The sequence below is a fragment of the Chryseobacterium sp. R2ACT005 genome, from assembly GCF_049949215.1.
Taxonomy (GTDB): domain Bacteria; phylum Bacteroidota; class Bacteroidia; order Flavobacteriales; family Weeksellaceae; genus Chryseobacterium.
Window position 1 is genome coordinate 576,716 of record NZ_CP188192.1, and the last position, 230,686, is coordinate 807,401.

A 230,686-nucleotide genomic window follows, 5' to 3' on the forward strand; every position below is an offset into this window, starting at 1 on the left:
AATTTTATGTCCTTTTTTGAAGGTATGAACTACATCCTGAAGTCTGAAATTAACAGCTGTTTTCTGATTAGGAACCAATGCTTCTCCTTTTTCTTTTGTATTTCTGAATCTGGCAGGCATTATTTCACTTCTTACCATCTGATGATAATTGCCATAGATAACACCGTCTTTCTTTTCTGTCGGTTTGAAATCTTCAGGATATACATCAATAAGCTTTACTGCAAAATCGGCATCTGTAGAAGAGGATGCAATATTCAGTTTGGCCATAATTTCTCCGGCAAATGCCATATCTTCAGTCAGAACATCTGTTGTGAACGTCAGTACATCAGGTCTTCCTACTGCAAATCTCTGATCTTCCGACATATAATTTTTCGGAGTGAAGCCATTGAAATCTTTCAGGTGATCTGAGCTTACAACAGGATTATTAGGATCGCTGTAATATTCAGAATATCCTTGTCCCGAAGTTTTTTTCAAGGTGTTGTCAGCTAAATAGAAATTAACTTTCTGAGCATTTTTAGGCGGATAAGAAGCAAATTCTTTCCATTCTTTAGCTCCGGTATCATACATCAGCGCTTCAGGAAGTCCGGCATCTTCTTTTGTATTGCCTTTCAGATAATGATTGAAGAATCTGGTTTCAATATTTTTCTGGTAGTAGGTTGCAATACTGTCTCCAAAATACGTTTCACTGTGGAAATGTTTACCCTGTTCCTGAGACCATCCACCATGAGAAAAAGGTCCCATTACAATTGTATTTTTAGCTTTAGGACTTGTTTTTTCAATGGTTTTATAAATATTCAAAGGACCTGAAAGATCTTCTGCATCAAACCATCCTCCAACAGTCATTACAGCGTGATTGATATTCTTCAGGTGAGGAAGAAGACCTCTTTTTTGCCAGAACTCATCGTAGTTGGGATGATTCATAATTTCTGTCATGAAGAAATTATTCTTATAATATTTCTCATAGCCCTCTTTCAGGGTGCCCATGTCTCTGTAGAATTTTAATCCGTCTTCGGAAGTCTGTTTGATGAAAGAATCCATATACCAGGCCTGTTTTTCAGGTTGTGTTTTCTGAACGCCAAAAACAGGGAATGTCCTGAAATAGCCTAACATAAATCTTCCGTTGTGAAGGAAATCGTCATTCCAGAAATCAGAGATAGGAGCCTGCGGCGAAGAAGCTACCAGCGCAGGGTGCTGTGATAATGTTCCTACAGCAGTATAAAATCCAGGATAAGATGTTCCGAACTGACCTGCTTTACCATTGTTGTCCTTGATGTTTTTCAAAAGCCATTCAATGGTATCATAAGTATCTGTACTTTCATCTACATCTTTTTTGGTTTTACGCTCTACTTGTGGAGTCATATTGGTAAAAGTACCTTCACTCATATATCTTCCGCGCACATCCTGGTATACAAAGATATACTTGTCTTTCATAAGGTAAGTGTTGGGACCTACCTTTGTTTTATATTCACTCTCTCCGTATGGTGCAATGCTGTAGCAGGTTCTCTGCATCAGAAACGGATATTTGTTCTTGTTTGATATATCTTTCGGGATATATACAGCTGTAAAAAGCTTTACTCCATCACGCATCGGAATATAAAATTCTTTCTTGGTGAAATTGTCTTTAACGAAAGTATCTTTCTGTTCCGTCTTCTGAGCTCTTCCAAGAATGAAAAAAAGAATACATAGTACTGAAATATGGATCTTCATAAAAAAAATTTGCTGCTAATTTAAAAATAAAAACACGGTTATTGATCAATCTTTTCTGGATTCATAAAAATAGCCGGAAAGATCCGGCCATTATCAAAAATATATATATAAAAGTATGGTGTTGTGTTATTGCATTTTTTTACCGGCAAACTTATTCAGCTTCATGCTGATAGAGAACATGATATATCGTTTCAAAATCAGATCTTCACGGTCTTCAAAATAAGAATCTGTGATGGTTCTTCTCACACTTTGATTTTGATTTAAAACATCATAAATCTTCACTTTTGCTGTAAACTGTTTTTTGTAGAATGAATAACCCAGACTGGTATTCCAGAAGTAGAAATCCTTTTTAAAGCCGGGAGCAATATTTGAGTTGGTATTATATTCAAAATCGTTTCCAAATACGAAATTGCCTTTCAGCAAATAATTGGTAAGTTCCAGTTTTAATGACTGATTGGCTGTATTTATACTTTTTAAATTATAATTGGTATAATTTGAGAAGCTGTATCCAAGTCGGTAAGAAGGTTTGATCGTCATTTTATCTTTGATCTCATACACAAGATTAAGACCAGGATTGAGATTGTATGAATTGCTGGTGAAAGATTGTCCGTCGATAAAACCATTATTGTAAGCATAATTCATGTTGAATGTTGGGTTAATGGTCAGTTTGTCATTTTTCCATTTCAGGGTTTTACTAAAGCCCCCGCCGGCGTTAATGCTTTTATTTCCACTTACATTGTCATAAGTAACGATCTGTTTTCCTGCATTATCATAAGTAGAAAAATTGATGATGTCATTATTCCTGTACGTAAAGCCAATATTGAAATAGTAACTGAGGTTTTTTACTTTATTATAATTATTGAAATACAGATAAAGATTGTTGATCCAGGTATTTTTCAAATTGGGGTTTCCTTGATAGGTAATCAAAGGATTGGATTCATCTTTATAAGGAGTCAGCTGTTCTGCAGTCGGAATGTTGAAGTTAGAGTAATTATAGATACTTAAGATTTTACCTTCCCCAAGCTGATAGTAAAGGTTGAGATTATATTCGGGCAACACGAAATTTTTCTGCAGGTCATATTGCTGTCCGTTGTAGATAGAGTTTACCTTCATATCTGAAATGTCAAGATTCACCGAAGCCCAGAAGTTGAGTTTATTTTTATTGATTTGATAGCTCAATTCAGGAGAAATCTGATTGATTCTCTGCTTCATATTATTCGATAAAAGCTGGTTGAATTTAGTGTAATCTCCGGTTACATTATCAAAATCGTTTACATTCCTTAAATCCCTCGCTGATCTCGCTTCATATTTTATTTTAAAATTTACACTGGACGAATCGGAAACGGGTTCTGAATATCCTGCACTGAAATTGAATGAGCTGTTCTGATTTTTATTTTTGGCTAATTGGTCACGATTATCTTTTGTTATCCCGTTTTGGTCATAAAATGTGTTCTGGGATTGGTTTAGGTTATCCCTTTTAGACTCAGAAATAGAACTGTTCATATTGGCTGAAAGCACACTTCCTTTTTTCTTAAATTTTCTGGAAAAATAGATGTATGGATTAAATGAATTGCTTTCCGCATCATTACTTGAATAGGAGTTACTTTCATTCAGAAGGCTGCCATTCTTCAAAGTGGATGATTGTGAATTATTGAAATTAAAACTGCTGTTTTTAGTAAATCTCGGGGAAAAATAAACACTTGTCATAGAATCCAGCTTGATTTTGACTGAAGTATCAAAACTGTATTGCTTAGATTCATTTTCTCCATTACTTTCAGAATTGGTCTGAAGCGTATAATTGGGTAGAAGAGTAGATCTGGAAACCTTGGATCTTGTCTCCGTATTAGAATCCGAATGCATCAGACTGAAAGAATCCAGATCAGCATTTTTCCCCATTTTATCACTGTAATTCAATCCTATGGTGGTAGACCGCTGAATTCCTCTTGTACCGCCTCCCTGATTATAATACGTCACATTTCCTACCGTTGAGACTGATCCGCCCTGCATCATCCAGGCATTCCGCCCGTTCCCCATACTGTCAAAAACTTCATCCCTGGAAAACCCTTGTGAATTGATATTATTGGATGATGCAAGAATACTTACTTTTGTGTCTCCTTTAAAATAACTGGCCAGTCCGCTTGCTTCATACCGCTTGTCTGACCCGTATCCGACCGTAAGTCTTGTCAGTAATCCTTTATTCTTTTTTTCATCAATATTAAAGTTGATAGTAGTGTTCTGAGATTTGGCTGCTTGCCCGCTCAGTTCTTCTTCCTTTGTCTTGGTTGTTGTAAACTGAATGTTCTTGATGATATCTGCAGGTAAATTCTGCAGGGCAATTTTGCCGTCTTTATCGAAGAAAGGTTTGCCGTTGATCATGATCTGATCCACTTCTTTCCCGTTGACTGTAATTTTTCCTTCATTGCTGATGTCTACTCCGGGAATCTGCTTCAGAAGTTCCTCTATTTTACTGTCAGGCCGTACTTTGATTGCCGCTGCACTGAATTCAATAGTATCTTTTTTAATTTTTACCGGTGATGCCGTGATTTTTACCTCATCAATATTGTTGACAATACTTTGTTTTTCAAGCTGAATATCTCCTAAGGATAGGGGCTGATCTATTTTATCAAATTTTTTTGAATAGGACGACAATTTATCAGCATCAATTTTAAGAATGGAAGGTTCTTTTACATCGTCTATCTTCAGAGAAAATTTACCTTCTTTATTGGTTGCTGTATAGTTGACAATGGATGAATCTTTTTCTTTCAAAAGATAAACGGTGGCATTTTCTATCGCTTTCTTTTCAGAATCGGATATTTTTCCATCGATGTGTAATTTTTGGGCGTGCAGAATAATGACTGTGAACATCAAAGTCAATAGCAGCAGAGTTTTCTTCATTAGTTTTTTTTTCAGAGCCGTAAAAATATAAAAACATCCCAAAGTTGGGATGTTTCTATGCTTTTTTTGTGAAAATTTATTATTTTTTAATAAAAATTATGCTCTTAAATATCTTGAATAAGCATATCCTTCCTGGCCGTCATCAGTTTTCACTTTCCACCAGTCATCAGAAGTCTGCTCAATTAAAGTTACAGAAGAACCTTTAGCTGCTTTACCTACTACGGCAGCTTCAGTAGAAGGTTCCTGTCTGATATTCAGGTTAGAATCTTCTGTTGCTACTGTTAAAGAAGCTCCTGAAGTAAGACCTGCAACCTGTACATCAATATTGATATCTGAAGCAGAATAAGTAGAATCAATAGCTCCTAAAGCATTCCATACAGCATCTTTAGCCGCGGTGTTGGAAGCATTTCCGGAAACATAAAGAATTCCGTCCTGCTCCTGAACCTGAAGATTGGCGATCCCTGCAGACTGTGCCGCTGAAACTACGCTTGAATATTTATCTTGTAATTCGCTCATCTTAAATTATTTTACGATTAGGTTGTTGTTATACTTTCCGATTTTCAAAGCATCTACAGATTCTTTGATTTTTCTAGCCTGCAGGCCGGAAACATTTCCTGTAAGAGTAAGCTGTCCGTTTACAACTTCTACCTTTACAGAAGGGAAATCCTTCACCGCATCCTGAACTTTTTTCTGAACAGCAGGATCTACAGCAGAAGAAGTTTCAACAGGAGCAGGAGCAGCAGCTACAGTAGACATATCCATTACGTCTTTTACTCCGTTGATCGCTTTTAATTTTGTGATCATCGCGTCTTTAGACTGCTGGTCTGCGAAAGTACCGCTTAAGTGAGCTACACCTTCTTTTACTTCAACAGAAGCATTGGGATTAGAAGTTACTACCGTTGTAGCCTGAGTCTGAAGGTCGGCATCAGAAACTTTCTTTTTACAAGAAATAGCACCGAAAGATACAGCTACAGCTAATGCAGCCATTGCAATAGTTTTTTTCATATTGTATATTTATTAATGTTGTTATACAATCAAATGTAATAATAAAATTTGTACCAAAAGAATAAAAATTCAATAAATGTTTTTTAATTTTTTTACAATATTTTCTAAACCAGGCTTTTAATTTTTAGGGATTAAAAACTTAATGTAAAATTAATCCACATTGAAGAAAATCTTCTGCCAATTGAAAAACCATTATATTTGCGCAAATTGAACTATATATATGAAAGGACAGAATAAACTTTTTATAGCAATTATCATTGCCCTTCTTGTTGGAGTAGGAATCGGAGGTATTGTACATGTGAAATATCCTGAGAATGCGGAACCTTTTGCTAAGAACATAAAATTGTTGGGAACGGTTTTCATCAGATTGGTACAGATGATTATTGCTCCTTTGGTTTTTACGACATTAGTAGTGGGGATTGCCAAAATGAGTGATATTAAAATGATTGGAAGAGTAGGAACAAAAGCAATGCTTTGGTTTATTTCCGCTTCTCTGATTTCCCTTTTTATCGGGTTAATCCTTGTTAACTGGCTTGAGCCGGGACATGTCACAAAACTACCGATTCAGGACGTATCTTCTGCTGATGAACTTCTTAAAAGCAGTAAAAGTTTCTCCATGGAAGACTTTGTAAAGCATATGATTCCTAAAAGTTTATTTGAAGCCTTTGCTACCAATGAAGTATTGCAGATCGTGATATTTGCTGTGATGTTTGGAGTTGCACTTGCGAATTTAGGAGAAGAGTATTCTAAGCCTGTGGTAAAGCTTTTTGATATCATCGCTCACGCAATTCTTAAAATGGTAGGGTATATCATGTGGTTTGCTCCACTGGGAGTATTGGGAGCTATTGCAGCAGTAGTGGCAACCAATGGTTTTGAAATCTTTAAAGTATATGCTATTTATCTGAGAGATTTCTTCTTTGCTATAGCAGTTCTTTGGCTGGTACTTTTACTGGTGGGTTATTTTATCTTAGGAAACCGTCTTTTTGACCTTTTAAAAAGAATTAAAGAACCGTTACTGATCGCTTTCTCTACAACGAGTTCAGAAGCAGTGTTCCCGAAATTGGTGGAAGAGCTTGAAAAATTCGGTTGTAACAGCAGAGTAGTATCCTTTATTTTACCTTTAGGATATTCATTCAACCTGGATGGAAGTATGATGTATATGACATTTGCTTCAATCTTTATTGCTCAGATCTATGGGATCGAAATGAGCCTTGGACAGCAGATCACCATGCTATTGGTATTAATGCTTACCTCAAAAGGAATTGCAGGTGTTCCGAGAGCTTCTCTGGTAATTATTGTGGCAACCTGTTCTATGTTTGGTATTCCACCGGAAGGAATTGCTTTGATTTTACCAATTGACCATTTCTGTGATATGGGAAGAAGTATGACCAACGTGTTAGGAAATACACTGGCAACTTCTGCAGTTTCCAAATGGGAAGGACAATTAACAGAGCCATTAGACAAAATTTAAATATCAATGAGTTTACAAAACTTAAAAAACAATAAAAGCCATATTCTTGAATATGGCTTTGCTGTTATCAATAATGTGTTTTCACAGAAAGAACTTGAAGAAATAAACCATGTTCTGCAGCATATAGATACCTCAAAAGAGAATTTCAGAAAGTCTGAAGATCTTTTCGCTATAAGACAGTTTTTAAAAGAAGTTCCGGAAATCAAAGACCTGATTTTTAATGAAAATATTCAGAAAGTGGTTAAGGAAATCTTCGGAGAAAAATATTTTGTGGTCAAAAGTATTTATTTTGATAAGCCTGAAACCTCCAACTGGTATGTAGCTTATCATCAGGATCTGACTATTTCTGTAGATAAAAAACTGGACCTGCCTGATTTCGGTCCATGGACAACCAAAAAGAATCAGTTTGCAGTACAGCCTCCATTACACATTTTGGAAAATATCTATACTGTAAGAATCCATCTGGACGATACGGACGAAAATAATGGAGCTTTGAAAGTAGTTCCAAAGTCTCACGCAAAAGGTATTTACAGACCGGAAACCATCGACTGGACGATTGAAACAGAAGAAATTTGCAATGTTGAAAAAGGCGGAATTATGATCATGAAACCCTTAACGCTTCACGGTTCTAACCGGACAACCAACGGAAAGAAAAGGAGAGTGATCCACATAGAATTTTCTGATATGGAACTTCCGGAAGTCCTGCAATGGTCGGAAAGAATGAATTCATAAAAAATCGGCCTTCGAATTTTCGAAGGCCGATTTTTTATGATGGGAAGCTGGAAGAAGGAAGCTTCTGAAAGACTAAGGATTAAAATCAGTCTATTTTATTAATTTTTTTAAAATCTAAAATTTCTACAAGCCAACTTTTAAAAAGTAATCCGGCAAATAGAAACCTCCAGCTTCACTCTTCCATCTTCCTTACTTTGCAGAAATCTCATCAATAAAAATATAAGCATCTCCTCCTGCTCCCTGATGCCATTCAGGAAGTTTTCCAAAATAGTAGGCTTTTACTTTGATGTATCTCGCTTCAGTAGGAAGAATTTCTGTAGAAAAATCTTTGACCTGTACCTTCTCATCTTTAGCATCAATGTCACTTTCAACCGTTTTCAGAAGAATAAAATCTTTCCCGTTCATGGAAGCGTAATATTCTACTTTTCTAGGCATCAGAATCCATGCTCTGCTGTCCTGAAGGTAGGTGGAAGATAGTGATTTGATTTGCTGAGGAGATTTGAAATCAATGATTGCTTCAAAATTCTGTCCCTGATAGCCTTGCCATTCACCTTTCCTCCAGTTGATATCACCTCTGATTCCGTCAATAAGAGCCAGTTTTCCGGTAGCGCTGTACTGTGGAGTCACTTTAGACATGATATTAATGTCCCAATAATTCGGTCTTCTGTTGAAATTGGCTGTGGTTACAGAACTTTTTTCTCCGTTTCTTTCGGCATAAGCCATTACCTGAGTAGTCTTTGTGATGGAGAATGGCCCTTTGTAAGTAGAGAAAGTCTTTCTTTTATTGCTGTCGCTTTCATCCATGGTCATATAATATACCTTGTCATTTGGATTCAGTGGGGAGATCTCAACTTTGGTAGAAAAATCAAAGATTCTGTCAGCTGCGATCACGGGCGAAGCTGTTTGTTCTGCATATTTAAAGTCCTTAACAGGTTTCACATTTTCGAAACCAAGTTTTTTAAGCTCTGCTCTGCTGGTGTTTTTAGTAATGATTTTTGTCGTACCGTCTTCCAGATGAAGCTTGATTTCATCAAAATAAGGTATTGTCGTTTCCCATTCCGGTAATCCTGGGGTAACGGAATAAATTCCCATAGAGCTTAGAATATACCACGCACTCATTTGGCCGCAGTCTTCATTTCCAATCAATCCGTCAGGTGTATTTTTATAAAAATTATCAAGGATATATTTTATTTTAGCATCTGTTTTTTCTGGCTTATCTACAAAATTGTACAGGTAAGCAATGTGGTGGCTTGGCTCATTTCCCTGAGCATATTGTCCCATCAATCCTGTGATATCTACCTGTTCCCTTCCAGTGGTTTTATCCGGAGCGGTAAAGATGGCATCAATGAACTGTTCAAATTTTTCTTTTCCGCCATGAGCTGCAATAAGTCCCGGAATATCCTGCTGTACGGAATAAGAATAATGCCATGAATTCCCTTCTGTATAATTATTATTGACTTCTCTAGGATCAAAAGGTTCATACCAGTTTCCGTTCTTTCTTGGCTGCATAAACCCTGTTTTAGGATTATAAAGATTTTTCCAGTTTTGAGAACGCTTCATGAAATACTGATAATCTTCTTTTTTGCCTAAAATTTTTGCCATTTGAGCAATACACCAGTCGTCATAGGCATATTCTACAGTTTTGGAAACACTTTCATGCTCATCATCGATACTGATATAATTATTTTGCTTGTAAGCATTTAATCCAAAAATGTCCTGCATGGCAGAACCTTTTGCAGCCTGAAAAGCCTTTTCGTAATCAAACCCCTGAATTCCCTTGGCCATAGCATCTGCCATTACAGAAACGGAGTGATAGCCAATCATACATTCTGTTTCATTGGATGCCAGTTCCCATACCGGAAGTTTTCCCCCCTGTTCATATTGTTTGATGAACGTGTTGATAAAATCTGCAGTTCTTTTTCGGTCAATTAAAGTCATCAGAGGATGAGCTCCTCTGAAGGTATCCCAAAGTGAGAATACGGTATAATAATCAAAGCCATTTGCCGTGTAGAGTTTGTTATCCCTGCCTCTGTATTTTCCGTCAACATCCATATTGATGTTTGGTTGTGTGAAAACATGGTAAAGAGCGGTGTAAAAAACAGCTAATTTATTTTTATCATCAGACTTCACTTCAATTTTTGAAAGCTCTTTGTCCCAATTGGCTTCTGCCTGTTTTCTTACAGCATCAAAATCCTTTGATTGTCCTTCTGCCAGCATATTTTTGCCAGCTCCTTCATATCCTGTGGGAGAAATAGAAACTTTTACATTAATTTTTTCTCCTTTTTTAACACTGGTTGAAAATGCCAGTGCAAGCTTTGTTCCGGTAAAAAGATGAGTTTCCTGTTTTCCGTTGACTTCTTTCTTGGAAATTTTCATAGGTTTTGAAAACTCAATTCTGGCGTAGATATATTGGTTGGTGGCCCAGGCTTCACTTCTTCTGAAAACCTCAATGGTTTTATCATCAATGATTTTTACTTCCCCTTCCAGAAGCTTATCTCTGTGGTTGAGGTCTAAAATAATATTGGCATCACCTGCATTATTGAAGGTATATTCATGGTAACCAACTCTTTTTGTCGTTGTCAGGCGTACTCCAATATTATGTTTATCTAATTTAACAGCATAATATCCGGCAGCAGCCTTTTCATTTTTATGCGAAAATTTTGAGGAATAATTTTTACTGTCCAGACTTGGGTTTCCCATCGTAGGCATCAGCATAATGTCTCCATAATCTGAAACTCCGGTTCCGTTCAGATGGGTATGAGAAAAACCATAGATCACGGAATCCGAATAATAATATCCACTGCATCCGTCCCAGCTTCCGTCAATTCTTGTATCCGGAGAAAGCTGTACCATCCCGAATGGAACGATTGCCCCTGGAAAAGTGTGGCCATGGCCTCCGGTTCCTATAAAAGGATTCACATATTGGGAGTAATTCTGTGCGGAAATGATCTGAGTAATAAATAAAGAAAATGCTATAAGCCCTTTTTTCATGTTCTGATTTTATAAAGGCGAAGATATTGAAAAACAGCAAAACAGAGGTAATAAAACAGAAGTCTAGCTTGTCTTATAGAAAACTATTATCATTCATGAAGAAGACATTACTTACTGTAATCATGCTATTGCCGGTAGCTGCATTTGCCCAGACAATAACAGGGAAGATCATCCAAACCGGAAATGCGGTTCCTTATGTCGAGGTGATTGCTGTAAAAGGTCAAGAAAAACAGACCGCTATTTCAGACGAAAAAGGAAACTATTCACTGAGGCTTTCAGAAAACGGGAGCTATAATATTAAGATTATCCAGGACGGTGCAGAAATATCCAGTAAGGAGCTGATGGTAAGTGGTGAGGTGAAACACGATTTTTTTATTGAAAAAAAGAATGAAAAACAGATTGAAGGGGTTACACTTACTGCCAGAAAAAAACTGATTGAGAGAAAAGCTGACCGATTAGTTTTCAACGTTTCCAATTCGGTGGCTTCACAGGGAATGGATGGCGTGGATGCTCTTGCAACAACGCCTTTGGTAAAAGTTGATGACAATACCGGAGTTTCCATTGTTGGCAAAAGTGGAGTAGCAGTAATGATCAACGACAGGATTCTGAATTTGTCAGATGCTGAGCTGGTTACTTACCTGAAAAGCCTCAGATCCGAAAATATAGAAAAAATTGAAGTCATTACTTCTCCTCCTGCCAAATATGAAGCGCAGGGAAACAGCGGCCTGATCAATATTGTTTTAAAGAAAAATCAGAATATCGGATGGAGTGGAAGCCTGACCTCCAGCCTTCAGCAGCAGACCTATACCGGACATTCAAACAGTGTGACATTGAATTATCAGAATGAAAAACTGCGAACCTCATTGAAATTAAGACAAAATAAAAATAAAAAGCACTCTTATGAAAACTATTGGATAGAAGGTGCAGATGGTCTTAAAAGTAATGATAACAGAAGTGATTTCGGAGATGGTCTTGGAGCTAACTTAAGTCTGGATTATCAGCTGGGGAAGAAGTCTAATGTCGGATTTATTTATGATTTCGGATTCGGGCATTCCAATATGAATATCACCAATACTTCAGACTATTTTCAAAATGGCAGCTATACCAATACCTTACTTACTTATGCAGAGCACAGGGCTACCAGCAGACAACATACTACAAGTGTTTACTATGACCTGAAATTCGGGAAACAGGATAATAAACTGAGCATTACAGGAAATTATTTTTCCAATACTCCGGAAACGACCATTGATTTTACGACTACAGAAAGTTCTGGCGATCGATTTGTCGTAAAATCACCCTCAATGGTGGATTATAAAATTTATTCCGGACAGGCAGATCTTACACTGCCTTACCAGTTCGTAAAGACTGAAACAGGTGTGAAATTCACAAATTTTGATAATAACTCTAGTATATTCTATCAGAACTTAACAAATGGAGACTACATTACAGATCCACTGAAAAGTAACGAGTTTGAGTATAATGAAAAAAATTATGCAGCTTATATCAGTTTTGAAAAATCATTCAACGAAAAATGGTCGGCAAAAGCAGGTTTACGGTATGAGTATTCTGTAGTCAATGGGAATTCTTTAACTTCCGGACAGCAGACCGAAAACTCTTATGGGAAATTTTTCCCTACTGCCTATATCAGCTATAAAAGCAATGAAAATCATACTTTCAGCCTGAATTATTCCAAAAGGATCAACAGACCGGGATTTCGTGCGATTAATCCGTATCGCTGGTACATCAATATCAATTCCTATTTCACAGGAAATCCTTTCCTGAAGCCTTCCATTAATCATAATTTTGAACTTTCTTATGTTTATAAAGGGAAATTATCGGCATCCGCTTATTTTCAGAGAACAGTGGAAGCGTTTGGTCAGCTGGCTAATCTGAAAGGGGAAAACAGGGTAAGCACTTTTGAAAATTATTATAATCAGAATAGCATGGGCATTTCTCTTAATTATTCCGATACTTTTTTCAAAAAATGGGAAGCTAATTATTCGGCCAATTATTCTTATATGAATACTGACGTTTTTGCAACCGATGCCCTTTCCAGAAAAGGAAACAGCTATGATTTCGATTTTCAGAATAATATATCACTCAACCCAGGCAAAACGATACAGCTGATCTTAAATTACTGGTTCCGTCTGCCTTCCAATTCCGGAAATTCATATATGAAATTTGCCGGCAATTTTACATCGGGTCTGAAACTGAGCTTTATGGAAAGAAGTCTTCAGCTGAATGTGTTTGTTTCTGATATTTTGAAGCAAGGGAAAAGTCTGGGTGAAATCTATTACACCACCGGAACTCATTCGTACAATAATTATTATGATGCCAGGAGACTTACGGTATCTGCAACCTATACTTTCGGAAATAAAAAAGTAAAAGGAATAGACCGCAATGTAAAGTTTGATGAAAAAAACAGAGCCAACTGATCACCTGATTTTAAATTATTTTTTCGATGCATGTCATTGACTACGTCGAATCTTCGATTTCTGACAAAGGAAGAATCTCAATATGGAAATATTTATACTTCTCCCTCAAAGAAATCAGTAAGATATTTCTCTTTGTCTTTTTCTTCTCTTTCAGAACCCAGATATTTTTTCCAGGATTGGGATTCATGATATACAATACCCATTTCCCAAACACAGTAAGTAGGGAGGTGGGTTTTGTTTCTGTCCCATATTTCAAAGTTTCCGGAACCGTCATAATAAACACTTTCCCATAATTCATTTTCACTTCGCCACGTACATACCAGGAGAAGATAATTTTCTCCGCAACGATGCATAATGATAAATCCCAGATCATCAATATTTTGAAAGTCTTCTTCAGCATATTCCACACATAATCGGGCATTATGGATGTCCTGTGGAGAGATTTCTGCAGGGTCACCAGCCAGATCATACCATTTGAATTTCGTTTTTCCGACTGTAAAAATTCCTTTTGGCAGTGCATATTTGGAAGGGTAGGTATTGGTTTTCATAACAATTGTTTTACAATGATAATGGTGTTAATAAATCTAATTATTTTATTTTAAATATCTATTCATAAATATTTTTATTAACGGATAAAATACCACAAAAGTGTTATATGATTCGAATTCCAAATTTCATACATTTGATGGTAAACTAATAATTCCCGGTTCGAAATACTCGAAAATTTTTTAAGTATAACAAAACTGGGGAAACGAAGACCAACTTAATACAAAATATGATGGAAACATTGTTTTTTTACCTTCTGCTGCTTGTTGCAGTTACGTTTCTGATATTTTACTTTAAAGACAGTCTATACGCTTCTAAAAAAGTGAAAATATTTAAAGATGTTGATGAGAAATACCCTTATTACTTTATTCCTCAAAAACCTGTCAAATGGTTTGATTTTACCGGGCTGATGAATAGTTTCAGAATGGTTTCTCTTTCTGCAGATATCCTTTCTATCATTGATAAAAGAGAAATGCAGACCGCTTTGGGAAAAGATACCGGAAGAGAACTGATAGAAAATAATTGTGATGAACCTGAAGATGAATTCTGGTTTGATTTCATTGCAGATACCGGCGATGGCTTTGATGCTACCACCTCTGTTTTTTACCATCTGACAAGAGACAGCTATATCTATTCTTTTAAAAATGAATTCAACAGAGATGTTGAGGATGAGGTTGAAATCAAACTGAAAAGGGGATCTGTTTTGGTAGTGGGAGGTGATCTGGTATATCCCGTAGGCTCTGAAATCAATTACAGAGACCGCTTCAAAGGACCTTTAAGACTTGTTGCTCCTGATACAAAAGAAGCAGGCCCGATACTCATTGCCACACCGGGAAATCATGACTGGTACGATGGTTTAAGTGCTTTTTTCAGGTTGATGTGCCAGAGAAGTAAAATCAGTGATTACAGAACCGTACAGAACCGAAGCTATTTCGCTTATTCACTAAGGGATAATGTTCACTTAATGGGTATTGACAATCAATTGCTCGGTGATATTGATATTCCTCAGATGACTTTTTTTACTGAATATGTCGAGAAAATATCAAAAGGAAATGATACAAACCACATTATCCTGCTCATTGCAGAACCTTACTGGTACAATTATCAGATAAAAGACAGACATAAGAGAAGACAGCGTATGGATAGTCTGGAATATATCATCAGAACAATGAAAGAAGCTGTCAGAAAGCTGGAGGGCAGTAATATAAAATCAGAAATTATTTTTGATGTAGTGCTTACAGGAGATATTCATCATTATTCACATTATAAATTAGATGAAAATGAGAAAGGCTATGATAAAGAGATCAAACATTATATTACATCAGGAGGTGGCGGTGCTTTCGGACATGTTACCGATTTTTTAAAAGATACAATCACCCTTCCTATCCTGCAAAATACAACGACTACGGAACTTACCTATAAACTGGATGGCAGATATCCATCTCAAGAAAAATCCGGTAAAAAAACATTCTGGAACCTTATTTTCTTTATCATTAATTATGAATTTACCGTATTGCTGTTTTTTCTCTCATTAATTGTTACCTATACCCATTGTTACTCTGATTCTATTTTAAAAGGGTTAATTTTATTTTTAATTCCTGTCATCTTTCATTTTACCATCACCAAAGTCACCAATACAGAATGTTCAGGGAAGGAAGAATGGACGAGCAAAATTCTACGGGGATTTTTGTTTATATTATCTATTGTTATTCAATGGTTTGTATTTATGAAGCTTCCAACTTATGGATTTACTTTTTTAGAGGACAGCCATTTGTCTTTTATTCCTATTAATGAAATAAAAAATTTCTTTAAAATTCCGGCGGGCTGTGATTATTTTGTTTCTCAACTGATCATTTCCGCTCTTTTGCAGTCCATACTTTTTGGATGGTATATTCTTTTCGGATATCATTTTTTTAAATTGTATGTAACCGAAATCTCATCAGGGAAAATCAATACAGGAAATAAAAACTTTCTGAAGTTTAAAATAACAGATAAAGAAATTGTCATCTATGTAGTTGCTATCAAAAAAACATACCAATGGATGAATTTATTAAAAAAGAAACAGGCTTCTCATTTACAAAAAGAGATGCTTACTAAGGATCCAAAGAAATTTATCAAAGACAATTTCAGACTGGATCCGGACAAAAATGTGAAAATTATTGATAAAATAACGATTTCATTATAACCTCAAAACAAACGATAACCTCAAAAAACAAAGTCATGGAAACTCATTCTAAAAAACCTGCTCCAGATGATAATAACGGCGTTCTGATCTCCTATTACCAATTACGAATGTTTATCGGATTACTCGGATTTCTCCTTTCCTTTCTTCTTTTTATGACCACCTATTTTCTGAATGATGAACATCCGCTTAAAGTAAGTATAAGCCATTATTACTACAGTTTCGGGCATGTGATTTTTGTTGGAACATTATGTATTCTGGGTGGATTATTCGCTACCTACAGAGGAAAAGACAGATATGAAAATATGCTTTCAAATTTTGCCGGAGTAATGGCGGTATTGGTCGCTGTATTTCCAACAAAATTTAATGGATATGGAGGAAATATTTACATCAATATAGATAAGGCTAACTATCAGGACTGGTTCAGCTGGGTACATTATATCAGTGCAGGGCTGCTTTTCGTGTCTTTTGCCGTTTTTTGTCTTTATTTTTTTCAAAAAAGTGATAAAGAACAGGATGGAGAGCCTATTTCCGAAGAAGAAGTACTCAAAAAAAGTCGTAGAAACCTGTATTACAAATGTTGCGGCTGGGGAATACTCATCAGTCTCGCCTGCATTGGGCTTATTGCTATTTTAGGAGATGACTCAGCTTCCGCGAATCAATTTCTAACGTATTCTACCCTTATTTTTGAAACCACCTCATTGTTTTTCTTCTCTACCTCCTGGCTGTTAAAATCCAGTGAATTCTGGAATAAAAATATTCCGTTAGTAACCTATTTCAGATAATAATTGCCGATATATAAAGGGCTGAAGGTCTGTGTTTACAAAAGAATTTATCTATGATTGTGTTTACTTATTCTAAATAGGTGAAAAATGCGTAAATTTGTAAACAATTTATATTTATATGTTGACGAAAGAAAAGGTTCAGGATTTCCTTAAAGAAATAGAAGTAGACGATTTGGTGAATAATCTTCAGATTATGGGTAATGATGTTTATATTGACATGACTGCTCATTCGCCTGCAATGCACGAAAAGAAAAAACTGGAGGCTGCAATGAAACAGGCTTTTGCCAGTGAGTTTGGAGAAGAGGTTCATTTAAAACTTAAAATCGTTTCTCCGGAACCTAGTGAAATTCAGCAAAGTCAGATCAAAGGAAAACAAATTCCGGGAATTCAAAATATTATCGCTATTGCCTCCGGTAAAGGAGGAGTAGGAAAATCTACAGTTTCTGCAAATATGGCAGTAACGTTGGCAAAAATGGGCTTCAAAGTAGGATTATTGGATGCTGATATCTATGGTCCTTCAGTTCCCACCATGTTTGATACAGAAGGTGCAAAACCAATTTCTGTAGAAGTAAATGGAAAGAATTTGATGAAACCTATTGAGAACTATGGAGTAAAAATGCTTTCTATCGGATATTTCTCAGGAGCTAATCAGGCGGTAGTGTGGAGAGGTCCTATGGCTTCAAAAGCATTAAACCAGATGATCAGAGATGCTGCATGGGGAGAACTGGATTTCTTATTAATAGACCTGCCTCCGGGAACAGGTGACATTCACTTGTCAATCATTCAGGAAGTACCGGTAACAGGAGCAGTGATCGTAAGTACACCTCAGCATGTTGCTTTGGCAGACGTAAGAAAAGGAATTGCGATGTTCCAGATGGAGAGTATCAATATTCCGGTGCTTGGATTAATCGAAAATATGGCGTATTTTACACCTGAAGAACTTCCTGACAACAAATATTATATCTTTGGAAACCAGGGAGCACAATATTTAGCTGAAGATCTTGGAATTCCTGTATTGGGAGAAATTCCGTTGATCCAAAGTATCAGAGAAGCTGGAGACGTAGGAAGACCTGCTGCTCTTCAGGAAGGATCTAAGATTGCCGATATCTACACAGAAACAGCCAGAAAAATGGTAGAAAGCCTTGTAGAAAGAAATAAAAGTCTTCCTCCTACTGAAGCAGTGAAGATTTCAACAATGGCAGGATGCTCACCAAAAGCAAAATAATAATACCTTTCAATACATTTGAAAGAACCAAATTGAACTGAAAAATATGGAAACAAACATAACGCACGAAGATACAGTAACAAGAGTAATGGAAGCTCTGGAAAGCATCAGACCGTTTTTGAATAAAGACGGAGGTGATATTGAGCTTATTGATGTGAAAGATAATCAGGTGTTTGTGAAGCTTTTGGGTAACTGTTCCGGATGTTCGTTGAATTTCTCAACGCTGAAATTAGGTGTTGAAAATACCATCAAACAACATGCGCCAGAAATCGAAAAGGTAATCAACGTAGAATAAATTATATCTGAGATATTTTTAAAAGACAGACCTCAATGAGGCCTGTCTTTTTTTATTTAAAATGAAAGAAAACATAATACCTAAACCTCACAGGTTTTTAAAACCTGTGAGGTTTCTGATTACAAAATTAATTCAGTAGAACTTTGACATTATAATCTTCAAAAATCTTAACGATTTGTGTAAATTGTGTTTTCAGTATTGCTTTACTTCTTTTATGATTGATCCAATTGAGTTCTGAAATGGACTTTACTCCAAAATCTCCACGAAGACAATCATATAATGCGTATAAATTACGTCCGAAATATCCTGAAATTCCATGAATTTCCTCTCCTAATGAGCAGAAAAAACCATCTAAGTTATGGAATTCATTTCCATCAATCTGAATGTTGATATTTTCCCTGTTTATTTTAGGATTACGGAAATGTAAGGCATGAACAAGCCATCCTTGCAGTTCATCTTTTCTGAAACTTTTCCATATATTTTTTTCAATAAATTTATTATTAAGTTTCATATCCAGGGCTTTTTGATATCCTTTTGGATGCGTCCACGCAAGACCAGTTAGAATAATATTTTTTTTGGATTTGCTTATTTTAATACTGCTGATAAAAGTACTTGATATAATATTGTTTTGTTGATCAAGTTTACAAATGAAACCATTGTTTTCATACATTTTAGATGAACTTTCAATAGTAGAAATAAGGCTGGAAATGTTATGAACATTTGTCAACCTAACTTTTTTATAAGTGATAGGATTGGAACCTTCAATATTGTTTACTACATCTATTAAAGTGATTATTTCAAGTTCATCACCTTTATCTAATGCAAATCCAAACATACAGTTAAATATCTCTATTGTTTTACTACTTTATTTCCCACTCCTGTAATAGAAACATCAGGTTTACCGGATTTTGTTCCGGAAGTTCGGTAGTAGATCATATTGTCACCACCCTCCATGGATATTTTGTCCACTTTATCAATGTATACTTTATTACCTGTTCCGGAAACCGTAATTTTTTTAGCACTTCCTTTGACTGTTAGTGTATTGTCACCACCTTCTACCTCAACAACTCCTCCGTTGAGAGTATAATTGAGATTATGACCCACACCTTCTACATGGACCACCTTATTACCTTCTGTTTTCTCTACACCTTTTGCGGATTCTATCTTTCTGGATTGTGAAAAAGCTGTTCCTGTTCCCAATAACAGAAAAGCAAGAATTCCTGCCGTTTTAATATTTTTCATTGTGAATTTGGTTTGTTAAAGGTAAATATAGAAATAAAATGATTTTTTCAGGCATTTCAAAAGTTAAATCATCTTAAATAATAAGTTTTATGATACTGTTTTTTCAATAATCGTTTTTATCACTTTCAATACTTCGGTTGATTTTTCCCGGATGATTAAAGCATTTTTTTTTATTTCTGATCAGATCTGTAAAGTTATTATCTTCCGTATTGATGTCTATGATAAATGCTCCATATTTGAGAGCTGTTTCGGCGATAGCAATTGGAAGGCTTGTTGCTCCGGAAGTTCCAACAATAAAAAGCACACCACTATTTTTTGCAATTTTGAGAGCACTGAATTTTTTGTTAGTTTTTTCATCATAATATTCATCAAACCATAAAATATTAGGGCGCATCCAATGACCGCACTGAGTACATGTTAGAAGTTCTTTATCATGATCCGTAAGGTCTTCATCCAAATTCTTACCTTTTATTTCTGTAGGAAGCTCTAGGATTTCTTTGCATCCATTTGAACATTTGATTTCTCTGTTGTTTCCATGAATTTCATAAATTCTTTGGTTTCCGGAACGACGATGAAGATTATCAATATTCTGGGTAATGAGATGAAATCTATCCTGAAGTTGAGTTTCAATGTCTGCAAGGTCATAATGACTTTGATTTGGAAATGCATTTTCAAACATTTTTTTTCTGAAAAGAGAGTATTGCAGAACTTCCTCCAGATGTTGTCTGAAATAACGTAAAGTCCCAAACTCTTCAGGTTTGTGAAATTGAGTTCCTTTTACCCATATTCCATCTATTCCGCGATAAGTGGGAATACCACTGTCGGATGAGATTCCTGCACCTGTAAGAAAGGTAAAAAGATTTCGTTTTTCTTTATGCCATACTTGTTGAATAATATTTTCTAATTGATTTTCCATTGTGTTATAAAAAAGTTTAAAACTAATGAATTTCTCAATAACAAAAAAGCTCCGGAAAATCCGAAGCTTTAAAATAGAATGGTATACTGTAATTTATGTTTACTTTACAATGACTCTTTTTATTTGTCCTTCTGAAGTTTTTACAAGATAAACGCCTGTAGAAAGATTGGATGTGCTTATGGTTAAAGCGTTCTTTTCCTTTCCGATCAGCTTTCCGGACATATCATACAGTTCGTAATCCTGTTTTCTGTTGAAATAAAGTGTATTTCCTTTGTTAACAGGATTTGGGAATACGTTGAAGGTTGCCTGTTCAGCTTTTGTTTCACCAGTTCCCAAAGTAGGAGGCATTGCCACTTCATACATGGATAAAGTTCCGCTGATCTCATTGGCAATAATTACATAGCCTTTATTGGTTGTTGTATTTTCAGGAGCAATATAGATAATCCCTTCAGGCCCGTTGTCACCTCCGTAGGCAGAAGTAGTACGCGAATGTTTATAATCGGTAAAAGTAGGGCTGTTAGGATCTGTGATATTATATACCATAACGCCTCCGGTTCTTTCTAATGTGATAAAAGCATATGTCTGTCCGTTGATGTTTCCTAATGCTACGCCTTCCGGTTCAGGGCCTTTTGCACGGCTTCTGTTTTTGGCACCGTTGGATTCATTATCGGCATTGAAAATTAACGGCTGATAAGCTGCAATATATCTTTCAAACTGATCTCCGCTGTCGTACACGATCTGTTTGGTATCCGCATTGAAAATAGAGAATGAGCGTGCTCCTAAAGCTGCCATTTCTTCAAATTCTGCATCTCCGTCTGTATTTCCTGTGGCAGATGAAACCCTGAATCTTCCAAGATTATAGGAAGCCTTTAAAATATTTGAATTTGGGAAAAGTACTGGATCTAAAATATAACCGTTTGCACCTACAGTGGTTCTTTCGCTGTAGCCTGAAAGGTCTTTTTCATCTCCTTCATTGGCTGTTACAATATAATGAGTACTTCCTACCTTATAATTCTGTACTGCATCCGGAACATAATAAGCTTTTACAGGCCAATTGGCAATTAAAACCTCTCCATTATTGTCCGAAGCATCAAAACCATTACCCGGAAGGCTCATGTCTTTTTTACCCAATCCCCAGATTCCCGTGATGGTTTTGGTTGCCAGGTTAATTTCAGCGACAGCATTATTTTCCTGAAGTGTTACCCATGCTTTCTGGCTATCTGAACTGATGGTAACATATTCAGGTTCCAGATCCTGAGAAAGCGTATTATTTGTTCTTACTTTTCTTAACCCGGTAGCTGTTAAAGCTGCTACCTGAGAATCAAAACTATTGAAATTGAGCGTTGTCACATTACTTTGCGTAAGATTTCCGATACCTCCGGAAATATCAATGATACTGATCGTTCCTTCGGGATCTACCGTATAGGCATTATTAGGTTCCCCTTCGTTGGCGGTCACTACTTTTGTTCCGTCAGGAGAGAAGGTGATCATATCCGGTAAAGCTCCTACACTTACCTGTTTCAGGAAATTTCCGTTAATATCAAAGAATACTACAGAACCATTTTGCTGCGGATCGGTATTCGGAGAAGCAGCGGCGATGATTCCGTTTTTCACTGCAATACTTGTGATTCCGCCATAGGAAGCCATATTGACTGTTTTTACGACCGATGGAGTGGCAGGCGTACTGAAATCAATAATATCAAAAACATCTGTAATGGAGCTGATCGTGAATAAACGTTGAGTTGATGCATCATGAACCACAATTTCCGTAGAGCTGTTATTATTTCCTGAAGGATCAAAACTTCCCAGATAATTCAGTTGAATCTGATGGGATGGAACCGGTGCCGGCTTATCATTGTCTACAATATAAACAGTTGCAGTATTGTCTCCTGAAATAGTTGCTCCGGTAGGATTTTCGAGGCTTACAACAAAATATTCGGCCTGCTGTTCTGCCACTGTGTCATCAGTAATCGGAATGTTGACTGTATAACTTGTTGTAGATGGAGTGATGTTAATAGTTTGGTTGGCTAAAGTAAAATCATTAGCATCAGCCGTACTGAATGGTGTCGGTTTTACCACAAGATTTACTGTAGCTGCTGAAGGATTGGCGATATTGATTTTTAATGCAAGGTTTCCTGCATTTTCATTGACCTTAATGAAGTTTTTTTCCAAAGAAATTGTTGTTCCGGCTGTAGTGAAAGTACTGGATGTAACAGCTGTAACTCCATTATCACTAAAGTCTTCTACCATATTGGGTTTAAGGGCAAGATAATAAGTTTGCCCCGGTACCAGTCCCGAAGTTGGGATTACAGTAATCGTATTGTTGCTGAAAGTCGTTGTAAATGGAATTAGCGCCCCTGTTGCATTCCCAAGACGAAGCTCTATAAGGTTTTGAGCGTTAGAATTATTGATCGCAGAATTATCTGTTAATCTTATATTTTCATTAAAAGATAAGGTAGGATTTACAGTAGTCGAAGCGTTATTGGTATTATTGGCAGGAAGATAAGTAACAGTTGGTGGAGTGGTGTCCGCACCTCCGGCAGGAGTGGCATCTACCGTAAAGTTATCAAAACGGTTGTTACCTCCTGTTCCGCCTCCTGTTGCTGAGAATTCAACTTTTAATTTAAAGTTGGGATTGTTATTGGCTCCCTGAATGGCAGAAAAATCAATAGTAATGAGCTGAGGATTGGCATCCTGAGGATTCACAGTCTGAAACTGCACAAAATTAGTTCCGTCTGTTGAATAAGACCATGTCTGAGTACCGGCTCCCTGTCCGGATCTTCTGGTGGTAAATTTAACAATGACGTTGTTATATCCGGTGGTAGGCAGATTAAACTGTAATCCTCCTCCAATTGGATTATTGAACCTTAAATGAGTTCCGGATGCATCTCCATTTCTGGCATTTAAATTTTCATCACTAAAATTCTGCCCGGTACCACCAGCAAAATCTATTACACTTGTACCTCCTGCTATAGCCGTAAGAGAGCCATTCACCAGGGTAGAAGCAGGTGTAGTGACTGTGGCAGCAGAAGTATTGTTGTTAAAATTCCAGTAATGAATCAGTGTCTGTCCGAAAAGACCGCTCTGAAAAAAGAATGTGGCAATCACAGACCCTTTTAATAGGTAGTTGTTGATCATTTTTACTTTAATTAGATAAATGCAAAAATGAACTTTATGTTTCGCAACTATTTTAATGGAATCTTAAGAAATGTTTAAAAAATAGGTTTGTTTCCGATAAATGATAGAATGTTGTTCACATGAGGACTTGTAGGATGTATTTATTTTCCTGATTTTCCGGAAAAATTTAAAATTGTTCCGGACTTATTTCCTTCTAATGGATGTTTCTGCATATAAAAATATCCTGAAACAGCAGTCACAAGCAAGAGTACAAAAATAACCAGAATAATTCTTCTTAACATGTCTCTCATATCGCTAAATTTTTAATATCTCTAATTTCTAAAGTAGATGTAGGGTATCCTTTTTGTGTCACATTGATCATTGCTCTACCCACTTCGTGTAAAGTTAATGATTTTGACTGAAAAAAAACAGGAAAAATCCAAATAAAAGGTTTAAAAAACCATTTTACATTCAATTGACCGTCAACAGGTTTCATAAATCCGGGGCGAAAATTATAAGCCCCTTTGAAATTCATTTTTTTCAAATCATTTTCGGTTTTGCCCTTTACCCGTGCCCACATCATTTTCCCGCTCTCTGTGCTGTCTGTACTTGCTCCTGAAACATAGTTAAAAACTATATCCGGATTTTGGTTCAAAACAGCTTTTGCAAAGTGAAGGGTTGTATCGTAAGTGATTCTGGTATAATCTTCTTCATTCATACCTACACTGCTAATTCCGGCACAGAAAAAACAGGCATCATAGCCTTTTAGTTTTTCATCATGGATGTCTATGGATAAAAAATCCGGGACAAGGTATTCTTTCAGTTTGGGGTGTGATTTTCCAGAAGGTTTTCTGCTTATGCTGAGGATTTCAGAAACATTGGGGTTCTCAAGACATTCCATTAAAATGCCTTCACCTACCATCCCTGTTGCTCCTGTAAGAATTATTTTGATTGGATTCATTGTTTTGCTATTGATAATGATATGACGAATGGGGATGAGGTTTTACTTTAAAATTTGGAAATTTTTTTTACTAAAAGTAAAAAGTAAAAAGTAAAAAGTAAAAAGTAAAAAGTAACTTTTATTAAAATTCAATAGAGGTGGGTTTTAATCCACCTGACAATAAATGATTTATCATTGGCTTTAGCCAAAACTTAATAGCATGGGAGAACATAGAGATTGCTTCGTCGCGTTGCTCCTCGCAATGACAGTACTGTGAAAAGCTGAAAACAGTTTCAAAAAATAAAACCAGCTCAATGGCTGGCTTATAATATTGTTATTTGTTGTTACTTTTTGTGCTGTAACTGAGTGTAAATGTTGTGGATCAATCCGTCTGCCACAGATATTTTAGGGACAAAAATCCTGTTGATATCAGACCATAACATCACATTATTGAAGATGCTCAGGGCATGTACCAATACATCGGCACGGTCTTCTCTAAGGTTGTAATTGGTCATTCTTTCTTCTACAGACAGCTCATTGAATTCTTTATGGACCTTTTTCAGGTGGGATAAAGACATGGGTTTCCCGTCTTTGGTTTTGCTCATGGAGAACACTTTGTTGATGTTTCCTCCTGATCCAATTGCTACAATTGGTTTCTTGCTGACAATATTTTCCTTGATCTCGTCCTTCATCTCTTTCCAGTTGTCCATCGTAACCAGGTTGTTGAGAAGACGGATGGTTCCGATATTGAACGATTTCTCGTAAACCATTTTACCGTTTTCGTAGAAGGTAAGTTCCGTAGAACCTCCGCCAACGTCGATGTATAAGTAAGCGAATTCTTTATCAAGACCTTCTGCAACATGATTTTCATAAACCAGGGTAGCTTCTTCATCACCGGAAATAATTTCGATGTTGATTCCAGATGCTTCTTTTACGAGTTCAATAATTTCGTTGCCATTGGAAGCGTCACGCATGGCACTGGTAGCACAGGCTCTGTAATGATCCACTTTATATATTTTCATCAGATCACTGAAGATTTTCATGGAGTCAATGACCATTTTTTCTCTTTCGGGACCTATTTTTCCGATGGTGAAAACATCCATTCCCAGTCTCAGGGGAATTCTGAGAAGGTTGAGTTTGATGAATTCAGGTTTTCTGTTATTAATCTTAACTTCATTGATTAGAAGGCGGGCTGCATTACTCCCTATGTCTATCGCTGCTATCTTCATTTTTTGCTTGTTTTAGCTTTTAAATATTTATAGGTTTCTATTTGTGAACGGCATTCTTTTTTATCATTTCTTATGTATTCATTGCTGAGTTTCTTATCCAGAATTCTGGCTTTTACATTATCCCTAAGCTGAATATCAAGAATATCTTTTAATTCTTTCTTAAGGTTCTTGTCAGTGATTTTAGCAGCGGCTTCAATCCTGTAATCCAGGTTTCTGGTCATCCAGTCAGCGGAAGAAATGTACATGTCTTCTGTTCCTTTATTGTAGAAATACATTACTCTGGCATGCTCCAGGTATTCATCTACAATACTAATCGCTTTTATTTTTTCTTTAAACTCTTTCTGGTTTACAGCACAATAAATTCCTCTTACGATGAGTCTGATTACCACACCAGCTTTGGCGGCATCATATAGCTTTTCTATCAGCAGCCTGTCGCTCATAGAATTTACCTTGATGATGATCTCTGTTTTTCGGCCTGCTTTGGCTTCTTCTATTTCTTTATCAATATGGTGAACAATCTTTTCACGCATAAATTGAGGGCAAACTAATAAATTTTTACAAGTTTTCAAAATCGGAATAAAATCATCCTTCGGTTTTTTCAGAACATTGAACACTTTATTGATGTCTGCCATGATACCGCGATCGGCTGTAAGGAGCAAATGATCACCATATATTCTTGCTGTTTTTTCGTTGAAATTCCCGGTACTTACAAATCCATACTGGATGGTTTTATTATGCGCTCTCTTTTTGATAACACACAGTTTAGCATGTACTTTTTTGTTGGGAATTCCCACAAGAACTGTAATCCCCTCCGGTTCCAGCATATCTTTCCATTTCAGATTGGATTCTTCATCAAACCTTGCCTGAAGTTCAAGCATTACGGTCACTTCTTTACCATTTCTGGCAGCATAGATGAGCGCATTGATGATTTTTGAGCTGCTTGCCATACGGTAGGCAGTGATCTGTATAGATTTTACATCCGGATCCATTGCTGCTTCACGGAGAAGATCAATGACCGGATTATATTTGTGATAAGGGAAAGTAAGAAGCACATCTTCTTTTAAAATAACATCTGTTACTCTCTCACCATGTTCAAATGCCTGATGAGTAAAAGAGCTTCTTTCCACAGGTCTTTCATACTTTTCAAAAACATCTGGGAAATCCATGAAATGCTTGAAATTATGAATTTTTCCTCCCGGAATGATACTGTCTTTTTTCGTTAAATTCAGCTTTCTGATAAGGAGTTCCAGCAGCGCTTTATCCATATCTTTATCAAACACGAAACGGGTAGGCTTTCCTTTTCTTCTGTTTTTGAGTCCTTTTTCTATTTTCTCTGCGAAATTGGTTCTGATGTCATTGTCGAGATCAAGTTCAGCATCCTTTGTTACTTTAAAAGCATTAGCAGAAAACTCATCATATCCGAAATAAGAGAAAATATGCGGAAGGTTGAAAGTGATGACATCCTCCAGCAGCATTACGTTTTTCTCTTCCGGATCTTCTGTTGGAAGCAATACGAATCTTCCTACAAAACGGGAAGGAATCTCAATAATGGCATAATTGCTGGAATATTGCCAGTCTTTTTTTCTCATCGCAACCCCCAGATAAAGACTTTTATCTCTCAAATAGGGCATTGGCGTATTTTCATGAAGAAGAATAGGAATTACATTAGATTCTACCACTTCATCAAAATATTGTCTGACAAATTCTTTTTGTCCTGCTGTCAGGTTTTTGGCATTTTTAATGAAAACTTTATGATCAGCCATTTCAGTCTGGATATTTTTCCAGCTTTTATCAAAATTCAGCTGCTGTCTCATCACAATTTCATTGATTCTCTGAAGGATTTTGGAGGGAGGTTGGTAGAAAGATTCAGCAATCACTTTTTCCTTAAAATCCATGGCACGTTTTAATCCGGCAACACGTACTCTGAAAAATTCATCTAAATTGTTGGAGAAAATTCCGAGAAAACGTATTCTTAAATGTAAGGGAACTTTTTCATCCATGGCCTCCTGTAAAACTCTTTCATTAAAGGCAAGCCATGTAATATCTCGTGGATTAAAGTGTAATGACATTCTAAATGTGTATATTTTATCAAAAATAATAATTCGTAAAGATTCTGTCTCTATTTCTTAGGTTAAACTTTGATTAATTTTTAAAGGTTGGTGAATTAAATTGTTTTGCTGATAACAAGCATATTGGTAATCAATTGGTTTAAGCAAATTTAGAATTACAGTGATTTTACTGTAAATTACTCATTTATTCCATAGTCTTGTTGGAAGAATGGTTATATTTGCCGACTATTTATACTATTTATATGAAAAAAATTTTACTATTAACTGCCGGCTTTCTGATGGCTAATGTATTTGGACAAAGAGAATGTGCCACTGATTTGAAAATGAAGGAGTTTTATACAAGAAACCCTCAGGCTCTGGCAAAAAAAGAAGATTTACGAAATTATTTAACCAGTAAAAATGCGGCGGCTAATGCAATGGCTAAAAATGGACAGACTGTTGTTACTATTCCCGTGGTAGTACATGTTCTTTATGGAAGTGCTGCCCAGAATATTTCTGATGCTCAGATTGCATCACAGATTGCAATTCTGAATAATGATTTCAGAAAGTTGAATCCTAACTTTAGTTCTGTAGTTCCTGATGCATTCAAACCTTATGCTGCCGATATGGAACTGACATTTTGTATGGCAACAAAGACTCCTACAGGTGCTGCAACTACAGGAATAGAAAGAAAATCTGTAGCTGCAAATTTTGATTTTGCAAACCAATATTATTTAGCCTCGGGACTTACAGCCTGGGATCCAACTAAATATTTGAACATATGGGTAGGGAATATGCCTAATCCTTATCTTGGCTGGGCTTATCTGCCTGATGCTGCTGGTTTTCCGGAGGACGGACTTGCTATTGGTTATAAATATTTCGGAACTACAGGAGCTGCTGAGTATCCTTATAATGGAGGCCGAACTGCTACGCATGAAATAGGACATTATTTCGGATTGCTTCACCCTTGGGGAGAAGATGGCAGTCTTTGTAATACACCAGATAATGATGACGGCTGTGCTGATACTCCTGCTATTAATGATGCTCATTACGGAGGTAATGTTTTTCCAGATAATGGATTCATGTGTAATCCGACTGCAAACGGAGCTATGTTCATGAATTTTATGGATTATGTGACAGATACCGAGATGGCATTCTTTACCAATGATCAGAAAACAATCAAGACCAATACGATGGCAGGGCCAAGAGCAAGTCTCTTGAATTCTAACGCATGTGCATTTTTATCAGTAAATGATGTACAAAAGGTAAATTCTATCAATCTTTTCCCTAATCCTACTACACAGTATATTTCTATTGCTTCTCCTTTAGCACCTATTAATGAAGTGGAAATTTTCAATGCAGAAGGAAGATTGGTGAAAAAAGCATTTATTAAAAATGAAACAGATAAAATTGATGTGAAAGATTTTGCCAGTGGTGTTTATTATGTAAGAACTTATAATGGCAAAGACTTCGTAAAATCTATGAAGTTTATCAAAAAATAATGAAAATATTTCCATATTAAATCATACAAAGCCTCGATTTTATCGGGGTTTTTATTTTATTGTGTCATTTTGTCACAATTCTTTGAATGGTACAGATATTGAGAAATTGAGAGTGTAAATTAATTTAAAAATAGAAAAAAATATAAAATATTATGAGTAAAATAATTGGAATTGACTTAGGAACGACCAACTCTTGTGTTGCTGTAATGGAGGGTAAAGACCCTGTTGTTATTCCTAACGCAGAAGGTAAAAGAACTACTCCTTCTATTGTAGCTTTTACAGAAGACGGAGAGAGAAAAGTAGGTGATCCTGCAAAAAGACAGGCTGTAACGAATCCAACAAAAACTGTTTACTCTATCAAAAGATTTATCGGAACGCACTTTAAAGATGATGCTTCTGAAGTTTCAAGAGTACCTTATAAAGTGGTTGCAGGACCAAATGATACTGTAAAAGTAAAAATCGACGATAGAGAATATACACCACAGGAAATTTCTGCAATGACGCTTCAGAAAATGAAGAAAACTGCTGAAGATTATCTTGGACAGGAAGTAACAAGAGCGGTAATCACTGTTCCTGCATACTTCAATGATGCACAGAGACAAGCTACTAAAGAAGCTGGTGAAATCGCTGGTCTTAAAGTAGAAAGAATTATCAACGAACCTACAGCTGCAGCGTTAGCTTACGGTCTTGATAAAAACCATAAAGATCAGAAAATCGCAGTATATGACCTAGGTGGTGGTACTTTTGATATCTCTATCCTTGATTTAGGAGATGGTGTATTCGAAGTATTATCTACAAATGGTGATACGCACTTAGGAGGTGATGACTTTGATGATGTGATCATCAACTGGATGGCTGATGAGTTCAAAGCTGAAGAAGGTGTAGAATTGAAATCTGATGCAATCGCATTACAGAGATTGAAAGAAGCTGCTGAAAAAGCTAAAATTGAATTATCTTCTTCTCCTCAGACTGAAATCAACTTACCATATATCACGGCTACTGCTACAGGTCCTAAGCACTTAGTGAAGTCTTTAACAAAAGCTAAATTCGAGCAACTATCTGCAGATCTTGTAAGAAGATCTATGGAGCCTGTTGCTAAAGCATTAAAAGATGCTGGTTTATCAACTTCAGATATTGACGAAGTAATCTTGGTAGGTGGTTCTACAAGAATCCCGATCATCCAGGAAGAAGTAGAAAAATTCTTCGGTAAAAAACCATCTAAAGGAGTGAACCCGGATGAGGTTGTAGCAATTGGTGCAGCAATCCAGGGAGGTGTATTGACAGGTGATGTAAAAGACGTATTACTACTTGACGTTACTCCACTTTCTTTAGGTATTGAAACAATGGGTTCTGTATTCACTAAATTAATTGAGGCGAACACTACGATCCCAACTAAAAAATCTGAAGTATTCTCTACAGCTTCTGACAACCAGCCGGCTGTAAGCATCAGAGTAGGGCAGGGAGAAAGATCAATGTTCAACGATAACAAAGAAATCGGTAGATTCGATCTTCAGGATATTCCACCAGCACCAAGAGGAGTTCCTCAAATTGAAGTAACTTTCGATATTGATGCTAACGGTATCCTAAGTGTATCTGCTAAAGATAAAGGAACTGGTAAAGAGCAGTCTATCAAAATCCAGGCTTCTTCAGGTCTTTCTGACGAAGAAATCGAAAGAATGAAGAAAGAAGCTCAGGAAAACTCTGCAGCAGATGCTAAGAGAAAAGAAGAAGTTGAAATCTTCAACAAAGCTGACGGATTGATCTTCCAGACTGAAAAGCAATTGAAAGAGTTCGGTGAAAAGCTTTCTGCTGACAAAAAAGCAGCTATCGAAACAGCTCACACAGAATTAAAAACAGCTTTCGAAGCTAAAAGTGTTGATGATGTAAAAGCTAAAACTGAAGCATTAGATGCAGCATGGATGGCAGCTTCTGAAGAATTATATGCAGCTGGTCAACAGCCTGGTGCTGATGCAGGTGCCGGAGCTCAGAATGCTGGCGGAAACGCTGGAGCTGAAGATGTACAGGATGCAGACTTCGAAGAAGTAAAATAATTAATTGATTCATAACAATTAATAGCATATAAAAAAAACCCATAAACATTTGTTTATGGGTTTTTTACTTCCAAAAGGTTTCTTACAACAAAAAACTGCCTTTTAACAAAGAACTCAGAGGCAATGCAGAAATCGTCACGGAAGATCTTAAATTGATTGAACGCTTTTTTTTATCAGATTAGAAAACTGTTAGGTTATCATTTATAGTGAATGATCTGCGACTAAAAAAGTATGCGCTGGTATCTAATATGATTTACATTTATATTGAAGTTTTTAAGTGACATTTTTTTGTAAAATTGTAATCTAATTATAGGTAGCAAATGAATTTGAAATTATCTTTTATTCTGATTATATTTTTTATAGGAAGCAATGCACAATCAAAAAATGATTTAAACTCTGAAGAGAAAGAATATATTTCAAAGTTTATATATCCCATAAAAACTTTTAATCCAGACGAAGAAGACAATAGTGATTTGCTCATCTTAAACAAACTCATTGGAAATTCTAAAATAGTAGGATTAGGAGAATCTACTCACGGTTCGAGTGAAGTGTATCAAATGAAATATAAAATAAGTGAATATTTGATAGCCCACAAAAATTTCAATGTCTTTTCGCTCGAAGCCAATATGCCTGAAAGTTTTTTAATGAATCACTATATTCAGGAAGGAAAAGGAAACCCCAAAGATATTCTAAAGGGAATGTATTTTTGGCTGTGGCAAACCGAAGAAACTTTAACTTTTGTTGAATGGTTAAAAAAATACAATGAAAATCATAGTTCAAAAGTTTTTTTTGATGGTTTCGATATGCAATATGCTAAAGGAGCAATAGATCAAATAAGAAAAACATATCAGGAAAATCAGCTGCCCGAGCAAGAGATTGATGACATGGAAATCGCTTTAAAGGAAAATAACAGAGGCTTTAGAACGTATTCTAGAAAAGGTCAAAAAATTATATCTGAGTATCTGTTTTTAATAAAAGAAAAAAGTATATCAATAAAAAATCCGGAAGAAAAATCGCGCTTCCTACAAAATGTAGATATTATTAGACAATATATCCAACAGAGTTTTATTAGAAGAGACCAATTTATGGCAGAGAATGTTAAATGGTTAAAAGAAAACTATTTGAATTCTAAAGTAATTGTCTCCGCTCATAATTATCACATTGCAAAATTAAATTCAGACAGAATGGGGTATTGGGTAAATGAAATGTATGGTCAAGATTTTGTGAATTTTGGATTTGCCTTTTATGAAGGTACTTATTCTGCCAGTATTAATGGGAAGCTTGGTACCTATAATTCAGAAAAAGCCGGTCCCGGAACATTAGAATATAAGCTTAACTCACTCGACATTCCAATTTTTATTATGGATCTGAAAGCCATCAGGAAGGATGGCAACAAACTTGGCAATTGGATATTAAAAGATATTCTATTTCGCAAAACAGGATCTGGTACAGATCAAAATGAATTTACAAAAACTAATGTTGCTAGCTCTTTTGATTATTTGATATTCATAAATAAGTCAACAAACTCAAAACTTTTAAATGGTAACCCAAAATAAGCACAGCAAATTGAGTACTCTATTTATTAATGGGATGGATAATATTAATTTATATAGTTATCTATAAACACTAACATCTAATTATAAATCAACCCCGCAGTAAATTTATTTACTGCGGGGTTTTATTTTCTGTAGACTGATATATAAATTTAATGTATAAACTTTTAAAGCACCTTTTTACTTTCTAAAATAGTTTTGCCCCAATTATTAATATGATCCAATAAAGGAATAAATGATAATCCTGAATCTGACAAACTATATACAACTTTTACGGGAGGCTTTGTTCCAAATACTGTTCGTGTTATTAATTGATCTCTTTCTAATTGTCTCAGCTGAATACTTAAGGTTGTTTCTGTAATAAAAGAAAGCTCTTTTTTTAGTTCACCAAACCTTTTATCACCTTTCTTTAGGTGGCAGAGAATAACTCCTTTCCATCTTCCTCCAATGAGATCCATGACAAAGCTTACTGCACAGGGATAAGATTTTTGGTCCACATTGATGTATGAGGTCTCACATTCTTTTTTCATTTTTTTTATAGTATCTATATTGATAGTTATTTTATGCTAATAGTACAGGATCTATTTTTACACAATATAACGAGAATTAAAGAAATAAAAAAATGTACCAATTAGCACAAATTAATGTTGCCCGAATGAAAGGAGTTAACATAGAAGATCCAGTAATGAATGAGTTTGTAAGTCATTTTGATTCAGTTAATCAACTAGCAGAAGAAAGTGATGGGTTCATATGGAGGCTAAAAGATGAGGATAACAATGCGGCAAGCTTTAATCCATTTAATGATGAACAAATTATTATCAATCTATCTGTATGGAGAAATATAGAAACATTGGAATACTATACCTATAAAACATTTCATGTTGACTTTCTGAAAAGAAGGAAAGAATGGTTTCAAAAATATGGAAAAGCCTTTTATGCTCTGTGGTGGATTAAAGATAGCGAATATCCAGACATAACAGAAGCTGTGAAGCGGCTAGAGTATTTGCAGGAAAACGGTCCATCATCCTATGCATTTAACTTTCAGTCCGTTTTTAAAAAGCCATAGCCAGATGTAATATCGTGTGTATTTAAGTTGTATTATTGTTTTATTCTTCATTCAGGGAATTGTTTGTATATATTGTTTGGTTTTAAGAAAAAATAACTTTAATTAATTTTAAAACTTACTTTTTATTTAGAATAATTATAATTAATTTGCGCTCTAAATATTTTAAGGGTGAAATTATCGTTATTAGCAGGTGCTGTTTTTCTAACAGCAGGCGGATTCTTGTCTGCTCAGAAAGTTGAATTTTCTCATAATGGACAAATCAAAACGGGAGAACTTGTCAGTGGTGGTTTGAAAGAATGTAAAGAATTGCATAAGAACGGTAATTCTATGGTTCTCAAAGGAAAATGCCAGATTACTTTCCTAAATGATAATAATAGAGAAGAAACCATTATAATCAAAGAGGGGGAGGAACTAAAGTTGCAAATTCTATCACCTAAAAGCTCATCTCGTGAAAGATCAGAAATCAGAATCGAAGGAGTGCAGCTTACTGCAAGAAAAAAACAATTTTCTGAAATAGCAATTCAACAGGAAGCACTTCAAAACCTGCAGTCATTTTCTATCGGAGATGTATTACAGCAATTACCTGGTCAATATGTACAGCAGTTTGACAATACCCAATTTAAAAATATTGTTTTCAGAACCGCAAGCGGACCTTCAGTAACAGGTTCTGGAAATGTTCCTGGAGGTGATGATTTCGGGAACAGGGCGTTTGGGGTACAGTTGATGGTCAATGATATTGTCTTATCTAATAACGAAAATATGCAGAGCTATGACTCTGCCAACAGCGGCCCTTTTGGAATAAGCTTTAATACCTCTACCAAAGGAGGAAACCTAATGCCAAGCCAGCCGAATTACGGGGTTGATTTAAGAGAAATTCCTACAGAAAATATCGAAAGTATTGAAGTTGTACAAGGAGTACCGGATGCCAAATATGGAGATTTGACTTCTGGATTGATCAAAGTTACTACAACGGCAAAAGCATCACCATTACGATTGGATGCATCGCTGAGAGAAGGAACTTATCAGGTTGGCCTTACCAAAGGGTTTAAAATTAATCAGAATAATGCCCTGAACGCTTCTGTTGATTATATGAATTCTCTTTCAGATCCCAGAACCAGCCTTGTAGGATATGACAGAACAAATGTCAATTTTCTTTGGTCAAGTAATAAAAATGGATTTAGAAATAAGCTGTCTGCTTCATTTTCTACCAATAGCAGCAAAGGAAAAAGAGACCCTGATGATGTTGACGGAATGATTATCAATGTCGAAAATAAAAGCTTTTCATTAGGAAATAATATCAGTTATTTTTTCGCACAGAATGGTAAAAAAACATTCTTTAAATCAATCAATGTCGATATGGGATTAAGCTATGCAACTCAGCTTACAGAACGCAGGTACTGGCTGAACCAAGGCGCTCGTCCTTATGGAAACTCTACAACAGATGGAGTTTATTATGCACCTTATACACCGCCAAGTTATGAGAATCAGGCATTTTCGGATGGGAAACCTCTTAATATTTACACCAATTTTAGCATTAACGGAATAAAACTAACTTCTTCAAAATGGGCTCATAATTACAGTATGGGAGCTAATTTCCGTTATGGAGATAACTTTGGAAAAGGAAGGTACGGAACAGCAGGACAGTTCACAACGATAAATGCAGCCGGGCAGGGTTCCAATGGGATGAGAGATTTTAATTACAGGGACAATGTATTTTCCAGTAAACAGTATGCATTGTATATTCAGGATAATATTACCAAAGTCTTTGCTAATAAACACATTTTTAAAACAAATCTGGGTCTTCGCTATGATTTGCAGAATTCATATTCTACCTATTCGCCAAGGGTAAACACTTCTTATCAGATGGGGAAACTTTCTGTGAGAGGAGGGTTTGGATTAACATCTAAAGCACCTTCACTTAATCAGATCTACACAGCACCAAGATATTTTGACTTCCTTCTTGGGGATTATCGTCTGCCTGGATATTATTCAGCAGCTATTATGCAAACGGTCGTAACACCAGGAGATAATGCAAGTCTTAAACCTTCAAAGAGCTGGAAAACTGAAATAGGAGTAGATTACAGGTTTCCTTTTGGGATTGTTAACCTTACAGCATATTACAATAAGCTGGTAGATGGTTTTACTACCATGAGTGTTCATAAAATAATGGATAAAGCCAAAGTTGATGTCAATATATCAGGAACAAATGTGCCTACTTTTGAAATTGTAGGAACTGAAAAATTTAATTACCTCCAGAACAGAATTATTAACGGATATCAGTCTTCAGATAAAGGATTGGAACTGATGGCCAGCTTCAAAAAAATAGAAGCTCTTAATCTTGTGATTGGTTTTAATGCCAGTTATGTGGAGACTTCCGGGCAGAAAGATGACGGACTTTACAAAATCAGTGCACCGGAGATCATGGATAAGGATTACCAATATGGGATTTATAATGATATCAAAAATAAAAGATCCATGGCCAGAGCAAGTTTCAGTTTTGATTATCACCTTGCTTCATCAGGGTTAATTATTGGCTTGAGAACAGATCATTTTCTTTCAGACAGATCTTTGACAGGAATGAATGATATTTATCCGATAGGGTATATAAAACATGACGGAGAAATGCAGATGATTCCTGAAAATGAGCGTACCAATCCAAAATACCAGGGATTATTCCTGAAACCTTCTGACGAAAAACTTTCAGGGTTATATAACAAAACACTTCATAATGTTCATTTAAGGGTTACAAAAGATTTCTTAAGTGGTTTCAGATTGTCAATATACGTAAGTAATGTTTTCAATTTAAAAGCATACGACGAAAGAGGGGCTGTTTACGGAAACTTTACGTCTACTTCATTTGGAGGAAATATTTCATACAGATTTTAATAACGCTAAAAATAAAAATAATGAAACGATTAATACTATTGTTAGTAATTCCCGTTCTTGCCCTTGTTGGATGCAACAGAGATGATGACTTTGGAGGAAATAACGAGATTAAGCCTGTTCCGTTTACTGTAAATATTAAATATGATGCTTCCAAATACCCTTCCGTAGCAGACAAAGGAGTAGCGAATGTAACTGTTATCCTGAAAAATACAGCCACAGAAGATCAGATTATCGGAAAAACAGATGCCAACGGAGAACTGAAATTAGATGCCGTTCTGCCGGGAAGTTACAGTATTCAGGCTGAATTACAGCTGAAGCAGAGTGAATATGAACAGCAAATAGGAGAGGAAACAAGCTATGAAATTGTTCACTTCGGAGGTTTTGATGAAAAAGTAACCATCAATGCCAATACTTCTTCAAAACTGATCAGAATCACCAGTGGAAACCTTGGAGATCTTGTAATCAAACAATATTATTATGCAGGTTCGGATAATAAATTAGGAGCCAATTTCAGAGATCAGTTTATTGAGGTTCACAACAACTCGGATCAGACTATTTATGCTGACGGATTATACCTGGTATTTCTGGAAGGAAATGTGAACAGTAATGTGACCACCTATACTTTATCCAATGGGCAGTATGACTGGAGCAAAACTGCCGGAGGAGGTGCTGCAGCCAATACGGATTATGTTTATTCTAATATACTTATCAAAATACCGGGCAACGGTAGCCAGTACCCAATTTTACCTGGGAAAAGTATTATTGTAGCTCAAACGGCCATTAATCATAAGATGCCTTTTGATGATATTAACGGTACAGGAATACCAATACAGGAGCCTGATAAAACTGTTGATCTGAGCCATGCCGACTTTGAAACTTATATGGGAGATTATAATATAAGTATTGGTAAAAAGCCCTTCGCATGGGATATCCAGAATATTATGGTGCCGGATATGCAGGTTGCTTACTGGAGTATTGCCTCTAATGATTTAATCCTGAATGTAAATTCTATGCTGGGATTAGGAATTCTGAGAGCAACGGATGCAGAAGTGGCAAGCTGGCAAAAAGTTGCAGCTCCTAAAGCGCCTACCGGAACCCTGTTTTTACAAATTCCTAAAAACTATATCATAGACGGAATAGATATTACGGATAAAGAGCAGAAAGTACCTAAAGATTTCCCTGCAGATATAGATGCTTCAAGAACTTTCATTGTCAACTCTCTGGGGCAGGCTGAAGGTACTTTTACAGGATTTTCTGTAATCCGTAAAACGAAGGAAATTGTCAATGGACGTATGGTATTGCAGGATACAAATAATTCTGCCAATGATTTTGTAACGATTAAAGCAAACCCTAGAGGATATGCACAATAATAGAAATAAGACGATTAAAGTCTTTCAATACAGTATGTTGGGATTGGTTGCTTTAGGCAGCCAGTTCTTCCATGCTCAGACTACTCATTTAGATAGTATTAACATCAGTTCGGTAGAAAAGGATATCAGAATAAATGATCCGTATATTTCATTTTTCCAGCCTTTGGATTTTTCACGGACAACCTTTCAGTATTCTTCTGTAAAACAAAATTTTAAAAGAGTACAGACAGCAGGAGAAACAGGAAGTTTTACTTTTAAGTCTGAAGGAGTTTATAAACTGAATGATAAAATTGCATTATCAGGAAGACTTAAAGCAGACAAAACAACTGAAGAAGATGTTCCCTATATTTTAAGCGATGAGAGAACTACAAATTCTTCTTTTATTTATAACCCTTCATATTATTGGGTTCCCCGTTCGGCAAGATGGCAGAAACAAAGCTATTTTATCAGCGGACAGTTTGCCTATAATCCTGTAAAACCTGTAATCCTGCAGTTGGGAGGAGAAGGGTTGTATGCCAAATCTTACCGTCAGAATGCAGATCCAAGACCGAAGGTAGATGATTACAAATACAAAGCCTTTGCAAAATTGGGTTTAAAGTGGAAACAGCATGCCATTTTTGGGAAACTGAGCTACGTACATCATTACAAGGGAAATGATATCATGTTTGTGAATATGAAAGGAAATGTACCTGCCAATGACAGCATTTATATCCGTTATAATGAAGGTTATGGTAATCAGTACATCGGGAATACCGAGTATAAAACTTCTGAATATAAAATGGGAGGCTATATCTGGGGTGGAGAATATGCTTTTAATAATGGAAGTACCCATTTCTCTGCCGGATATGATTATAAAAATCTGATTGAACGCTTTTACAGGGTCTTCGAATATCAGGACGCAGGCTTTAACTGGCATAAAGACTATACAAAATATTCCGGACTAAAAACAGATCTGCATAGTTTCTACCTTAATTTTTTAGGGAACTATAATGGTAAAAAATGGGCTTCCATGGTGACCTATCAGGATCAGCTGGATACCAATTATAATTATCCTCTGGAATACAGATCGTACCGCCTGGAGCAGAAGAATCTTTTCTGGCAGAATAGTGTGATTTGGTTTAACCATAAAAATGAAGCATTTAAGATTCTTTTTGATGCAGCATATGGGAAAAATCATGTGAAAGATGCATCGGTCGTAATGGACAGAAAACTTTCTTTTTTCAATTACCGTCTGGGTGCAGAAAAAGAATTTGCTTTAAAACCTTCACATAAAATAATGGTTGGTCTTTCGCAAAACCTGTATATTCCATTGGAAAAAGAATTCAATTATCAGCCTTATCAGAGCACAAAAGAGAATATCTTTGCAACGAAAATTGCTCAGCCGGATTTTGCTTATGACGCAACTCCAAAAATTGGTCTTAATTTTAACGCAAGTTATATCTTTGATCAAAACAAAATCAGATATGAGCTGTACGGAAGTTTTTCTCAGACCTGGCTGATGAACAGTATGTATAAAAATCAAGTGGACTACAATGGCAGAGCTAATCATGTTGCCTTAGTAGGGTTGAATGTTTATTATTAAAAATAAATGAAAGACAGATATATCGCTTTTCTGGCCGTTGCCGGAATAGTATGTTTATTAAGTTATACCTCAAATGATCCTACAGGATATACTGTAGAAGAGCTTCGTACTTTATACAGCAGCGGGGATCAGAGCAAATGGCCGGCTCCTCACTTATTTGATGAAGCAAAAGACGGGTTTCAGGATATCGGACCTTTGTCTAAGATGAAATTTCCTGAAGATAATCCCTATTCCGAAGATAAAATGGAATTGGGAAAAATGTTATTCTTTGATCCGAGATTGTCCAAAAGCGGACAGATTTCCTGCGCCAACTGCCATAATCCTGAAATAGGATGGTCAGACGGGAGCAGAGTTTCCTTTGGTCATGACAGACAGACGGGAACAAGAAATGCACCTACTTTAGTGAATATCGGATATGCCAAAACATTCTTCTGGGATGGCCGTTCAGCAACGTTGGAAGAGCAGGTGAAAGCTCCTATCGAAAATCCGGTGGAAATGAATCTTCACATGTCAATGGCCACAAAAAATATCAAGAAGATTAAAGATTATAAGCCTTTCTTTATAAAAGCTTTCGGAAATGGGGAAGTGACAGAAGAGAAAATTGCAAAAGCCGTTGCAACGTTTGAGCGTTCTCTGATCAGTCCGCCATCAAAGTTTGATAAATTCGTTTCCGGGAAAAAAGATGCGTTAACGGACTCTGAAATCAATGGGCTTCATTTATTCCGAACCAAAGCGAATTGTATCAACTGCCACAACACTCCTTATTTTTCTGACCAGAAGTTTCATAACCTCGGACTCACCTATTACGGAAGGAAATACGAAGACTTGGGAAGATATATCGTTACTAAAAAAAATGAAGATGTAGGGAAATTCAAAACCCCTACACTGAGAGAGGTTTCTGAGAACAAACCTTACATGCACAACGGGCTTTTCCCTGAGCTGGCTAACATTGTCATGATGTACAACGCAGGAATGGGAAGAGAAACTCCAAAAGAAGATCAGATCAATGACCCGAAATTTCCCCATAAATCAGGAATGGTGGAAAAACTGAATCTTACGGACGACGAAGTTTTTGATATCGTAGCATTTTTAAAAACGTTAAATAGTTACAAATACAAAATGCGTCCCCCTGAATTGCCTAAATCATAATCACTATAGTAAAAACTCTTCCACCCAGGAAGAGTTTTTTATGTAGAGGGATATTAATCATTTCATTTTTGAAAGGATTTAAGGGTAAATTATATAAATGGATAGGGACGGATATTGACCTGAAATGGGTTTTAATGTGGAAGTAAATCTTTAATTATTAATATTTTATGAAAATTTATTAATGAATTATAAGGAGTGGTTTTAATTTGTATATTTGATTTTTATTTAGAATAAATAAAAATATTGTTTAACAAAAAATTAATGAATACAATTTTATCCATCTAATCCACAATTTTCACTAAAAAAACTATGGAACAACAAAACAAAAGAATCCTCACTCTGGATTTAATAAAAGGTATAAGTGTTATCGGAATGATCATTATACATACCTTACTGGTATACGCCAATGTAAAATCACAATATGAAACAGCAATTGGCAGTTTTATTGTTTTTCTCGGAAGAGGAACTTCCATTTTCCTGATCTGTATGGGAATTACCTTTATGACTTCCACTCATCAAAGTCTTAAAAGTGCATTAAAACGGGGTGTTTTACTGGTGTTTGCAGGTCTCTTTATGAATTTTATGAAATTTATGATCCCTGTTATTTTTAATTTTGCTCCCGATAATTTTATCCAGAAATACGGATGGCATGCTCCTATAGAGCAGCAGTATGTATATCTGGTACAGCTGGGTGATATTTTACAGCTGGCAGGGATGTCTTTACTGTTCGTTGGGTTTATCAGAGAGTATGTGAAAAATAAATATATTATTCTGGCGATAGGCTTATTCGTTGCACTGATATCCAGAGAAGTGAGCGGAATTAATCTTGACTATCCTGTGATCAATTATGTTCTGGATCTTCTTTTCAATACGGATTATCCGGCATATGTCTATTTTCCTGTTTTCCCATGGATGGCTTTTATTATCATCGGAATGTTTTTCGGTAAATGGTTTCAGGAACTGAACTACAACATCAAACTGGTATTTAGAAATATGCTGTATGTAGGACTGTTGTTTATTGCCATAGGTGCACCGCTGGTTTTTCTGTATGGTGATTATAATTACAACGGATTTTATCATATGGGGCCTGGCGGGGTTATTTATTTTGCAGGCTGGACCTTACTGTTTTTATGGCTGATCAATACAATAACTGCAAACGTTAAGGAAAATGGCTTTATGCGTGTTCTGAAGTACTGCAGCAGAAATTTAACCTCAATGTACATGATCCAATGGATACTGATCTCCTGGGGAAAAGGAATTTTTGGATATAGACAACATGAAATTGGATATGTGTCGGTGCTGATTGTACTGTATATCATTCTCACTTTTTCAGTACAGACTCTGGTGGATATTGTGAGAAAGAAAAAAACTTTAATTAATTTCAGATCTGTATCATCAAACAAAGCCGCCTTGAAATAAAAATGTCAGTGTAATGCTGCAACATTTTATAAGAAAAAACCACAGTGAAATATTTTACTGTGGTTTTGTTTTTAATGGGTTAAAGAATCTCTACTTCTTCAGGGATCACAAAAAGAATAGTACACCCATGCTCCGACTTCACGGAATGTTTGAAATTAGGCGGAGTGTACAAATAATCTCCTTTTTCAAGCTGGGCACCTGCAATAGCAGCATCACCTTCCATGATAAACAGTTCTTCTCCGGCAGGATGATTGTGATAAGGATAGCTGGCTCCCGGTTCAAATTTTAAAAGAATGCTGGTAGAACGGTTTTTCTCCGGATCAAATTTTAAAGATTTTACAAAAATACCTTCATAATGAATCCCTTTTTCAATTAGAGGCTGCCATTCTTTTTGTTCTGTTTTTACGATGTAATCGTGAATGTTGGTGTTCATGATATATAAATTTTAATTGTTATTGTTGTAGAAATTGGTCTATACTCCATTGATAACGGGAGAAAGTACTCAGAAGAAATGCTCCGGCACTGAATGCAAAGACAGAATAATCCAAAGGCTCTTTAATGCCAAAAGAAATACTCATCGCAACCGCAAAAAATAAAGTAAGAATAGAGGCGCACCGTGCTGTGCCTTTTACCTTATACCCTATAAGAAGCAGAATGCCGATTGATAATTCAGCAGCTGTAGACAATACGGCAACTAGGGAAGCCCATGACTGCGGTAAAAATGAATTCGTTTCAGCAGTATAATCGACAAATTTTTTCCATCCTGAAGATTGAGCTCCCCAAAGATTCAGCCTGCTTGCTACAGCAGATAAAAATCCGGATGCCAGAGCTATCCTTAACAAAAAAACGGCAGTGTCCTGTTGAGTTCTCATACCTTATTTTTAGGTTTTAATTACAGGTACAAAGTTCAGCGAAAACCATTGTCTAAAGAATAGACAATTCCGGGAAAAGCATAGAATATTTGTTGGGAGAGGGGAGTTGGAAGCTGGAAGTTATTGTGAGGCTGTTAATTTTTTCTGACTTCTTTAAATTTCCTTTACGGTCTTCTGATAATCTTTTGGAGAACGGGAAGTATGTTTTTTAAAGAAATTGGAAAAGTAGAAAGGATCATTGAAACCAAGAAGGTAAGCTATTTCTTTCACGGTAAGTTTTTCATACAGTAAAAGTCTCTTTGCTTCAGAAATAATAAGGCTGTAGATAACATTTTGAGCAGTTTTGCTCGTGTGAAGTTTTGAAACCTCATTCAGCTTGGCTTCAGTGGTTCCGAGGATATCAGCAAAATGGGAGACCTGATAATTATTTTTAAAATGGGTTCTGACACTTTCCAGGAACTTTAAGAATAAAGCATCAGGTTTCCATATTTCATCACCGTTGGCAATTTTACTGCGGTTGATTTCTACCAACAGCAATTCAACCAGAGAATGCGTGGAGATCAGATACTGATAAGGCTGTTCCAGAATTTCTTTTTCAATAGTGTTGAGTATTTCGGAGAAAAATTCGGGATGAAGTATAGTAATCATTTCATTCATTCCGAAATGACAAAAAAGCCCATTGTGAAAAATAAGTTCAATATCACTGTCACTTTTAGAGAAGAAGTCCAGGGTAAATTCTAATGCCGTAAGTTCTCCTTCCACCGATTTTAATTGATGAAACTGTCCTGAAGTAATGGTTATGGCCTGGCCGGTTTTCAGGATGAAAATATTTTCGTCGATCAGGATTTCAGCACTTCCATGATCACACCAGAATAATGTGTATTTGATGACCCGTCTTGGCTCAGGATGTCCTGACTGATTAGAATATTTTTTTATTTCAATCATTTTGTAAACTTACTAAAAGTTAATATATTGAATGGGATGAAACTTTAGGCGTATTGTATTACATAAAGGAAACTAGTTTTGTTTTTGATCAATTTTCTCCAAATCTTTCTTTACTGTCCTGACATCTCCTTCCGTAAGCTTACCATAGCCCATTTCTTTAATTTGCTTGAGTTGTATTTTTCTTATTTCATCTTGTTTATTATTTTTTAATAACCCATCCCGTAATGAAATATATTGTGGAGCAGCATATACTTCATCTTTCAAAAACTTTGTAATATTTTTACTATCTATGGTGCAACCTAAAATATACTCCATTTTTAAAGGGTTTCTGGAGTAAAATGTATAGATGTCTAAAAATCTTTTATCCTTTCTTTTAAACAATTCTTTCCCTGAATATAATTTTAATGCATTGCTCCCATTCATCGCAAAATAATAGAGCTCGTCATTGCTCGCTATTTTGGCAACTTTTTTAAATTGATTATAAATTTTACTTTCTTCTCCACCGACTCCGATATGAGATGATTCAGCATAAGAAATAGTATCTAAAGGCTGTGCCAGCTTTTTTACCGCATCGGAAACCTGAGCATTATATCCTGCAAAGCTGAAAGCTAGAAGAAAACCGTAAAAATATTTATATCCCATTCTTTATAATAATATTTAAAGTTAAATAAAATAATTGAACGATTAAATGCTTAAATTCGTGTAGATTTAAACAAAAATTCAGAATGAAATACTCTAAAATTATTATCGTTGTTACACTGTTTTTATTTCAGTTAGGAGCAGCACAGGAAAAAGCAGATATAGTATTGAATACAGCTTTCAAAGAAGCTAAAGCAGACAATAAAAATGTTTTACTGGTATTCCATGCTTCATGGTGCAAATGGTGCAAGATGATGGAAAAAAACATGAATCTTCCTGAAGCCAAACCTATTTTTGATAAAAGATTCGTCACTGCTTATGTGGATGTTCAGGAAAGAGGCGAAAAGAAAAGTCTTGAAAACCCTGGCGGGCAGGAATTGATGAATAAATATAAAGGTGAAAATGCCGGACTTCCTTTCTGGCTGGTTCTGAACCCAAAAGGAGAAGTATTGGCAGATTCTTTTGATGATAAAGGGCAAAACCTGGGATCACCGGCAACCCCGGAAGAAGTAAATGCTTTTATTGCTAAACTGGGAAAATCCTCAAAACTGAGTAAAGAAGAATCGCAGACCATTGAGAAAGTGTTTGTGACGAAATAAGACTTTTAAAAATAGAAAATCCCTCCAATATGTTCATTGGAGGGATTTTTATTATATCATCGATTGATTAAAACTTCTTATAGTAATATTCAATATTTGTCCATAAAACCTGATCTCCTGATTTTACCATTTCAGAAGGAGTGGTAAATATATTCCCAAAAATATTTTCGTATTGGGTTGTCCCAAAATGTGCACTTTTAGTAATCAGCAACCCTTCTCCATCGGTTCGGGGTACTCTTTTAATGTATCTGTAAGTTCTTTTTAAAGTGAAAGAGGAGGTATTTTTATTGAAATCACCAATATAAGTTGGCTTATTAGTAGTATTCTCTTTGATGAGTACAGAGTCATTTACAATCGTGAAATTATAAGTGAAATCTGTAGATGAGGTTTCGGAAATCAGTTTGATGGTCTTGTTGGTAAGATCAAGGCTTATCTTTTTCCAGGCAGGTTCCTGATACATGCTCCAGTATTTACTCAAATAAGATTCATCAGGATTAGATTTACTTCCAAATGATCCGGTATAAAGAGTGGTTCCTTTTACAGCATAGCTTTTAAATTCAAATTGATACATTTCTTTATCAATCGGCTTCGGATCGTCAATAGTGCTGTCATTATTTCCGCACGAAACCAGAGATAGGCCTATCATGGCTGCGTAAAAAGGGTACTTCATCGTTATTTTTTCGCAAAAGTAAGGGTTTTGCACGTATTGTTGAAATAGAAGAGGGTGTGATTTGTCAGTAACAGAACAAAAAAGCAAAAAGGCGAATTCACTTATCTGCCTTTTTGCTTTTTGTTTACATGTTATTTTCCAAAATATATCATATCCTGCTTCTGCTGCTCATTATAAATGATCTGGAAGCTTACAGGCATATATTGATAAAGGAGTTTCCAATGTTGAATCTTTGCGTGTTTTTTGAAGCTTTCAAAAGATCTTACAAACAGATTTTCAATCATGGTTCTTACATAAGAATCCCCGTTTTTATAGATTGAGTCCATCAGTTTAAGGTGATGGGCAATAATGCTGATTTTAGATTCCTGTAAAAGATTCTTCAGATAATTCACGGTAGCCTGCATGATTCCAGCGAAATTGTCCTGAACAGACAATTGTGTGATTTCATTGCGAAGTGGCGGATAGAAAAATTTTAAGTATTCAACAGCTATTTTTTGATTAATAGTTTGCATTTGTACTTTCATCATAATTAAGAATTTTTCAAACACTTTATATTGCAGCGAAATGTATACCAAAATTTAAAGGCAGGCTGCAAAAATAAATACACATACTATCACAGCGATGTGAGTGAGCAATATCTCTGTATTGTGTCTGTTGGTCGTGGTTTTCAAGGTTTTCCAATCTGAAATTCTTCTTATTTTATTTTTCATAATCTATTGATTGTGAGTTATTTTTGATTTTGTTTAATTTAAACACTTTGTAATGAAACGGATAAAAAATGTAATAAAACCTTTATATACCGTGACTGTAAATTTGTCTTGAATATACCTTCTGAAGGTTGGTAGAAATGTGACTAAAAATCACTTTTCTGTATTCTTCACTGCAGAAAGCGGTACAATTGTCCAGAGAATAGATGAAAGTAGTCTCAATAGCATTTTTTAATACGGTATCTCCGTCAGTATAAATTTTGTCCATTTTCTGTAAACTTCTGAACAGCAAATTTCTGTCATTCTGGCGGATCATGTTTTTAATGCGCTCCGTGAAAGTGCGGATGATGCTGTATGAGTTTTGAATTTTAATTTCTTTCACTTCTTTTTCGAAATCGGGAACCACGTCGGTGATTTCCTTTACGGCTTGTAGATAATTCATAATATTATATTTTAATGGTGATTCTGTTCCAGCATTCTGATGATGGCGCCAAAGATGAAAATGGTTAAAAAAGCAAAAAAGAGCAGGTGATAGGGCTTCAGCCATTTTGGAGTTTCAGGTCCTCTGCTTTTTAATCTTCGCAGCTTATCGAGTCTGTTTAATGTCTTTAAGTCCATTTTTCTATGTTTTCAAATCATGATGCCAATGGTATTCCGTTAGAAATATGTCTTATTTAAATGTTTGATATTTAAATAATTATGTATTTGTTGCTGAATTTTTAAAACAAAAAAGCATGTCAAAATGATAAGGGTTTTATCAATTTGGAAAAATGAAAGCCAAAAACTTCTATTATCAAGTCTGGTACAAACGAACGACTGAGAATTGGGACTGTTTCAAAGGCCAAATGGTTTAGCTGTTGTCATTCTGACGAAGGAAGAATCTAATTGATATTCAGGTTTATGGGATTCTTCACTACATTTCATTTCATTCAGAATGACACAGTGGGATAAAATCTCACCCAGAATAAAATGAAAATTTTTAGGTTTCGCAGAAAGAATAAGAATGAATATCTTTGCAGTCCAAATATTCAGAAAAATGTTTTCAAAAATAATAGTACACAGAGTAGGAAATAAGATCAATGGAGATTCCCTGACGCTTTCCCAGGAAGAATTGAAACTGGAAGAAGGAATGGCAGAAATGCTTGAAGATTACTTTTTAGGTTCCTTTAAATCAGAAGAAACTTTTCATTTTTACAGTGATACTTACCTGGTAAATAACCCGGTTTACAGTGCTGTATCAGAAATTTTTGATGACAAATCCAAGTTCATCTGGGAGTCGGAGAATATTGCAAAACACCTTTTTGATGCTGCCGAAAACCCAAGAGTTCAGAGTGGGGAACTTTTTATCGTACTTTTTGAAGATGAAAGTGACCGTCCTGATAGAGTAGACAAGATCGGGATCTTCAAAACAGAGAAGAGAGAATCTTTCCTGAAAATCAACCCTTCAGAAGAAACTTTTGATATTGAAAAAGATCAGGGAATTGGTTTATCTAAAATTGATAAAGCCGCTTTGATCTACAACAATGATAAAGAAACCGGATATGTACTTTCTGTAGTTGACAACAACAAAAACGGAGATATGTACTATTGGTTCGAAGATTTCCTGAAGGTAAAACAGCGTGATGATGAATATTTTCACACGCAGGAGGCTTTGATGGTCTATAAAGATTATATCACAAAACAGCTGCCTCAGGAATTTGAAGTTTCCAAAGCAGACCAGGCGGACTTCCTTAATAAGTCTATCAATTTCTTCAAAGAAAAAGAAGAATTTAAGTTAGATGATTTTGCCAGTGAAGTATTGGGAGATGAACACGTGATTGAAAGTTTTGTCAACTTTAAAACAGATTACGAACAGGAAATGCAGGTGAACATCGCTGAAGAATTCCCGATCAGTGAAGCTGCGGTAAAAAAGACTCAGAGACATTTTAAAAGTATTATTAAACTGGATAAAAATTTCCACATTTACATCCACGGAGACAGACAGAAAATTGAAACCGGAGAAGATGATAAAGGAAAATACTACAGACTTTATTTTGAAAAAGAGGTGTAAAAAGATATCTCCCGTTCAATAAGAAATCATAACTTTATCTCACCACACAAAATAAACGTTATGAAATTTTTGATCATTTTCTGGGGAGCTTTTTTCTTTTTTTTCAGTGCTCCTTTTCCCATTTTCATCTATATGATGGGTGAGGAACTGGCGACAGAACCGAGAAATTCATTAGCTGTGAGCTATGGGTATCTCGGTTTTTCTTTGCTTATATGGTTGTATGTGATTCTTTTCTTTATCAATATACTTTTTATAAAAACCTTTAAAGAGAAGAATATGATTCAATCCATACTGCGGAACGGAATTCCAAGAGAAGCCAAAATCATCAACTATAAACTTCTGAAGTATATTCCGAAAACCAATATGAATATCATTCAGGTTGTACTTTCATTTCCTAATCTCAGAAATACAGGAATTGAACATGAAATGATGTTTCACGACTCCAAACCACAGGAAAAAAGATTTGATGTCGGAAATAAGGTGAAAGTACTATTAAATCCCAATGTTTCAAAGGAACCTTACTTTATTTTAAGCGATCAGAAAGTCGGGTTCAATACCTCAGGAATCATTTTAAGAATTGTGTTTACTGTCCTGTTGATTACTTACGTGATTGGGCTCTACTATTATTTCTATATGCGGGAATCCTTTGATTTTGGCTGGAGATTTCTGACTTTCATGCATCCGATTATTTTCAGTGGAGTAATGACTCTTATTTATATTTTGGTTTTTCAGTTGCTGATCAGCAGGCTTTTTAAAAATAAAAAAGAAGAACGAATCCTCTTTTCAGGAAGAAATGCTGAAGCCAATATTATCAGTGTAAGCCAGACAGGTCTTCTTGTCAATGATCAGCCGCAGATTATGTTTCAGGTGAGCTTTAAAGATTTCAGAGGAACAGAACATATTACTGTTTACAAGAAAATTGTCAGTCTTTTGAACCTCTCTTCTGTTCCTAAATCCGGAACTATTGAAATCATGTATGATGAGAATGATCCGAAGAAGATTATGATTCCTAAAGGGTTTTAAGGAAAAGGCAAAAAAGTAAAATGCTAAATTTGATGGTAATGCGTCAAAATAATTAAACAACCTTTAGACTTTATATGTGAAAATTTCTGTTTGAAATTAATTATTTAACATAATCAAGAATAATAAAAAGCATTTTTTTAATGAATACTTTTTGTGTAGGAAATATGATAAAATCAATTCAATTTTATACGAAAATTTTTTAAGTGAAAAATATGTTTTTATCAGATAAACAACTGCTTAACATAATAAAAAATATCCTATAGATATGAGTTAGTTGTATATATATTTGAGACCTGATTAAAAACATATTTTATGAAAAAATTAAAAAAAATGACTCGTGAAAACCTTAAATCTGTAAAAGGAGGTCAAGTTTGGTATGCTGAAACTTCTTGCGGTGTACAAGCTACAACTACTCAAGATTGGACAGCAGAGCAAGCAAATGCGTGGGTTGAAGCTCTTGAAGCAAATTATTGTAAGTCGGCTTCTCACTATGGTCCTAGTAATAATCTAGCCTAATTAGCTTAAATTAATGCACTTATAGTGAAAATTAAGACTATAAGTGCAATTTTATAATGAAAAATATCTCTTATGCATTACCATAAAAAACTAATACAAATATTCATTTTATTTTATAGTGTTTTATCTTATGCACAATCATACAGACAGGATACTCTTCATGGTGAATTTACTTACCAATTAAAAGCTAAATTCGATTTACGAACTGATTATAAACATGAGGAACAATTTTTATTACAGATAGGGAATAACCGTGCATTTTTCGCAAGTAATATATCACTTAAGGGTGATTCTGTAATGACGGCTTCAGGAACAGCAACAAAGAATGCTGATGGTAGTATCACTCTTGGTTGGAAAAAAGGAACAGTGATTCCAAAAACAGGTTTATCTTTTACCATAATTCAATCTAATGAAAATATACAATATTTTAGATTAGTTGGAATGTCTTTACTTACTTATAAAGAACCAATAATAAAGAATTGGAAACTTATTAATGAGTCTAAAGTGATCAATACAATTAATTGCAAAAAAGCAGAAGTTACCTTTAAAGGAAGAAACTGGATAGCATGGTATTCTCCTGAAATTCCATTGCCTTATGGTCCATATAAATTTAGTGGATTACCAGGATTAATTGTCAAAATAACAGATGATAAAGGAGATTTTGATTTTGAACTGGTAAAATCTATACCTGCATCTAAATTAAAAGGAAAGTTAGTTACCATCAAGAAAAACAGATATACTGAAGCTATAGAAACAACACAACAAAAATTAAAACAAGCATTAAGAAATGCAGAAGCAAATTCTGCTGCTGTACTTGCAAGTTATGGAACGACAATAATAAAAGGTCAGGAAATGGTAAGACAGAGAGAAAAAGAACGAGAAGAAAATAAAAAATATGAAAACCCAATAGAATTAGAAAAAGATCAGTAATTAGCTGATCTTTTTTATGTACTGATCAGATTCTTAACTCAAACAAATATTCCATTTATTCTTCTTTTTATCATATTCGCTATCTTTGTCTTATTAGCTAAATCATATGAAAACAACAATTGTTGATCTGACAAAACCTATTCAATATAATGCAGGTGACCCATGGTTCATGAGGGTGAAAATCAAACATAAAGCACACAGAAAATCACATTGGCTGATTCGTCTGGCGTTAAGACTGCCCTCAAGACTTTTTCCTAAAAACTGGACGGGCTGGGCAGATGACACGATTAAAAATATGGGTCTTCATGCCACCACTCATATTGATGCTCCATGGCATTATGGTCCTGTAGTAGAAGGTAAACCGGCTAAAACTATAGACCAGATTCCTCTGGAATGGTGTTATGGGGATGGAATTGTGATTGACTGTACTCATAAAGAAGATTTTGTGGCTATCACCGTAGATGATCTCAAAAAAAACCTTGACAAAAATGGAATCATGATACAGGAAGGAAATATTGTACTGATCAGAACTGACCGAGATAAGATGATGGGAACTTCAGATTTTGTAGAAAAAGGTACAGGAATGAGCAAAGAAGCTACAGAGTGGTTGATTGACCAGGGCGTAAAAGTAATGGGAATTGATCAATGGGGCTGGGATCTTCCTTTAAGATATATGGCTAAAAAAGCCAAAGAACTCAATGATCCTGAATTCTTTTGGGAAGGACACCGTGTAGGAATTGAAAAAGAATATTTACACATCGAGCAGCTTACAAATCTTAGTGCATTACCTCCATCCGGATTTAAAATCTGTGTATTTCCATTAAAGATTGTAGGCGGTTCTGCAGCTCCGGCAAGGGTTGTGGCCATAATGAATGAGCAGAAGTAAATCATAAAAAGAAAGAGCAAACCTGCATTGCAGATTTACCCTTTCAAACATTATCATTTTTAGCGTTCTTCTTTTATTGATCTAAGCTTTTTTCCTGAAAAATAAAGCTCTGCTATACTCAAAATTCATTCTGGCGATATTGAGTACGGAAATTCCTTGTGGACATTCCACTTCGCAGGCTTCTGTATTGGAACAGTGCCCGAATAATTCGGTGTCCATCTGAGCTACCATATCCAGAACCCTTTTACTGCGTTCTTCCTTCCCTTGAGGAAGAAGGGCCATATGGGTGATTTTTGCAGAGGTAAATAATGCTGCACTTCCGTTTTTACACGTAGCCACACAAGCCCCACATCCGATACAGGCTGCGGAATCAAAAGCTTCTTCAGCAGTCTGGTGAGTCACCGGAATGGCTGTAGCATCAGGAGCCTGGCCTGTGTTTACAGACACAAAACCTCCTGAAGATATAATTCTATCGAAAGCAGAACGGTCTACTTTTAAATCTTTCTTCACCGGAAAAGCTTCAGCACGGAAAGGTTCTATCAGAATCGTTTCCCCATCTTTAAAAGACCGTAAATGAAGCTGGCAGGTGGTTGTATTTTTCAGAGGGCCATGGGCAATACCGTTAATCATCATTCCACATTGTCCACAGATTCCTTCACGGCAGTCGTGATCAAATTCTACAGGCTCATCACCTTCAATGATCAGTTTTTCGTTTAAGGTATCCAGCATTTCTAAGAAAGACATATGGGAGTTCAATCCTTTCAGGTCGTAGCCCACCAGTTTTCCTTCACTTTTTCTGTCTTTCTGTCTCCATATCTTAAGATGTAAATCCATAATTTTCTGTTTTTATTTGTAACTTCTTACCGTTGGCTGAATTTCTTCAAAGGTTAAAGGCTCTTTAATCAGCTCAGGTTCGCCATTTTTACCTGTCCACGCCCATGCGGAGATAAACTGGTATTCCGCATCATTTCTCATCGCTTCCCCGTCCGGAGTCTGGAATTCTTCCCGGAAATGCGCTCCGCACGATTCGTTACGGGTTAAGGCATCATAGCACATCAGTTCTCCTATTTCAAAATAATCGGCAACGCGGCCTGCTTTTTCCAGTTCGGTATTCATTTTATCTCCCTGCCCGGAAACCCTTACATCCTTATAAAATTCCTCTTTCAGTTTTCTGATTTCCTGAATGGCATATTTCAGACCTTCTTCATTTCTGGCCAGTCCGCAATAATCATACAGGAGTTTTCCTAATGTTTTGTGGAAATAATCAACGGTTTTAGTTCCTTTAATACTTATAAAATCACGAATCTGCTCTTTAACGGCATTTTCTGCCTGTTCAAATTCAGGAGTGTTCGGTGAAATTTTTCCGGTATGAATTTCATCTGCCAAATAGTTTGCAATGGTGTAAGGAGCAATGAAATAACCGTCTACAGAAGCTTGTAAAAGAGAATTGGCTCCCAATCTGTTGGCTCCGTGATCCGCAAAATTAGCTTCACCTAGGGCAAACAATCCCGGAATGGTGGTCATCAGCTCATAATCTACCCAAAGTCCACCCATTGAAAAGTGTGCAGACGGAGAGATCATCATAGGTTCTTTATATGCATCATAACCTGTTATTTTCAGATACATATCGAATAAGTTTCCATATTTTTCACTGATCTTATCTTTTCCCTGTTCCTGTATCGCTTTTGAAAAATCGAGATACACTGCATTTTTCAAAGGCCCGATTCCAAAACCTGCATCAATTCTTTCCTTGGCTGCACGGGAAGAAATATCCCTCGGAGCAAGATTCCCGAAAGCCGGATATCTTCTTTCCAGGTAATAATCTCTTTCATTTTCGGGAATATCATTCGGAGGTCTGTTTTCAGCTTCTTTCAATGGTATCCAGATTCGGCCGTCATTACGTAATGATTCAGACATTAAGGTCAGTTTAGACTGATAATCTCCGGATTGTGGAAGAGAAGTAGGATGTACCTGAATCCAGCTTGGGGAAGCCATTAAAGCTCCTTTTTTATGAGCTCTCCAGATTGCAGAACCATTACATCCCATGGCGAGGGTAGACAGGTAATAGATTTTACCATAACCTCCCGTTGCCAATACTACAGCATGGGCTGCATGTCTTTCAATGTCTCCGGTGTCTAAATTCCTTACGATAATTCCTCTGGCTTTCCCATCAACAGTGACCAGATCAAGCATTTCATGTCTTGAAAACAATTGTACAGAACCTTTTCCAACCTGTCTCATCAAAGCCTGATAAGCTCCCAGAAGAAGCTGTTGCCCTGTTTGTCCTCTCGCATAAAAAGTACGGCTTACCTGAACCCCTCCGAAGGAACGGTTATTCAGATATCCTCCATATTCACGTCCGAAAGGTACACCTTGAGCTACAGCCTGGTCGATGAGGTTCAGAGAGCACTCTGCCATACGGTATACATTTGCTTCACGGGCTCTGAAGTCGCCTCCTTTCAGTGTGTCTATAAACATCCGGTAGACACTGTCACCATCGTTTTTGTAATTTTTTGCAGCATTCACACCTCCCTGGGCTGCCACAGAGTGTGCTCTTCTCGGGCTGTCCTGGAAACAGAATGATTTAACATTATATCCCATTTCTCCCAAAGAAGCAGCAATGGAACTTCCTGCCAGTCCTGTTCCTACTACAATGACATCCAGTTTTTTGCGGTTGGCAGGGTTAACGAGTTTTGCTTTCTTTTTATAATTATCCCATTTATGTTCTAATGGGCCTTGTGGTATTTTTGAATCTAAAATCATGACCGTTCTGTTTAATGATAAGTAAAGAATACATACACCGGCATCAATGCAAAACCTACACAGATAATGATTGAATAGGCAATTCCTATAGTTTTGAACCATTGTACAAACTTAGGGTGATAGAGCCCCAATGTTCTTACAGCACTGTGTATCCCATGGATCAGGTGATAGCATAAAGCAATCATTGATAAAACATAAATGATAACGTACCACCATTCTTTAAAGACATTCACTACCAGAATGTACAGATCCTTATTTCCGTTTTCATCCAAAGGCGGATTTCCGAATTTGTAGATATACCAGAAGTTCTGGAAATGGATCACCAGGAAGATCAGGATTAATGTCCCGAGAATTCCCATATTTCTGGAAGCCCATTTACTGGCTCTTCCACGTCTGTCCGACTGATAACCGCCACCAGACTTTTTATTTTTTAACGTAATGATCAGCCCGTCTACAGCATGTAGAATAATACTGGCATACAAAACATAAGAAACTATTTTGATAATAATATTTCCGGATAGAAAATGCGAATAAGCGTTAAATTGCAGGTGCGCCTGTTCTTGTGGCAGAAAAAGCTGAAGATTTCCGAGAAAATGAATCAACAGGAAGAATCCCAAAAAGAGTCCTGTAAGGCACATCAGCATTTTTCTTGACAGTGTTGATAACATATTTTTTATTTTATGATTAATAATATCCTAAGACTTTCATCCACAATCCTCCTACAACCATATAAATGATCAATAGAACGATTCCTATTTCAAGACCTCTGACCCACCATGCTTTCAGGTCTACATATCCGCTTCCGAAGAATACCGGAGCCGGGCCATGGCCGTAATGGGTAAGTACCCCATAAATAGAACCCATGAAACCCAGCATCATCGTCAATAGCATAGGAGGAATTCCCAAAGAAACCCCAACACCCAGCAATGCTGCATACATAGCTGCTACGTGAGCAGTAGCACTGGCAAAAATATAGTGACTGAAGAAATAGACTACAATAATAACCGGGAAAGCTACCTGCCAGCTCAGACCTCCAATTTGTACCTTGATAAGGTTACTGAACCAGCCAATGAAACCCAGTTCATTTAAAGAACTTGCCATCATCACCAGTACAGCGAACCAAACAATGGTATCCCATGCTCCTTTTTCACTTTTTACATCCTCCCAGGTCAATACTGAGGTTAACAGCAATAAGGTTAATCCAATAAATGCAGTAGTGGTTGCATCAATAGAAAGTGCTCCGCCAAATATCCAAAGGGCTAACAGAATGAAAAATGCCAGTAACATCAGCCATTCATTTTTAGAGATAGGTCCCATTTCTTTTAATTTCTGAGCTGCCATTTTCGGAGCATCACCTGTTTTTTTCAGTTCAGGCGGGTATAGTTTGTACAATACCAAAGGAACGACAAAGAAGGCTACCGCACCGGGAATAAAACCTGCAGCAGCCCATGACATCCATGTAATATCAATACCCAGGTTCGCTGCAAATTTCTGACACATCGGGTTACTTGCTGTCCCCGTAAGGAACATAGAAGAAGCGATGAGGTTCATATAATAACTGTTCAACGTTAGGAATGATCCTAATTTTCTGTGGGTTTCAGGCTTTTCAGGAACGGAATCAAAGCTGATAGCCATAGACTTCATGATAGGGTAGATAATTCCACCTCCTCTCGCTGTATTACTCGGAATAGCAGGTGCCAGACAAACATCGGCAAGTCCTAATCCGTAAGCCAATCCCAATGAACTTTTACCAAAAATCCTGATGAATAGAAAGGCAATACGGTTTCCAAGTCCCGTTTTGATAAATCCTCTGGCAATAAAGAATGAAATCCCGATCAGCCAGATTACTTTATCTCCAAAACCGGAAAGCGCTTTGGTAATAGATTTTCCAGCATCTCCCGGAGCCACAACCTGCGTAAGGGCTGTAAAACCAATGGCCATCATACACATTGTACCCATTGGTGCTGCTTTAAGAATAATCCCTAAAATAGTTGCCGCAAAGATGGCGAACAGATGCCAGGCATTCTCAGCAACACCTTCCGGAGCAGGAATGAACCATATGATTAACGCAACAACAAATGTAATCGCTACGTTTTTGATATTAATTTCTTTCATGATACTAACTATTTAATCGTTTAGAATCTACTCTGTACCTGCACAATGAATAGATTGTTATTGTATTGTGATGTATTTTCCACCTGATATTTGTAACGGTCAAACTGAACCCCCAACTGAATTCTTGCACCGTAATTTTTCAGAAATTCCAATCCGAACATAGGAGTGATCGTTTGTCTTGGGTTGGAAGCCATTCTGAAATTGGTATCAAGGTATTCGTACCGGCATGATAATTCAAAAGCACTGAGGTTCTTATGGTTGATTTCATATCTTAAATTCGGAAGAAAATAAGCTCCTCGGATCAGATACTGATCAGGATTATCAGGGCGTAGTTCAGGGGCAATGGAATTGTACAGAACGTGGTTGGTCGCCTGTTTGGCTTCCAGCTGCATATCAAGGCTCCATTTTGGATCAAATTGAATCAGTGAGCTCAGATCTACTCCCAGAGCATATACTTTTTTGCTAAAAACTTCCCCGGTACCCGCATTTAGTCCTACGTTAAAATTATATTTTTTGGAGAGTCCAAAAACCAGACGGGTAGAATATTGTTTTCCGTTATCGTTGTCATTGATTTGATTCTTTCCATTTCCGTTGACTACCGAAACAGCATATTGGAAAGGGATTTCTCCTAATTGAAGCTGTCCTGTAGCAGACATACCAATCTGGAAACTCGTCCAGCCCAGTTTTCCGAATTCAGTATACTGATTGGACCAGTCTAAAGATTTAATAATATCAATAGGGTAAGTTTCTTCGATACCGAACCAAGGTCTGAACTGTCCTACCGTAATTGCTAATTTCGGATTGAAGGTATACTTCAGATAAGCATTTTCAAGAACTCTGCTTTTAGGATCATTTTTAAAATCGGCAAGGTTGGCCAAAACAACAACTTCTGTACGTTTACTGATCTGTGCCCGTACCTGAATCCTCATGTATTTGAGCATGAAATTATTATCCGTTCCGGAACCATCGGTATGATGGAGTCCGTTGACATCAACATCCTTGGACATCCCCACGAGATAACGTGCCTGAAAAAGGCCTTTGATCTGCAGCTGCGGATATTTTACATTGTCTTCTTCCTGTGGAGGTGGGGTGGTCTTCAGAGAATCCTGATTTTGCGCATAAGCTGATAACCCACAGGCTAGCATGCACAGGATCAGGCTTTTCTTTTTAATCGAAAAAAAGGCCATATCTATTTTTGTTTTTTTATTGTAAACTTTATTTTACCATTACTTTCCTGCATGCACTTAAATGAAAGACAAGTATTTTAAACTACCTGTCAAATCTTTGATTTGGCATCTATCCCGAGGAAAGGAGTGGCTACACATTCAATTATAGTGCTGCATACTTAGGTCTTTTCATCTGCTGAAGGCAGATTGTTTTTGCATAAGCGTAAGCGGTTTGTGGTAAAATATCTATTTTAATCCTAAGAATGTGAACGGTGCAGATTCTTTAAAATTTGCGTTGGATTTACCGTTGTAAGTGTTATTATTACTAAGATCCAGTTTCATTACTTTTCCCTTAGAGCTCAGGTCGAAATCTTTAAGATCTACCCAGAAAGTATTCGGTGTGAAAACCGTTTCAAAATAATACACCAGGTTTTTCTGATCCGAGACAGAACGCCATCTTGTTGAAGAAATATTAGGCTCTGTTGCAGAGGTGATTCCGTAAGGAACGGAACAGTTTCTGATGACACTGAAAACACTGGCCACCGCTGTACGGGTATCGGCAGTCTGCGGAATTGCATTCACATAGTAAGAAGCTCGTACAAAGCGGTCTGCAGCGCGGTTGGTTCCCGGAAGCATAACTGTTCCCGGAATTCCTTTCCAGTAATTGTTAAGGGCCAGCTGTTCTTCAAAAACAGGAGAATTGGTCATTACCGTATAAGATGGATCATGATGAATGACCAGTTTACCGTCAATATACTCAAATACAGCATTGTCTCCTGAAGCATCGGAAATGGAAAGATGGACTGTTGTAAATCTTTCTGTTCCCGGAATATAATCACTTACAATAACAAACGGTTCTTTTCGTGAAAATTCTACTGCTTCTTTTACGGTGGCAAAATTATCGAGATAATATTGTGCCCATAATGATATGGCAAGTCCCTTTTTACTTCCTTTTCCATCGAATTTCGGGTACTGGGATTCTCCTAACCAAAGCAGGTTGGCAACCAGTCCTTTTTCGTTCATTCCGTCTGCTGATGCAATATCCCAGGAAGAGCTGATAAGGCTTCCGTATTTGGAGTTCCATTTTACAGATTTAGAGCCTACCTGCCCGTTGCGGTCTATTCCTTTTGGGAAAACCCACAGGTTCGCAGGGATTTCGTCACGCCAGTCCATAGAACGGGCTGTAATAACGGTATTCTGAGGCCCTTTGTAAACCACTCTTGTGCATGCTTCCGATGGATTCCATAATCCTATAGAGAGGACCAGAGAAAATAAAATTAATGGGAACTTTTTCATAATAGTATTATTTGAATTTAAATTTTGTATTGAATTTATTGTGAATAATTCAATTAATTCTGATCATGTTCATTATTTGGTGATATAAATTTAGATAAATTTGTTTAAATAAAATAATTATTAAGGTTAATAATGTGTAAATCATGTTATGAATCATAATTAAAGCATGATAATTGGATTATTGGATGTTTTTTTGTATATTTTAGATATATGACATTAAAAGTGGGTAAAAATGAAGAATATTTCAATGTGTTTTTCGGCCTTTTTTTAAACTGATTTTTCTCTTGAACATTTGATAGACTGAAGTTTAAAATCTACGTACCACAAAATAGGAAGCTGTTCCAAAAAACGTTATATTTGATAGATAGACTGAAGAGATATATGAATTTTATAGAATGCCATGAAGAACCTATCCATATTCCGGGTTCTATACAAAGTTTTGGTTATTTGATTGGCATTGATGCGGAGTCCCGTACCATTACTTTTTTTAGCAGGAATATTTCGGATATATTTAAAATCGGGAGTTCAGAGGAACTGTTCGGAAGGCAGCTTACTGACTTTCCGGAAAGTTTTCAAAGCATTATTGATTCAGAAATCTATACTTCATTGGATAAGTTTACCAGACGGAAGAATGAAACTTATTTTGATAAGATTTTTATTGGTGATACAGAGTACCATTTTTCTGTTTTCAGAAGTGAGCTTTATATTTTTATGGAGTTTGAAGAAGTCCTGATTAATCCCAATAAACGAATTTCGAATAAGTACGATAATTTTTATATCATCGATAATGAAAAGGAGCTCTGGAATCATCTTCTGGAAACCCTGTCGAAGGTGGTAAACTATGACCGGATGATGGTCTACAAATTTATGATGGATGGTTCAGGAAAAGTAATCGCCGAAAAGAAAAATGAGAATATGGAAAGCTTTCTGGGACTTCATTATCCGGAATCCGACATTCCAAAACAGGCACGCGATCTTTATCTGAAAAAAAGAAAAAGAATTTTCAGCAATGTATATGCAGATACGGTTCCTATTTTAAGCAGGAGCCCTGAAAAGATTGACCTTACTTACTCAGCATCCAGAGGTATGTCACCCGTTCACGGGCAGTATCTTAAAAATGCAGGCGCTGCTTCAAGCTTCAGTGTTTCCATTATTATTGATGATCATCTTTGGGGATTGGTAACCTGCCAGAATGTAGAACCTAAGCATATTGACCTTGAGGACAGGGTGCAGGCAGGAATTTTTACAGCTTTGGCTGCTAATGCTTATTCATCTTTTAAATCCAAGAGTGAACTGAACTACCGTTTGGAACTGAATGAGAAAGTGTCTCAGCTTAAAACGGAGTTTTTAAAACATAATAACCTGTTCGACTCTCTTATTGAGTGTAAGACAGAGATCAGAAATCTACCTGAGGCGGATGGGCTTGCCATTGTTTCGGATGAGAGTATCATAACAGATGGTAAAACTCCCAATCCGGAAAGTATCAACAGAATTGTCCAATGGGCACTGGGGAATACAAATGAGAGAATCTATGTAAGCCGTAACTTTCTTAAAGAGCACGGTGATGAACTGGATCTGTCTGACAATGCTGCAGGTATCGTTATTTATTTTATAGAAAAGGAGAAAAATGAAATGCTGATCTGGTTCCGGAAAGAGTTTGATGAACACATCAACTGGGCCGGGAATCCTGAGAAAAAGATAAGTGTCTTTTCTCAAAACGGAGAAGAAAAGCAGATGATATCACCTAGAACCTCCTTCCGTATTTTTACAGAAAATATCAAAGGAAATTCTAAAAGATGGAATTCCAGAAATGTGAGTGCTGTACAGGCGGTAAGAGATTTGATTTTAGAAACCTCACACAAAAATTATAATGCAATCAAAAGGCTTAATGATGAGCTGAAAAAGGTAAATGATGAACTTGACAGTTTTTCTTATACCATTTCGCATGACCTGGGAACGCCTCTTACGGTAATGAAACTGAATGCACAAATGCTTTTGGGAAATCTTGCTGATGATTCTATAAAAAGCAAAAACAAGATCAATACGATTATTGAGGAAATAGATAATATGGCGGAAATGATGCATGATGTACTGCAGCTCAGCCGCGCCAAGCATAGTGAAATACAGCTTGAAAGCCTGAAAACGGCTCATACCATTGAAAAAATATCTCAAAATGCCAAGATGACCTATGGGAGTCCAAACAGTGAAATCATCATTAAGGAATGTCCGGATGTACTGGCTGATAAAACAATGCTTCATCAGGTGTTCCTGAATATTATCAATAATGCCGTGAAATATTCTTCCCACAAAGAGCTTCCGAAAGTGGAAATTGAAGGGAGAGAAGATGGCCAGACTATTATTTACAGAGTTTCCGACAATGGAATCGGTATTCCTGAGGAGGAAAAACATAAGATGTTTAAAATCTTCAACAGGATGGATAATGCGAAGAAATTTAAAGGAAACGGAGTAGGGCTGTCCATTGTACACCGTATCATGAAAAGGATAGGAGGAAATGTGGATTATGAAAGCAGCAGTGAAGGAACTTCCTTTATTTTAACGTTCAAAAAGCCTTATATTTGAGAAACTTTTAAAACGTTATTTATGGTATCAGAATATCTTAAACAGAATACGACAGATTATCACGATGCAGCAGAGAAACTTTTTAATTCTGAAAAGATTTTTAACAAAACTTTCACCTTAGAGGATTATAAAAAAATCATCCATACCAATTACCTGATGCTTCTTCACAGTGAAGACAAAATATTCAGCAGTCTTTCCGGTAAATATGCAGAGAAACTTCAGCTTGATGCAAGAAAGAAGCTTTCTCTTATTGAAAAAGATCTGAAAAGCCTTTCTCTGGAAAATCAGGAAGTATCTCATAACCTGGAGTTCAATAACGAGCATGAAGCGCTAGGAGCGATGTATGTGATTGAAGGTTCTACCCTTGGTGGGAACGTAATTGCCAAACAGCTTTCCAAAACGGAAGGTTTTGATGAGGTTCCATTCAACTTTTTCGGGTGTTATCAGGAAAATACAGGACCTATGTGGAAAAATTTTAAAGAAGTTCTGGATACGGAGGTAGCTGAAGAAAACTACAAAGAAGTGCTTTCTGGTGCGAAAAAGCTGTACACGTTTTTACTGAACGTCAACTAATTTATTTTAATTCTAATTAAATTCCTGAAAAATTGCGCATTTTTTCAGGAATTGTTAAATTTGGGGAGTTTCAAATTTAAACTTAACTAACAAAAATAATTTTTAAAAAGTAACAATATGAAAGTAACTGTAGTAGGTGCAGGCGCTGTAGGAGCAAGCTGTGCGGAATACATCGCAATGAAGAACTTCTGTTCAGAAGTAGTTTTGGTAGACATTAAAGAAGGGTTTGCTGAAGGGAAAGCAATGGACTTGATGCAGACAGCATCTCTTAACGGATTTGATACAAAAATTACGGGTACAACAGGAGATTACAGCAAAACTGCAGGTTCTCATGTAGCAGTAATCACTTCAGGAATTCCTAGAAAACCTGGAATGACAAGAGAAGAATTGATCGGTATCAATGCTGGTATCGTGAAAGAAGTTACTGAAAACTTAGTAAAACATTCTCCGGAAGTAATCATCATCGTGGTTTCTAACCCAATGGATACTATGGCTTACCTTGTTCACAAGACTTCAGGTCTTCCTAAGCACAAAATCATCGGAATGGGTGGTGCATTAGACTCTGCAAGATTCAAATACAGATTGGCTGAAGCATTAGAAGCTCCAATTTCTGATGTTGACGGTATGGTAATCGCTGCTCACAGTGATACAGGTATGCTTCCGTTATTGAGCAAAGCTACAAGAAACGGTGTTCCTGTAACTGAATTCTTAAGTGAAGATCAACAAAAATATGTAATCGAAGAAACTAAAGTAGGAGGAGCTACTCTTACGAAATTATTAGGAACTTCAGCTTGGTATGCTCCAGGTGCAGCAGTTTCTGTAATGGTTCAGGCAATTGCATGTGACCAGAAGAAAATGATCCCTTGTTCTTTAATGCTTGAGGGAGAATACGGTCAAAATGATATCTGCCTTGGTGTTCCAGCAATCATTGGAGCAAACGGAGTAGAATCAATTGTAAACGTAGCATTGACTGCTGAAGAGCAATTGAAATTCGCTGAAGCTGCTAATGCAGTAAGAGAAGTGAATGGAGATCTTAAATTTTAATGATTGCCAGCTTTTAATCAGGAATTAAAATAGATAAAACCCGGCTGTTTCATTTGAAACAGCCGGGTTTGTTTTTAATCTTTGAATATTGATTAAGTTTTTGGCGCGGCCGGAGGCCGCGCCAAAAACTTAATATCTGTAAAATAGTCAATACAATATCACTTTGCAGTATTCACAAACTGACTGACAGCATTCACAAATTCTTTATTTTTTTCATAGTACAAAAGATGCCCGCCATCAATAGAAACTATTTTTTGATTAGGAAACCTAAATGTTTTATAGTGCTGGGTTCCGACTGCTTTATCCTTTTTTCCGGTAATAATCAATACAGGAACATGAATATCTTTTGTAGCAGGAGCGTAATCGGCATAATATTCCGGGAAATCTTTGGGTTTTGAGATGACCGCCATTCCGAAGTTGATAATTCGGGGATGGAGAGAATCAATTTTATCTGACTCTTTGATGGTTTCAATATCTTCGGTCAGGAATTTATATCCGATTCTTTTTTTCCTTAAGGCACTGCTGATTTTTGAAAGTTCTGATGGAAGACTGTCTTTAGGAACAGCCCTGGTTTTTGTCTGTAAAAGACTGTTCCCATATTCAATCTGTTCTTTAACTGATTCATCATTCAGGAAATGTAAGGTAACATTCGCCAGAATGAGTCCTTTCGTATGCTGAGGATATTTTTTTGCATAATTGACGGCAATGATTCCCCCAAAGGAGTGGGCCAGCAGAAAGATTTTTTTCAAATGGAGATGTTGTCTCATTTCTTCTATATCCTGAACCATTTTATCGAGATGATAGTTTTCCGAAGTGCCGGATGCGCCGGAACCCCGCTGATCCATATAAACCATCTGCATGCTTTTTTCCAGATTATTCCCTCCCATCAGTTCAAAAGAGGGATAGCCCTGCCCGGGACCTCCGGGAACATAGAAACAGGCTTCTCCTTTTCCGGAGACTTTGTATTTGATCTTTACATGATCTGAAGTTTCATAAAAACCTTCAGAATGATGATTCTGAGCTGAAACGACAGCCAGAGATATGAACAAAAAGAGTAGGAGATAGATTGTTTTCATATTATTATAACAATTGTAAAGAGTTATTTATTACTAAAATACCAGATTATTTTCCTTTTGCTTACTCATAACAGTGCTGGTTACTGCTGCCAGTTTTCTTTCAGTGTTGGTGATTTTACAATGATAGACAGTGATGGTTTTACCAGATTATGTAGGTTTTGCATGAGCTGTAAATTTATCTTTCCAGGTTGGGCGGAAAAAGTTAATCTTAAAGTTCTATATTGGTAAAGCTTTTTTCTTCATTCATTAGTGTAAAGTGGGCTGTTCCGATGGCCATATCTGCCAGTTCACGTTAATTTGCTATGGATAGTTCCCTGTTGATTTCCCTATATTTCGGTATCTGTATTGATGAAGACTTTAGCTTCTCCCGAAGATATCTAGGTTATTTGAAATTCAAGTGTTTTTAAAAACTTATCTTCATGGAAATGTGATGGTTGTATAATAAAGTGTAAAACCACTGCACAAACAGTGGTTTTGTTTATTTATAGGCACGAGCGGATTCCGTATTATTTGCAGTCTTCACCCCAACAACGATTTTTTATTTTCATTAATTTTAAAATATGGACAGTAAGCTCTTCATCATAAACATATCTTCCTACGCCAACCCTGTAAACAATGCCGTTCTTGACTGTAAAAATTATATCCACTTTTTGACCATTAAGAAATATTGTAAGGTAACCATGGTTGTGACTAACTCTCACTTCTTCTCCTTCAGAAAATTGGTTAATTCTTTTACAGATAAATGCCAGATTGTTACTATCTTTTACTTTTAGATTTCTTATACCTCCATTGAATTCACTCCATCGGTTTTCTATTATTATAAACACCCCCTGCAAGAATGCAAGGGGTTTTATAATAAAAATAATAAAGCCACCACTCAATAGCGGTGGCTTTATTATTACTTCACCACACGATGCAATCGTGAGGCAACGAGGGGACATAATAATTATGGTTGCCTTCTACTTCAAATTTGTGAACTTCAAAAAGAAAGAAGCCGTCTCACTTCATTGAGTCGACTTCTTTTTATTTAATGTTGATTTTTTAGTTTATCAAAAATATTATCCCGAAGTTTTTCTACTGACTCTTTACGATTAGACCAAGCTTTAGAATTTAATAGATAATTATCAGCTTCAGTAATTTTTAATTTAAATTTCAAAACTAATAACATTGTTGATTGCATCATAGATAAATCATCTTCTAATTTCATTTTTAATATTAAATCTTCAATATTAGTGATTGTGTAATCTTTATATTTTTCCAATAACTCTGTATTATTCATATTTTATAATTTAAAAAGTTGATCGAATATATGACCAGGATTCTTTGCTGAACTGTTAGCTGCCCTCTCAAATTGAAGTCTTAAATGTGTAAATCCATTTTCCCCTTGCATAGTTTTGGAGTACTTTAAGACTTTGAATCATTTGCCTATTTCCAAATTGATTAGCCATTTCGTTTTTCCTCTAGGGTAAAAAGCCATTTCTAAAATTACTTTCTCAGAACATAATAATTATTGTTGCCTTCTATTTCAAAGTTATGGACTTTTATTTTTAAATAACAAAAGAGACTGATTGTTGGTCAATCTCTTTGTTTATTGCTTATTTAAATATTTCTATTTATAATTTCCTACTCGGATTTAAAAACCACCTTCCTTCTTTTTTATACAATAATACATTACAGATTAACATTTTAGAAAAAAAAGCAGGATAATAAGAATCTATTATTGCTAATAACTTTGATTTATTGGTCTTTTCAATACATATAAAATTAGTTTTAGGATGATGATTATTCTCTTTTTTATAATTAAATTTTTCATAATCATTACATAATCCTTCAAAATCTTTAGAGTAGACCTCGTCATAATTATCATCTATTATTGAAATAACCCTTTCAGTTGTAACTAATAAATATGAATTATTTAGGCTACAATCTAAAATAGGTAATTCATTTTTTTCTAATGAAACAAATTTGGATTCATAGCTATCATCTAATAATTGAGTATTTATTTGATCATTAAAAGTAAGCCAGTCTTCTGGTGCTTTATCTACACATTTAAGACTAATCTCGATCGCTTTGTCTTTAAATTCTTTTATATTCATAATTATTAATGTAAAACTTTTTCCCAAAAAACAGTATCACCCTCTCTACTAAAAAAATAACCATACTCTCTTGCCCAAAGGGAATTATGTTTGAGGTTTTGATTCATTACCATATTAAATTGTATTCTTACTTCACTCATACCATATTTTCTTGCCATGCTTTCAGCTCCTTCTGTTAATGCTTTAAATACTGCATTTTTTGGCGCGCTATTAGCCCTTACAATACCATTAACCTGTACTTCCATTATGTCACCAGTTAGCCACCCCATATTTACACTACCATCAAAAACCTGAGCATATTTTCCAACATAACCCAAAAGTTCATTTGTAAAATGGCAATCATTATGCACCAAAATCCCTTTCTCAGAAACATAATAATTATGGTTGCCTTCTACTTCAAAGTTATAGAATTTTACTTTCTGATTTAAAAAAACAAAATATTCCCTTACTGAAATAATAAGGGAATATTTATGATTATTTATTTTCTTTTTTAAATAAATGATATTCTCTAAAAAAAATATCAACAGAATTCATATTTTCATTCTGGCTTATCTTAAAAATATAATCAGCCCAAGTCAAGCCTAAATCAAAATTAAATTTTAATCTTAACCATTCGTGAAAATTAGTTTGAAAATCTATATCATTAAAATTCTGATCATAAATTTGTTGACAGGATAAATAGCCACCAATAAAAGAATCTAAAAGATAAATATCTTTTGTTTTTAAATACGTTAAAGGTCTATGCTCAATGTAAGGTAATATTTCATGTATAGTCATAAATCTAATTTTAAAAAGATTTTATAAATGGACCTTGTACTATCGGAGAGCCAACTTGTAAATCCATCATCCAATCTGTAAATTTAATTCCTTGTGGATATAAATTATCATAAACCATATTTCCTACTTTTACTCCAACATGATCTCCATTTGTACTAATATTCATATTAAATGCATCAGACCAAATATTTCTTGATGATTTTAAAGTAATCATTTCTCCTTTTATACCCTGTGAGGTCATTCGTTTTATTAATTCTGACGCAAAATCTTTACACCTATTAAGTTGCTTCAAAGAAGAAGGCATTGCGTCAATAATTGCACCAACACTACAATTATTATGCACCAAAATCCCTTTCTCAGAAACATAATAATTATGGTTGCCTTCTACTTCAAAGTTATAGACTTTTACTTTCTCATCCAAGAATTTAATAAATTCTACAGGTGAAGTTTTGCCATCTAAAAAATAAAAAAGAGTAGTTTTTTAACTACTCTTTTAATTTAAATTTTATGATTCCTTCAATGGAATATCATCGTAACTATAAACTTTAAGATTAAGAATATATTCTATAATTTTATCAACATCTGTTTCTGGACATTCTTTACCTTCATTCCATACAGGATTCTCAGGATAAAACCACATTTTACATTTATAATCTTTATCAAAAGTAACAACAAAATTAAATTTAATTTTATTTTCTTTTATACTTATATCACTTATATCACAACGTATACATAAATTTTCTTTTGAATAATTTGGATAGTTTCCTCCAAATCCAAAAGAAATATTTCTCGTGTCTATTTTTGTTTCTTTCAATTTATAAATAAAATAATGATATGTTTCATACCGTATATCATTAACTACTTTAGAAAGATATTTCATATAATTTAATGCATCTGAAATCGTATTGAATTTTTCAAGTGAATTTTTCTTATTAATAAAGCGTAATTTATTGAAGACCCCCATTTCTTCAGCATCATAAAAAACTAAAATTGAATCCTTATTTCCATGAACAATAACATCGTAATAAATAAATTTTATACTTTCAGAATTTTGATAAAAATTTATATATTCAAAATCTGATATATTAAAAATTGCATTTTTAAGTCTTTCTATCATTTTTATTTTATTTTATTTATAATAAGTTTTCCATTTTGAAATATTTGGAAACCTCCGTCTGGATAAACGTAAGTTGCATTACCAGCACCTCTTTGCTGTATTCTTAATATACCTTTAGCTTCAGGAAATACATTTCCCATATCATCAGCAACCAATTTTATAATTCTATCATCAGTTCTTGTTTTATCTAAAGCTTTAAATATACTTTCTAAATGTTTAATAGTTGCTTCTTGAGAAGTAAGAGACTTTATTTCAATATTTGCAGCATACTCCATAAACATTCCTAATCTTTCGGTCCAACAGGTATTATGCACCAAAATCTCTTTCTCAGAAACATAATAATTATGATTGTCTTCTACTTCAAAGTTATAGACTTTTACTTTCTCATCCAAGAAATTAATTGCTTCTACGAAAGAAGTTTTCCCATCTAAAGTAGTAAGGACAATTCCTTTTACAAGGTCTTTAGCTTCTACCCAGTTTCCGTTTACATAGAAAGGGTGTTCCGGTGTACAGGTAATTTCTACCCCGTTTAAGGAGATCTTTACTAATGAAGAAGAAGTGTTATGGGATAGTGCTACTACTTTTTTCAGTTCTTTTTTTCCGGTCTTTTCATTATAGCTCCATACAATGTCCCCCTCTTTAATGTCCTCAATCTTTTTACTTCCTTTATCTACCGCTACTAATGTACCTTCTGTAAAGCAAATCTTAATAAGACCATTGGTAAGCCTTGCTGCAGGACGACAAATAAGCCTGCTCATTCCGGCTGCTTTCCATCCAGCAGCTAAAAGCTCTCCACCAACCAAAGAAGCAGGTAATTCTAAAAACAGGAAGTTTTCAGCGGCAGATACGGACTGGCCTACTTTGGTATTTTCTATGGCATCATACAGTAAAGACCTGCTTTGGCTTAGGTTCCATGCCAATCTTGCATTGTCTGCTTTAACTTCCATCATGAAGCTATTGTATGAACCTTCTGCAAAGCCTTTACCCTTCCTTCCGGTAATAATAACTTCCGGAATATGGATTAGCATTTCACCACCGCCGCCTTCACCACCATGAGAAAGACCAACACTCTGCATAAGCATACGTGTGTAGTCTATTCCCCAGGTAATCCTGTTTCCATCATAGTCCATAGAGCCTCCCTGATCATTGGTAAAACCCATCCCTGTATTGTACCATGTTGTGCCTGAAGGAGCAGACAGCATTCCTTTAATAAAAGACTCCGTAATCCTTCCATCCGGGTCTATAAACATTATCGGGTTGTTGTTTCCATAATGATAGGGTGTAAAACTTCTGGATGCTTCAGCCAATGGGTCAGTAACTCCCCATCTTCCTAAATCCGGCATGTACATTCTTGCTCCATAATCAAACATCCCTGTTTCCTGAAGCTCTTTTCCATTATATTTTAAAACTAGAGTATTGTAAATCAATACTCTAGTTTGTTTCTAGTGTTTTTAGAGCATTACCAGAATTTATGATGGAATTTCTAAAATGATATTTTAATGTTTTACTATTTTTTTGTATTAACAGCAAATGAAGAATCGCCAATTATTTTAAAACTTAGCTCTTCTTTTAAACTGCCATCAATGGTATAAGTACTATGTTGACCAAATTTGAGTAAGCTTTTAGCAATTTTTTTTGGGTCAATATTTTTAGTATACCTATATGGTCCCTTATATGCATATTTTCCGTTATCATAAGTAAGTATTTGTGTTCCGTAGAAATATTTACCCCTAGAACTATCTATTACTGTATAATGATTATCAAAATCATAGAAATATATGGTGTCGATAAATTGATCTTGCTTGAAATTTAATTTCATCATTAATTTTCCATCTTTGGAATAATCATAAATAGTTGTAATATCACCCTTAGTTTTGTAAATATATTTTAACTTATTTTCAGGACCAAAAACTTTCTTAGTTTGTTCTTTCTCATTACAGCTTAAAAATACCATTAAGCATATTATTCCTATTTTTTTCATTTTCTTAACATTTGATGTAGTAAACTGTCAGCCGCAGAGCTAACTTTCGTGTTATAATAATTGTCATCACTATTAATTCTATTAATTAAAGAATCGTATTGCTTTCCTGACATATTATTTTGATTAATAATTATAGTTTTAATACCAAAACCAACAACATTATTGTTATTTCCTTTATATGATATTATACCAACAGATTGGACACCATAATAGCTCAAAGTGTCTGATTCTACAGTGGAATCATATCCTTCTGGCGGATAGAAACCATTACCTCGTGGGAGAGAGCTAAGTGACATCATATCAATAGCAGTCTGAAAATGATCAGGTCTTAAATTTACTATTTTAACAGCTCTCATTGTGCCATTTAATATATATTCGAACATATTATTGGCTTCAATATTATCTCCTGGCCTTAGCTTATTAAGAGTTTCTTTATCTGGATCATTTGTTCCTCCAGACAAGCTAAAGAATGTTTCATGTGTAGGACGAATATAACGGTCTAGAAAATTTGCAGTGCCCTTCGAAAAGTCTTCTATAGCACCGTAAGGTGTTGTTGTTTCAACTATTCCTATTTCTATTTTATTTTTAATACCTCCAAACAGCCTTTTAATAAAATTTGTTGCTCTTTTTATAAAATTAGGTTTACTTTTCGATGGACCAGGACCTTGTGCAGGTCCACTGCCACCACCTTCACCATCTTTACCCAAAGCTTCAGTTCTTATCATCATTCCCCCTTCATTACGATAAAACAGAGGCATATTTCTTTCATCTGAACTTAATCCGGTTCTGTACATAAAATCTGCTACTGCACTTCCTGTACTATATCCTCCCTGTAGGTTATCTACCGTAAGTCTTCCATCCGGATCTATAAACCTTATAGGATTGTTATTTCCGTAATGGTATGGGGTAAATCTTCTGGATGCTTCTGCCAATGGATCTATAACACCCCATCTACCTAAATCCGGCATGTACATTCTTGCTCCATAATCAAACATGCCCGTCTCCTGAAGCTCTTTTCCATTATACTTATAAGAATAATAACTTCCAAAACCAGATGTGCTAAACATTCCTGAAATATGGTTTAATCCAAACGGATAATAATTGTTGGTATCTGTAACTTCAAGAGCTCCTTCGCTGTTTTTTGCAAAACTTATCCTGGTATTTCCAAGATGGTCTATGTACTGGTAAATATAACGGTTTTCTGTGAAACTGTAAAAGCCTTCAGATGTAGCCACAAAATCAAGGTTCCATTGTGAAGGAATCTCTTTTAAAGGATCAGAAATTCCTTTGTATGCCTGCTGCTCATATGCATTTTCTGTTCTACAGGTTAGGCAGATACTACTGCCTTCTTTAAAGCTATATTGAAATCCATCCAGGTAATCTGTAATCTGAGTAGTGGTACTTGCTCCTCTTCCGGATGTTGTGCTTGTGTAGGTTTTTCTAAGTTTGGTTCCATCAGCACGATACAGATGATTAAGCGTGTTATAAATAGGATTACCAAATGTAGTTTGGATAATATCAAAAGTATCAGGCAGATTGAGAAAATTATAATTGATCGATTGTATTCCCTTATCCAGCATATCTTTCATATTGCCATTCAGATCATAAGTAATGGGATTGTTTCCTCCTTCATAACCTGTGTCATTCAATGAGCTTTCTATGACTTTATCCAAGCGGTTTCCTGTATACTGATAGGTAAGATCATCCACAAGGGTAGAAGTGGTTCCCGATACAGGAAAAGCATTTCTTCTCAGAGTGGCGATATTTCCGTTGAGGTCATAGGTCAGATTCTCGTTATAATTGTTGTTATAAGGATTGGTAGCATTCGGTTCTGTATAGATGGCATCTTTCAGTCTGTTAAGAGGATCATAGGAATAAGAATATCTTTTCAACACATTTTCAGATGAATTCTTCCAGTCTATTTCTGCTACATTTCCATTAAATTTTCCGGAAGCAATGTTGGTATAAACAGGATTCTGGTATTTTATTTCATAGCCAAAAAGTTTACCGTTCAGGTTTGCCGGATCGTTGATTTTAGTAAGCCATCCTCTGATGTTATAAGTGTAATCAACAGTCTGAAGGGGAGAAGCCGCAGAAGTTCCGCCTACTTTTTTAGATTGAAGCTGGGAAAGCTCATTATACTTATTCTGGGTCAGGATCTCAGGAGTATTGCTGTCTACCTGATGGGTATGGGTAAGCAGCCTGTTTTGGTTATCATAGGTGAAAACTTCTGTAATCACTCTCTCTGTATCGGTATTGAGTCTTTTGTGATAAGTTTTTACCTGAAGTGGTACTCCCGAAAAATCAAGTTCAGATTCTGCTTTGGTATAACCTCCTAAATGATTGATAGAATATCCACCGACGGGTCTTCCTTTTGTATCATAATAATTATAATTTTTGGTCCAGTTGTCATCCTCTATATTTTTTACCAGGCTCATGACAGGCATTGTTTTCGTATTTACATTTCCGGAAAGATCATCTTTTAAAACAGGTTTTCCGAAAATTGCTGATGGAAATGCAGGATTAAAACTGTATTGCGGATAGGTGTCATAGTAATGAATACTTAAGACCTGGGTAACACCGGTAGAAGTCGAAACGTTAGTATAATATACAGGCATGCCGTTTATGGTCAGTCCCGCTGCTGCAGTTCTGGTTTCATATAAATTAGCATTGGTATTGGCACTGTTTTGCATTGATGCTCTGCTAGAAGCATTATTAGTGATTCCTGTGTACACAACTCTTCCCAATTGGTCATATTTGGTAAAAAGCCATTGTCCTTTTTCTTTAAGGACCGTATCCTGGGTCAGAATAAGCCGATCAGCTTTATTATACACCATGTATTCCCATCCTTTTCCGGGAACTTTCTTTTCAGCCAGTCTGCCCCTATTATCATATTTATACTGATAGCAGAGATCATTCAGAATCTGCTGGGTGATGATATTGTTGCTGGAGGTAATCTGAGCGTCTGCTTTTGGAGAAATAACGTAGACAAGATGGCCATAATCGTTGTAAAGATAATAGGTATCTGCATTTTCAGTAGCGGTAATGACTTTTCTTACCAGAATGGTTTGTCCCAATCCATTGGTAAATTCAATGGTTTTATTACCGTCTTCATCAGTTCCCAAGGTTTTTACCAATACTTTTTCATTGTAAAAAGAAACGGTAGGAACAGAAGAAACTGCAATCGTGCTGACCCATGAATTGGTAAACGAGAACTTCTTTACCTTATCTGAGCTTTTGTTGATTTCATAGCCTGCTTTTACGGTATGTCCGGAGTTCATTGCCCATTCACTTCCTGGGCTTGCAGTTTCCAGGACTCTTGCCAAAGGAGATGCTTCCAGTTTCTGTTCGGAATAGGCGTTAGGTACTCCGTAATAAGCATTGGCTGTGGCTTCAGAAACATTCTGTATTCCAAGGTTGGTGGTAACCATAGGAACCGGTAAAATGCTTCTGGTTTGTCGTCCTAACTGATCGTAAGTAATAGGTACTACAAGATCCTGTCCCAGTGGGGTAGATTTTACCTGAATGGCCTGCTTAGGTCTCCCCAAGCCGTCATAATATTGTATGGTTTCTGATTTTTTACTTCCATCTTCAGAAAGTCTTTCTTTGCTGTAGACGTAGTTCTCTGTCGTGGTCTGTGCAAAAGCAGACAGAGAAAGAGTCAAAGCCAGCGCTGAAAAATATTTTTTCAACTTCAGCCTTCCTTTATGAATTATACTTGTATTGTTTTTCATCGTTTAGTTTTTTCTATTGTATTGATATTCTTTCACCGGAATTCCTTCACTATTGATGACTTTCTGAAGTCTACCAAAAGAGTCATATTCATATTTTGCCATCATTCCGGCTGGAGAAATAATAGTAGTCATTCCAATCATTGGATTATAGGTATAGACTGTAATCACGAAATTTTTAAGAGCAGTATCTTTTCTGAAGGTATTCAAAGCATTGATAAGTGTTGTTTCCTTTGTTGCTTCATTGGCTGGAACAGCATCTGCGTCTTCGTTAGAGGCATTAACAATGGATGTAACAAGTGCTGCCGGAATATCCGATAGTTTTGCACCTTCTATCTTAGCAATCGGCATGGTTTTATTATATCCCCAGATGATGGTAGCCGGAATTCCTCCTGTGGAAGCATCTGCCGTATTTGGAAATGCTCTGTACTGAACAAGATTTCCTTTGTCATCATAAATATCATTCACTGCATTTTTAAAGGACTGGGTAAGATCATCAGGCAAAAATCCTATGACGGAAGTTGGGTATAGATGAGTGGTATCATCATATCGGGTTTCTGTTTTAGAAAGGGTAGCTCCATTTTTTTTGGATTCAGTAGTAATAACTCTATCTCTGATTCCCGCACCAAATAAGCGCATAGCAGCTGGATTAGGATATGTATAATTTTCTTCCAGAATATCTCCTTCAGAAGTAATGGTCTTTTTGCCTGTAATATTAAGATCTGTGGTTTCTCGTGTGGATTCTATGGTTGAAGAAATAGCATCCTGCCCTACAAAAGAAGCAGTGGTATTCGTCTGCTTCGTCACAATAGAGTTTTTTACCTGAACGCCTGAATCAAAATTATCATCAAGAGAATATGAGAATCCTGTTGGAGTTAATTCATAGATGTTTTCTTCTTTTGCTACCATAGTATTGCTGGCATCAAAGACTTCTTTTTTATCCAGAAAACCATTGACAAGGATATTGTAATGAGAAACCGGATTTGTTAATCCTCCTTCCGGGGATTGATTTTCAAGGCGATCTTTCAAAGTTCCAAAATAATATTTTGCATATCCTTTATTCTGACCAATAGTTTCTTTCACATTTTTATAAACAACAGGTGCGTCCTTGAGTGGGCCCAAATAGCCACTTGTTTTACTATTATCATCAAACTGCTGATAAGAATAATAACGGGTTTCTGAATCTACAGGAATTCCATTTTCAAGAAATTCTATTTTTTTGATTCTGACTCCATTTCCGGTGGTATAGTTGGGAAGCGGAATTGATTTGTATCTGATTCTTTTGATAGTAACAGTGCCTCCGCCACCTGTTCCCAATACTTTGAAAGTATTGGCTCCCGGCATAAATTTTTTATTACCATCATTTCCTAGTACTGATGAGGTTAGCTCGATATCAACATAAGGAGTTAAGCCTGGATCCCATACTGGAGAATCGGTATAGTAAGCGGTGACGTCTACACAATACATAAGATAGCTTCCTCCCTCGGAGTCATCCGGATTTGCCGGAATATTAAAAGTATAAGTATTTGTAAAATGGGTATCAAAATTAAAAATACCTACAGTTTCCAGAACTTGTGCATCCTGATCCACGAATTCGTAAGGACGTATATACGCATCACCAGAAATAGTCCATGGATCTAATATATTGGTCTTTTTGAATTCGTACTGATTGGGTTCAAATTCGTACCGAGTCTGCCCACCTGTTGGATATTTTATAGTGCTTAGAAGTCCAATGTTTAAAAACTTTGGACCGTCTGGTCCATTAAGGCAATGACACTTAAACTCAGTCCAGTTGCTTCCTGTAAAAGGACTTTTATTATATTCAAAACTTGTTTTTTCAAATTGTGCAGAGGTTCCGTATTTCTGAATTGAACGAAGCATTCTTCTGTCATAGAAACCATCAGGTACTGCTTCTGCTGTACATGAAGATAGTAAAGGTTCAGTATAGGTAAATCCGCTATCGTCACTTTGCAGGGTATATTTCTGAATCACTTTTCCGGCTTTGTTTTTCAAGGCTACAGTGTGCAACTGATAAGGATCGGCCAGCTTTTTTCTGAGAGCTTCATTAAAATTATAGCTGAATTCAATGGAACCAAAGTCCGGTGAAGTCACTTTGTTGATTTTCAGACTTTTCATAGTGAGAGTTTGATCATTAGGCACATAACTATCTTCAATGTAGGTGAAAAGTAGGGGCTCATTCTGATAAACATCCTTTATTTTAGTAAGATAATAAGCTGAAATGTATGCCGTAGAATTATTACTTTTTCTAGAAATATTCTGATCTTTTTTATCAAAAAAATAGGTATTTCCTGATGGATCAACAACATTAAAAGTATCTTCCGTCTGATTATAGGTAATATTCAGATTGGTATGAGTGATTTTTGTGATTTTTTTTTGTCCTGTGGAATTGGTTTTTAGTAAAAATTTACCATTGAATCCCAAAAAAGAATAATAATAAATATCAGTCGGTATGCTGTTGTATTGGTTTACGGCTCTATAAATTAAACAACTTGTTCCATATAAAGACCATCCCAGGCCTACATCCGATGCCTTGCTTGTTTTACCTGCATTGCCGGGGTGGTAAGATATTCCTACATTGATTCCTATTCCCGGGTTATGGGTAGCCAGTGCAAAGAAAGGAATATTAATGTCCGGAACCCCTGTGGATAATGATATAGGAGCATTGATGAAACTAGACACTGATGCTGCAGAAGGTGCCGAGGTGAAGCTTTCACCCGATGCACCTTGTGAGAATAATAATCCTGAACATAATGTAAGCAGGAATACTATGATCTTATGTTTTTTTCTCATGATGTTATTTTTTGATTAATTTGGCATTCGCCGTTTTATTGGTATCAGTTTTTATAGTGATCAGGTAAGTGCCCTGAACCAAAGCCTGGGTATTAATCTTAGTCACTCTATTTTTGGTTTTAATACTCTGAAGCTGTCTTCCAGACATATCATACAGTAGAATATCAGCATCTTTAAAACCCTGTCCTGAGCCTGTCGAAGGATTAAAGCCGATTTCTACATAAGCATAATCTGAAACAGGATTTGGATAGATCTTGATGTCGTATTTTTCAATGAGCTGATCAACCTGCTTGTCTCCCAGCTTTACAATCTTCCAGTTTTCTTTACCCAATTCTTCCGCACTGGTTCCGGCAAGAATAATGGAACCATCTCTATTGAGTTTTAAGTCAGAAAGTCTCTCTTCTTTTTGTCTGGATTCTCCTTTGACGTGTTTTCTCCATTGTTCATTGCCGTTCTGATCCAGATAAAGCATCCAGAACGTTTCATCATCGGTTTGTATTCTTCCTTCAGCCTGAGTGTAACCTCCTAATAGAATTCCTTTGGATGATTTGTCATCTGCTGCGTGAATCACACTCATTCCCATCAGAATATCTCTGTTCTTGAAATTGTAGGATTTCTGCCACTGTTCATCACCTCTTTCATTTAAAGAAATCAGCCAAAGGTCTGTCCCTTCTTCAATGCCTACGATTTTATTTCCTGATCTTTCTGATCTGGATTCTCCACCAATGACAAAACCAGTGGAAGTTAAGGCCAGCGTTCTTATATGATCATCACCTTTTCCTCCGAAATTCTTTTCCCATTCTACCTTTCCGTTCTTGTCTAGCTTGACGATCCAGTAGTCTCCCTCACCGAAATTGTCGCTTTGTTTTTGTACAGTTGCCAGATGTCGGGTGTCAGATGTATTTTGAGGACTTTGTACATTATACATTTTACTTTGTCCAGCTGAACTCCTCGAATAAATTCCTAACAATGCTCCGCCGTCTCTCGTTGGAATCATCTTCTCTACTTCATCTAAGCCTTTTCCACCTAAGATTAATTGTGAAAGTTCTTTTCCGTCTTTATCCAATTTTGTGATCAAAACGTCTTTGGAACCGTAACCTTTTGAGGAATTTTGTACATTTCCGGCCACAAAGAATCCTAAGTCGGTAGTTTGGATAACAGCTCTTGCTTCTTCATCAGAAGAACTTCCTAAAGTTTTCTGCCATAATTCATCACCAAATTCATTGATTCTGATCAACCAGATATCTGATCCTCCTTTAGAATCTTCTTTTTTATCCAGTCCTTTTCCTGAATAGGACGTTCCAGCTAATAGAAATCCACCGTCCTGCGTAGTAACTGTTGCTGATAAATAATCATGGTTAGAGCCTGAAAAGTATTTTTCCCAGACTTCATTTCCCTGCTGGTTTAGTTTTACCAAATGGAAATCATATCCGTTATTTTGTTTACTTCCAGCATCCAGCTTTCCACTTCCTGACTGTATAGAACTTCCTGTGATAAGATACTGCTGATCAATGGTTGTAGTAACCTGGCTTAGAAAATCCTGGGTAGAGGATTTGATGTCTTTCTGCCACACTACTTCCTGGGCAGAGATCCCCAAGACCGTGCATAAGATGAATGCACCAAGATAGATTTTTTTCATTCCCGTGTTGTTTTTTTGAGTTAGTAATTAGTTATAAAAAACTTCGCGAATTTAACATTTTTTAAGACGTAAAAAATACTTTCATGTGGTATGCTGTAAATCATACTATTTATCGTTAAGTTCCTATTGTATATTTATGAATTTGTTTTAGTCTGATGTAAAATTATCTACTTGTGGCGACAAAATAGGTCGTGTTATTTTTATGATTATTTATCATTAAAAAAGACACCTGATTAGATGTCTTTTTTTTACTTTTTATATTGAACGTTTTTAATGTTCGGCAATCTTTTCAAATAGTTTTGGATAATTTGTAACTATTCCGCTTTCATCCACAGAAATTTCAGCTTTAAAATCATTTTCAATATTTTCATACAGATATTTATGGGATGCTGTCCTTGTATATTCTTGTTGAACAGGCCTGATTTGCTGATTTAATATATCAATATAAAGAACATCAATTTTTTGAGAAATACTTTCCTGAAGTTTTAAATTGTTGATGGGTAGGGTATTGGTAAATGGAGTGAGGGAAATATCTATAAACTCACAACCATTGAGTTCAGGGCTTATGGTATTGTTGATTTCCCATTGATCCTGGATTCTTTTTCCTGCAAGTTTGCTTTTAATAGTATTGATCTCGGATTCGATCAAAAAATCCTGAACAATCCAGTTTTTATCAATGAGAATGCTGTAGTTTACAGCAAAGATTTTATCTTCATAGCAACCAATGATTTTTGATTCTGCAGTATAGCTTTTATCATCAGATAGTAAATTAAAATATTCAAGAGATTGGTAAAGAATTCCCTGCCAGATTAGTGTTTTCATATATATAGTTTTGGATGTAATGTATTAACGGGTAATTCTTCGTTTCCGGATTCTGCTTAATGTTTCTCTTGCTACTCCAAGAAATGAAGCCAACTGAGTGAGCGAGATACGTTGCAGCATTTCCGGATGCTTGGATTCAATATACTCCAGTCTTTGTTTTGCCGTATAAAGTTTGAACAGATTTGAAAATTCTTCTTGTCTGGATGCAAACTGGCGAATACAATGGCGTCCCAAAGTTTCAATTTCCGGTGCATTTCTGGCTGCTTCAAATAGTTTTGTTTTATCAAAAATAACAACATGCAGATCTTCACAAGCGATGATATTAAATTCAGACTTTTGACCACTCCCAAAACTGCTGATATTGGTAGCGATTTCATTTTCAAAGAAAAATCCGGTGTTTTTAATATCTCCGTCTATTTCATAATAGCTTTTGCAAAACCCATTATCGATATAAAATAAAGTGTTGCAGACTTCATCTTCCTGTAACATCAGTTCATTTTTCCTGTAATTCCTTTCCGATAGAGCAGGTTGAAGTATTTCCCAGCTTTTGTCCGAAAATGGAGTGAGTAATCTGATATATTTCAGAAGATTTTCCATGATATTGAGAAATTCTGTTTTTTGCGAAATTAATGAAATTGCCGGAGATTATACCTTAGCAACAGGTCATAAAAAAGAGCGGTAAAAACCGCCCTCAACAAAATTTTATCTAACAAGAATATTTTACATATAAACGCATCCGCATCCTGTTTCCCATTCCTGGCAAAGACGCATTGGTTCATTACATCCAGGGTTGCCACCGCCGCCGCCGGAAACTCTGTAGCAGGTTCCATCACTGCAATAGTAAGAGCCTATTGTTGGTGGGCAATTGCCATCCATATCACATAATGCATAAGGAGTGTCACCACCACTGATCATCACAAGCTGATTTCTCTTTAATTTTTTTAAATTTTTCATAGTAATCATGTTTTAATTTGTTGATAACTAATGTATAAAATTTTTAACACACCGGCAAGTGTTTTAATTAATAAGGATGTAGATTTTAAGATAGTATTTATTTTATCATAGATTTAATCAAGGTCTAAGGTCATAAAAAGAGCAATTTCTTCTGCATTTTCATACAGTCTTGTGTTCAGTCCGGTAATATTGAATCCCATTCTTCTGTAAAACTGGATGGCTGGATAATTTGTGTTTTGTGTTTCCAGTTCAATCACCCTGCAGTTTAGTTTCCTTGCCTGTTTAAGAGCACTTTTAATCAGCATAATGCCAATTCCCTGTCGTCTGTGTTTTTCATCAATCAGGATGTTTTCAATATAAAAGCTGTTGTTCCATGTTCTGTGTTCACAGATGATCCAGCCTGTAAGTTGTTCATCTGCAAAAGCACCAAAAGAATTTCCTTGTTCGATAAAGGCATTGAGTTCTTCCAGATCTTCAGAAGTTGTTTCCCATATTTTGTTGTAAGGGAAAGATTTTTCTTTTAAGTTAAACTCAAAAGAACCTCCAAATTCAATCGAAGAAACAGAATATATTATTTCCGTTGTATAGCCATTATGCTCCCAGTGTAAGCTTGGGTTGGATTCTAATTTTTGTAATTTTTTTATTTCCACATCAGATATTTTAAGCTTATTGAATTTCAGTACAGATTTCTATCAGATAATTATCAAGATCTTTGATGTAAGCTGTTTTTTGCCCCCAGGGTTTTACCGCAATATCTTCATAAAGAACAGCCCCGTTTTTTATTGCTTTTTCTACTAAGGCTTCTACATTATCTGTGGTAAAACCCAGTTCTATTCCGAAAGGTTTATCTTCCGTTTTTGAAGTTAAAAAACCTTTTTTAATATTTGAACCTGCAAGGTTAACAGAGGCAAATGATAGCGTAGTTTCTCCGGTCAGGAGTTCTCCATAATCTTTTTCCGGGGTGATAAATTTTATTTCAGAACCAAAAGTATTTTTATAAAAATTAATAGATTGTTCTACATTTTCCACGTACAGAATGACATATTTGAATTTAATCATAATATTGAATTAAAATGGTTTTATTTTTTGTGTATAATATATTTTTCATCCACCATAAGTATGGTATGAGGGCCATGTAAAGGATATTCTTTGAAGCTTCCGAAATGACCGAAATGAAGAGGGTATTTCTGGGCAAGCTGCCGAACTTTGCTTCCAAAGGAATTGATATCCACCTTTTGGATATTCTCTTTTTTCTGCCTGCCATTGCTGAAAAAAAGCATCAAATTACAATGATCATTAAAATTGAAATCATTATAGTAGAAGACATTGAGATTTTCTTCCTGGCAAATCTGCACTAAGTCATTAATAAGATTTTGTTTATGCTGTGCAGGAAGGTTGCAGTCAATTCTGACCATATAATTTTCAGCATTACTTTTTTTTAAATCTGAACCCACCATCTGAATAAACCGGTGTTCAATATTTTTGAAAGCTTCTCTTTTCGGAGGATAGCTTTTACTGGATTGAATAGTAAAGGGAATGCCTGAATTTAGTAATAGAGCATTTTCACAAATCAATAATTTTTCAATTTCTGTTACAAACTGAAAATGAAAGTCAAAAAGCTGATAATCTCCAATAGTAATGATCAGTTGATTTTCATTGATGTTTACCTGTAAATGTGTCTGTCTGAAGTTTGCTTTCAGTTTTTCCAACTTTATGAGGAAATCATTTGTGTTTTCAACCTGAACTTTCGCTGCCAATTCAGCAGGAGTATCGGCATGTCCACCAAATCCCGGATAAAATTTGAAAAACGTAAAGTCATATAGATGATCCGGAAATTTGAAATACCAGTATACGCCTAAAATCATTGGTCTTAAATTATTTTAAATATTGAAAAACTGAATAAATCTTGATAATCTTGATTGAAATTTAGGTTTTTCATAATCTTTGTCGGGATTGTAGATTTTAATTTCTACTTTTTTTCTGTCTTTGATTACAAGTCCGGAGTGATTTTCAAGATTTGAATTAATTTGTTCCAATAGCCCTAATTGAAACATCACATCTAATATTCTTTTTCCATCCGCAAAATCTTCATAAATAGTGACGGGAAGAGGTTTGTATTCAGGTGTAGATTTAATATAAAGAGAAAAAAAATAAGGATCAAGGTCTCCGAATTCCATCCCAAACATAAATGGAACTTCAATTTCCTGTTTTGTGATTATATTTTGAAAATAACAATGATAACCATGAAGGAAATATTTCCATTTTCCTACTTTACCACCCTGAGTTCTTCTACCTTTTAAATAATTAAAAGCCAGAAATGGAAAATCTTTGTTTAGTTTTATTTTCTTCTTCTCAAAAAATAAACTGACTAGTTCTTCTCCAAGTTTTCTATAGTCTTTTGCACATTGTACAAAAAATAATTGGTTGGCAATTATTTCTTCTTTTGTAATAAGTTTATTTATTTCAATTTTAGGTTCCATTGAATGAATACCAATTTGAAAATGAGGCAGGTTTTTCTTTAATTGTTTACCATAATCCTCTCTCAGGTAGCCGATGGAATGACCAAAAATTATTTTAATTCTTTTTTGACGGGGAATATTTCTGAGGTAATCAATGCAAGGAAGTTCTTGTATTGATTTTGCAGTTATTACATGAGTAGTCCTTTCCAAAGCATTAATAGATAATTAGTTCAAATTTAAATAAAATTTCACACTCCAAAACTTTCAAAACCCTTAAATTTGTTGGCAATAAAAATTTACTTGGATGCTTAGGAACATTTCAATTGCGGCAGCTACTTTTTTGTCCGTAGTTACAATCAATGCGCAGAAGAACAGAAATACTCAACTGGAAAGACCCAAATTAGTCGTTGGTCTGGTCGTAGACCAGATGCGTTGGGACTACTTATACCGTTTTTATGGTAAGTATGGAAATGATGGTTTTAAGAGACTTTTGAATACAGGATACTCTTTGAATAACGTACACATTCCTTATGTGCCTACCATTACAGCTTTGGGACACACTTGTATCTATACAGGATCTGTACCGGCAATTCATGGGATTGCAGGAAACGACTGGACAGATAAAGAGACCGGAAAAGGGGTTTACTGTACTGCAGATGAGAGCGTTCAGCCAGTAGGAACAACCAATACAAAAATCGGAAGCCACTCACCAAAAAATCTTTGGTCTACTACAGTAACTGACGAATTGAGACTGGCGACCAACTTCCAGGGAAAAGTAGTGGGTGTTTCTTTGAAAGACCGTGCTTCTATTCTTCCTGCAGGGCACACTCCAAACGGAGCTTTCTGGTTTGATGACAGCACAGGAAATTTCATTACCAGCACATGGTATATGAATGACCTGCCTCAATGGGTAAAATCATTCAATGCTCAGAATCTTCCTGAAAAATTAGTAGCAAACGGTTGGAATACCTTACTTCCGATCAACCAATATACAGAAAGTGCACCGGACAATTCTTCATGGGAAGGGCTGCTGGGAAGCGCAAAAACACCTACATTCCCTTACAGCAACTTAGCAAAGGATTATCAGACTAAAAAAGATAATATCCGTTATACTCCTTTCGGAAACACATTGACATTGAAGTTGGCAGAAGCTTCTGTAGAGGGTGAAAAACTGGGTGGAGATAATATTACAGACTTTTTAGCTATCAACCTTGCTTCTACAGATTATGCGGGACATAAATTCGGACCAAATTCTATTGAAGTAGAAGATGTTTATATCAGATTAGACCAGGATTTAGCTGAATTCTTCAATTATTTAGATTCAAAAGTAGGAAAAGGAGAATATACTGTTTTCCTTTCTGCAGACCATGGTGGAGCGCATTCTGTAGGATTTCTTAAAGAACATAAAATTCCGACAGGTTTCTTCGGAGAAGATGCTGAAAAAAATCTGAACCAAAAGCTAAAAGATAAATTCGGAGCAGATAAACTGATCAATGCGATTGATAACTATCAGATTTATTTTGACAGAAAAGTATTGGCAGACAGCAAACTTGAATTGGATGATGTAAGAAACTTTGCAGTAAAAGAAATTGAGAAAGATCCTACTGTTTTATATGCTGTTTCTGTAGATAAAGTTCAGGAGTCAAGCATTCCGGAGCCCATCAAACAAAGAATTATTAACGGAATCAACAGACAGAGAAGCGGAGATATTCAGTTGATTTCTCATGATTCTATGCTTCCTCCATATTCTAAAACAGGAACTACACACAGTGTATGGAACTCTTATGATTCACATATTCCATTGATCTTTATGGGATGGGGAGTGAAGCAGGGAGAAAGCAATAAAGAATATCACATGACTGATATTGCTCCTACGGTATCTTCTTTACTGAAAATTCAGTTCCCAAGTGGAAATGTAGGAAATCCAATTACAGAAGTTATCGGTAGATAAGCTGAAATTATACATTATAAAAAAGCATTCCAGTTTGGAATGCTTTTTTGTTTTCATAGCTTATGATGTTCTTATCATTTGCTGTATCTCTTTATGAAAATTCTTATTCTGTTTTCTGATTTTTATAATAGAATATAAAAGGATAACTATAAAAATACATCCCAGCAGTACAGAGCCAATTTTAATATAATGATAATAGGATTTCAGTTTTTCACTTTTTAAAGAGGTTTCCTTATTATGATTGTCAATGACCTGGTTAATGGATTTCAGTTCATTTTGTTTTCTTTTAAAGCGCATTTCCAGGTATTTTTTATTATACTGCTGGTAAAGATTCTGTTGTCCCATGGCAAGATGATTTTCTGCCAATTCCTTGTAGATTCCTTCATTCAGGGTGATATCTCCTATATTTTTACAAAGATTTTCTGCTTTTAACAAAAGGTTTATAGCAGGTTGATTTTCATGTTTTTTCTTGTGTATTTCGGCAATTCCTTTTAAGGCAAAAGCTTCCAGACTTTTAGAGTAATTCTTCCGGGCATAGTTTAAAGATTCCACAAAAGCTTCCTGTGCTTTATCAATTTGATTGAGATTAAGATAACAATACCCGATATTGTATAAGACCACACTCATGTTGGAATTGGTAGTTTTCTTTATAGGTACTTTTTCAAAATTCTGGATTGAAATTAAAAACTTTTCCAATGCAATTTCTGAGTTGGACTGGCTCTTGTAAATCATTCCTCTTATGGCATAGCTTGTAGCGGTTTCAACATATTTCAAGGGATTTTTGTCCGGGATTTTAGCAATATATTGGTCCGCTTCATTCAGCGTTTCAAGGCTCTTGCTGAAAAGTTCCATCTGCTGATATTGTATTGCGACAGAGATAAGAACTTCTGCATGACTCCAGGGATCATTGGTTTTCTGGGAAAGTTCCTTTGCCTTCATAATATATCTTAATGATTCCTCAAAGTTTCTTTTGGCAATATGAGCTGTGGAAAGAAGCTTATAAAGTTGGATAGAAGTTTTGACATCATGAGATTTCTTTAACAGCCGTTCCCCAATTTTAATTGTATTATCAGGATTGTCATAAATTTCAAGCCTGGCTTTTTTTATTAAGACACTATCCGGTGTCTTTTGAGCCTTTGTGAAAATACAAAAGGATACCAGGAGCAGTGGCCATATTTTTAAAAGTGATTTCATACGGTTTTGGTTTTACTGATTTCCTGAATATAGGCATTGGGAGACATTCCGGTGACGGATTTGAAAACGGTTGTAAAGGCACTGTGTGATGAGAACCCTGAATATTCTGCAAGATAGCTTACTTTATAATTAAGAAAAGTGGAATCATTCCTTAATAGCTGTACAATATGATTGATCCTTAGCTTGTTAATGTATCCATTGAAATTTTTCTCTTTGTTGTTGATGACTTCAGAAAGGTATTTTGTATTAATTTCCATTTGAGAGGAAAGCATAGATAAGGACATATTTTTATTCAGATATCCGTTGGATTTTTCAAACTCTTCAAGTTTCTGAAGGATTTCATCTTCTTTTTCCCTCGATATTTTGTTGAAACCGGCATCTTTTGCTGTTGCAGAAGCTTTATTTAATAAAATGGGTTGAGGTTTCTCATTGCTCTGTTTTTTAAAGAAATCAAACTGCTTTTTTAAATCTTTATTTTTGCTTTTAATAATTAAAAAATAGATGGACAGGCCAATAATAATCAGAAATAGAATGAGAGCCAGAGGTAAGAAAGACCTAAGGAACATCAGTTTTTGAAATTCAATATTTTTATTCTGATTGGTTTCAACAAGTTTTACAATATATCGTATTCCTTCTTTCGAGCTTGCATCGGTTTTTGTTTTTAAATCATTATAGAGTTTATTGTATTGATGATATTTTATATCATCATGAAGTGCGTAATAGTTGCGGGATAATGATTCATAAATTTTAATTTTTAAATTATTAAAAGACAGATCTTCAATCAAAAAGAGTCCAGCTTCCAGTTTCTCAACAGATGTTGTGTAATCCTGTTTCAAAAAATAATACTGGGACAGATTCTCATACGCTAAACCTAAAAGAAATGGTTGATTGGTCTGGTGTTCAAGATCAGAAATAATATTTTCTATAAGCGCTTTATATTCAACAAGTCTATTTTGTTTTAGGAGATAAGAAGAACGGAAAATTCTGTTTTCCGTTTTTAATATTCTGTTTTCTTCATTATGATCGCTGAGGTACTGATTACTTTTATCAAGGTTTTTGAATGCTGCAGGATAATCTCTATTGATTCCTGAGTTCAAAGCTTGTAGTTGGTACAGCTTTGCTGTGGTTATTCGTAATGCGGCATCATTACTTTTAAGAAGCTTCTGATCAGATAAAAGATGGGTAATAATTCTTTTTGACTGATTGTACAGACTCAGATTTTGGTATTGGTCAGCAAGATTATAATCACTGAAAACCTGCATAAAATAAGAAAGTTCATTTTTCGGATCGGCATCTTCTTTCTGCGCAAAAATATTCACAGATTGTATGTAATCGCCTTTCATAGCAAAAGCCTGTGAAATAATGTTTTGCAGTACAATTTTATGCTCTGTATTCTGATCACTTACGAGGATTCCCTGAGTATAGCTGATGCATTCGTCAGAATTCTGATACAATTTCAGAAATGCCTTATCTGCCAAAATATTAAAGTCCGGACCTGACTGTCCACTGGTAATAAAAGAACAGCAAATGAAAATAAACAGTAATATTTTTCTGCTATTTTGAAATAATTTTTGTCTTGATAGTTTGTTTTTTGTGCTTTTTTGAATAGTTCGGGTAAAATCCATATTCAAAATGATGTTTTGTATCTAATTGATTATTATTTGTTTAAAAATTAAACTCTTTTAAAATTCACGAATTATGAAAGTCTATTTCTTTGGATAGTGTAAATATTGTATTAATATTGTTTTCACCAATTCGGAACGCTAAATATAATAAAATATGAAAAAAATTTACAGAATGTCAATAAAAATATTGACGGCTTGTCTTTTTCTGAAATTTAGTTTTGCAGCAGCACAGCTTACAGTAATAGGGCTGGGAAATTATAATGTAGGTGCAGTTTCAGATAATGGAGTAGTAAGTATGCATACAAGTGCAGGAGGAGTATATAAATGGAATGCAGCAGGCGGACTTGTACAGATAGGTTCAATATCAAACGGATATCCGGCCGCAGGCAGAACGATTGTTTCAAACGATGGAACCAAAATATCATCTTCTGTTACAAATTCTGCAACAGGATTTAATGAAATATCAACTTATGACGTAGCTACTTCCACATGGGTAAACAGAGGAGGGCTGGTTCCTACCGGTTGGGACGGCAGTGTAAGTTCTACATGGGGAATGTCACCTAACGGAAATACTATTGTAGGGTTAGGATTTCTTACTGCTGCGAACGCACATGCTGTTAAATGGGATGAGGTAAACGGAATGGTTGACCTGGGAAGTATAGTTTCAGGACGCAGTTCCAGGGCAAATGCAATCAATGCGGCAGGAACCGTGATTGTAGGGTGGCAGGATGAGCCAACCGGAACAAGAAGCGGTGCAAAATGGCAGGATGGAGTAGAAAGTTTTATTACAGATAATAACGGGAATAATGTAGGAGAAGCAGGCGGAATTTCGGCTGACGGAAATACCATTATAGGATCTGCAAATCCTAATCCTTATGTTTGGAATGCTACAAGTGGGCTGACCTATATAACACATCCTAATGCTTCGTTCAATTTCAAAGGAGGAGCTACAGGAATTTCAGCTGATGGAACACGGGTTATTGGTTATTACAGAGCATTTGGAGCACCTCCAATGTCGGGAGAAGGTTTTATCTGGACTGCATCTGCCGGAAGAGTTAATCTGAATGATTATGCAGTATCCTTAGGAATTGCAACGAATGGAGTAACGATGGGACTTCCTCTGGCGATTTCACAAGACGGAAAGAAAATTGCCGGATCAGGGACGAATGCTTCAGGTCAAATAGTTGCTTTTTATCTGGATACTTCTGAATTCTTATCAGTAAATGATACCGTGAAAGAGAAAAACAGTGTTGGCATTTATCCTAATCCTGTAACTGATGTGCTTTATTTTAAAGGAACAGGAAAAATAGAAAAAGCAGAAATCTATAATATGGTTGGGCAAAGGGTGAAATCATTCAATACTGTGGAAGGACAAATTGATGTTTCATCTTTATCAAAAGGAGATTATATTCTGCAATACTCTGTGAAAGGAGAAAAACAAGCTTATAAATTCATTAAAAAATAACATATATAAATAGTAAAGTAGTGGGATGATGGCCGTTTTCAATTTTGAAAGCGGCTGTTTTTTATTTGCAAAAGTCTGAAATTTTTGATGTAAAAGCCGGTTTTTTGGCAAATACATATAAAAAACTATCTTTGCAAAAATTTTGGTTTCCAGTATTTTGGAATGAAAAGGGAATTGGGTGTAACTCCCATACTGTCCCCGCAACTGTAAATCGCAATAAAAGTTTCTGCAAACAGCCACTGTCTAAAACGGGAAGGAGCAGAATGCGAAAGTCAGGAGACCTGCCAACATTATAATCAAAAAACATATTGCTTTCGGAGGAAAAGTAAAAAAGTATGGATATAAAAAGATCTTTAGTACTGCTTTTTTCATCTTATGGCTGTTTTCTTTTTGGACAAGAGAAAACCATAGACACTATTTATGTCTTCGACAACCAGATGAATAGGGTGAAACTTTTTCATCCCGTAAAAATAATTTCGGCAGAAGAGGCCGAGAAAAACTCCAGTAATCTTTCAGAGCTCCTGAGATTTCAGTCACAGGTTTTTATCAAAGAAAATGGCCGTGGGGCTGTTTCTTCACCATCTTTCCGGGGTACTACCGCTCAGCAGACTGCATTTGTATGGAATGGGATTAATATCAACTCCAGTTTTTTAGGACAGGGAGATATCAATAATATTGCTTTGTTTGGCTATGATCAGATCGGTATAAAAGCCGGCGGTGGAAGTGTAGTCTATGGAAGTGGTGCCATTGGGGGAAGTATTCACCTGAATAATACCCTTGATTTTAATAAAGGTTTCCATGGTTCTTTATTTTCTGAGGTGGCTTCCTTTAATACCTATAATAATTTTGTAAAAGGTTCTTACAGCAATGATAAGTTCAGTTTTAAAGCTTCCGGAAATTATTCTGTAAGTGAAAACAATTATGAGGTAAGCGATCTGAATTACATCAACAGAAATGGAAATTACTATAATACCACATTCAATGCAGGTGCATCCTATAAAATAACCAACGATCATAAAATTTCGTGGCAAAGCCAGTTTTTCGATTCTTCACAGCATTATCCTGTGTATGAAGAAACGGGAACAAAAACAAAATATAAAACTCAAAGTATAAGAAGCCTTCTTTCCTGGGACTGGAATAAAACTAAGTTCGGCAACTCTTTTAAAGCGGCCTATACAGAAGAAAACTTTCAGTATTTCGGTTCGTTAAACCAGCCTAAATCAAGTGGGGGAACAGGGAAAAACTATATCTTTAAAAATGATTTCAATTATTTTCTGAATTCTAAGTGGAATTTTAATCTTATCGGAGAATTTCAGATCAATAAAGGTGAAGGATATCAGAGCGGAATATCCAGTGTCAGTAGAAATATTGGCTCTGTTTCCGGGTTGCTGAGGTATTTTGCTACTAAAGACCTGCGTTTTGAGGGTGGATTTAAGAAAGATTTTGTGGAAGATGTGAAGTCTCCGTTTATGTATTCATTCTCCGGAAAATGGAGTGCCGCAAAATGGTATGATGTAAGCGTTAACGTGTCAAAAAACTTCAGATATCCGTCATTTAATGATATTTATTATGAGCCGGGAGGAAATAAAGATCTGAGACCGGAAACGTCTACCCAGTTTGATATGGTGAATGAGTTCAGAGTAGGAGATTTCAGACTTACTTTGTCTCCTTATTATATGAACATTACAGATCTTATTGTATGGCTGCCTACTGCTTTGGGGTATTGGCAGGCATTTAATGTCAATAAATCTGAATCTTACGGATTGGAATCTCAATTGTCTTTCAGCAAACAATTGGGAAATCATAAAATCCGGGCTAATGCCGGGTACTATTATGCAAAATCTATTGATAAGGAAACGAAAATGCAAAGACCTTATGTTCCCATGCACAGAGGAATGGCCAATGTAGATTATGAATACGGTTTCTTTAAGTTTTTTGCACAGGGACTGGTGAATGGCGTTACTTACACTACAAGTGATGAAAAAAGATCAGAAGCAATAGATCCTTATTTTCTTTTAAATATGGGAGTTTCAGCAACACTGGCAAAAAAGTATACTTTAGGATTTAAAGTGAATAATCTAACGAATACTTATTATAAAACGGTTTCTTTTTATCCTTTACCGAAAAGAAATTATAGTGTGTATGCGACAATAAATTTTTAAAAAATTAAATTGAATAAATTATGAAAATAACTAAACTTTTAACTGTATTATTTGCAGTGGTTTTATTGTTTAACATGTCTTCATGTACAAGTGACTCTGCTGAGTTTGAAATGTCTCCGATCACTTACCAGAACGGATATTTTATCTCTAATGAAGGTAACTTCAACAGCCAGGGGGCTAAAGTAACATTTCTTACAAGAGATTTAAGCCTGAAGCAGGACGATGTATATGGTTATAACAACAGTAAAGAAATCTTAGGTGACGTTCTTCAGACCATTGGTCTTGACGGAAATAAGGCTTATCTTGTGATAAACAACTCGAACAAAATTGTTGTAGTAGACCGTTATACATTTAAGAAATTAGCAGTCATTTCAGATCAGCTTGATAATCCAAGAGGAATTACTTTTGCGAATGGATTTATTTATGTTGCCAACACCAATTTCATTGCTCATACTCAAAGTGTAACGAAATATAAAGCTTCTGATTATTCATTTGTAAGTAAAATCAACATGGCTGATGTTTCTGATAAAACAGTAGAAGCAGGAGGAAATGTTTTCGTACAGAATGCTTCATCAGGATTTGGAAATAAGATTACGTATATCAATACTTCCAACGATAGCAAAACTGAAATTTCCATTCCGAATGGTCAGATTGGAAACACTGTATCTTACAAATCCAATGTTTACACAATTTCTTCAACAGCTACAGATTCTTATATCTACAAGATTACGAGCGCAGGAATTATAACACCGGTAATTACTTTGACAGGAATTCCAAATGCTACAAATCTTCAGATTGATAACGATAAGTTCTATTTCAGCTCTGTCAATAAAGTATATACAACAAGCTTAGCTACACCAACAGTTCCTGCAAGTCCGTTATTAACAGCAGCGGATGGTGGACCTTATTATACGCTTTATGGATTTAATGTTATTGATGGAAGAATCTTTGCATCAGACGTTAAGAAGTTTACAGAAGAAAGTGAAATGGTAATATATTCAGCAGCTACAGGGAGCAAGATGGGATCCATTAAAACTGGAGGTCTTGGTGCTAACGGTACTTACCTGAATCCATAATACTTCACAGTATATAAAAAAATAATTTTTTATTTTTCATCATTTGTGTTTTTTTCCGGCCGGTTTCAAAAGAAACCGGCCGGCTTTGTTTTCCTTGTGAAAATAAAAAAACCGGCGGGATGGAACATCCCGCCGGGCTTTTATATTAGCTATAGATTGAATTAGATTGTTAATCCCAGTTTTTCCGCCTCAGCAATCACAAATTTTGTGGCTTCCTCTTTTTCATTTGGAATTTCACCTTCCAGAATGGCTTCTTTCACTTTCTCTTTCAAAATACCAATTTCACGGCCTGGCTTAAGATTAAACATTTGCATAATCTCTTCACCAGTAATAGGCGGCTGGAAGTTTCTTACCTGATCTTTTTCTTCCACTTCTTTGATCTTCACCGCTACATATTCAAAGTTTCTTTTGAACTTTTCCTGTTTCTTGGAGTTTTTAGTTGTAATGTCAGCTTTACAAAGGGTAAAAAGATCTTCAAGGTTTTCACCGGCATCAAATAAAAGTCTTCTCAATGCAGCATCTGAAGCATCATCAGTGATCAGGGCAATAGGTCGCGATGAAAGCTTTACCATTTTCTGAACATATTTCATATCACTTCCCAAAGGTAATTTCAATCTCTGGAAAAGGTTTTTTACCATTTTTGAACCTAAAAATTCATGTCCGTGAAAAGTCCATCCTGTTCCTTCTACAAACTTTTTTGTAGGAGCTTTACCAATATCATGGAGTAAGGCAGACCAACGAAGCCAAAGATTATCCGTATTCACAGAAATGTTATCTACAACTTCTAAAGTATGGTAAAAGTTATCCTTGTGGGTTTGTCCTTCCACTTCTTCCACTCCTTTCAGTTCGATCAGCTCTGGAATAATCAGCTTCATAAGACCGGTTTGCTCCATGAGCCTCAATCCGACAGACGGTTTTTCAGAAAGCATAATCTTGTTGAATTCTACCATGATTCTTTCCATAGAAACAATCTTGATTCTTTCCGCTTCCTGCTGGATAGCCTGCAGAGAGTTTTCCTCAATTTTAAAATTTAAAGTTGAAGCAAAACGTACCGCTCTCATCATTCTCAACGGATCATCAGAATAGGTTTGAGCCGGTTCCAAAGGAGTTCTTAAAATTCCATTCTCAAGATCTTCAACTCCATTGAACGGATCAATCAGTTCTCCGAAATTATCTTTATTTAAAGAAATAGCCATCGCATTGATGGTGAAATCCCTTCTTTTCTGGTCATCTTCAAGGCTCCCACCTTCTACTTCCGGTTTTCGGCTGTTTTCGGTATAGCTTTCCTTTCTTGCTCCCACAAATTCAAGATCAAGTTCTTTATACTTAATCATTGCTGTTCCATAAGTTTTGAATACGGAAACCTTTAATTTAGGATCTATATCCTGAGCTACATTTTGAGCAAGCTCTATACCACTTTGTTCCGTTACAAAGTCTATATCTGTAGAAGCTTTTCTGTTCATCAGAAGGTCACGTACATAACCACCCACAATATACACGGACTGGTTATTCCTTTCTGCTGCTTCAGAAATTATTTTAAAAAGTTTTAAATTCTTATTTTGATTAAGATTAATTTTCATCGTTAATAATAGTGACAATTTCTACGCATGTAACCCATTAATCATAATGAGCATACATTTTATTAATTTTTCCATCTTCATTAAAAAACATGACTTCAACAGCATGTTTATCCATTATCGACTTATAAAATAATGCTGCTGAATCTACTCCCGCTGTAGAATGAATAAGATCAAAATGGAGATTTGGGAATTTTTCCAATGCCTTTCTCCAATATTCACGGACAGCTTCTTTTCCCTTCAAAGAGCTTTCTTTACCGCCTGTAGCCATCGCAATCATGGGAGTTGTAATCTCAATATCATCCGAATAATGGGTAAGAATAGTCTCTAAATCATGAGAATTCCATGCATTAACCCACATTTGAGCAAATTCCTGATGATTCATAGCAAATAATTTATGAGTTGAGTTTGCAAAGATAGAATTAAAAAAAAGAAATCCTGCCGATATGAACTGACAAGACTCTAAAAAATAAACAAAAAGGTTCAGAATTTCTATTCCCGAAGAACCTTTATTCTGTTGTCACTCCATATTTTGATCACCGAAGAACCAGCGTATTTTGAAACTTTTTCTCTGTCTTCTTCCACTGCATAATCTACAAGGCTGATCATCTCCTCAGAAATATCAGAGAATTTCAATGGACTTTTCTCGCCACTAAAATTGGCAGAGGTAGATACCAAAGGTTTATTCAGTTTTGTAATCAGTTTTTTGCAGAAATCATTTTTTACAAGACGTATTCCGATGCTTCCATCCTCCGCAAGAAGTTCTTTGGGTAAACCTCTTGGATTTTCATAAACGATCGTTACAGGTTTTTCACTAAGATCAATAATGTCCCATGCCATTTCAGGAACATCCACCAGATCCTGAAGTCTTTTTTCAGATTCTACAAGAATGATCATAGATTTGTTTTTCTCACGCTTTTTGATGTCAAAAATCTTATTGACAGCTTCTATATTGGTGGCATCACAACCAATTCCCCAAATAGTATCTGTAGGGTAAAGAATTGTTCCGCCGGATTTTAATATTTCGATAATATGTTCCATAATTGTATGTGAATTCAAAGAGTGGATAAAGGTAGAAAATATAAGGATTTTGGGCAAACGATCAGTACGTAAATGATCAATTTATAAAGATTATAATCCGTGAAAAAAAGAATTAAAATAAGTTTCACGTTTTATAGGTTCACTATATTTCGACTGAAGTATTTTTTTGAAATCACTTTTCGTTAAATGTTGAGAAAGCAATACCGTGAAATTCGATCTTGATCCTTCCTTAATTAAAGTATAAAGAATAGCATTATCTTTAAAGAAAATAATTGTAGTTTGTTCATAATCTTTGCCCAAGCTATAAATGTCACTTGGTTCATTAAGGAAAATCAGATTTCCTGAAATCTTTGAAATTCTGTAATGATATCTTTTTCCATATTCAATGATTCTCTTTTTTGCTTCTTCTTTATGAATATTAAATGTAATTTGTTTTAAATGTTTCTCTGTAAATTTACAGTATATTATATATAAGCTAGAGAGCAATAAACAGATAAGGATAAAATATTCTAGGCTGTTATTAAGAGAAGGAGTTACTTCTTTTAAAAAGAATAAAGAAATCCCTGCTAATACTGAAAATCCAAAATAGATTGAAATAGTATCAAACTTATCATATGAACTTTCTTCAAAAACTAATTTTTTAGATTGAATACTTTCAGTAATTTTTAAATTTTTTAAAGACCTCATTTGGAATTAAGCGGGTATTTCATTTTCGTTAAATTTAGATTTTATAATTAAATAAAACGAACCAAGAACTAAAAATAAAATAGAAGCTATCCACAAAAAATAACCCATTTCTAAACTGTATATTTTGCCCATTCTTCCGTTTTCAGCAGCTAAAATTTCCTTCCAGAAAAAAAATGATCCAGCAGTTAAAAAAGATACTAAACCAAATATTAAAGAGAGTAAAGGAGATTTTTTATAACAAAATAAAGCTGAAATAAAAAACCACCCATTGGCTGTCCATATTAGAAGCTCAAATATTCCACCACCCAAAAAACTAATAGGACCTAAGAGAAATACTTCAAATGATTTATAATCTTTGATCTCTCCCATATCTTCAACTTTAAAAGCAATAAGACAAAGAGAGAGTACAAAAATCAGTATACTAATGAGTAAAATTCGTTTTCCTACATCCATCCCAACTTCGATAAATACCTTTCCTCAATAATATTCAGGTGGTGGTAATTATGTCCTACGATCAGCTTTCCGATGGTTTCCACAGAAATTTCATGGCCATTGGCTGTACCTGTATTTTGTAAGGCGGAAGGCGTAAGCGTTTCTAATAGAATCTGGGAAGACTTTCTCACCAGCTTGTATTCTTCCAGAAGAGATTCCAGTGTTCTTTCATTGGCGAAAGACTGATCGGCATATTCATTTTCATCAAACCCTGGAAGATTGTTTTTTTCGCCTCTTGCGAAAGCTAATATCCTGTATTGGAAAACTCTTTCAGTATCCGATAAATGGAGTAGAAGTCCTTTTAATGTCCATTTTCCTTCTGCATAAGCAAAATGAGACTGCTCTTCGGTAAGATTAGAATAAATTCCTATGGTTTTATCAGTTGATATCTGCAGTTCGTTTAGCCAGTTCCCTGATGGAACCTGATCTAAATATCTTTGAATGTATTTTTGAAAATCGGTCATATTATTTTTTTGTTTTTATAAGTTGTTTTTGAGGTACGGAGTACGAGTTCCGAGATATTGGTATAAGGACAGAGCTATTTTTGAATATTTTATAAATTAACCATTTTACAAAAATTACTCATTACTCATGAATTGCTCCACTCGTAGAAGTTCACAGAGTCATACAATTCAAATCCGCAGGCTGGATACAGCTGATTCCCGATATCATTGCTTTTTCCTGTTTCTAAAAGGATACCACATGCTTTTGATGAACGGCAGTGCTCCTTGGATTCTTCAATTAATTCTTTAGAATAGCCCTTTCCTCTATGGTTTTCATTCACGTAGAGATCATTCAGCAGCCAGTAGCGCTGCATTCTTGTAGATGAGAATATAGGGTATAATTGTACGAAACCTGTAAGTTTACCATTTTCTTCTGCAACAAAAATTTCAGAATCTTTATTTTCAAGTCTTTCCTGAAGAAAACTTGTCGCGGCAGAAATATCTGAGGTCTTGTGATAGAATATTCTGTACTGATCAAATAGTTCAGCAAGTTGAGGCAAGTCGGAAATGACTGCTTTTCTTGTGTTTTTCATATGATTGGTTGGTGGTTATAATAAAATGAGAAGGATTGATTAACCCTTCTCATTTTAGTTTATAGTATGTTAAGAAAAAGCTTTCTCAAGATCTGCAATAAGATCTTCTGCATCTTCAATACCTACGCTTAAACGAACAAGATCATCAGTGATCCCCAGTTCAGCACGTTTTTCTGCCGGGATTGAAGCATGGGTCATCAGAGCAGGGTGGTTAGCCAGAGATTCTACTCCTCCTAAAGATTCTGCAAGGGTGAATACTCTTACTTTCTCTAAGAATTTAATCGCATCTTCTTTCTTTCCGGATTTGAAAGTGAATGAAACCATTCCTCCTGCTTCCTTCATCTGAGATTTTGCCAATTCATACTGAGGGTGAGATTCTAATCCCGGATAAATTACTTTATCTACAGCAGGATGATTTTCAAGATACTTGGCTACTGCAAGTCCGTTGTCAGAATGTCTCTGCATTCTTAATGCCAGTGTTTTGATCCCTCTCAGTACAAGGTAAGAATCATGAGGTCCTAAAATACCACCACTTGCAAACTGAATAAAGTGAAGTTTTTCTCCCAGTTCAGCATCTTTAGCGATAAGCGCTCCCGCAATCACATCAGAGTGTCCACCCAGATATTTGGTGGCAGAGTGCATCACAATATCAGCACCCAGATCAATAGGTCTCTGGATATAAGGCGTTGCAAAGGTATTGTCTACTGCTACTAAAATATCTTTTCCTTTCGCAATATCTACAACCGCTTTGATGTCTACCAATTTCATCAAAGGGTTGGTAGGTGTTTCTACCCAGATCAGTTTCGTTTTATCAGTGATAACATCAGCAATTTTAGAAACATCATCGAAATTCACGAAAGTAAACTTCAGCTGATATTTTTCGAAAAGTCTTGTAAACATTCTGTAAGTACCACCATAAAGATCATCTACAGCAATGACTTCATCACCTGGGTTTAATAATTTCAAAACACAGTCGATGGCAGCAAGACCAGAACCGAAAGCTAAACCTCTCGCTCCATTTTCAATACTTGCCAAAGAATCTTCCAATGCCTGTCTTGTGGGGTTGGCAGCTCTTGAATATTCATATCCGGAATGTACTCCAGGGCTTTTTTGTGCAAACGTAGAGGTCAAAAATACAGGAACATTTACAGAACCTGTTGCAGACTCGTGGTGCTGCCCTCCGTGAATTACTTTTGTATTAAAATTCATAATTTTTTGCTTTAGGCTTGAGCATTAAGCAATAGAATATATTACTTGAGCCCATTGTTTTTTATTAAATTTGCTCTAGCTGAATACAAAAAGCTTACCGCTTACTGTCTCCGGCTTATCACAATTGTTTTTTTACTTAATAGCAGATTTCACAGCAAACTCTTCGGCAACTTCTTCCATCCACTGTGCTACATCCTCTTCACCCGTTGCTCTCTGATAAGTGCTTCCTAAAGATATTAAAATCTGGTGGATAAACATCTTCATTTGGTCTACAGGCATTTCTTTAGTCCAAAGATCAATTCTTAATGCCTCTCTTGTTTTATCATCCCATACAGAAATCATCGTTGCTTTAGTATCTTGCTTATCAATACCTCCATCCTGAGCGTTCCATGTAATATTTTCAGGTATATGATTTTCATCAAGCTCTACATCTATCGTAATCTGAGTCTTTCTCATTTTTCTATTTTTTCTAAATTCTAAATTTTCTATTGTTTAAGTTTCGGTTTATAACCGGATTCATTAAAAATGGTCGTTGCATCCATTTTCAGGAAAGCGGTAAGTTTTGTTTCAGGCTTTTCCTTAAGGTATGCCTTACAGATCTGCCATCCTGTAAAAATTCCGATTTGTGGTGAAGATTCATTGTCAATCTCCGTATAAAATTTTGAGAATGGTCCGGGCGATATGAAACGCTCTCCCAATCTTGGATCATCACCGAAAATCAGGTTGCTTTCTACAAAATAATTCCAGATGTTGGCTTCATTAGCTGTTGCCCATTCATATTGCTTGTTGGTATAATTCATTTTCAGATAATCAGGAACATCAGGAAGAAAAGCGTCCTGAAGAATCATTACTTTTCCATTCAGAACGATCTGATCAATGAATTTCTGATGATCAGGAGATTCCGTTACAATATTTTCAGCAAAAAGCTGTGAAACCTTAGGAACGATATTCTGCGGATTCATTGATTTTTGAAAATAAAGTTCCAGTCCTTTATAATTAGGATTTCCATCTCCCATAAAACCGGTAATATCTATAAACAGTAGATTTCCTTTCTGATCATAAAATATCGGATCCTGAATCATCTGTAACGCAGATGAAAATAAATATACTTTGGGGCTTTTAAATTGAGGAAAGTAATATTTAATATGTGAAAATAAACTCTTCAGCTCCGTTTGTAATGTAGCCTGATTGATCTTTCCTATCGCTTCCTTGTAGATTTTGATCTCTTCAGCATCCATTCTTCTCTTTTCAAAATCTGCATCCGAAACACTTCCCTGAAACCATGGAAACTGAGTTTTAAACTGTTCCAGCGGAACATTCGGATTGTAAAATTCTTTGGAGATATCTGTTACATCAACTTTTTCGGCAGTTTCTTTAACTTCTACCTTCCATCGATTTTCAGCTTCTTTTTTGCAGGAAACAAGTCCGGCAGCTAAAATAGAAGAAAGCGCAATATATCTAAAAATCTTCATTATTTTTACATGGAATTTAAGTTTACAAAAATAAGGATTAAATACACAATTCATGATGAAAATTAAAATAATTACAACCCTTTGCCTTATTTTGGGACTTTCTTTTTTCTATGGACAAAAGCTGGAATTTAAAGATAAAAACTTTGAAAAAGCTGTACTTGAAAATTTTGATCTGAATAAAAACGGAATACTTGAACTCATGGAAGCTGGGACGGTTACGAATCTGTTCCTTGTTCAGAAAGGAATTACTTCAACGGAAGATCTGCACTTTTTTAAAAATGTGAAAATGATTATCCTGGATGATAATGTGATTCCTAATATTGTACTCAACAACTTAGATCAACTGGAATTGTTTTCCTGTACAGGATGTAAAATATCTTCATTCAAAGCAGAAAACCTGAAAAATGTAAGTTCTTTATATCTGGACAATAATCTGTTGGAAGGTGTTTCGCTGAATGGAATTCCAAAAATTGACCAATTAACATTATCTTTAAATCAATTAAAAACAGTTGACCTTACGCAGTTCAAAGTATTAAGGAAACTGAATGTAGAACATAATAAGCTTCAAAAAATTGATATTTCCGGGAATCCGGCTTTACAAACCCTCAATGTAATGGGAAATAAAATAAAAGAAACAGACATCAAAAAAGGTACAAAAACAGACGTAACTATTTTTGGTGCTGAAGAATAAAAACTAATGAGTATGAAAATAGAAACAGAGCGACTGATATTAAGAAAGCTTGAAGACACGGATGTTGAACGTATGTTTCTTTTGGATTCTAATCCGGAAGTCATGAAATATATTGGAGTGCCAGTATTGACAGATATCAATGAATCCCGTAATGTTATCAGCATGATTCAGAAACAATATGAAGAAAATGGAGTAGGAAGACTGGGAGTAGTGGAGAAAGAAAGCGGTCTTCTGATAGGTTGGAGCGGATTAAAATTATTGACCCATGAAACCAATGGCTACAAAAATGTATTGGAGCTGGGATATCGTTTTTTGCCGGAATCATGGGGAAAAGGATATGCTGTGGAAGCCGGAATAGCTTCTCTGAATTATGGTTTTAATGACCTGAATGCTGAGGTTATTTATGCCTATGCTCATTCTGAACATGAGGTTTCAAATCATATTTTAAGAAAATTAGGATTCGAAAAAACCAGTGAATTTAAAGAACCGGACGGAATCTGTTTCTGGTACGAACTGAAACGTGAAAAATATAAAAGTAATGACCATTAGAAAAGAAGAAGAAAAAGACCATGAAAAAGTTTTCTATCTTGTAGAGGAAGCTTTCAGGGATATGGAACACAGCGATCATCAGGAACAGGTTCTTGTTGAAAAATTAAGATTGTCCAGTGCTTTTATTCCGGAATTGTCATTAGTGGCAGAAGATGGGAATGGTGAAATTGCAGGACATATTCTGTTCACAAAAATTATAATTGAAGGTGATGGAGAATCTTTCCAATCTCTTGCACTGGCTCCTGTTTCTGTAAAACCTGAATTTCAAAATCAGGGAATCGGAGGAAAATTGATTGTGCAGGGACATCATATTGCCAAGGAATTGGGATATGAATCTGTAATATTAATCGGACATGAAAATTATTATCCACGCTTTGGTTACAAAAAAACAAGTAATTTTGGGATCTCATTTCCATTTGATATTCCGGAAGAAAACGGAATGGCTTTAGAATTGGTAAAAGACGGATTAAAAGATAAAAAAGGAGTGGTGAAATACCCTCAGGAATTTGGAATAGACTAAAAAAATATAAACAATGCAGACACAAAAAGTGATAGATCATATTGTAAACTGGTTAAAAGATTATGCGACAAATGCCAAAGTAAACGGATATGTAATTGGAGTTTCAGGAGGAGTAGATTCCGGAGTTGTTTCTACATTAGCAGCAATGACAGGCATGAAAACATTACTGATCGGAATGCCAATCCGCCAGAAAGCTGATCAGGTAGATCGTGCACAGGATCATATGAATGACCTTAAATCCAGATTTCCCAATGTAGAAACAATATCTGTAGATCTGACCCCGGCCTTTGAAGAGATCTATAAAACCTTTCATGTAAATGATGAGGTGTATCCCAATGAGAATTTGACCTTTGCCAACACAAGAGCACGTCTTAGAATGCTTACCCTTTACTATTACGGACAGCTGAACGGGCTTCTGGTTTGTGGAACAGGAAACAAAGTAGAAGATTTCGGAATTGGTTTCTATACAAAATATGGCGATGGTGGAGTAGATGTTTCTCCCATTGCAGACCTTTATAAAACTGAAGTATATGAACTTGCCAAAGAACTGAATCTGATCAAGAGTATTCAGGAAGCAATTCCTACCGATGGACTTTGGGATACGGAAAGAACAGATGAGCAGCAGATTGGTGCTACTTATCAGGAACTGGAAAAAATCCAGAAGGAATACGGAACAAAAACGGCTGATGACTACGAAGGAAGAGATAAGGAAGTGTTCCAGATCTTCGACAGAATGCATAAAGCGGCCAAACATAAAATAGACCCTATTCCGGTTTGTGATATTCCTGAAGAGTGGAGAGCATAAGAAAATGTACCAGTTCAGCAATGTAATCATTTACTGCTAAATGATTACATTGCCTGATGGGTAAATTGTCACATTAATACAACTATTGTTATGAACGGTAAAATAAGATCCCTATTTTTTATATGCCTGGGACTCCTTTTCGGGATGGCTGTAATGTATGTTTACAGGAACTTTATTGAAGATAAGAAAGATCATGCAGGTTCTATAAAAAAGGAAACAGTGAGCTATGGCAGTACTTCCCCGGATGGAGCATCCAATAATGGAAATTCATCAGCTCAGGTATCTATTGATCAGCTGACAGAAGAAAAGACGGTGATCAGCTACGTGAAACAGAATCATCAACTCCCGGATTATTATATCACTAAAAATGAAGCCAGAAAGCAAGGATGGAATCCTTCCCAGGGAAACCTTTGTGACGTACTTCCGGGAAAAGCGATTGGCGGAGATAAATTCGGAAACAGAGAAGGACGTTTGCCAGATGGAGAAAGATATTTTGAAGCCGATGTAAACTATCATTGTGGCGGAAGAAATGCTGACCGTATCATTTATACCCAAAATGGAGACGTATACCTTACCAAAAACCATTATAAGAGCTTTGAGAAGCAATAACTGTATATAACAAATAGTCACTTCGTTCCTCGCAATGACCAGTGTATAATTTGCATTTAAATTATTATAAATATTAATTTTGAAAAATATTTACACAGAGATAGATTTCTAATCAAGAAACGGATTTCTGCAAAAAATGCAAAACTTTTTTAATCAATAAAAATTGGAAATTTAGTTCAATATGAAGACAGTATATATAGATTTTACAGACATAGGTGACTATGAGGATTTTTACGCTCAGTTAAAGGAAAAAATTAAGCTTCCTGAACATTTTGGCGATAATCTTGATGCACTGTCTGACACCATCACCGGAGAAATAGAAATGCCCCTCCATCTGGAATTCGTAAACATGACCGTAGATCAGCTTGAGATTTTTGAAGACCTGCTGACTACTCTTGAAGATGCCGAAGAGGAAGTGGAAGACTTCAGCTTTAGCTACTATCTGGAGCAGTATGAAGACGATGGGGATGAAGATGAAGACGTAGAATCTGAAGACGAAGAATAGAAAAAAAACAAGACTGTTTCAAATTACGAAACAGTCTTTTTTATGCTGAAATGTGAAGTTCGTTTTCTTTTATCACACCGTGTCAAGGTTTTAAACCTTGACACGGTGTAGAAATTTCTTTAAATTTATCAGAGATAAAATCTTTGTGCCTTTCTACACAATACACTAATTATTACAAAAATGAAGAATCAAAATAAAATGGCAGCAGATCCTTCACTGCCTGCACTTTTACAACCTCTTCATTCATACTGGAGAAATAAAGGTCAATATCTTCGTTTTGTTTGGTTTCATACTCTATCAAACTTTGGCGGCACGCTCCACAAGGAGGAATCGGAGGATTTTTTTCATGAAATTCTTTAGGACCTCCTACCACAAAGATCTTTTTTATTTTCACATTTGGAAAATTGGCGGCTACCCAAAAAACAGTAGTTCTTTCTGCACAGAGTCCGGACGGGTAGGCTGCATTTTCCTGATTGTTCCCGGAGTAGATTTCTCCGTTTTCCAATAATACAGAACATCCTACTAAAAACTGGGAGTAAGGTGCATAAGCATTCTCACGGGCCTCCTTGGCTCTTTCAAATAATGTATTTTCTATATCGCTCAGTTCACTGCTATTTTTAAAATATTCGTAACTGATCTGTAGGTCTTTTTTCATATATTGTCAACTAAAAAAGGGGGGTAAAATTAGTTCTTTTTAATGAGGTGGGCAACATTTTATTCTTCCGTTAAAAAGTTCAATTTTTTTAAAAAGATACCATGTTATATACACCAATAAAATTCAGGAATGTAGAGTTAAAAAACAGATGGGTAATGTCTCCCATGTGCATGTATTCATGTGAAAACGGAGAAGCCAATGACTTCCATTTCGTACACTACGGAAGCAGATCACAAGGGGGGACAGGTCTATTGATTGTAGAGGCTACGGGAGTAGAACCTAAAGGAAGGATTACCAATCACTGTATGGGAATCTGGAATGATGAGCAGGCAGGAAAATTACAAAGGATTGTGGAGTTTGTTCATAAAAACTCTGAAAGCAGAATAGGAATCCAGCTGGCTCATGCCGGAAGGAAAGGTTCTACATGGAATAACCTGCAGATTTCTATTGAAGAAGGCTGGGAAACCGTTGCACCAAGCCCTATTCCGTATCATCCGACGGAAAGAATTCCGCATACGCTCACTACAGATGAGGTAAAGGAGCAGGTTCAGAATTTTAAAAAAGCAGCAAGAAGAGCTGTAGAAGCTGGTTTTGACGTTATTGAAATTCATGGGGCACACGGATATCTGATCCATCAGTTTTTGTCACCACTTTCCAATATCAGAACAGACGAATATGGAGGAAGTTTTGAAAACAGAATCAGGTTTTTGATTGAGATTGTAGATGCTGTTAATAAAGAACTGAATGAAAATACAGCCCTTTTTGTAAGAATTTCCGGAACGGAATATGCTGAGAACGGCTGGGACATCCAGAGCAGTGTAGAGCTGGCAAAAATTTTAAAAGAACATGCTGTAGACCTTGTTGATGTATCCAGCGGAGGCAATATCCATGGCGCGAAAATTTCGGTTTTCGATGGCTATCAGGTTCCTTTTTCATCACAGGTGAGAAATGAAGCCGGTGTAAAGACAGGAGCAGTAGGATTGATAACCAAAGTGGAGCAGGCTGAGGAAATCCTTCAGAAAGGTGATGCCGACCTTGTTTTTGTGGCAAGAGAAATTCTTAGAAATCCATATATTGCCGTTCAGGGGTCTTTTGAGATGAAAGAAGACTGCTTTTTTCCACATCAGTATACCAGAGCCAAAATCTCTTCTTAATTACAGAAATAGTTTACAAAACCACAATAATGGATATCGAAGACTTCATGCTTACCTGCCCCAGCAAAAAATTCCTTGGAGTGGAATGCCTGGGATGTGGTGCCCAGAGAGCCATTATATTGGTGTTTGAAGGAAAGTTTTCTGAAGCTTTTCACATGTATCCTGCCGTATATACCTTATTGTTGTTTTTTTTTACTCTGGGCCTGAGTTTTATCGATAAAAAAAGAAAATACAGCAATGTTTTGATGGGTCTGGTAATCATTAATCTTATTATTATGGTAATTGGGTATGGGTATAAACATTATTGATGTCAGAAGAAAATTGCTAAATAATTGATATTGAATAAAGTGATTGTTTTTGGTTTTCTTTGTAAGTAGGATTATAAAGGGTTTTGTAGAAAAATTTCAATGAAAAACAAGGTAATTTAGTTTAAAATTCTAAAATTGATTTTTAATTCAAAAATTTGATAAATGTCGTAGAACTACTACAATTTATGAAACAGTGCCATAAAAACTTTTTAAATTAGAACATGAAGTCTATCTTTGTTATATAAATCCTATATCTGGGAACAGTTGTTAATGATTAAAATTTAAGAATATGGCAGGAAATTCAAGAGGAATCTTAAAATTCAATGGAGGAGAAGGTCAAAAGTTATTAAAGCTTAACTACAGCGTATCAAGATCTACAGACATATCAGGACGTGTAGCATCTGATCCGTCAAACGCATTGATTAAAGTAACTATTGAAGCAACAGAAAAATCTGATGTTTTAGAAAGTTTGCTGAACAGTAAATATAAACCTACAAGCGGAGAAATAAACTTCAATAAATCTCACGAAGAAGGAACGCTGATCTCTTTGAAATGGGAAAACGGATATGTTATCCAGCATGAAGTAGACTTTGATGCAATAGACAGTAACAATATGCTGATCAGCTTTGTAGTAAGTGCTGAAAGCATTACATATGGAAACTCATCTTATGACGGACTTTGGCCAATGAGCTAGGTCTTTCATGAGTAAAAGATAAAAGACTGTCCTTAAATAAGACGGTCTTTTTTTACCTTAGACTATATTCAGTGGGAGCTTTTGTTTTTATTTTTAAATTCCCGTCCTGTTGAATAAACGGTTAGAAAATTAATCAAATCACTAAAAAATATGTCAAATACACCTGGAAAATCACAAGCGACGTCTTTTCGTCCTACGCAGAATGCAGATGGTATTTCCGAAAACCATCATACAGGTATCAACCGTTTGGTAAAACTTTCTCTTGTCATAGAAGGGAAGATTATCAAGTATTATAAGCATTTTAAGCTTAAACAAAGCACCAGAAGACACCACGAATTTACGCTGACACTGGCACATGATACCCTGGGAGACAGACAGACCCATTCATTGGAAGAAGCCAATAAGTTCCTTGGAAAAAGACTTACAGCTGTTATTTCCTATAAAGATATAGATAACAGTCCTGAAAGAACCTTTGTAGGAGTGATTACCGGAGTAGGATTCAGCCAGGAACAAATGAGCCTAGGAAACATTGTGCTTACCGGATACAGTCCTACCATTCTCCTTGACGGAGCACCACATATCCAGAGTTTTGGAGGTGCGCAGTCTGTAAATGTAGGAATCATTGCAGAAGAAGTGATTAAACAGGGAATTGACAAAAGCCGTTTTGATATCAGGGTAGATGCGAATAACTTTTCCCAGATCATCTACAGCAGCCAGTATGATGAAACCCATTACAACTATCTGGCAAGAATGGCTGAAGCTTATGGTGAACAGTTCTACTATGACGGTGAAGTCTTACACTTCGGAAAACTTCCTGCTCAGAACAAGCCCATAACCCTTACCTACGGAAGCAGTGCCAATGATATAAAAGTGGAATTGAAAGCGGTACATACCAAACCACAATTTTACGGTTACAACAGTAATAAAAATGAAAGACTGACTTCCGGTTCAACCCCGATCAAACATGTGAGTGATCTGGCAAAAACAGCATACAGTCATAACGAATCTATTTATAAAACCCCGGCTTTACAGATGGCTCCCATCAAAGCTACCACACATCTTGACGTTGAATACTCTCAGAAAAGTGCATCAGGAAGCGAAGCTGTCAACGTTTTTTCCGTTTCAGGAAATACAACAGTTCCTTTCCTGCATCCAGGATGTGTAGCAGATGTACAGATGCGTAAACAGGACTCTAATGAAACTTCTTATTTCACCAGAATCATGATTACAGAAGCAGAACATGAAATTGACACAATAGGTCATTACAATGGAAGCTTCATAGGGATAGCAGCAGACACAGGCTTTCTTCCAAAACCGGAATATACCCTTCCAAAAGCTGAACCACAGACTGCAACGGTAATTTCCAATACAGATCCCGAAGGACAGGGAAGAATACAGGTGAGATTTGACTGGCAGACCAATGATACCACTCACTTTATCCGTATGATGAGCCCTGATGCAGGGGGAACAGACCAGATTACCCAAAACCGCGGATATGTAGCTATTCCGGAAGTGGGAGATCAGGTGATGGTTAATTTTGTTCACAGCCATCCGGACAGACCCTTCGTAATGGGAGGAATGTTCCATGGAGGAATCGCTTTAGGAGGTGGTGTAAACAATCATCTGAAATCTATCCAAACCAGAAGTGGAATCAGAATTTTAATGAATGATGAAGAAGGTAGTGTAACCATTCTGGATCCGAGTGGCAATACTTATTTCATGGACGGACAGGGCAATATCAGTATGAAAGCACCTAAAAACTTTACTTTAAATGCTGGTGACAATATCAATATCACAGCAGGAAAAGAAATTTCAATAGGAGCTGGAGCAAGTATTACCAGTACTGCAAATGACAATATTGTTTCTATAGCAGGAAAAGATATGAAACTTACGGCTTCAGGAGACATTACGGAAGCTTCCGATACCCGAACAGAAATGATTGAAAAAGAATTCAAGAGACAATCTGAAACATCCAATGAAATAGCAGGTGAAATTTCTATGTTCAGCGAACTGGAAAATATGACCATGCAGAGTGGAAAGATAGTAGAATTCAACAGTGCTGAAAAATCAAAACTTTTCTGATATGGCCATCATAAAAACAGCAACCAATCTGCGCATAACAGTAAAAGATTCCTATCACCTGAGTGTAGGAAAAAAGGTTGAAAAAATAGCAAAGAAAATCAATGTGGAAGCACACAGAGATAATCTGGTTTTAGCGAGTAACAAGAAGATTATGTCCCATGGTCATAAGTAAATATAACATACTGATTCTTTTTATAGTATGCTGTTTCTCATTAACGAATTGTCAGAATAAAAAAATGGAAGAAAAATACAGTTGGCTGGGAACCGTTTCTGCCCCACAGGAATATCCAATGGAAGTGTATGAAGGAGCTATTGTGGCTGATGATTTCACCTACAGTTTTGATGCGATCTGGGGAACACAGAATACAGGATGGGGAAAAGAAGGAGGAACGATGAACGTAACCACCGAAAGAATGAATGCTCCCCATGAGCTGGAGTTCACATGGTACTCGTTGGTAGAAAAAAAATTCTATACCGGAAAATGGAATCTGGACAAAGAAAAGATAAAAAGCCTTTTTGATGAAGGATTTGTAGATCAGGATACGAAAAAAAAATCTACATACAACTCATTTGTCGTAGGATTAGCTCCACAGGGCAGAGTGGTGATTTGGATGAAGGGTGCTGGTAACCAGAGAGAAATAGGTGCTTTCCAGGCTCACGATACTGTTATTACCAAAGAAAAAGCATATGATAATGCTCAGTATATGCTGAAAGAAGGTTTTGCAGACAGAATGCTGAAAGATCCTTCTTACAAGACATTCAAGCCGGAAATTCGTGAGAAAATTGAAAAAGAAGGATATCCTGCAGCGGACATCTATACAACCTACAGAGAAAAATACAACTGGAAACCTTCAGTAGTTCTTCCTGAAGGAGCAGTATGGATAGATTTTGGTTTTACCAATTATAACGGAGAACAGGAAAATCTTTTTGATCAGAGTTTGAAAGATAATACCTATAAAAGCAGAGCGGTACCAAGATTCTGTGGTTTTTACTGGAAAGATAAAAACAACAACAGGTATGCAGTATGGATAGACGCTTTTGATGATAAAGAAATATTTGATTTGTTTCAGAAATTAGGGAAGGATAAAAACATTAATCTTACCATTAAAGTCAATGAAGACAATACAAATGTTTTGGTATCCTTAGAATCTGAAAAAGAAAAACTGGCCATTACCAAAGCAAAAATAAGGGTATCCCGAAAGATAGAATCATAGCGTTCACTCAGTCAATTTAAAAACAAGAACTATGCACAACAATCAATTTGGAAGTTATACACCATCTGTATCCAAAGAGGAAGTACTGGATATTACCATTGGGATTTTTTTTGACGGAACCCTGAATAATAAAACCAATACAGACGAAAGAAAGAGGGAGACTGATGCCCATAAAAAACATGGTGGTAAATCTACAGACAATACCAGTTACAACAATGACTGGAGTAATGTAGCCCGTATGTGGGATAACTATGATAAAAACTTTGGAATCTATATAGAAGGCATCGGTACTCAGGATAAAGAAGGAGATGCTACGTTGGGATATGCTTTTGGAACAGGAGAAACCGGGATCAGATCGAAGGTAAGAAAAGGCTGCGAAGAAATTGTAAAAAAGGTAAAAACCATTAAAGCAGAAAAGAAAGCTGATAAAATTGCTGTGCTTACTTTTGATGTTTTCGGATTCAGCCGTGGGGCTGCTGCTGCCCGTAATTTTGTATACGAAATTGGAAAAACAAAATATAAAGCCACCTCACGTACAGTTGCCAACGAAGCCGTTTCCGTTACTACTTATTCAGACGACGATGGAAAAGGGGTAGCTTCAGAAGAACTTCCAAAATGGGGACATTTAGGCCTTAAACTTGAAGAAGCAGGATTAAAAGTAGATGTTTTAAAAGTAAGATTCCTGGGAATTTACGATACCGTTTCTTCCTATTCAAAATACCTGTCACCAGTACCTAATTTCAGCAATGACGTTGAAGAACTGAGCCTGAATGATATCGGAAAAGCACAGACAGTAGTTCACTTTACTGCAGAAGATGAACACAGGGAAAATTTTGACCTTACGAGAGTACATATCGGAACTGAAAAAACATTCCCCGGGGTACACTGTGATGTAGGTGGAGCTTACGAAAACGGACAGGAAACGTGGGAAGAAGTTGAAACTTCATGGACTACCAGTACCAAATTAAAAGCATTAAAAACAGAGCTTGAAAATGAAGGTTGGTATCATAAAGATGAGCTCACCATTACCCCCGGATTCTATTTGTCACTAAGAGGAACACGCAAGCTGCTGAAGACATACAGCTACATTCCTTTGCATTTTATGGCGGAATATGGCATTGATAAAAATCTCCCTATAACCATAAAGAAACTGACAGACGATAAATATTCTATTTTGGATGATCAGTTTTTAATAGGAATAAAAGACCGTCTCAGAACTTACGTGATGGGAGATGGCAAGCCTTACTCTTTCAAACATTATAAAGCCCTGCGGGATGCCTATGGAGGAAACGAAATCCCGGAAAACCGTCAGACAGCTTATCAGACAGAAGTAAAGGAACAGGATGATTTAAGAAAACTTCGCCATGAATATCTTCACTGGTCAGCAAGAAGAGAAGGTATTGGTATGGATCCAAGACCTAACAGAACAAGGGTTATTCATTTTTAATAAAATAAAATATAAAGAAAGAAATTGAAGCAGGAACATTTTTATGCAGAAATATAATATACATACCGTTCAGAAAGATGAAACTTTAAAAAGTATAGCCTCGCTGTACGGACTGGATAAAGATGCATTAAAACTCTTCCACAATAATCATTGCGATGTTAAGGATATGATCCTGATCAACCTTAACGGGCAGAAAGAACTTTTTATTCCGAGAACGGCAGTTGCAGATAAAAACAATTTGGTGAAATTCGGAAGAGGGAATAATCTCATTTTTCAGCCGGAAATTTCAGTACGGAAATACAGTGTTGTCATTACCATTGAAAAAGGAGATGATAAAAGCGAATTAAAATATGAAACCTCAGTTCGCTGGCTGAAAACAGAAAGAGGACACCACTTTTTTGAGATAGACAGAACATCTAATCTTTATCTCAATGAAGAAGAAGTCAATGAAATTGCAGATCTGCTGGCGTACAGAACCTCTGAGATTTTATACCCTTTACAGATCAGTACAAATGAACAGGGGAGATTTGAAGCAGTAGAAAATGCTGAGGTATTTATCAAAAGATGGCCGGCTGTAAAAAAAGAATTATATAAAGAATTTGAGGGCGAAACCGTAGACGAATACTGCGGAAAGATTGAAAAAGTAATCAGCCAGCCTGAAGCAATAGATCTTTACCTTAAAAATGATTATTTCATCCGGGCTTTGTTCTTTGGGATTTACCAACGTTTCGGAACGGATTATACGACAGAAATGACAGCAACTTTTCCGGTAGTGGACAATGCTATTGAACCCAAATACAAAATTAAGCTGCAAACAGATCCGATAAAAGGAGAAACAGGTCTGATTACTGTAGAAGGATCAGGGAAATTATATGAAGAAAGAGACATTGATGATTTTATAAGAAGATCACCTTTTTCATTGATTATAGAAGACGAACCTGTGATGAATGAACAAGGAACTTTCAGACTCATAAGCTATATGAAAGGAGAAACTTCACTTCCGGAATCTCTTTACCTGGAATGCAGTATCATGCTGCAGGAAGAAAAAAAGATTTCAGTATCAGTTTCAGGAATTGATAAAAACTAAATTACCATTTCACTAAAGATAAAATTAATATGGCAGAAAAACATATTGTAGTACAGGGCGCCATGTGCAAATGCCAGTTCGGGCAGGCTCCGGACAAGCTGAAAGTACTTACACACCAAAAAGAATATGCCAATGATAAAAGCGCTTCCAAAAAACTCATCGTTACCACGAAAGAAATAGGAGCAGCCACATTTGAAAAAAACACATTCGGAAACTGTACCAAAATGGGAGTTCCGCCGCCACCTTGCAAGATCATGGTTACAGAATGGCAGAAGTTTTATGATAAAGTACAGCTCAGCAATGGCGGATATATCATTGTAGAAGACAGCAAAGCCGTATGTGCTATTGCCGGAACTCCATGCATTGAGATTATAGACCACGGGCAGAGAGCAGAAGCCAGCCAGCAGAACTTTAAAAATGCAGATAAAGACGTCCAGCAGCAGATCAATCCGTTGGTGGATTCCGAAGAAATGTATAACGAACAGCCTTCGGGAGGAGGTCAGGATGGTGCAATCTAAATGATACAAAAATGGCAAAAGGCGTAAAGAAAATAAAAGTTGTAAGTGGGCTTTATTACCCTAAAATGTCTGTATTAGGACAGAGGGTTACGATAAAGCCGGATCAGTGGGTGCAGTTTGGAGTGGGCGAATGGTTACCAGGCACTACAGATGCAGACAAAAAGAAACCTCTCACCTGGATGAGGCAGAACAGCAGCAAAAAAATTATTATCAATCAGATAACCTCTGCTACCGGATATAAATTTTTAATTGGAAAACAGTTCTGTGGAAGCTATCAGTTTTATATTGAAGCCAGTCTGTCAGGAGTAAGAGACCCCAAAAATGATACAGGAATATATGTGAAAGGCTGGTGTGATCCCAAGATTGTAAGCAGCAAATGGTCTACACAGAAAAACAGCAAAAGTATTAAAAACAACAAAAAGACCGAGCATATTTCCTACGGACATATTGTGCACCTGAACCTGATGACAGAAGGACTGAACGGAAATACACTCAGTATTGAGCTATGGAACCAGCAGTCCGCAAAAAAAGATAAACTGGTACACACCTACAACAATGTACAGGTAATAGATGGTGAGGTAAATGTGAAAATGGAGAATACTTTTGCATGGATGGCTTATGTAGATAACATTCAGAACGTGGAAGAATTCTACGTTAAAGTAAAAGATACCGCATCAAAACAATACATCAAAGACAGGCTGGGTGATGATCTTCATGCCATCTATCTGAATGTAAAAAATAAAATAGTCACTACCAATACCAACGGAGCCCAGAATCAAACTCCAACCAAAGTCTATAAACCGGATGTAAACTCTGTAAGACTAGAGCCGTGTAAATTTGAAGTGATAAAGATTACTGAAAATGAAACAAAGGACGGAAAAGCCAACAATACAATTGCTACAGTTTTTAAAAACGGAGATGGTGTAAAACAGATAAAATCTGCTGCATTACAGGAGCATATTCAGAGAACGATTTTTTATAAATTTGATTCCACAGTCATTGATAAAGACGGAGTAGCAATTTTGAATAACGTTCTGAAATTCCTTCTGGAGCATAAAGATTCCACAATGAATCTTAGTGGCTATGCCTGCGTTATAGGAAAAGAAAATTATAACAGAGGACTTTCCCAAAGAAGGGCAGATGTTGTCAAAAAATTCTTTGCAGACGGAGGGTTGGATCCCAGAAGAATTATCTCAGTAGGAAAAGGAGAAGTAGATCCTACCGATGATAAAATGGGAAGGGATAATATTAAATATAAAAATGAGAAAGACTACGAAAACAACCGTAGAGTAGATATTTCATTTGTATTTAATGCCCATGATGCGCAAACGATAAACTATGCGGTGGTAGCACCTACTTCAGCTACAAAAAAAGAACTTATCATAGACGTCACAGGCTTTGACACCAACAGTTGCTTCAGAGATACGAAAAACAAACATAAAAAAGAAATTTATATTGTAGATGTAGGACAGGCAATAGATAAAGGAGATACAAAGAAAACCTTTCAGACTCCATCATTTCCTTATGAAGTGTATGCTCCACTGAGCAGATATAATTTTGGAGGAGGAGTCGGGTTTGATGCCCAATCAATGACTCTTATGCAGTATATTTGGCCCGCTTCTTCCAGTCCGAATCAGTTTCATATGCACGTGCATACCTGTAGATATTATAGCAATGAAAGACGAACTACCGTATTAATAAAAGCCTATCCTGATATCAAATGGAGATTTGCCTTTTTTATCAACCTAAGCAACAGCTTAAGTATAAAATGGCAAAAAATGACTCCTGAAAAACATAAAGAACTTCGAGGTAAAGCATTGAGCCTTGCCAATGAAGAAAAAGGAAAATATACAGACGTAGAATTCGGAGTAGAGCTTAAAGCCTCTTATGATAAACAAAAAGATGGCAGTTACTACTGTAAACCGGAACTTACTGTAAAATATAAGGATAAGATCAATAAACTCTTTTCTATCATTTCTTCCGTCAAAAAAATGTCCCAGGGAATTACATCACAGACAAAAGGTGTTGTATCCAAAGGAGTAGGAAGAAAGCTGCCATTTGATATAAGATTAAATGCACCCGCATTATATTTCGGTGCAGAGTGGGAAGCAGATGTCAATGAAGCACATTCTGATATAGGAACCAAGCTGATGCTTTTCATTGAAGCAAAACCTTTGGTGGAACTGGCTATTGTTTTTGACCTTTTAGCTCTGGTTGTTCAGGCAGGAGTGGCCGTAGCTACAGCCGGAACAGGAAATGTACTGGCTCTTGAAATCTTTAATATGATCAGAGAATGGGCAAGCAAAGGATATGAAACAGAACATGTGGTTATCAACTTTAAAATGTATATTGATCTTGAAGTAAAAGGAAAAGTAGACGGTGTAATAGACGGTTCATTCAGTACCGTTAAAGGGGATAAAGAAGTTAATTTTGATCTGAGCTCAAACATCACCGTAGAATTAAAATCAGGACTCGAGCTAAAAGGAATGTTTGTTGTTATTGGAACCACAAAAAAGCCGGAACTGGAAGGACATGTGGAAGGGAAATTAACTGCAGGTGCTACGATGGGAATTACTTCAGGACATAAATTAAAATATGATTCTACAGCCGGAATTTATTATATTCCAAGCTTAAGTATAGACCCGTGCGTAGGAACCGTAGTAGTCATGGTAAAAGCCGGATTTACCTATAAAAAAGTAAGCTCAGACTGGACTCCGGTGAACTATAACAGAACCCGTACATTTTTTGACGGATTTGATATTATGAAATATTTAGCAGAATTAGTAGGTTATGACAACAAAATATTGCTTTGGGAAAAAAAGAAAAACTAAAAATATGTTTCTACTTTTAATCATGTCTCTGTTTATATCATGCAGTACCGAAAAAGAAGACTTAGCTAATACTCTTTTTCCTTTGAAAAAAGAAAAGGTTTTAAGTGGACTTGACTATACAGAAAAGAAATCTGCATTAGATGAAAATCTTATCGCCTATCAGCTAAAAGATATGAATACTTTTAGCTTATATGGACAGTATTTTGCCAATGAAATTAAAAGTAATTCCGCAACGTATGCCGGGAAAAATTATCTTGAGCTTTTAGGAGATTCAAATGATATAAACGGTTATAAAATCCATCTGTATACCCGGAAGGACAGTGAAAAACTGGAAAAACTCCTCCTGAGAAAACTGGGAAAACCAGCTTTTGATAAAGGAAACGAAACAGAACGAAATATCATCTGGGAAACTTCCGGAAAGATATATATTCTGAATAATGGAAATGCCGAAATACAAGGCGAAAAAACAAAAGAATCGGATCTGTTGTGTTTAAATACTAACTTTACCACACTGATCATAAATGCTACCCAGACTACAAAATATTCTGAGTACTTGAAATTCAGGATAAAAAACAATAAGAAGGTAGAAAATTACCCTTATAGTGTATACAATAAAGAAGAAAATTAAATAAAAGTTGAATGAAAAAGATCGTTATATGCCAAATTGCTTTGAGCTTTGTTCTCATGAACTGTCAGGAAAAAGGAACAGACAAAGTTGTTTCCCAGACAGCGAATACTAATATAACCAGTAAACCAGTAAATAATACTCAGGGAAAAATGGATTTTAAAGATCTGAAATTCGGAACCAATGGAGAAGACCTGCTTAAAGGGATTGGATTAAGTGTTAATGACAACGCTTCAGGTGATTTCAATACCTCAGTGGATTATGTGGAATTCCAATTTCCAAAAGACAAAAATCTGAACCTCTCGTTATTTAATAATACCTTACAATCTGCTACCGATGACGTATCCGTTTTTTATTCAAAAAATGATAAAAAAGTCTGGTGCTATGAAATGGTACTGCAGAACAACCCGAATACGGATGCTATTCTGAGCGCCATTGAAAAAAAAGCAGGCCATAAAGCTGACTTCTCAGATAAAAAAGTAAACACAAAAGAAAGACCCATTTTCCTTGATGAAAACGGAGAATTCAAAACAGACCATATAGAAGAAACCATACAGGTTTGGGAAGATAAAGAAGCAAAAACAACCTTCTTCACCATCCACACCGTTAATCTTTCCAAGAAACCCAATGAAAATACATTAAAGATCTTTGCTTTAGATAAAACAAACCCGAAATACAAAGAATGGGTTTCTTACCGCAGTCTCGATATGTTTTACAATAAATAATAACAATAATGGCTAAAGAACCTTATTATACCATTGATTTTACTGCTGTTTATTGCCAATTTGAAATTTTGGTGAATGACATCCCTGTCATTGCCATGGAAACAGAAGGACAAATGTCTCCCAATGTACCTGTTAATTTCGGAATAAGCAGCTCCGGGGAACAGAAAATTGAGATTAAGCTCTTACCGGTTGCAGGAGAACAGCATATAGATTCAAGAACAGCATTTCAATATACGGTCAAATTATTTGATGTTTTTAATGATAAGTTTGTCCATGAAAAAGATTGCGGCAGTTTTCAGTTTTCAGAAAAAGAAACTGCAAAGAAGCAGCCCTCATTACATCATAAATCATCATTTCAGGCTGAAATTCCTTATGAAATGATGAAATGGGAACATAGCCGGGACCTGTTGTCAATTTCAAAAGATAATTCCTACCTTGGTACCAAACTGGATTCAGCATACAAAAAAATAAGTAGTCTTATCAGTTCAAAACAATATGAAGCTTACTTTGAAATGATCAGGAATCGTGAAAAAAATATGGCATCATCCATGTATTTAAGCGATGCGGATACAAAAGCAAGACTGAACAGCTTATTGGAAGATTTTAATAACGGCTTTAAAATGATGCCGCTGCCGGAAGACAGGATTTTAAAAATCTATGGTAATGGAAAACTGGCGACCTATAAAAAAATAAATGGAGAACCTGCATTTTTCCTTTATAAAGATCAAACAGGTGAAGAATTGATGCTAGAATTGATGTTTCATATTCCACAGGGAAAAGAAGAATTTGAAGTCATTTAGAAGCGGTAAAGTATTCTGGAATCATATTCAGTTATTTTACTATGGCTTTACAAAAAAGGATAATGGGAGTTAAAAAAGAAAGACCATATATTGTTTACAGTATTTTAGGAATAATAGCATTATGCTTTATTTATTTTATTCTATGGGTTATTTTCAAAGACAAAATGCCATTACATGAATATGCTTATGAAATTGCAAATAATTATGACAGCTATGCGGAAAAAGCTATCATTCTTATTCCTTTATTATTTTTTGTCTTCCTGTTTATCATTGTAATGAAGCCTAATGCTTCAAAACGTTTTCTACGTCTGCAGTCATCTCTTCCTACTTCAAAGATTCATTCTGTAGCCAAAGGAGTGGTAGAGATTGAAGGTAACCTGATCATGAAAAATCCATTATCTTCACCGGTGAAGAATGAAGAATGCATCGGATATTATTATACCATTGAAAATATTAGCAGAGACTCAGACGGTAAAGAAACATACAGCACCATTCACAGGGAAACCCAATGTAATGTTTTTCAGATGAAAGATGATACAGGAGTTATAGAAGTAGAACCTGAAGGGATAGAACTGGTTTTGCTGGGAGAAACCAATATAAGCAGTCACGGTGGCAAAAGATACAAAGAAACCCTTATAAAAGACGGTCAGAAAATGCTTCTGGTGGGATATGCTGATTCTAAAAACGGTACACCTTTCATTAGAAAAGACGACTATTATAAAGTTCTCGGAATTACTTCATCATCAGGAATCACGGTTTGGAACAAATATCAGCCATTGCTGAGGTCATTTATGTTTACCTGTTCCATCATCGTTTTAATAATTATTTATATACTTGTATAATAATGAATCAGACGGTCGCAATCATATTACTTATTCTGCTGGGAGTGGTTATCATCAGCTTCCTGATCAATCTTTATAACAAGTTGGTCATGCTCAAATTTAATGTCGAAAAAGCCTATGGCAATATTGATGTTGTACTGAAACAGCGTGCAGATGAAATTCCCAACCTGGTAACTGTTGCCAAACACTTTATGAATTATGAAGAAAAGCTTCTTGCACGCCTTACAGAGCTGAGAACTTTTTATAATAACAGTACAGACGCAGATAAAAGAACCGAGCTGGCCAATGAAACCTCAAAAGCTCTTTCATCATTCTTTGCTGTATCGGAAAACTATCCTGAACTGAAATCTAATAATAATTTTCTTGAACTGCAGAAAAGGATTTCCGAGTTGGAAAACAAAATAGCAGACAGAAGAGAGTTTTTTAATGATAGCGTTAACCTTTATAACATCGGAATTCATGAATTTCCCAATGTTATACTGGCGAAAATGTTAGGATATAAAGACAAGACTTTACTGGAGGTAACCAATGCCGAGAAACATTATGATGGGGTTCAGTTTTAACACCTTCTTCGGACTGGAGGACAGAATTACAGATTATCCTGAAGTTGTTATCTTCGGGGCGATGTTCGTACCTTTGTTATTATTGATCCCCGTTGCCCTGATAGGCTGGATATTCCGGAAACTAAAACTCAATATGTACATCATTCATGTATTGCTGTATACATTGCTTTTTACTTTTATATTTGGAGCGATCACCATATTTGTACTTTTCTTTATTACAGACAAAAATGGAGTGAAATTAGTATATTGCTGGCTTACGGTCTTTACCGGAATGTTCATTTTCAGTTTAATCAATGCCAATACCATTACTAAAATGTTTACCGATTGGTCTAAAATAATTAAATACAAACAGAATCAGTAATGTTGGAAAAAGCATTTAATATGATGAGAAAATCTAAAGCTCTGATATTGATTTTTATAGTATTGATTAATATCTGTTGTGGAAATAAATCATTTGACCTTTCATCAGTTTCATTAGGCGATGATGCCAAAAAATATGACTTTGAAAATAAAGATTTATTTATGAAAGATGCAGCAAAAGCAGATATCATTCAATACTATGCTGATGAAAACAAAGGAATAACGTATGGAAATATACCCTTAGACAATACGATGGGTACAAGAATTACGGTATACAAAGAAAAAGTAGGAGCAGTAGACACCAATGCTGCCGAAAAATATTCTCTGGAATTTGTAGAAAGAATAGTAAAAAAACATGGAAATCCTACAGCTTCTATCACTGATAAAGCAACCGTAGATGCCAAACTTGTAAAACCTATTTTTGAGAAACTGAAAAAACTTTCTCCCGAAAAAGTTTCATGGAATCCAAATGAGAAAAATTCATTTACTTATCCAACCTCTTTCTTCTGGGATGATGGAAAAAATTATTCCATACTAAGTATCTCCATTGAAGATGATGGGAAAATAAGAAATAAATACATTTCTGTGACTAAAGATGCTTACCGTAATAATGCAGTTTTTGGATTAAAATATCCCACACCTCCGGCTTCTCCGTGGTATAAGTATATGAATTAAAAATAAGCCTTTAAAAGGATGAAGAAATAAAAAAAACAGATTCCGGATACTTGAATCCACTTTTTTCTGTTTTATTATTGAGAACTGTATACTAACACTAACATTATGAAAGGATTGAAATATATAGTACTGTCAATGATCTGTTGGGGACTTGCTTCATGCGGCCATCAGAAAAATAAAGAAACTGAAGCTTTGGTTGAAACACAGGGAAGTACGCAGACAGAACCCTTTAATCTTGCCAAAATTACTGTAGGTCAGAATATTAATGAAATTTTAAAATCTGCCGGAGCAACAGCCAAAGAAGCCGTACGTAGCAGTGAAGTTACCCTCATCGGAAATGAAAAACTGGCTTTTTCATCAAAAGAACTATTGCACTTCAACGGAATAGATCTGGAAGGGAAGAATAATAAAAATACCAATAAAGTAATTTTACACTTCGGAAAGGTTGATCAGGAAATAGGTCCTCTTGCCAATGAAAAAGAAGATGAATTGGGAATGTATCAGCTTGATATTTATACAGAGCAGGAAAAAACTGCACTTCTGGATAATCTGAACAAAACACTTCAGAAACCCAGCTTTGATACCATACGTGAAGGTTTTGAATCAGAAGTTAGAGATAATGAAATCATCCAGACGCATAACAAACTCAGACAGGAAGTAGCAATCTGGAGAAACAAAGATATACTCTATTACTACTGCGAAACCAAAATAGATAACAGACCGGATGAATACCGCTGCAATCTCTTTGTATTTAAAAATAAAGAATGGAAAGACCTTCTGAAAGGATCGGGATATCCGGATCTGGATAAAATCTCTCTATAACATTCGCTTAGTCAAATCAGCTTGCTGATCCTTCTTTGCTCTTTAAAAATAAAACATTAAAAAATAAAATCTCTGCGTTAAAAAAAACGATCAAATAAAAAAAACTGTTGAGTTTTAAACAACAAAAAATGCCGGTCTTTTTAGACCGGCATTTTTTGTATTTAAATAAGTATTTGAATTATTTTACCAAAAACTGCATCGTAACCTGATCCAGTTTCAGAATATAAACTCCCTGACCAAGATTTATGGTTCTGATAGAATTTCCATTTCTGAAAGGTTGGTCAATCGTCTGAAGAGCTTTCCCCTGCAGGGTATAAATCTCAGCTTTTCTTACCTTCTGAAGATCTCCTTTTACAAAAATCTCCTGGTTGGTAATAGGATTAGGAGAGATTTTAAAACTGTTAGAAGTTGTTTCTACAGCCGTATTTTGAGCCATTCTTGCACTTGATCCGGAATAGCATGTCCATGCAAGATCATCAATAGCCACTCTGTTACTTGTTGAATTATTAACCAGGCTTACCACTACATTCCCGGAAAGGTTGATATTGTTGATAGTAGTAGTTGTAGATGAAGTACTGTAAGGAACAGTTCCTACGGTTGTTCCGTTTACTTTTACATCAAAAGTTCCATTTGTTCCTGAGAATTTAAGCTGTGTAGTTACTGTTAAAGAACCAATACCGTTTGCTGAACTGCCAGAAGTTAAAGAACCGCTTCTTACTGTAATAGCTTTATTGTTAAGAGTCTGATCAGTTCTTGCATCCGTTGCAGTCCATGAGATTCCACCATTGCTCCATGTTCTGGTTGTATAGGTAGAATTGGCTGCAGGAATTGTTTCAAAAGTTTCATTGGCACAGTTGGTTCCTGGAGTAGTACCTCCTGAATTGGTAGTACCGGAAACCGTTGAGCTGTTTGATGACGAATTTCCTGCTGCATCCTTCGCTACAACATAGAAGCTGTAAGTAGTAGAAGGAGTCAGTCCTGAAATAGTCGTTGAGGTTGAGCTTACCGTAGTTTTCAGATTTCCATCCATATAAACGTTATAAGCTGTTACACCTACGTTATCTGTAGAGGCATTCCAGGCAAGAGAAATACTGCTGGAAGTTTTCCCTGAAACAGTAAGCCCTGTTGTTGTGGTTGGAGCCTGAGTATCACCTGAAGGCTGTTGAGAACCCCAGATAAGGTTTACATAATTCGGATTGTCAATAAATGGATTTCTGTTACCCTGGAAAGTATAAGATGCATTATTTCTTTTGATCTCAGCCTGGGAAACGGGATCCTGATTGTGCCAAGCCAGAAGAACATTCAGTTCCCATGTCTGCAGTCCCGGGAATGTAGAACTTCCTAACATGTTTCCTGAGGAAAAAGAAGAAAGTTTACTCTGATAACGGGTTACAAAATAGAAAATCATACGGGCCACATCTCCTTTAAACTCATCAATCGGCTCAAAAACTGTCCCCGAATATCCTGAAGAAGCTGACGTTCCAAGCTTTGAACCATTCTGTGAAGTAAAAGAAGCACTTCCTACCTTTCCGAAAGGATAATTACTTCTCATTCCGTTTACTTTTCCATCTGTAGCTCTGATGAAATTAACGTCAGAAACCATTGGTGAAGCTTCATTAAAGAGACTTTGAGGAACAATATGCTCTCTGTTATAGCAATTTCCTTCCGTAGAATATGTTCCACACTGGTTGGTCCCCGGAGTATACTTATAAGGATCTGTGCCTGAAGGTTTTTCAGAGTAAATATCAAGAATAGAACCGTCATTCTCATAATCCTTATCAATATCAGTAGTTTTATACGCAGTCCATAGTCCACTGTAACCTTTGTCCATATGTCCGTTGGTGATAATACTGCTTAATTCAGTTTTCAATGCTGCGCCACTCAGTCCGTTGGCAGAATTGTAGTATCCTGCAGGAGCCTGAGCGTAGGCAAGTCCTGCAAATAGAGAAAATAAAATAACTTTTTTCATATAATATTAAGTTTAAGCAAGAATAACACATTTTTGTGAATAAAAAATTAAGTGAGCGTTAATTTTAAATGTACAGCATGTTAGTAATGATGAATTATAAGTTATAAATTATTTTTCTATTAATAAGTGATTGTCTTTTAGTTCAATAGGAGTGGGCTTTAGCCCGCTTATCAAAATCAATATTCATTTGGCTTCAGCCAAAACTTAAAACTTAATAATCCGACTCATAAAAATACACAAAAATTGATTTGTGAAAATCTGTTTTATCTATGGAAAAACGGAATAATTACTTATAAAAAAAGCCAGTACAAAAGTACTGGCTTATATAATGGATGACTTAATTTTATTTTCTTTGTGGCGGATAATTTTTCATAATCTCAGCCATGATTTCCGGAATCTGTCTTTGTTTCGCCTTTGGAGAATCTACAGAAATTCCACTTCCGATACCCTGCCAAACCAATTTGTTGGTTTTTGAATCAATAAGGTCTACGATCAGTGCGCCTTCATTATAATTTGAAGTCCATGTTCTGCTCATTCCAACACCCCATCCGAATGGTCCACCCCATCCCCACATACCGTAAGGTGAAGAAGAATTGATATCTGTAACCTTTTTATGATTCGCTTTTACGTTGATAATCAGATCAGGATTTTCTCCGGATTGAAGCCCTTTGCTCTGAAGCTGTTTAGACAGTTCATTCAGGACTCTGTCTTTATCAATATCATTCAATTTTAGATCATCAATTCTTATTTTATACGTTTTGAAAGAATTGAAATTGGCGGTTTCAGCATAATCTGAACGTACCTGAAAAGGGCTACAAGAAGTTAAACCTAATGTAGCAGATGCCAACAAAATAAAAATATATTTTTTCATTTTATTTATTTTTTTTATCATTTTTAATGAATGTATCAGTCTTTTTATCGTACCCGTAAGGACAGTGTCTGCAGCCGCTTTTACAGCAATGACCTCTTTTCAGATGGAATTTTTCTGTAAAAACCTTGTACCCCTGTTCATTATAGTAGAAGTCTTCACCTTCTTTGATGTCATAATGGGCCATAAGTTAAATGCTAGTCAAAAAACTTTTTATATTTGTTACTATGATAATTGTATGCCAAAAGCCTTTAAAAAAATTAAAAATTAATGGCATTGCTCTCTTTCCCTTTATCTTCATTAGGAAACCCGAAGATAAGGAAAATAATGTATTGATCAATCACGAAAAAATCCATTTACGCCAACAATTGGAAATGCTCATTATTTTCTTCTATATTTTTTATGTCATTGAATACTATTACTGGTTTTTTAAGCTCAAAGACGGTTATCTGGCTTACAGAAGAATATCATTTGAAAGAGAAGCTTATGCCAATGAAAAGAACCTGAATTATCTCAAAAAAAGAAAATTCTGGAACTTCCGGAAATATCTGTAGAATTATGAATTATTTTGAAAAAGTATTCACATCTCTACTTATTCAATAGAAGTGGGTTAATATCCTGAGCGTAGACCGTTTATCAAATAAACTCAAATTCATCCGGCTTTAGCCAAAACCTAAAAAAATATCAAAATAATCATCTGTGAAAATCCGTGGTGAAAAATAAGTAAACAAAACTTTATACAAAGAGAAAATCTCTACAACACTAAATCTTTTCCTACTTTTGCAAACAGTAAACCTTGAGTAGTAAAACTGAAATGCTATTACAACTTCCCACAGAACCTGTTTCCATTCAGGAAATTCCCATTCATAAAAACGTAAAACTTTTCATTAAAAGGGAAGACCAGATTCATCCGCTGATTTCAGGCAATAAATACTGGAAACTATTTTATAATGTGAACCACTATCTGGAAAAAAATCCGGATAAACCCTATATTATTACTTTTGGCGGAGCTTTTTCCAACCATATCGCCGCGGTCTCAGCAGTAGGGAATCTGGCGGGGATTCCAACATTGGGAATCATCAGAGGTGAAGAGCTGCAGCATAAGTGGCGTGATAACCCTACTTTACTTTTTGCCAAAAGAAATGGAATGAACCTGAAATTTGTCACCCGTGAAGAATACCGTCATAAAGAAAAACTGACAGAATTCCTTCATCAGGAGTTTCCCGATGCCCTGATAGTACCTGAAGGAGGTACCAATGAAGAGGCTGTGGAAGGGGTGAAAATGATGCTCAATGAACAAACAAAAGATTTTGACTATCTTTGCACCGCAGTTGGAACCGGAGGAACCATTGCAGGAATTTCAAAATTTAGTGAAGACAATCAGAAAGTTATAGGATTTAAAGTTGTAGATGATGCTTCACTGGAAAATAAAATTTTTGAATTAACTTTGAGACAGAATTTTAATCTAATAGATTCATGTTTTGGAGGTTATGGTAAAATAAATGATGGAAACATCCGTTTTATCAATGATTTCAAAGAGAAGTATGGTATTCCTTTAGAACCGATATATACAGGAAAAATGATGGAGAAAGTTTTTGAACTGATTGAAGATGATTATTTTCCTGAAAACAGCAGCATTTTGTGCTTTCACACTGGTGGTTTACAGGGGATTGAAGGAGCTAATCTGCTTTTAGAAAAACAGAACAGAAATTTAATTATATAAGTAAAATTGAAAAACATGAAAAGACTTTTCCTATCCATAAGCCTTTTAGTTTTATCAAAATTTTCTGCCCAGGCTTGGGCAACCGAAGATCAGTATATTCAGAAGTTTGCTAAATATGCCGTAGAAGAAATGGAAAAATATAAAATTCCTGCTTCTATTACCCTTGCCCAGGGATTATTGGAAACCGGGGGCGGGCAAAGCAGATTGGCACAGGAAGGTAAAAACCACTTCGGTATAAAATGTAAAGAAGACTGGACCGGTAGAACGATGAAACATACCGATGATGCACCCAATGAATGCTTCCGTGTATATGACGATCCAAGACAGTCTTATGAAGACCATTCTATATTTTTATCCACTAGAAAATATTACGCAAACCTTTTCAAATTGGATATGAGAGATTACAGAGCGTGGGCAACCGGTTTAAAAAAAGCGGGTTATGCTACCAATCCACGTTATGCTTCAATTCTTATTACCAAAATTGAAAAGTACAAGCTATATGAATTCGACAATACCAGTTCTAATGAGGTATTGTATGCCGTACTTAAAATGTATCCGGATCTGAAGGACGACAGAACTTTCATGGCACAGCTGGAACCCTCAAAAGCGGTTAAAAAAGCTAAAGACCCGGTTACTGTAGAAGTTCCTTATAAACAGACTTCTTACGCACAACAGCAAAAAAGAGTGGAAAGAATCAAAACGAAAGCTGAAATTCTTAATTCCATCCTTATCAAAAGCCATCCGAATGACGGCCTGAAATATATCGTAATTCCTGAAGATACTGATGTGAAATTCATCGCCAATAAATTCAAAGTCAGCGAAAGCAGACTGATAAAGTGGAATGAACTGGAAGGTGAAATCTTAAAGAAAAATGATATTGTTTTTCTGGAATCAAAAAATTCTACAGGAAATACAGCTACTTATAAAGCAGAATCCGGAGAAGATATGCATGATATCGCTCAGAAATTCGGAATCAAATTAAATAAATTGTATGCTAAAAACAGAATGGATGAAGGACAGCAACCATCTGCAGGACAGCTTATTTATTTAATAGACAAAAAACCACGAAACTAATTTAATTTTTTGTTGAGCGTTTACCGTTGACAGTTACATGCCAACCAGCAACTGCCAACAGCAACTAAGTATATATGAAGTATCAAAGAAGTTCGGCTTTGTTTGATGAAGCCTACAAATACATTCCGGGAGGAGTAAACTCTCCGGTGAGAGCATTCAAATCCGTAGGAGGTGTTCCTGTTTTTATGAAATCGGCAAAAGGAGCTTACCTTACCGATGCAGATGACAATACTTACATCGATTATATCAATTCATGGGGCCCGGCCATTTTGGGACATACCCATCCTGAAGTACTGGAAGAACTTAAAATCCAGGCAGAGAAAGGATTCTCTTTCGGAGCGCCTACAGAACTGGAAACGGAAATTGCAAAATTTATTATTGATAACGTTCCGAATATTGACCAGATCAGAATGGTTTCTTCAGGAACAGAAGCATGTATGAGTGCAGTAAGACTGGCAAGAGGTTATACAGGAAGAGATAAGATCGTAAAATTTGAAGGCTGTTATCACGGACATTCAGATTCATTTCTGATCAAAGCAGGAAGTGGTGCGGCAACTTTCGGAAATCCAAATTCTCCGGGAGTAACAGCAGGTACTGCTAAAGATACATTACTTGCCCGTTATAACGATTTTGAACAGGTAGAAGATCTATTCCGTCACAATCAGGGAGAAATTGCAGCGGTAATTATAGAGCCGGTTGCAGGAAATATGGGGTGTGTACTGCCGGAAAACAATTTCTTACAAAATCTGAGAAAGATCTGTGATGAAAACGGAGCTTTATTAATTTTTGATGAGGTAATGACCGGTTTCAGACTGGCTTTCGGAGGAGCTCAGGAGCTTTTCAATGTTAAAGCAGACCTTGTGACTTACGGAAAAGTAATCGGTGGAGGTCTTCCGGTAGGAGCTTTCGCAGGAAGAAACGAAATTATGGATCACCTGGCTCCAAAAGGAGGAGTATACCAGGCAGGAACATTAAGTGGAAACCCTTTAGCAATGAGAGCGGGATTAAAAACCCTTCAGCTTATTAAAAATGATCCTGAATTTTTCAACAGATTATACAAGACAACAGAAACATTAGATTTTGAAATCGGAAAAATTCTGAATGAAAAAGGAATTGCTCATAAAATCAACAGAAAAGGTTCTATGATGTCGGTATTCTTCCATATCAACAGAGTTTCTAACTTTGATGAAGCACAGGAAGCTAACCATTCATTGTTTAATAACTTCTTCCACCAGATGCTTCAGAATGGAGTGTATCTGCCGCCAAGTGGTTATGAAACGTATTTCATCAGTGATGCAATCAAGGATAAAGAAATTGATATGACACTGGAAGCTGTAAGAAAATTTGAATATTCAAATAAATAATAATAAGACCGGATTTTAAATCCGGTTTTTTTATGTACAGAAAATTGATTTCATTAGTTTGGAATTACAAAATGTTCAACGCAACGTTTGTCATTCCATAGGAGTCTCGGCAACGTAAAACAGCATTATTTAGATTCTTACAGAATGACAAAGATGCTGTCAATACTTTCCGGATAAATAAAAAGTACTCATTACATCTGATAAAAATATCCGCAATCTTTGTCACTCCGTAGGAGTCTCAGTAATGTAGATATTATGATATAGATTCCTACGGAATGACAAGGTTACTGGTAAACATTTTTATAAATTGTAAGTAATTTTTACGTCTAAAAATATCCGCAAAGTTTGTCATTCCATAGGAGTCTCGGCAACGTAAAACAGCATCATTTAGATTCTTACAGAATGACAAAGATGCTGTCAATACTTTCCGGATAAATAAAAAGTACTCATTACATCTGATAAAAATATCCGCAATCTTTGTCACTCCGTAGGAGTCTCAGTAATGTAGATATTATGATATAGATTCCTACGGAATGACAAGGTTACTGGTAAACATTTTTATAAATTGTAAGTAATTTTTATGTCTAAAAATATCCGCAAAGTTTGTCACTCCGTAGGAGTCTTAGTAATGTGGGTATTATGATATATGTTCCTAAAGAATAACAGCGTTATGGATAAAGTTGTTTATTGCTGTAATGAATAACAAGGTATTTAAAAAACAATCAGAACAAAGCATAAATCATACAGATTTTGTAATAAACGATACACTTTGTTCACCAGACTTCTTTTTAATTTTGTCATAAATAGATTGGAAATGAAGACTTCTGACAATACCATCTCCCGCAAAGACTTTATCCGAAATTCAGCTTTGGCTGTAGTGGGATTAACTTTAGTACCTAATATCATGACTGCATCACCTTTCCTTGATGGAAATAACAGCTCGGCAAAAGGGAAAATGATTCTGAAAAATGTCCGTCTGGAAACAGGTTTTGAATATCAGGATGGAGAAGTGGCTTCTACCAAAACAGATCTGTTCTATATAGAAGTTGAAAACGGAAAAATTATAAAGATTGCTCCGAACCAGCCTAATGCTAAAGCGACAGATGCAAAAGGACTATTGATGCTTCCTGCATTCAAGGATATGCATATTCACCTTGATAAAACCTTTTATGGAGATCAATGGCAGGCCGTTAGAAAAAGAACCGGAGGGATCAAAGGAATGATAGAGCTGGAGCAGAAAATGCTTCCGGAGATGCTGAAGAATTCAACCTTCAAGGCAGAGAAACTGATCGAATTATTACAGTCAAAAGGAACTTCCTATGCGAGAAGCCATGTGAATATTGAACCCACTTCCAAACTGCAGTCATTAAAAAATCTGCAGAAAGCTTTAGAAAATAAAAAGAAGTGTTTTGGAGCTGAGCTGGTAGCCTTTCCGCAGCATGGCGTGTTCTATACAGATTCTGTACCTTATCTGAAAGAAGCAGCAAAGATGGATATTGACTTTATTGGTGGTGTAGACCCTTTCAACATTGATGGTGATATTGAAAAAGTGGTAGACTTTACCGTTCAGCTTGCTTTGGACAATAAAAAAGGAATCGATATTCACCTGCATGAAACCGGTGATTCCGGATTGAAAACTGTAGAATATCTTATTAAAAAAGTAAATGAAAACCCTTCTCTGAAAGGGAAAACCTATTTAAGCCATTGTTTTATTCTGGCTAAACTAGAAGCTGCAAAACAGGAAGAAATCGCTGAAAAATTAGGTGAGGCACAGATCGGAATTGTTTCTACAATCCCTTTCGGAAGGCTGATCATGCCAATACCAACGCTTTACAAACATAATGTAACCGTTCTGACAGGAAATGACAGCATCATAGACCATTGGAATACTTTCGGAACGGGAAGTGTGCTTCAGAAAGCCAACTTAATGGCTCAACTGTATGGATATTCAACAGAGTTTTTATTGTCAAGAAGTTTAAAACTGGCCACGGGAAATATTCTTCCGCTGGATGACAAAGGAACTCAGCAATGGCCAAAATCAGGTGATAAAGCAGACTTTGTTCTGATGAATGCAAGCTGTTCTGCAGAAGCTGTATCAAGAATTTCAGAAGTTGAATCATTGGTGCATGATGGAAATGTTGTCTTTTAAACTTTTTTGAACTTAAATGAAAAGTAAAAAAGTCTTGTAGATAAGATTTGAACAATATAATTGCTTATAAATTTATATATATGATTTAGTTGTGTTTTTTTAACCACAAAGGGTATAAAAGTTTTACTAAAGGAAAGCCTGGGAATATATTATTGATTTTCGGAAATAGTCACTGAATGCAGATAGAAACTGAAGTAGGAGTGGTGTATGTAAAGCTTTTGTCCCTTTTGTGGTTATTTTAGTTTTTTCTCACAAATTTTAGTAATTTTAGGAGAAAATCAGGCAGAGTGGGCTATCATACGGATCATTTTCCAATTTTAGGAATTCAGGAATTTAGTGAGAATCAGCTGAAGGGCTGTAATCTGCTGTTTAATGAACTTTATGGGGCACGTTCCATTGATGATCCCCATAAGCATGATTTTTTTATCATCAATCTTTTTGAGCATGGAGTCGGTTCACATACTATTGATTTTACAGAATATCCGGTAAAAGACCATCAGATCCACCTTGTTTTTCCGGATCAGGTACATCAATGGGTGATTGAAAAAGAAACCATCGGTTATCAGCTGATGATCAGCCGGGACTGGTTTGAAAGTTTCCTGCCGTCATTAAGGTTTTCTGCCTCTTATTATCAGAACCATCCGGTTATCAATCTTTCCCCGGAAATTTTTAAAACTTTTCTATATGAATTTCAATCTATCCAGAAAGAACTGAGTGGTGAAAAAGTATTTTGGGAGCTTATTCAAAAAAGGAGTGAGCTGATTGGGCTGTTGGTAAGTAAATCTGTGGAAGGAGCTTTCAAAGACTTTGAAGTCTATAACTCAAATCCTATTATTTCAAAATTTCTCCATCTTATTGATGAACATTTTAAAACAGAAAGATCAGTTTCTTTTTATGCGGATAAACTGAATATTTCGGCCAACTACCTGAATATTGTCTGCAAGAAAAATCTTAATGCTTCGGCTTCATCTCTCATTCAGGACCGTATTTTACTGGAAGCCAAAAGACTTTTAAAAGTTTCTGAAATGTCAGTAAAAGACATTGTGTATGATCTCGGTTTCTACGATCATGCAAGTTTTTCCAAATTCTTTAAAGCACAGACGGGAATGACACCTTCCCAATTCAAAGAATAATCTGTACAAAACAAGACATAATTGATACACCTGTTTTACCCTGAAGTAGGGCTAATTTTGTATTGTTAAAATCTTAGAATCATGCAATTTCCCTATCAATTAACTGCAAAAGAAAAATATTCCCTTAAAAATGTCCGCCTGGAAACAGGTTTTGAATACGAAAATGAAGAGGTAACCGGAACAAAAACTGATCTTTTCAGTATTGAAATTGAAGATGGAAAAATAAAAACAGTAACAGCAAATGATCCCGCTTCAGAAGCAATAGATGCTAAAGGATATCTGATGCTTCCGGCGTTCAGAGATATGCACATCCATCTGGATAAAACATTGTACGGTCTTCCATGGCAGGCTCTTTCTCCTAAGAGAAGAACAGTGAAAGATATGATTGCTTATGAGCAGGAAATCATTCCTGAACTATTGAAAACTTCTGTAAGCAGAGCAGAACAGCTGATCAGTCTGCAGCAGCATTATGGAACTCATTTCGTAAGAACTCATTTCAATATTGATACTACTTCGGGACTGAAATCTCTGGAGCATCTTGAGCAGGCTCTTGAAAATAAAAAGGATTCTTTCAAAGCAGAATTAGTTGCTTTTCCGCAACATGGAGTTTACTATACAGATACGGTTCCTTTGATGAAAGAAGCAGCACAGCTTAAAAGTGTAGGATTTATCGGTGGATTGGATCCTTTAAGTATTGACGGAAGCATAGAAAAAGTAATGGATTTTACCGTTGAGCTGGCTTTAGATCACCACAAAGGAATTGATATTCACCTGCATGAAGTAGGAGAGTCTGGAATGAAAACAATCAATTACCTGATTGATAAAGCAATTGAAAATCCGGCACTGCAGGGGAAAACATTTGTAAGTCATGCATTTGCCCTGGCTCATCTTTCACCAAAAGAAACAGAGCAGATTGCAGAAAAACTGGCTGAAGGAAAAGTGGGAATCGCTTCTTCAGTACCTTTTAAAGGAACGGTAATGCCGATTCCAACCCTGAAAAAATATGGGGTCAATGTATTGATCGGAAATGATAATGTACAGGATTACTGGAGTACTTTTGGTTCGGGAAGTATGCTCCAGAAAGCGAATCTCATTGCTGAGTTATATGGTTATGCTACAGAATATGCATTATCAAGAGCTTTGCAGTTTGCCACTCAAAGTATTCTTCCATTGGATGAGAAAGGAAAACAGCAATGGCCTAAAGCTGGTGATGAAGCTGCCATTGTTCTGGCAGATGCTTCGTGTTCTGCAGAAGCTGTTTCCAGAATGTCTGAAATAAAAGCCCTGATGAATGACGGGAATTTATTTTGGAGAAATTAATTGAAATATATATTTTTATACACTTGTTTTTTGTGAATGTCATCGGGAGTTTCCTGGTGGCTTTTTTATTGAATGATAAATTATAAATTATGAGTTATGGGTTTCGGGTCTTTTCTCTATCAATAGAATATATTTCCCTGGTTTTAGCCAAAATTTTTTAACAAACCCTTATAAAAATCTACTGTTAAACAAAAATAACAACTGTTCAAATTGCCATTTTCTGTTTTTTACAATATGAACACCTCTTAATATTGATTTCAGCGGACCGTCATAATACCTGATGATAACAATTAAAAAAAAGCCCTCGGAAAAATACTTCCGAAGGCCTTCTATTTGAAATTAAATCTAAGTACTTATGTATTATTATAAGTTGAAGTTTGTCCATCCTGCGTACCAAGTATCTGTAGCATCTTTTACAGCACCTTTATAAGTTACCTGTGTAAACCAAGTAGCTAATTTAGGGTTAGTAAATGCACCTCCTGTTAATAATGGAGAACCTGCGCTAGGCGTAAAGTTTGGTGTAGTTCCTGCAGGAGCCCATGCACCGGCAAGTTTTACATCAGCAGTAGAAGCAAGGATTGTATTTCCTTTAGCATTAAACCAAGTTGTAAGATCGTTCAATGTATACGTTGTCGGAGTAGAAGTAGATGGTCCGAATTTTAAAGGAGTTTGCATTCCTGCTAAAACGTTATTTTCAAAGAATAATTTGTTACCTACAATATTGTTATCTGTTGGAGCACCTTTTGTAGCATCGATGAATAAACCAACAGGGAATCCTGTAAATACAGAGTTGAATACAGAGATAGAAGAGTTTCTTCTGATCTGTAATGCATTCTGGAATAACGCGTTGATTGATCCTGGCGCTGCAGAGTTGATTGGCCCGATAATCGTCATGTTAGAGAATGTAGCTGATGTCTGAGGTGTCAAAGTAGAACCGTTAGCATCATTATCAGATTCAAATGCGTTAGAACCGGAAACGTCCGCTACCTGAGAATCTCTTACTGCGATACCAAACTGTACTTTTCCTGAGAAACCATTATCCGTATCGAAATCATCATCAAGACCTTTGTAAGAAATAAGGTGAGAACAGTTTACCGTTCCTCCGAACCATTCAAAACTGTCATCATTAGCATAAGCAACTTCTACATAATCTACTGTAGTTCCGCTACCTACACCACCAAATGTAAGTCCGTTGACCTCTTTGTCCGGTAAGAATGCATATCCTGCATATTCTATTCTTACATATTTTAATATACCACTGTTGTCAGCAGCATTGTTTCCACCGTAAAGTCCAAGACCTTCAGAATTGTTGATTCCTCCTTCAATCTCTCCAACTCCGTTTGCCCCACCGAAAGAAGCATTAGTAGGAGCATTACCTAAAATTACTACACCTGCCCAGTCTCCTCTTTTAGGACTTGGTTTTTCAGAAGTGAAGATAATTGGGTTGGCAGCAGTTCCTTCTGCCATGATTTTACTTCCTTTTGTAATGATCAAAGCTCCGTTTTTATCAGCTTCACCTACAATCTTTGTACCTGGCTCGATAGTTAAAGTAGCTCCGTTAGTTACATATACTAGTCCTCTTAGCTTATAGATTTTATTTGCTTTAAGCGTAAGGCTGGAAGTGATCTTTCCTGAAAGAATAAGGTTTTCAGTTTCTCCGTTTCCATTACCTCCATTTTGAATAATGGTAGGTCCATCTTCTTCTATATTTCTACATGCGGTAGTTGATACTAGAGCGCCAAGCATTAAAGAATATAAAACGAACTTTTTCATGTTATAAAGAATTAAATTATTTATTAGATTATTTGTTGAATGAATTAAAAATTGTATCCCAGTGTTAAACTGATATTGGTTCCTGAAAGTCTTTCGATAGCAAGAGCATCTTTGCTGTCATACTTACCGTTATCATTCAGGTCATGGTAGAATTTAGCACGACGGTTCAGAATATCTGAAACATTCAGCTTGATTTCTCCTTTGTTGCTCCATATTTTTTTAGCAAGCTGGAAATCCAAAAGAGGTCTTGGTGCTTCCCAGATTGGTGGTACCTGATCGTTTCCTACATAAAGGATTCTTCTTCCGATCATGTTGAATAGTACTGTAGAAGACCATCCTGATTTTTCAGTGTCATACTGAAGACTTACGTTGACAGTATAAGGAGACTGCCCCTGCATTGGTCTGTCAATCTTAGTAGCCTCATCTGTTACTTTGTTTTTAATTAAAGCTACGTTTCCACCCAGGGTGAAGTTTTTAAGAGCGCTTACAAAATCAAGTTTTTTTCTTACTTCCAGTTCCACTCCATAAGCATCAGCTTTATCTACGTTAAGGTAGTTGAAGGTATTACTCGTTCCTACCCCTGACTGGTTGAAGTATAATTCGATTGGCTTTTTGAAGTTTTTATAGAAACCTGCTACGGATATAATTTCTCCGTTTCTTGGGTAATATTCCCAACGAACATCGGCACTCGTAATTTTGGTTCTTTCAATTGATTTGTTACCAATTACAGTAGCTCCAAGATCAAAATCATAATATGCTAAAGGAGAAACTTCTCTAAACTCCGGTCTAACAACAGTTTGTGAACCTGCAACACGGATGTTCATTTTAGGGTTTACCTTGAATGTTAAGTTTACAGCAGGTAAGAAATCTGTAACACGGGTGTTCACAAAACGGTCATCACTTTTCTTCGTGCTTCCAACCAATTGATCAAAGTTTTCAACTCTTAATCCCCAAACTGCTCTTAACCATGGTGTAAAGTTGTTGTCAAACTGTAAATACCCCGCGTTAAGGATCGTGTTGGCAATATATCTGTACTGGTTTCCTGCAATTTCATCAAATGTAAATCCACCGTTACCTCCGAAATTCCCAGGATTGAAGATCGTTTCGAAAGGCTGAGAAAGTAATCCCTGGTTGAATTTCTCAAGTCTTACAGAGAACGGTCTCGAATTGTAGATTCTGTCTTTTACCTGGAACAAATAACCTCCTTTGATCGTTTGTTTTTGTCCAAACATCGTAAATGTTTTGGAGATATCACCCCCTGCATTATATAGATAATCACTTAGGGTAGAATAGAATACACTTCCTGACTTTTGAGAAAGACCATTAGAAATCAATGCTAAATATGGGCTTCCTTCTATATTGGTGTATTGGTTATACTGCAAACGCTGCAGCAAAGGAATATACTGATCCAGGATCCCGAAGCTTCCGTACCAGTTTACGGTAAATCCGCCAAGAGCATCTATTTTATGAGTACCGGTAAGGGTAGAGTTGTAGAAAGTAGTTTCTTTAAAACCTATTTCCCTTGCCATAATGTTTGTCCCGTTAATCGGGTCAAATTCAAAGTCCTTCCCTGTTCTGAAGGACATGTGGTTCACCGTATTGTTGGTGATGATATTCTTTAAGGAGATTTTATTGTTGCTGTTGAGCTTTAAAGAAAGGTTCAACATTCCTCCTAAGATAATATCATTGCTGTATTTTTCTGTAAAATAATCGAAGTTGGTATCGGCAAGTTGGTCGTTGATGGTAAAGAAACGGTTGGTAGACTCAGTTCTTCTTTTGTTGTTACTATAGTTTAAAACAGCAATTACCCCTAAATCTTTTCCGAATAATTTGGTATTGAAACCTCCGTCAAGTTGTAAACTTAAGTTTTCAGGATAACCAATACTGTTGTATCCTAAATTCTTTGTAAACCCTTTACCAATATTGGTTTTCTGACCTTCATCTAAAATACTGAACGCATTTTTTGCAGGCATATTGGTTGGCAGCTTTCTGTAACCGTCATCAATTCCTAGAAAGTCCCATTTTCCACCTTTCTGCATATGGAATTCCTGTCCCATAGTCGCCGTATTTCCTCCTACACCTACCTGTACATTGAAGAAATTTTTATTAGGAATATCCTTTGTATTTACTTGGATCAAAGCTCCTCCCCATTCACCTGTATATTCTGGAATGAAAGTTTTGTTGATAACAAGGGTTTCGATAACGTTGGCAGGGAAAAGGTCGAAAGAGAAAGTCTTTCTGTCAGGCTCCGTGCTGGATAACTGAATACCATTCAGCATAGCCTGGTTATAACGGTCTGATAAACCTCTTACTACAATATATTTTCCTTCAGATAAACTCACTCCGGAAACTCTCTTCAGAACTTCCCCTGTGTTTCTGTCCGGACTTCTTTTAATAGCTTCAACACCAATAACCTGAGAAACTACACCGGCATTTTTCTGTAGTCCGATAGTAGAGGCTATGGTTTCTTTTCTTGCGTTTGATTTGATGACAACTCCCTCAATTTCTTTTTCCTTGGTAGAGGGTTTGTCCATTACGATATCAAGATGAGTATTACCTTCATTTTTGATAATAACCTCACTGATTTCTTTTCTGTTATACCCATTGGAGCTTACCGTTACAATGTAATTGGTGCCGGGGGACAGGTTGATAGAGTAGTATCCGGAAATGTCAGTCGTTACTTCCTGTCCATTTACTTTTACCTTTACCCCTTCTATAGGAGTGTTATCTTTCTCGTCCAATACCCTACCTTCCAAAATCTGACTTTGTGCAAAAGCATAGCCAGCAGAAAACAAGGCAAGTAGCATGATGCTCTTGTGGAGTTGTTTTTTCATTTTACTTCTTTTTCAAGGGCAAAATAAGGGCTAAGTTTTTAAGAAAACTTTAGGAGAATCTTAATTAATTATGAAATTTGTATTAACAGATGAGAGAAATTTATAGTTATTGATGTTTAATTTATATAATTATAATTTTTGTTTTAATTTTAAATATTATTCCTTATATTTGATTTATGTGTATTTATTATTTAATTTTTTTATTGATTTTGTAATTTTGTGCTGCGATATGTTTTTTTAATAATTAGTTAACATTTGGCAGATAGATGAAATCAATGGAAATAATTAATTTTGTGGGAATTCTTAAACTAGAAGATGAGCAAAAAAATTCTTTTAATAGACGATGAACTGGACATTTTAGAGATTCTGTCTTACAATTTGGAAAAGGAGGGGTATGATATCTATACAGCTACCAATGGTAACGAAGGTATAGAAAAAGCAAAGGAGATCGTTCCGGACCTTATCTTATTAGATGTCATGATGCCTGAAAAAGATGGTATAGAAACCTGTCAGGAACTTCGTAAAGTGAAAGAACTTCAGAAAACACTTATCGTGTTCCTTTCTGCAAGAAGCGAAGAGTTTTCTCAGTTAGCAGGTTTTCAGGCGGGTGCCAATGACTACATCGTAAAACTAATCAAACCGAAAATCCTTATTTCTAAGGTGAATGCATTATTACAGCTGACCTCACAGGTTTCTGACAATGCAAAACTAATCGAAATCGGAGACCTTATTATCGACAAAGATAATTTCAGAGTTTCCAAAAGCGGACAGCAGTTTCTTCTTCCTAAAAAAGAATTTGACTTGCTTTACCTTTTGGCTTCCAATACTGAAAAGGTTTTCAAAAGAGAAGAAATTCTTGAAAAGGTTTGGGGTAATGATGTGATTGTTGGTGAAAGAACAATCGATGTACATATCAGAAGGTTGAGAGAAAAATTAGGAATCAATACGATTCAGACATTAAAAGGGATTGGATATAAACTGATCGTTTAATTATTTTAGAATCTTAACTTTACGTTCAATCATTAAAACGTTGTAAAATTGAAATTTTACAGACTTACCCTCGTTGCCTCCTGTCTGCTGACATTGGTAATGCTTCTTTTAGTAGTCGTCTTCGATTCACTGAAAGATATCTATTATGAGACCCCTTTGTTTAAAACGGGTCTTTTCATCTGTATTGTCCTGATCTTTCTGATCAACTGTGTGGTATTGGAACTTCTTTTCAATTATTACAGCAGAAAACAGGTAAAAGGACTTTCAGGATTTCTGCCACAGGAAATAGTTCAGAATCAGGATGAAAATATTACCATCAAAGAATTAGGAGAAAGGTTTTCAGATCTCAATCAGCAGCAGGTATCAGAAATTGATATGATGAAAGAGATGGAAAGCTACCGTAAAGAATACATCGGTAATGTGTCCCACGAACTGAAAACGCCTTTGTTTTCTATTCAGGGATATGTAGAAACTTTAAGAGACGGCGGAGTAGACAATCTTACTATCCGGGATAAATACCTGGAAAGAATTGATAAATCTGTCGAAAGACTTATCGCCATTGTAACAGATCTTGATATGATCAACAGGCTGGAAGCAGGCGAAATCAATCTTACCGTTTCAAAATTTGATGTCAATCTTCTGATTAAAGAGATTTTCGATCTGCTTGATCTTGAAGCCGAAAAACGAAATACAACGTTACAGATCCAGACCCTTCATCCACAGATTTTTGTGGAGGCTGATAAACAGAAAATTTCCCAGGTTTTCATTAATCTTATTTCCAATGCGATCCATTATGCCAACAGACAGGAAGCGAAAGTGATCGTAAAGACCAGTGTACTCAAAAATAAGGTGCTGATAGAAGTGATAGATAATGGGATGGGAATCAAGTCTGAAATTCTTCCAAGGATTTTCGAAAGATTTTACCGTGTAGAAACCAGCAGAAGCAGGAGAGAAGGAGGTTCCGGGCTGGGATTGGCCATCGTAAAACATATTCTTGAAGCACATAACGAAAATATCACCGTAGAAAGCGTGTACCTTGAAGGGACGAAGTTTAGTTTTATGCTCGAAAAAAGTAAATAATTCCGGTAAAATGTAAGGAAAAAAAATATTTTAAAAAATCCTGAAATATTTTTTTGTCACATGTCATTTATTATATATTTGCACCAGAGATTTATCATAATTATAAAGGCAAAAAAGTAATTTAAGAAACTGATATGGTTTACAAAATCCGCGTAATATTAGATGCGAAAGAAGATATTTTCCGTGATATCGAAGTTAAGGGAAAACAAACGTTATGGAACTTACATTTAGGAATTAAAAGTGCATTCAGTCTGCAGGGAGATGAGCTTTCTACTTTTAATCTGTTAGAAGATGACGGAACAATTGTAAAAAGTGTCCCATTGGAAGATATGAGTGATGATGGTGATGGTGAGATTATGTCAGATGTTTACATTGATGAAGCTTTTGAAAGTGTAGGTGACAAAGCACAGTTCCAATACGGGCTTCTTGACCTTTGGGAATTCTTCTGTGAACTTGTAGAAATTATTGAAGAAACAAAAGGGGTTAATTATCCTATCACGGTATACAGATTCGGAAACGTTCCGTTGAAGGCACCTAGCAAAAATGGAAGTGCCGGAGGATCTAAAAAGAAATCAGCAATGCCTTTGGCAGATGATGAGTTTGGTTTCGATGAAGATTTCGGATCAGGAGGAAACTTTGCAGATGAAGACGATAGCTTCGATGATGAGGAAGAAGAAGACTACAATGACGATGTCTTTGATGACGAAGATGACAATGATGACGAAAGATAGTCAACACAATATACTGGCCCTGGATTTTAATCCGGGGCTTTTTTTTACAAAAGTGTGAAGGTATTTAAATAAAAACAGCCTCATTTGAGGTTTCAGATATATCAGCTGAGCTTTTGTAAGTCTATTTTGAGGTCTTTAAATTCTTCAGTAAGATTTTCAGGTTCTACTGACGGGTTGGAGATGCTATTTATCTAGCCTTAAATTTTGCCTTTCTCAAAAAAACAATTCTTACTTTTGTTAAAAATAGTTTAATGAAAAAATTAATTTTGTTAGCTGTAATTGGTCTGGGAATTGTTTCCTGTACCACTCAAAAAAATACCCGGAAGATGACAGAACTGCCAAAAGATTGGAAACATAATACAAATATCTACGAAGTAAACATAAGACAATATACTCAGGAAGGAACTTTCAAAGCATTTGCAAAAGAAATGCCCCGCCTGAAATCTATGGGAATAAAAACCCTTTGGTTTATGCCTATCACACCCATTGCCCAGCAGAATAAAAAAGGAAGTATGGGGAGTCCATATGCTGCTGCAGACTATACTTCCATCAATCCCGAATTCGGAACGTTGCAGGATTTTAAAGATATGGTGAATGAAGCACACAGATTGGGATTCAAAGTAATTATAGATTGGGTGGCCAATCATACAGGATGGGATCATGTATGGACGAAAATACATCCCGAATTTTATCTGAAAGATCCAGACGGAAAATTCCATATCGCTTCCGGAATGGATGATATTATTGAACTGGACTATAAAAACCAGGAGATGCGTCAGGCCATGATTGATGCCATGAAATTCTGGGTACAGGAAACTGATATTGACGGTTTTCGATGTGATCTTGCTTCATGGGTAGAGGTAGATTTCTGGGTTCAGGCCCGTCCCGAAGTAGAAAAAGTAAAACCTCTTTTCTGGCTGGGAGAATTTGATGAGTTGGAAAGTCCTGAATATGGGAAAGTTTTTGATGCCAGCTATTCCTGGAAATGGATGCACAAATCTGCAGATTATTATAAAAAAAATGAACCTCTTCAGGAATTAAAAGATCTTCTGAGACAATATTCTAATATCGGAGATGCTTCAATGAGAGCATGGTTTACTGCAAACCACGATGAAAACTCATGGAACGGAACCGAATATGAAAAATACGGAGTCATCACAAAACCTATGGCAGTATTCTCTGCAACATGGAATGGAGTTCCGTTGTTGTACTCAGGCCAGGAACTTCCCAATATGAAGAGACTGGAATTTTTCGAAAAAGATGTCATCAAATGGACCAATACCTATCAGGTTGCCGGTTTCTATAAAACATTATTGGATTTAAAAGCTTCCAACCCAGCTTTAAGAGGAGGTGATTCTAATGTAACTACATACCTTCTTAATACTACAGCCAATGACAAAATCCTGGCTTATGTAAGAAAAAATGGAAATGATGAAGTGCTAGTAGTCTTGAACATGTCAAAAGAACCTGTTAACTTTTCAATTGAAGACGAACATGTATCCGGAACATTCAGAAATGTTTTTGATAAAACGAAAAGAGATTTCAGTAACGGAACAGACTTTAGCTTTAAAGTTTCTGATTATGCCGTATTTGAAAAATAATCTTAAAATTTTTGACTTACATTTTAAAATAGTACAGAATAGTCTTTAACGGTATTCAATTCCTCTCCGCTGGAGGGGTGTCAAAATCATAGATTTTGACGGGTGGTTTAGCTATCCACAATAAAATCCCACTATTAGAATGAACAAACAGAAAATAATCAATATTATTAAAGCAAAAGCTGCCGACAAAATCCAGTATTTTGAAAACCTTATTGCAGAAACAAGGGCTTCCAACAATGATACAAAAAGCTCAATGGGTGACAAATACGAAACCGGAAGAGAAATGCTTCAGCAGGAAATTAATAATCTTCAAAGACAGCTTAACGAAGTTTTGAATCAGCAGGCTGTACTGCAGAAAATAACTTCCGACCCTTTGGAAAAAGTTCAGAACGGTGCATTGGTGAAAACCAATAAGGGATTGTTCTATATCTCTGTTTCAATGGGTGAACTTGTTTTTGAAAATCAGAAAATCATGACGGTATCTGCGGAATCTCCCTTGGTAAAAGTGATGTATGGTAAAAAAACAGGAGAGTCATTCACCGTAAATACTATTCATCAGACAATTGAAAATATATGGTAAAATTAATATAGGTTAGATTGCAGATATACAGTTGTTTAATAGAAAATAGACATCAGGCTTATAAAAAGCATTCATAAAAATGAGTGCTTTTTTTGATGGTTTTTACTAAATTTGGAACTTAAAATCTCATTCAAAATGCAAAACTACCTGGATCTTTTACAGCATATTTTAGATAACGGAACTGATAAAACCGACAGAACAGGCACTGGAACAAGAAGTGTTTTCGGATATCAGCTGAGATATGATCTGTCTAAAGGATTCCCTTTGGTAACAACTAAAAAAGTGCATTTGAAATCTATTATCTATGAGCTGCTTTGGTTTCTGAAAGGAGATACCAATATCAAGTATCTTAAAGATAACGGAGTAAGCATCTGGGATGAATGGGCCAATGAAAATGGAGACTTAGGACCGGTTTACGGAGCGCAGTGGAGAAGCTGGAGCGGTGCAGACGGAAAAGTTGTAGATCAGATCACAGAAGTAATTGACCAGATTAAAAAGAATCCGGATTCCAGAAGACTGATTGTCTCCGCCTGGAATGTTGCGGAAATACCGAATATGGCTTTGGCTCCTTGTCATGCTCTATTCCAGTTTTATGTAGCAGATGGTAAACTTTCCCTACAGCTGTACCAAAGAAGTGCTGACGTTTTCCTTGGAGTACCATTCAATATTGCAAGCTATGCATTGCTGTTGATGATGGTAGCGCAGGTTTGTGATCTGGAAGTGGGAGATTATGTTCACAGTTTTGGAGATGTTCATATCTACAATAATCACTTCGAGCAGGTAAGCAGACAGCTGGGACGAGAGCCGAGAGCACTTCCAACGATGAAACTGAATCCGGAAGTTAAAGATATCTTTGATTTTGATTTTGAAGACTTCAGTCTGGAAAATTATGATCCGCATCCGGGAATCAAAGCTCCTGTGGCTATTTAATAATCTTATATCACTTTAATTTTTTTATTTACTTCTATTAGTTTAACATTAATAGATGGCATTACCTGTGCTCATAAGTTGGGGAATCAGAATATAAATCCTTTAGTACACTTTCTTTTGGCAATTGTTTCTTAAATTTGAAAGAACAACTCAGGCTCATTTAACCCTTTGAAAAAAGGAGTGGATGATTGGGTTACAGATCATAAATTTCAAATGCTTAAAAATAAATCATGAAGTATTTAAAAATAAATATTGAAGAAAATGCAGACATTGAAGTGCTGAAAAACGCCATACTTCAATTGAAAGGAGTAGCTTCAGCTGAAACAGTGGATGACGAAAATCCGGAAAGTGAACTTAAAAAAGCTTTTGCAAAGACAAAGGAACAGCTTCAAAAAGGGGACTATGAAACCCTGGTGAATGATATTTTCGATATAATCATTAAAAAATAATTCTAAAAATAATAATGTAGACAGATGAGAAAGGCCATTTTATCAATTGCTATACTCGGGATTTTATTTTCCGCCAATGTATCAGCACAAACCGAAACTTCAGGAAGAGAAAAAGTATACAGAGCAACTCCCGCTAAAGTAACGGAACTTAAACACACAAAGCTTAAAGTAAATTTCGACTATCAGAAAGAACAGATGAATGGGGAAGAATGGCTTACTGCCTCCCCTTATTTTTATGCTGCAAACGAACTTACACTTGATGCAAAAGGAATGCTGATTCATGAAGTAGCGCTTGATAATAACGGGAAGAAATCTCCTTTGAAATATGATTACAAAAATGATGTTCTGAAAATCAGCCTTGATAAAACATACCAGAAAAATCAGGAGTATACAGTCTACATCAAATATACATCCCGCCCGAATGAGGTAAAACAACAGGGAAGTATGGCCATCAATGATGCAAAAGGACTTTATTTTATCAATCCTCAGGGAACAGATCCGGATATGCCTACACAAATCTGGACACAGGGAGAAACAGAATCCTCTTCGGCATGGTTTCCGACTATTGACAAACCCAACCAAAAGACAACACAGGAAATCTATATGACGGTTCCTGATAAATATGTTACCCTTTCCAATGGCCTTCTGAAAGAATCTAAAAAAGAATCTAACGGGCTTAGAACGGATCACTGGGTGATGGACAAAAGACATTCTACCTATCTTTTCTTCATGGGAGTAGGAGAATATGCCATTGTAAAAGACAAATGGAAAAACATTCCGGTTGATTATTATATTGAAAAAGAATACGAACCTTATGCTAAGCAGATCTACGGAAATACTCCGGAAATGATCGATTTTTTCTCCAAAAAATTGAACTATGATTATCCATGGGCTAAATATGCTCAGATTTCCGGAAGAGATTATGTAAGTGGAGCGATGGAAAATACCACAGCAACACTTCATGGGAGTGATATTCTTCAGAAGCCGGGCCAGCTTATTGATGAAAATACATGGGAAGATACCATTGCGCATGAATTGTTCCATCACTGGTTTGGAGATCTGGTTACCGCGGAAAGCTGGAGCAATCTTACAGTCAACGAATCCTTTGCCAACTATTCCGAATACCTTTGGAATGAATATAAATACGGGAAAGATCAGGCAGATTATCACCTGATGACCGATGTGAATAACTACCTTCACAACCCATCCGACTTTAATAAAAATCTGGTAAGGTTCAATTATGAATCCCGTGAAGATGTTTTTGATCTGGTAACGTACCAGAAAGGAGGTGGAATTTTAAATATGCTGAGAAATTATCTTGGAGATGATGCCTTCTTTGCAGGAATGAACGACTATCTTAAAACCAACGAATATCAGAATGCTGAAGCACATCAGTTGAGATTATCTTTTGAAAAAGTATCTGGTAAAGATTTAAACTGGTTCTTCAATCAATGGTATTTTGGGAGCGGAAATCCGAAACTTAATTATTCATTTACATTTGAGCCTGTTAAAAAACAAGTGGCGGTAACCATTAATCAAACTCAGGAAAAGCCATTTGAATTTCCTCTGGTTATAGATGTATATGATAACGGAAAACCTAAAAGATACAGTGTCTGGGTAAATGCAGAAGCAAAAAATACATTTAGTTTTGATGTTTCCAAAACTCCTGATCTGGTTAATATCAATGCTGATGGAGTTTTACTGGCAGATATTACAGAGACCAAAACTCCTGAACAGAACCTGATGCAGTTTACAAATTCTAAGGAGTTTAAAAGCAGATATCTGGCTCTAACCGGAATCAAAGATCAGGCTGGGAAAAGTCCTGCAGCAGTAAAATTATTGGCTGCTGCATTGAAAGATCCTTTCTTCAGAGTAAGAATAAAAGCTTTGAATTTAATAGACCTCGCTAATCCTGAACAAATGAAGGCATTAGGCGCTGATGTTGAAAAGCTGGCATCTAGCGATCCTAAAACATTAACTCAGGCAGCTGCTATTGCAGCTTTAGGAAAAACAAAAGACAAAAAATACCTTCCGTTATTTGAAAAAGGAGTAAATGCCGTTTCAAATGCCGTGAAAGGAAGTTCTATGGGTGCACTTCTTTCCATTGATCCATCAAAAGCAAACAATCTGGCCGATAAAATTGATGTGAAGGGCGCTTCAGATGAATTGCAGGCACAATTGCTTCCGATTATTGTTAAGAATAAAATTACTTCTCAGATAGAGAATATTGCTCCTCTTGCCACCTTTTATCCATTTATTAAATTCCAGAACCCGGAATTAGGAAAAGCAGCAGAAGATGGTTTCAACTGGATCATGACTTCCGATAATCTGAAAGCTACGGAAAGCATTACGAAAATAGCAGGATATGCCAAGAATCAGATGGCAGATAATCCACAGGCTAAAATGATGATCGTCCAGATGCTGAAAGATGGCTTAAGCAAAAAAATGGAACTGCTGAAACAGAATCCACAAAATGCTGCAAGTATTAATAAGCAGATTGATGTGATCAATAAAGCAATTGAAAACTATAAATAATAAATAAAGCCGGCAAATCTGCCGGCTTTATTTTATCATGACTGAATACCAATTTGTCAAAATATAATATAAAGTAGATTGGGTTTTAATAATATTACAAAACTCAGCATATTTTACCACTGTTTTTTGCATTATCTTTCATAAATTCGTTTAAAATTTAGACAATTATGAGTTTTGGAATTGAGGCAGCGGGCTATTATGTGCCTGGTTTATATTTGGAGATTAAGGATTTAGCAGAAAAAAGAGGAATAGAACCGGCGAAGTTGGAAAAAGGTTTAGGTCTTCATAAAATGGGGCTTTCTGATGTTCACGAAGATGCAGCAACCTTTGCCGCAGAAGCATTACTGAAGCTTATACAAGATTATAATATCAATCCTAAGGAAATAGCAAGAGTATATCTGGGAACAGAAAGTGCGGTGGATGCAGCAAAACCTACGGCATCTTATGCTGTTCAGATGGTAGAACGGGTGTTGGAAGAAAAATTTGGAGCAAGATGTTTCAGAAATTGTGATGTGCTGGATATGACTTTTGCGTGTGTAGGAGGTGTAGACGCACTGCATAATGCCCTGGATTTTGTAAGGGTGAATCCTGATAAAAAAGCAGTAGTGATTGCCAGTGACTATGCTAAATATGAATTGGCTTCTTCAGGTGAATATACACAGGGTGGAGGAGCGGTAGCTCTTTTGATTTCTTCACAGCCGGACCTTCTTGAAATTGAAAATAACTGGGGAGTAGCTTCAGAAAGTGTTTTTGATTTTTTCAAACCAAGAAGAACTTATAATAAGGAAGATCTGAATGGTGTTCCGGAAACATATCCTGAAAAAATTGAAATTTTTACAGATGAACCTGTATTTGATGGACAATATTCTAACCAATGTTATCAGGATAGAATAAAAGAAGCTTATCATCATTATAAAGAGATCACAGGCAAGGAAAAACCTTACGAAGACTGGAAGTATATCATCTTCCACCTTCCTTATGCATTTCATGGGAAAAGGGTTTTTACTGAAATCTACAGTTTGGAGAATGGTCTGTCCTATGAAACAGCAGAGGAACAGAAAGCTGTTGCAAAATCTGAAGACTATCTAAAATTAATCAATGATAAGATAGAAAAGACACAGAGAGCTTCTTCCGAAATAGGAAATATGTATACAGCTTCTGTCTTTATGGCATTTCTTTCGGCATTACAAACCTCTTTTAATGAAAATGAAGACTTATCTGGGAAAGAAATTGGTTTTATAGGCTATGGAAGCGGTTCAAAATCAAAAGTTTTTGCCGGAAAAATATCCGGAAACTGGAAGAATGTAGTGGAGAAATGGAACTTATTTGAAAATTTGAATCAAAGAACCGCTGTAGACTTTGATACTTATGAGAAACTTCACAGAAAACAGAAGAAGGAATCTGTAAACAAAGAGTATAATGGTTTTGGGCTTGTCTCTGTTGAGACTGAAAATCCGGTTTTAGTCGGAGCGAGATATTACAGTTATCAGAAGTAAGATTATTCTTATTTATCATACAAAGCACCTCTCTTTTGGGGTGCTTTACTTTTTTATAAATGCAAAAAACGGGGGAATGTTTTTAAAATTTATGAGGTTGAATTATTTTTAATTTTAAGTGAGAAATGGTTAATAAATTACATGTATTATCACAGAAAATTTTACTGGTTTTAATCGAATTCTCTATATGGTATATTAACGGTTTTTTATTTTAATCTGAATAACCCTGTCTTGAAATAGGGGTTGTCTGACTTTTAAAGTACCTTTTTTATGTAAAATTTAAGAAAATAAGGTGTTTTTTTTCTCCATTTTCAATACAATTAAGAATTTATTTCTTTTATTATTTTCGTTAATAATAATGTTTTATGTTTATTTTTTTAACCATTTGTTTTAAATGAGTTTAAATTGATTTTAATTTTAAAATTTATTAAAATTCCGTTAATGTTTAAATTGACTTATTTTTTGTTAATTTTTTAAATACAATTAAAATGATTCTCCATCATTTTTTGAGTATGAATGTGAATCTCTCCTTTCTGGAAGCCTGTTTTCAACGTTTAGCAAATTGATGTTATAGATATTTATCGACATATTTGTGCCTTGAATATATTAAAATCTGTTAATATGAATGTGAAATTAAGCGTTTTGACAGTCGGTGTTCTGTTTTTTACAGGACAGACTGTACTAGCTCAGGAAAAGGACTCTAAGAACAGTAAGGACAAGGAGACAAAACTTGAAGAAGTTGTTGTTTTAGGCTATAGCAAGACTGCTACTAAAGCAAAAACGACTACATCTTCGGTAACAGTTGGTTCTGAAACCTTAGAAAACAGACCTAATATCTCGGTACTGAGCTCAATTCAGGGTACTGCTCCCGGGATAGTAGTAAATTCGGCATCTGGATCTCCAGGTTCTGGAAAATTCAATATTTTGATCAGAGGTGCGAGTTCCCTTAATGGTTCTACAGATCCTTTGTATGTTGTGGATGGGGTAATTACTTCCGGTTCTCAGTTCAGAAACCTGAACTCTTATGATATTGATACATTCAGTATCCTGAAAGATGCTCAGGCAACTGCGATCTATGGTAACAGAGCTGCGAATGGTGTTGTTGTAATTACAACTAAAGGAGGAAAATTCAATGCTGGAATGAAGGTTTCTTATGATGCATTAACTTCATTCAGTAAATTACCTACTTCTGACTACAATATGTCAGACGGCAGACAACTTTTACAAATTCAAAAGAATTTGCAAACTGGTAAAGGTAAAACTTTATCACAACAAGAAATTGACAACTGGGGAACTAATACAGACTGGAGTAAACAATTTACCCGTATTGGTATTTCGCAGCAACACAACCTTTCAATTACAGGTGGTGGAGAAAACATCAATAACTTCTTATCTCTAGGATATCTTGATAGCGAAGGAACTGTAAAATCTACAGATTTCAAGAGATTTACAATGAGAAATAACCTTAATGGTAAGTCTAAAGACGGGAAATTAACTTTCGGGGCTATTATGGGGTTAGGATACTCCAGAAGAAACCAGCTGGATGATGAAACGAATACAGGTATTTCCAACAACACCCTTCAGAATCCTTTATTCGGAAGTGTTCTTTCATTACCATATGCAACACCTTCTCCATATGCAAATGGACAGGAGCTATATAATGCTATTAAAGGAGATGCTACTAACAACAGACATTGGATTCTTCAGGATAACATTAATGGAGGAATCAGAAACAGATTTACAGAGCTAAGTATCTCTGCTAATGCGAACGTAAATTACAAAATTACAGATTACTTAAGCGTTGGAAACAGAACAGGTATTGAATACAAACAATACGATAGAACCTTCGCAAGATCTCCACTTGGATACCTTGCTATCAGTGTAGCAAAAGGAGATGGATCTACATATGGAGGATTCGAAGATTTTTCTACAACAAAAGATTTGACATTCAACAGTATTACGAATATTACATTCAATAAATCTTTTGGAGATCATACAATTAGTGCTGGTGCATACATGGACTATATTAAAGCTCATGTGACTACAAATTCTCAAAGACAAAATGGTCTGAACCCATTACAGTGGGAGTTTGGTGCAGGAACTGGTTATATTCCATTTAACCCGGATACACCCAATATCTACAGACCTTCTAACAGTGCTACAAAAGTAACTGCCGGTACACTAGCGTACTTTGGAACTGTAGATTATGATTACAAAGATAAGTATGGTGTAAGTGGAGTTGTTAGAAGAGATGGCTCTTACCGTTTTCTTCCTACCAACAGATGGGAGACTTTCTGGTCAGTAGCAGCAAGATGGAATATCGACAAAGAAGAATTCATGGCTAATTCAGGGTTCAGATTGCTTAAGCTAAGAGCTTCAATCGGTACTACAGGTAACCAGAACTTAGGAATTGCCAGTGATAACCAAAACCCATTAGCGCTTCTTCCAAATAACTTCCTTGATCTTTATAACGGATTCTCAGGATACCAGAATTTATTAGGATATAACTTTGTTAATTTATCAAATCCTTACTTAGAGTGGGAGCAGGTAAAACAAAGTAACATCGGATTAGATTTCAACTATAAAGGATTGGTTGAAGGTAGTGTTGATTACTATCAGAAAAGAACATCAAGAATGTTCAATGACCTTCAAAAATCATCAGTTACGGGGTACTATTCAATCAGAGGGAACGATGGAGTTCTTGATAATAAAGGTATTGAAGGGATGATCAAGTACAACGTGATCAGAAACGAAAATACAAGATTCTCTGTGTTCGTTAATGGTGCATACAACTCTAACAAGATTGTTTCTATGAACAGCGAAAACCTTGCAGGAGATGTAGTAAATGCTATCGGAGGTCCTGCTGGTCAGTATCAGCTATATTCATATGTTGGTGTAAACCGTGATAACGGAAACTTACAGTTCCTTGACAAAAACGGAAACATCACTGAAGCTCCGACATCTGCAGACAGAGTATTGACTGGAAAATCAAGATATGCTAAGTTTACAGGAGGTTTTGGATTCAACTTACAACATAAAGGCTGGTTCCTTGATACATTATTCTCTTTCCAACAAGGAGGATGGATCTATGATAACTTACAGTCATGGATTATGGACCCAAGTGCAGCTGCTACAAGAAACCTTTCAGCAGACTTGTTAAATGCTTGGACTCCTGATAACAGAGATACTGATGTACCTGGATTGAAAGCGAGTAACCTTAGCCTAGGTTCTTCAGACAGATTCTTACACAAATCAGATTTTATCAGACTTAAGAACATTTCTGTAGGATATAACTTTAGCAAAAGTCAGTTAGGTAAACTGCCGGTAAAAGGAATCAAAGTATTTGTTCAGGCGGAAAACCTTTATACTTGGACAGATTGGAAAGGATTTGATCCGGAGCCAATTACTTCGTATTCACTAAATGTTTACCCTAACCCAAAAACCGTATCTGTAGGTTTAAATGTTGATTTTTAATAGAGAAGAATTATGAAAAGAATTATCAATACAATATTAGTTGTAGCAACCCTATCATCTGCAGCATTTACGCTGAACAGCTGCCAGGATGCACTAGATATAAAGCAGGCTGGAGAATTACAGGAACAAGATCTGTATACAAGTGTTGCTAACCTTAATGAAGTTTTAAACGGATCTGTTTACGCTCAGTTAGATCCAATTGATGAGATCTACTTTACAGCGGTATTTACTGACGAAGTAAAACCAGGATCTGGTAGTGGAGGACAGGAATATACTCTGCACAGACATTTTCTTGATCCGTCTAGTGCTGTTGTTACAGGAGGTACAGTAGGTACTGTTGCGAGTGATGGAATCTGGATGAATAACTATAAAGTAATCAACAGAGTTAACAGACTTCTTGAAGGAGCAAAGAGAATTACACCTACATCTGCTGAAGAAAAGAATACATACAATGCGATTCTTGCACAGGCAAGAGCAATCAGAGCATATTGTTATGTACAGCTGGAGGCTTATTTCTCTAGCGATATGAAGGATCCTAACGCACTAGGAGTTATTCTTCTGAAGGATGTTCCTTCTACAGAAGCGCAATTGCCAAGAGCTAAAAATCAGGATGTATATGATTTCATTAATGCTGATTTAGATTACGCGAGAGGAATCTTAGGAAACTCTACAACACCGAGAAGATATAAAGTAGATAAGAATTTTGTAAACGCTGTTGCTGCTCGTTTCAATCTTTACAGAGGTGAAATGGCTCTAGCTAAGCAAAATGCAGAATTAGTAATCAACGGTTCAGGTCTTTCTCTTACAGTTGCAACACCAATCACAGGTTCCAATGCTGCAGTTCCTGTAACTGAAGCTGATGGTTCTGTATTCCAATCCGGACCTTTCAGTGATACACCTACCGACAAGTGGAATATTGCATTCTATGGTGGGACTGATGAGAAAAGTGGAAATGGTATTGCAGGAGGTTCTTTCAACCCATATAGAAGAATGTGGGCCGATACTGAGAATGGAGAATCTATTTTCTCTCTTAACAGACTTCCTTTAGGTGCAGGCGCTGCTATTGGTGGAAAATGGAATACAAACCAGTCTAACATTAGTGGAGCACCAATGTGGTTCTGGGGAAGAAACTTATACAACATATTTAAAAATACTCCCGGAGATATCAGAAAATATGCTTACGTAGATCCTTCATCAAAACCAAATCCAGATTATGCTTCTGCAACAGCAGGAAATACAAGAACTGACGGATTGGTTATTGACAAGTATCCTGGTAAAACAAGTACTGCTACAAGAAATGATGTAAAAGTTTTCAGATTGTCTGAAATGTATTTCATTATAGCGGAAGCTGAAGTAGCTGCAGGAAACCTTACAGCAGCTCACGATAGAATTCAACAAGTGAGAGTAGCAAGAAACTTCGAGGGAACAGCTACAACTCCTACTTATTCAAGCACTCAATTAGCTTATGCTGATATCTTGAAAGAACGTAGAATTGAATTAGCACTTGAAGGACACCGTTTCATCGACCTTAAGAGACTTGCTGTAGTAGCTAATGTATCTATGGACAGAAACCCTACGGATGATATTATCGATGTGAAAAATCTTCCGAATGGTGATTACAGATATACATTACCTATTCCAATCAGAGAGATCTCTGCAAACCCGAACGTTAAGCAGAATGACAAATATTAAGATTTAATTTTAATATATTTTTTAAGAAGAGTCCCAGAAATGGGGCTCTTTTTTTATATAAATTTATAGATAGATTATCTCAGAACCATTCTGTCCTGATAACTTTTTGGAGTTACCCCTTCCAATTGTTTAAATACTCTGGTGAAATAGTTTGTATCTGAAAACCCGGTCTGAAAAGCTGTTTCTTTAATGCTGGTCTGGCTGGCTAATAATTCTTTCGCACGGGTGATCCTTTCCTGCAGAATAAAATCATTCGGTGAAGTTCCCAGCTCGTCTTTGAACATTTTAAAGAAATTCGACTTGCTTACATAAGCCAGCTTTGCGATACTATCAATAGACAATTTCTGATGCAGGTTTCTTTTAATGTAATCTACTACAAAACCTATTCTGGATTTATTTTTAACAATATTTTTTTCTACCATGCTTCTTGCCTGGGTCTGCATCAGTCTTATCAGAAGCTCTTTCAATGCAAAATCAGCCATAATATCCTTTTGTGAATTATCATCCATGGCAATTCTCATAATATTATTGGTCGCGGAAGCCAAAGCTTTATTATTAAACAGAAAATATTCCTCCAGCTGAATGTTCCATTGCGAAGTTTCATCCACTTTTGGAAGATGATAATTGAGATAATTAAGAGAATCTTCTATAAAATCAGGGTTAAGACTTAAAGAAATACATTGGGTAGGGGTTTCATCCGCTTCAGGGAAATCAATAACCATCGTTTCCCCCGGCGCTACCAGAATACTTTCTCCCGGATAATAATCAAAATAATTGGTCTTATTATCCAGCTTCATATGTTTCTTACCTCTCAGCATAGCTGTAAATGCAATGTTTTCAAAATGAAGTTTTACATCAAAAGCAGCCTTATGAGTCTCATAAATACTTAATTCACAGTTGTTTAGATTGAATTTCGTCTGGTGTTCAACAAGACTCAATAGTTGGCTTTCCTTACGTAATTCAGGAGTATTTAATAAAATCTTACTATTGTTATTCATTTCTAATTTTTTTTGAAAAGGAGGTGACTCAAATATAGAAAATTTGAGAGTACGTTGCTGTTAATAAAATACTAAAATTGAACACTTTGCACTATTTTACACTTTTTTTATAGGATTGTGCTATACTCTTTTGGACATCTCAGTGTAATTTGGCTTTATCGAAAAATAAAAACAATACTAATATGAGCACTATTACAGAACCAAGATCAACTACGCTTTTACAGCGTCCGGAGTTCAAAAGCAGATATGATAACTATATTGACGGGAAATTCACGCCACCCGTTAAAGGGCAGTATTTTGACGTAGTCTCGCCCGTAGATGGGAAGAACTTTACTCAGGTTGCCCATTCTTCCAAAGAAGATTTGGAACTGGCTGTAGATGCCGCAGAAAAAGCATTCCGAACCTGGAAAAATACTTCCTCTACGGAAAGAAGTATTATTCTGAATAAAATTGCCGACAGAATAGAGCAGAATCTGGAATATCTTGCTACCGTAGAAACGATAGATAACGGAAAAGCAGTGAGAGAAACGCTGGCTGCAGATTTACCTTTGGCAATTGACCATTTCAGGTATTTTGCCTCCGTAATCCGGGCAGATGGAGGGTCTCATAACGAACTGGATAAAGATACCGTATCGCTGATCGTTCATGAACCTCTTGGAGTAATCGCACAAATCATCCCATGGAATTTCCCGATACTCATGGCTGTCTGGAAACTGGCTCCGGCATTGGCAGCAGGAAACTGTGTGGTTTTGAAACCCGCAGAAAGTACTCCTGTTTCCATCATGGTTTTGATGGAGCTTATTGGAGATCTGTTACCAGCTGGCGTTATCAATATTGTTAACGGATTTGGAGCAGAGCTTGGAAGAGCTTTGGTTACCAATCCGAAAGTAGCAAAAGCCGCATTTACAGGATCTACCGCTACAGGACGTCTGGTGATGCAGTATGCAACAGAAAATATCATTCCTGTGACCTTGGAATTGGGTGGGAAATCCCCGAATGTTTTCTTCAATTCTGTAATGGATGCCGATGATGAGTTTTTAGATAAAGCGATAGAAGGAGCCGTTCTTTTTGCCCTCAATCAAGGAGAAATTTGTACATGTCCCTCAAGATTACTCGTTCAGGAAGATATCGCAGATGCATTTATTGAGAAGGTAGTCGAAAGAGTAAAAGCGATCAAAGTAGGAAATCCACTGGACAAAACCGTGATGATGGGAGCGCAGGCTTCAAAGATTCAGAAAGATAAAATCCTTTCCTATATCCAGTTGGGAATAGAAGAAGGAGCTGAAGTTCTGGTAGGAGGAGAAGTCAACCATCTTGGAGAGGATCTGGAAGGCGGATACTACATTCAGCCGACGATTTTCAAAGGAAACAACCGAATGAGAATCTTCCAGGAAGAAATTTTCGGTCCGGTGCTGGCATTTACCACTTTCAAGGATGAAGAAGACGCAGTGAAAATTGCCAATGATACCATCTATGGGCTTGGCGCAGGAGTGTGGACAAGAGATGCACACCAGCTGTACAATATTCCCCGTCAGATAGAAGCGGGAAGAGTATGGGTAAACCAATATCACTCTTACCCTGCAGGAGCGCCTTTCGGAGGATACAAACAATCCGGAATCGGAAGAGAAAATCATAAAATGATGCTTGATCATTACCGCCAAACCAAAAACATGCTGATTTCTTATAACAAGAATAAGTTAGGTTTCTTTTAATATTATTTAGGACGTGCCCGATTGCCTTGGCTTTATCCAGGGCAACGGTCGGGCTATGCAGGGCTGCACTTCGTTTCGGTGCTTCATTGCATTTCGCACCGGCTCGTTCCTCGCCGCCCTTACTATCCCTCACGCAGAGGAATTGCCTTTTCAGATGTGGAGATAAAAACTAATAACCCAATAACTCAATCCAAAAAATAAAATATGATTCCAAAAACAATGAAAGCGGCAGTAGTTCAGGGCTACGGCCAGCCTCTGAAAATTGAAGAAGTACCCGTAAGAGAACCCGGAAGATATGAAGTTCTCGTTAAAGTAATTGCCTGCGGGGTTTGTCATACAGACTTACATGCTGTAGATGGCGACTGGCCTGCAAAACCCAAGATGCCTCTTATTCCAGGACATGAAGGGGTAGGTATTGTGGTAGCTTGCGGACCTGAGGCTTTTGTAAAAGAAGGTGATGCGGTAGGAGTTCCGTGGCTGTACAGTGCTTGTGGCTGTTGTGACTATTGTATCACAGGATGGGAAACCCTTTGTGAAGCACAGAAAAATGGAGGTTACAGTGTAGATGGCGGTTTTGCAGAATACGTTATCGCAGACTCAAGATACGTAGGTCATTTGAAGTCTGATGTCAACTTTTTGGAAATTGCTCCTATTTTATGTGCCGGAGTAACTGTTTATAAAGGATTGAAGGAAACGGAAACGAAACCTGGAGAATGGGTAGCCATTTCAGGCATCGGTGGGTTGGGACACGTAGCAGTTCAGTATGCCAAAGCAATGGGAATGCATGTCGCTGCTATTGATGTAGCAGATGATAAGCTTGAATTAGCAAAAAAATTAGGCGCAGACCTTGTTGTCAATGCAAAAGATACCGATCCCGGAAAATATTTACATAAAGAAGTCGGCGGGATGCATGGTGCATTGATTACGGCCGTTTCACCTATTGCTTTCAAACAGGGAATAGATGTTTTGAGAAGAAAAGGTACTATTGCTCTGAACGGCCTCCCTCCCGGCTCTTTTGAACTGCCGATTTTTGAAACGGTTTTGAAAAGAATTACCGTGAGAGGTTCTATTGTAGGAACGCGAAAAGATTTGCAGGAAGCGTTGGATTTTGCCAATGAAGGATTGGTAAAAGCCACAGTTACTCCCGCGAAATTAGAAGATATCAATGAGGTATTCGATAAAATGAAAAAAGGACAGATTGACGGCAGAATCGTTCTGGATATTGCCGGTTCAAATTAATTGATGATGTGTTGCTGATCCCGGTTAGAATTACTTACCGGGATCTTTTATAACGATAAAGTTTGCAATAAGCTAAAATAAAAACAATGGAAGCAAAAATATCCAGACTCTCCGCAACAGAGCAGGCTCTTGAAGTGATCCGGAAACTTGAAGACCAATATGGCCCCCTTATGTTTTATCAGGCAGGAGGATGTTGCGAAGGCACACAGCCACAATGCTTTGAAAAAGGAGGATTTTTTCCCAGAATGAACGATGCGATGATCGGAACCATCAATGGATATGAGTTCTGGATAGATCGTGATCTTTTTGAATACTGGAAATATTCACATTTTACATTAGATGTTACAGACGGTTTCGGACCTGGCGGTTTCTCTCTGGAAACTCCTTTGGGAAAAACCTTTAAAGTTCACTACAGACTTTTCACTCCCGAAGAATATGAAAACCTTGAATCTGTAAAACGCAGTGAATAGAATATTGGATTTAAGATAGGCTTAAGGCTTTTGTGCAATATAAATAAGCTCTCTTTCAAATTCATATTTGCCTCTTGAAATTCCTCTTTTTAAAATAAAATATTGAGCAACAGCAATTACCAAAGCTACTCCTGCGAACATAAGATCTTTTTGATCACCTTGTATATTGACAAAAGCTGCCACGAAGCAAAAACACAGAATCATCATCCAATTAAAAATCTGAAATCCTGATGGGAAAAATTCTACAGAGACAGAAGATTGCCCATTTTTATCAGAAATAGTTCCATGAAAGACAGGATTATTTCTGTTCATATCAAATAGCCTCGCTCTTCTTTTGATGGTGAAAGTGTTTGCAGCAATCATTCCCCGATATTCAAACCGGGTAGGAATTGAAGAATCTTTTTCCAGGGATATGAAAGTAGTATTGGTTTTGTAAGTTACCTTCCATAGTCTTTGTATAAGCTCTGCACTGTTGATATTGAGATCAATAGTAATGGTGTTATATAAGCCAATGCTTTTGAAAAATGAGTTCATCTTTTAAAGAAAATAGTTAAATGACCATCAGACCTTTACAAACCGGTTGACAAACATGGCGGCAACTATATCTCCTACAGCATTCAATACGGTGGCTAAAGGATCTACCAAAGTTCCGATAATCATTACAGCAGGGATTGCTTCCTGAGGTAATTTATAAACAGAAATCATCAGCATTTCACCAATATACCCACCATTAGGAATACCACCAGCCACAATGCTCACAAATACAGTAATTCCCAATGCCAAAAGCAGGTTGGCAGGATCAAAGAAATCTTTTCCAATGATTAAGAATGCTACATAGATCTTGATGATTGAAGACATGGAAGATCCGTTTTTATGAAGGGTAGTCCCAATAGGAATTACCAGATTGGCAATAGAGTTGGGAATTCCGATTTTTGATGCTGCCTGTAAATTAGCAGGCATGGTTGCAAAGCTGCTGCAGGTACTTATTGCAGTAAGAGTTGGGTAGATAGCGTTGGTCCAGAAACTTTTGACTCCTTTTTGCCCGTTCGCCATAAAAGCATAGATAGAAAAGAAGACCAGAAAGTAAATGATTCCTGCAACATAATACAATCCTAAAGGTTTAGCATAAAATCCAAAAAGCTGAGGTCCTAAAGTGGCTACCTGATAGGCAAAGTAAGCACCCAAACCAATGGGAGCCAGTTTCATGACCAGTAAAAGAAGTTCTTTCATCACTTCATATCCTGAAGCAATAAAAACCCTGAAAGGCTGCCCTTTTTCACCTGTTTTTCTGGCCGCAAACCCTGTCAGAAATGCAAATACCAGAAGAGCCAGCATATTCCTTCTCGAGAAAAGCTCAGTGAACTCACCTACCGTAAAGAAGCTTACAATCCTGTTGCCCCATGTATCATCACTCGCCGCTTCAGAAATAATCTCAGAACTCCCTGAGACTCCCGAAACCGGGAAAAGATATACTGCACAGATGGTAAAAACAGCTGCTGTGAGAATAAAGAATAAAAAGGTAAGGGACATCACAAGGATGATTTTTCCAAATTTGGATTGCTGTTCCAAAGAAGCAATAGAATTGGATACGGCAAAAAATACCAAAGGAACTACACTCACAAAAAGAAGATTAAGAAAAATATCTCCCAAAGGTTTTATATAGTCCACAAAACCGGGAGCAACAATTCCAATGATGCTTCCAATAGTGATTCCCAAAAGTAAAAATATGATTCCGGAGTAGTTTTTCAGTACCTCTTTCATGTGGTGCTTTTTATCAAAGATAGGTTTATTTTTAACATTTTGTTATACAATTTTCAGACCTAAATTTCATAAATTTGAGTAAACCTCATTTCTATGGCTTATATAGATTACTATAAAATTTTAGGCGTAGATAAAAGCGCAACACAGGATGATATTAAAAAGGCCTATCGAAAACTGGCCAGGAAACTTCATCCCGATCTGAATCCTGATGATAAGGAAGCAGAAAGACAGTTCAAAGAATTGAATGAAGCCAACGAAGTGCTCAGCAATCCGGAAAACAGATCTAAATACGACAAGTACGGAGAACACTGGAAACACGGCGAAGAATACGAAAAGGCCCAACAGCAGCAGCAAAGACAATATCAACAACAAAATTATGGCGGAGGATTCTCCGGTGCTGATTTTGGTGAAGGGGAAGATTTTTCAGATTTCTTCCAGAATATGTTCGGTGGAGCAGGTAGTGGGTTTGGTAAAAACTCACGAGGAAGAGCTTCCGGAAAATTCAAAGGGCAGGATATCAAAGCAGAATTGAATCTGAATCTGAGAGATGCTGCAAAAACCCATCCGCAAACCTTTGATATCAATGGGAAGAAAGTCAGAATCACTATTCCGGCAGGAGTATATGACGGGCAGCAAATCAAACTGAAAGGACATGGAAATCCAGGTGTCAATGGCGGCCCTCACGGGGATTTGTATATCACTTTCAATATCCCGGCCGATCCGAATTTTGAAAGAATCGGGGATGATCTGAAAACCAAAGTTGTGATCGATTTGTACACTGCTGTTTTAGGAGGAGAAGTGAATGTTAATACCCTGGAAGGAAGTGTAAAGCTTAAAGTAAAACCGGAAACCCAAACGGGAATCACTGTAAGACTGAAAGGAAAAGGTTTTCCTGTCTATAAAAAAGAAGGAGAACATGGAGATCTTTTTGTAACCTATGAAGTGAAACTGCCAACGAACCTTACCGAGAAGCAGAAAGAACTTTTTGAACAACTAAAAAATTCCTAAGCTATGAGTGAAAGAATATCACGGGAAGAACTCGTAAGAATCTATAATATAGAAATCACTTTTTTTGATGAGCTTGTAGACTATGGGCTGTTGAATATACAGATTGAAGACAATATCCATTATCTGATGTATGATGATCTGCCCGAGCTGGAAAAATTTGCCAACTGGTATTATGATCTTGAAGTCAATCTTCCCGGTCTTGAAGTGATCCACAATATGCTGAAAAAGCTGGATGCACTGAACCGCAGAAACAGGGAGCTGATGAATAAACTTTCTGCAATAAGTGATCAATATGAAGATATTTAGTTTAGTTTTGTAGCTTTTTAAAGCAAACTTTATAATTATGAATGAAGAAAAGGTGATTACATTAAAACCGGACAGAAAGATTTTTGAAGATATTTATTTTAGCGGTAATCAGGGAAGTCTGCTTTTTTCACCTACAACGAAGAGTAAAACCATTGCCACCATTGCAGCAGCAATCGTTGTTTTTATTGTTTTTCTTTTGAAAGATAATCTGAGCAAAGAAAGTGTAGGTATTTTATACTTTTTGAGTTTTATATTTTTGCTTTGTGCTATTTTTCTGTCTGTAAGTGTCAATAAAGTTTCAAGATGGAAAAAACAGGTGAATCATTATTTAAATGTTCTGGAAAAATGTAAAGTGTACGAAATCAAGTTTGATCAGAATTTTTTCACTGTGAATATTGATGGAGAAAAAGAAACCAGTGAGTGGAAAGATTTTGAATATTTTGACAGCAATAATGAATTTATTTCCCTTGAAGGAAAATACAGCTATATGTTTCCCAGAAAAGCAATGAGTGAGAAAGAATACAGCATTCTTAAAAGTAGATTAAAAGAAAATATCAAACAATAAAAATAAAAAACGGAACAAAATTTTGCTCCGTTTTTTTATGATCTGTAAAGTGGTTTATTAACCTTCTTTATTTTCTTCCAGCCAGCCCATTTCTTTCATCCACTCGTCATTGTAAATTTTTCCTACATATCTTGAACCATGGTCATGAAGTAAAACGACTATCACATCATCTTTAGTAAACTGATCTTTCATTTGGATCAAAGAAGCAATAGCACTTCCTGCAGAATATCCACAGAAAATTCCCTCTTCCTTAGCCAGTTTTCTGGCATAGATAGCACCGTCTTTATCAGTTACCTTTTCAAAATGGTCAATTACAGACATGTCATAATTCTCAGGAATGATATCTTCCCCGATACCTTCTGTGATATAGGTGTAAGCATGGTCGTAGTGCAGCTCTCCGGTTTCGTGGAATTCCTTCAGAATAGAACCATATGTATCAATACCAATTACTTTGATGTTCGGATTTTTTTCTTTAAAGAACGTTCCGCATCCCGTGATGGTACCTCCTGTTCCGGCTCCTACGACAAAGTGCGTCAGGTTTCCTTCAGTCTGTTCCCAGATTTCCGGAGCTGTAGATTCATAATGAGCCGCTCTGTTGGATAAGTTGTCGTATTGGTTGACATACCATCCGTTTTCCGTCTCTTTTGCCAGTCTTTTGGATACTGAATAATAAGAACGTGGGTCGGTAGGTTTTACGTCTGTAGGACAAACGATTACTTCAGCCCCTACAGCACGAAGGATATCACATTTTTCTTTTGACTGCTTAGAATTGGTTACAAAAATACATTTGTAGCCTTTGATGATCGCTGCCAATGCTAATCCCATTCCTGTATTTCCGGAAGTACCTTCAATAATAGTTCCTCCAGGTTTTAATCTGCCGTCTTTTTCGGCATCTTCTATCATTTTAAGAGCCATTCTGTCCTTTACGGAGTTTCCGGGATTGAAGGTCTCTACTTTTGCTAATACTAATGCCGGAAAATCTTCACCTAATACTTTGTTAAGCTTTACCAGCGGCGTGTTACCTATAGTTTCAAGGATATTTTTTGCGTATTTCATAAATGTTTTATATGCGGCGCAAAGATAAGGCTTTTAAAATTATCTGCGCTGTGGATAACATGTGGATAAGTTGTGGGTAAAATTAAAAATCCCTTGAAAAACAACGAATACCTGTCAATTATCAATTTAGTTGTACTTAATAACTTTCACAGGAGAGATCTTACTGATCAGGTAGCTGGGAATAATTAAAGCCAATCCTGAAATAAGAAGAATTCCCAATGAGATAGAAATAATTGCGATAGGATTAAGGTCTACCGGAACTGTACTTACATAATAGTTTTCCGGGTTAAGTTTTATTATTCCAAAGAATTTCTGAATTAAAATAAGTCCCAATCCGATAGCATTTCCATACAAAAGTCCCGGAATCATAATAATCAGGGTATAATTGATGAAGGTAGCTCTTATCTGTGAATTGCTTGCACCCAATGTTTTAAGGAGACCGATAGAATTTGTTCTTTCAATAATAAGAATCAGAAGAACCATGATGATATTAATAACCACTACAATCAGCATGATGATAATGATCAATGCTATATTGGTATCAAAAATACTGATCCAGTCCGTAATCTGCGGAAATTTTTCAGTAGCTTTTTCAGCATAATTTTTATAGCCGATCTGTTTTTCAATTTCAGGAAAATCCTTGTCGATATCGTTTACATTTTTCAGAAAGATATCTATTCCGCCAATTTCATCAGACTTCATATCCTGAATTTTTCTGGCATGGTTGATTCCACCGATAACAAACTGTTCATCAATCAACTTAATATCAGTTCTGTAAATCCCTATAATCTTGAATTTACGATAAAGTGGTTTTTGATCAGCCTTTAAAAATACGGTAACAATACTGTCATTCACCTTAAGATGAAGATCATTGGCTACTTTTTGCGAAATAGCAACATCATTGTTGAAGCCTTTCTCGGTAACTTTCGGGGTGGTGCCGGCAATAAGGAATTTTTTAAACCTTAAACTGTCAAAATCTTTTCCGATTCCCTTAAATATAATTCCCGCAAAATTATGTTCATTACGCATAATTCCGGTAACCATCACATATTTCTGAATACTTTCCACATCGGGAAGTTCTTTTATTTTTGCGATATTGAGTCCCTGATTATCAAGTACGGAAGTATTATAAGAGGAATTTGAACGTGTTGATCTTACAGTAATATGTCCGCTGAAATCTGCCAGCCTCTCTTTGATAGCTTTTTTTGAACCAAAACCGGTGGCTACAGTAATTAAGGAAACAATAATCCCCAATGCTACGGAAAGCCTGCCAATGAAGATGATAACCCTTGAAAGGTTATTTTTGTTATCTTTGGAAAATGCTATTTTTCTAGAGAAATATAAAGGAAATTTCAAGCTTATGAATTTAGATTTCAAAATTAAAAATTTACTTCTGATTTGCCTAATTTTTTTAGGAGTATTCAATCAATATTATTCTCAGACTCATGTTCAATCGGATTTTAAAACCGGGGCAGACCAGCCTGAAATATATTTGCCACTCTTAAAAGATAAGACAATAGGGGTAGTAACCAATCAGACGGGTTTGATGAGTGACAGAACTCATTTGGTAGATTTTCTGGTAAAAAACGGAATAAAGATCAAGTCGATTTTTGCTCCTGAACATGGTTTCAGAGGAGATGCAGATGCGGGTGCAAAAGTGAAAAATGGTGTAGACATAAAAACAGGAATCCCAATTGTTTCCCTGTATGGCAATAATAAAAAGCCAAAGCCGGAGCAACTGGCAGGAATTGATATTGTTGTTTTTGATATCCAGGATGTTGGGGTGAGATTCTATACCTATATTTCCACTCTGTCTTATCTGATGGAAGCAGGTGCTGAAAATAATGTCGAGATCATGGTATTGGATCGTCCCAATCCGCATGACGGATATACTGATGGACCTGTATTGAGAAAAAAATGGGCCAGCTTTGTAGGGATGCATGAAGTTCCTGTAGTTTATGGGCTTACCATAGGAGAGTATGGAAAGATGGTGAACGGAGAAAAATGGCTGAAAAATGGCATCCAGGCTAAATATACGCTTATTCAGATGAAGAATTATCATAAAAAGCAGCGCTATTCAATACTTGATAAACCTTCCCCGAATTTACCCAATGATAAAGCAATCAATTTATATCCAAGTCTGTGCTTTTTTGAAGGAACTCAGGTTTCTGTAGGAAGAGGGACAGATCTTCCTTTTCAGATTTATGGTTCCCCATGGACGGCAAATCTTCCTTACCAGTTTACGCCGAAGCCAAGCTATGGTGCTAAAGATCCATTTCTGAACGGGAAATTGTGTTATGGTGAAAATCTTTCAGAATATCCTAAAGACTTAAGAGCGCTTAACCTTGAATGGGTGATCAAAGCTTATCAGAATTATAAGAATCCCCAGCAGGATTTCTTCCTTAAAAATCTTTGGTTTGATACCCTGTCAGGAACTGATGATTTCAGAAAACAGATTATAGCCGGAAAATCAATTCAGGAAATTAAAGATTCCTGGAAAAAAGATCTGGAAAGTTTCGAAAAGATCAGAACCCGGTATGTGGTATATGAAGATTAATTAATCAAAATTTTGGGGCGGATTTTTATCATTTCTGCCCTTATTTAATATAAAGAGCCCAATTGTTAATCCAACAACTCCCGCAAAAGCAGTTAATAAAGCTCTCTGCAGTTTATCAGGCAGATCGTTTCCGATATAGTTCATTAAAAAAAGAATCACAAAAGTGATCACTAAAATGATAATATGATTTTTTCCGAATAGCTTCATTGTCTTATTTTAATTTATAGGAAATCATTACGCCTCCTCTGTATGGGATGATCTCACCACTTTTATTGAATTTTTCTGCACGATCATAACGTCTCCCTGTGGTACGGTCATATCCCTTATAAAATCCTTGTGATGTTCCGACTGTTCCATAAATGTCAAGATTCCATCGTTCGGATAACTGGAATTGATATCCTGCTGTAACACCGAGCATAATAGAGAACCCCCTTTGATACAGATTTGAGTTGCGGAGTGTTTCTCCGTTCCAGTTTTCAAAGGTATCATCATTCCAGTAATTCCATTTTGAAGCATTGTAGGCTGCAAAACCAATGTTAGCTCCTACATACCAGTGTTTGAATGCCTCATTAAAATAGTATCTTCCTTCTGCAGATACAGAATAAAACTGTAATTCATGTCCTGAGAAAGACTTCCATGGTGAAATGAAAACATCGCCCTGAAGGGTATATTTCGGACTGATCTGTTTTTCTATTCCCAGGTTTAATATTCCTATCGGAGCAAATAAAGCATTTCCCTTTATGTATAAACTTTTCTCCTGTCCTCCTTGTTCCTGTTCCTGAGCACTTACTGTGCTTGCTGACAGGAAAGCTAAAATGCCTGCTGCTAATAATTTATATTTCATCCGGTATGTAATGTTTATTTTATTTGCTTTAATAATTCATCTGCAAGTTGAGAATCTTTATTGCCCTGAACTGCTATATTTTTTGCCATTTCAGCATAGTTTTTTGCCATTTCTTTATTTCCGGTAAGGTAATAGAGTTTAGCAAGAATGTAAGTGTTTTCTGAGGTTTCGCTTCTCATGACAGATTTTTCTGCCCATTCTGTCGCTTTTTTTAATGAAGATGGGGTTTTTACATGATCTACAAATACCCAGGCAGCTCTTAAAAGCTCATTAGGGTCAAATGAATCAGAATTTTTATAATATTCTAAAGCGGCTTTTTCGTATTCAGGAAAATTACTGTTCTGCTCATAATAGCTGAGTTTAGTTTGATTCAGTTTTTTAAGAGCAGCTTCTTTTCCTACCAATGGTTCAGCTGTTTTTAAAAAATAGTCATCGTTGATCTTTTTATTTTTATCATCAATAGACTGTTCTACTATTTTTCCTAATTTCAGCTGAGCATCAAATTCGTTGTAGGTTTCTTCAGGAAGAAATTTAATGATCTCTGCTTTTCTGGATGCGAAAACAGTATAATTGATATCTTCTGACGACTTTACGAAATAGAGAAGAAAGCCGATTTCATCTTTTGTAAGTTCCTCGGTTTTCTTTTTATTCTGAAAATATCTTTCGGAAGCCTTTTTAGCAAAATCATAATCTGTGTTGGCGTTCAGCTTCATAATATTGATCAGGAATTCCGGATCTTTATCACCACCGGCAAAACGATCTTTCAGGGATCCTTTTTTGTTTCCTGGTGAATTGATATCCTGAGCCATAGCCACAAACATGCTCTCTTCCATATAACCGGTATTTCTGGAAACAAGTTCTCCTTCACCGTTCAGGAAAAGATAAGTAGGATAGGAACGTACTCCGAATTTAGAAGCGATGTCTCTGCCTTCTCCTTTTTCCATATCAAATCTTGCATTGATAAAGTTGGTATTGTAATAATCACTGACAGATTTTTGGGTGAAAACATTTCTCTCCATCATTTTACATGGACCACACCAGGAAGCATATGCATCAATAAAAACCAATTTCTTTTCCTTCTTGGCTTTAGCAATAATATCCTTGAAAGGGAGCTCCTGAAACTGGATGGCTTCCTGAGCTGAGATAGCAATGGCACAAAAAATAGATATCCCGGAGATGATCTTCTTCATTTTCAAATAAGATTTGTAGGCGAAGATAATTAATTTCAAAAATATAAAACGCTGAATCTGCTGATTGAACGTTGATATTAACTAATTTTAAGATTTATACCTATTTTTCTGATCTTTCAGTTTATGTAAAAAAAAGAGTTATCCTTTGGGCTTTTTTTAAATGAGTGAGAATTTAGATTATTTTTTCTTCATCTGTTTATGTTCGTTACCCCATACTTCCAGCTGATTCAAAACCGGAATCAGCTTTCTGCCAATTTCTGTAAGCTCATATTCTACTTTTATAGGTACTTCTGCATATACTTTCTTGGCGATGAGCCCCTCCTGTTCCATTTTTTTCAGCTGCAGGGTAAGCATTCTTTCAGAAATATTGTGGATTTTATCTTTCAATTCAAAAAATCTAAGTTTCCCATGTTTAAGATGGTAACAGATGGAAAGAATCCAGCGGCCACTGATCAGATTTACAGCATATATTTCAGAACAGCTGTACTCCAGTGTTTTCTTATTTTCATTATTGGTGGATGATTCTTTAATACTCATACTTACATTTTTGTTCGTTCCAGACAATCATTTGTCAACTTGGAAAGGACGATGTTGATAGGTTAAATTTACAAATAAAAACAGGAAGTATCCTGTCGGAAAATGGTTTTATCGCCGATGTAGAATAAAATATTTAGAAAAAAATGGATTTTAATAGAATTAACATTGATTTAAAAAATAGTATTGAAAATGTTCCTTATTCATTAGAAATTGATGAAAATTTATTTTTGAATGCCCCGGAAATTATTCAACAGGAAAGAATAGAATTTACGAAAGCGAATCCTTTTAAAAAGCCTGATCATATTGCTGTAAAAGATATTTTTATACCAAGTTCAGAAGATGGATATGAGATCAGACTTCACATTTATCAACCTGAAGGTTTCAACCGGGACAGGATTCTGCTTTACTTTCATGGAGGAGGATATGTTTTCGGGTTACCGGAACAGGTGGATGACCAGATGTTTGGAATAGCAGATACACTCAAAGCAACCATTATTTCTGTTGATTACAGGCTTTCTCCCCAATATCGGTTTCCTATTCCTGTTTTAGATGGTTTTGATGCTCTACAATGGACTATTGAGCACGGTGAGTCAAAGTTGGGAATTAATTCTGACCGTATTACCGTTTTTGGAGCAAGTGCAGGTGGACATCTTGCAGCGGCTGTAACTCAAATGGCAGCACACCATAATATTAAAAATATAGAACATCAGTTTTTACTATATCCTGTGATTCACAACAGGCTGAATACTCCTTCAATGGAAGAGTTTACTGATATTCCACTATGGAATAAAAGCTACGCAAAGATAGCGTGGCTGCATTTTCTGGGTGAAGGAAATGAGGATAAAAGCATTCAATATTCGGATCTTACCTGTTATAATGCTTTTTCAAGGTTACCGCAAACCACCATTGTTGCCTGTGAGTTGGATCCTTTAAGAGATGAGGATGTAGAATATGCTCAGCTTTTATATAAAGCAAGAGTGAAAACTGAATTGTGGGTAATTCCCGGTGCACTGCATGTATTTGATCTCTTCGATTCTCCTGTAAAGGATGAATATAATACGTTTCTTATGAACAGACTTTTCAAATAATGATAAAATAAAAACAGATGAAATTACAAAACAAAAAATCGGCATTGCTTCTTATTGATATTCAAAAAGGATTTCTTGATGAAAACTATTGGGGAGGAAACAGAAATAATAAAGAAGCAGAAAAATTAAGCGGAAAAATACTGCAAAAATGGAGAAGCTTGAATTTGCCTATATTTCACATCCGACATAGCTCAACAGACATTAATTCAAAACTGCACGAATCTGATCCGGGATTTGAATTTAATGAAAATGTCTTACCTCAAAATAATGAACCTATTATTACAAAAAATGTGAACAGCGCTTTTATTGGAACTGATTTAAAAGAAAAATTAGATCTTCAGAAAATAGATACTCTGGTGATTCTGGGAATTACGACCAATCATTGTGTTTCCACTACGGCAAGAATGGCGGGAAACTTTGGATTTGAAACCTACGTGATTTCTGATGCTACAGCAGCTTTTGACAGAGTCGGGATACATGGAGAAAAATATGAAGCAGAACTGGTGCATCTCATGGCATTGGCCAATCTGAGTGAAGAATTTGCCACGATACTGAATACTGAAGAATTATTAAAAAAGTTGTAGAAAAACGATAATCTGAACATATTGAAACTGTCATCTTTTTGGTGGTTTTTTTATTACATATAGTTAATAATATATGTTTTGGTTCCAAAAATAGGCTTGCTTATCGATGGTTTTAAATATAAAAATAATTCACTTTACAGTCCTGGAATCTTTGTTATATCTTTGCAAACGAATAATTTATATGTAGGAGAACAACAATTCAGAGAGACTTGAGTATTAATTTTAAACACGCCTTATCCCAAAAATACATTTACATCACCGCTCTATCTGCCTGCTTGATTGCAGTGGCAGCATTTGCTGTTCTGAGCCTTTTAATTACTGAAGACAGCCGTAAAAACACTGATGATTTTGCAAAGAAAACCTTCTTCCGTAAATATGAATCTGTGGAACATGAATTCAGAAATATTGAGGACTATCAGTATCTGCTTCGCGCATTGATTCAGAAAGACGGTCTGAAGAATTATAAAGATTATTCTTTGGTTTTAAATGATTTAAACAAAAAAAGAAATCTGCTGCCTTACAGCTGGTATTATTATGAAAATACTGCTTCCGGAAAAACAGAAAGTAATAATCCGTTATCTGATATTTTCAAAAATACAGATCATAAAGAGAAAGCTATTGTTTTAAAAAACAACGGGTCCGGACATTTCAGGGATCTTTTGATAACTAAAAAAGACAGTATGTATTGGGTGAGTTATGATTCCCTGATGCTGCCTGATAAAAACAAATTGTATTATGGTTCTACTGTAAGCCTGGATGATCTCCATCAGTACTTTATCAATGTAGATAAAAGTTCTAATACGTATGCGTATGTCTTTACCAAAGAAGGAATTTGTATTACCCATCCGGAGAAAAAATACATCGGAAAGAATATTTTTGATTTTACAGATATTAAGGCTAAAGATACTTTGTCTGGCAGCTCTGAAGCCGGATATACCAAAGGAACAGCGGTTTCGGAATATCTTGGAGTTGAAGTAACCCGCTTCATAAAACCATTAAAAACAGACAATTTTGACGGATATACGGTTGTGAACCATGTTAATTTCATCATTGATGAAAATATAAGCAAGATAAAAACCTATACTGTGTATATTTTTCTGGCAGCTCTGTTTCTTATTGTAACGGTTTTTATCTTATTCCAGAGGGCGACTAATCTGGCTTATCAGGAAAAAGAAAAAATACAGTCTGAAAAGAATTTATTGTTAGTAGAGAACGAAAAGATGCACAAAGCAGAAGTGATCAACCAGCTGCAGCAACTTAAGAATAACATCAATCCACATTTTCTCTTCAATTCTTTGAATTCTCTTTATATGCTGATCGGCATCAATAAAGAAAATGCGCAGAAGTTTACCATGAATCTCTCCAAGATTTATAGGTATCTTATAGTACCTCCGAAAGAGAATATAGTTCCGGTTTCGCAGGAAATAAAATTTATACAGCAGTATATGGAACTTCTGAAAAGCAGGTTTGATGAAGAAATGAGTTTTGAACTGATTATTAATGATTCTGCAAGTCTGGAAAAACGCATTCCGTATTTATCACTGCAGATTGTTACTGAGAATGCAATCAAACACAATATTGCGACCATAGATCAGCCTTTGGAAATTATCATTATTATTGACGAAAATGGGATTACTGTGAAGAACACCTGGCAGCCAAAAGCTGAACCAGTGCAGGGAGAAAAATTCGGAATTGATTATTTGAATCAAGTTTATGAGTATTTTAAGAATAATCTTCTTCATATTTCTGTAGATGGTGAATATTTCATATGTTTTTTACCATTAATGAAGTGAAAATAAAAATCCATTCACTCCCGAAAAATCACCATTCACTCCCTAATATTATATATATGATTCACGATACCTATAGCTTTGCTGGCTGAAACTAAGATATTTACTATTTGGAATGAATCGGACTATTTTAATGAAGAATTACAGGCTGGCACTGTATTTAGGTCTTGCTATGGCCTCACCAATGGCAATAGCACAGAAAAAAGATACAGTAAAGGTCAACAAAGACAAAACTGATAAGACAGAGACTTCCTCATCAAAGAAAACAAAGAAAATTGAAGATCTGATCAAAAAAGGGACTTATAAAAAAGGACTTTTTAATACGATACAGGTAAAAACGGATATTTATTTTGAAATTCCTGACAGTCTGATGGGACGTCAGTTTTTGGTGGTGAACAAACTTTCTCAGGTACCAATGCAGGTGAATGAGGCAGGTTTGAACAAAGGAATGAATTATGAAAATAAGGTCATTTCTTTCCATCGTGATCCCGTAGCTAAAAAAGTATGGGTAAAAACGGTGGTGCCTAAAGTATCATCTCCAAAAAATGATGCCATTACAAAATCTGTGAAAGACAATTTTTCAGAATCTGTGATTGAAGTCTTTGATATTGAAGCACAAAATAGCGATTCTACAGCAGTAGCCATTAAAGTCAATAAAGTTTTTGATGGAAATCAGAAGAGCTTCAATGATGTTCTGGCCAATGTAGGATTGGGGGGATCTGTGAAATCAAGCCTTTCTTATATAGAAGGAGTGAAAACTTTCCCCAGGAATCTTGTGGTGAAGTCTCAATTGTCTACTTCTGTAAATGAAGGAGGAGTAGATCTTCCGGTAACCCTTGGTGTTACTACAAATCTGGTACTGCTTTCTAAAATACCGATGAAACCGAGAGTCGCAGATTCAAGAGTAGGATTTTTCTCGGAAAAGCACTGGTCGTTTAATGACAATCAGCAGAAAATGGATGAAAAATTCTTCATTACCAAATGGAATCTTGAACCGAAGGACGAGGATAAAGAAAAATACTTAAGAGGTGAGCTGGTAGAGCCTAAGAAACCGATTGTTTATTATATCGATCCGGCAACACCAAAACAATGGCGTGAAAAAATCATTGCCGGAGTACATGACTGGCAGGCGGCGTTTGAGCAGGCAGGATTCAAAAATGCAGTGATTGCGAAAATGCCGGATGAAAAAGATGAAGATTTTGATATTGATGATGTAAGATATTCTGTGATTACTTACGCCGCTTCGCCAAAGTCAAATGCAATGGGACCCTCCGTAGTAGACCCGAGAAGTGGTGAAATTATCGAAGCAGATATCATCTGGTGGCATAATGTAATGACTTCTCTTCATGACTGGATGAGAATTCAGACAGGGCCTATCGACCCGAAAGCAAGAGGAAATAAATTCAGTGATGAGCACATGGGGGAAGCGATTCGTTTTGTTTCATCTCATGAAGTTGGACACACTTTCGGACTGAAGCACAATATGGGAGCATCCTTTGCATTCCCTGTAGAGTCGCTTCGTTCCAAAGAATTTACAGACAAAATGGGTGGTACAGCACCTTCCATTATGGACTATGCACGTTACAATTATGTAGCACAGCCGGAAGATGGGGTTACAGCCATCACTCCGAAAATTGGTCTTTATGACAAATATGCTATAGACTGGGGTTACCGTTGGTATCCGGATGAATTTGTTGAGAAAAAAGCGCTGAGAAATTTAATTGAAAAACATGAGGATGACCCGATGTATTTCTATGGCGAGCAGCAGAGCTACCTGGAAACTATCGATCCACGTTCACAGTCTGAAGATTTAGGAGATGATGCCATGAAAGCTAGTGAGTACGGGATGAAAAACCTGAAAGTGGTTCTCAACAACCTTTTGAAATGGACCTATGAAGATGGTAAGGAATATACGGATGCTGGAAAACTGTATATGGGAGCTATCGGACAATGGGATCTGTACACAGGTCATGTGATGGCGAATGTGGGAGGAATTTATCTGAACAATACTGTTTTTGGCAACAAGAAGAAAGCTTACGAAGCAGTTCCTGTTGAAATACAGACAAGAGCTGTTGATTATCTTGTTAAAAATGCAATCAACCTTCCGGAATGGTTATTCTTCAATCCGATTACAGAAAAAACGTATCCGGTTAAAGATTCACCAATGGGACCATTTGAGCAGACACCATATACCATGGCGAGAGGAATGCAGTATGCAAATATCTATTCCCTGTTTATGGATGACCGATTATTGAGGTTGCTTGAAAATGAGCTAAAGCATCAGATGTCAGGTTCAAAAGAAGAGATCTATACCGTTGAGAAATTATTTGATCAGGTAAGAACGGCCATTTTTAACAAAAAAGGAAGCCTTACGATGCTTGAAAAAATGACTCAGAAAAACTATGTGGATGCCCTGATTGTTTCGGTGAATAAATTATTTGAGAAAACAGCAGTGAAAGGATTGAAAGTTGATGATACCCTGAATATCCCAACCATCTGTAATTTCCATGAAGATGATCACGGTTTGAGGAATATCAATTATTCATCCATGAAAAGAGTATCTGAAGTCACTACGTACAAGAGAGCGGAACTTCAGAAGGTTCTGGATTTACTGAACAGGACAAGATACAGAGGTGATGATGCTTCCAGAGCACATTACACAGATTTAATCATTCGTATACAAGAGGCTTTAAACAAATAAACGGCAATGAAAAAAACTCTAATACTTTTACCTCTTTTGGCTGCTAATATAGCAATGGCCCAGCAAAAGAAAACCATCACCGGGAAAATAGAAGATGGAAATACTTCTCATATAATTGCCGGTGCATCTATAAAAATCGAGACGCAATCTGTTTCAACAAAAACAGAATTGGAAGGAATTATCGAAAGTGTATCCGTAGGTACAGTAGCTGATAAGGACGGAAAATTTATATTAGAAATCCCTGCAGATACCAAATCTGTATCAGTAAGCTATCCAGGTTATGAATCCCGGGTAATTCAGTTGAATGAAGGACAGACCAACTATACAATACGACTAACTTCTGAAGTTACAGACAAAAATAAAATCCAGGAAGTAATCATCACTGGATATCAGAAAATTGAAAAACGTAAGCAGACCTCAGCAGTTTCTACAGTAAAAATGGACAACATCAGCCAGGCTGGTGTTGCCAGTGTAGACCAGATGCTGGCAGGTCAGATTGCCGGTGTAGCAGTAACTCCTGAAACAGGGGCTCCGGGAAGCCCGGCAAAGATCAGAATCAGAGGTACAGCTTCTCTTTCCGGTCCTCAGGATCCACTATGGGTAATCGACGGTCTTCCGTTAGAAGGAAATGATGTTCCGAACTTTACCGATAAAGATAATATAGATCAGCTTCAGAACTTTTCTATTGCAGGACTGAATCCTAACGATATTGAAGATATTACAATCCTTAAAGATGCTGCAGCGACAGCAATTTACGGAGCAAGAGCAGCAAATGGAGTGATTTCCATTACCACGAAAAAAGGAAAAAAGGGGAGTCTTAGACTGAACTTCTCAGCAGATACTTTCGTGACATCACGACCTGATTTTGATAAACTGAATCTTCTGAATGCTTCTGAAAAAGTAGATCTGGAACTGATGCTTGCCAAGCGTACCGATCTTACTTACCGTACTGATAAAGGAGAAGTAATGAGAATTCTGACTCAGAATAGTCAGCTTGATGCTTTCAGAAACGGAGGTTTTGATGCGCTGAATTCATTAACACGACAGCAAATCAACGGTTTAAGAAACAATAACACAGACTGGGGCAAACTGTTGTACAGAAATGCTATCAACAAACAATATGGATTAAGTGTTTCCGGAGGAAGCGATCGTGCAGATTATTATTTCTCCCTGGGATATTATGATGAAGAAGGAACAACTATCGGGACAGGTTTTAAACGTTATAACCTGACTTTAAAAAACAACTATAAATTAAGCGATAAGTTAAATGCAGGAATCTCTATTTTCGGAACGCAAAGTGAACGTGAATCTTTTGTAACGGATGCTGATGCTTCAATAAACCCTGTTAATTATTCAAGAAATGCAAATCCTTATCTGAAACCTTTCAATGCAGACGGAAGCTACAATTATGATAAAGATATGGATGGTTTTGAGGACCGCTATATTCCTTTCAATTTCCTTGAAGAAAGAGAAAATACAAACTATTCGCTGAAAAATAACTCTTTGAAAGCGATTTTAGATTTAGAATATAAAGCTTCAAAAAGTTTAAAATTTACCTCTCAGTTAGGGATCCAGTATGATACCAATAAAACAGAAAAATTTGCTGCAGAGAATACGTATTTCACCAGAAAAATGAAAGAAAATACCCGTTATTACAAAGACGGTAAATACAATTATTTTCTACCGGCTGGTGCTGTGAAACAAAACTGGGATAATGATTTCTTCCAGTACAACTGGAAATTGCAGGCGGCGTATAGCACGAAGATCAATTCAAAACATGAAATTGATTTGATGGCTGGAACTGAAATCCGTAAAACAGAAGATAATACTACTATTACCAGAGCCTTTGGGTACGATCCAAAGACCAGAAGAGCTACGGCAATTGTTTTCCCGAATTCAGGTTTTGCAGCAGATAAAAGATATGAAACGTATCGTGAAGCAGCTCCTATAGAGAATGCATATGCTTCTATGTTTGCTACAGCATCTTATACTTATGATCAGAAATATACATTCTTCGGAAGTGTGAGATATGACGGAACCAACCTTTTTGGGGTGAATAAAAAATATAAATATCTTCCGATATGGGCAGTTTCAGGATCATGGCTGGTAACGAAGGAAGATTTTATGAAAAATATTTCTGCGGTATCTAACCTTAGACTGAGAGCCTCTTATGGTCTTCAGGGAAATATTGACAGAAATACATCGCCATTCTTTATCGGGGAATATAATGATACAACGATTCTTCCAGGTGTAAAAGAAGGAGTTATCAATGTTATCAGTCCTCCGAACGATAAACTGAGATGGGAGAAAACAATCAATACCAACTTAGGACTAGACTTAGGATTGTTCAATAACCGTGTAAGCCTTACCGCTGATGTCTATAGCAGAAAAGGAACGGATATGATCAGTATGAGAGAAACTCCCCTTGAAACAGGTTTTGAATATACAATGATGAACTGGGGAAGTTTGACCAACAAAGGTTTTGAACTGGCATTGTCTACCAGAAACATCAATCATGATAATTTCAAATGGACGACTACCATCAACTTTGCTCACAACAAGAGTAGAGTATTGAGCGAGCAGCCCCGTGAGAATGCTTTCCTTCCTTCAAGAGAAGGTCTGCCTGTGAATGCGGTTTTTGCTTTGAAAACTGCAGGAATGGATGAACACGGAAATCCATTGTTCTGGAAAGGGGATCAAAAGATTTCCGCAGCAGAATTCTTTAAATTGTATGATGTGTATGCAGATTTCCTTCCAGGGCAGCTTGTAGATACGAAACTCTCAAACGCTGAACTTAGAAGCCTGTTTACTTATGTGGGAGACAGAGATCCGAAGTTTACCGGAGGGATTATCAACACATTTAAGGTAAGTAATTTTGATCTTACAATCTCGGCAACATTCAATCTGAAGCAAACCGTAATGAGAACACCTTCTTACCGCGGAATGGAGCTGGACAGAGGAAGGAATTATACAAGAGATATCTATGAAGCAGGGGGTTCGCTTCCGGGAATTACAAGTCCTGATATGGATGCTAATCCGGACGGATGGATGGCGAATAAATGGTTTGCCGGAAACCGCTCAAGCGCATACAATCTGCTTGATATATGGGCAAAAGAGATCAGCTATATCAGAATCAGCAGCATCCGTTTAGGCTATACACTTCCGAAAGAATTTACAAATCCTATGGGAATCAGTAGTTTGAGACTAAGCGTTGAAGGGCGTAACCTGTTTGTATTCAGTAACGGATATAAAGGATATTTTGATCCGGAAACGTATGGTAATATTTATGCACAGCCTATCACCAAGTCGGTGACCGTAGGATTTAATGTTTCTTTTTAAAACTTGAGAAAAATGAGAAAAATTACAGCAATCATAGTGCTTACAGCAATCAGCTTTATCAATATCGGATGTGATAGATTTTTAGATATTCAGCCTGAAGGAAAAATCATTCCTGTTACCACTGAAGATTACCGGAAAGTACTTACATCTGCCTATTCAAAATATCCCGTTCACAAGTCGCTGGTAGCCCTTCGTACCGATGAGACCAGTATTGATGATAATGGAGTAGATTTTATTTCTTATCGTGAAATTGCGATGTGGAAAGATTCGAACTATGACTCTAACTCTGCGGAGCTTCCCTGGTTAAGTTTTTATTCCGTAAACTTCTATCTGAATCAGATCATCAATGAAGGAAGCAAAACAATGCAGGATTCTCCGGAGAAGAATCAGATTTTAGCAGAAGCATATGCTCTTCGTGCTTACCTGTATTTCGATATGGTGAATCTATATGGAAAACCCTACAACAGTGCAACAGCTTCTACAGACAGAGGAGTTCCAATCAGTCTTGAAATTGATCTGGAACAGGTTTTGAAACCATCTTCAGTACAGGAAGTATACAATCAGGTTCATGCAGACCTTAAGAAAGCAGAAGATCTGATGATAGAACAGAAGCAGGCAATAGGTGTCAACTACAGATTCTCAAAAATAGCATTGCTGGCATTTGAGGCAAGAGCCGCTCTATATGAAGGAGACTGGAATAAGGCTTTAAACTATGCAGATCAGGTATTGGCAGTAAAAGGAGATTTGAGCAATTTAAATACTGTCAACACACCACCCAACCATTATGCTTCTCCGGAGTCTATCATGGCTTTGGATAATACATGGGATAACTCTATAAAGAATTTATCTTTTGCATCTCCAGAATTGATTTCTTCATACAATAATACTACAGACAAGAGGTTTGGCATGTATTTTGAGAAAAATGGAAGTAAGTATAAAGTTATTAAAGGAGGAAGCTTAGAGTTCAAAGTTTCTTTCAGAACAGCAGAGCAGTACTTTATAAAATCTGAAGCATTATTAAAGTTGAATAAACTTAATGAAGCTAAAGAAACCCTTCTGAAAGTATTAAAAAACAGATACACTCCGGATGGATATACTTCAGTACAAAATGCAGTGAATTCAATGGATTCTGCAGCATTTATGAACTTTATCCTGGATGAAAGATTCAGAGAATTTGCTTTGGAAGGACAAAGATGGTTCGACTTAAGAAGAGCAAATCAGAAAAAAATTAGCCACACTATCAGTGGTAAAGAGTATATTCTTCAGCAGAATGATCCGCGATATACCATTGAATATCCAATGAGTGCGAAGAAGAATAACCCTAATCTATAGAACTTCATATCAAATTCAATACAGATGAAACCGCTTGAACTTAATCGTTCTAGCGGTTTTTTTGTACTTTTGCACCGTTATGAAAATTGCCATTATAGAAGATGAGCTGCTGGCTGTGAATTATCTGAAAAATCTTTTGGATACACAGAGTATTGTCCCTGTTACAGAGACTGTTATTCTTCGTTCCAAAAAGCAGGCAATTGATTTTTTTGAGAAAGATTCGGCAGATCTTATCTTTATGGATATTCATCTTGGTGATGGGATGAGCCTTGAAATTTTCGAGCAGGTAGAGCTTTTTACCCCTATTATTTTCATTACTGCATTTGATGAATATGCCATGAGAGTCTTCAGGCATTTTACCATTGATTACCTTCTGAAACCTTTCGAACAAGAGGATTTGCATAAAGCTTTACAGAAATTTATTTCCATAAGAAACAATTTTGATCCCGAACCGGTGCTCAAATCAATTTCCTCACTGCGCCAGACAGAAGATGAGGTGATGAAACGTTTTATGGTAAGAGAAGGAAATAAACTCAAATCAATAGACGAGCATAACACGGCTTATTTTTTTGCCTCCGGGAAATACCTTTTCCTTACCACAAAAGATCATCAGACCTATATTTTTGATGATACCATTAAAGATATTATTCAGAAGCTGAATCCTGAGATTTTCTTTAAAATAAACCGTAAGTTTATCATTAATAAAGAAGCTGTTTCTGAAATTATCAAGCATTCCAGTCAAAAAGTAGAACTTAGGCTTTCTCCAGAACCGGAAGTAAATGCCGAAATTTTTATCAGTAAAATGCAGATTACCGAGTGCCTGAACTGGCTGAATAAATGATCTCGTTTTTTTTTAATATATAATTTCTTCTCAGTTCATTCAAACTTTTGTCAATTCCCAATTTTGAACTGACTGCTAATTCCATTACTCTGATTTTGCATATAAAAAAAACCTCTAAAATGAATTAGAGATTTTGAGTTATTTTGAATGTAATTGGTGATTTTTAAATCATCTTCATATACCTTAGATAGGCTTCCATAACTGGTTTATTAAAAATGGCGGGCCTGATATCTGTATCTTCTAAGAAATGCTCCGTATTATGGCTTTTAAAATAGTAGGTGTTTTCATAAGCTTCAACCAGGGATTTTCCTTCATGAATATCATCAGAAAATAGATAAAGCAGGGCATACACAGGTGTGTCATGATTTCGTTTCCATTGTTCAAACCATGTTTCAAAATCTAAGCTTTTCATTTCCAGCCCGCAGTAATCAGTGATGCGTACACAAAAATCAGTAAGAGACAGATCATGTTCCGGTAAAGGATTCAAATTAAAGTTGAGTCCTACTGCATCCGGATTCTGACTGATGTGAGCAATAGATTTGCAGACATAATCTACAGTAATCACTTCATCTTTCAATCCCATTACCAGCGGAAATGCTTTTAATTCAATACAGGAACGCATCAAAGAGCTCCACCATTGGTTTAACGGAGTTGCCCCGGTTTCTCCATGGCAAACTACAAACCCTAAACGGAAATTAATCAAAGGGAGACCTTTGTCACGGGCTTTGGAAGCCATGCTTTCCATTACCCATTTACTACGGATGTATCCCATATCACGGCATACGGCGGGTAAATTTTGTTCAATAGGATCATCTTCCGTCATCCATGTTTTTCCTGTAAAGCTTCTGCCCCAGCTGTAAACGCCCATTGATGATGATATGATAAGGAATTTTGTTTTTTCATGTACTGCCAGGTGTAATATATGTGCCATTCCGTCAACATTTGGTTTTTTGATATGTTCATAGGGTTTTACATAGCTTACATCGCTTCCCATATGGTAAATTACCTCAATGTTTTTCAGGAGATTTCCATACAGTTTATCATCAATACCCAGCTTCGGCTGCGTCAGGTCACCTAAAACAATTCTTATTCTATCTTCATACTCTGTTTTCCATACAAGTTTGAATTTTGAAAAAGTACTTTTGATGCGTTCTAATCCAAAATCTTCATTCTCGGCTCTTACAAGACAGTAAATAATGGCGTTTGGGTTTCGGGGAATGAGTTCTTCCAGTAAATGTGAGCCTACAAAACCAGTAACTCCTGTGAGGAAAATTGCAGATGGATCGGCTAAAATTTTGGGATCCGGCTGTACCGTAATCTTAAAATCAAATGGAAGTTCTGCATCTTTTATAAGCTGTTCTTCCACAAGAAGGGCTTTCTGCTGCTGACTAAGCTGATTTTGCATCAAGCGGGCTTCAGCTTCTTTTACAAAAAGAGATATGGTTGAAAACTGATACAGCTCCGGAAGTGATATCCTTTTCTGGATATTCAGCGGCAAACGGGAATGCATTTGCCCAAGCATTAAAGAATGTCCCCCTAATTCAAAGAAATTGTCATTTTCATTTATTTCATCCATGTTCAGTAAATCCATCCATATTTCAGTGATTTCCTGTTTGAGATCTGATGTATCCACCTTTTCTTTCTTCTTTTTCATGGTTTGCTGCAATGGAATGTGAAGTTTGCTCTTGTCAATCTTTCCAGTAATGGTCAAAGGAAGTTTGTCATACAATATGATCTTTTCAGGAAGCATATAAGTGGGGAGGCTTTGTTTCAGTCTTGCACGGATGTCTTCCAGTGTAATATGTTCTTTATCTGTTTCATAAAGTTCCAGAAATGCAGCAAGAATGGGTTGTCCTTGTTCCGGACGATGAACTTTAACCGCGACATTTGCAACCTGTGCAAGTTGTCCTATATGATGCTCAATTTCTTTTAATTCAATTCTGTAACCTCTTAATTTCACCTGTTCATCCAGCCGTCCTACAAATTCAATATTGCCGTCTTTTCTCCAGAATCCACGATCCCCTGATTTATACAATCTGTAGTTGATCCCGTGATCAGACTGCATCCATTCAGGGGCATCAATAAATACTTCTGATGTTTCCGCGGGCTTATTGATATATCCTTTTGCTACTTGCTTACCACCGATATAAATTTCACCTGTAATACCTTCACTCACATATTCGAGATCCTGATTCAGGATGTGAATATGAGCGCCTTCCAATGGTTTTCCGATGATATGGGGATTGGTATCATCCTGGAAATGGTGAGTCACAACACTTACGGTTGTTTCAGTAGGGCCATATACATTAATAAGGCGTACTCTGCTGCACCAGTTTTTTATGGTCTGCTCCGATGGAACTTCACCTGCAATTGAAAGGGTGTGCAGATCTCCGATGGGAAGATTTGTTGGCAACGTACTCAGTACAGCGGGTGGAAGAAAAGGAACCACCTCAATTTTATGATCAACGATAAAATCCAGTAGAGGTTTTCCTATGATTTTGTTGTCAGGATACAGAACAATGGTTGCTCCTGTAAACAGTGGTACCCATATGTCTATAATAGAAACATCAAATCCGGCTGAGCTGAACTGAAGTGTTTTATCTTTGACGGAATACCCCCAAAGCTCTGTGAAGGATACTATAAAAGTATAAAATGCTTCATGATGTATTTCTACTCCTTTAGGAATTCCTGTACTTCCTGAGGTGTAAATGATATAGGCTGTCTGCATCATATCAATGTCGTCAGGATTGATATCAATATAATTTTCTGCAGTTTCATTGGCCTGCTGGTTTATATTAATCAATTGAGTTTTGGTCTCTGCAAATTTATCGGCATATAGGTTTTCAGTGATGATAAGTTCAGTTTCTGAGTCTTCTATGATCATTTTGATTCTGTTTGCAGGCAGTTGTCCGTCAATAGGGATGTATGCTGAACCTGCCTTCAGAACAGCCAGAAAAGAGACAATGCGCTCTATAGATTGGGACATGCAGACTGCAATAGAAGCTCCCTTTTTTAAGGATGAGTTCAGAAGATAAATCGCGAGTTGATCAGATTGATAATCCAATTCTGCATAGGAAATACTCTGGCTTTTAGAAATAATAGCTGTTTTTTCGGGAAAAGAACGGCTTACTGCTTTGAAAATAGAAATTACATTTTTAAACTGGCTTTGTTTAATGTTAAATTCATTATTAACATTTTCTTGAATGCTTTGGTGTTTCATGATTTTTATTTTGGTGTTATTTTGTGTTTATTTTAATGATAATTATTTATGTTTAAATATAATTTAATTTTACAAATAAATCCTTATTGTGTGATTATATTTGAGTAATCGTAAAAAATGCCATCAGCTTTGATGCATGAAAGAGATAGTGAAAAGAATTATTGAGAGTGTAAACAACAAAAAAAACCTCTAAAATGAATTAGAGGTTTTAAGTGGTTTCTCCAGGAATCGAACCAGGGACACATGGATTTTCAATCCATTGCTCTACCAACTGAGCTAAGAAACCATTTATGTTTCGTTTATTACTTCGTTGTTTTAAAGTGATGCAAAAGTATAATATTTTATAATACCACGCAAGTATTTTGTTTTATTTTTTTGATGAAACCTTCTGATGTCAGTTGTTTTTAGTTTCAATGCTTTGTTCATCAGTAATTTGGTAGCTTTTATTTTTTTTATTTTTTTCAAAATATTATTTTTTAACGCCTTTCTATAATTGTATTTTCAGTACTGAAACTCATTTTCTGTCCTACAAACTGTTGTCACACTCTGTTAATGATAGAAAAATTACTTTGATCTGATAAATTATAAAAATTATTTTCCCGTTTTAAAAGATCTTAAACAAGCAGTAAAATAACAAAATTTGCAATTGAAATAAATTGCAAGCGCTTGATTTGTAGTGTGTAATAAACCTAACAAGTGTTAGTCGTAGAATTACTACACTTTTTTAAATTTAATAATAAATTTCATTTACGTTTTGTAATTACATCTATATTTGGTGATATAGAAAAACAAAATCATAAAAATATTAACCATTAAAATTTACAAATCATGGCAGAAAAAAATTCAAGAGGAATTTTAAAATTCAACAACGGTGAAGGGCAAAAGTTATTAAAGCTTAACTACAGCGTATCAAGATCTACAGATGTATCGGGACGTGTAGCATCAGATCCTTCCAATGCTCTTATCAAAATCACGGTAGAAGCTACTGAAAAATCAGACATTCTGGAAAGTTTATTGAATGGAAAGTACAAGCCTACTGTAGGAGAGATTACTTTCAATAAATCTCACGAAGAAGGAACTTTAACAACACTGAAGTGGAACAACGGTTATGTAATCCAGCATGAGGTAGATTTCGATGCTGTAGATGAGAACAGTATGTACATCAGTTTTATAATAAGTGCAGAACAGATAGATCTGGGGAATTCTTCTTATTTCGGAGCATGGCCTTCTTAAGCCTACTCAGAATTTAAATATCAGGCAGAATAGTACACCCGGTCCAAGGGATGCTGTTCTGCCTTTTTTAACCTTATAGAACGACTGTTTATTTAAAAAAATGTTCTGAAAAAAACACCTAATCACTATGAATAAAAATGCCTCGAATTCTGATAAGATTTCTGAGAATCATATTCCCGGAATCAACCGTGTGGTAAAGCTGGATATTGTGATTGAAGGCAAAATTATCAAACACTTCAAGCATTTCCGCTTACAGCAAAGTGCCAGAAGACATCACAATTTTGAACTTATTCTAGCCCATGATTCTCTTGGAGAAGCCCAAAACCATACCCTGGAACAAGCACGTCAGTTTTTGGGAAAGAGGATTACGATTGTCTTTAAATACAAAGATTATGAAAGTGAAAGCCCTGAAAGAACTTTTGTGGGGGTCATCACTAAAGCAGCGTTCAGCCAGGAAAAAATGAGTCTGGGAAATATTGTACTGAGAGGTCAGAGCCCTACCATTCTTATGGATGCTGCTCCCCATACTCAAAGTTTTGGAGGGGATCAGGCTGTTAATACCGGAATCATTGCCAATAAAATATGTAAAGAAGCACTGGGATCTGAGAAGTTTGATTTCAGAGTAGATACTCAAAATAAAAGCTATATTAATTATAGTGCACAATATAACGAAACCCATTATAATTACCTTGCAAGAACTGCAGAAGCCTACGGAGAACAGTTTTATTATGATGGTGAAGTCCTTCATTTTGGAAAACTTCCCCCCTCAGAAAAACCGATCAGGCTTGTATATGGAAGCAATGCAACAGATGTTCAGGTGGAGCTGAATGCTGTCCATACCAATCCCCGGTTTTTTGGATATAACAGCAGCAGCCACACAAAAATGGAAGGCTCTGAAAATAATATCAGACATTTGGGAGAAATTCCGTCCAAAGCATATGAGCTGAACAACAATATTTTTAAAACCCATTCACTTTCTCCAGCACCTATCAATGCCAATATGTTTGTGGATGTGAGTGATTCTCAGAAAAGTGCTGCCGGAAGTGCTGCCGTAGAAGTATTTACTGTTTCAGGAAATACAACCGTTCCGTTTTTATATCCAGGTTGTCTTGCTGATATTGAAATGAGGAAACCGGATACCAGTCAGACTTCTTATTTTACAAAACTTACGATTACCGAAGTATCCCATGAAGTAAACGCCCGAGGGTATTATACGGGAAGTTTTGAAGCTATTGCAGAAGGTACAGGCTTTATGCCGAAACCGGATTTCATACATCCTAAAGCTGAACCACAGGTAGCTACCGTTATTTCCAATACGGACCCACTTAATCAGGGAAGAATACAGGTGAGATTTGACTGGCAGAAAAATCCCGATACTACCCATTTTATCAGAATGATGAGCCCGGATGCAGGCGGTACAGATGTTATTACTCAAAACAGAGGTTTTGTAGCAGTACCGGAAGTGGGAGACCAGGTAATGGTAGGCTTTGAATACCACCACCCGGATTTTCCGTTTGCAATGGGAGGGATGTTCCATGGGCAGGTGGCATTGGGAGGAAGCATCAACAATCATCTTAAATCTATTCAGACAAGGAGTGGCAATAAAGTGATTTTTAATGATCAGGAAGGAAGTATTTTCATAGAAGATCCTAGTGGAAATACTTATTTAATGGACGGAAAAGGGAATATAATAGTTAATGCTCCCAAAAATATAACCTTCACAGCCGGAGAAAATGTACAGATCAATGCGGGTAAAAATATTATTGCCTCTGCGCAGAGAAATGTCAATATTATGGCTGGAGAAGATATCACGGAAACCGCCAATGATGATTATAATCTGACCGCAAGCAATATCATTGAAACGGCTGAAGCTGGCAGAAAATCTACAGCTAAAAATATTACAGAAAATATGGAAGCCGGCTCTTACATCAGTACAAAAGATGCCATCAATGTAGAAAGTGCCAAAGAAGTGCTTATCAATAGCGGTAAACAGGTAAAAATGCAGTAATATGGCGGGCGAAGGTGGAAATATCGTAAGAAATGTCTTTGGAAAGTCCTACAAGGAAGCAGAACAGATTATGAAAGATGCTTCCAAGGGGACATTGGATTTTAAATCCCCTCAGGAAAATACTTTTTATGGGAAAAAAGGAGGAAAGAAATTTGATGAATATCAGGCGAAAAGTGAAACTCAGTCATTACTTGTAAAGGCTGTGAAATGTTATGAAGATATAGAATGTACAAAAGAAGTTAAGATTATAAAAAAAGAAGTTAAATATTACTTTAAAGCAATACAGTATAGCAGAACTCCTACGAAATCAGAATTGAAAGGTCTTAAGTGGGCTATCCAGTATGATGATACCCCTTTAGCTAATGCTTCTCAGGTAACAGGTGAGGAGAAGATATCCTATATTGTTCCTAAGGATAGGAAAATATCCAAATTAAGAGTGTATGCTTTCTTTAAAGCACCAGATGAAAAGGTAAGAGCAGAAGTTTCATTCAAAATTTTGGATCCAATCATTATTTATATTTGTGGATATTGGAATAAAAAAATGCCTTATGCTGGAAGTGAATGGGGAGAACAATATTGGGGTATTGGGCTTAAAAGCAGCGCTAAGAAGTATTTTAGATCCACAAAAGAATATTTTATTAACGGAGCCGGTACAAAATTTTCATCGGGAGGAGATCGGTATAAACAAGGTAAATCGTTTGCAGAAGCCAGGCTTAAAAATCAGGCATCAAAATTTTATCAGGAATTATTCAAAGAAGAACGTCGTATAATGGTGGTGTCACATAGTATGGGAGGAGCTTTTGCAGAAGGGGTTCTGAGTGTATTTAAAAACCAAAAGCTCAATATTGAAAAAGTTGTTCATCTGTCCCCGGCAGATACCTCAGGTTTTAGTGTTACATTTCCACAAATAACTTACCAGATAGATATTGACTGGGATCCTGTGCTTATGTATAAAAATGCTAATGATTCCTCTACAATAAGAGGTGTGAAATTCAGCGGTATTTCAAAGAATCCAAAAGGGGATGAATTCGGACATATGTATACAAAAGACGAAGCTTTTGTATGGGGATGGTTTGAAGATCTTGAGCTGATAGAGTTTCAATTTGTAAATCAGGAAAATAAAACATACACAACACCTGGTAGCGGAATGGGATATGGAGGAACATCTACTACAGTATTACAAAAGAATTTTAATGCCTTAAAAGTAAAAAGCCCAACACCTTTTTCAAGAGTATATAAAAATTCTAAATTTTACTTTTATGATGAAAAAACAAAAAAATATTATACAGAAAATTAATGAAGAAATATTTAATAATAGGAATTATTGCAGTACTGTGTCTGATCATTTACAGATATGGTTTTCTCATTGTATTTTGGCTTACAACACCTAAAGAAGGAACTTTAAGTTCATCTGAAAAAGTACTTTTAGAAAAAATAAAAATAGAAAATCATGCAAAAGAGGTATTAAGAGAACCTAAATATAATGTTGATCAACCTAAAGATACAACCGTTTATAAAATTATTGTAAATAAGGTTCCTTGTACCTCTGATACCTTATTTTATAGAAGCAATGCTTTTTCTATAAAGAGAAGATTAGATAGTATTCGCCTGCATCAAAATTATTATAAATATCAGATATTTTATGAGTGTATGGATGGTAAAGAATATGTTTACTCTTTTATGAAAAAGTAACAGGTTGAATGGTCAAATAATATCGAAACAGATTGGACTAAAACAGATTTATTAACCTATAAGCACATATTCATTAGTGTGATTTTAAATAGTATAATGAAATTTATCTTTTCATACATTTTATTTCAGATAATTAGTAAGCAATGATAATTGATAAAAGATCTAAGATAGCTATCGGAATTATAATATTTCTTGAACTTCCTTTTTGGCAAGAGCATATATTATTTATTCCTTTTTAAGGTATGATTCGCTTAATGGAGATGGAAATCACGACGCGACACAATATGACACAGAATTTTTTACAACAGTGATATATTCCCTTTTAATAGTTGTTTTTTTATCTTTTATAAGTATTGTGATTTTTAGAAGAAGAAAATAATGATAGTAATACAACTCAGGCTATATTGAAAATTAATGAAGAAATATTTTATTCCAAAATGAAGAAAAAAATAATAACTGCAGGAGGATTTATAGGAATATTATTCTCAACATGGGATTCAATAGTTGATCATACTGATTCAGCATCATTGAGTGATCATATGAAGATTGGATTTATTTTCCATTCGGTTTTTAGTTTGAAAACATTGATATATCTGTTGATTGGTGTGACCTCCGAATGGATAATAAGTGTAATGATTAATAAAATCAGCGAGCTGCACCAAGAGTGGAACGACTTTTAAATAATAGACAATAACCAACCAATATGGTAGAAACAAGAGTAAAACCTTTTCAGAAATATGCTTTAGGAACCCATGATTATCACGTGGAGAATGCGCTTGAAATACAATTTGGAGAAGCAAAAGGGTTTTATTCATCTTTTAGAATTACACTGCAGGAGAAGGAAAATGAAGATCATACAAAAAACTGGCTGATAGAAAAGGTAGATGATTCCTCTTTTCCATCTGAAAATAAATTTATGGAAATCCTGTATATCCTGGAGCAGAGCTCTTATCCACTGGAAATAAAAGTGGATGAAAAAGGAAGTTTTCTGGGCGTAGCAGACCATCAGAAAAATATAGAAAACTGGAAACTCAAAACGGCAGTGCTTCAGGAAAAATACCAGAATGCTGAGGTCTTTAGAAACCAATATCTGTCTGCGCTTGAAGATGAAGCTGTTTTTTATAAAAATAAACTGAAAGAACCCTTCTGGAATCTGCTGTTATTCGCCCCTTATTATGTAGATAACGGAGGAGAAAATAATGAGTCTATCGTATGGAATATCAAAGGGATTGGTGATATAGAATGTCCCGGAGTCATCAATGCAGAACAGAGAGAATATGGTTTTAATGCCTTTTTTACTTCCGAAATCAAAGTTCCGGACACCATACAGGAAGAATTAGATAAGAAATACCTGTATCACGCGGGACAGTATCAGGTAAAATTAAGTATAGAAATGGAATACAACTCCCGTAAAAAACAGTATTCCAAAAAGAAAGCTGACTTTATATTGTCAGATGGAGAAAAAACAGTATACCGGGAAACGATCACAATGACTTAATCTTTATGAACAAATGACATGGCGGATAAAGGATACATCATTATAGAAGGAGCCACTGCGTACTGCAGCAGTTCTGTAACCAATAATTCCAATGGAACCGCTGTTCCGATGGAAGTGAAAAGCCAGAAAAAAAAATTAGGCAAAAACAAATACTTTGCACAGAATAAACCTGTAGCAACTTACCTTGATGATAAAGCCGACAGCTTCGGTGGTGGCAATGGATTTGGAAACTGTAAAGGTTCAGATGGAAAAACTTACCCATGCAAAGGCAAATGCAGTATCAAATATAAAGACTATTATGAAAACGTAGAATTCAATAAGAGTATGAAAATACTGTTGGATGCTTCTACCGGAAATTGCCCTGGATATGGCGTTCCCGGAACGATTGCTTTTGCAACTACCGGGCAGGCCAACAACGTTTCCCAGATTGAAGTCAAAGAAGCAGATGAATTTTCCGTAGCCAATACTTCACCACAATGGCCTTCATCTGCTGCGTCTGAAGCAAGCATTGCAGTGTCATCAATCTCAATGATAAGGCCGATACCGGAAGATAAGCCTGTCGGAAACTATTATTATATCAAAGGGATGAACGGACCGTTATTTCCCATTGCAAATCCTTTTGGCGGTGATAATCTGGATTTGAAAGCCCAATTTAAAGGTGATGAGAAAAAAATCATCTGGGCTCTTTTCAAAGGAGAAGGAACCAAAGATAAAGTAAAAACATTTATTGGATTGGGAAGCAATTTCAGCCAATCTATGAGTAAAATATTTGATGGTCTTGCAGAAGGGAAGTACAGGCTCGAAGCTTATGGCAAAAAAGCTGGTGATGCTAAATGCTCTATTAATGTAGAGGTCGTTCAGGACTTTGTTAAGAAGATTGTCAGTCCAGGATCTTCAACCTTAATTAAAATCCCTTTGCCCGTATCTATTGAACGTAAACTCAGCAGTGCGACCGACCAGGCGAAAATACTGAACAGAGGTTTCTTTATGCCTGTGAATAGCGTTCAATGGACCGTAAAACAAGGAACGACAGTACTCTATAGCAGTTATTCAGAAGTCTCTTCTCCGCACCTTGTGGATGTAACTGGGATTGGTGATCGTATATTTCTAACTTTTAAAAATGAAGGAAAATATACTGTAGAAGCATTTACAGATCCCACAGATCCAAAACCACAGTCTATAGAAGTTAAAATAGAAAACAGCCTCGGGGTAATGGGAGTGAAAGGAGAACCGGGTTTAGTAAGATTCAGTGATACTATCAAAGTTCAGGCTTCCAAATTCAACGTTAATTATATACCTTCCGGGACATCTGTATATTGGTATCTTAAAAAAGAAGGAATTGGAAGAGTGGCCTTATTTGAAAATTCACCTTCCTTCAGGACTAGTGTCATCAGTAAAAGAGTTGCTGAATTGCTTTATAATGATGCAAAGCTGGCCAGTAATCAGTATTTCGGAAAATATGTGCTAGAAGCTTATGCCAGCCCGGTTGGAGAAGGAAAACAACCCGGATTTTCAGGATCAGACTGTTTTAATTTTGAGGTGATTCAAAATGTAATTGATAAATTCACCGTTCCCGCCACGAATATTCCGAAAGGAACCAAGATAAAATATACAGCAACAGCAAGAATTGCTACACTGGCTGGAAATGAGGCCATAAAAATAGAAGTACCGGATAAAGTCACCAATAACGGAGACGGAACCATTACATTCAATGATCTCGGAGAATATACGATTTCCGCTTATTTAACAGGAGATTATACGGATGGCAAGAAAATAGAAGCTAAAGTAAAAGTTTCGGAACCTACCGTAAAAAGAGCTCTTTGGGCGTATGCAACCGGAGTAAAACGTACTGAAACAGGGTTTGGAGAAGAAACCTATGGGTTTCTTGAAATTGATGGTCTTCAGAACCAGGCTTTAAAAGTAAAAGTCTGGGTAAAAGGAGAAGGCGATGATTTCTATAAAGAGAAAGACAAATATATGCTGGAAGAAAAAACCGTCACCCTTAACAGTGAGGGCAAAGCGTCTTTTCTTATTACCACCAATGACGATTACAAGAAAAAATTGCTGGCAGCTATACCCAAAACAACAGAAAATCCCAACCCGTCTTACCGTCTGGTATTTACCGTAGAACTTCAGGCGAATTCATCTGCAGATATTGTGCTTCCAGGGAATATTACCATTCAGGGAACACGTCCTGTAGTGGTAGATGCCACTACAACTTATCTGGAAGTTCTGGATTCCAATGAAGAACTGGTGATGACTTCCGAACAGAAAATTATCTCCATTATGTTCTCCACAGAAAATGGTAAAGATATCCAGCGGGAGCAGACTTTCTATGGTAAAACCCATAAACTTTGGGTGCACACCGTCAATATGACTGAAGAAGTTCTGAAAATTGACGTTTTGAAGGAGATTCCTAAAGAAGGGTTAAACGAAAAAGACCATATAACCTATACCCACGAAAGCAAACAAAGCTACAACGAAGAAAAGACAGGAAAAGACGGCTTGCTCGAAGTTTCTTTCACGGCAAAAGAAGAATGGAAAAATCCACCAAAGAATTTTGATTACTATATAGCACAGGTTTCCCGGCAAGTGCAAGACCCTGCAGATCCTAAAAAAAAGGTATGGAAAATAGAAAAAAGCCAGTTTACGATTAATAATACACTTCCTGCCGATCTGGTTAGAACGGAAGATATGGAAAAACTGGGAATTAAAGCCTACAAAAAAGACGGAACTCCTTTTACAAAAGAAGAAATGCTGGAGTTAAGGAAACAGTATATTTTTTATGAAAGCGGTTGTCTGAAGGTTTCTCAGAAAGAAACACCTGAGGCTATTGATAATGATGTGATGCCTGTGGTGGTGGAAATGGCGGAAGTGAAGAAAGAAGGAGAAAATGGCTGTCCACGATGTAAAGCTGAAATTACAGTTGATATTCTCAAAAGAGTATATAAAAATGCTGAGAATGACGATTTACAAGAGTTAGCGTTAACTTTAAATAAATACAGAAATATTTTCGAATTAAATACTTGCGCAAGAAAAGCTCATTTTTTCGCACAGTCATTACAAGAAGCAGGAACGAGTTTAAAAGGAGGTCTCCATGGTGAAAGTTTGGATTATGCAGCCGAAGATCTACCAAAACATTTTAAAAATTTTAGAGCAAATCCTGAACTGGGTAAGCAAAGCCCACCTAATGATCTGGCGTATGAATATGGTAGAAGTTCAAAAAACGGATATAAATCTAATGAAAAGAAAATTGCAGAAATAGCATATGGAGGAAGACTTGGAAATGAATCTGTTGATGATACCTGGAATTTTAGAGGTAGAGGATTGTTACAAATAACAGGAAAGGGTAATTACAAAGAAATTCAGAAAAAAATAGATGAAAAAGCTAAAGACTCTGGAGTGATGATTTCTGACGGAGTAGATAGGGACTATACCCCTAAGGAAGCAGCAATAACTGGGATGGCAGATTGGTATAAGGACTCTATGTATTTGAAAGCGGATGATACAGGCAAATTATCGGATGATGTTGTAGTTGATTCTGTAGTTGATATCTTGAATAAACTTACACCATCAAGACTACACAGAAAAATTTGGTATCGTGGAGGTAAGCTAGATAAATGGGAAGTTAAAGCAGGTGATTCTATGAAAGCGGTATTTAGAGTTGTAGAATGTGGTAAAGGGACAGGATTGAACTTGGTGGGAAATGCTCCATGGTTTCAAGCTGCATGGAAAGAATATGAAAAATATAAAGGATTAAGAGAAATTGATAGCCCTTTAAAAGAAAAAATCACAGAATACTTTGATGTCTCTTCTGCTGCTGGATTAGGTTACGATTATACAAATCCGTGGTGTGGTGCATTTTTAGCTTGGTGTTTTGATCAGACTCGGGATTATCAAAGGATTAATACTCCTAAAAGTGCAGCTGCCTTTGGCTGGAAGGGAAGTACATGGGAAAATGGAGAAGATTGTAATGCTTTTGTTGGAGCTTTAATAGTTTTTGATTATTCACATGTGGCATTAATTGCTGGTGAAAATTTAGATGGTACAAGATATGTATATTTGGGAGGAAATCAAGGGAATGGAGAAAAAACAGCAGGACATCAAAAAATAATACTAGGTTCTGTTGATAAAGAGAGTAAATCGATCGTTGCTATTACCAAACCTAAAAAATATACAATATCTGAAAAAGATAAAGAATTTCCAAAGTATGATGTTAGTGCTGAAAATTCTAAAGAAAGTTCCAGATAATAAAATATAATTTCTATGAATATAAAAAGTAAAATTAGATTAACAATATATTCCTTATTAATAATGAGCAGTTTTGGCTGCCAAGAAAAAAAGCAAAGTTTAGGCAATCGTCAAAAACCAATAAGTATGAATGATGATACTATAATACAAAAGGTTCTAAAGAAACAGTTGCAGGAAGGTGCAGGTAAATCAATTGATGAGGCGGGAGCTGAATTAGCTAAAATTCAGTTTGGGATAGAAGAGCTTGAAGCATCTACTGAAACTGCAAAAAAAATATTATTATCTAATGGTTTTAAAGAATTATCTGATAACGAATTTAGTAATAAAATTAAAAATATTTTTGGAAGAATAGTAGACCCTAATTCAGGTAATCCGTTTTTATATGTAAATTATTTTGATAGATGTGATAGAAACTTTGTTACCTATAGTAATAATAGCGTAGATTATGAAGGTGGGTATATTGATAAACAAAGAAAACTTTTCACTGACTTTTATTATCTCCCCGAAATTCTTGATTATCAAAAAGAATATCCCACATTGAATAATATTGAGTCTAGTAAAATTATTAGAAAATCAAGTTCACAAGTAGACGTTGAAATTCCACATTGGAAAGATGTTACAAATTTAAAAGAACAAAGAAAAGCAAATATCCAAAGAATCATTGCCAGAAATATGTACTTGTTCAATGATAACAAGACATATATCATTTGGTTAGTAACTCATGATAAAAACTTTATAAAGTTACTGGTTAAAAATTTTGGTTATGACAGTGAGCCTAAGTTTAATGAAATGCTTATCAATGAATATATTCAATCGAAGGATATGTATAAAATAGGGGAGCTTGTTTTTGCTAAAAATTGTGATAAAGAATTAGAGGTGAGAAATGGAATATTACAGAATATAGCTGCTGTTTATCAAAAAAGTTCAAATCCTCACGATCTGTTTGGTTTAATGGAGTTTTCTTCTAAGTTATTAGAAACTGAAGAGTATAATAATTATTCGGAAAAAGAAAAAATTAAAATGATAGCTTATCTGGCTAACACGTATGATTTTTTGTTCAAAAAAAATCATAGGCATCAGGATGGTTGGGATCCTAGATGGAATATTTTAGGCGCTTATTTTGAAGATGACTCCAGAAGTAAAATTAAGTGGACTCAGCTAAAAGAAGAAATGCAGAAAAATAATTACTATAACCTGCCAAATTTAAAAGAAGTGATAAGTTACGCAGAGGGATTTGATAGTGTAGGTGCTCCAGACTAAGTTCAATTAAATTTGTTATTGACAACCAGCCCTTGAATATAACAAATATCCTAAAAATAAATATTGAGAGCACAGTTTGATAAACTGTGCTTTTATTTAAAAACACAATAATGATAAAAAGAATTTTATTTTTTCTGGTAGTATTGCAGGTAAATGATTTTCACTCACAAAATATGGCTGAAAATTCCGAAAGTTCCTTTTTATCCATTCTTAAGGCACAATTGAAGGCTGGTGCAAGTGGCGAAAAAAGTGAGACGGATTATCCAGCTTATCAATTTACATTAAAAGATTTAGAGGCTACTGAATCAATTATATCAAAAGAATTAGAAGATAATGGATACAAGAAGCCCAATAAAGAAGCCTTTTCTAGTATAATTAATAAAGTATTCAATAGGATAATTGATCCAAGATCAGAATCAAAGTATTTGCATATCAATTTTGAAGATAAATGCTCAAAAGATTTTAAGCTTTTTAAAAATTTGAATAGTATTGATGTTAATCCATACAGTACTTATGTTTTTAAAAATGAACTTTTTATATCAAATTTATACAGCATCCCTGAAATACTGGATTACACTAAAGATTCTAAATTATTCCAATATGAAAGAGAAGCTGAGAATAAGAATCATGTAGCAGGTGTGAAAATATATTATTGGAAAGATATTACAGACTTAAAAGAACAGAGAAAAAAGAGCATAAAAACTTTAATTGCCCGTAATCAGTATCTATTCAATAATAACAAAGTCCAATACAAATGGCTTATTTTGAATGATCAAAATTTTATGGCAAGCTTAGTAAAAACATTTGGATATGCAGGAGATACTGACCTCTTAAAGTGGGTTATTGAAAGAACAAAGTTTAATAAAAATAATCCACAAGATTATGGAAAATTGTTTTGGATTAAACAATGTGACGGAAGTTTAAAGCTCCATGCCAATACTTTTAAAGTTCTTCAAAAACTATACCTTCCTACTGATCCGTCAGAAAACAGATTTATCTTGGATCACATAAAAGATTATCTTGAGTATCTTGCTGATTTTAATAACAAAGAAACTGGTGTTTCAAAGGAAGATAAGGTGAAAATACTAGCGAATATTGTTTATTTTGCGGAACAATATAAGTATGACAAAAGATTTGTTTCAGGATATGGGGATAATTCTAAAATGATGGGAAGGCTGCGATTCTTTTTAGATCAGGAGGAAATAGATCTTTTACAGAAAAATAATTATTTCAATCTTCCAAAATTTAAAGAATGGTGGGACAATGCAGATTATGATGAATATTTTGTTGAAGAGTGTGAATACAACGGAACATGCGGCCCAGACAATCAACCCATGAAGATAACAGAATGGCGAAAACAACATCCTCAGAAATAAATATTGAAAACACAGTCAAAAATGTTATACTTTTTATATAAAAGCATCTCATCCACGGAACGAAGTTGGAAAAATATAATAAAAGCCAGTTACTCATAAAGTAACTGGCTTTTATTTTTAAGTTATAATTTTAAGGAAGGGTTGAAAAATTGATATTGGGAGCTTGCGTAGGTGCGGTAACAGAAAACTGTGAGCCGGGAGCAATCGTTGTATTAAAAAATCCTCCGTTTTGTAAAAAGAATGCATTACCGCTTGTTCCTCCCATTGCATCTATTCTTTGTTTTGCGTTATAGGTATTATCCACACTAAACTTTGCTCCGGAAACAGCGATCCAATTGCCGTTTGAAGTTCTTACCCATTGATTTTTGAATTCTGCTTTTCTGCCCTGATATCCATTTTCGGGATTGAAATTTTCAACGAAACTATAGAAGCTTTTAAGATAAGTACTGGTTTGAGGTCGCTTCCAGCTGGCGATCAGTTTCCATGTTGTCGTATCAGGTGATAAGAACCAGGCTGTAAAATCTGTTTTTCCGGTTCCGTCCGGTTCGCCTTTTAATAAGAATTTATAAGTTTGTCCTGCACTCCAGTTATACTTATAATAACTTTGTCCGCCAGAGCCCTCATTCCCGAATTCTCCAACTGTTACTCCGGTGCCTGCTCTGTTGAGGAGGATTTTATGATCAGGAGGAATATTATTAGGATCATCAGTATCAAATGGGCTCCATACAGAGAATAAAATTCTTCTTTCTGTGGCAGAATTCACCTGCATTCCAAAATAGCCTGCACTAAAGCCATTAGCCATAAAATAAGAACCAATCTTATCTTCTCCGGCAGGGACTGTTACTTCGTTGTAATAATAACTGACATTATTGGTAGTCGGAACTATATAGTTCAGATGACAGGAAGGCCCTCTGCGAGCCCAATAATAATATGAAGGGTCATTGCTGTAAATATTGATTCCTGTAGAAGCTGCGCCGCTGAAGATAACATCCGTAACATCTGCAAAGTATCCATCGGTTTTAGAAACACCCTGAAGATCGACTTTTACATAGCCGGGAGTAGAAACGGTAAAATCTCCAACAGTATAATCTGTATAAGCCGATCCCGTTAAAGTAATATTTTTGGATGTGTTGCCAACCGTTACTTTTACAACACTTGTACCTGAAGGAACTGATGCTTTTAATCCTATATTTAATATTCCTGTATTGCTCACTCTGAAATAAGTGCTGATAACAGTATTGGAGTTGGTCCAGTTACCTAAATTAGTAGAAGTGATCACCTCACTGGCTCCCGAAGGTTTTACCGTAAAAAAAGAATTCCCGGCAACGGGTACATTGAAGGACGATGCGTTCTTTAAAGTTGAGACATTTTTTTGTGCAGCAGCAGTGTCCTCTGTTATCATCGGTGTTTCTGCACAGGATTGAAAAACAAGCAGAGCGACACCCAGAAAAGTATCTGCAAATAATTTTATTCTCATAATAGTATTTGTAATTTGGTTTACAATACTAAATTAAGTTTTACCAATCAAATAAAAAATTAATTCCCATATTTTTGATTAATTTTATTTTTTAAACAGATTTTATCTAGAAGTGCATTAAGATCAAGTATTCGTTTTTCAATATTCCGGAAGAAACTACCGGGAGGAAAGGGAGGTATATAAAAACAAAAAAACCTCTAAACTGAATTAGAGGTTTTAAGTGGTTTCTCCAGGAATCGAACCAGGGACACATGGATTTTCAATCCATTGCTCTACCAACTGAGCTAAGAAACCATTTATGTTTTTGTTTATTACTTCGTTGTTTTAAAGTGATGCAAAAGTAGTAAGTTTTAGTATACAAAGCAAGTATTCATCGTACTTTTTTTGAATAAAGTTAAAAACTTACTGATTATCAGCCGGATTATTTTCCTGCTCCTTTCTGATCTGCTCACTCATCTCTTCCAATACCGGTTTGATCGTGTTTTCCGGAAGATCACTGATTCGGATATACATCAATCCGTCTATCGCATCATTGAAGTTAGGATCAACATTAAAAGCAATTACTTTAGCATTTTGTTTGATGTATTTTTTGATCAGAACAGGGAGTCTCAATTCAGGCTCAAGATCGTCAATGATTTTGTCTAGCTTATTAAGATCAGATTCCATTTCCTCAAAGAAAATGTTTTTATCCCTGTCACGAAGCTTTACCTTATATTCATTCCTTGGAGTGATATACTGAGCTACTGCGGAATCAAAATAATTGGAACGCATAAATTCGATCATCAATGATTTTGAGAACTCCGAGAACTTGTTGGAAATACTCACACCACCCATAAGGAATTTATGGTCAGGATTTCTCAGGCACACATGCACAATCCCTCTCCATAAAAGAAAAAGAGGTAGTGGTTTCTGCTGATATTCCTGGCAGATATAGGCACGGCCCATTTCGATCACCTTTTTAAAGAAAGGGTGAATATCCTGCTCAAACTCAAATAAAGAGCTTGTATAGAAGCCTTTGATACCATATTTCTTCATAACCTCTCTACCCAGTGCCATTCTGTAAGCACCAGCCAGTTTTTTCTCCCCGTTGTCCCAAAGGAACAGGTGATGGTAATGTTTATCATATTCATCAAGGTCAAACGGAAGATTACTGCCTTCACCTACTGCACGGAAAGTAAGCTCTCTCTGACGTCCGATTTCCCTCATAATAGAAGGTATTTCCTCGTAAGTGGTAAAGTAAATTTCGTAATTCCCATTACTGAACAGCATTTTGTCTGTTCCTCTCAATTTATCAACATCTTTAATGATATCTTCCAGAGGCGTTTCATCAATGATATTCTGAACAATGTTTTCTTCCTTCAATAAAGGAAACTTCACCGATAAGTTCTGAAGATTGATGCTTTGAGCAAGGGATTTTCTCTTTTCGTAGTAAGATTTCATCATATAAACCTTACGTTTCAGAAACTCTCCCAATTCCTCAATTGTTTCCATATCGTCCATCGCCTTTACAGTAATAGGACGCCCGATTCTGATTCTGATAGGTTTTTCTCTATCATTCATCATTTCTGAAGGAAGCATCAAAGTCTGCAAATTCGGATGAAGCTTAGCCACCTGATAAAAAAGACGGCTGTTCTTGGCATGAAAATACATAGGAACTACCGGCACTTTAGCCATTCTGATAAGCTTAAGTGCCGTTTTTTCCCATTCCTTATCTAAAATTTCTCCGTAAGGATTGTTCTTGTTAGAAACTTCACCTGCCGGAAAAATACCTACGCAGCCTCCGTTTTGTAAATGCTTGAGTGTTTCACGCATTCCTGAAGAACTGCTGTAAGCTTCTTTTCTGTTTTCAAAAGGGTTTACAGCGATTACATACGGTTCCATAGGTTTGATCTTTTCCAAAAGGAAATTTCCCATCACCTTGAAATCCGGACGAACCTCTGATAAGACCTTGCACATCAGAATCCCGTCAATAGCACCCAGCGGGTGGTTGGAAACCAGAATAAACGGTCCCGTTTTCGGAATCTTTGCCAGATCTTCTTCAAAAGCTACATAGCTTAAGTTTCTTTCTCTTACAAATGAGTCGAAAAAGTCTTTGCCTTCCTTATCTTTTAGTTTGTCGTATAATTTATTTACTTCGTTTATTTTAGCAATGCTCATCACAGCAGATGCTACCGGGTTCTTGAGAAACCCAAGTTTACTTAAGCCGGAAGCTTTGATCAGATCGTTTTTCGAAATTAAACTCATGTGTGTTTAGTCGCAATTAATATTATTGTGTTACCATTTGAAGAGTATTCTTGGAAATTTGTTCCAATAATACATTTTTTTCATGGTAAAATTTATCAATATGATCCATCTTCGCATTTCTTACTGTGAATAAAGATACATTTTTAATTGCTTCGGTTTTAAAAATTTTTTGAAGCTCCTGGTTGAGCTCATCTATATGATTAAATTTGTCTTCAAGGCACAAAGCCAGGGAGATAGCAGAATTCTGCATCAGGGAAACCTTGATCTTATATTTAGATAAATATCCAAAAATTAAGCTCATATGGTCTTCTGCAATAAAAGAAAAATCTCTTGTAGAAATCTTCAGAAGATCCTGGTTTTCTTTTAAAATATAAGATTCTTCCTGTTGGTTTTTTTCAGAAGCACCTACTTTTGTTCCTCCTTTGGTAGGATCTACGAAAGACTTTACATAAAAAGGGATACTTTTTTGCTGTAACGGCTGTAATGTTTTTGGGTGAATAACACTTGCTCCGTAATAAGCCATTTCAATCGCTTCTTCATAAGAGATATTGGAAAGAAGAGAAACATCATCGAACTTTCTTGGATCTCCGGTCATTACTCCCGGTACATCTTTCCAAATCGTCATCGCTTCAGCATTTAAGCAATAAGCAAAAATAGCAGCAGAGTAGTCTGAACCTTCTCTTCCTAAAGTCACCGTAAAATTGTTTTCGTCAGAACCAATGAATCCCTGAGTAACATAGCAGATCTCAGGATTCAGATTGGAAATAAATTCCTCAGTTCTCACCCAGTCTACCGTACCTTCTCTGTATGAATTATCCGTTTTCACATAATCTCTGGCATCCAGCCATTGATTGGTAAATTGGATTTCATTCAGGTATTCGCTCAGGATTTTGGTAGAAATCATTTCTCCACAGCTTACCACCTGATCATAAACAAAGTTATAGTTGGGAGATTTATTTCTTCTTAAAAAAGAATCAATATCATCAAAAAAGAGATTGATTTCTGCAAAAACGGCATGATTTTCAGGAAAAAGGCCTTCCGCAATCTCAATGTGTTTTCGTTTTATCTTTTCAATCTCAGTTTGATAGTTATCCTTTTTGAAATAAAGTTCAACAACTTTTTCCAACTCGTTTGTCGTTTTGCCCATTGCTGAAATCACCAGCAAGCATTTGGCAAATCCCTGGCTTTGTAGAACCATAGACACGTTTTTCACACTTTCGGCATCTTTTACAGATGCTCCACCAAACTTAAAAATTTTCATTAAATTATTAAAAATAAAATTGTTAGATAAAAAATTACATGAGTTTTTTACGGACGTCAAAATTATAAATTTACAACGAGATATGAAATAGCCTGAAAGGGAGATAGAATTAAGATTTCCTTAAAATCAACAAATAATGAAATAATTTGGATTTTTTGTGCATCTGAGATAACAAATCCGGAGATATAATTTTCAATAACAGTTCAATGTTATGCTTTTTTTTGTTTGTATTTTATTGAAATACAGTAGGTAATATCTTTTGTAATTAAATTTTCTTAATGCGATAAATTTTCCGAAATTTGGGGAAAACGTAAAAAGAAAAATATGTCAAATCAACCATTACAGACTTTAGGAGAATTTCTTATAGATAAACAGGACGATTTTCAATATTCTACAGGTGAATTTTCTCGTCTTCTGAGCGCAATAAGATTGGCTTCGAAAGTGGTAAACAGAGAAGTAAATAAAGCCGGAATTGTAGATATTACAGGAGCTGCCGGTAACCAAAATATTCAGGGTGAGGAACAGCAGAAACTTGATGTGATTGCTAATGAAATTTTTATTACGGCTTTGTCTCAAAGAGAGGTTGTTTGTGGTATTGCGTCTGAGGAAAATGATGATTTTATTGATATTAAATGTGGTGAAAACGGACATTTAAGTAAATATGTAGTACTTATCGATCCTTTAGACGGATCTTCCAATATTGATGTAAATGTTTCCGTAGGAACTATTTTCTCTATCTACAGAAGAGTTACTGAACCCGGAACTCCTGTACAGCTGGAAGACTTTTTACAGAAAGGAATCAATCAGATTGCTGCGGGATATGTGATTTACGGTTCCTCTACAATGATTGTTTATACTACCGGAAACGGAGTAAACGGATTTACACTGGACCCTTCTTTAGGAACATATTATCTTTCTCATCCTAACATGACTTTCCCGAAAACAGGTAAAATCTATTCCATTAACGAAGGAAATTATATCAAATTTCCTCAGGGAGTAAAAAATTACCTTAAATATTGCCAGATGGAAGAAGGAGACCGTCCTTATACTTCAAGATATATCGGTTCTTTGGTCGCGGATTTTCATAGAAATATGCTGAAAGGAGGAATTTATATCTATCCTTCTTATTCGCAGGCTCCAAATGGTAAACTAAGATTATTATACGAATGCAATCCAATGGCATTCCTTGCAGAACAGGCTGGAGGAAAAGCAACAGACGGATTCAGAAGAATTCTTGAAATAGAACCTACAGAACTTCACCAGAGAATTCCGTTCTTCTGTGGAAGTATACAAATGGTAGAAAAAGCGGAAGAATTTATGCGTATCGACAGCGTAAAATAATGGAAGCAATTTATTTAAAATATTTATTACAATTCAAACGCCCGAGTGGAACATCTCGCGGCGTTTTGCTTGATAAGGAAACCTTTATCCTCACTATTTCGGAAGAAGGAAGAAAAGGTGTTGGTGAATGTGCTATTTTCAGAGGCCTGAGTTTTGATGACAGGCCCGGTTATGAAGAAAAGCTGAAATGGCTTTGTGAAAATATCAATCAGGATGGAGCATTTTTAAAAGAAGAACTGAAAGAGTTTCCTTCCATTTGGTTTGGCTACGAGCAAGCGGTTCAGAATTTGAAATATGGAGACAGCCTTTATTTTCCAAGTGAGTTTACGGAAGGTAAATCTGCAATTACCATCAATGGCCTGATATGGATGGGAGAAGTAGGGTACATGGAAGAACAGATTCAGGATAAACTTGAAAAAGGATTTCATTGTATTAAATTAAAAATCGGGGTCGATTGGAAATCTGAACATATTATTCTTCAGAAGTTAAGAGACAAATTTTCCAAAGATCAGCTGGAGCTTCGTGTGGATGCAAACGGGGGATTCAGCACAGAAGAAGCGGTTACAGTTTTACAGCAGCTTGCAGATCTTCATATCCATTCTATTGAACAGCCAATTAAAGCAGGAAACTGGAATGATATGGCAGAATTATGTGCTAAAACACCTACTCCGATTGCATTAGATGAAGAACTGATCGGAATTATTGATCCTGAAGAAAAGAAAAAACTTTTAGAAAAAATACAACCACAATATATTATTCTGAAACCTGCATTGGTAGGAGGTTTTTTCGGTTCGGATGAATGGATTTCTCTTGCAGAAAATCAAAATATCGGTTGGTGGATTACTTCAGCTTTGGAAAGCAATATCGGATTGAATGCCATTGCCCAATATACATTTACCAAAAAAAATCCAATGCCTCAAGGTTTAGGCACTGGAGCTTTATTTGTAAATAATTTTGAATCCGATTTAGAACTCAGAAATGAGCTGCTATGGTTCAAAAAATATAACTGAAAAGTTAATTAGCATAATGGTGGAGGTGAATCCGGGCATGTAGTTTGACCACAGTAATCAGGGGCCCATGATCTGCAGCACATTGCAGCTGGGTTCCAACTGTTGCATCCAAGAGGTGGTCTTCCTCCTTTGATTGTTTTTAATTCTCCTCTTTTGATTTTCTTTAAATTTTTCATGATATTAATTTTATTTAATTGATAAGTAAATGTCGAAAACTTTTTTCAATTATACAACAAGTGGGGAATTATTTAATAATATTTAACAATTCCTCTGAAATAGTTGTGTAGTATTGAATATGAATTTGTGTGGTTATTGTTTTTGACCAATAATCCCTTCCTGTTCAGAATATTTAGAATGTTTTTAATCCGGTCTGTAGGATAAACCTGGTAGTTGTGTATCGAATACTTTGTTGATTTAGAGGTTGTTACTCAATTAAATCACATCTTTTACGAAAATAGCTTTCTTTATATAGTTTAATATATCAGAAAACCTTTTTTTAATCTGTCCCATAATTAAAAATTGTAATTCCCTAATGTTTGAATTAGCAATGATTATGCCATACTATGATAACGAACAAATTTTAACATAAAGTTCATTTTTTAGAATTATTTTAATTACTTATTAAGAAATAATTGTAAAAATGTTTTCGTTCTCCTTAGTTCGGTTGGTGATAAGATTCCTGTCAATTCCATTTAAATTCTGAAAGATATCTGACTGTACCTGCGAGCTGGAGAGGTATCCCCAGTGGTTTCCTACTTCATATTTAAAGCTGTTCAAAATATCATCTTTTATAAACGTACAGTCGATAATAGAAACAATATCTTTGTAATGGGTAAGATCACTTGGTCCGTTTTTGCCAAGTCGTGGTGTCAGAATGTTTTTTGTGAACTGAGAAATTCCCAAAACAGTATCCTGCCTGTTCAGGTAAATAGAAATCCGGTTGGCCAGTAATGGCAGCTTATTGTAGGAATCTTCGGAATCTTCAAATACCTTATAGCTTACATCTGCATTCAACAGTAAAACCTGATCAATAACACGAAGTATATTCTCCCTTTTAAGACTGTAGAGCATGCTTTGAAGTACTCTGTTCCCCAAAGAATGAGCCATAATATGAATTCTTTGATTGCAGGGCGCAAGATCCCGGTTGGAAAAGATATCTTTTAAAAATTGGGTATAGAAATAAAACAATCTCATCAGAGATGTTCCGGAATTGATACTGGAAGCTTTATCATCAAAATAACTCAACGGGATAATACTTCCCGAGGCTGGCCAGCTTACGAATAAAATATGTTCTACAGGAGATGCCGGGTTATCAATGAATATTTTCTTAAGATCAAGAATAGCCTTTAATTCATCATCAAAATCATACAGATAACCGTGGATGAATATCAGTACATCGCTTCGGTCTTTAGTGGAAGACATGTTTTTGTACAGTTCATAGAACATTCTTTGAGTTCCGCCAAGATTATTGGCTGTAACGGCGGATTTTTTAATACCTTTTTCATTGAGCAGAACATCCAAAACTTCTTCATAACCCTGTTTTTCGGGCTCAGAAAAGAACTTGTAGTTTAAGATATTCCTGTTGGTATAGTCTTTTTTCTTTTTGGCTTGAGCGGTGGGTTCTTTGTAGTTGTCAAAATCACATTTGGCGATCCTGAAATTGGGAATAGAATATTCATCATTGGAAAAAGAGTCCACTCTTTCGCCTTTATGCCGGATAATTTTCCGGTTGCTTAAGATATAAACAGCCATGATGGTTAAGTTGGTTAAAATGGTTTTAGTTCTCCCGAAGTTAGTGAAAAATATTGAATTACAATCAATAAGGCTTTTAAATTATCACTTTTACAAAAGCTTATTTTTCCGTAACTTTGTAAAACTTTTTTAGCTAAAAAATAAAAGCTACTTTAATGGAAGAAGAAAAAAAATCACTCAATTTCATTGAGCAAATTATTGAAGATGATATGGCAAACGGTCTGAAAAAAGATCAGATTCGTTTCCGTTTTCCACCTGAACCGAATGGTTATCTGCATGTAGGGCACACAAAAGCGATCTGCATCAACTTCGGCCTGGGTGAAAAATACAACGCTCCCGTAAACCTTCGTTTCGACGATACGAACCCTGAAAAAGAAGAACAGGAATTCGTAGATTCTATTATGAAAGATGTTGAATGGCTAGGTTTCAAATGGGATAAAGTTTTGTACGCATCCGATTACTTCCAGCAGCTTTACGATTGGGCAGTTCAGTTAATTAAAGAAGGCAAAGCTTATGTAGATGAGCAGGCATCTGAAGTGATTACTGAGCAAAGAAAAAATCCTGCGGAGCCAGGAATTGAATCTCCATACAGAAACCGTCCTGTTGAAGAATCGTTAGATTTATTCGAAAGGATGAAAAACGGAGAATTTGAAAGTGGTTCAATGTCTCTTCGCGCAAAAATCGACATGGTTTCGCCAAACATGAATATGCGTGACCCTGTGATGTACAGAATTTTGAATAAGCCTCACCACAGAACAGGTACAGCCTGGAAAATTTATCCAATGTACGATTGGGCTCATGGTGAATCTGATTATATTGAACAAGTTTCACATTCACTTTGTTCTTTGGAGTTCGAAAATCACAGACCGCTATACAACTGGTATTTGGATCAGGTTTACGAAGAAGGAAGGGTTAAAAACAAGCAGAGAGAATTTGCAAGGATGAACGTTTCCTATATGATTACTTCCAAAAGAAAGCTGCAGAGATTGGTAGCGGAAGGAGCGGTAACCGGATGGGATGACCCTAGAATGCCTACCATTTCAGGAATGAGAAGAAAAGGATTTACTCCAACTTCCATCAGAAACTTTATCGATAAAGTAGGGGTTGCGAAAAGAGAAAATCTTATCGAGATCCAGTTACTTGACTTCTGTGTACGTGAAGACCTGAATAAGGTTGCGAAACGTGTGATGGCCGTTGTAGATCCAGTAAAATTAGTGATCGAAAACTACCCTGAAGACAAAGAAGAATGGTTAGAGACTGAAAATAATCCTGAGCAGGAAAATGCGGGAACAAGAGAAGTTCCTTTCTCAAGAGAGTTATACATTGAGCGTGAAGACTTCAAAGAAGAAGCTAACAATAAATTCTTCAGACTGAAATTAGGCGGAGAAGTTCGTTTGAAATCAGCTTACATCATTAAAGCTGAAAGAGTAGAGAAAGATGAAAATGGAGAAATCACTACCATCTATGCTACTTATGATGAGAAGAGTAAGTCTGGAAGCGGTACAGAAGAAAGTTTAAGAAAAGTAAAAGGAACTCTGCACTGGGTATCTGCAAAACATGCGATTCCTGTGGAAGTAAGAATCTACAATCACTTGTTTACAGTGGAACAGCCTGATGCTGAGAAAGATGTTGATTTCCTGAACTTTATCAACCCTGAATCTATGGCTATCGTGAAAGGTTTCGCTGAGCCAAGTCTGAAAGATGTCGCTGTGGGTGAGCCTCTTCAGTTCCAGAGAATAGGATACTTTACAAAAGATCAGGATTCTACAGATGAAGCTATGGTATTTAACCGTACAGTAACACTGAAAGATTCTTTTAAACCTGAATAATTTTAAGGAATAGATAATAAAAAAGCAGGACTTAGATTAAGTCCTGCTTTTTTATTGTGTTAAGTAGTGCAAGTGTTAAGATATTAGCCCTTCACGCCTTTTACCCATTCCTGGAATCTACCTACCTGTTCCATGATGAAAGATTCATGTTCTTCTTTTTCTTCCGGACGGTTGACTAAAATATGTTCAAAATAAGTTCCTTTTAATATTTTTCTTAAAATACCTTCTCCTAAGAAAGGTTTGTAATCATTAAGAGTCTGGGTAGCTTTTAATAAATGTCGGATATCATACTGTAACGGATTGATGTCCGGAACCTGTTTGTTGAGGTTAAGAAGATTGTAAACGGCAATTCTTGCTGTTCTCACAGAACTTTCCATGGTGAATACCACATCATTATTGGTTTCTACGAATTGTCCTACAAGACCTAAATTGGTACATCCTTCAGGAACAACTCTCGGACGGTCTCCCTGCGCTCTTGGCATAAACATGGAAGTGATGTAAGGCATGAATGCAGTACAAACAATTGTGTTTTCTATGACATTATCCAGTTGGTCTGTCATTCCTAAGTGGTAACATAGTTCGGCAAGAATCTCGTTTCCGGTACATTGAGGCATTGTTTTTTTGATATAATTACCTTCTTTATCCATCAGTAAGGCATATACCCATACCACCAATATATCATCCGGCTGGGTAGGGAAATGAGGTTGTCTGTTGCAGGTAAAACTCATTACCCAATTGGAGTCTGTAATGGTAATAATACCTCCTGTAGCAGTTCTTCCAGAATAAGGGTCATTTACACAGAGCTCTTTTAATTTCTCTGTGAAGGCAGAAGGGCGACATGTTAATGTTGCAGATTCCCAGGAAGATTTTTCAATATGGCTGCAGAATTTTTCAGGTTTCCCGAATACTTCAGATTTCGCAGCGAGATTTTTCCACAGTTTCCATCCTGCGCTTTGTCCTGCACTGCTGTTGTCTATTGTAACTTCAGGAACGGTATTGTTATCTCCGTAGAAAGTACTTTCAGTCATAGATCCGGTGGTCACAATAACATAATCATCTTTACCGATCGGTATTCTTACTTCCTCTCCGTTTTGTTCCGTAATAATTCCTTCTACTGTTTTTCCTTCCGCATTGATATGGATGTCAAGATCTTTTACCAGCGTATTGAATTGGATTTGTACTCCTTTTTCTACCAGGAAGTTTTTCAGTGGAGTTACGTAAGTGTCATATTGGTTGTATTTAGGGAACACAAGACATGAAAAGTCTTTCATTCCGTCAATCGCGTGAAGAAATCTGTGCATATACAGTTTCAGTTCCAGTAAGCTGTGCCAGTTTTCAAAGGCAAACATAGAGCGCCAGAAGAACCAGAAGTTACTGTTCAGGAAGGATTCTGCAAAATAATCTTCAATCGTAAGATCATCAAGTTCTTCTTTTTTCTTCAACAGTAGTTTTACAATGGCCAGTTGATCCTTTTTCTCAAGTCCGAATTTGCTGAAATCTTTGATCTGTCCCTGGTTATGAATTAATCTTGCTTTAGAATAATTCGGGTCGTTGTCATTGATAAGACGGTATTCGTCCAGTACACTGTACGGTGCAGGCAATTCCAGAGCAGGAATATCCTGAAACATATCCCATAGATTTTCATAGGTCATGTCCATTTCCCTTCCGCCACGGATGATATAGCCGTCTTTTGCGTTACCGGCTCCATCCAGAGATCCACCTTCAACATTAAGCTGGTCTAGGAAAATAATGTTTTTGCCGGGAACACGTCCGTCACGGATGAAATAGTAAGCAGCCGACATACCGGCAATTCCGCTTCCTACAATATAGATTTTGCTGTTTTCGTAAGACTGTAAAGGAATTCCTTTATTACGTTGATAGTTTCCAATCTGGTCGGAGAAAGGCATCGTTTTTTCAGGAGTGTTAATCTGAACTTCTTTACTTGAATCCGGTTCGTGATTTACTTTTCCAAACTGGTCAGAGGCATTTAAAACGTTGTCGAATTTTGAATTGATCGTACTCATCTTTTATTGTTTTTAATTAACAGTATAAAGGTACCTCTATTCACAAAGCGACATATATCCTCAAGTTCAGAATTATTATCCCCAAATTCTCATGACTGAATATTTTCTTTATTTCTGTACTCTGAAGGAGAGAGAGCAGTATGCTTTTTGAAAAAACGTCCGAAAGCAGATGCCGAATTAAACTGAAGGTCAAATGCTATCTCTGAAATAGTAATATCCGGATTCCCAAGCATGACGTAAGCTTCTTTCAACAAAGTTTCATCAATAACCTCATGAGGTGTTTTTCCACTTGCTTTTTTAATGATTTCTATAAGATATTTATTGGAAATATGCAGCTGATCCGCATAAAACTGAACCGTTCGCTGCTGCCTGATATTTTCCCTGATAAGTTTGCTGAATTTCAGATAAAGGTCTTTTTTTCCATCCTCTTTTCCCGGAGTTGAAGAATTTTCCTGTTCCATGATCTCAGCCGTTTCCAGCAGCAGGTGAAAAATAATGGTCCGGATAATCTCTTCTGTAAATTTACCCTGCTTCTTTGATTTTTTTCAAGATCATCCAGAAGATTCTGGAGTAATGAAGAATTTTTTGAAGTGGTTTTTACAACACTGTAAGACCCTTTGGAGAAAAGATTCATTTTTTCAATGATAAAGGGATTGGAAATATTTTTAATCAGAAAATTCTTGTCGAAGAACAGTAGTTTCATGATAAAATCATCACTGGTTTTTCCAAATTTTACAATTGTAGAAGGAGCTGCCATAAGAAAACTGTGTGCATCTACTTTATATTTCTGACGGTCTATCTCAATATTGATTTCTCCGGCAGTACAGATGCACAGTGCATAATAATCCATTCTGAAAGGAGCTTTAGGAAATTCAAAAATGGGTTTTCCGGAGGAAATATAGTAAGATTGCCGGCAGTCAATACTGTAAAAGGATAGCGTATCATGTAAATTCTCGTAGGTTACCATTCTTAGTATTGATTGAATTTTTATTGTGTTTTTAAGTGACTTTAGTCTAAAAATCCCTGTTGTTACTGCAATTTACGGTTTTTATAAATGAATTTTAGTTTTATATAGTAAAAAAAACGCTTTTTTTAGGATACAGCTGATAGTCTGTTTTTATGGATGTTATTTATAAAAAAGGGTTTCAAATAAAGGCTTTTGGGTTATTTTTATCTAATTTTGCTCTTTCAAATTTTCCCCAAAATATTATTGTGAGATTAATTAACGTTTATACGAGTTCTTTCAAAGGACTCTCGCAGGAGAGTTGGATGCTGGCGTTGGTAATGCTCATCAACAGGGCCGGTTCTATGGTACTTCCGTTTCTGGGAGTTTATATGACCAATCATTTACATTTCAGTATTGAAAATTCAGGAATTGTTCTGAGCTTTTTTGGAATAGGCTCGGTAATTGGTTCGTGGCTGGGAGGTATGATCACAGATAAAATTGGCGAATACAGGGTACAGAGTCTGAGTTTACTCCTCAGTGTTCCATTATTTTGTTTAATTCCGCTTTTTACAACTGAAGCTGGTCTGGCCGGGATTATTTTGGCGCAGAGTATTGTAAGTGAAACATTCCGTCCGGCAAATTCGGTGGCAATCACCAAATATGCGAAACCTGAAAATATCACTAGGGCTTTTTCACTGAACCGTATGGCTGTAAATCTTGGGTTTTCTATCGGGCCTGCATTAGGAGGTATTTTATCTGCTATTTCTTATGAATTTCTGTTTTTCAGTAATGCGCTGGCTGCTTTGCTGGCAGGGCTGATGTATATCTGGTTCTTTAAAGGCCGCGCAAAATTGGCCAAACAAAAGGCGAAAAAGGTAAAAGAAGCAATTGTCATTAAAAAAGAGAATTCTCCGTACCGGGATGGTAAATTTTTGGTATACTGTGTATTCTGTATGCTGTTTTCAATATGTTTCTTTCAGTTGTTCAGTACACTGACAATATTTTATAAAGATACCGCACATATGAGTCAGCAAAATATCGGCTATATTCTTGGATACAGTGGTTTTCTGATTGTATTGCTTGAAATGGGGCTTGTACAGATTGCTGAAAAATATTTTACTTTAGCTTTTACCATGCTTATCGGGACTTTCCTGTGTGGAGTTTCCTATGCAATGCTGGCTTTCGATTATAGTATGGTTACCCTTGTGCTGTCTATGACATTACTTTGTGTAGGAGAAATATGGACACTTCCTTTTATGTCAACTATTACGGCATTACGTTCAGGAGAGAACAATAAAGGGGCTTATATGGGATTGAACGGAATGTCATTTTCCATTGCATTCATCATTACACCTTACATAGGAACATTGATTGCTGAAAAATTAGGCTTTAACACGTTATGGATTGGAACTGGGGTGCTGGCTGCAGCTATTGCCATCGGTTTTTACTTTATCATTCCATGGCTGCTTAAGGATAAAAATAAATCAGCAGGAGAAATGATGTAAGTATTGAATCAGTTTTAAAAAAAAAGCTTCGGGCAATTTCGTAGAAATTGCCCGAAGCTTTTTAGTATATATGAGTTATTTAATATTAAGATCTGGAAAGAATGGTATTGATAATCATATGAGCATGAATTCTCGAGTTTTCAATGAACCAGAGGTGAGTATCTTTTCCACCGCATACAACTCCTGCAAGATAAAGGTTGGGAATATTGGTTTCCATAGTTTCAAGATTATAGAACGGGTTCAGGCAGTCCCCATTGAGTTCGATACCTGAATTTCTCAGAAAATCAAAATCAGGAAGATAACCCGTCATCGCCAGCACAAAATCATTGTCAATTTCATGAATTTCTCCGTTTTCATCTTTAAAAACAACAGTATTATCTTTAATTTCGATCATTTCGGCATTAAAATGGGCTTTAATACTGCCTTCTGTAATTCTGTTTTCTATATCCGGTTTCACCCAATATTTTACACTTTTTGAAATCTCGGAATGACGAATAATCATCGTTACTTCAGCACCTTTTCTATAGGTTTCCAGGGCTGCATCCACCGCAGAATTACTTGATCCTACAACAACAATTTTCTGTTTTGCATAAGGATATGGTTCAGTATAGTAATGCTTGACCTTTGGAAGATTTTCGCCGGGAATATTCATAAGGTTGGGAATATCATAGAATCCGGTAGCAATCACCAGATTTTTAGCATGATAGGTTGCTTTGGTTGTTTTTATCTCAAACAGCTCATTGCTCTTGGAAACACCCAGCACTTTTTCATACAGATTGATGTTAAGTTTTTTTTGTCTGGCAATTCCCTGATAATATTCCAATGCCTCCTGTCTTCCTGGTTTGGGAGCTGTCGAAATAAATGGAATTTCGTCAATTTCCAGTTTTTCTGCAGTAGAGAAAAAACGCATATATAAAGGATAGTTGTACAGAGAGTTGACAATGGTTCCTTTTTCTATGATTAAATGACTAAGATTATTTTTTTGAGCTTCAAGGGCACAGTTCAAACCGATGGGTCCGGCCCCGATAATGAGAATATCCAACATTTCCATCTAACAAATGTACGATGTAATTTTTAAAATGAGAAGCGATAACCCAGCAGCGCTCATAGTCTTTATCTCTTTAAATTATTTACCGCTTGGCATCAGTTTTGGTGCTTTTTACCAATAGCAAAATTTATAATATGAAAAAAATACTTATTCCATTGGTTGTTTTGGTTCTGGTTGTAGCCTGTAAAAAAGAGGCAGGAAAACCTGTTCCCAATGTGGTTGATTCCATCGCACAAAATAAAACAGACAGTGCAGGTACCGTTCAGAATATTGCTGATAAAGAAGCTGTGTTGAAAAAGACCAATGATGAGGTTTTGAAGGCTCTGAAAGATAAGGATTATACCAGTTTTGCTGCCTTGATCCACCCTGAAAAAGGAATCCGTTTTTCAATGTATGCTTTTGTGGATATAAAGGGAGATAAACATTTTTCTAAAGCAGATTTTGAAAAATATCAGCCTACTAAAACACTATTTACCTGGGGAGCACATGACGGTTCAGGAGATCCTTATAAGGCAACGGTCAATGATTATCTTGGTAAATGGGTCTTTTCTAAAGATTTTACAGCATCCCAATATTCACTGAATAAATTCATAGGAGGAGGCAATTCCCTGAATAATTTAAAGGAAATTTATCCTAAACATGACTTCACCGAAAACTATATCAAAGGAACCGAAAAAAATGGCGAAATGGATTGGAAGACACTCCGTTTTGTATTTGAAGAATTTCAGGGGAAATATTATCTGATTGCAGTGGTGAATGATCAGTGGACGATTTAAAAATTAGAAGTTGGAAGCCGGTATTTTACTTCCAGCATCCAGCTTCTAACTTCCTTTCTTTGTATTATAAAATTTCAGTCAGTTGGCGGGTTAGGTTTTTTCTTGAGAACTGCTCAATATGCTGAGTGTTTTCGAGAAGATTTCCGTTTTTCCAAAGGATAAATTTTTCAAGAATAAACTTCTTGATAATTTCTGTATCCTGATAACTGAAATGTTTTCCAGCCTGGGTTTCTTCCAGAATTTTTGCAACATCAGCTTTGTCCGGCCCGAATGAAAGAATCTGTTTTCCTGAAGCCAGATATTCAAATATTTTTCCGGGAATGATTCCTTTTGAAGATTCATTTGGGAAATTGGTAATAAGAAGCAGATCTGAGTTCTGCATTTCCTCCACCGCTTTTCCGTGTGCAAGATATCCAAGGTTCTGAATATGATTTTTCAGGTTTGAATTTTCGATAGACTGCAGGATTTTATCGTCTATTCTGCCTACAAATTTCAATGTAAAATCAGCTGCAAATTCAGCATTTTCCTTCACCAGTTCATCAAGTGCTTTCCAAAGATTCTCAGGGTTTCTGAGTTGCTCTAAAACACCAATATAACTTAGAGTAAACTGATCTTTACTATTCTGTCCTTTTACTTTACTATCCGAATCACTTTCATCAAATCCGTTCGTAATACAAACAGCATTAGCTCCTACTTTTCTGAAGTTTTCCGCATCAGTATAGCTTGTAGCCAAAGTGATGTCCGCATTTTTAAATACGGCACTTTCAAGCTGGCGGTGTTTCTGATCCGAACTTTTAGTTAGTTTCAGATGTTTGTAATAAGAAATTTCTGTCCATGGGTCGCGGAAATCAGCGATCCATTTCAGACTCGGTATTTTATTTTTAAGTCCTAAACCAATCAGGTGAAGCGAGTGGGGAGGACCCGAAGTTACAATCGTATCTATTTTATTTTCTTTCAGGTATTTCTCCAGAAACTTAATGGAAGGTTTTACCCAAAAAACTCGGGCATCAGGAATGAAAAAATTGCCTCTAACCCAGATCGAAAGTTTGGATTTCCAGCTTTGATTTTTTCCTACATCAAACTGTCCTGCTTTAAATTTTTTATTACTTTTATTCAGCTTTTCGGCCAGCTGGTAAGGTTCCCATATCTTGGTTTTTACCATCTCAATATTTTCAGGAACATCTTTCATCAGGGTTTCATCCAGTAATGGATAACTTGGATTTTCCGGAGTATAAATGATAGGTTTCCATCCAAAATCCGGCAGATATTTTGCAAACTTCAGCCATCTTTGAACACCAGGACCTCCCGCAGGAGGCCAGTAATAGGTGATAATCAATATTTTCTTCTGTTCCATTTTGAATGACATTGCTCAATATTATGTAAGCTTTATAATATGGAATTAAGCTTTTTGTTCAGCTAAAATTTCTTTTTTCTTATTCTTGTTCATCCAGAAAATTCCAAATGCAGACAACAGGATGAATAATCCGAATGATAGTAGAGAAAGCCATTTCCCTTTTTCAATTACTTCAGGCTCAAATACCATTCTGATGTGGTGGTTTCCTGCAGGAACATGTACTGCACGAAGTAAGTAATCTGCTTTGATGTACGGAACTTCTTTCTCATCCACCAATACTTTCCAGCCATGAGGGTAATATACTTCAGAGAATATTGCTAATTGCGGAGTCTTCGACTGAGATTTAAATTCAAGTTCGTTAGGCTGGTATTTCGTAAGATTGATAAATGCTGCAGGATCTGCCTGAACCGGTTTGTTGTCAAAATAGGATTTATCAGATGATGCAATAACTGCTGTTTTCTTATTGTCGATAGTCCCGATGGATTTAATTTCCTGATTAGGAGAATCTACAAACTTTAAATCACTTACAAACCATGCATTTCCATTGGCTTTTGGATTAGGAACAACCTGTGGCTGCTCAGGTCCTCCGAAAACCATGTACTTGGCATTTAATAAGTTTAAGATATTAGGTGTTTTTACACTGTCTACATTATTGATGTATTCATTCAGAACATCATCATATCTTCTTAGTTTTACGGCGTGATAACCACCAATTGAAGCTTTAAAATAAGAGGTATTGGTCTCACTTGTCACACCCAGGGTCTGGTTGTAAATTCTGTAATGAGTTTTGTCTTTTTCAGCGATTGTTTCCAATGTTTTGTTAATATTGACATTGGATAAAATGGATTCCAGATTAGGATTCCCCTGAACTTTTTCAGCCAGCAGATCTGAACTTTCTGTTTGGAAAGGATTTTCAGCAAATATTTTATCTACGTAGTTTTCGTCATTTAAATAACGTTTGTTTACGGTCCATAGATCAAATAAGCTTACTACTCCAATTACTACCAAAGCAATATTCTGATTAAGCTTTTTCTTTAAGGTTAAGAATAAGGCAGCAGCTGTAATCGCTACATAAATAAATGCTTTTATGGCATCTATTCTGAATAGTTTATATCTTTCATCTACAAGATAATCCAGTAGAAAAGGAGGAAAATAAGTTTTTTCGCCTTCTGTAGAAAACCCTAATAATGATTTTCCGAAGATCAAAAGAATTAATAAAAATCCTAAAGTTCCACCTCCAACATACATAAGAATTTTCTGCTTGTATTCTTCAGTCAGCTCTTCGTCTGTGAAGAATCTGTATAATCCCAGAATGGCAATTAAAGGAAATAATAATTCCACTACAACCAGAATTGAAGAAGGTGCTCTGAATTTATTATAAAACGGAACATAATCAATAAAGAAGTCAGATAATGGCATAAAGTTACTTCCCCAAGCCAGTAAAATAGTCAGGATAGAAGCACCTAAGATCCAGTAACGGTATTTTTTTCTGGCAAAGAAGAATCCTAATAAAGCAAGGAAACATACAATGGCTCCCTGATAAGCAGGTCCTGAAGTTCCCGGCTGATCTCCCCAGTAGGTCATTCCGCTGAAGCCTTTTGAAATTCTGTCCATTTCAGCCTGTGAACCAACATTTTCCTGAACCAGTTCCTGAACTCTGTTCATCATTTCTTTTCCTTCCGGCTCCTGGCTTCCGCCACCCATCAATCTTGGGATGAAAAGGTTTAAAGTTTCAAGCTGTCCATAGCTCCACATCAGCATACTTTCTTTATCCATTCCGGATTTTCCTGAAGTATGGCTGTCATTATTTAAGATCTGCTTTCCACGAACTGTTTCTTTTACATACTCAGAATTGGCCATGATTCTTTGTGAATTCATTCCAACTCCGATAATGCATGATGCTGCAATAATTCCTGATGAAATAAGGAAATGCTTCATCGGTGTCTTTTTCAGTATTGCTCTGATCAGTTCAGACAAGAATAAAAATCCTAGTGCAAGGAACAGATAATACGTCATCTGCGGGTGATTGGCTGCAATCTGAAGCCCCATAAAAAGGGTAGTAACAATGAATCCCCAGATGTATTGTTTTCTGATATAAACCAGTAAAATTCCGGCTAACAGCGGTGCAAAATACTCAATGGTGTTTACTTTACCATTGTGCCCGGCTGCAATAATGATATAAAAATAGGTTGAAAGTCCGAAGAAAGTGGCCCCTAAAAGTGCATACTTCCAATTTCTGACTACTACCATTCCCAAAAGGAAAAAACCTGCAAACAGCAGGAAGAGATAATTAACCGGCCTTGGCAGGAAATTCAGATTGCTGTCGATTTTCTTGATGATGTCACCTTTGAACTGGCTTCCCATCTGATAAGTCGGCATTCCCCCAAACATGGAGTCACTCCAATAGGTTTCATTTCCGGTATTCGCTCTATAGTCGAGCAGTTCTTTTGCTCCTCCTCTGTATTGCACAATATCGTGCTGGAAAAGTTGTTTTCCTGTAAATACAGGAGTAGAATATAAAAATGCTAAAACTATAAATACTACTAATGAAGCTGCAATATAAATGAAGTTTTTATTTTTTGCCATGCTGGTTATTATCTTTTATTTCTTGGAATGTTTACCTTTTGTCCTTACTCTCTTTCACCTCTTCAAAGTCTACAGTTTCTGCATCCCAGTTAAGGTTCTGTTTGTTATTCTTATTCGAGTCTTGTATATCCTGCTGTCCGTTGTTTTGATTATTGTTATTAAAACGGTAACTATAAAATGTCTTAAAGAAAATCCTTTTCAGAATATTCCAGACAAAGAAAATAATAATGGCAGTGAGTACTAACTCAAGAATGTACTTCATAATGTTAAAATTTAAAGTTCAGGGTTTAAATAATAAACCCTGAATGCATTTAATTCAGTTATTTAGCAGATGGGTTTACCATTACCGATGAATTGGAAACGCTTTTCATAGACTGAGATTGTTTTCCATCTGAAATGGTTTCTATCTGTGTTGTTTTTACGTTGATATTCTGGTTGGTAATCCATCCTGTGCTTTCGTCAAACTTAATGGTTCCGTTCTGAACCAGTTCACTGCTCAGGCTGTGTGTAATAGGTCCCTGAGCTTTCTTTTCAGTCTTCTTAGGAATACCTCCGGTAACGGCAATTTCTGCTGATCCGTTTCCTAAACTTTTCATTACATAATTGGAAGTTACTTTTACAGCTCCACTTGCATCTGCATTTTCAGAAGTAGACCATTTTTCACCAATTTTTACTCCTTTTTTAGGAATAATCATCAGGTTTTTATGGAACTGATCTTTTAATACCTTTTCATTGAATGATTCTTTAAGACTTGCCACAACACTCGCTTTTTGATTGGCATCTTTGATAAGAGTTCCTACTGCATTGGAAACTTTTGTATAAACAGCATCAAATCCTGTAATAGAGATTACATTCCCTTTTGTATCCATTTTCATGGCAAGTTTGTTTCCGGTAAGTGCTTTGTTTACATTCCAGATCATTTTAAGATCATCCTCTTTAGGAAGAGCAAGCTTGGTATCTACCACTACTGTTTTTCCCTGTGCAGACTGGGAATTTCTTTTCGCTACAAGGTTAAGGGTCATTTCGTATACATCCCCTTTAATATCATTAACTACAAAGTTCATTTCATCCGTAGATTCACTGGTTGCAGTGATGGATTTTCCCTGAGGATCCGTCATTGTTTTTACATCCCTCTGATAAGTGGTAAGAGGATAAGTTTTCCCTTTTTCAAGCTTAAAAGTCTGTGTAATAACTCCTGCAGAATCTTTGATTGCCGGATTTTCTGCAACTTTTGCCACAGAGTCAGCAGGAACTTCTACGGTTACCGTTTTTCCGGTTTTAGGATCTACTTTCGTTATTTTTGCCGTTTCTTTTTTACAAGATACAAGAGCTATTGATGATATAAGCGCAAGCGCTGCAATGTTCTTCATTTGATTTTAACTTTATTTTTTACTACTATTTCTTATTATATTTTCTGCAATATCATACAGTTTCCCCTGAGATTCTCCATCTGACTCATTAGACAGTATAACAACTCCCATATTTTTTGATGGATAGACCTGAAGTACGCTTGAAAAACCAAATGTACCTCCGGTATGAAAAACCATTTGAGTTCCGTCTTCATAGGTATGTGCCCTCCAGTACAGTCCGATTCCATCTCCATCGCTTTTTACAAGAGGAGTATGGGATATTTTTACATATTTATTGCTTTCATCCAAATGGTACTGCATGTATTTCACGAGATCTCCTGTTGTAGAAAGAATTCCGCCTGCAGGAGCCATAATTGTTGTGAAATTTCTGGGCATTACCTTTCCTTTTTCATTATAGCGAGTCAATAGCTGTGCAGAATTCGTACCAACAATGGTTTGGTTCATTTTCAGAGGCTTTGTAATATACTCTGAAAGCAGATTTTTATAGCTTTTCTGATATACTTTTTCCAGGATATCTCCTGCGATCTGTGTTCCTACATTGGAATATTTATAGTTTGTTCCGGGTACAAAATCTACTTTAGCCTGATGAAGATCTTCATAAAACTTCTTTTTCGAGTAGTTTTTATAAAAATCAGCTAATGCTATAGCAACAGAGTCCATCGGTTTTTTAAATGTTTCAGACTGATCCGGTAAGAACTGAGGTAATCCTGATGAATGATTGGTAAGATTACCGACCGTTATCGGCTGTTTTTCAAATTCAAGATTAGGATAATTCCCGCTAAGATATTTCCGGATATCATCATCTATTTTAATTTTACCGTCTGCTAAAGCATGGGCCAGAAGTGTTCCGGTAAAAGTCTTGGTGATGGATGCGATCTCGTAAACACTTTTGGAGGTCGGAAGTTCTGATTTTCCGATTTCCGTGGTTCCATAATTATAAAAATAACTTTTACCATCTTTGAAAATACCTATTGAGAGCCCTACACGTGCAGGATTCTGCATATAAGTGAGCGCTTCCTTCTGAACAATTTTATCAAGTTCAGTGGTAAGGTGGTTGTCAGTTGTTGTATTTTTTGTCTGTGCATTCAATGCAAATGGTACAAAAAATAATGGTAAAAGCAATTTTATTTTCATGTTTAAGGATTTGGTATAGCAGTCATTTTCTGTCTTACCGCTTCATACAAAATCGCTCCACATGCTACAGAAACATTCAGAGATTGAGTTTTTCCTTCAATAGGAAGTTTTATTTTTTCGTCAGCATGATGAAGAACCTCTTTAGAAATTCCGGTTTCTTCATTCCCCATAACAATAGCACATGGCTCTGTAAGGTTGACATCATAAATTAATTTCTGAGCTTTTTCACTGGCTGCATACACAGAAATTCCGCTTTGCTGAAGGAAATCCACAGCATGAGCCAGGTTGTTTTCTTTACATATTTTAATATTGTAAATAGCACCTGCAGAGGTTTTTATAGCATCAGAATTAATAGGAGCTGCACCCTTTTCCGGAATGATTATAGCATCAACACCTACACATTCTGCCGTTCTGCAGATAGCACCAAAGTTTCTTACATCAGTAAGTCTGTCCAGAATTAAAAGAAAAGGAGTTTTTCCCTGCTCAAATAATTGTGGAACAATATCCTCCACTTTATGAAACGGTACATCCGAAATAAAAGCAACCACACCTTGGTGGTTTTTTCTTGTAAAACGGTTCAGTTTTTCAACCGGAACATAATTGGGACGGATTTTATTTTTCGCTAAAATTGCTTTTAGTTCAGCATAAATAGGACCTTGAAGTGCATTTTGCACAAAGACCTTGTCAATCGTTTTTCCCGCTTCAATTGCTTCAATCACGGGACGCAGCCCGAAAATAAAATCGTCTTTCATTGAGTTGTTTAAAATTTTATGTTTAAGGTTTAAAGTTCATCGTTTAAAGTTCAAGGCTTACTGTGTAAAGTTTTGAATTTTAAGGTTTGTACTTTGTACCTTTTAAATCTGTTGTATTTAAATATTTTATAAAAGAGCTGATCTTTCTACTTAACGTTTCTGTCTGCTCAATTAATGTTTCAAATTTTTCCTGCGAAATAAAACTTCTGTCGAAGACCCGATACAATTGTGATCTGGTTTCCCCACATGAAGCTTTAGCAATAGAAAGAAACTGTATAAATTCTCTGTTACCGTTTTTTTCAAATCCTTCAGCAATATTATCCATTACTGAGCCTGAAGAACTGTCAATTTGATTACAAAGTTTAAAATTATTTTTAAGATTGGTAGATTCAATGATATGAAAAACTTCATTGCTAAGCTCTCGAGACAACTTCCAAATTTCTAAGTCTTCGAATCTATTAATTGTCCCTATAACGTTAAACTTTAAACAAAGAACCTTGAATCTAATATTTCTCTCCTAAAATTGCTCTTTTCTGCGCCATCACATATCCGTAGTGAAGGCTTTCATGCATGTTGTTGAAGATAATGGCATCCTGAATGCTTTTCAGATCCATCCCAAAACTTGTCGTGTAAGGAGTGTAGTCTGAGAAGAAATCACTGTCATAATCCTTCATTAAAATCTTCGAAGTTTCCGTAAGTAAAAACTCTAAATCTTCTACTTCCGACTTCTGAACATTTAAATTCGGTAAAGTTCCTTTTTTGTAAGTTTCGATCCAATATTTGTCAATACGGAAAGGATTTCCGCTTAGGTAATAATGCAAAAGCTGCTGTGTAGCAACAGTATGAGCAATATTCCAGTAAATATTATTGTTGAAACCATCCGGAATCAGAATCAGATCTTCATGGGATGTGTTCTGAAGGACGTCTAAAACGTTCTTTCTTACCTGTCTGTGCGCTTGAAAATGATAATTCATTTTGCGAAATTTTTAATCACCAAAAATAGTTTAATAAACTGGAAATGACAATTTTTGAGCAGGTGATTAAAGCAAAATTTATATATTTTTATGAAAAAATAGAATAATCTTATTGAGTTTTAAGCTTTCAGCAGTTCTTAACCTTGCATCAATACTGGAATATTTAACAAACTTTAACTCAAAAATGGCATTTATTGTGTTGATTAATGCAAGTATTTATCAGAAATTTACCACTTATTTTAAATCAAGCTATGTCAGAGATATATCAAGCTGAAGATATCCGCCAATTGACGGAAAAAGTAAAAGAAAAAAACTACTTATTTTCTCTTCTGAGACAGGAAATCAACAAAGTTATTATTGGGCAGGATTACATGGTAGACCGTCTTTTGGTAGGGCTTTTGGGGAATGGTCACGTTCTTCTTGAAGGGGTGCCGGGATTGGCTAAAACCCTTGCCATAAAAACGTTGGCAGATGCTGTTCATGGTGAATTTTCAAGAATTCAGTTTACACCGGATTTGCTTCCTGCAGACGTAGTGGGAACCATGATTTACAATATCAAAGACAATGATTTTTCTATAAAAAAAGGTCCTGTATTCGCGAACTTTGTACTGGCAGATGAGATCAACCGTGCGCCGGCAAAAGTGCAGTCGGCTCTTTTGGAGGTAATGCAGGAAAAGCAGGTAACGATTGGTGATGAAACAATGAAGCTGCCGAAGCCGTTCCTGGTATTGGCAACCCAAAACCCCATTGATCAGGAAGGAACTTATTTGCTGCCTGAAGCACAGAGTGACCGTTTTATGTTGAAATGTACCATAGATTATCCTTCTTTTGAAGATGAAAGACAGGTAATGAGAATGGTTTCAACTTCACATCAGCCGACTGTGAAACCTGTGATTTCTCTTCAGGATATTGTAGATGCAAAAGAATTGATCAACCAGATTTACCTGGATGAGAAAATTGAAAAATATATTCTGGATATGGTTTTTGCGACGCGTTATCCGGAAAATTACGGTCTTTCTGATCTTAAAAATTATATCAGCTTTGGGGCGTCTCCAAGAGCATCTATTAACCTTGCTATCGCTTCAAGAGCATATGCATTCCTAAAGGGAAGGGCCTTTGTGATTCCTGAAGATGTAAAAGCATTGGCAAAAGATGTATTGAGACACAGAATAGGCTTGACTTTCGAGGCTGAAGCAGAAGAAGTTTCATCAGAAGAAATCGTTAGTAGAATTTTAGCAAAAATCCAGGCCCCGTAATGAGTAATGTACTAATCAGAAAAGCAGTTCTGGAGGACTGTGCTTCCATGCTGGATTTAATTAAAGAGCTGGCGGAATATGAAAAAGCATTGCATGAAGTAACAGTGACGCTGGATGAATTTATTCAGGATGGTTTTGGAGTTTCTCCGGTCTGGGGAGCTTTTGTGGCAGAATTTGAAGGTGAAATAGTGGGAATATCGCTGTATTATGACAGATATTCAACATGGAAAGGAAGAAGGCTGTATCTTGAAGATCTTGTTGTGACAGAAAGACTGAGAGGAAAACAGATCGGAAAAATGCTGTTTGATGCTACGCTGGAATATGGAAAATCAAAAAATTACAGTGGAATGGTGTTCCAGGTATTGAACTGGAATGAGCCAGCCATCAATTTTTATAAAAAATACAGTCCGAAGTTTGATAACGAATGGTTGAATGTATCTATTGAGTTAAAAAATTAACTTGAAACTATCATCCTGTATTCTACATTAAACTTTGAATTTTAAACCTTAATTTGGTCTATGCAGATAAAAGATATTGTAAAAAAAGTAAAGCAGATTGAAATCCGTACCAGAAAAAAGACGGAGGCTGCTTTGATGGGGCAATATCACAGCGCTTTTAAAGGGCAAGGGATGACTTTCTCTGAAGTTCGTCCTTACCAGTTTGGAGATGAAATCAGAAGAATCGACTGGAATAAAACTGCAAGATTCCGTGAGCCATTCGTAAAAGTAATGGAGGAAGAAAGGGAATTGACGATGATGATTCTTGTTGATATTTCTGCTTCCATGGATTATGGTACGAAAGTTCAGCTGAAAAGAGAATATGTAGCCGAAATAGCAGCAAGCCTAGGATTTTCAGCAGCCGGAAACAATGATAAAGTAGGATTGATCCTGTTTGCTGATAAAGTATATAAAGTAATTCCTCCTCAAAAAGGAAGAAAACATATTCTTTCCATTATCAGTAATATTCTGACCGCAGATTATGTTCCGGCAGAATCCAGAATAGACAAAGCGATGGAATATATGATGGGGATTTTTAAAAGGAAATCTCTGGTTTTTCTGTTTTCAGATTTTGGAGATGAATATGATTCCAAAATGCTGAGAGTAGCTTCAAAGAAGCATCAGTTGTTGGGAATGAGGATTTATGATGAAAAAGATAATGAGATTCCTGACGTAGGATATGCCCGTTTACTTGATGCGGAAACCGGAAAAGAAATATGGGCCAATACTTCCAGCGCAAGATGGCGGTATACCTTCGCGGAAGCTCAAAAACAAAAGCTGAGAGCTCTGGAAGAAGATTTTGCCAACAGCTCTGCCAGTTTTATGAATATTAATACCGGCTCAGATTATTCAAAATTGTTGTATAATTATTTTCAGAAAAAATAACACGGGCTCAGCTCGTAACTAAAAACATCAGGCATTTGCCTTTATTATTTTAACATTGAGAAAAATACTTTTAATATTATCTTTTCTGATCTGTGCGAATGCTTTTTCACAGATATTATCCTCTAACGTAGAAAAGAAAACCCTTGCTCTTGGAGAAATCAATCATATTACCATAAAGATTGATAATCTTAATGAGCAGCAGGTAACTTCCGCTCCGAAAAATGAACTGCTCCCTTTTCATTTTGAAGAAACCAAAGACAGTATCGGGCAGACGGCTAATTCTTACGAAAGAAAGATTGAATTTGCTGTTTTCGATGAAGGGAAGTTTACTATTCCGGAACTGGAATTCAAAGTAGGAGATAAAGTACTTAAAACTATTCCTTATGAAATAGATGTCATTAATACGGCTCAGAAAGCAGATCAGATCAATGATATCATGAGTAATAAGCAGGTGAAACTTGACGCTAAGGATTATTGGGAGCTTTACAAGTTTTATATTCTGGCAGCACTCGCAGGTATTGCTTTAATTATTGCAATTGTTATGATTGTAAAATGGGGCAGGAAATCCAAAAGTTCTCCGGTAATAGCTACCAATCAGACTTTGAAAGAGCTTGACTCACTTAAAAAGAAAAAATATATTGAAGGAGGAAACTTCCGTTCATTCTATGTTGAACTCATTGATATTTCCAGAACCTTCATTACCAAACAATACCATCTTCCTGCAGATGTTCTTCTTACAGATGACCTTATTGATGTCATGAAAAAGAACAATACAATTTCACAGGACAACGAAAAAATAATAGAGGATGTATTCCTGAGAGGAGATCTGGTGAAATTTGCCAAAACCTTCCCTGATCAAAATACAATGGAGACCGATTTTGCCAATATCAGAGATTTTGTGAAAAGATCATCCAAAGATTTAGAATTCGAAAACTTAAGAAAGGATGTTTAATTTTGAATTTTACAGCCCATGGTTCTTGTTACTTTTTCTATTGTTTATCCCTCTTTTAATTAAGGATACCGGAAAACAGAGAAGAAAAGGTATAAAAGTGCCTACCATAAAGAATATGGACCATAGCGATGGAATCCAGGGGGTACTTTTTTTACTGAAAATCTCAAAGTATATTATTCTTTCTGCTTTGATTATTGCCATGGCCAGACCGAGAACGTTTACGATTTCTCAGGACAGGGATGATACAAAGGGAGTAGATATTATGCTGTCCATTGACGTTTCGTTAAGTATGCTTGCAAAGGATCTGAATCCCGACAGAATTACAGCATTGAAAGATATTGCTGTAAAATTTGTTCAGAAACGTCCCAATGACAGAATTGGAGTGGTAGCTTATGCTGCAGAAGCCTTTACCAAAGTTCCGGTTACTTCAGATCATCAGGTGGTGGTTGATGAAATTAAAAACCTGAATTCTGCAGGTCTTGAACCTGGTACGGCTATCGGAGAAGGTCTTTCTGTTGCAGTGAATCATTTGATTAAAAGCAAAGCAAAAAGTAAAGTGGTGATCCTGATGACGGATGGGGTAAGCAATATTCAGAATGCCATTCCTCCACAGGTTGCAGCTGAGCTGGCAAAAAATAATAATATAAAAGTATATGCAATCGGAATCGGTACCAATGGGTATGCTCTGATGCCAACATCGCAGGACATCTTTGGAGATCTTATCTTTACGGAAACAGAAGTGACTATTGATGAAAATACCTTGAAAGAAATTGCACAGACTACAGGAGGGAAATACTTCAGAGCAACCTCAAACAGCAGTCTGGAAGAAATATATGATGAGATCAACCAGCTGGAAAAATCTGATGTGAAAGTTTCCAAACTGTACAATTATGAAGAATATTTCAAGATATTTCTTTGGATTGCTTTAGGAATGGTGGTATTTGACGCATTATTGAGATGGGTGTTTTATAAAATTTTAAGCTGATGAGTTGGTCTTTAGGAAATTATTGGTACTTATTTTTACTGTTGCTTCTGCCGCTGTTAGCTTCCTTTTTGATCCGTTTCTTGAAATGGAGAAATAAGAAAAGGGAAATTTTTGCAGCCAGCCAGTTTCACGATAACTTATTTGAAAAGAGATCAGGATTTACGAAGTTTTTTCCTGTATTATATTTATTAGGAACATTGTTTCTGATATTTTCCATCATTGATCTTTTGAATGGTTCAGAAGAGGTGAAAAGTACCCAGAAACTGAACAATGTGATCTTCATGCTGGATGTATCCAATTCTATGAATGCTGAGGATATAGACCCAAGCCGCCTTGCAGAAGCTAAAAACCTGATGACGGCTACAATGAAGAAAATGAATAATGACAAGGTGGGTATTGTCATCTTTGCCGGACATGCAATGTCTATCATGCCTCTTACTACAGATTATAATTCCGCAGAGACTTATATCAGCGGGATTGAAACCAATTCTATGCAGATTCAGGGGACGGATTTTCTAAAAGGGATGCAGGCTGCCGCGGATAAATTTAAAAATGTAAGCAAAGGATCAAGAAAAGTAATCTTGCTGAGTGATGGTGAAGATAACGAAGGGAACGATAATGCAGCGATAAGACTGGCAAATAAAGAAGGTATAAGCGTTACTTCTGTAGGAATTGGTACCGACGAAGGAGCCCCGGTTCCGGAATATGTATTTGGGCAGCTGATGGGGTACAAAACAGATGTGAACGGTGGAACAGTTATTTCAAAGAGACAGACTGAAGCCTTAAAGAAAATGGCAGAATCTACAGACGGAACTTATATTGATGGCAATAATATCAATGAAGCTCCGGACAGAATTGTTGATGCAGTCAATAAAAAGTCTGCAGGTGCTGAAACCATGGTGAAATCACAGAATGCCAATCATTATTATCAATATTTCCTTGGAGTATCTATTCTGTTTTTCTTTTTAATTTATATTTTTAATCCGAAAAAGGATTTTAATGTGTAGATTTCCCTTATTTATAGAAGAAATTCTACAAGTACTTTAACCGAATTTTAACAAATAAAACTCTGTTTCTTAACATATAAAGGAATAATTTTGCAAGTGATGAATACTAAAATCATATTTTTATCGTTTATTGTTGTCATCTCGTTCTCAGGCTTCATGTCTGGGCAGGAAAACTACAGGAATTTAGTTCATGAAGGCAACCAGAAATTTGACGGTAAAGATTATGACGGAGCCTCCTCAAAATATATGGAAGCAATAAAATCTAATGATAAAGATTTTACTGCTCACTATAATATGGGGAATGCTCTCTATAAAAGTAAAAAATACGAAGAGGCAAAGACGGAGTTTGAAAAAGCAGAGAAACTTTCACAAACACTTCCTGATAAGACTGCCGCTCTTCATAATTTAGGGAATGCTTATATGCAGATGAACCAGCCGGAAAAAGCGGCTGATTTTTATAAGAAAGCTCTGAAGCAGGATCCCTACAGTGAGGTAACCAGAAAAAATTATGAGATTGCCAAACTGAAAGAGAAAGAAAAAGAACAACAAAAGAACCAAGAGAATAACTCAGGAAAAGGCGGCGGCGGAAATGATCAGAACAAAGGTGACGATCAGAAAGGCGACAAAGACAAAAAACAGGATCAAGGAAATGGCCCGCAAAACGAAGGTAAAAGCGACCAGGGGGATAATCCTAAGCAGAATAAGAATAATGAAGGCAGAATGCCTAAGAATCTTGAAAATGCGATCTTAGATAAAATAAACGAAAAAGAAAAAGAAACCGCCAGAAGAATTTTAAACAAAAATTCTTATTCGATGCCTGAAAGCAACGAGAAAGATTGGTGATGCAGCACAAATTGATTTACATATTGCTTACCCTCGCATCCGTAATTACTTACGGACAGGTAAATCTTACTCTGGATGCTGACAAATCCGAGTATGCAGGGAAGGATATCGTAAACCTTACTATTGTTCTTGAACTTAACGGAAGTGACCTTGTACAACAGACAGGTTTTCAGCTTCCGGATCTTTCAAAATTTAATATTATAGGAAGCGGATCTGTTACCAATACCGTTATTGATCCTGCTACCAATACTTTAATTACTCAAAAAGTATCGAGAATTGCTCTCGAACCTAAGAAAAAAGGAAAAATAAAAATTGGTTCTGTGCTGGTTACAGTAAACAACAGAATCTATAAAACAGAACCTTTCGATGTCAATATCCGTGATATTGTTGATAGAAGAGCATTAGCTGCCAATACATCCAATGATGTCTATCTGAATATGGAAATTGATGACAGGGAAGTCTATCAGGATCAGCCTACCATTGCTGTTCTTAGAGTATATTCAAGAAATATGGATAACCTGAGAAAGGTGAAAAATATCCATCTTCCACAGCAGGATAATATCAATGTACATCCTATTAATTTTGATAAATCTGAGATAGATCCGTCTGGATATGGAAATATGCCTTCACAGGTGTTGGCCATGTTTATGGTATTTCCAAATGAAGCAGGATTTATTGAAGTTCCCGGAGTATCGGCTTCTGTGAGCAGCTATTCTAATAAAACGAAGATTGTCTCCAATAAAGTAAAAATCAATGTAAGAAAGCTTCCGGAAGGAGCTCCTGAATGTTTTAAAAATGCTGTTGGAAGCTTTAATGTCAATGTATATAACGCTTCCAAAGAAAAACCGGAAGCTAAAAAGCCGCTGAATGTTGTTGTGAAGGTTTCAGGAGAAGGAAACTTACCGGATATGGAACTTCCTAAAATTGCAGCATCTCCGGATTATGAAGTTTTTCCTCCGAAAATTACCTCCAAAGTTTCTCCGGGAACTACAGGAATGAAAGGCGAGATTCTGGCTAATTATGTTATTATTCCAAAAAAAGCAGGGGCAATCTCTATTAAAACTGAGCAATTTGCTTTCTTTGATCCTGAAAATAAAGAATATGTAGATCTGGGACAAAAAACACTGGATCTTAATGCTTTTTCTCACGATCAGATCCTGGAAGCCCGCTCTACGGTAGAAAAAGTAAATGAGTATACTAATAACCTTCTGGAGACTGTAAATACACCGGTTTTAAAAACTACTTCGTTCAAAGTAAAAGAAAAAAGTAAATTCCATTGGAATATCCTTTTAACGAATATCGCCATTCTGATAAGCTTATTTGTGGCTTATCTGTTATTTAAAAATTGGCAAAAAAAACGTACATTAGTTAGGGAAAATATACCGTCAAAACCTTTAGGTTCAGTAGCTGAAACAGAAAAAGAGATCAGAGAATTGCTGAAAACAGATATCAATGATTATTTCGGTTATCTGGAAAATCTTAAAGATAACGGCGATTATGAAAAGTTCTTTACAACGCTGGAGGAATTGGATCAGGAAGTGAGAAGTCAGTATTTTCAAGGCTCTGCAGCAGAGTTTAAGACTTTTCTTGAAAAACACAAAGGCGCTTCAGTTGCAGAAGAATACAATAAATTGCAGCAGAGAATTCAGATGGAGAAATACAATCCTGTGAAATCTGCTGATGCACTTGAAGAACTTTTGAAAACAATTGTTAATTTGTATTCACAAATTAGCAAATAGTCAGTTTATTTTCATATTTTTGCGAAATTTTTAATTACAAAGAGATGGAAATTTTTGATGGTTTCTCTTTTAAAGAGGTCGTTACCAGCTTTATGGTTCTTTTTGCCGTTATCGATATTATCGGCTCGGTTCCTATTATAGTAAGTCTTCAGCAGAAGTTCGGACAGATTGAGGCCGGAAAGGCTGCAATCACTGCTGGTGCTATTATGATTGTTTTCCTTTTCGTAGGAAATAAGATCCTTAAACTTATTGGAGTAGATGTAAATTCTTTTGCCATTGCCGGTGCTTTTGTGATTTTTGTCATAGCCTTGGAAATGATTTTAGGAATTGAAATTAATAAAACAACTGAAGCAAAGGCTGCATCTATTGTACCCATCGCATTTCCGCTGGTTGCAGGAGCAGGAACTTTAACCACAGCACTGTCTCTGAGAGCTGAATTTCATGATATTAATATTATCCTCGGAATTGTTCTTAATACAATTTTCGTATATTTGGTGCTGAAATCAGCGAAATGGTTGGAGAGGAAAATTGGGGATGCTACTTTGATGATCCTTCAGAAAGTTTTCGGAATTATCCTTTTGGCAATTTCAATTAAATTATTCACCGCAAATTTTGCCCAGTTGGTGCAGAATTATATTAATTTTTAAGAGTCATGAAGAAGTTTTATAAAGTATTTTTAGTACTGTTTATTGTATTCATCGCCATCAATCTTTATGCGATCAACTGGCAAGCGACAGATATCTTAGGAGATGAAGATAACGTTAGGTTTGCGTTCTCAGCTGGAGCTGCTGCATTAGGCCTTATTTTGCTTTTTGTAATGGATACATGGAGTAGAATCGGTTTAAAGAAATAATTGAATATTTCATATAGATATAAGCCTCTTTCATTTTGAAGGAGGTTTTTGTTTTATTAGGTAGAAGGTGATAGGGATTAGGAAATAGGTTATCTTAAATACAATTTTGGTTTTTTATATTCAATAGAGGTGTGCTTTGGTCTGTTCAAACAAGTATAAAACCTCAATTGGCATTAGTCGAAGCAAATTATTACGCAAAGTTCGCAAAAATGATTATAAACCATTTTAAAATCGTTCGTAATGGCGTTACACTCAACAAAGAAAACTATAGGCAAAGATCTGCGAAAATCCGTGAAATCTGCGGTTAAATAGTACAATCAATCAAGATATTAAAAGTTCCCGGAGTTCTGTGAAATAACCAGGTTTTTCAATATGGCTTCAGACTTCAGTTCTGTTTCTTTCCATTCTTTCTCCGGATTGCTTTGAGCTGTTATTCCACCTCCCACAAAAACATGTACAGAATCTTTATAAAGCCTTGCACAGCGTAGATTTACAAAATACAGAATACTTTCTTCGGTTTCAACTTTGATATACCCGGCATAAAATTCACGTGAAAATTTTTCGTATTTACGGATATTCTCATTGCAAAAATCTTTTGGAATGCCACAGACAGCAGGAGTAGGGTGCAGGTCCTGAATAATACGGTCAAGGTCTTCTGCTTTAATATGGGTCTTAAAATCTGTGCGTAAATGCTTTATATTTCCTGAAATATGATCATAGGTTTCCGATTGTTTTACATTGTCAGAATAATTGTTAAGAATATCCTGAATATAAGTAGTAACAGGTTTCTGTTCTTCAATTTCCTTTTCAGACCATTC

At 36.1% G+C, this 230,686-nt stretch carries 205 protein-coding genes, 2 tRNA genes and 1 riboswitch (2 of these 208 cut by a window edge); of the genes, 109 read left to right on the plus strand and 98 right to left on the minus strand.

What is annotated here, in order from left to right; translation table 11 throughout:
- From ACPF63_RS02735 to ACPF63_RS02750, 4 genes are all read right to left on the minus strand, one after another.
- On the minus strand, positions 1-1,707 hold the 5' portion of the coding sequence (locus ACPF63_RS02735) for a CocE/NonD family hydrolase (RefSeq protein ID WP_426481895.1). The gene continues 153 nt to the left of window position 1, outside the view; only the first 1,707 of its 1,860 coding nucleotides appear in the window; its start codon is at positions 1,705-1,707; the stop codon falls past the left edge of the window.
- A gap of 126 nt (positions 1,708-1,833) precedes the next feature.
- Positions 1,834-4,602: an outer membrane beta-barrel protein gene (locus ACPF63_RS02740; protein WP_426481896.1), complete on the minus strand. Its 2,769-nt coding sequence runs from the start codon at positions 4,600-4,602 to the stop codon at positions 1,834-1,836.
- 96 nt (positions 4,603-4,698) lie between these two features.
- Positions 4,699-5,118 carry an SH3 domain-containing protein gene (locus tag ACPF63_RS02745; RefSeq protein ID WP_077419274.1) on the minus strand — a complete coding sequence of 140 codons (420 nt, stop codon included), beginning with the start codon at positions 5,116-5,118 and terminating at the stop codon, positions 4,699-4,701.
- A gap of 6 nt (positions 5,119-5,124) precedes the next feature.
- On the minus strand, positions 5,125-5,607 hold the full coding sequence (locus ACPF63_RS02750) for a BON domain-containing protein (protein ID WP_077419275.1): 483 nt from the start codon (positions 5,605-5,607) through the stop codon (positions 5,125-5,127).
- A 220-nt stretch (positions 5,608-5,827) separates the two neighbouring features.
- Here ACPF63_RS02750 and ACPF63_RS02755 point away from each other — a divergent pair, with 220 nt between their 5' ends.
- Together ACPF63_RS02755 and ACPF63_RS02760 are read left to right on the plus strand one after the other, a co-directional pair.
- Positions 5,828-7,078 (plus strand): dicarboxylate/amino acid:cation symporter, encoded by a 1,251-nt coding sequence (locus ACPF63_RS02755; protein ID WP_077419276.1) that lies wholly within the window; start codon positions 5,828-5,830, stop codon positions 7,076-7,078.
- Between the two features lie 6 nt (positions 7,079-7,084).
- On the plus strand, positions 7,085-7,810 hold the full coding sequence (locus tag ACPF63_RS02760; RefSeq protein WP_426481897.1) for a phytanoyl-CoA dioxygenase family protein: 726 nt from the start codon (positions 7,085-7,087) through the stop codon (positions 7,808-7,810).
- A gap of 189 nt (positions 7,811-7,999) precedes the next feature.
- Here ACPF63_RS02760 and ACPF63_RS02765 read toward each other — a convergent pair whose 3' ends face one another.
- Positions 8,000-10,801, minus strand: coding sequence for a GH92 family glycosyl hydrolase (locus ACPF63_RS02765; RefSeq protein ID WP_426481898.1), 2,802 nt, complete (start codon positions 10,799-10,801; stop codon positions 8,000-8,002).
- Positions 10,802-10,896: 95 nt separating this feature from the next.
- Between ACPF63_RS02765 and ACPF63_RS02770 the strand changes: the two genes are divergently transcribed.
- The gene (locus tag ACPF63_RS02770; RefSeq protein ID WP_426481899.1) at positions 10,897-13,239 is read left to right on the plus strand and encodes a TonB-dependent receptor domain-containing protein; all 2,343 of its coding nucleotides are present in this window, start codon (positions 10,897-10,899) and stop codon (positions 13,237-13,239) included.
- Between the two features lie 92 nt (positions 13,240-13,331).
- On the opposite strand, the gene ACPF63_RS02775 is transcribed toward ACPF63_RS02770, so the two are convergent.
- Positions 13,332-13,787, minus strand: coding sequence for a hypothetical protein (locus ACPF63_RS02775; protein ID WP_426481900.1), 456 nt, complete (start codon positions 13,785-13,787; stop codon positions 13,332-13,334).
- Positions 13,788-14,014: 227 nt separating this feature from the next.
- Here ACPF63_RS02775 and ACPF63_RS02780 point away from each other — a divergent pair, with 227 nt between their 5' ends.
- The 4 genes from ACPF63_RS02780 (at position 14,015) to ACPF63_RS02795 (ending at position 18,272) form a co-directional block, all read left to right on the plus strand.
- A complete protein-coding gene (locus ACPF63_RS02780) occupies positions 14,015-15,970 on the plus strand; it encodes a metallophosphoesterase family protein (protein ID WP_426481901.1) in 1,956 nt (651 codons plus the stop codon).
- A gap of 35 nt (positions 15,971-16,005) precedes the next feature.
- Positions 16,006-16,752, plus strand: a complete 747-nt coding sequence (locus tag ACPF63_RS02785) for a hypothetical protein (protein WP_426481902.1) — start codon at positions 16,006-16,008, stop codon at positions 16,750-16,752.
- Positions 16,753-16,870: 118 nt separating this feature from the next.
- Complete coding sequence (locus ACPF63_RS02790; RefSeq protein WP_077419283.1) at positions 16,871-17,977, plus strand: Mrp/NBP35 family ATP-binding protein; 1,107 nt, start codon at positions 16,871-16,873, stop codon at positions 17,975-17,977.
- A gap of 46 nt (positions 17,978-18,023) precedes the next feature.
- Positions 18,024-18,272 (plus strand): NifU family protein, encoded by a 249-nt coding sequence (locus ACPF63_RS02795; protein WP_002977212.1) that lies wholly within the window; start codon positions 18,024-18,026, stop codon positions 18,270-18,272.
- Between the two features lie 127 nt (positions 18,273-18,399).
- Here the strand turns inward: ACPF63_RS02795 and ACPF63_RS02800 are convergent, their stop codons facing one another.
- The 8 genes from ACPF63_RS02800 to ppk1 form a co-directional block, all read right to left on the minus strand.
- Positions 18,400-19,107, minus strand: a complete 708-nt coding sequence (locus ACPF63_RS02800) for a barstar family protein (RefSeq protein ID WP_426481903.1) — start codon at positions 19,105-19,107, stop codon at positions 18,400-18,402.
- A 14-nt stretch (positions 19,108-19,121) separates the two neighbouring features.
- Positions 19,122-19,514, minus strand: a complete 393-nt coding sequence (locus ACPF63_RS02805; RefSeq protein ID WP_077419284.1) for a DUF3060 domain-containing protein — start codon at positions 19,512-19,514, stop codon at positions 19,122-19,124.
- Between the two features lie 103 nt (positions 19,515-19,617).
- On the minus strand, positions 19,618-20,430 hold the full coding sequence (locus tag ACPF63_RS02810) for an SIR2 family NAD-dependent protein deacylase (protein ID WP_426481904.1): 813 nt from the start codon (positions 20,428-20,430) through the stop codon (positions 19,618-19,620).
- A gap of 99 nt (positions 20,431-20,529) precedes the next feature.
- Positions 20,530-23,568, minus strand: coding sequence for a choice-of-anchor I family protein (locus ACPF63_RS02815; protein ID WP_426481905.1), 3,039 nt, complete (start codon positions 23,566-23,568; stop codon positions 20,530-20,532).
- A gap of 140 nt (positions 23,569-23,708) precedes the next feature.
- Positions 23,709-23,858, minus strand: a complete 150-nt coding sequence (locus ACPF63_RS02820; protein WP_156118480.1) for a hypothetical protein — start codon at positions 23,856-23,858, stop codon at positions 23,709-23,711.
- Positions 23,855-24,508 (minus strand): NAD-dependent epimerase/dehydratase family protein, encoded by a 654-nt coding sequence (locus tag ACPF63_RS02825; protein ID WP_077419286.1) that lies wholly within the window; start codon positions 24,506-24,508, stop codon positions 23,855-23,857. The genes ACPF63_RS02820 and ACPF63_RS02825 overlap by 4 nt, the downstream gene beginning before the upstream one ends.
- A 323-nt stretch (positions 24,509-24,831) precedes the next feature.
- On the minus strand, positions 24,832-25,716 hold the full coding sequence (locus ACPF63_RS02830; protein WP_077419287.1) for an exopolyphosphatase: 885 nt from the start codon (positions 25,714-25,716) through the stop codon (positions 24,832-24,834).
- Positions 25,713-27,785, minus strand: a complete 2,073-nt coding sequence (ppk1, locus tag ACPF63_RS02835) for a polyphosphate kinase 1 (RefSeq protein WP_077419288.1) — start codon at positions 27,783-27,785, stop codon at positions 25,713-25,715. The genes ACPF63_RS02830 and ppk1 overlap by 4 nt, the downstream gene beginning before the upstream one ends.
- Positions 27,786-28,027: 242 nt before the next feature.
- On the opposite strand from ppk1, the gene ACPF63_RS02840 reads away from it, so the two are divergent.
- The 3 genes from ACPF63_RS02840 (at position 28,028) to ACPF63_RS02850 (ending at position 32,873) form a co-directional block, all read left to right on the plus strand.
- Positions 28,028-29,266 carry a zinc-dependent metalloprotease gene (locus tag ACPF63_RS02840; protein ID WP_426481906.1) on the plus strand — a complete coding sequence of 413 codons (1,239 nt, stop codon included), beginning with the start codon at positions 28,028-28,030 and terminating at the stop codon, positions 29,264-29,266.
- A gap of 152 nt (positions 29,267-29,418) precedes the next feature.
- Complete coding sequence (dnaK, locus tag ACPF63_RS02845; protein ID WP_077419290.1) at positions 29,419-31,317, plus strand: molecular chaperone DnaK; 1,899 nt, start codon at positions 29,419-29,421, stop codon at positions 31,315-31,317.
- A gap of 320 nt (positions 31,318-31,637) precedes the next feature.
- The gene (locus ACPF63_RS02850) at positions 31,638-32,873 is read left to right on the plus strand and encodes an erythromycin esterase family protein (RefSeq protein ID WP_426481907.1); all 1,236 of its coding nucleotides are present in this window, start codon (positions 31,638-31,640) and stop codon (positions 32,871-32,873) included.
- Between the two features lie 164 nt (positions 32,874-33,037).
- On the opposite strand, the gene ACPF63_RS02855 is transcribed toward ACPF63_RS02850, so the two are convergent.
- Entirely contained in the window at positions 33,038-33,400 is a 363-nt protein-coding gene (locus ACPF63_RS02855; protein WP_426481908.1) for a winged helix-turn-helix transcriptional regulator, read from the minus strand.
- Positions 33,401-33,492: 92 nt separating this feature from the next.
- Between ACPF63_RS02855 and ACPF63_RS02860 the strand changes: the two genes are divergently transcribed.
- The 6 genes from ACPF63_RS02860 to ACPF63_RS02885 all read left to right on the plus strand — a co-directional run bounded on the left by ACPF63_RS02860 (position 33,493) and on the right by ACPF63_RS02885 (position 42,342).
- Complete coding sequence (locus ACPF63_RS02860) at positions 33,493-33,936, plus strand: DUF3291 domain-containing protein (protein WP_426481909.1); 444 nt, start codon at positions 33,493-33,495, stop codon at positions 33,934-33,936.
- 168 nt (positions 33,937-34,104) lie between these two features.
- Entirely contained in the window at positions 34,105-36,822 is a 2,718-nt protein-coding gene (locus ACPF63_RS02865; protein WP_228408914.1) for a TonB-dependent receptor plug domain-containing protein, read from the plus strand.
- A 20-nt stretch (positions 36,823-36,842) separates the two neighbouring features.
- The gene (locus ACPF63_RS02870) at positions 36,843-38,192 is read left to right on the plus strand and encodes a DUF4876 domain-containing protein (RefSeq protein WP_149386773.1); all 1,350 of its coding nucleotides are present in this window, start codon (positions 36,843-36,845) and stop codon (positions 38,190-38,192) included.
- The gene (locus ACPF63_RS02875; RefSeq protein ID WP_426481910.1) at positions 38,182-39,774 is read left to right on the plus strand and encodes a DUF6850 family outer membrane beta-barrel protein; all 1,593 of its coding nucleotides are present in this window, start codon (positions 38,182-38,184) and stop codon (positions 39,772-39,774) included. Before ACPF63_RS02870 ends, ACPF63_RS02875 begins: the two co-directional genes overlap by 11 nt.
- Before the next feature lie 6 nt (positions 39,775-39,780).
- Complete coding sequence (locus ACPF63_RS02880; RefSeq protein ID WP_180564405.1) at positions 39,781-40,923, plus strand: cytochrome-c peroxidase; 1,143 nt, start codon at positions 39,781-39,783, stop codon at positions 40,921-40,923.
- A 309-nt stretch (positions 40,924-41,232) separates the two neighbouring features.
- Positions 41,233-42,342: a heparan-alpha-glucosaminide N-acetyltransferase domain-containing protein gene (locus ACPF63_RS02885; RefSeq protein WP_426481911.1), complete on the plus strand. Its 1,110-nt coding sequence runs from the start codon at positions 41,233-41,235 to the stop codon at positions 42,340-42,342.
- 79 nt (positions 42,343-42,421) lie between these two features.
- On the opposite strand, the gene ACPF63_RS02890 is transcribed toward ACPF63_RS02885, so the two are convergent.
- The 4 genes from ACPF63_RS02890 to ACPF63_RS02905 form a co-directional block, all read right to left on the minus strand.
- The gene (locus ACPF63_RS02890) at positions 42,422-42,775 is read right to left on the minus strand and encodes a cupin domain-containing protein (RefSeq protein ID WP_180564403.1); all 354 of its coding nucleotides are present in this window, start codon (positions 42,773-42,775) and stop codon (positions 42,422-42,424) included.
- A gap of 19 nt (positions 42,776-42,794) precedes the next feature.
- A complete protein-coding gene (locus ACPF63_RS02895; RefSeq protein WP_426481912.1) occupies positions 42,795-43,214 on the minus strand; it encodes a DoxX family membrane protein in 420 nt (139 codons plus the stop codon).
- A 153-nt stretch (positions 43,215-43,367) separates the two neighbouring features.
- A complete protein-coding gene (locus ACPF63_RS02900) occupies positions 43,368-44,159 on the minus strand; it encodes a helix-turn-helix domain-containing protein (protein WP_426481913.1) in 792 nt (263 codons plus the stop codon).
- Between the two features lie 72 nt (positions 44,160-44,231).
- Positions 44,232-44,801, minus strand: coding sequence for a hypothetical protein (locus ACPF63_RS02905; RefSeq protein ID WP_426481914.1), 570 nt, complete (start codon positions 44,799-44,801; stop codon positions 44,232-44,234).
- Positions 44,802-44,884: 83 nt separating this feature from the next.
- Here ACPF63_RS02905 and ACPF63_RS02910 point away from each other — a divergent pair, with 83 nt between their 5' ends.
- On the plus strand, positions 44,885-45,397 hold the full coding sequence (locus ACPF63_RS02910; RefSeq protein WP_426481915.1) for a thioredoxin family protein: 513 nt from the start codon (positions 44,885-44,887) through the stop codon (positions 45,395-45,397).
- A 67-nt stretch (positions 45,398-45,464) separates the two neighbouring features.
- Here ACPF63_RS02910 and ACPF63_RS02915 read toward each other — a convergent pair whose 3' ends face one another.
- From ACPF63_RS02915 to ACPF63_RS02935, 5 genes are all read right to left on the minus strand, one after another.
- Complete coding sequence (locus tag ACPF63_RS02915; RefSeq protein WP_426481916.1) at positions 45,465-46,067, minus strand: hypothetical protein; 603 nt, start codon at positions 46,065-46,067, stop codon at positions 45,465-45,467.
- Positions 46,068-46,198: 131 nt separating this feature from the next.
- Entirely contained in the window at positions 46,199-46,594 is a 396-nt protein-coding gene (locus ACPF63_RS02920) for a DUF7674 family protein (RefSeq protein WP_047388578.1), read from the minus strand.
- A gap of 51 nt (positions 46,595-46,645) precedes the next feature.
- The gene (locus ACPF63_RS02925; protein ID WP_426481917.1) at positions 46,646-46,777 is read right to left on the minus strand and encodes a hypothetical protein; all 132 of its coding nucleotides are present in this window, start codon (positions 46,775-46,777) and stop codon (positions 46,646-46,648) included.
- Between the two features lie 82 nt (positions 46,778-46,859).
- Entirely contained in the window at positions 46,860-47,216 is a 357-nt protein-coding gene (locus tag ACPF63_RS02930; protein WP_105700953.1) for a DUF7674 family protein, read from the minus strand.
- A gap of 11 nt (positions 47,217-47,227) precedes the next feature.
- Complete coding sequence (locus tag ACPF63_RS02935; RefSeq protein WP_232538993.1) at positions 47,228-47,392, minus strand: hypothetical protein; 165 nt, start codon at positions 47,390-47,392, stop codon at positions 47,228-47,230.
- A gap of 418 nt (positions 47,393-47,810) precedes the next feature.
- Between ACPF63_RS02935 and ACPF63_RS02940 the strand changes: the two genes are divergently transcribed.
- The 5 genes from ACPF63_RS02940 (at position 47,811) to ACPF63_RS02960 (ending at position 52,179) form a co-directional block, all read left to right on the plus strand.
- Positions 47,811-48,824, plus strand: coding sequence for a nucleoid-associated protein (locus ACPF63_RS02940; protein WP_047387111.1), 1,014 nt, complete (start codon positions 47,811-47,813; stop codon positions 48,822-48,824).
- Positions 48,825-48,884: 60 nt separating this feature from the next.
- A complete protein-coding gene (locus ACPF63_RS02945) occupies positions 48,885-49,847 on the plus strand; it encodes a hypothetical protein (RefSeq protein ID WP_426481918.1) in 963 nt (320 codons plus the stop codon).
- Positions 49,848-50,159: 312 nt separating this feature from the next.
- Complete coding sequence (locus ACPF63_RS02950; RefSeq protein ID WP_077419309.1) at positions 50,160-50,363, plus strand: bacteriocin-like protein; 204 nt, start codon at positions 50,160-50,162, stop codon at positions 50,361-50,363.
- A gap of 72 nt (positions 50,364-50,435) precedes the next feature.
- Positions 50,436-51,293: a GLPGLI family protein gene (locus ACPF63_RS02955; protein WP_077419310.1), complete on the plus strand. Its 858-nt coding sequence runs from the start codon at positions 50,436-50,438 to the stop codon at positions 51,291-51,293.
- A 106-nt stretch (positions 51,294-51,399) separates the two neighbouring features.
- The gene (locus ACPF63_RS02960) at positions 51,400-52,179 is read left to right on the plus strand and encodes a cyclase family protein (protein WP_426481919.1); all 780 of its coding nucleotides are present in this window, start codon (positions 51,400-51,402) and stop codon (positions 52,177-52,179) included.
- Positions 52,180-52,260: 81 nt separating this feature from the next.
- On the opposite strand, the gene ACPF63_RS02965 is transcribed toward ACPF63_RS02960, so the two are convergent.
- From ACPF63_RS02965 to ACPF63_RS02990, 6 genes are all read right to left on the minus strand, one after another.
- On the minus strand, positions 52,261-53,013 hold the full coding sequence (locus tag ACPF63_RS02965; protein WP_047378678.1) for a succinate dehydrogenase/fumarate reductase iron-sulfur subunit: 753 nt from the start codon (positions 53,011-53,013) through the stop codon (positions 52,261-52,263).
- 12 nt (positions 53,014-53,025) lie between these two features.
- Complete coding sequence (locus tag ACPF63_RS02970; protein WP_426481920.1) at positions 53,026-54,942, minus strand: fumarate reductase/succinate dehydrogenase flavoprotein subunit; 1,917 nt, start codon at positions 54,940-54,942, stop codon at positions 53,026-53,028.
- Positions 54,943-54,953: 11 nt separating this feature from the next.
- A complete protein-coding gene (locus tag ACPF63_RS02975; protein WP_047387121.1) occupies positions 54,954-55,610 on the minus strand; it encodes a succinate dehydrogenase cytochrome b subunit in 657 nt (218 codons plus the stop codon).
- Positions 55,611-55,626: 16 nt separating this feature from the next.
- Complete coding sequence (locus ACPF63_RS02980; protein ID WP_426481921.1) at positions 55,627-57,057, minus strand: anion permease; 1,431 nt, start codon at positions 57,055-57,057, stop codon at positions 55,627-55,629.
- A 20-nt stretch (positions 57,058-57,077) separates the two neighbouring features.
- Positions 57,078-58,244 (minus strand): porin, encoded by a 1,167-nt coding sequence (locus tag ACPF63_RS02985; protein WP_047387125.1) that lies wholly within the window; start codon positions 58,242-58,244, stop codon positions 57,078-57,080.
- 225 nt (positions 58,245-58,469) lie between these two features.
- Positions 58,470-59,519 (minus strand): linear amide C-N hydrolase, encoded by a 1,050-nt coding sequence (locus tag ACPF63_RS02990; protein WP_426481922.1) that lies wholly within the window; start codon positions 59,517-59,519, stop codon positions 58,470-58,472.
- Positions 59,520-59,876: 357 nt separating this feature from the next.
- Between ACPF63_RS02990 and ACPF63_RS02995 the strand changes: the two genes are divergently transcribed.
- The 3 genes from ACPF63_RS02995 (at position 59,877) to ACPF63_RS03005 (ending at position 63,716) form a co-directional block, all read left to right on the plus strand.
- Positions 59,877-62,099, plus strand: a complete 2,223-nt coding sequence (locus ACPF63_RS02995) for an ATP-binding protein (protein ID WP_232538992.1) — start codon at positions 59,877-59,879, stop codon at positions 62,097-62,099.
- Positions 62,100-62,120: 21 nt separating this feature from the next.
- On the plus strand, positions 62,121-62,672 hold the full coding sequence (locus tag ACPF63_RS03000; protein ID WP_426481923.1) for a biliverdin-producing heme oxygenase: 552 nt from the start codon (positions 62,121-62,123) through the stop codon (positions 62,670-62,672).
- Positions 62,673-62,789: 117 nt separating this feature from the next.
- Positions 62,790-63,716, plus strand: a complete 927-nt coding sequence (locus ACPF63_RS03005) for a malate dehydrogenase (protein WP_426481924.1) — start codon at positions 62,790-62,792, stop codon at positions 63,714-63,716.
- Positions 63,717-63,874: 158 nt separating this feature from the next.
- On the opposite strand, the gene ACPF63_RS03010 is transcribed toward ACPF63_RS03005, so the two are convergent.
- The 20 genes from ACPF63_RS03010 to ACPF63_RS03105 all read right to left on the minus strand — a co-directional run bounded on the left by ACPF63_RS03010 (position 63,875) and on the right by ACPF63_RS03105 (position 83,200).
- On the minus strand, positions 63,875-64,792 hold the full coding sequence (locus tag ACPF63_RS03010) for an alpha/beta fold hydrolase (protein WP_426481925.1): 918 nt from the start codon (positions 64,790-64,792) through the stop codon (positions 63,875-63,877).
- A 506-nt stretch (positions 64,793-65,298) separates the two neighbouring features.
- Positions 65,299-65,733: a hypothetical protein gene (locus ACPF63_RS03015; protein ID WP_426481926.1), complete on the minus strand. Its 435-nt coding sequence runs from the start codon at positions 65,731-65,733 to the stop codon at positions 65,299-65,301.
- An 86-nt stretch (positions 65,734-65,819) separates the two neighbouring features.
- The gene (locus tag ACPF63_RS03020; RefSeq protein WP_426481927.1) at positions 65,820-66,071 is read right to left on the minus strand and encodes a hypothetical protein; all 252 of its coding nucleotides are present in this window, start codon (positions 66,069-66,071) and stop codon (positions 65,820-65,822) included.
- A 334-nt stretch (positions 66,072-66,405) separates the two neighbouring features.
- Positions 66,406-66,888, minus strand: a complete 483-nt coding sequence (locus tag ACPF63_RS03025; protein ID WP_426481928.1) for a hypothetical protein — start codon at positions 66,886-66,888, stop codon at positions 66,406-66,408.
- A gap of 5 nt (positions 66,889-66,893) precedes the next feature.
- Positions 66,894-67,412, minus strand: coding sequence for a hypothetical protein (locus ACPF63_RS03030; RefSeq protein WP_426481929.1), 519 nt, complete (start codon positions 67,410-67,412; stop codon positions 66,894-66,896).
- Positions 67,363-67,665: a hypothetical protein gene (locus tag ACPF63_RS03035; RefSeq protein ID WP_426481930.1), complete on the minus strand. Its 303-nt coding sequence runs from the start codon at positions 67,663-67,665 to the stop codon at positions 67,363-67,365. Before ACPF63_RS03035 ends, ACPF63_RS03030 begins: the two co-directional genes overlap by 50 nt.
- Positions 67,666-67,675: 10 nt before the next feature.
- Positions 67,676-68,086: a papain fold toxin domain-containing protein gene (locus ACPF63_RS03040; RefSeq protein ID WP_426481931.1), complete on the minus strand. Its 411-nt coding sequence runs from the start codon at positions 68,084-68,086 to the stop codon at positions 67,676-67,678.
- A gap of 84 nt (positions 68,087-68,170) precedes the next feature.
- Positions 68,171-68,782 (minus strand): hypothetical protein, encoded by a 612-nt coding sequence (locus tag ACPF63_RS03045; RefSeq protein WP_426481932.1) that lies wholly within the window; start codon positions 68,780-68,782, stop codon positions 68,171-68,173.
- Between the two features lie 2 nt (positions 68,783-68,784).
- Entirely contained in the window at positions 68,785-70,209 is a 1,425-nt protein-coding gene (locus ACPF63_RS03050) for a polymorphic toxin-type HINT domain-containing protein (protein ID WP_426481933.1), read from the minus strand.
- A gap of 80 nt (positions 70,210-70,289) precedes the next feature.
- Complete coding sequence (locus ACPF63_RS03055; RefSeq protein WP_426481934.1) at positions 70,290-70,763, minus strand: hypothetical protein; 474 nt, start codon at positions 70,761-70,763, stop codon at positions 70,290-70,292.
- On the minus strand, positions 70,760-74,497 hold the full coding sequence (locus tag ACPF63_RS03060; RefSeq protein ID WP_426481935.1) for a DUF6443 domain-containing protein: 3,738 nt from the start codon (positions 74,495-74,497) through the stop codon (positions 70,760-70,762). Before ACPF63_RS03060 ends, ACPF63_RS03055 begins: the two co-directional genes overlap by 4 nt.
- 3 nt (positions 74,498-74,500) lie before the next feature.
- Complete coding sequence (locus ACPF63_RS03065; RefSeq protein ID WP_426481936.1) at positions 74,501-77,305, minus strand: hypothetical protein; 2,805 nt, start codon at positions 77,303-77,305, stop codon at positions 74,501-74,503.
- 4 nt (positions 77,306-77,309) lie between these two features.
- Positions 77,310-78,944, minus strand: a complete 1,635-nt coding sequence (locus tag ACPF63_RS03070; RefSeq protein ID WP_426481937.1) for a T9SS type A sorting domain-containing protein — start codon at positions 78,942-78,944, stop codon at positions 77,310-77,312.
- 270 nt (positions 78,945-79,214) lie between these two features.
- Complete coding sequence (locus ACPF63_RS03075) at positions 79,215-79,766, minus strand: putative glycolipid-binding domain-containing protein (protein ID WP_426481938.1); 552 nt, start codon at positions 79,764-79,766, stop codon at positions 79,215-79,217.
- Between the two features lie 24 nt (positions 79,767-79,790).
- Positions 79,791-80,363, minus strand: a complete 573-nt coding sequence (locus ACPF63_RS03080) for a Crp/Fnr family transcriptional regulator (protein ID WP_426481939.1) — start codon at positions 80,361-80,363, stop codon at positions 79,791-79,793.
- A 123-nt stretch (positions 80,364-80,486) separates the two neighbouring features.
- Entirely contained in the window at positions 80,487-80,720 is a 234-nt protein-coding gene (locus ACPF63_RS03085) for a hypothetical protein (RefSeq protein WP_180564385.1), read from the minus strand.
- Between the two features lie 113 nt (positions 80,721-80,833).
- A complete protein-coding gene (locus ACPF63_RS03090; RefSeq protein ID WP_426481940.1) occupies positions 80,834-81,370 on the minus strand; it encodes a GNAT family N-acetyltransferase in 537 nt (178 codons plus the stop codon).
- 16 nt (positions 81,371-81,386) lie between these two features.
- Entirely contained in the window at positions 81,387-81,779 is a 393-nt protein-coding gene (locus ACPF63_RS03095; protein ID WP_426481941.1) for a VOC family protein, read from the minus strand.
- Positions 81,780-81,799: 20 nt separating this feature from the next.
- A complete protein-coding gene (locus ACPF63_RS03100) occupies positions 81,800-82,585 on the minus strand; it encodes a hypothetical protein (RefSeq protein WP_426481942.1) in 786 nt (261 codons plus the stop codon).
- 15 nt (positions 82,586-82,600) lie between these two features.
- On the minus strand, positions 82,601-83,200 hold the full coding sequence (locus tag ACPF63_RS03105) for a DUF6896 domain-containing protein (protein WP_426481943.1): 600 nt from the start codon (positions 83,198-83,200) through the stop codon (positions 82,601-82,603).
- Positions 83,201-83,483: 283 nt separating this feature from the next.
- On the opposite strand from ACPF63_RS03105, the gene pafA reads away from it, so the two are divergent.
- The gene (pafA, locus tag ACPF63_RS03110) at positions 83,484-85,130 is read left to right on the plus strand and encodes an alkaline phosphatase PafA (RefSeq protein ID WP_426481944.1); all 1,647 of its coding nucleotides are present in this window, start codon (positions 83,484-83,486) and stop codon (positions 85,128-85,130) included.
- 60 nt (positions 85,131-85,190) lie between these two features.
- Here pafA and ACPF63_RS03115 read toward each other — a convergent pair whose 3' ends face one another.
- Positions 85,191-86,324 (minus strand): tetratricopeptide repeat protein, encoded by a 1,134-nt coding sequence (locus tag ACPF63_RS03115; RefSeq protein WP_426481945.1) that lies wholly within the window; start codon positions 86,322-86,324, stop codon positions 85,191-85,193.
- Positions 86,321-87,949: a helix-turn-helix domain-containing protein gene (locus ACPF63_RS03120; protein ID WP_426481946.1), complete on the minus strand. Its 1,629-nt coding sequence runs from the start codon at positions 87,947-87,949 to the stop codon at positions 86,321-86,323. Before ACPF63_RS03120 ends, ACPF63_RS03115 begins: the two co-directional genes overlap by 4 nt.
- Before the next feature lie 154 nt (positions 87,950-88,103).
- Between ACPF63_RS03120 and ACPF63_RS03125 the strand changes: the two genes are divergently transcribed.
- The 3 genes from ACPF63_RS03125 to ACPF63_RS03135 all read left to right on the plus strand — a co-directional run bounded on the left by ACPF63_RS03125 (position 88,104) and on the right by ACPF63_RS03135 (position 92,652).
- Positions 88,104-89,414 (plus strand): T9SS type A sorting domain-containing protein, encoded by a 1,311-nt coding sequence (locus ACPF63_RS03125; RefSeq protein ID WP_426481947.1) that lies wholly within the window; start codon positions 88,104-88,106, stop codon positions 89,412-89,414.
- Positions 89,415-89,540: 126 nt separating this feature from the next.
- A riboswitch (cobalamin riboswitch) is annotated at positions 89,541-89,717 on the plus strand.
- Between the two features lie 32 nt (positions 89,718-89,749).
- Positions 89,750-91,576: a TonB-dependent receptor plug domain-containing protein gene (locus ACPF63_RS03130; protein ID WP_426481948.1), complete on the plus strand. Its 1,827-nt coding sequence runs from the start codon at positions 89,750-89,752 to the stop codon at positions 91,574-91,576.
- A 20-nt stretch (positions 91,577-91,596) separates the two neighbouring features.
- A complete protein-coding gene (locus ACPF63_RS03135; RefSeq protein ID WP_426481949.1) occupies positions 91,597-92,652 on the plus strand; it encodes a YncE family protein in 1,056 nt (351 codons plus the stop codon).
- Positions 92,653-92,813: 161 nt separating this feature from the next.
- Here ACPF63_RS03135 and ACPF63_RS03140 read toward each other — a convergent pair whose 3' ends face one another.
- The 10 genes from ACPF63_RS03140 to ACPF63_RS03185 all read right to left on the minus strand — a co-directional run bounded on the left by ACPF63_RS03140 (position 92,814) and on the right by ACPF63_RS03185 (position 100,166).
- Positions 92,814-94,232 (minus strand): CCA tRNA nucleotidyltransferase, encoded by a 1,419-nt coding sequence (locus ACPF63_RS03140; RefSeq protein WP_077419332.1) that lies wholly within the window; start codon positions 94,230-94,232, stop codon positions 92,814-92,816.
- A gap of 37 nt (positions 94,233-94,269) precedes the next feature.
- Positions 94,270-94,614 carry a nuclear transport factor 2 family protein gene (locus tag ACPF63_RS03145; RefSeq protein WP_077419333.1) on the minus strand — a complete coding sequence of 115 codons (345 nt, stop codon included), beginning with the start codon at positions 94,612-94,614 and terminating at the stop codon, positions 94,270-94,272.
- Between the two features lie 107 nt (positions 94,615-94,721).
- Positions 94,722-95,270: an L-threonylcarbamoyladenylate synthase gene (locus tag ACPF63_RS03150; RefSeq protein WP_426481950.1), complete on the minus strand. Its 549-nt coding sequence runs from the start codon at positions 95,268-95,270 to the stop codon at positions 94,722-94,724.
- Positions 95,271-95,360: 90 nt separating this feature from the next.
- Positions 95,361-95,957, minus strand: coding sequence for a hypothetical protein (locus tag ACPF63_RS03155; protein WP_426481951.1), 597 nt, complete (start codon positions 95,955-95,957; stop codon positions 95,361-95,363).
- Positions 95,958-95,963: 6 nt separating this feature from the next.
- On the minus strand, positions 95,964-96,410 hold the full coding sequence (locus ACPF63_RS03160) for a hypothetical protein (protein ID WP_426481952.1): 447 nt from the start codon (positions 96,408-96,410) through the stop codon (positions 95,964-95,966).
- Entirely contained in the window at positions 96,401-96,913 is a 513-nt protein-coding gene (locus ACPF63_RS03165) for a DinB family protein (protein WP_426481953.1), read from the minus strand. Before ACPF63_RS03165 ends, ACPF63_RS03160 begins: the two co-directional genes overlap by 10 nt.
- Positions 96,914-97,038: 125 nt before the next feature.
- Entirely contained in the window at positions 97,039-97,485 is a 447-nt protein-coding gene (locus ACPF63_RS03170; RefSeq protein ID WP_077419336.1) for a GNAT family N-acetyltransferase, read from the minus strand.
- A 69-nt stretch (positions 97,486-97,554) separates the two neighbouring features.
- Complete coding sequence (locus tag ACPF63_RS03175; RefSeq protein ID WP_142718526.1) at positions 97,555-98,694, minus strand: cystathionine gamma-synthase; 1,140 nt, start codon at positions 98,692-98,694, stop codon at positions 97,555-97,557.
- 132 nt (positions 98,695-98,826) lie between these two features.
- Entirely contained in the window at positions 98,827-99,150 is a 324-nt protein-coding gene (gene gldC, locus ACPF63_RS03180) for a gliding motility protein GldC (protein WP_426481954.1), read from the minus strand.
- 29 nt (positions 99,151-99,179) lie between these two features.
- Positions 99,180-100,166: a gliding motility protein GldB gene (locus tag ACPF63_RS03185; RefSeq protein ID WP_426481955.1), complete on the minus strand. Its 987-nt coding sequence runs from the start codon at positions 100,164-100,166 to the stop codon at positions 99,180-99,182.
- A gap of 52 nt (positions 100,167-100,218) precedes the next feature.
- Between ACPF63_RS03185 and ACPF63_RS03190 the strand changes: the two genes are divergently transcribed.
- The 6 genes from ACPF63_RS03190 to ACPF63_RS03215 all read left to right on the plus strand — a co-directional run bounded on the left by ACPF63_RS03190 (position 100,219) and on the right by ACPF63_RS03215 (position 103,845).
- The gene (locus tag ACPF63_RS03190) at positions 100,219-100,857 is read left to right on the plus strand and encodes a leucine-rich repeat domain-containing protein (protein ID WP_426481956.1); all 639 of its coding nucleotides are present in this window, start codon (positions 100,219-100,221) and stop codon (positions 100,855-100,857) included.
- A gap of 12 nt (positions 100,858-100,869) precedes the next feature.
- Positions 100,870-101,406, plus strand: a complete 537-nt coding sequence (locus tag ACPF63_RS03195) for a GNAT family N-acetyltransferase (RefSeq protein WP_426481957.1) — start codon at positions 100,870-100,872, stop codon at positions 101,404-101,406.
- The gene (locus ACPF63_RS03200) at positions 101,396-101,926 is read left to right on the plus strand and encodes a GNAT family N-acetyltransferase (protein ID WP_426481958.1); all 531 of its coding nucleotides are present in this window, start codon (positions 101,396-101,398) and stop codon (positions 101,924-101,926) included. The genes ACPF63_RS03195 and ACPF63_RS03200 overlap by 11 nt, the downstream gene beginning before the upstream one ends.
- A gap of 13 nt (positions 101,927-101,939) precedes the next feature.
- Positions 101,940-102,731 (plus strand): NAD(+) synthase, encoded by a 792-nt coding sequence (gene nadE, locus ACPF63_RS03205; protein WP_426481959.1) that lies wholly within the window; start codon positions 101,940-101,942, stop codon positions 102,729-102,731.
- Positions 102,732-102,821: 90 nt separating this feature from the next.
- Positions 102,822-103,340, plus strand: coding sequence for a ribonuclease domain-containing protein (locus ACPF63_RS03210; protein WP_426481960.1), 519 nt, complete (start codon positions 102,822-102,824; stop codon positions 103,338-103,340).
- A 181-nt stretch (positions 103,341-103,521) separates the two neighbouring features.
- The gene (locus ACPF63_RS03215) at positions 103,522-103,845 is read left to right on the plus strand and encodes a barstar family protein (protein WP_426481961.1); all 324 of its coding nucleotides are present in this window, start codon (positions 103,522-103,524) and stop codon (positions 103,843-103,845) included.
- A 172-nt stretch (positions 103,846-104,017) separates the two neighbouring features.
- Here ACPF63_RS03215 and cdd read toward each other — a convergent pair whose 3' ends face one another.
- Entirely contained in the window at positions 104,018-104,500 is a 483-nt protein-coding gene (gene cdd, locus ACPF63_RS03220) for a cytidine deaminase (RefSeq protein ID WP_426481962.1), read from the minus strand.
- Positions 104,501-104,601: 101 nt separating this feature from the next.
- Between cdd and namA the strand changes: the two genes are divergently transcribed.
- The 18 genes from namA to ACPF63_RS03310 all read left to right on the plus strand — a co-directional run bounded on the left by namA (position 104,602) and on the right by ACPF63_RS03310 (position 121,247).
- Positions 104,602-105,654: an NADPH dehydrogenase NamA gene (namA, locus tag ACPF63_RS03225; RefSeq protein ID WP_426481963.1), complete on the plus strand. Its 1,053-nt coding sequence runs from the start codon at positions 104,602-104,604 to the stop codon at positions 105,652-105,654.
- A 29-nt stretch (positions 105,655-105,683) separates the two neighbouring features.
- Complete coding sequence (locus ACPF63_RS03230) at positions 105,684-105,962, plus strand: DUF2752 domain-containing protein (protein WP_426481964.1); 279 nt, start codon at positions 105,684-105,686, stop codon at positions 105,960-105,962.
- Between the two features lie 289 nt (positions 105,963-106,251).
- On the plus strand, positions 106,252-106,656 hold the full coding sequence (tssD, locus tag ACPF63_RS03235) for a type VI secretion system tube protein TssD (RefSeq protein ID WP_077418161.1): 405 nt from the start codon (positions 106,252-106,254) through the stop codon (positions 106,654-106,656).
- 150 nt (positions 106,657-106,806) lie between these two features.
- Entirely contained in the window at positions 106,807-108,738 is a 1,932-nt protein-coding gene (locus ACPF63_RS03240) for a type VI secretion system Vgr family protein (protein ID WP_426481965.1), read from the plus strand.
- A gap of 1 nt (position 108,739) precedes the next feature.
- Entirely contained in the window at positions 108,740-108,910 is a 171-nt protein-coding gene (locus ACPF63_RS03245) for a hypothetical protein (RefSeq protein WP_156106421.1), read from the plus strand.
- A 64-nt stretch (positions 108,911-108,974) separates the two neighbouring features.
- Positions 108,975-109,952, plus strand: coding sequence for a DUF2931 family protein (locus tag ACPF63_RS03250; protein ID WP_426481966.1), 978 nt, complete (start codon positions 108,975-108,977; stop codon positions 109,950-109,952).
- Between the two features lie 31 nt (positions 109,953-109,983).
- On the plus strand, positions 109,984-111,399 hold the full coding sequence (locus ACPF63_RS03255; protein WP_426481967.1) for a phospholipase effector Tle1 domain-containing protein: 1,416 nt from the start codon (positions 109,984-109,986) through the stop codon (positions 111,397-111,399).
- 43 nt (positions 111,400-111,442) lie between these two features.
- Positions 111,443-112,486, plus strand: coding sequence for a hypothetical protein (locus ACPF63_RS03260; protein ID WP_426481968.1), 1,044 nt, complete (start codon positions 111,443-111,445; stop codon positions 112,484-112,486).
- A gap of 29 nt (positions 112,487-112,515) precedes the next feature.
- The gene (locus ACPF63_RS03265) at positions 112,516-113,004 is read left to right on the plus strand and encodes a DUF4280 domain-containing protein (protein WP_077418171.1); all 489 of its coding nucleotides are present in this window, start codon (positions 112,516-112,518) and stop codon (positions 113,002-113,004) included.
- An 11-nt stretch (positions 113,005-113,015) separates the two neighbouring features.
- On the plus strand, positions 113,016-115,835 hold the full coding sequence (locus ACPF63_RS03270; protein WP_426481969.1) for an OmpA family protein: 2,820 nt from the start codon (positions 113,016-113,018) through the stop codon (positions 115,833-115,835).
- Positions 115,836-115,839: 4 nt separating this feature from the next.
- Entirely contained in the window at positions 115,840-116,463 is a 624-nt protein-coding gene (locus tag ACPF63_RS03275) for a hypothetical protein (protein ID WP_426481970.1), read from the plus strand.
- An 11-nt stretch (positions 116,464-116,474) separates the two neighbouring features.
- Entirely contained in the window at positions 116,475-117,185 is a 711-nt protein-coding gene (locus ACPF63_RS03280) for a hypothetical protein (RefSeq protein ID WP_426481971.1), read from the plus strand.
- Between the two features lie 8 nt (positions 117,186-117,193).
- The gene (locus ACPF63_RS03285) at positions 117,194-117,985 is read left to right on the plus strand and encodes a hypothetical protein (RefSeq protein ID WP_426481972.1); all 792 of its coding nucleotides are present in this window, start codon (positions 117,194-117,196) and stop codon (positions 117,983-117,985) included.
- 62 nt (positions 117,986-118,047) lie between these two features.
- A complete protein-coding gene (locus tag ACPF63_RS03290; protein ID WP_426481973.1) occupies positions 118,048-118,827 on the plus strand; it encodes a hypothetical protein in 780 nt (259 codons plus the stop codon).
- A 2-nt stretch (positions 118,828-118,829) separates the two neighbouring features.
- A complete protein-coding gene (locus tag ACPF63_RS03295) occupies positions 118,830-119,390 on the plus strand; it encodes a LemA family protein (RefSeq protein WP_426481974.1) in 561 nt (186 codons plus the stop codon).
- Entirely contained in the window at positions 119,356-119,751 is a 396-nt protein-coding gene (locus ACPF63_RS03300; RefSeq protein WP_426481975.1) for a hypothetical protein, read from the plus strand. The genes ACPF63_RS03295 and ACPF63_RS03300 overlap by 35 nt, the downstream gene beginning before the upstream one ends.
- A complete protein-coding gene (locus tag ACPF63_RS03305) occupies positions 119,751-120,425 on the plus strand; it encodes a hypothetical protein (protein WP_426481976.1) in 675 nt (224 codons plus the stop codon). Before ACPF63_RS03300 ends, ACPF63_RS03305 begins: the two co-directional genes overlap by 1 nt.
- A 105-nt stretch (positions 120,426-120,530) precedes the next feature.
- On the plus strand, positions 120,531-121,247 hold the full coding sequence (locus ACPF63_RS03310) for a hypothetical protein (RefSeq protein WP_426481977.1): 717 nt from the start codon (positions 120,531-120,533) through the stop codon (positions 121,245-121,247).
- A 178-nt stretch (positions 121,248-121,425) separates the two neighbouring features.
- Here ACPF63_RS03310 and ACPF63_RS03315 read toward each other — a convergent pair whose 3' ends face one another.
- The 3 genes from ACPF63_RS03315 to ACPF63_RS03325 all read right to left on the minus strand — a co-directional run bounded on the left by ACPF63_RS03315 (position 121,426) and on the right by ACPF63_RS03325 (position 124,271).
- The gene (locus tag ACPF63_RS03315; protein WP_426481978.1) at positions 121,426-123,216 is read right to left on the minus strand and encodes an endonuclease; all 1,791 of its coding nucleotides are present in this window, start codon (positions 123,214-123,216) and stop codon (positions 121,426-121,428) included.
- Positions 123,217-123,559: 343 nt separating this feature from the next.
- Positions 123,560-124,087, minus strand: a complete 528-nt coding sequence (locus ACPF63_RS03320; protein ID WP_047387292.1) for a DUF4136 domain-containing protein — start codon at positions 124,085-124,087, stop codon at positions 123,560-123,562.
- A 1-nt stretch (position 124,088) separates the two neighbouring features.
- Entirely contained in the window at positions 124,089-124,271 is a 183-nt protein-coding gene (locus ACPF63_RS03325; RefSeq protein WP_034745671.1) for a DUF5522 domain-containing protein, read from the minus strand.
- Positions 124,272-124,311: 40 nt separating this feature from the next.
- On the opposite strand from ACPF63_RS03325, the gene ACPF63_RS03330 reads away from it, so the two are divergent.
- The 7 genes from ACPF63_RS03330 (at position 124,312) to ACPF63_RS03360 (ending at position 132,847) form a co-directional block, all read left to right on the plus strand.
- Positions 124,312-124,638 (plus strand): hypothetical protein, encoded by a 327-nt coding sequence (locus tag ACPF63_RS03330; RefSeq protein ID WP_426481979.1) that lies wholly within the window; start codon positions 124,312-124,314, stop codon positions 124,636-124,638.
- Between the two features lie 260 nt (positions 124,639-124,898).
- The gene (locus tag ACPF63_RS03335; RefSeq protein ID WP_077418192.1) at positions 124,899-125,807 is read left to right on the plus strand and encodes a 1-aminocyclopropane-1-carboxylate deaminase/D-cysteine desulfhydrase; all 909 of its coding nucleotides are present in this window, start codon (positions 124,899-124,901) and stop codon (positions 125,805-125,807) included.
- 15 nt (positions 125,808-125,822) lie between these two features.
- Positions 125,823-126,881 (plus strand): glucosaminidase domain-containing protein, encoded by a 1,059-nt coding sequence (locus ACPF63_RS03340; RefSeq protein ID WP_077418194.1) that lies wholly within the window; start codon positions 125,823-125,825, stop codon positions 126,879-126,881.
- Between the two features lie 74 nt (positions 126,882-126,955).
- Positions 126,956-128,245, plus strand: a complete 1,290-nt coding sequence (hemL, locus tag ACPF63_RS03345) for a glutamate-1-semialdehyde 2,1-aminomutase (protein WP_077418196.1) — start codon at positions 126,956-126,958, stop codon at positions 128,243-128,245.
- Positions 128,246-129,059: 814 nt separating this feature from the next.
- Positions 129,060-130,394, plus strand: a complete 1,335-nt coding sequence (locus ACPF63_RS03350; protein ID WP_426481980.1) for an amidohydrolase — start codon at positions 129,060-129,062, stop codon at positions 130,392-130,394.
- Between the two features lie 287 nt (positions 130,395-130,681).
- The gene (locus tag ACPF63_RS03355; RefSeq protein WP_426481981.1) at positions 130,682-131,527 is read left to right on the plus strand and encodes an AraC family transcriptional regulator; all 846 of its coding nucleotides are present in this window, start codon (positions 130,682-130,684) and stop codon (positions 131,525-131,527) included.
- An 81-nt stretch (positions 131,528-131,608) separates the two neighbouring features.
- Positions 131,609-132,847, plus strand: coding sequence for an amidohydrolase (locus tag ACPF63_RS03360; RefSeq protein WP_426481982.1), 1,239 nt, complete (start codon positions 131,609-131,611; stop codon positions 132,845-132,847).
- A 363-nt stretch (positions 132,848-133,210) separates the two neighbouring features.
- On the opposite strand, the gene ACPF63_RS03365 is transcribed toward ACPF63_RS03360, so the two are convergent.
- Entirely contained in the window at positions 133,211-134,620 is a 1,410-nt protein-coding gene (locus tag ACPF63_RS03365) for a hypothetical protein (protein WP_426481983.1), read from the minus strand.
- A gap of 44 nt (positions 134,621-134,664) precedes the next feature.
- A complete protein-coding gene (locus ACPF63_RS03370; RefSeq protein WP_426481984.1) occupies positions 134,665-137,454 on the minus strand; it encodes a TonB-dependent receptor domain-containing protein in 2,790 nt (929 codons plus the stop codon).
- Between the two features lie 315 nt (positions 137,455-137,769).
- Here ACPF63_RS03370 and ACPF63_RS03375 point away from each other — a divergent pair, with 315 nt between their 5' ends.
- The 11 genes from ACPF63_RS03375 to ACPF63_RS03425 all read left to right on the plus strand — a co-directional run bounded on the left by ACPF63_RS03375 (position 137,770) and on the right by ACPF63_RS03425 (position 153,012).
- Positions 137,770-138,444 carry a response regulator gene (locus tag ACPF63_RS03375; protein WP_077418208.1) on the plus strand — a complete coding sequence of 225 codons (675 nt, stop codon included), beginning with the start codon at positions 137,770-137,772 and terminating at the stop codon, positions 138,442-138,444.
- 48 nt (positions 138,445-138,492) lie between these two features.
- Complete coding sequence (locus ACPF63_RS03380) at positions 138,493-139,524, plus strand: sensor histidine kinase (protein WP_180564361.1); 1,032 nt, start codon at positions 138,493-138,495, stop codon at positions 139,522-139,524.
- Between the two features lie 134 nt (positions 139,525-139,658).
- Positions 139,659-140,255, plus strand: coding sequence for an IS1096 element passenger TnpR family protein (locus ACPF63_RS03385; protein ID WP_426481985.1), 597 nt, complete (start codon positions 139,659-139,661; stop codon positions 140,253-140,255).
- Positions 140,256-140,506: 251 nt separating this feature from the next.
- Positions 140,507-141,856 carry an alpha-amylase family glycosyl hydrolase gene (locus ACPF63_RS03390; protein WP_077418214.1) on the plus strand — a complete coding sequence of 450 codons (1,350 nt, stop codon included), beginning with the start codon at positions 140,507-140,509 and terminating at the stop codon, positions 141,854-141,856.
- A 139-nt stretch (positions 141,857-141,995) separates the two neighbouring features.
- Complete coding sequence (locus ACPF63_RS03395; RefSeq protein ID WP_426481986.1) at positions 141,996-142,436, plus strand: hypothetical protein; 441 nt, start codon at positions 141,996-141,998, stop codon at positions 142,434-142,436.
- 135 nt (positions 142,437-142,571) lie between these two features.
- Positions 142,572-143,366: a thymidylate synthase gene (locus ACPF63_RS03400; protein WP_426481987.1), complete on the plus strand. Its 795-nt coding sequence runs from the start codon at positions 142,572-142,574 to the stop codon at positions 143,364-143,366.
- A 230-nt stretch (positions 143,367-143,596) separates the two neighbouring features.
- On the plus strand, positions 143,597-143,815 hold the full coding sequence (locus ACPF63_RS03405) for a hypothetical protein (protein ID WP_180564360.1): 219 nt from the start codon (positions 143,597-143,599) through the stop codon (positions 143,813-143,815).
- A 24-nt stretch (positions 143,816-143,839) separates the two neighbouring features.
- On the plus strand, positions 143,840-146,350 hold the full coding sequence (locus ACPF63_RS03410; RefSeq protein ID WP_426481988.1) for a M1 family metallopeptidase: 2,511 nt from the start codon (positions 143,840-143,842) through the stop codon (positions 146,348-146,350).
- Between the two features lie 167 nt (positions 146,351-146,517).
- The gene (locus tag ACPF63_RS03415) at positions 146,518-147,846 is read left to right on the plus strand and encodes a hydroxymethylglutaryl-CoA synthase family protein (protein WP_426481989.1); all 1,329 of its coding nucleotides are present in this window, start codon (positions 146,518-146,520) and stop codon (positions 147,844-147,846) included.
- Between the two features lie 621 nt (positions 147,847-148,467).
- A complete protein-coding gene (locus ACPF63_RS03420; protein ID WP_426481990.1) occupies positions 148,468-151,320 on the plus strand; it encodes a SusC/RagA family TonB-linked outer membrane protein in 2,853 nt (950 codons plus the stop codon).
- Between the two features lie 12 nt (positions 151,321-151,332).
- The gene (locus ACPF63_RS03425) at positions 151,333-153,012 is read left to right on the plus strand and encodes a RagB/SusD family nutrient uptake outer membrane protein (RefSeq protein ID WP_426481991.1); all 1,680 of its coding nucleotides are present in this window, start codon (positions 151,333-151,335) and stop codon (positions 153,010-153,012) included.
- 74 nt (positions 153,013-153,086) lie between these two features.
- Here the strand turns inward: ACPF63_RS03425 and ACPF63_RS03430 are convergent, their stop codons facing one another.
- On the minus strand, positions 153,087-154,010 hold the full coding sequence (locus tag ACPF63_RS03430; RefSeq protein WP_426481992.1) for an AraC family transcriptional regulator: 924 nt from the start codon (positions 154,008-154,010) through the stop codon (positions 153,087-153,089).
- Between the two features lie 182 nt (positions 154,011-154,192).
- Between ACPF63_RS03430 and ACPF63_RS03435 the strand changes: the two genes are divergently transcribed.
- The 3 genes from ACPF63_RS03435 (at position 154,193) to ACPF63_RS03445 (ending at position 157,431) form a co-directional block, all read left to right on the plus strand.
- Positions 154,193-155,722, plus strand: a complete 1,530-nt coding sequence (locus ACPF63_RS03435) for an aldehyde dehydrogenase family protein (protein ID WP_426481993.1) — start codon at positions 154,193-154,195, stop codon at positions 155,720-155,722.
- 204 nt (positions 155,723-155,926) lie between these two features.
- Positions 155,927-156,961 carry an alcohol dehydrogenase AdhP gene (gene adhP, locus ACPF63_RS03440; protein WP_426481994.1) on the plus strand — a complete coding sequence of 345 codons (1,035 nt, stop codon included), beginning with the start codon at positions 155,927-155,929 and terminating at the stop codon, positions 156,959-156,961.
- 86 nt (positions 156,962-157,047) lie between these two features.
- A complete protein-coding gene (locus tag ACPF63_RS03445; protein ID WP_047387354.1) occupies positions 157,048-157,431 on the plus strand; it encodes a DUF779 domain-containing protein in 384 nt (127 codons plus the stop codon).
- Between the two features lie 21 nt (positions 157,432-157,452).
- On the opposite strand, the gene ACPF63_RS03450 is transcribed toward ACPF63_RS03445, so the two are convergent.
- A complete protein-coding gene (locus ACPF63_RS03450; protein WP_077418245.1) occupies positions 157,453-157,965 on the minus strand; it encodes a hypothetical protein in 513 nt (170 codons plus the stop codon).
- Between the two features lie 27 nt (positions 157,966-157,992).
- On the minus strand, positions 157,993-159,192 hold the full coding sequence (locus ACPF63_RS03455) for a dicarboxylate/amino acid:cation symporter (protein WP_077418249.1): 1,200 nt from the start codon (positions 159,190-159,192) through the stop codon (positions 157,993-157,995).
- 93 nt (positions 159,193-159,285) lie between these two features.
- Here ACPF63_RS03455 and ACPF63_RS03460 point away from each other — a divergent pair, with 93 nt between their 5' ends.
- The 3 genes from ACPF63_RS03460 to ACPF63_RS03470 are packed head-to-tail and all read left to right on the plus strand — an operon-like array spanning position 159,286 to position 161,071.
- Positions 159,286-160,200 carry a DnaJ C-terminal domain-containing protein gene (locus ACPF63_RS03460; protein WP_426481995.1) on the plus strand — a complete coding sequence of 305 codons (915 nt, stop codon included), beginning with the start codon at positions 159,286-159,288 and terminating at the stop codon, positions 160,198-160,200.
- Positions 160,201-160,203: 3 nt separating this feature from the next.
- Entirely contained in the window at positions 160,204-160,506 is a 303-nt protein-coding gene (locus tag ACPF63_RS03465) for a chaperone modulator CbpM (protein WP_077418255.1), read from the plus strand.
- Between the two features lie 37 nt (positions 160,507-160,543).
- Entirely contained in the window at positions 160,544-161,071 is a 528-nt protein-coding gene (locus tag ACPF63_RS03470) for a hypothetical protein (RefSeq protein WP_426481996.1), read from the plus strand.
- 57 nt (positions 161,072-161,128) lie between these two features.
- Here ACPF63_RS03470 and ACPF63_RS03475 read toward each other — a convergent pair whose 3' ends face one another.
- A complete protein-coding gene (locus ACPF63_RS03475; RefSeq protein WP_426481997.1) occupies positions 161,129-162,127 on the minus strand; it encodes a PLP-dependent cysteine synthase family protein in 999 nt (332 codons plus the stop codon).
- Between the two features lie 126 nt (positions 162,128-162,253).
- Complete coding sequence (locus tag ACPF63_RS03480) at positions 162,254-163,483, minus strand: ABC transporter permease (protein ID WP_077418260.1); 1,230 nt, start codon at positions 163,481-163,483, stop codon at positions 162,254-162,256.
- 4 nt (positions 163,484-163,487) lie between these two features.
- On the opposite strand from ACPF63_RS03480, the gene ACPF63_RS03485 reads away from it, so the two are divergent.
- On the plus strand, positions 163,488-164,684 hold the full coding sequence (locus ACPF63_RS03485; protein WP_426481998.1) for an exo-beta-N-acetylmuramidase NamZ family protein: 1,197 nt from the start codon (positions 163,488-163,490) through the stop codon (positions 164,682-164,684).
- Here the strand turns inward: ACPF63_RS03485 and ACPF63_RS03490 are convergent, their stop codons facing one another.
- The 4 genes from ACPF63_RS03490 to ACPF63_RS03505 form a co-directional block, all read right to left on the minus strand.
- Positions 164,685-164,891 carry a hypothetical protein gene (locus tag ACPF63_RS03490; protein WP_077418263.1) on the minus strand — a complete coding sequence of 69 codons (207 nt, stop codon included), beginning with the start codon at positions 164,889-164,891 and terminating at the stop codon, positions 164,685-164,687.
- A gap of 4 nt (positions 164,892-164,895) precedes the next feature.
- The gene (locus ACPF63_RS03495; RefSeq protein WP_180564349.1) at positions 164,896-165,528 is read right to left on the minus strand and encodes a DUF3575 domain-containing protein; all 633 of its coding nucleotides are present in this window, start codon (positions 165,526-165,528) and stop codon (positions 164,896-164,898) included.
- 14 nt (positions 165,529-165,542) lie between these two features.
- The gene (locus ACPF63_RS03500) at positions 165,543-166,718 is read right to left on the minus strand and encodes a thioredoxin family protein (RefSeq protein ID WP_426481999.1); all 1,176 of its coding nucleotides are present in this window, start codon (positions 166,716-166,718) and stop codon (positions 165,543-165,545) included.
- Between the two features lie 177 nt (positions 166,719-166,895).
- Entirely contained in the window at positions 166,896-167,255 is a 360-nt protein-coding gene (locus ACPF63_RS03505; protein WP_077418271.1) for a winged helix-turn-helix transcriptional regulator, read from the minus strand.
- Between the two features lie 143 nt (positions 167,256-167,398).
- On the opposite strand from ACPF63_RS03505, the gene ACPF63_RS03510 reads away from it, so the two are divergent.
- The 7 genes from ACPF63_RS03510 to ACPF63_RS03540 all read left to right on the plus strand — a co-directional run bounded on the left by ACPF63_RS03510 (position 167,399) and on the right by ACPF63_RS03540 (position 178,930).
- Positions 167,399-168,343 (plus strand): alpha/beta hydrolase, encoded by a 945-nt coding sequence (locus ACPF63_RS03510; RefSeq protein WP_426482000.1) that lies wholly within the window; start codon positions 167,399-167,401, stop codon positions 168,341-168,343.
- A gap of 17 nt (positions 168,344-168,360) precedes the next feature.
- Entirely contained in the window at positions 168,361-168,927 is a 567-nt protein-coding gene (locus ACPF63_RS03515; RefSeq protein ID WP_077418276.1) for a cysteine hydrolase family protein, read from the plus strand.
- A gap of 209 nt (positions 168,928-169,136) precedes the next feature.
- Positions 169,137-170,720, plus strand: a complete 1,584-nt coding sequence (locus ACPF63_RS03520; RefSeq protein WP_426482001.1) for a histidine kinase — start codon at positions 169,137-169,139, stop codon at positions 170,718-170,720.
- Positions 170,721-170,832: 112 nt separating this feature from the next.
- Positions 170,833-173,418, plus strand: coding sequence for a zinc-dependent metalloprotease (locus tag ACPF63_RS03525; RefSeq protein WP_426482002.1), 2,586 nt, complete (start codon positions 170,833-170,835; stop codon positions 173,416-173,418).
- A 6-nt stretch (positions 173,419-173,424) separates the two neighbouring features.
- Entirely contained in the window at positions 173,425-176,757 is a 3,333-nt protein-coding gene (locus ACPF63_RS03530) for a SusC/RagA family TonB-linked outer membrane protein (RefSeq protein ID WP_426482003.1), read from the plus strand.
- A 12-nt stretch (positions 176,758-176,769) separates the two neighbouring features.
- On the plus strand, positions 176,770-178,089 hold the full coding sequence (locus tag ACPF63_RS03535) for a RagB/SusD family nutrient uptake outer membrane protein (protein ID WP_426482004.1): 1,320 nt from the start codon (positions 176,770-176,772) through the stop codon (positions 178,087-178,089).
- Between the two features lie 79 nt (positions 178,090-178,168).
- On the plus strand, positions 178,169-178,930 hold the full coding sequence (locus tag ACPF63_RS03540; RefSeq protein ID WP_077418290.1) for a LytR/AlgR family response regulator transcription factor: 762 nt from the start codon (positions 178,169-178,171) through the stop codon (positions 178,928-178,930).
- 163 nt (positions 178,931-179,093) lie between these two features.
- Here ACPF63_RS03540 and ACPF63_RS03545 read toward each other — a convergent pair whose 3' ends face one another.
- The gene (locus ACPF63_RS03545; RefSeq protein ID WP_426482005.1) at positions 179,094-182,150 is read right to left on the minus strand and encodes an amino acid adenylation domain-containing protein; all 3,057 of its coding nucleotides are present in this window, start codon (positions 182,148-182,150) and stop codon (positions 179,094-179,096) included.
- 213 nt (positions 182,151-182,363) lie between these two features.
- Positions 182,364-182,436: transfer RNA gene (locus ACPF63_RS03550), tRNA-Phe, on the minus strand.
- Between the two features lie 542 nt (positions 182,437-182,978).
- Between ACPF63_RS03550 and tssD (ACPF63_RS03555) the strand changes: the two genes are divergently transcribed.
- From tssD (ACPF63_RS03555) to ACPF63_RS03595, 9 genes are all read left to right on the plus strand, one after another.
- Positions 182,979-183,383, plus strand: a complete 405-nt coding sequence (tssD, locus tag ACPF63_RS03555) for a type VI secretion system tube protein TssD (RefSeq protein WP_077418293.1) — start codon at positions 182,979-182,981, stop codon at positions 183,381-183,383.
- Between the two features lie 127 nt (positions 183,384-183,510).
- On the plus strand, positions 183,511-185,391 hold the full coding sequence (locus tag ACPF63_RS03560; RefSeq protein ID WP_077418296.1) for a type VI secretion system Vgr family protein: 1,881 nt from the start codon (positions 183,511-183,513) through the stop codon (positions 185,389-185,391).
- A gap of 1 nt (position 185,392) precedes the next feature.
- Complete coding sequence (locus ACPF63_RS03565) at positions 185,393-186,688, plus strand: hypothetical protein (protein WP_219073097.1); 1,296 nt, start codon at positions 185,393-185,395, stop codon at positions 186,686-186,688.
- The gene (locus tag ACPF63_RS03570) at positions 186,688-187,083 is read left to right on the plus strand and encodes a hypothetical protein (protein WP_077418301.1); all 396 of its coding nucleotides are present in this window, start codon (positions 186,688-186,690) and stop codon (positions 187,081-187,083) included. Before ACPF63_RS03565 ends, ACPF63_RS03570 begins: the two co-directional genes overlap by 1 nt.
- Positions 187,084-187,520: 437 nt before the next feature.
- Positions 187,521-187,763 (plus strand): hypothetical protein, encoded by a 243-nt coding sequence (locus ACPF63_RS03575; protein ID WP_426482006.1) that lies wholly within the window; start codon positions 187,521-187,523, stop codon positions 187,761-187,763.
- A gap of 23 nt (positions 187,764-187,786) precedes the next feature.
- Complete coding sequence (locus ACPF63_RS03580; RefSeq protein ID WP_426482007.1) at positions 187,787-188,581, plus strand: hypothetical protein; 795 nt, start codon at positions 187,787-187,789, stop codon at positions 188,579-188,581.
- 18 nt (positions 188,582-188,599) lie between these two features.
- On the plus strand, positions 188,600-192,832 hold the full coding sequence (locus ACPF63_RS03585; RefSeq protein WP_426482008.1) for a hypothetical protein: 4,233 nt from the start codon (positions 188,600-188,602) through the stop codon (positions 192,830-192,832).
- Between the two features lie 15 nt (positions 192,833-192,847).
- Positions 192,848-194,092 carry a hypothetical protein gene (locus ACPF63_RS03590; protein WP_426482009.1) on the plus strand — a complete coding sequence of 415 codons (1,245 nt, stop codon included), beginning with the start codon at positions 192,848-192,850 and terminating at the stop codon, positions 194,090-194,092.
- 86 nt (positions 194,093-194,178) lie between these two features.
- Positions 194,179-195,468 (plus strand): hypothetical protein, encoded by a 1,290-nt coding sequence (locus ACPF63_RS03595; RefSeq protein ID WP_426482010.1) that lies wholly within the window; start codon positions 194,179-194,181, stop codon positions 195,466-195,468.
- Between the two features lie 130 nt (positions 195,469-195,598).
- On the opposite strand, the gene ACPF63_RS03600 is transcribed toward ACPF63_RS03595, so the two are convergent.
- The 4 genes from ACPF63_RS03600 to ACPF63_RS03615 all read right to left on the minus strand — a co-directional run bounded on the left by ACPF63_RS03600 (position 195,599) and on the right by ACPF63_RS03615 (position 200,450).
- Complete coding sequence (locus ACPF63_RS03600; protein ID WP_426482011.1) at positions 195,599-196,945, minus strand: DUF3472 domain-containing protein; 1,347 nt, start codon at positions 196,943-196,945, stop codon at positions 195,599-195,601.
- Between the two features lie 221 nt (positions 196,946-197,166).
- Positions 197,167-197,239, minus strand: a tRNA-Phe gene (locus ACPF63_RS03605).
- A 108-nt stretch (positions 197,240-197,347) separates the two neighbouring features.
- On the minus strand, positions 197,348-199,189 hold the full coding sequence (locus tag ACPF63_RS03610; protein WP_047387446.1) for a lysophospholipid acyltransferase family protein: 1,842 nt from the start codon (positions 199,187-199,189) through the stop codon (positions 197,348-197,350).
- A 22-nt stretch (positions 199,190-199,211) separates the two neighbouring features.
- The gene (locus ACPF63_RS03615) at positions 199,212-200,450 is read right to left on the minus strand and encodes an aspartate kinase (RefSeq protein ID WP_180564338.1); all 1,239 of its coding nucleotides are present in this window, start codon (positions 200,448-200,450) and stop codon (positions 199,212-199,214) included.
- A gap of 324 nt (positions 200,451-200,774) precedes the next feature.
- On the opposite strand from ACPF63_RS03615, the gene fbp reads away from it, so the two are divergent.
- Both fbp and ACPF63_RS03625 read left to right on the plus strand, forming a co-directional pair.
- Positions 200,775-201,791 (plus strand): class 1 fructose-bisphosphatase, encoded by a 1,017-nt coding sequence (gene fbp, locus ACPF63_RS03620; RefSeq protein WP_047421077.1) that lies wholly within the window; start codon positions 200,775-200,777, stop codon positions 201,789-201,791.
- Entirely contained in the window at positions 201,791-202,801 is a 1,011-nt protein-coding gene (locus ACPF63_RS03625; protein WP_426482012.1) for an o-succinylbenzoate synthase, read from the plus strand. The genes fbp and ACPF63_RS03625 overlap by 1 nt, the downstream gene beginning before the upstream one ends.
- Before the next feature lie 8 nt (positions 202,802-202,809).
- On the opposite strand, the gene ACPF63_RS03630 is transcribed toward ACPF63_RS03625, so the two are convergent.
- Positions 202,810-202,977 (minus strand): bacteriocin-like protein, encoded by a 168-nt coding sequence (locus tag ACPF63_RS03630; RefSeq protein WP_167510662.1) that lies wholly within the window; start codon positions 202,975-202,977, stop codon positions 202,810-202,812.
- Between the two features lie 445 nt (positions 202,978-203,422).
- Positions 203,423-204,553: an alpha/beta hydrolase gene (locus ACPF63_RS03635; RefSeq protein WP_426482013.1), complete on the minus strand. Its 1,131-nt coding sequence runs from the start codon at positions 204,551-204,553 to the stop codon at positions 203,423-203,425.
- Positions 204,554-204,708: 155 nt separating this feature from the next.
- Between ACPF63_RS03635 and ACPF63_RS03640 the strand changes: the two genes are divergently transcribed.
- Positions 204,709-206,382, plus strand: coding sequence for a glutamine--tRNA ligase/YqeY domain fusion protein (locus ACPF63_RS03640; RefSeq protein WP_077418321.1), 1,674 nt, complete (start codon positions 204,709-204,711; stop codon positions 206,380-206,382).
- Positions 206,383-206,465: 83 nt separating this feature from the next.
- Here the strand turns inward: ACPF63_RS03640 and ACPF63_RS03645 are convergent, their stop codons facing one another.
- The 3 genes from ACPF63_RS03645 to ACPF63_RS03655 all read right to left on the minus strand — a co-directional run bounded on the left by ACPF63_RS03645 (position 206,466) and on the right by ACPF63_RS03655 (position 209,373).
- Complete coding sequence (locus tag ACPF63_RS03645) at positions 206,466-208,406, minus strand: oleate hydratase (protein ID WP_426482014.1); 1,941 nt, start codon at positions 208,404-208,406, stop codon at positions 206,466-206,468.
- Between the two features lie 89 nt (positions 208,407-208,495).
- Entirely contained in the window at positions 208,496-208,867 is a 372-nt protein-coding gene (locus ACPF63_RS03650) for a helix-turn-helix domain-containing protein (RefSeq protein ID WP_426482015.1), read from the minus strand.
- Positions 208,807-209,373, minus strand: a complete 567-nt coding sequence (locus ACPF63_RS03655; protein ID WP_426482016.1) for a hypothetical protein — start codon at positions 209,371-209,373, stop codon at positions 208,807-208,809. The genes ACPF63_RS03650 and ACPF63_RS03655 overlap by 61 nt, the downstream gene beginning before the upstream one ends.
- A 302-nt stretch (positions 209,374-209,675) precedes the next feature.
- On the opposite strand from ACPF63_RS03655, the gene ACPF63_RS03660 reads away from it, so the two are divergent.
- Positions 209,676-210,857 (plus strand): MFS transporter, encoded by a 1,182-nt coding sequence (locus ACPF63_RS03660; RefSeq protein WP_426483196.1) that lies wholly within the window; start codon positions 209,676-209,678, stop codon positions 210,855-210,857.
- A gap of 85 nt (positions 210,858-210,942) precedes the next feature.
- Here ACPF63_RS03660 and ACPF63_RS03665 read toward each other — a convergent pair whose 3' ends face one another.
- On the minus strand, positions 210,943-211,908 hold the full coding sequence (locus tag ACPF63_RS03665; RefSeq protein ID WP_180564334.1) for a YpdA family putative bacillithiol disulfide reductase: 966 nt from the start codon (positions 211,906-211,908) through the stop codon (positions 210,943-210,945).
- 131 nt (positions 211,909-212,039) lie between these two features.
- On the opposite strand from ACPF63_RS03665, the gene ACPF63_RS03670 reads away from it, so the two are divergent.
- On the plus strand, positions 212,040-212,681 hold the full coding sequence (locus ACPF63_RS03670; protein ID WP_426482017.1) for a hypothetical protein: 642 nt from the start codon (positions 212,040-212,042) through the stop codon (positions 212,679-212,681).
- Between the two features lie 64 nt (positions 212,682-212,745).
- Here ACPF63_RS03670 and ACPF63_RS03675 read toward each other — a convergent pair whose 3' ends face one another.
- From ACPF63_RS03675 to ACPF63_RS03710, 8 genes are all read right to left on the minus strand, one after another.
- The gene (locus ACPF63_RS03675) at positions 212,746-214,035 is read right to left on the minus strand and encodes a glycosyl transferase family 1 (protein ID WP_426483197.1); all 1,290 of its coding nucleotides are present in this window, start codon (positions 214,033-214,035) and stop codon (positions 212,746-212,748) included.
- Between the two features lie 45 nt (positions 214,036-214,080).
- Positions 214,081-216,621, minus strand: a complete 2,541-nt coding sequence (locus ACPF63_RS03680) for a YfhO family protein (protein ID WP_426482018.1) — start codon at positions 216,619-216,621, stop codon at positions 214,081-214,083.
- 31 nt (positions 216,622-216,652) lie between these two features.
- Positions 216,653-216,883: a hypothetical protein gene (locus ACPF63_RS03685; RefSeq protein ID WP_047387482.1), complete on the minus strand. Its 231-nt coding sequence runs from the start codon at positions 216,881-216,883 to the stop codon at positions 216,653-216,655.
- A gap of 58 nt (positions 216,884-216,941) precedes the next feature.
- Positions 216,942-217,991: a DUF6263 family protein gene (locus tag ACPF63_RS03690; RefSeq protein ID WP_426482019.1), complete on the minus strand. Its 1,050-nt coding sequence runs from the start codon at positions 217,989-217,991 to the stop codon at positions 216,942-216,944.
- 12 nt (positions 217,992-218,003) lie between these two features.
- Positions 218,004-219,125, minus strand: a complete 1,122-nt coding sequence (locus tag ACPF63_RS03695; RefSeq protein WP_426482020.1) for a serine hydrolase domain-containing protein — start codon at positions 219,123-219,125, stop codon at positions 218,004-218,006.
- A 2-nt stretch (positions 219,126-219,127) separates the two neighbouring features.
- Positions 219,128-219,877: a 23S rRNA (guanosine(2251)-2'-O)-methyltransferase RlmB gene (gene rlmB / locus ACPF63_RS03700; protein ID WP_077418341.1), complete on the minus strand. Its 750-nt coding sequence runs from the start codon at positions 219,875-219,877 to the stop codon at positions 219,128-219,130.
- A gap of 79 nt (positions 219,878-219,956) precedes the next feature.
- The gene (locus tag ACPF63_RS03705; RefSeq protein ID WP_426483198.1) at positions 219,957-220,349 is read right to left on the minus strand and encodes a four helix bundle protein; all 393 of its coding nucleotides are present in this window, start codon (positions 220,347-220,349) and stop codon (positions 219,957-219,959) included.
- A gap of 31 nt (positions 220,350-220,380) precedes the next feature.
- Positions 220,381-220,851 (minus strand): DinB family protein, encoded by a 471-nt coding sequence (locus tag ACPF63_RS03710; protein ID WP_426482021.1) that lies wholly within the window; start codon positions 220,849-220,851, stop codon positions 220,381-220,383.
- A 251-nt stretch (positions 220,852-221,102) separates the two neighbouring features.
- Here ACPF63_RS03710 and ACPF63_RS03715 point away from each other — a divergent pair, with 251 nt between their 5' ends.
- From ACPF63_RS03715 to ACPF63_RS03760, 10 genes are all read left to right on the plus strand, one after another.
- The gene (locus ACPF63_RS03715; RefSeq protein WP_426482022.1) at positions 221,103-222,107 is read left to right on the plus strand and encodes an AAA family ATPase; all 1,005 of its coding nucleotides are present in this window, start codon (positions 221,103-221,105) and stop codon (positions 222,105-222,107) included.
- Positions 222,107-222,565, plus strand: a complete 459-nt coding sequence (locus ACPF63_RS03720) for an N-acetyltransferase family protein (protein ID WP_426482023.1) — start codon at positions 222,107-222,109, stop codon at positions 222,563-222,565. Before ACPF63_RS03715 ends, ACPF63_RS03720 begins: the two co-directional genes overlap by 1 nt.
- Positions 222,566-222,625: 60 nt before the next feature.
- Positions 222,626-223,489, plus strand: coding sequence for a DUF58 domain-containing protein (locus tag ACPF63_RS03725; RefSeq protein WP_426482024.1), 864 nt, complete (start codon positions 222,626-222,628; stop codon positions 223,487-223,489).
- A gap of 55 nt (positions 223,490-223,544) precedes the next feature.
- Entirely contained in the window at positions 223,545-224,441 is an 897-nt protein-coding gene (locus tag ACPF63_RS03730; RefSeq protein ID WP_180564328.1) for a BatD family protein, read from the plus strand.
- Complete coding sequence (locus ACPF63_RS03735) at positions 224,434-225,426, plus strand: VWA domain-containing protein (RefSeq protein ID WP_426482025.1); 993 nt, start codon at positions 224,434-224,436, stop codon at positions 225,424-225,426. Before ACPF63_RS03730 ends, ACPF63_RS03735 begins: the two co-directional genes overlap by 8 nt.
- Positions 225,426-226,433: a vWA domain-containing protein gene (locus ACPF63_RS03740; RefSeq protein WP_426482026.1), complete on the plus strand. Its 1,008-nt coding sequence runs from the start codon at positions 225,426-225,428 to the stop codon at positions 226,431-226,433. The genes ACPF63_RS03735 and ACPF63_RS03740 overlap by 1 nt, the downstream gene beginning before the upstream one ends.
- A gap of 99 nt (positions 226,434-226,532) precedes the next feature.
- Positions 226,533-227,276, plus strand: coding sequence for a tetratricopeptide repeat protein (locus ACPF63_RS03745; protein ID WP_426482027.1), 744 nt, complete (start codon positions 226,533-226,535; stop codon positions 227,274-227,276).
- Entirely contained in the window at positions 227,276-229,015 is a 1,740-nt protein-coding gene (locus tag ACPF63_RS03750; protein WP_426482028.1) for a BatD family protein, read from the plus strand. The genes ACPF63_RS03745 and ACPF63_RS03750 overlap by 1 nt, the downstream gene beginning before the upstream one ends.
- Positions 229,016-229,059: 44 nt before the next feature.
- On the plus strand, positions 229,060-229,662 hold the full coding sequence (locus ACPF63_RS03755; protein WP_047387516.1) for a MarC family protein: 603 nt from the start codon (positions 229,060-229,062) through the stop codon (positions 229,660-229,662).
- A gap of 5 nt (positions 229,663-229,667) precedes the next feature.
- Positions 229,668-229,868 (plus strand): hypothetical protein, encoded by a 201-nt coding sequence (locus tag ACPF63_RS03760; protein ID WP_047387519.1) that lies wholly within the window; start codon positions 229,668-229,670, stop codon positions 229,866-229,868.
- A 329-nt stretch (positions 229,869-230,197) separates the two neighbouring features.
- Here the strand turns inward: ACPF63_RS03760 and ACPF63_RS03765 are convergent, their stop codons facing one another.
- Positions 230,198-230,686 carry the end of a chorismate-binding protein gene (locus ACPF63_RS03765; RefSeq protein ID WP_426482029.1) on the minus strand. 498 nt of this gene lie beyond the right edge of the window, so 489 of the gene's 987 nt are visible here — the last part of the coding sequence; the start codon falls outside the window, past its right edge — the gene reads right to left on this strand; its stop codon occupies positions 230,198-230,200.

Bases quoted from the DNA above. Each gene is read 5' to 3' on its own strand.
- ACPF63_RS03015 (WP_426481926.1), bottom strand. From the start codon at position 65,733: ATGTCCCCTCGTTGCCTCACGATTGCATCGTGTGGTGAAGTAATAATA.
- ACPF63_RS03170 (WP_077419336.1), bottom strand. From the start codon at position 97,485: ATGAAAAACACAAGAAAAGCAGTCATTTCCGACTTGCCTCAACTTGCT.
- ACPF63_RS02790 (WP_077419283.1), top strand. From the start codon at position 16,871: ATGTTGACGAAAGAAAAGGTTCAGGATTTCCTTAAAGAAATAGAAGTA.
- ACPF63_RS03665 (WP_180564334.1), bottom strand. From the start codon at position 211,908: ATGGAAATGTTGGATATTCTCATTATCGGGGCCGGACCCATCGGTTTG.
- ACPF63_RS03315 (WP_426481978.1), bottom strand. From the start codon at position 123,216: ATGAAAAAAGTTATTTTATTTTCTCTATTTGCAGGACTTGCCTACGCT.
- ACPF63_RS02770 (WP_426481899.1), top strand. From the start codon at position 10,897: ATGAAGAAGACATTACTTACTGTAATCATGCTATTGCCGGTAGCTGCA.
- ACPF63_RS03095 (WP_426481941.1), bottom strand. From the start codon at position 81,779: ATGATTAAATTCAAATATGTCATTCTGTACGTGGAAAATGTAGAACAA.
- ACPF63_RS03160 (WP_426481952.1), bottom strand. From the start codon at position 96,410: ATGGATGTAGGAAAACGAATTTTACTCATTAGTATACTGATTTTTGTA.
- ACPF63_RS03125 (WP_426481947.1), top strand. From the start codon at position 88,104: ATGAAAAAAATTTACAGAATGTCAATAAAAATATTGACGGCTTGTCTT.
- adhP (WP_426481994.1), top strand. From the start codon at position 155,927: ATGATTCCAAAAACAATGAAAGCGGCAGTAGTTCAGGGCTACGGCCAG.
- ACPF63_RS03055 (WP_426481934.1), bottom strand. From the start codon at position 70,763: ATGAAAAAAATAGGAATAATATGCTTAATGGTATTTTTAAGCTGTAAT.
- ACPF63_RS03195 (WP_426481957.1), top strand. From the start codon at position 100,870: ATGAAAATAGAAACAGAGCGACTGATATTAAGAAAGCTTGAAGACACG.
- ACPF63_RS02975 (WP_047387121.1), bottom strand. From the start codon at position 55,610: ATGTTATCAACACTGTCAAGAAAAATGCTGATGTGCCTTACAGGACTC.
- ACPF63_RS03430 (WP_426481992.1), bottom strand. From the start codon at position 154,010: ATGAATAACAATAGTAAGATTTTATTAAATACTCCTGAATTACGTAAG.
- tssD (WP_077418161.1), top strand. From the start codon at position 106,252: ATGGCAGGAAATTCAAGAGGAATCTTAAAATTCAATGGAGGAGAAGGT.
- ACPF63_RS03445 (WP_047387354.1), top strand. From the start codon at position 157,048: ATGGAAGCAAAAATATCCAGACTCTCCGCAACAGAGCAGGCTCTTGAA.
- ACPF63_RS03005 (WP_426481924.1), top strand. From the start codon at position 62,790: ATGAAAGTAACTGTAGTAGGTGCAGGCGCTGTAGGAGCAAGCTGTGCG.
- ACPF63_RS02910 (WP_426481915.1), top strand. From the start codon at position 44,885: ATGAAATACTCTAAAATTATTATCGTTGTTACACTGTTTTTATTTCAG.
- ACPF63_RS02935 (WP_232538993.1), bottom strand. From the start codon at position 47,392: ATGGACTTAAAGACATTAAACAGACTCGATAAGCTGCGAAGATTAAAA.
- ACPF63_RS03585 (WP_426482008.1), top strand. From the start codon at position 188,600: ATGGCGGATAAAGGATACATCATTATAGAAGGAGCCACTGCGTACTGC.
- ACPF63_RS03165 (WP_426481953.1), bottom strand. From the start codon at position 96,913: ATGACCGATTTTCAAAAATACATTCAAAGATATTTAGATCAGGTTCCA.
- ACPF63_RS03320 (WP_047387292.1), bottom strand. From the start codon at position 124,087: ATGAAAAAATATATTTTTATTTTGTTGGCATCTGCTACATTAGGTTTA.
- ACPF63_RS03675 (WP_426483197.1), bottom strand. From the start codon at position 214,035: ATGGAACAGAAGAAAATATTGATTATCACCTATTACTGGCCTCCTGCG.
- ACPF63_RS03740 (WP_426482026.1), top strand. From the start codon at position 225,426: ATGAGTTGGTCTTTAGGAAATTATTGGTACTTATTTTTACTGTTGCTT.
- ACPF63_RS03405 (WP_180564360.1), top strand. From the start codon at position 143,597: ATGAAGTATTTAAAAATAAATATTGAAGAAAATGCAGACATTGAAGTG.
- ACPF63_RS03135 (WP_426481949.1), top strand. From the start codon at position 91,597: ATGAAAATAACTAAACTTTTAACTGTATTATTTGCAGTGGTTTTATTG.
- ACPF63_RS03600 (WP_426482011.1), bottom strand. From the start codon at position 196,945: ATGAGAATAAAATTATTTGCAGATACTTTTCTGGGTGTCGCTCTGCTT.
- ACPF63_RS03475 (WP_426481997.1), bottom strand. From the start codon at position 162,127: ATGAAATACGCAAAAAATATCCTTGAAACTATAGGTAACACGCCGCTG.
- ACPF63_RS03645 (WP_426482014.1), bottom strand. From the start codon at position 208,406: ATGAGTACGATCAATTCAAAATTCGACAACGTTTTAAATGCCTCTGAC.
- ACPF63_RS03115 (WP_426481945.1), bottom strand. From the start codon at position 86,324: ATGAAATCACTTTTAAAAATATGGCCACTGCTCCTGGTATCCTTTTGT.
- ACPF63_RS03590 (WP_426482009.1), top strand. From the start codon at position 192,848: ATGAATATAAAAAGTAAAATTAGATTAACAATATATTCCTTATTAATA.
- ACPF63_RS03145 (WP_077419333.1), bottom strand. From the start codon at position 94,614: ATGAATCATCAGGAATTTGCTCAAATGTGGGTTAATGCATGGAATTCT.
- ACPF63_RS03565 (WP_219073097.1), top strand. From the start codon at position 185,393: ATGGCGGGCGAAGGTGGAAATATCGTAAGAAATGTCTTTGGAAAGTCC.
- ACPF63_RS02805 (WP_077419284.1), bottom strand. From the start codon at position 19,514: ATGAAAAATATTAAAACGGCAGGAATTCTTGCTTTTCTGTTATTGGGA.
- ACPF63_RS02980 (WP_426481921.1), bottom strand. From the start codon at position 57,057: ATGAAAGAAATTAATATCAAAAACGTAGCGATTACATTTGTTGTTGCG.
- ACPF63_RS02970 (WP_426481920.1), bottom strand. From the start codon at position 54,942: ATGATTTTAGATTCAAAAATACCACAAGGCCCATTAGAACATAAATGG.
- ACPF63_RS03280 (WP_426481971.1), top strand. From the start codon at position 116,475: ATGAAAAAGATCGTTATATGCCAAATTGCTTTGAGCTTTGTTCTCATG.
- ACPF63_RS02960 (WP_426481919.1), top strand. From the start codon at position 51,400: ATGAAAACAACAATTGTTGATCTGACAAAACCTATTCAATATAATGCA.
- ACPF63_RS03210 (WP_426481960.1), top strand. From the start codon at position 102,822: ATGAACGGTAAAATAAGATCCCTATTTTTTATATGCCTGGGACTCCTT.
- ACPF63_RS03720 (WP_426482023.1), top strand. From the start codon at position 222,107: ATGAGTAATGTACTAATCAGAAAAGCAGTTCTGGAGGACTGTGCTTCC.
- ACPF63_RS02895 (WP_426481912.1), bottom strand. From the start codon at position 43,214: ATGAGAACTCAACAGGACACTGCCGTTTTTTTGTTAAGGATAGCTCTG.
- ACPF63_RS03245 (WP_156106421.1), top strand. From the start codon at position 108,740: ATGGCCATCATAAAAACAGCAACCAATCTGCGCATAACAGTAAAAGAT.
- fbp (WP_047421077.1), top strand. From the start codon at position 200,775: ATGTCAAATCAACCATTACAGACTTTAGGAGAATTTCTTATAGATAAA.
- ACPF63_RS02755 (WP_077419276.1), top strand. From the start codon at position 5,828: ATGAAAGGACAGAATAAACTTTTTATAGCAATTATCATTGCCCTTCTT.
- ACPF63_RS03420 (WP_426481990.1), top strand. From the start codon at position 148,468: ATGAATGTGAAATTAAGCGTTTTGACAGTCGGTGTTCTGTTTTTTACA.
- ACPF63_RS03760 (WP_047387519.1), top strand. From the start codon at position 229,668: ATGAAGAAGTTTTATAAAGTATTTTTAGTACTGTTTATTGTATTCATC.
- ACPF63_RS03365 (WP_426481983.1), bottom strand. From the start codon at position 134,620: ATGAAAAAGTTCGTTTTATATTCTTTAATGCTTGGCGCTCTAGTATCA.
- ACPF63_RS02885 (WP_426481911.1), top strand. From the start codon at position 41,233: ATGGAACAACAAAACAAAAGAATCCTCACTCTGGATTTAATAAAAGGT.
- ACPF63_RS03505 (WP_077418271.1), bottom strand. From the start codon at position 167,255: ATGAGTATTAAAGAATCATCCACCAATAATGAAAATAAGAAAACACTG.
- ACPF63_RS03395 (WP_426481986.1), top strand. From the start codon at position 141,996: ATGAACAAACAGAAAATAATCAATATTATTAAAGCAAAAGCTGCCGAC.
- ACPF63_RS03260 (WP_426481968.1), top strand. From the start codon at position 111,443: ATGCAGAAATATAATATACATACCGTTCAGAAAGATGAAACTTTAAAA.
- ACPF63_RS03060 (WP_426481935.1), bottom strand. From the start codon at position 74,497: ATGAAAAACAATACAAGTATAATTCATAAAGGAAGGCTGAAGTTGAAA.
- ACPF63_RS03310 (WP_426481977.1), top strand. From the start codon at position 120,531: ATGAAAGGATTGAAATATATAGTACTGTCAATGATCTGTTGGGGACTT.
- ACPF63_RS03570 (WP_077418301.1), top strand. From the start codon at position 186,688: ATGAAGAAATATTTAATAATAGGAATTATTGCAGTACTGTGTCTGATC.
- rlmB (WP_077418341.1), bottom strand. From the start codon at position 219,877: ATGAAAGACGATTTTATTTTCGGGCTGCGTCCCGTGATTGAAGCAATT.
- ACPF63_RS03450 (WP_077418245.1), bottom strand. From the start codon at position 157,965: ATGAACTCATTTTTCAAAAGCATTGGCTTATATAACACCATTACTATT.
- ACPF63_RS02825 (WP_077419286.1), bottom strand. From the start codon at position 24,508: ATGAATCCAATCAAAATAATTCTTACAGGAGCAACAGGGATGGTAGGT.
- ACPF63_RS02850 (WP_426481907.1), top strand. From the start codon at position 31,638: ATGAATTTGAAATTATCTTTTATTCTGATTATATTTTTTATAGGAAGC.
- ACPF63_RS03630 (WP_167510662.1), bottom strand. From the start codon at position 202,977: ATGAAAAATTTAAAGAAAATCAAAAGAGGAGAATTAAAAACAATCAAA.
- ACPF63_RS03525 (WP_426482002.1), top strand. From the start codon at position 170,833: ATGAATCGGACTATTTTAATGAAGAATTACAGGCTGGCACTGTATTTA.
- ACPF63_RS03455 (WP_077418249.1), bottom strand. From the start codon at position 159,192: ATGAAAGAGGTACTGAAAAACTACTCCGGAATCATATTTTTACTTTTG.
- ACPF63_RS03360 (WP_426481982.1), top strand. From the start codon at position 131,609: ATGCAATTTCCCTATCAATTAACTGCAAAAGAAAAATATTCCCTTAAA.
- ACPF63_RS03275 (WP_426481970.1), top strand. From the start codon at position 115,840: ATGTTTCTACTTTTAATCATGTCTCTGTTTATATCATGCAGTACCGAA.
- ACPF63_RS02820 (WP_156118480.1), bottom strand. From the start codon at position 23,858: ATGAGAGACATGTTAAGAAGAATTATTCTGGTTATTTTTGTACTCTTG.
- ppk1 (WP_077419288.1), bottom strand. From the start codon at position 27,785: ATGTCATTACACTTTAATCCACGAGATATTACATGGCTTGCCTTTAAT.
- ACPF63_RS02945 (WP_426481918.1), top strand. From the start codon at position 48,885: ATGAAATTTTTGATCATTTTCTGGGGAGCTTTTTTCTTTTTTTTCAGT.
- dnaK (WP_077419290.1), top strand. From the start codon at position 29,419: ATGAGTAAAATAATTGGAATTGACTTAGGAACGACCAACTCTTGTGTT.
- ACPF63_RS02930 (WP_105700953.1), bottom strand. From the start codon at position 47,216: ATGAATTATCTACAAGCCGTAAAGGAAATCACCGACGTGGTTCCCGAT.
- ACPF63_RS03580 (WP_426482007.1), top strand. From the start codon at position 187,787: ATGGTAGAAACAAGAGTAAAACCTTTTCAGAAATATGCTTTAGGAACC.
- ACPF63_RS03635 (WP_426482013.1), bottom strand. From the start codon at position 204,553: ATGGCTGTTTATATCTTAAGCAACCGGAAAATTATCCGGCATAAAGGC.
- ACPF63_RS03650 (WP_426482015.1), bottom strand. From the start codon at position 208,867: ATGGAACAGGAAAATTCTTCAACTCCGGGAAAAGAGGATGGAAAAAAA.
- ACPF63_RS03400 (WP_426481987.1), top strand. From the start codon at position 142,572: ATGCAAAACTACCTGGATCTTTTACAGCATATTTTAGATAACGGAACT.
- ACPF63_RS03495 (WP_180564349.1), bottom strand. From the start codon at position 165,528: ATGAAATATAAATTATTAGCAGCAGGCATTTTAGCTTTCCTGTCAGCA.
- ACPF63_RS03025 (WP_426481928.1), bottom strand. From the start codon at position 66,888: ATGAATATAAAAGAATTTAAAGACAAAGCGATCGAGATTAGTCTTAAA.
- ACPF63_RS03190 (WP_426481956.1), top strand. From the start codon at position 100,219: ATGATGAAAATTAAAATAATTACAACCCTTTGCCTTATTTTGGGACTT.
- ACPF63_RS03335 (WP_077418192.1), top strand. From the start codon at position 124,899: ATGCTATTACAACTTCCCACAGAACCTGTTTCCATTCAGGAAATTCCC.
- ACPF63_RS03510 (WP_426482000.1), top strand. From the start codon at position 167,399: ATGGATTTTAATAGAATTAACATTGATTTAAAAAATAGTATTGAAAAT.
- ACPF63_RS03330 (WP_426481979.1), top strand. From the start codon at position 124,312: ATGATAATTGTATGCCAAAAGCCTTTAAAAAAATTAAAAATTAATGGC.
- ACPF63_RS03070 (WP_426481937.1), bottom strand. From the start codon at position 78,944: ATGAAAAAAATCTATCTTGGTGCATTCATCTTATGCACGGTCTTGGGG.
- ACPF63_RS02900 (WP_426481913.1), bottom strand. From the start codon at position 44,159: ATGATTGAAATAAAAAAATATTCTAATCAGTCAGGACATCCTGAGCCA.
- ACPF63_RS03575 (WP_426482006.1), top strand. From the start codon at position 187,521: ATGAAGAAAAAAATAATAACTGCAGGAGGATTTATAGGAATATTATTC.
- ACPF63_RS03610 (WP_047387446.1), bottom strand. From the start codon at position 199,189: ATGAGTTTAATTTCGAAAAACGATCTGATCAAAGCTTCCGGCTTAAGT.
- ACPF63_RS02890 (WP_180564403.1), bottom strand. From the start codon at position 42,775: ATGAACACCAACATTCACGATTACATCGTAAAAACAGAACAAAAAGAA.
- ACPF63_RS03460 (WP_426481995.1), top strand. From the start codon at position 159,286: ATGGCTTATATAGATTACTATAAAATTTTAGGCGTAGATAAAAGCGCA.
- ACPF63_RS03670 (WP_426482017.1), top strand. From the start codon at position 212,040: ATGAAAAAAATACTTATTCCATTGGTTGTTTTGGTTCTGGTTGTAGCC.
- ACPF63_RS03265 (WP_077418171.1), top strand. From the start codon at position 112,516: ATGGCAGAAAAACATATTGTAGTACAGGGCGCCATGTGCAAATGCCAG.
- ACPF63_RS02955 (WP_077419310.1), top strand. From the start codon at position 50,436: ATGCATTACCATAAAAAACTAATACAAATATTCATTTTATTTTATAGT.
- ACPF63_RS02765 (WP_426481898.1), bottom strand. From the start codon at position 10,801: ATGAAAAAAGGGCTTATAGCATTTTCTTTATTTATTACTCAGATCATT.
- ACPF63_RS02905 (WP_426481914.1), bottom strand. From the start codon at position 44,801: ATGGGATATAAATATTTTTACGGTTTTCTTCTAGCTTTCAGCTTTGCA.
- ACPF63_RS03490 (WP_077418263.1), bottom strand. From the start codon at position 164,891: ATGAAGCTATTCGGAAAAAATCATATTATCATTTTAGTGATCACTTTT.
- namA (WP_426481963.1), top strand. From the start codon at position 104,602: ATGTTATATACACCAATAAAATTCAGGAATGTAGAGTTAAAAAACAGA.
- pafA (WP_426481944.1), top strand. From the start codon at position 83,484: ATGCTTAGGAACATTTCAATTGCGGCAGCTACTTTTTTGTCCGTAGTT.
- ACPF63_RS02985 (WP_047387125.1), bottom strand. From the start codon at position 58,244: ATGGCCTTTTTTTCGATTAAAAAGAAAAGCCTGATCCTGTGCATGCTA.
- ACPF63_RS03715 (WP_426482022.1), top strand. From the start codon at position 221,103: ATGTCAGAGATATATCAAGCTGAAGATATCCGCCAATTGACGGAAAAA.
- ACPF63_RS03350 (WP_426481980.1), top strand. From the start codon at position 129,060: ATGAAGACTTCTGACAATACCATCTCCCGCAAAGACTTTATCCGAAAT.
- ACPF63_RS02815 (WP_426481905.1), bottom strand. From the start codon at position 23,568: ATGATCAACAACTACCTATTAAAAGGGTCTGTGATTGCCACATTCTTT.
- ACPF63_RS03530 (WP_426482003.1), top strand. From the start codon at position 173,425: ATGAAAAAAACTCTAATACTTTTACCTCTTTTGGCTGCTAATATAGCA.
- ACPF63_RS03640 (WP_077418321.1), top strand. From the start codon at position 204,709: ATGGAAGAAGAAAAAAAATCACTCAATTTCATTGAGCAAATTATTGAA.
- ACPF63_RS02965 (WP_047378678.1), bottom strand. From the start codon at position 53,013: ATGGATTTACATCTTAAGATATGGAGACAGAAAGACAGAAAAAGTGAA.
- ACPF63_RS03545 (WP_426482005.1), bottom strand. From the start codon at position 182,150: ATGAAACACCAAAGCATTCAAGAAAATGTTAATAATGAATTTAACATT.
- ACPF63_RS02915 (WP_426481916.1), bottom strand. From the start codon at position 46,067: ATGAAGTACCCTTTTTACGCAGCCATGATAGGCCTATCTCTGGTTTCG.
- ACPF63_RS03085 (WP_180564385.1), bottom strand. From the start codon at position 80,720: ATGAAAAATTTAAAAAAATTAAAGAGAAATCAGCTTGTGATGATCAGT.
- ACPF63_RS03745 (WP_426482027.1), top strand. From the start codon at position 226,533: ATGAATACTAAAATCATATTTTTATCGTTTATTGTTGTCATCTCGTTC.
- ACPF63_RS03385 (WP_426481985.1), top strand. From the start codon at position 139,659: ATGGTTTACAAAATCCGCGTAATATTAGATGCGAAAGAAGATATTTTC.
- ACPF63_RS03140 (WP_077419332.1), bottom strand. From the start codon at position 94,232: ATGAAAATTAATCTTAATCAAAATAAGAATTTAAAACTTTTTAAAATA.
- ACPF63_RS03425 (WP_426481991.1), top strand. From the start codon at position 151,333: ATGAAAAGAATTATCAATACAATATTAGTTGTAGCAACCCTATCATCT.
- ACPF63_RS03080 (WP_426481939.1), bottom strand. From the start codon at position 80,363: ATGGAAAATCTTCTGAAATATATCAGATTACTCACTCCATTTTCGGAC.
- ACPF63_RS03340 (WP_077418194.1), top strand. From the start codon at position 125,823: ATGAAAAGACTTTTCCTATCCATAAGCCTTTTAGTTTTATCAAAATTT.
- ACPF63_RS02870 (WP_149386773.1), top strand. From the start codon at position 36,843: ATGAAACGATTAATACTATTGTTAGTAATTCCCGTTCTTGCCCTTGTT.
- ACPF63_RS03285 (WP_426481972.1), top strand. From the start codon at position 117,194: ATGGCTAAAGAACCTTATTATACCATTGATTTTACTGCTGTTTATTGC.
- ACPF63_RS02990 (WP_426481922.1), bottom strand. From the start codon at position 59,519: ATGAAAAAGTTCCCATTAATTTTATTTTCTCTGGTCCTCTCTATAGGA.
- ACPF63_RS02750 (WP_077419275.1), bottom strand. From the start codon at position 5,607: ATGAAAAAAACTATTGCAATGGCTGCATTAGCTGTAGCTGTATCTTTC.
- ACPF63_RS03755 (WP_047387516.1), top strand. From the start codon at position 229,060: ATGGAAATTTTTGATGGTTTCTCTTTTAAAGAGGTCGTTACCAGCTTT.
- ACPF63_RS02740 (WP_426481896.1), bottom strand. From the start codon at position 4,602: ATGAAGAAAACTCTGCTGCTATTGACTTTGATGTTCACAGTCATTATT.
- ACPF63_RS03290 (WP_426481973.1), top strand. From the start codon at position 118,048: ATGGGAGTTAAAAAAGAAAGACCATATATTGTTTACAGTATTTTAGGA.
- cdd (WP_426481962.1), bottom strand. From the start codon at position 104,500: ATGAAAAAAGACCTACAGATCAGTTACGAATATTTTAAAAATAGCAGT.
- ACPF63_RS02940 (WP_047387111.1), top strand. From the start codon at position 47,811: ATGTTTTCAAAAATAATAGTACACAGAGTAGGAAATAAGATCAATGGA.
- gldC (WP_426481954.1), bottom strand. From the start codon at position 99,150: ATGAGAAAGACTCAGATTACGATAGATGTAGAGCTTGATGAAAATCAT.
- ACPF63_RS03045 (WP_426481932.1), bottom strand. From the start codon at position 68,782: ATGATAGAAAGACTTAAAAATGCAATTTTTAATATATCAGATTTTGAA.
- ACPF63_RS02745 (WP_077419274.1), bottom strand. From the start codon at position 5,118: ATGAGCGAATTACAAGATAAATATTCAAGCGTAGTTTCAGCGGCACAG.
- ACPF63_RS03250 (WP_426481966.1), top strand. From the start codon at position 108,975: ATGGAAGAAAAATACAGTTGGCTGGGAACCGTTTCTGCCCCACAGGAA.
- ACPF63_RS03000 (WP_426481923.1), top strand. From the start codon at position 62,121: ATGGTATCAGAATATCTTAAACAGAATACGACAGATTATCACGATGCA.
- ACPF63_RS03020 (WP_426481927.1), bottom strand. From the start codon at position 66,071: ATGAATAATACAGAGTTATTGGAAAAATATAAAGATTACACAATCACT.
- ACPF63_RS03725 (WP_426482024.1), top strand. From the start codon at position 222,626: ATGCAGATAAAAGATATTGTAAAAAAAGTAAAGCAGATTGAAATCCGT.
- nadE (WP_426481959.1), top strand. From the start codon at position 101,940: ATGCAGACACAAAAAGTGATAGATCATATTGTAAACTGGTTAAAAGAT.
- ACPF63_RS02875 (WP_426481910.1), top strand. From the start codon at position 38,182: ATGCACAATAATAGAAATAAGACGATTAAAGTCTTTCAATACAGTATG.
- ACPF63_RS03240 (WP_426481965.1), top strand. From the start codon at position 106,807: ATGTCAAATACACCTGGAAAATCACAAGCGACGTCTTTTCGTCCTACG.
- ACPF63_RS03215 (WP_426481961.1), top strand. From the start codon at position 103,522: ATGAAGACAGTATATATAGATTTTACAGACATAGGTGACTATGAGGAT.
- ACPF63_RS03470 (WP_426481996.1), top strand. From the start codon at position 160,544: ATGAATGAAGAAAAGGTGATTACATTAAAACCGGACAGAAAGATTTTT.
- ACPF63_RS02800 (WP_426481903.1), bottom strand. From the start codon at position 19,107: ATGTTTGGATTTGCATTAGATAAAGGTGATGAACTTGAAATAATCACT.
- ACPF63_RS03685 (WP_047387482.1), bottom strand. From the start codon at position 216,883: ATGAAGTACATTCTTGAGTTAGTACTCACTGCCATTATTATTTTCTTT.
- ACPF63_RS03390 (WP_077418214.1), top strand. From the start codon at position 140,507: ATGAAAAAATTAATTTTGTTAGCTGTAATTGGTCTGGGAATTGTTTCC.
- ACPF63_RS02950 (WP_077419309.1), top strand. From the start codon at position 50,160: ATGAAAAAATTAAAAAAAATGACTCGTGAAAACCTTAAATCTGTAAAA.
- ACPF63_RS03660 (WP_426483196.1), top strand. From the start codon at position 209,676: ATGCTGGCGTTGGTAATGCTCATCAACAGGGCCGGTTCTATGGTACTT.
- hemL (WP_077418196.1), top strand. From the start codon at position 126,956: ATGAAGTATCAAAGAAGTTCGGCTTTGTTTGATGAAGCCTACAAATAC.
- ACPF63_RS02920 (WP_047388578.1), bottom strand. From the start codon at position 46,594: ATGATGAAAGTACAAATGCAAACTATTAATCAAAAAATAGCTGTTGAA.
- ACPF63_RS03295 (WP_426481974.1), top strand. From the start codon at position 118,830: ATGAATCAGACGGTCGCAATCATATTACTTATTCTGCTGGGAGTGGTT.
- ACPF63_RS03465 (WP_077418255.1), top strand. From the start codon at position 160,204: ATGAGTGAAAGAATATCACGGGAAGAACTCGTAAGAATCTATAATATA.
- ACPF63_RS03255 (WP_426481967.1), top strand. From the start codon at position 109,984: ATGCACAACAATCAATTTGGAAGTTATACACCATCTGTATCCAAAGAG.
- ACPF63_RS03065 (WP_426481936.1), bottom strand. From the start codon at position 77,305: ATGAGAAAAAAACATAAGATCATAGTATTCCTGCTTACATTATGTTCA.
- ACPF63_RS03120 (WP_426481946.1), bottom strand. From the start codon at position 87,949: ATGGATTTTACCCGAACTATTCAAAAAAGCACAAAAAACAAACTATCA.
- ACPF63_RS03615 (WP_180564338.1), bottom strand. From the start codon at position 200,450: ATGAAAATTTTTAAGTTTGGTGGAGCATCTGTAAAAGATGCCGAAAGT.
- ACPF63_RS03500 (WP_426481999.1), bottom strand. From the start codon at position 166,718: ATGAAGAAGATCATCTCCGGGATATCTATTTTTTGTGCCATTGCTATC.
- ACPF63_RS02775 (WP_426481900.1), bottom strand. From the start codon at position 13,787: ATGAAAACCAATACCTACCCTTCCAAATATGCACTGCCAAAAGGAATT.
- ACPF63_RS03625 (WP_426482012.1), top strand. From the start codon at position 201,791: ATGGAAGCAATTTATTTAAAATATTTATTACAATTCAAACGCCCGAGT.
- ACPF63_RS03185 (WP_426481955.1), bottom strand. From the start codon at position 100,166: ATGAAGATTTTTAGATATATTGCGCTTTCTTCTATTTTAGCTGCCGGA.
- ACPF63_RS03270 (WP_426481969.1), top strand. From the start codon at position 113,016: ATGGCAAAAGGCGTAAAGAAAATAAAAGTTGTAAGTGGGCTTTATTAC.
- ACPF63_RS03075 (WP_426481938.1), bottom strand. From the start codon at position 79,766: ATGAAAACACTAATCTGGCAGGGAATTCTTTACCAATCTCTTGAATAT.
- ACPF63_RS02925 (WP_426481917.1), bottom strand. From the start codon at position 46,777: ATGAAAAATAAAATAAGAAGAATTTCAGATTGGAAAACCTTGAAAACC.
- ACPF63_RS03300 (WP_426481975.1), top strand. From the start codon at position 119,356: ATGCCGAGAAACATTATGATGGGGTTCAGTTTTAACACCTTCTTCGGA.
- ACPF63_RS03155 (WP_426481951.1), bottom strand. From the start codon at position 95,957: ATGAGGTCTTTAAAAAATTTAAAAATTACTGAAAGTATTCAATCTAAA.
- ACPF63_RS03175 (WP_142718526.1), bottom strand. From the start codon at position 98,694: ATGAATTTTAATACAAAAGTAATTCACGGAGGGCAGCACCACGAGTCT.
- ACPF63_RS03100 (WP_426481942.1), bottom strand. From the start codon at position 82,585: ATGATTTTAGGCGTATACTGGTATTTCAAATTTCCGGATCATCTATAT.
- ACPF63_RS02840 (WP_426481906.1), top strand. From the start codon at position 28,028: ATGAAAAAAATTTTACTATTAACTGCCGGCTTTCTGATGGCTAATGTA.
- ACPF63_RS03230 (WP_426481964.1), top strand. From the start codon at position 105,684: ATGGATATCGAAGACTTCATGCTTACCTGCCCCAGCAAAAAATTCCTT.
- ACPF63_RS03485 (WP_426481998.1), top strand. From the start codon at position 163,488: ATGAATTTAGATTTCAAAATTAAAAATTTACTTCTGATTTGCCTAATT.
- ACPF63_RS03540 (WP_077418290.1), top strand. From the start codon at position 178,169: ATGAAAATTGCCATTATAGAAGATGAGCTGCTGGCTGTGAATTATCTG.
- ACPF63_RS03415 (WP_426481989.1), top strand. From the start codon at position 146,518: ATGAGTTTTGGAATTGAGGCAGCGGGCTATTATGTGCCTGGTTTATAT.
- ACPF63_RS02880 (WP_180564405.1), top strand. From the start codon at position 39,781: ATGAAAGACAGATATATCGCTTTTCTGGCCGTTGCCGGAATAGTATGT.
- ACPF63_RS02830 (WP_077419287.1), bottom strand. From the start codon at position 25,716: ATGAAGATAGCAGCGATAGACATAGGGAGTAATGCAGCCCGCCTTCTA.
- ACPF63_RS03735 (WP_426482025.1), top strand. From the start codon at position 224,434: ATGTTTAATTTTGAATTTTACAGCCCATGGTTCTTGTTACTTTTTCTA.
- ACPF63_RS02760 (WP_426481897.1), top strand. From the start codon at position 7,085: ATGAGTTTACAAAACTTAAAAAACAATAAAAGCCATATTCTTGAATAT.
- ACPF63_RS03325 (WP_034745671.1), bottom strand. From the start codon at position 124,271: ATGGCCCATTATGACATCAAAGAAGGTGAAGACTTCTACTATAATGAA.
- ACPF63_RS02795 (WP_002977212.1), top strand. From the start codon at position 18,024: ATGGAAACAAACATAACGCACGAAGATACAGTAACAAGAGTAATGGAA.
- ACPF63_RS03010 (WP_426481925.1), bottom strand. From the start codon at position 64,792: ATGAAAACAATCTATCTCCTACTCTTTTTGTTCATATCTCTGGCTGTC.
- ACPF63_RS03690 (WP_426482019.1), bottom strand. From the start codon at position 217,991: ATGAAGAACATTGCAGCGCTTGCGCTTATATCATCAATAGCTCTTGTA.
- ACPF63_RS03410 (WP_426481988.1), top strand. From the start codon at position 143,840: ATGAGAAAGGCCATTTTATCAATTGCTATACTCGGGATTTTATTTTCC.
- ACPF63_RS02785 (WP_426481902.1), top strand. From the start codon at position 16,006: ATGGAAACTCATTCTAAAAAACCTGCTCCAGATGATAATAACGGCGTT.
- ACPF63_RS03710 (WP_426482021.1), bottom strand. From the start codon at position 220,851: ATGAATTATCATTTTCAAGCGCACAGACAGGTAAGAAAGAACGTTTTA.
- ACPF63_RS02810 (WP_426481904.1), bottom strand. From the start codon at position 20,430: ATGGAAAATCAATTAGAAAATATTATTCAACAAGTATGGCATAAAGAA.
- ACPF63_RS03655 (WP_426482016.1), bottom strand. From the start codon at position 209,373: ATGGTAACCTACGAGAATTTACATGATACGCTATCCTTTTACAGTATT.
- ACPF63_RS03105 (WP_426481943.1), bottom strand. From the start codon at position 83,200: ATGGAACCTAAAATTGAAATAAATAAACTTATTACAAAAGAAGAAATA.
- ACPF63_RS03515 (WP_077418276.1), top strand. From the start codon at position 168,361: ATGAAATTACAAAACAAAAAATCGGCATTGCTTCTTATTGATATTCAA.
- ACPF63_RS02855 (WP_426481908.1), bottom strand. From the start codon at position 33,400: ATGAAAAAAGAATGTGAGACCTCATACATCAATGTGGACCAAAAATCT.
- ACPF63_RS03680 (WP_426482018.1), bottom strand. From the start codon at position 216,621: ATGGCAAAAAATAAAAACTTCATTTATATTGCAGCTTCATTAGTAGTA.
- ACPF63_RS03130 (WP_426481948.1), top strand. From the start codon at position 89,750: ATGGATATAAAAAGATCTTTAGTACTGCTTTTTTCATCTTATGGCTGT.
- ACPF63_RS03370 (WP_426481984.1), bottom strand. From the start codon at position 137,454: ATGAAAAAACAACTCCACAAGAGCATCATGCTACTTGCCTTGTTTTCT.
- ACPF63_RS03375 (WP_077418208.1), top strand. From the start codon at position 137,770: ATGAGCAAAAAAATTCTTTTAATAGACGATGAACTGGACATTTTAGAG.
- ACPF63_RS02860 (WP_426481909.1), top strand. From the start codon at position 33,493: ATGTACCAATTAGCACAAATTAATGTTGCCCGAATGAAAGGAGTTAAC.
- ACPF63_RS03305 (WP_426481976.1), top strand. From the start codon at position 119,751: ATGTTGGAAAAAGCATTTAATATGATGAGAAAATCTAAAGCTCTGATA.
- ACPF63_RS03150 (WP_426481950.1), bottom strand. From the start codon at position 95,270: ATGGAACATATTATCGAAATATTAAAATCCGGCGGAACAATTCTTTAC.
- ACPF63_RS03535 (WP_426482004.1), top strand. From the start codon at position 176,770: ATGAGAAAAATTACAGCAATCATAGTGCTTACAGCAATCAGCTTTATC.
- ACPF63_RS03200 (WP_426481958.1), top strand. From the start codon at position 101,396: ATGACCATTAGAAAAGAAGAAGAAAAAGACCATGAAAAAGTTTTCTAT.
- ACPF63_RS02780 (WP_426481901.1), top strand. From the start codon at position 14,015: ATGATGGAAACATTGTTTTTTTACCTTCTGCTGCTTGTTGCAGTTACG.
- ACPF63_RS03695 (WP_426482020.1), bottom strand. From the start codon at position 219,125: ATGAAAATAAAATTGCTTTTACCATTATTTTTTGTACCATTTGCATTG.
- ACPF63_RS03035 (WP_426481930.1), bottom strand. From the start codon at position 67,665: ATGACTATACATGAAATATTACCTTACATTGAGCATAGACCTTTAACG.
- tssD (WP_077418293.1), top strand. From the start codon at position 182,979: ATGGCAGAAAAAAATTCAAGAGGAATTTTAAAATTCAACAACGGTGAA.
- ACPF63_RS03750 (WP_426482028.1), top strand. From the start codon at position 227,276: ATGCAGCACAAATTGATTTACATATTGCTTACCCTCGCATCCGTAATT.
- ACPF63_RS03560 (WP_077418296.1), top strand. From the start codon at position 183,511: ATGAATAAAAATGCCTCGAATTCTGATAAGATTTCTGAGAATCATATT.
- ACPF63_RS03435 (WP_426481993.1), top strand. From the start codon at position 154,193: ATGAGCACTATTACAGAACCAAGATCAACTACGCTTTTACAGCGTCCG.